This is a genomic window from Breoghania corrubedonensis (assembly GCF_003053845.1).
In the GTDB taxonomy this organism is placed as follows: Bacteria; Pseudomonadota; Alphaproteobacteria; order Rhizobiales; family Stappiaceae; genus Breoghania; species Breoghania corrubedonensis.
Genome location: NZ_QAYG01000004.1, coordinates 57,672 through 288,357 on the forward strand (window position 1 = coordinate 57,672; position 230,686 = coordinate 288,357).

Here is a 230,686-nt window from a genome sequence, read left to right on the forward strand (position 1 = left end):
AGCTCCCGACGCAAAACGGCCCAGTTGCCCTGCTGCTCCGACTGCAACTCCATCACGCGGTCGCTGATCCGGGCAAGCTGCTCCCACGGTGACAGGCCGTCATCAGAGACCGTGCGCACATTGGCGCGTTCCTGCCCCTTGAGACCGGCGAAACGTACCATGAAGAATTCATCGAGGTTGTTGGCCGAGATCGACAAAAACCGCAACCGCTCCAGCAGCGGGTGCTGCGGGTTCATCGATTCTTCCAGGACCCGGTGATTGAATTGCAGCCACGAGAGTTCGCGGTTTATGAAGCGCGACGAGCTCACCATCAGCCGGGCGGCGTCTCCAACCGCATCGGCCGTGCCTGCGCAGGCGTCCTGTTCTCGTCCAGCCTTCGTCTCGTCGCCGGGCGATGTAACCTTTGCCGTCTCGTCCATAGTCCGCCTCCGGATTCGAAAAGAACTCCTCTTATAGAGGAAATGTGACAGCCAGACTGCGTCGGGAGAAGCCAGACACGATGAAGAGCGCGACGAGCCGCGGCGAGACTGTGTGCCCCCATGGCCCGCATTCCTTGCACCACCGCACAAGGCACAAGGCTTGGCCGCGCGATTGAACGGCTTCAGGGAGCTGCCGGCAATCGCTTGCGGTACTGAATACGAGCATGCGGAATGATACGTCCGTCCGGGCGCTCGACATCATAGTAGAGGCTGCTCTCTTCCTCCAATTCCAGCGTCGCAAAACGGGACAACTCCGCCGGCATCAGCGGCCAAGGTGGCCCATTTGCGGCTGCGCTGTCCGGCAGCACCCGCGTAACGACAAGCAACCTGCCGCCTGGCTTTACGAGACTGGCCACGGCCGTGAAGGCGGCCTCACGCAATGCGCCATCCAGAGCCTGGAGCGTATAGCATTCATGTACGAGATCGAATTCCTGCCTCCATGCCTCGGGCAAATCGAACAGATCGGCAACGCAATACGCCACGTCTGACCCGACGAAGCGCTTTTTCGCCCAGGCGATTGCATCTTCTGCGAAATCGAACGCCGTTGTCCGCCAGCCGGCCGCAGAAAGCGCCTCCGCGTTATCGCCCAGACCACAGGCAATATCGATCGCGGCCCTCCCGTCTCCAGGATGCCCCTCAAGCCAGTCGAGCAGCACCCTCTTCGGCGCGAGGTCCGCCCACGGAACCGCCGCAGGATCATCATCCGCAGATCTGTACACCTGTTCGAACCACGCCTTGCGGTCTGCCGGATCGTCTCCCTTGGCGCCAACCTGTTCATCCAGCCGGGCGCAGGCGGCCACGCGGCGTTTCATGAAACCCTCGTCGTCGTGAATATCGCTGGCCATTGAATATGTCCGTTTGTCCTGCGGCGCCCGTCCTGGCGACAATGAGTCCTGCGGGAACGCCCGTTCAACTGCTCTTCGCCGGATGCCATGGGCAGCCGCGCAGGCCGGGATCGCTCACGCCTTCTTTGAGAAACCCCCGCTTTCGTTTTCCTGCCAATAGGTCACAGCGTGCCCCGCCGACCGCGCCTCTTTCCAGCGAAGCCGGGCATCGACGACGGACTGTTCATCGTTTCCATCGAAGATATAGACCCCGCGTTCATAAGGGCTCAGATCCGGCGGAACGGCGCGATCGACCAGAAACCGAACATTCGCCTGATTGGGGTTTTCGAGCCCATCCGTCAGATAGACGGGTTGATCGGCCTCCCGTCCATCCGATGCCGTGCCATGAGGCAGAAAGGCATCCTCTCGGTAGGTCCACAGGTAACCATCCAGCGCGTCACGACGCTCCGTGCTGCCGCTTTGCACGACAACCCGCCACCCCCGATCCAGCGACTTCTCCAACAAGTCGCCAATCACACTCTCCAGTGTGCGCCGCTGAAGATGGTAGAACAGCACTTCGCTCAAACCTTCCCCCAAAATTCTTCAGAAAATGAAGCCACTTCGCCTCAAATCGGTTATAGAGGCGGCGCTGGGTCCGACCGGGTGTACCGCCCACCGTCCGTGATCGCACGAGTGCGACACTCGGGCAACAGGCGACGACGATCTTCACGACCAATCCGTGCGAATGAGAATTCGCCGTTGCGCGAGATCATCATTAACGCAATAGACACCGTCCGGCCTCAGCATCTGCCCGGCGGCGCGAGGGTGATTCAGGTCACATGCGTGCGGCGCCAGGCTCGCTAGGATGCCATTTGTAATCGCTTTCAGGGTTCGATCATGTTCGTTCGTCTTTGCCTGTTCGTCGCTCTTGTCGCAGGGCTTACCGGTGCCGTTGCCGGAATTGGTGCCGTCGTGACGGATGAGGCGAGCGCCTGCCAGGCATACAAGGCCTGCTGATTTAGGCCTCACAGCCAACAGGCTCCTTCATCAAAAAGCCCGCCTCGCGAACCGCGAAGCGGGCTTTTCTTTTTTCACATGGCAAAGGCCCGGTCAGGCCTCGTAGTGATCACGCACCAGGCGGTCCAGCAAGCGCACGCCGAAGCCCGACGCCCACGACTTGCTGATCTCCGTCTCCGGCGACCCCATCGCGGTGCCCGCAACATCAAGATGGGCCCAGGGGACATCGTTGACGAAGTGCTGCAGAAACTGCGCTGCGGTGATCGAGCCGGCAGGACGGCCACCCGTGTTCTTGATATCGGCGAACTTCGCCTCGATCAGCTTCTCGTATTCGGGACCGATCGGCATGCGCCACACCTTCTCACCAGTCGCCAGGCCGGCGGCGGTCAGTCGGCCCGAAAGCTCGTCGTTGTTGGAGAAGAGGCCCGCATGGTGATTGCCCAGTGCGATGATGATCGCACCGGTCAGCGTCGCCAGATTGATCATGAAGGCGGGCTTGAAACGATCCTGCGTGTACCAGAGCGCATCAGCCAGAACGAGCCGGCCTTCGGCGTCTGTATTGATCACCTCGATTGTCGTACCCGACATGGCGGTGACGATATCGCCGGGGCGCTGCGCATCCGCATCCGGCATGTTCTCCACCAGACCGATCACGCCGATCGCGTTGACCTTGGCCTTGCGTGACGCGAGCGCATGCATGAGACCGGTCACGGCGGCCGCACCGCCCATGTCGCCCTTCATGTCCTCCATGCCGGCGCCCGGCTTGATCGAGATGCCGCCCGAATCGAATACGACCCCCTTTCCGACGAAGGCCACCGGTTGCTGCTGCGACTTGCCACCCTTCCACTGCATGATGGCAAGCTTCGGGGGACGGACAGAGCCACGCGCCACGCCGAGCAGCGCATGCATGCCCAGCTTGGACATCTCTTTCTCGCCCAGAATCTCGACCTCGACGCCGAGCTTTTCCAGAGACTTTGCCTTCTTGGCGAATTCCTCAGTGCCGAGCACGTTCGCCGGCTCGTTGACGAGATCGCGGGCAAGAATCGCGCCATCGGCAACGCCTTCCGCTGTTTCCCAGAGCTTCGCAGCGCCCGCGTGATCGCTCACGCAAATCGTCACTTTCGCACCCTTGGGCTTGTCCTCGCCGTTCTTCGCCGTCTTGTATTTGTCGAACGAATAGCCCCTGAGCTTGGCACCGATGGCAATGTCGGACGCCTGCTCCGCGGTGATTTCCTTGCCGTCGGGAAGCTCAAGATGAATCGATGCGTGCGTCGTCTTGGCCGCCGCAATTGCCCCCATCGCCGCCCCACCGAGACGAAGCCAGTCGAATTCGGAAAGATCGCCCGCCTTGCCAAGGCCGACCACGGCGATACGCTCCAGCTTCACCCCGGCCGGGGCGACGATATCGAGGCCCGCCATCGCAGCGCCTTTATAGCCTGCGACCTTCATCGCCCGCGTGATGGCGCCGTCGCTGGCTGCGTCGATCTCACTCGCCGCGGCTCCCAGCGACAGCGATTCATCGGTAAACACGACCGCCACCCCCTTCTTCGGGACTGCGGGTTTCGAAAAGCCAATGCTCGGAAGCTCTGCCATGTCGGATATCCAGACCTTGCTCGTTCAAGAAACGTGTCGACAGACATAGGCCACGTCGTGCCGTTTAGCAAAGGTCCGCCGGGCACCAGATCCGGGCTAGCGATCTGAGCCGATTGAGCAACAGTGGCCGGAACGAAATTGTTAACCCTGTTTCTTGAGAGCGTCTTCATCCGAAATCGTGTTAAATGGAACGGGAGGCGGAAACCGTATCCATAGACGGGTCTTTCCGAAGTTTCGCGCGTGGTTTTCCGTCGGGGGATGGCGGCTTTTCGCGAAACGTGTCGTCCGTGCCGGTTCATGACGCCGATTGACCGCACGCTGCATTTGACTACAAGACGATGCCCAAATGGGGAAAGCGGCATCGCATGTGCATGCAGGATCTGCGTGCATCACCAACTCTCCAGGCCGAGACAGGGACGGTCTTCGGACGCACTATGAAGACAATCGAGCGCTACATCCTGAGACGAATCTCGGGCGCCTTCCTGCTTGCATTCGGCGCCATGATCGGCGTCGTGTGGGCAACGCAGGCGCTGCGGCAGCTGGATCTCGTCACGGCCAAGGGCCAGACCATCGTCCAGTTCCTGAAGATGACCATGCTCGCCCTGCCCTTTCTTGGCGTTATCGTTGCGCCTTTCGCGCTCGCCATTGCACTCATCATCGTGCTGAACGCCTTGAACAGCGACAACGAACTGGTGGTCATCAACGCGACCGGCGCCGCGAAGACAAAGGTGCTCAAGCCGGTGATGGCCTTCGCCTTCCTGCTGAGCGTACTGACGCTGATCGCCTCACTCTGGGTTTCGCCGGCCGGCCTCGCACAGCTTCGCCAGGAACTGACCCAGGTTCGCGTTGATCTCGTCGCCAACATTGTGCGCCCCGGGCGCTTCATCGAAGTCGATGACGGCCTGACCTTCCACATCCGCAACCGATCGGGTGACGGCACTCTGGAAAGCCTGATGATGGACGACAGGCGAGACCCCGAGACCACCTTCACCTATCTTGCACAGAAGGGGCAGGTCGCCGAGATCGCGGGCCGCATGCTGCTTGTCATGCATGACGGCACCATTCAGCGGCGAACCAATGAAACCGGCGCGATCTCGATCGTGAAGTTCGAATCCTATGCCTTCGACCTGACGAGCCTGATGCCTCAGGCTTCGGCACCGACCTTCAAGCCATCCGAACGTACCATTGGCGAGTTGCTCAACCCGCCTGCCGACGACAACTACTACAAGAGGTATACGGAGCGCTTTCACGCCGAAATTCACGACCGCTTCGCCGTCGCGCTCTACCCGCTGGCGTTCGGGATGATCATTTTCGTGTTCCTCGGTGAAGCCCGCACGACCCGACAAAGCCGGCATACCGGCGTTCTGGGCGCGCTGTTTGGCTGCGTTCTCGTTCGCGTCGCCGGATTCGGCGCCACAAACCTGGCTGTTTCCGATCCAGACATGGTGCTCGCGATCTATCTCGTTCCGCTCTCCGTCATGGGGCTTTCCGCCCGGCTGGCGCTTTCGGATGCCCGCCCCGTGTGGGTGCGGTTCATCGGACGTGCGGTTCACGGCGTCGTTGGCACCATCGAATCCACCGCTGAACGCATTACATCGCGCTTCGCGAACGGACGGACGTGACGCATGACGGTTGGTTTGACCCTTTGGCGCTACTTCGCGATCAGATTTCTCATCGCGATCCTGGGATTGTTCCTGTTCGCAGCGGTGCTGATCTTCATCTTCGATTTCCTTGAACTCGTTCGCCGCGGTGGCGACCGGGAAGGCTTCACCGTGCTCCGCGTCGCGCTGATATCGCTGCTGCGCATACCGGTCCTCCTGGAACAGGTCCTGCCTTTCGCAACGCTGTTCGGCGCGATCCTCGCTTTCGTGACCTTGAGCCGCAGCCTCGAACTCGTCATCGCGCGCGCGTCCGGCATGTCGGTCTGGCAATTCATCGCCCCCGCCCTGATCGTTGCCATCTTTCTGGGTGCGCTCGCGATCGTGGCCTACAATCCCCTGGCGGTCGCCTTGAAGGACAAGTCCGACCAGCTCAGCGTGGATCTTTTCGGCAATCAGGAGAAGGTGTTGCTACAAGCCTCCAACAATGCCTGGCTGCGCCAGGACGGACTGGACGGCGAAACCATCCTCCATGCCAGCCAGTCGACCGATCAGGGCCTGCATCTTTATGGCGTCACCATCTTCGCCTTTGATAAAAAAGGCATTTTCCGCGAACGCGTGGAGGCAAAAGAAGCGACGCTCGGCGATGGCGCGTGGCATCTCAAGGATGCAATCGTCTATACGGCCGACGATGACCCAAAGACCTACGCGTCCTATCTGGTCTCCACCTATCTCGGTCCCCTGGAGGTGCGCCAGAGCATCGCATCTCCCGAATCGGTTTCGTTCTGGGACCTTCCCAGCCTGATCGAACTCGCGCGCAGAGCAGGATTGCCAGCCTACCGCTACACCCTTCAATACGAGACATTGTTCGCACGTCCGCTACTGCTTGCCGCAATGGTGCTGATCGCGGCAGCAGTTTCCCTCAGGGTATCGCGTTTTGGCGGTTTAGGACGAATGATTCTGGGTGGAATATCAGCGGGGTTCGTGCTTTATGTGCTCACTGAACTTGCGAAGGATCTTGGTGGTGCCGGAATCGTGTCTCCGGTGGTCGCCGCGTGGTCTCCGGGGATAGTAGCGACTTTGATGGGTTTCACGATCCTATTGCATCAGGAGGACGGCTAGTGTCGGGTTCGTCCGTTCTCCCGCCCAACAGGGTCGGCGTCCGACACCCTGGCCGTGCCTTCGGGTGCGGGCTTAAGGGCGCGTTGCGCGGCTCCATTTCGCTTGTCGCGGTGCTGGCCGTTCTGGCCTCGGCGCCGGGTGCTGTTCTTGCGCAGGCCCAGGACGACAGCACCATCGAGAAGATGCTGACGCGCAATGCGGATCCGAAATCCCAGATGCTGCTGGAGGCAACAGAACTCGAGTACAATTTCGACAAGGACATCGTTTCCGCGATAGGCGACGTCCAGATCTATTACGAAGGCAACACGCTGGAAGCGGACCGGGTCACACTGGATCGCAAGAAGGCGCGCCTCTACGCGACTGGCAATGTCCGCCTCACGGAGCCGGAAGGCAACGTGATCGAGAGCGACAGTCTGGAACTCAGCGACGATTTCCGAAATGGCTTCGTTCGCCAGCTCCGCGTCGAGACGATCCAGCGCACCCGTTTCACCGCCGAGAGCGCCGAGCGCAAGAACGGTGAGACGACAACGTTCAAGAACGGCATCTACACGGTCTACACCAAGCCGACCAATCCTCCGGACAAGCCGCCGCTTTGGCGCATCAAGGCGACCAAGATCGTCCACAAGGAGAAAGAGCGGACGGTCTATTACGAGGGCGCGCGTCTGGAATTCTGGGGCGTGCCGATTGCCTATCTGCCCTTCATGTCGCATCCCGATCCCACGCTGAAACGCAAGTCGGGCTTTCTGACGCCCACGACCGTCTATGACGAAAAGGTCGGCGTCGGCGTCTCCGTGCCCTATTACTGGGTACTGGGACCGGACAAGGATCTGACATTTACCGCGACGCCATTGTCCAAACAGGGGCCTCTACTGGAGGCCATGTGGCGCCAGCGGCTTGAAAACGGCAAGTATTCCATCTCGCTCGCCGGCATCCACCAGGCAAAACCTGAGAATTTCTCCGGTTCTTCGGGGGATCGCGAGTGGCGCGGATATGCGAACACCAAGGGCGAATTCACGATCAACGAGCGCTGGAAATGGGGCTGGGACCTTTCCCGCATGTCCGATCGCGCGTTCGTCAAGGATTATGAGATCGACAGCAACAGCGACGCGTTGACATCCAGCGTCTATCTGACGGGATTGAGCGAGCGCAACTACTTCGATGTCCACGCCTACGCCTTCCAGATCACGCAGGAAGACGATCCGGACTCCGGTGACGCCAACGCAGGTGCGCCGTTCTCCGATGTTGGAGCAAACCTGCAGGACAAGCAGCCCATTGTTCATCCGGTCATCGACTACAGCTACATCTGGGACAACCCCGTGGTCGGCGGTGAGCTGTCGTTTGCGGGCAACCTGACAAGTCTCACCCGGAACGAGACAGATGCCTTCGCCTATAACGGCATTCGTCGCTTCCGTGGTGTCGAAGGCACGTTCACACGCACTTCGGTGAAAGCGCAGTGGAGGCGGACCCTGATCGATCCGATCGGTCAGATGTTCACGCCGTTTGCCTACGTGAAGGCGGATCTCTACTTCCTGCAGTCGGCGGACAAGAATGTTTCCACGCTGACCGACGAGGCGTTCGTTGCCCGCGCAATGCCCGCCGTGGGACTGGAATACCGCTATCCCTTCCTGATCACCACGGGCGGTTCCAGCCATGTGATCGAGCCCATCGCTCAGATCATCGTGCGCCCGTCGGAGCAGCGGATAGGCGAATTGCCGAACGATGACGCACAAAGCCTCGTGTTCGATGACACCAATCTTTTCCAGTGGGACAAGTTCTCCGGCAACGACCGCTCCGAGGGTGGTACGCGCGCCAATGTGGGCTTCCAGTACAAGGGCCAGTTCCATGGCCTGGGCTCGGTCAACGCCCTGTTCGGCCGCTCGTTCCATATCGCGGGTACGAATTCCTACGCGACGGACGATGTGCTGGCGACGGGAACGAATTCGGGTCTGGAGTCGGATGACTCCGATTACGTCTCGCGCGTCTACTTCGACACCAACCTCGGCCTGCGCTTCGGCGCACGGGCGCGCTTTGACAACGACAATTTCGCAGTCCGTCGGGCTGAGGTTCAGGCGAGCGGCACACGCGGCCCATTCAGTGCGTCTCTTGGCTACGCCTTCCTCGGTGCCAAACCCGCACAAGGGATCGATGACGATCGCGAGGAGATCCTCGGCGCGGGTTCTTTGCGACTGCTGACGAACTGGCGCGTTTTCGGCTCCGTACGCTACGATCTTCGCAACTCCACGACGGTGCGTGATGCTGTCGGGCTTGGTTACGACGATGAAGGCTTCTCTGCCTCGCTTGCCTACGCCGAAGACCGCAGCCGCAACGACGGAGATCCCGTGGACAAGACGATCTACCTGCGCATCGGTCTGCGCACGTTGGGCGACACCCAGCTATCGACCAACGCCGATCGATAGTCCGCAGTTCTCGCAGGGTGTTTTCGGGATGCGGCCGACTGCGTTATATTTCCGGGAGATCGTGCGCGCAGGCGCCTAGCTTTCGCCACACCAAGCGGGCAACGAAGTCCGCAAGAAACGCCGGGAACCGGCGTCCTCAGCAAAATCGGGCCGCGACGGCCATCTGACAGATAAAGACGACCGGCGCGACAAGGGAGACGTGAAGATGATGCCGACGACAGCAGACCTTGCGGGACGCAAGCGGGCGAGATCCGCCGTTTCGCATTGGCTTGCCGCGCTCTTTGCAGTCGCGCTCGCCGGTGGGATTCTGGGTGGCATACCGCTCGTCGCGAATGCGGCGACGAGCATCAAGGTCATCGTGAACGACCAACCGATCACCAACTACGATATCTCCCAGCGCGCCCGTCTCATCCAGCTCACAGCGCGCAAATCCGCCGGGGTTTCCCAGCGTATGGCGCAGGATGAGTTGATCGAAGAGCGCCTGAAGATGCAGGAAGCAAAGCGTCGCGGCGTATCGGTTTCGGATGCGGAGGTCGAGCAGGCCTTCGCCCGTATCGCGAGCCGGACGAAAATGTCCCCCAAGCAACTCGGCGCCGCGCTCTCGCGTTCCGGTGTGAACCCCTCGACGCTGAAGGACCGGATCCGGACCGAAATCATGTGGCACAATGTTGTGTTGCGCCGCTTCCGCGCGCAGGTGAACGTCTCCGAGCAGGATGTCGTTGCCGCGATGTTGAAGCAGGACAAGGATAAGGTCGACGTCAGCAAGACCACCGAGTACACGCTTTCGCAGGTCATCTTCGTCATTCCCAAGAACGCATCCGCTTCGTTGAAAGCCCAGCGCAAGAAGGAAGCGAACAGCCTTCGCCACCGCTTTACGGACTGCGATAGCGGTCTCAAGTTCGCGGAAAGCCTCAAGGAAGTTGTGGTCAAACCTGTCGGTGTGCGCCTCGCACCGGAACTGCCGGACGAGGTAATCCAACTGCTCAAGGATGTTCCGTCGGGCCATCTGAGCACGCCTGTGGAGACGGGCAGCGGAATTTCGGCTTATGCTGTGTGCAAGAAGCGCGAAATCGATAGCGATGCCGGACTGCGCACTCAGATCAAGGACGAGTTGCGCAACAAGGAGGGGCAGATGATGGCCCGTCGTTATCTGCGCGACCTGCGCCGGGATGCCGTCATCGAATACCGCTGAGGCAGGAAATGCCACTCGTCGTCACCATGGGCGATCCCGCAGGGATCGGTCCTGAATTGCTGCTGGCCGCCTGGCGTAACCGCGCCGAATTCGGCCTGCCACCATTCTATGTCCTCGCCGACCCCGACGTCATGCGAACCCGGGCGCGAGATCTCGCCATCCACGTTGGCGTGGCCACTTGCACGCCGGAGGAAGTCGAGCAGTGTTTCGCCAGCGCCCTCCCCGTCGTCACCCTTGAAAACCGGGCGGATACACGTTCGGGCGCGGATGCGCCAGCTTCGCCGGACGCCGTGGTGGAAGCGATCGCAACCGCCGTCGCGCACGTCAAGGCCGGGCTCGCGACAGGCATGGTGACGTCACCGATCACCAAGAAGTCTCTCTATGCGGCCGGTTTCAAATATCCTGGCCATACCGAGTATCTCGGCGCGCTCGCCGCCACCCATTGGCCGGACGAGCCGGCAGCCCCGGTCATGATGCTGGCGGGTCCCGATCTCAGAACGGTTCCCATCACCGTCCACATCCCGATCCATGCCATTCCCCAAGCCTGGTTGAAAGAACGCATCATCGAGGTTGCGCGGATCACGGCTAGGGACCTTGAAACCCGCTTTGGCATCGCCACCCCCCGCCTGGTACTCGCCGGTCTCAACCCCCATGCGGGAGAAGGCGGAACCATCGGTCACGAGGACGAGACGGTCTCGCGTCCGGCGGTGGAGCAACTCCGCGCGGAAGGCATCGATATCGCAGGTCCCCTGCCCGCAGACACCCTGTTTCACGCCCGCGCTCGCAAAGGCTATGATGCGGCGCTTTGCGCCTATCACGATCAGGCGTTGATACCGGTCAAGACCCTGGCGTTCGACGAGACCGTGAACGTGACGCTCGGACTTCCGTTTGTTCGAACCTCGCCAGATCACGGCACAGCGTTTGATATCGCGGGAAAAGGCATCGCAAGACCGGACAGCCTCGTCGCGGCCATCCGGCTCGCGGATCAACTCTCCAGGGACCACACCCGCTGATGGCGCAGATAGACGGCCTTCCTCCGCTCCGCGACGTCATCCGCCGTCACGGGCTGGACGCCAGGAAATCGCTTGGTCAGAACTTTCTGCTCGATCTGAATCTGACGGCCCGTATCGCACGCTCCTCCGGACGTCTTGACGACATCACCGTCATCGAGGTCGGGCCGGGGCCCGGCGGGCTTACGCGAGGGCTCCTCGCGGAAGGTGCGGCGAAGGTCATCGCAATCGAGAAGGATCGCCGCTGCCTGCCCGCCCTGGAAGAGATCGCCGCCGCTTATCCCGGCCGGCTGGAAATCATCGAGGATGACGCTCTCGCTGTCGACATGGCGGGGCTTGCCGAGGGGAAGACCCGCATCGTCGCGAACCTCCCCTACAATGTGGCAACACCGCTTTTGACCGGCTGGCTGGAGGCTTCCTGGCCGCCGTTCTGGGACTCCCTCACCCTGATGTTCCAGAAGGAAGTCGCAGAACGCATCGTTGCCCATGCGGGCGACAAGGCTTACGGCCGGCTCGCCGTGCTGGCAGGTTGGCGTACTCACGCGGAAATCGTCCTGAACCTGCCGCCGCAGGCTTTCACGCCGCCGCCGAAGGTCTCCTCCGCCGTCGTTCAGCTTGTGCCCCGGGCCGTACCGCTGGCATGCGATATCAAGGTGCTCGCACGGGTCACCGCAGCCGCCTTCGGGCAACGGCGCAAAATGCTTCGCGCCGCGCTGAAGTCACTGGGTGGTGACACGCCCGGTCTGATCGAAAAGGCTGGCTTGAACCCGACCGCCCGCGCGGAGGAAATACCCGTCGAAGGGTTTGTGGCGCTTGCCAACGTCTTCCAGCAACAAACGCCCTGAACGGCAACACCTGGCAGACAAAAGACCGCCAGAGGCCAGAGCGCGTCTCAGGCTTCCTGTTGAAGCTGGTCCACGAAATATTCCATGCCGAGATTGCGCTCGCGACGGCGGCGCTCGGCGCAGAGAATTTTCTGAACATCCTGAAAAGTCTGGTCAAGATCGTCATTGATCAGAACGTAGTCGTACTCGTTCCAATGCGAGATCTCCGTCCGTGCGTTCTGAAGCCGGCGCTCGATCACTTCGGCGGAATCTTCAGCTCGTCTCTCCAGCCTGGACCTCAGTTCTTTCATAGAGGGCGGCAGGATGAAGACGGAAGCCACGTCAGGCCGTGCGGCATCAAACAGCTGGAGCGTCCCCTGCCAATCGATGTCGAACAGGATGTCGTTCCCGTTGGACAGCGCGGTCTCAACCGGCGCCCTCGGCGTGCCGTAGAAGTTGCCATGCACTTCCGCGGACTCCAGCAAATCGCCATCCTCGCGCATGGAAAGAAACCGCTTCTTGGAGATGAAGTGGTAGTGCACGCCGTCGATTTCGCTCGGCCGCCGCTCACGCGTGGTGACTGAGACCGATAGCATCAGTTCCCGATCGGATTCGAGCAGGCTGCGTGCGATCGTCGACTTGCCCGCTCCCGAAGGCGACGACAGGACAAACATCAGGCCTCGGCGATGGGTTTCACCGGCCTTGCGGGCTTCCGGAGTGGCGGACATGGCTTCTATTCCAGGTTCTGGATCTGCTCGCGCAGCTGATCGATCGTGGTCTTGAGATCAAGACCGATCGCCGTAAGCGAGGTATCGTTGGCTTTCGAGCACAAGGTGTTGGCCTCCCGGTTGAACTCCTGCGCCAGGAAATCCAGCTTACGGCCAATCGGCCCGCCACTGGCGATCAGATCGCACACGGCCGCCACATGGGCCTTGAGACGGTCGAGTTCCTCGCGGATATCCGCCTTCGTCGCCAGCAGAACAGCCTCCTGATGGAGCCGTCCCTCGTCGAACTCACCATGCTCCATGAGTTGACGAACCTGCTGGGCGAGCCGCGCGCGGATCCCGTCCACCGAGCGTGCGGGACAGTTCTCGGCGTCCTCTGTCAGGCTCGCGATCCTGGTTACATGGCCTTCGATCATACGCTGGACCGCATCGCCTTCGGACTGCCGCATGGAAACGAGATCTGCGAGCGCCGTTTCGAAGGAGGCCAGAACCGCGGCGTGTTGCCTGGCGCGCTCTTCCTCTCCGATTTCGCTTTCCTGAACCTCGAAGACGCCCCGGAATGACAGGATCCCTTCCGCCGTAGCAGGCGCCGCCCCTGTCCTCCGGCGGATCGCCTCCAGCGCCTCGATAACCGCCTCGAGCGCGCTGTCATTGATCCGCGGCACGATCTCGCCGGCCTCTCGGTGTACCGACAGCGTGATATTGACGTTTCCGCGCGCAAGCGCCGCGCCAACATTCTTGCGCAGTGCCGGCTCGAGACTGTCGAAGCCATTCCCGAGCCTGAAGCGAACGTCGAGCCCCTTGCCGTTGACCGAACGCAATTCCCACGTCCAACGGATCGCTCCATGCGTACCTTCGGCACGGGCGAATCCGGTCATGCTCGCTAGGGTCATCGTGTCTTTTCTTCTCTTTTGTCAGCGGATATGCCGGATCGCCGAGATCATTGAAACTTCGTTCTGATTTGGACGTGTCCGGGCCATGCAACAACCCACAAGAGAGGAGCCCTCCCGGTACAGGTTCAGTTCGATCCACTCTCTGGCTTCGCCTCGGGCTGAATCACGCCCGGTGTATCCGTTTCGGTTTCCGCGTCCGCTTTTTCCGCCGGCTCTGTGGCAGCCGCATCGCGTCTGGCCTTTTCCGCCTCGCGCCACCGCCGAACGTTGCGTTGATGCTCCTGAAGCGTTTCCGCGAAGAGATGCCCGCCTGTCCCGTCAGCCACAAAGAACATTTCCTTGGTCCGGGATGGATTGGCCACAGCTTCCATCGCCTTGCGTCCGGGATTGGCGATCGGCCCGGGCGGCAGTCCGCGGATCTGGTAGGTGTTGTAGCGGTTGGGAGCGTCTTTTTCGCTCTTCAGGATCGTGCGCGAACGCTGCCACGCCTCGCCGCCATGTAGGCCGTAGAGGATCGTGGGGTCGGAATCCAGTCTCCAGCCCTGCTTGAGCCGGTTTACGAAAACGCCGGCAACCCGTGGCCGTTCGTCCGCACGCCCGGTCTCCTTCTCAACGATAGAGGCCAGAATGACCAGCTCACGCGGGCTCTTGATCGGCAGGCCTTCCGAGCGCCGTTCCCAGATTTCCGCCAGCGCCTTTTCCTGCGCCCGGCGCATGCGCTCTATGATTTCCTGCCGCGTCGTTCCGCGGGTGAACTTGTAGGTTTCCGGCAGCAGAGATCCCTCTTCGGGCACTTCCGACAGCTCACCCGTCAGAACCGGATCGTCCTTGACGCGTTCCACAATCTGCGCGCTGGTCCAGCCTTCCGGAATGGTGATGGAATGCAGGATCGCCTTGCCAGCCACCAGCATGTCCATGACGTTGCGCATGCTGACACCAGCGGGGAAAAGATACTCCCCCGCCTTCAGCTTGCCGGCATTCTTGTAAAGCTGCACCCCGCCCATGAAGATCCAGGCCTGACCGATCACGCCGCTGCGATCCAGCGTATGTGCGATCGACTCAAGCCCGGATCCCGGAGCCACGATGATCGTCGTTTCCTGGGTCAGCGGTCCCTTGGCATCGAACTCACCCTTCCCCCAATAGAGCGTCCCGCCGATGGCGAGGACCACCAGAACCGCGAACGTCAGCGCGAAATTGAGGAAAACGACGAAAGGATTGCGCGCGCGCCGCGAACGGGCCGGCGGCTCGGGCAGCCGCTCTGGCTGGATCGCCTCACGCGGGCTCTTGGGTGCAGGCCGCATCGGGCTCGCGCTCTCCGCGGAAGACTGTGCCGACGCCTGGCTGTCCGGCGGGCCGGAAGACTGGGCGGTGTCGTTGGTAGACGTCTCTGTTTCTGACGAGGCCGGGGTTTGACCGTCCGAGGTTTCTGGCGTGTCTTGCATATGCGCGCTCTACCTGTTCGACGACGACACCCATGAGCCCCCGCGTTATCCGGGAAACCGGAAAGACACGACATTTCCGAGCCGAAGCGGTCGGAAATGTCGTGTCCGCCAAGGATACATCCCGTTGCCGGAATAGAGGCGGTTCGTGTCAATTTGCGGGTGGTGCGGACGCATTGCCCGCATCCTTGGACCGCATCCTTGGACGGACGAGAGGCGGATCCGGCGCGACGCGCATCGGCGACATCTCAGGTCCTGCCTGTCGATATCCAACGAGAACGGCTCCGCAGGAGCCCATTTCGCAGATGCACCGCACCGACATGGCCGGCGCGGCACCTGTTCAGTTTCGCCCGCGGGTCTAGTCGGCCACGCGGCGGAAAACCAGCGACGCATTCGTGCCGCCGAAGCCGAACGAATTGGACAGCACCGTATCAATCTGCATCTGCTTGGGCTTGTGCGCAACGAGATCGATGTCCGTCTCAATCGACGGATTGTCGAGATTGATCGTCGGTGGCGCGACATTGTCGCGAATGGCCAGGACGGAGAAGATGGCCTCCACCGCACCGGCCGCACCCAGAAGATGCCCGACCGAAGACTTTGTCGAAGACATCGTCAGCTTGCCGGCGGCATCGCCCATGAGACGGCTCACCGCGCCGAGCTCGATTTCGTCGCCGAGTGGCGTGGACGTACCATGCGCGTTGACGTAGTCGATATCGGAAGGGCCGATACCGGCGCGCTTCAAGGCCGCCTGCATGCATCTGTACGCGCCGTCACCGTCCTCGGCAGGCGCCGTGATGTGATAGGCATCGCCCGACATGCCGTAGCCAATGACTTCGGCATAGATCTTGGCACCGCGGGCCTTGGCGTGCTCGTATTCCTCAAGCACAACGCAACCGGCACCCTCGCCCATGACAAAACCGTCGCGGTCCTTGTCATAAGGGCGCGATGCGCGCTGCGGATCATCGTTAAACCCGGTCGAAAGCGCACGACAAGCGGCGAAACCGGCGAGAGCCAACCGCCCGATGGGCGATTCCGCCCCGCCAGCCACCATGACATCGGCATCGCCGAGCGCGATGAGGCGCGCCGCATCACCGACCGCATGGGCCCCCGTGGAACACGCGGTCACGACAGCGTGGTTCGGCCCCTTGAGGCCATGCTTGATCGAGACATGCCCCGAGCACAGATTGATCAAACGCCCCGGAATAAAGAACGGGCTGAGCCTGCGCGGCCCTTTCTCCTTGAGAAGAAGAGCATTCTGCTCGATCCCGAGCAGACCGCCGATACCCGAACCGATCAGCACGCCCGTGCTGATCTGATCCTCGTAGGTTTCCGGCTTCCACCCAGCATCCGCGAGGGCCTGATCGGCGGCGGCAACCGAATAGACGATGAAATCGTCCACCTTGCGCTGCTCCTTGGGCTCCATCCAGTCATCTGGATTGAAGGTACCATCGGAACCGTCGCCCCGGGGAATTTCGCACGCGACCTGACAGGCGAGGTCGGAGACCTCAAACGTGTCTGGCCGCCCGGCCCCGCTGCGTCCTTCCAGAATCCGCGACCAAGTGACATCGACGCCGCACCCAAGCGGCGTCACCATCCCCAGGCCAGTGACGACTACACGCCTCATCATCTTCCTTCCAAAGCGAAGATTGTCCGTTCCAGGCGACGCCCAAAGCCGCCGCCCGCACCGGTTCCGACTTAGGCGGAGTTCTTCTCGAGGAAGCTGACCGCGTCACCGACGGTCTGGATGGTCTCGGCCGCATCGTCCGGAATCTCGACGCCGAACTCCTCTTCGAAGGCCATGACGAGTTCAACGTTGTCCAGGCTGTCAGCGCCCAGATCATCAATGAAGCTCGCATTGTCCGTCACCTTTTCGGCGTCGACGCCAAGGTGCTCGATCACGATCTTCTTCACGCGCTCAGCAATGTCACTCATTTTCGATTTCCCTGATGGTCTTCAAGACACTCGGAACTGGCCACCTTATGAGCAAAGGACGCCCAGTCTGTTTGTTAAAAGCCCCGTTCGCATAATCCGGACGACAGGACAACTTAGCATCCCGCGTGCCCCGGTCGAGCCGAATAAAGGCCCGACCTTGCCGGCGGCGTATCGATCGGCCGGCGGCTAGGTAACACACTTTGTTTGCCTTGACCAGCCGCACACGGGGGCTGTTGGCAAGCCCCCGGAAGGCTCACCAAGCGGAGTTTTTTCTCCTGTTAAATCATAGCCATGCCGCCATTCACATGGATTGTCTGACCCGTCACGTAGGCGCCTTCGGTGCTGGCGAGGTAAACGGCCGCCGCCGCGATCTCGTCTCCGCTGCCCAGCCGGCCGGCAGGGATCGTCTCGAGAATCGATGTCCGCTGCTTTTCATTCAGCGCGTCCGTCATCGCGGTTTCGATGAAGCCTGGCGCAATCGTGTTAACGGTAATGTTGCGGCTCGCCACTTCACGGGCAAGCGATTTCGACATGCCGATAAGCCCCGCCTTCGCCGCCGCATAGTTGACCTGGCCGGGATTGCCGGTGACGCCGACGATCGAGGTGATGCCGATGATGCGACCATACCGGCGCTTCATCATGCCCTTGATCGCAGCCCGCGTCAGCCGGAACGCGGCCGTCAGGTTCACTTCGAGCACCTGATCCCACTCTTCATCCTTCATTCGCATGAAGATGTTGTCACGCGTGATGCCGGCATTGTTCACCAGAATGTCGAGGCCGCCCATGGCCGCCTCGGCGGCCGGCACGAGCCCGTCGACATCCTCGCGCGAAGAGAGATTGGCCGCAGCGACGTGCGCCCGCTCGCCCAGGTCGGAGGCGAGAGCGGCGAGCCGTTCCTCGCGCGTCCCGGACAGCGTTACGGTCGCGCCCCGGGCATGCAGCGCCCGCGCGATTGCCTCGCCGATGCCTCCCGTCGCTCCGGTAACGAGCGCGGTTTTTCCGGTCAGATCGAACATACGAACCTCTCTCGGTTTCTATTCCGTGGCGATGCGCTCAAGCAGCGCATCGATGTCTTCCGCGCCACCAACCGCGATCGCTTCAAGCGACTTGTCGATTCTCTTGGCCATGCCGGTCAGCGCCTTTCCAGAACCGATCTCAACGATGGTGGTCACGCCATTTTCAGCAAGCCAGGAAACCGACTCGCGCCAGCGAACCCGCCCGGTCACTTGTTCGATGAGCCGGTTGCGGATCTCCACGGGATCCGTGATCGGCCGAGCCAGAACATTTGACACCAACGGCACCACCGGTGCCACGATTTCGGTTTCCCCGAGCGCCTCGGCCATGACGTCTGCGGCCGGCTGCATGAGACTACAATGGAAGGGCGCGCTCACCGGCAGCAGCAAAGCCCTGCGCGCACCCTTTTGCTTGGCGAGATCGAGCGCGCGTTCGACAGCCGCGCGGTGGCCGGAAACGACCACCTGGCCGGGAGCATTGTCGTTGGCCGCCTCGCAAGCCTCGCCTTGGGCAGCGGCGGCGGCCACTTCGCTCGCCGCGTCGAAGTCGAGCCCGAGCAGTGCCGCCATGGCGCCCTCGCCCACAGGCACTGCCTCTTGCATCGCCTTGCCGCGCGTGCGCAGCAGCCGCGCCGTGTCCGCAAGACCGATGCTGCCCGCAGCAGCCAGCGCGGAGTATTCACCAAGCGAATGGCCCGCCACGTAGGCGACTGAGGACTTGAGGTCCAGCCCGCGCGCTTCCAGCACCCGCATGGCGGCGAGGCTCACGGCCATCAGGGCCGGCTGCGCATTGGTCGTCAGGGTGAGTTCGTCCTCGCGACCTTCCCACATCACCCGGCTCAACGCCTGGCCCAGCGCATCGTCCACTTCCTCAAAGACCGCGCGCGCTTCCGGGAAAGCCTCGGCAAGTGCCTTGCCCATACCAACCGACTGCGAACCCTGACCGGGAAAGGTGAATGCGATGCTCATGTGAACCGACGATCCCGTTTCTGTTGACCTCTGGACGACCCATGTTCGAAGGTCGCACATGTCTCCCGCCCCAAAAGCGTGCTCCGTCAACCGACAGACGAGCGGGCCACGAGGTTGGGCTTATGAGCGGTCACAAGGGGCACCTGTCAAGTCCGCAACGCCTTTTGCCACGGATTTTCGAGCTTTTTTTACGTTGAATTTCTGAGCGAAACGCGTATAGACACCGCTTCGAACGAAACCCCGGCTGGGGGCTGTACGGAAGGTCGCGGTACGACACCCTCCATTCTCAGGGTGCTGGCCGGACAGGATCCGAAAGGGATCCGACTTCCCGTGTCTCCGCTCTCAAAGACGTCCTGCAAGGCCTTTCCCAGGCTTTGAAGAGGCTTCGCGCCGGGTTTGGTTGCAACTTGAGGAAAGGCATTCATGGCCCTTTATGAACACGTGTTCCTGGCACGCCAGGACGTTTCCGCGCAACAGGTCGAGCAGCTCGTAGAGCAGTTCAAGGAGATCATCACCAATGGCGGCGGCACCGTCGGCAAGGTGGAGAACTGGGGCCTGCGCACCCTCGCCTACCGCGTGAACAAGAACCGCAAGGCGCATTACACGCTGATGAACATCGATGCGCCGCACCCCGCGGTCGCCGAAATGGAACGTCAGATGCGCCTCAATGAAGACGTGCTGCGCTTCCTGACCCTGAAGGTCGACGAGCACGAAGAAGAACAGTCCGCGATGATGCAGAAGCGCGACCGTGACGACCGCCGTCGCGGCGGCCGCGGTGATCGCTTCGAGCGTGATGGAGGCGGCCGCGGTGGTGACCGTGATCGCGGCCCGCGCCGTTCGGACCGTGACAGCGAGGAGAAGAACTGATGATCGATATCGCACAGCTGCCGACCCGCCGGCCCTTCTTCCGCCGTCGCAAGACCTGCCCGTTCTCCGGCGCCAACGCCCCGAAGATCGACTACAAGGACATCAAGCTGCTGCAGCGCTACGTGTCCGAGCGCGGCAAGATCGTGCCGAGCCGGATCACGGCGGTTTCCGCCAAGAAGCAGCGTGAACTGGCCCGCGCCATCAAGCGCGCCCGTTTCCTGTCCCTGCTGCCCTACGTGATCAGCTAAGCCACGGGAGAGCCGGACCTTTGTCCGGCTCTCCCGCATCGGCCCGGGCGTCGTGTGCCGCCGGGCCCCTCTGGGACAGAGCCGGAATTCTTCCGCGACCTGCCCCTAACCGACCAGCCAGCCGGCATGGCGGGACAGACGGATAGGAGTATCCAAAATGCAAGTCATTCTTCTCGAGCGCGTCGCGCGCCTCGGCCAGATGGGCGACACCGTGCGCGTGCGCGACGGTTACGCACGCAACTACCTGCTGCCCCAGGGCAAGGCGCTTCGCGCGACCAAGGCCAACGAGAAGCGCTTCGAAGGCGAGCGCGCCCAGCTCGAGGCCCGCAACCTGGAGCGTCGTCAGGAAGCCGAACAGGTCGCAGTCAAGCTTGATGGCGCGAGCTTCGTTGTCATCCGCTCCGCGGGTGCGACCGGTCACCTCTACGGCTCGGTTTCGACGCGCGACATCGCCAACGAACTGACCGAGGGTGGCTTCTCGCTGTTGCGCAGCCAGGTTCGCCTCGACACGCCGATCAAGACCATCGGCCTGCACAGCGTCGTCATCGTGCTGCACCCCGAAGTGGAGGTGAGCGTTCAGGTCAACGTCGCCCGCTCGGATGACGAAGCCGAGCGTCAGGCACGCGGTGAGGATCTCACACAGCGCGAAAACGACGCTTTCGAGTTTGAGGAAGACGAAGAAGCGGAAGGTGAAGAGGGCGATGAAGACGCGGTTGAAGGCGAGGCCGAAGATGCCGTTGCCGACACCGAGGAAGCCGACGAAGCCTGATCTAACCACTTGAATGGTAAGTTCTCTTACCTAGAAATTGAACGGCGCCCTTCCGGGGCGCCGTTTTTTTTTGCGCCACACGCTGCCGGATCCATTTTTCAAATCCTTGATTTAATCTTGAAATGGAGCGACGCTCGTCTAGTTACCAATCATATCTCACAACCCGCGACGTGCCAGGCGAGGAGGGTCTGGCTGTCGTCATCAATAGACGAGGGATAGGCAATGGGGCGATTGCTTGCCACCTATTTGAGCAAATTTATCAAGAACGGCTCCCTGACGGTCCATTACCCGGATGGGAAAAGCGAAAGCTACGGCGACGGAACCGGATCTCATGTCGCCATGGAACTCACTGACAAAGCGGCAGAAAGGGCATTGGTTCTCGACCCAGCCCTCAAGGCCGGCGAGCTCTTCATGGACGGACGACTGCGGATCACGGATGGAAGCATCTACGACTTCCTCGCCTTGATCAGCAGCAACACCCAGGGTCTGCCGATTACGTGGTCGTGGCACGTGCTGAACAAGTTGCGTATCCTGACCCGGCGCATCCACCAGCACAACACGCTCAGGCGTTCGAAAAGCAACGTCGCGCGTCACTACGATCTCGATGGAACCCTTTATCGGCTTTTCCTCGACTCGGATCGCCAGTACTCGTGCGGCTATTTCGAGCATCCCGACGACAATCTGGAAAACGCACAGCTTGCCAAAAAGCGGCATATCGCTGCCAAGATGTGTATCGAGGACGGCATGGATGTTCTCGACATAGGCTGTGGATGGGGCGGCATGGGCCTCTACCTGGCAGACCTGTGTGGTGCGAACGTCACCGGTCTGACGCTTTCGGAAGAGCAGCACGGAATAGCCAATGGCCGCGCTGTCGATTCCGGGCTCACCGACAGGGCGCGGTTCAGGTTGCAAGACTATCGTGACTGCCGGGGACAGTTCGACCGGATTGTTTCGGTTGGAATGTTCGAGCATGTCGGTGTCGGCAACTACCCGACATTCTTCGATGCCGCGCACCGCCTGCTGAAGCCGGACGGGGTAATGCTCCTGCACTCCATCGGCCGGTTCGATGGCCCCGGCGCGACCAACCCCTGGGTTGACAAATACATCTTCCCCGGTGGCTATATCCCTTCCTTGTCGGAGGTCCTCCCGAAAATCGAGAAGGCCGGGCTCAAGGTCACCGATATCGAGATCCTGCGGCTGCATTATGCGGAAACACTGAAAGCGTGGCGGGACCGTTTCCTGGCACGCAGGGACGAAGCCAAGGCACTCTATGACGAGCGCTTCTGCCTGATGTGGGAATTCTACCTGGCCGCGTCCGAAACGGCCTTCCGCTACCAGGACATGATGGTGTTCCAGATCCAGATCACCCGTGATCAGGAAGCCGTGCCGCTGACGCGTGACTATATTCTCGAAGCCGAACAACGCTTGCGCGAACGCGAGCGCAAGGTGCCTCACCTGCGACTTGCCGGCGAGTAAAACGAAGACCGGGCCGTCGCGACATATACGCGACGGTCTTTTCTCCCTTCATGATTCCACCTCCGGTCCCCCGCGTTCGCGTCTCCTTTTCCACCGCTCGCCGCTATCTGGCTCATCGCGAACGCCTATTTTGCCAGCTCATTTTCAAAAGCCCCATCACAGATGCCCCGCGACACCACAAGCAGCACGATTCCGCGCGGTCGGAACTCACTTTCGGCGCGCCGAGTCAACGCCCCCATGCGTCATTCGTTACAGTTACCCAAGTCCATCAACTGAATTAACAGGCCGCGCCACATGAAGGCCCCGCGAAGACGCTTTCCGTCGTTTTTCGTGACGGAAGGACTTTCGAAGCCGTGTGCTAGAGTCTAACCAGAAGGGGGCGGCGGCACGGCGTTTCCGGCGGGCAACGTACGCGGGAACAAGCTTCTGTGTTTTTCCGACGCTTCCAGGATTTGAAGATCGTGCGAACGACGTGACGATTCCGGCTGGCCGCGCGCCTGCCGAGGGGACCTTTGAAATGAACAACGCCGCACCCAAACTGGAGCCAGTGAACACGCTTTCGCGCACGGCACCGCACAACGCGGAAGCCGAACGTCAGCTCCTGGGTGCCATCCTCGTCAACAACGAAACGTTCTATCGTGTTTCGGACTTCCTTGATGCGGCACATTTCTATCTGACGCCGCACCAGGAAATCTATGAAATGACTGGGAAGCTGATCCGGGCGGGCAAGATCGCCTCCCCGATCACGTTGAAGACCTATTTCCCCGCCGACGCCCAGATTGCCGACCTCACGGCGACGCAGTACCTCCTGCGACTGGCCGCCGATGCCACCTCGATCATAAATTCGGAGGATTACGGCCGCACGATCTACGATCTGGCCATGCGCCGCGATCTCATTCGCATCGGCGAAGACATGGTCAACATCGCCTTCGATGCGCCGATCGACATGCCGCCCTCCGCGCAGATCGACGACGCTGAGCGCCGTCTCTTCGCGCTTGCGGAGACCGGAGGTGCGAATGCCGGATTTGTCGCCTTTGGCGATGCGATCACCTCGACCATCGACATGGCCGCCGCCGCTTTCCAGCGCGAAGGCGCCTTGTCCGGCCTTTCCTCCGGACTTCGCGACCTCGACGCCCGGATGGGCGGCCTGCAGTCGTCGGATCTAATTGTGCTTGCCGGTCGTCCGGGCATGGGCAAGACCTCGCTTGCCACCAACATCGCCTACAATGTCGCCTCCGCCTACCGCGCCGAAGAACTTGCCGACGGTACGATGAAGACGATCGACGGCGGCGTGGTCGGGTTCTTCTCACTGGAAATGTCCGCCGAACAGCTCGCAACCCGTATCATTTCCGAGCAGACCGAGATTTCGTCCTCGAAGATCCGGCGCGGCGACATTTCCGAAGCCGACTTCGAGATGCTGGTCGCCGCCTCCCAGCACATGCAGACGGTGCCGCTTTATATCGACCAGACCGGTGGCATCTCGATTTCCAACCTTGTGGCGCGCGCGCGCCGACTCAAGCGCCAGCGCGGCCTCGACCTTCTGGTAATCGACTATATCCAGCTGCTGTCGGGGTCGGGAAAGCGCTCCGACAACCGCGTTCAGGAAATCACCGAGATCACGACGGGCCTCAAGGCGCTTGCCAAGGAACTCAATGTTCCCATTATCGCGCTTTCTCAGCTTTCGCGTCAGGTCGAATCGCGCGACGACAAGCGTCCCCAGCTTTCGGACCTTCGCGAATCGGGCTCCATCGAGCAGGATGCGGACGTGGTCATGTTCGTGTTCCGCGAGGAGTACTATCTCGGCAAGACCATGCCCCAGGAGGGCTCGGAAGATTTCTTCAAATGGCAGGCGGACATGGACCGCGTCGCCGGACGTGCCGAGGTGATCATCGGCAAGCAGCGCCACGGGCCCACGGGCACCGTCGACCTGCAATTCGCCGGCGAGTACACACGCTTCTCCGATCTGGCCCAGGACGACCACCTGCCCGAACGCACGGAATGACCTGATGGCGGATACGCGGAAGGACAGTCTGGCCTGTGGCCGGCTGACCATCGATCTGGCGGCTTTGGCCGATAACTGGCGAAGCCTGGCGCAACGGACCGGAAAGACGGAATGTGGCGCCGCCATCAAGGGAGATGGGTACGGTACCGGTCTTGAAAAGGCGGCCGTCGCCCTGAGTCAGGCCGGGTGCCGCACCTTTTTTACTGCCGTTCCGCAAGAAGGACTGCGCGCCCGCGCTGCGGCTCCGGATGCGCGTGTTTTCGTGTTGGCCGGTCTTTTGCCCGGCGCGGCCGAGTCCTATCGCGATGGCGGCTTGATTCCGGTTCTCAACTGTCCGGCAGAAGTCCTTGAGTGGTCTGAATTTTGCGCTTCCACAGGACAAAAACTGCCCGCAGCCTTACATCTCGATACCGGCATGAATCGCATGGGTCTCGACATCGATGAGGCCAGGACCATTGCGCAAGCACCGGATGTGCTGACACGGTTTGATCTCGCGCTCGTCATGAGCCACCTTGTGTGCGGCGGAGACCCTGAAAATCCACTCAACGCCCTCCAGCTCGAGCGCTTCCACGAAATGACAGCGCTCTTTCCCTGCGTCCCGCGTTCCCTCGCCAATTCTCCCGGCATTTTCCTGGGCCCGGATTTCCATTTCGACGTCGCCCGCCCGGGAATATCGCTCTATGGCGGCCGCGCAATGGATGAGGGGGAAAACCCCATGCGCCCTGTCGTGACAGCCGAGGCGCGGGTACTGATCACCCATTCGGCTCGCAACGGAGAAACCGTCGGATACGGCGCGGTGGAAACGCTACGCCGCAACTCGCGCATCGCTATTGTCGGCATCGGATATGCCGATGGTTATCATCGGCTCGCAGGGGCCGGCGGTGGCAGCGATACCGCGAAGGTCTGGATCAACGGCCACAAGGTTCCGCTGGTGGGTCGAGTCTCGATGGATCTGATCGCGGTCGACGTGACCGATGTTCCGGAGCGCGAATGCCTGCGTGGCGACTGGGTGGAAATGTTCGGGCCTCACATTCCGGTGGATGAAGCCGCGGCCGCGGCCGACACGATCGGCTACGAATTCCTCACCGGACTTGGCAGCCGTTACGCCCGCACCTATATCGGCGCTTCAGACGATCGGGCCTGAGACCGTCGCAACGCGTCGGCGCGCATCGCTCCAACTCACCGTGGACCCCTCATGGCCAAGCGCACTCTTCAATACGTCTGCCAGAACTGTGGTGCGGTTACAGCGCGATGGGCTGGCAAATGCGACGCCTGCGGTGAGTGGAACACCATCGTGGAGGAAAACCTCGGCGGCATCGGCGCAAGCCCGAAACTCCGTGCCAAATCGCGCGGCCGCGTCGTCCCTCTGGTCGGGCTTACGGGCGAGACGCGGGAGGCGCCTCGCATCCAGACGGGCTTGAACGAACTCGACCGTGTGACCGGCGGCGGATTCGTGCGCGGTTCGGCCCTGCTGGTGGGTGGGGATCCGGGTATCGGCAAATCCACCTTGTTGATCCAGGCCTCCGCGGCTCTCGCCCGCGCAGGGCACCGTTCCATCTACATTTCCGGCGAGGAGGCGATCGACCAGGTGCGCCTGCGCGCCGAACGCCTCGGTCTTTCCGATGCACCGGTGGCCCTTGCGGCGGAAACCAGCGTGGAAGACATCATCGCCACACTGGAGGCGGGGCAGCCTCCTGCCCTCGTCATCGTCGATTCCGTGCAGACGTTGTGGAGCGACCAGGTGGAATCGGCGCCTGGAACCGTCACCCAGGTACGCGCGGGCGCGCAGGCCATGGTGCGCTACGCCAAGAATTCCGGCGCGGCCGTCGTCATCGTCGGCCACGTCACCAAGGACGGCCAGATTGCCGGTCCGCGCGTCGTGGAACACATGGTCGATGCCGTTCTCTATTTCGAGGGCGACGGCATGCACCAGTACCGGGTGCTGAGGGCAGTGAAGAACCGGTTCGGACCTACCGACGAGATCGGCGTCTTCGAGATGGGCGGTGCGGGTCTCGCTGAAGTCGCAAACCCTTCCGCGCTTTTTCTGGGCGAGCGAAATGCGGCCAGCCCGGGGGCTGCCGTCTTTGCGGGTCTGGAAGGCTCCCGACCTCTGCTCATCGAGATCCAGGCACTCGTAGCCCCCTCTCCGCTCGGCACCCCGCGCCGCGCAGTCGTGGGCTGGGAATCAAGCCGTCTTTCGATGATCCTGGCCGTGCTGGAAGCGCGTTGCGGCGTCCGGTTCGGGCAATCCGACGTTTACCTGAATGTCGCCGGGGGCCTGCGTATCAACGAGCCGGGAGCGGACATGGCGGTCGCCGCCGCGCTCGTCTCCTCGCTCAGCGGGGTTGCCCTTCCGACGGAGAGCGTCTATTTCGGCGAAGTCAGCCTGTCCGGAGCGATCCGGCCGGTGGCCCAGGCATCCGTCCGGCTGAAGGAAGCTGGCAAACTGGGTTTCACCCGAGCCTACGTACCGCGTGCGAACACCAAGGACGAACCGGGGCGCGAGATAGAAGTCCATGGTTTGGCGGAACTGGGTGACCTCGTCGCCGAGGTTGCGGCTGGCACACTGGACGATGCCTGAAGCCGGCAAATCTATGCCTCCGCTTGCATCAGGTCGAGGAAAACGCCGACTCGACCTCGTCGCGGCGGAGCGAACGTGATATCGAGTTCTGCGACAAACCGCTGAGGAAGCGCGGGAGCCTGGCACGCCATGCCGATTACCCTTCTGGACGGAATTTTGATCGTCATCATGCTGATTTCGGCCGTGCTGGCGATGATCAGGGGCTTCGTGCGCGAGGTTCTGTCAATCGTCTCGTGGCTTGCCGCCGCGGTCGCCGCCTACATGTTCTACGATGACCTGCTGCCATTCCTGAAGCAGTACATCTCGCACGAGCAGATCGCCCTTGGCGCCTCAGTCGCCGTTATCTTCCTTGTGACGTTGATCATCGTCTCCTACATCACGATGCGGATTTCGGATTTCGTGCTCGACAGCCGCATAGGCGCGCTGGACCGTTCACTCGGCTTTGTGTTCGGCGCCGCCCGGGGGCTTCTTCTCGTCGTTGTGGCGATGTTGTTTTTCAACTGGTTCGTGCAGGAGCCTAAGCAGCCCGGCTGGGTTGCCAACGCAAAATCGCGACCGCTGCTCAATTCGATCGGCCAGCGGCTGATCGCGGCGCTTCCGGAGGATCCGGAGTCCGAGATCATCAACCAGTTGCGCAACCGAGGGACGAAGCGGAACGACGATGCCGCGACGCCGGCTGCCGAAAATGATGACAATGCCGGGTATTCCGAGCGCGAGCGCAGCGGAATCAACCAGCAGATCGAAGCCACACAACCAGCAAATTAGGCGAGTATTCAGACGCATGGGCCAGACCTCCCCTTCCGGCCGTAGCGACCGCCGGGTGAAATTCCCGGCTCAGGAGTAGCCATGAGCGACAAAACGCTTCCTTCCGTGTCCCCGGCCACAATCGGGCCTGACGATGGAGAAGCTGACGACCACTTTCACGATGAATGTGGCGTCTTCGGCGTCTATGAGCACCCGGATGCGGGCGCGCTGACGGCCCTCGGGCTACACGCGCTTCAGCACCGTGGACAGGAAGCGGCCGGTATCGTCTCCTTCGACGGCCGCCAGTTCTACAACGAACGCCATATCGGCCTCGTTGGAGACAACTTCACCAAACAGAGCGTGATTGACCGGCTGAAAGGCACTCGTGCCATCGGTCACACGCGCTATTCCACGACCGGCGCCCCCGTGCTGCGCAACGTGCAGCCGCTTTATGCCGAGCTTGCCGGCGGCGGGTTCGCTGTCGCCCACAACGGCAACCTCACCAACGCCCAGACCCTGCAGCGCGCCCTTCAGGAACGCGGCTCGATCTTCCAGTCCACCTCGGACACGGAGACGATCATCCATCTGGTCGCCATGAGTGCCAAACAGGCTTTCGTCGACCGGCTGATCGACGCGCTGAGCCAGCTCGAAGGCGCTTACGCTGTCGTGGCCCTGTCGGAGAAGAAGCTGATCGGCGCGCGCGACCCGCTCGGCGTGCGTCCGCTCGTTCTCGGCGATCTGGGCGGCACCTATGTGCTGGCTTCGGAGACCTGCGCACTGGATATCATTGGCGCCCACTATGTGCGCGACGTGGAACCTGGCGAGGTCGTCGTCATTACCGAAAACGGCCTTCAGAGCATGAAGCCGTTCGCGCAGACGTCGAACCATTCGCGCTTCTGCATCTTCGAGTACGTCTATTTCGCCCGGCCCGATTCCTCGGTGAACGGAACCAACGTCTACTCGGTCAGGAAGCGCATTGGCGAAGAACTGGCGCGCGAGTCCGGTGTCGAGGCCGATATCGTGGTTCCGGTTCCCGATTCCGGCACCCCCGCGGCTATCGGCTACGCGCAGGAAGCCGGATTGCCGTTCGAGCTCGGCATCATCCGAAATCACTATGTCGGCCGCACCTTCATTCAGCCGACCGATTCCATCCGCCACATGGGCGTGAAACTGAAGCACAATGCCAACCGCACCATGCTGGCCGGCAAGCGCGTGGTGCTGGTGGACGATTCCATCGTACGCGGCACCACATCACTGAAGATCGTGCAGATGGTGCGCGAGGCGGGCGCGAAGGAAGTGCACATGCGCATAGCGTCCCCGCCGACCCGGGACAGCTGCTTCTATGGCGTCGACACACCGGAGAAATCGAAGCTTCTCGCCTCCCGCATGACGATTGCGGAAATGGCCGACTACATCAAGGTCGACAGCCTCGCCTTTCTTTCGATAGACGGGCTCTACCGTGCCGTGGGAGAAGCCGGCCGCAATTCGGACGCGCCGCAATATTGCGACGCCTGCTTCACCAGCGACTATCCGACCCCCCTCACCGACAAGTCCGGCACCGCCGAAATGCGTCAGCTCAATCGTCTGGTAGAAGTGAGTTGAGGCCGGCTTCGCGCGGATTCCCTCCCCCTGTTGCAAAGACGTTCGATCATGACCAAACGGTTTGAAGGAAAGCTCGCGGTCGTCACCGGTGCATCGCGCGGTATCGGCTATCAGGTGGCGAAGGGACTTGCGGCGGAAGGCGCGCATATCATCGCGATCGCGCGCACAGTCGGCGGGCTGGAGGATCTCGATGACGAGATCCAGGCCGCGGGCGGCAGCACGACGCTCGTGCCGCTCGACCTCATGGACTTCGAGGCAATCGACCGGCTCGGTGCCTCGATCTACGAGCGCTGGGGCAAGCTCGACATGCTGGTCGGCAATGCTGGCCTCCTTGGTATTCTCTCGCCGGTCGGCCATATCGATCCGAAGGATTTCGAAGAGGTGATGGCGGTGAACGTCACCGCCAATTACCGGCTTATCCGCTCGCTCGATCCGCTCCTGCGCGCCGCCAACGCCGGTCGCGCAGCGTTCATCTCGTCCGGCGCCGCGCACAAATGCAAACCGTACTGGGGCATCTATTCCGTTTCAAAGGCCGCTCTCGAAGCGCTGGTACGCACCTATGCCGGCGAGACCGAAACGACGAGCAACGTGCGCGCCAATCTCGTCAACCCCGGCCCCATGCGCACCGCGATGCGCGCCAAGGCGATGCCGGGCGAAGATCCAGAAACGCTCCCCCATCCGGGCGAACTTGTCGGACCGATCATGGATCTGCTGTCTGCGGACTTCGACGAAACCGGCAAGCTCTACGATTTTCCCACGCACGCCCTGAAGGACTTCGCCGCCGGGTGATTGGTACGGTATCGCGAGAAACAATCTCGGGACACACCTCGAAGATCCGGCCGCATGTCTGCGCCCTTGATGGCCAGCGCCCATCTTTCATGGGCCATCGTTTTGTCGAGTCGGCCGTTCTCTGAACGACAAAGCCCCCGCATAGGGCGAGGGCTTTGAATTTTCTTGATCCAGTTCTTCGATTTGCCTCGCCCGCCTCAGGCGGCGGCGAAATCTCGCACGAAGGTCTCCACCACCTGGTTCAGCTCTGCCGCCTGGCCGGAGAGGCCGGACGAGAGGTCCATGAGCTGCTGCGAGGCGGCGCCGGTCATCTCTGCGGCTTGGCTTACGCCCGAGATATTCTCAGTTACTTCCTGCGTGCCCGTTGCCGCCTGCTGGCAGTTGCGGGCGATCTCGCCGGTCGCCGCGCCCTGCTCCTCCACCGCACCGGCAATGGCCGAAGCAATTTCCTTGATGTCGGCGACGACACGGACGATCTCCGACATGGAAGTCACCGTGCCGTCGGCCGCCTGCTGGATCTCGCCGATCTTCTGGGCGATCTCTTCCGTCGCCCGGCCGGTCTGGGAAGCGAGCTCCTTCACTTCAGCCGCGACAACCGCAAAGCCCTTGCCGGCCTCACCGGCGCGGGCCGCTTCGATGGTTGCGTTGAGCGCCAGCAGATTGGTCTGGTCGGCGATGCCATTGATTAGATCGACAACCGCACCGATGGCGCTCGCCGTCTCCGCCAGCACCTCGATACGGGCGTTGGAGGCTTCCGCCTCGGTAAAGGCTAGATCGGCCACTTTGGCCGAATGCGTGACCTGACCGTTGATCTCCCGAACGGAGGCGGCCATTTCCTCGGACGCGGTCGCGACCGTCTGTACATTGGCGGACGCTTGCTCGGCAGCCGCTGCCACCGATTGGGCCTGTCGTGAGGTCTCCTCGGCCGTCGCGGAAAGATTGTGCGCCGCATCGGCCACGGAACCGGATGACGTACCAAAGCTGGCGGAAAGCGCCTGCATCCGTCCGACGAAGTCCTTCGCCAACGTTTCGCGGCGAGCAAGGCCCTCACGCTCGGCGGCCTCGCGCAATACCGATTGCGATCGCATTTCCTCGGCCTTGACCAATCCCTGCAACGCCACGTTGAGCGCGCTGGACATCTGGCCGAACTCGTCCTTGCGGTCGATGCCACCAATAACGATGTCGAGCTTGCCGTCGGCGATACCGTTCATGGCTGTGAGCAGTTCAGACATGCCACGGCTGATACCACGGTTGATCTTGAAGCTGATGGCGAATGTGACCGCCAGCGATGCAACCATGACACCCAGTATCCAGAGGAGCGCAGAAGAGGTGGCATCATCGAACTGCGTGTCTGCGTGGAGTGCTTCCGCCATGGCCAACGCCTCAAGCCCACGAAAGGATGTCTTGATCTCCGACACGACGTCATCGATTTCTGAATCAAGTTCGCGAATAGCCGTCGTCATGCCTTCGGCCTTCTCGAGTTCCGGCATCATTGTCGTCTCGAAGAGATCCACAAGCTTGTTGATGGCAGCTTCACCAGCCTTGAACGCCGCAGCATCGGCTGGCGCTGTGGCCCATTCCCCGATCGACTGAATTTGCGTGCGCTCCTTGGCGAGTGCCTCCGTCCAATCCTTGCGGGTGGTGACGAGATCACGGTTGATCTCCGCGTCAGCGATAACACGGTAGAGCCGGGCGCCAACGCTGCCCATATCAGCTGCTTGCTCGGCACGTTCGGAAAGCTCTGCTCCCCTGTCCTGGAAAACCCGCACCCAGTCCATACCTATCCAGGCACCGACTGTCAGTGCCAGTAAAAGTATAGAGAAAAATATAGCGAGACTATTCAACTGGCCCTTGATTGAGATTTGCATTCTTACCCCCAGCTCCCCTGCGATTTAGATCGTCCTCCTTCTAAGTAAATTATTCATGGTTAATCTCTCTTGAATTCCATATCAGACAAATTCGATCCCGATATTCAAATCACGACAGGTGCCGGGACCATCGATAGTCCGAGTTTCCCGGCAGAAAATTCGAAAAAAGGGAGAACTAAAAAATTTCCGAACCAAATGCCCACGCGGATTCTATGGGGTTACGCGGAAATAGGTAATATTTCGGAGATAGTCATCGACCGCTTTTTGGCTGATCCTCTGCGACCCACGTCGTATGGTTAACAAATCAAGCCATCCCCCCCGTCCAATTCTCGAGCCGGAAATAAGTCATGTTTCTCAGATCCTTCCCGGCCATTGAAGCGGACAGCGTCGACCAACTTGCGGACCTTATTGCTGCAATTGGGGGGGGCACGGTCCAATGCGCGCATGTGCACACGCAGGGCGTAAAATTTGTCTGTCGAAGCGTTTCCGCAAAAAACATCTCGATCTTTTACTTGAATAGCGGCTTTTGCACTGAGTTTTCATTTCCGCCGGCTGATTATATCCGCATCGTGCTGCAAATCGATCGACCGTGTAACGTGCGGATTGGAGCGATACAGCTGGAGGCGAGCCCGCGCACCAGTGGCTATGTGGTTCCCGAGAACGTGCCGCTAAGCGAGAGACACCCAGAAGGCTACAAGAGTGTCGCGGTACGCGTCAGCGCCTCTGCGCTCCGCCAGCGGCTGGAAATGCTGCTCGGTCATGAGATCCACGACACGGTTGCATTCGAGCAACCGACGCGCGGCGACAGGCGGTTCGCCGACTACTTTCGCCAGCCGTTGCTGACCGCCTGCCATGAACTGGACCAAATCGACCCGCGTTTCCAGGGCACGTTCATGTGCGAGCTGGAAGCGCTGACGCTGACGCGTCTTCTGCTGCACACCCGGCACAACTATTCCGACGCCCTGGACCGCAAGAAGGCCGATACGAACGTCACACGCCTTCGACGGGTCGAGGACCACATTCACGCAAACTGGAACAAGACGCTTACGCTGGAAGACCTCGCCGCCGTGGCTGAGCTTAGCGGGCGGACGCTTCACCGCAGTTTCATTGCCCGTCATGGCGAGACGCCGCACGAGTACATCAAGTACTTACGCCTATCCAAGGCCCGCGCCATGTTGATCGACGGCTGCCACGCTTCGGTGATAGCGGTGGCCTTGCATTGCGGCTTCAGCAGTCTGGGTCACTTCGCCCGGGCGTATCGAGAGCGCTTCGGCGAGCTGCCATCCGATAGCATCCGGTTTCGCAAATAAGACCCGGTTCCGCTGGCGGACGACGCGGGAACCGCGCCACGCTCCGCCTCCGGAGCTACCGCTTCTTTTTCGCCTTGTTGGCGTAAGGGTTCTCACCTTTGCGGAACGACAGGCGTATGGGTGTTCCCGGGAGCTTGAAGGTCTCGCGGACACCATTGACCAGATAACGCAAATACGCCTCCGGCAACTGTTCGGGCCGCGAGCAGAACACGATGAAATGCGGCGGCCGCGTCTTCGCCTGGGTCAGATAACGCAGCTTGATGCGCCGGCCGGCGACCGCCGGAGGCGGGTGATGCGCGACCACGCCTTCAAGCCACTTGTTGAGCCGCGCAGTCGAGACCCGCGCGTTCCACATCTTGTAGGCGTCAAAGACCGCTTCCATCAGCTTGTCGAGGCCTTGCCCCGTGGTCGCGGAGATCGGCACCATGGCGACGCCGCGCACCTGATTCAGATAGCGCTCGGCCTGGTACTTGATCTCCGTCCAGACTTCGGTGCGATCCTCAATCGTGTCCCACTTGTTGAAGGCGATGACCAGCGCCCGCCCCTCGCGCTGGACGAGATCAATGATCTGCAGGTCCTGTTTTTCGAACGGGATGTTCGCATCGAGCGTGACAACCACGACCTCGGCGAACTTGATGGCCCGCAACGCGTCGGCAACGGAGAGCTTTTCCAGCTTTTCCTGCACGCGCGCCTTGCGGCGCATACCGGCGGTATCAAACAGCTTCACATGCCGCTCGCGCCAGACCCAATCGACGGAAATAGAGTCACGCGTGATGCCCGCCTCCGGTCCCGTCAGCAACCGCTCCTCACCAAGCAGCTTGTTGATCAGTGTCGACTTGCCCGCATTCGGCCGCCCCGCGATTGCGACGCGCAGAGGCCGATCGACGGTTCCCGCAGGCTCGTCGTCTTCCTCGCCGTCGGCATCCGGATCGATGACGATATCGGTTTCGGCTTCTTCGCTCGGCCCCTCGGCGGCCTCGAGTTTTTCGAACTCCTCGCGCAACGCGTCATAGAGATCGGAAAGTCCCTCGCCATGCTCGGCCGAAATCGGCACCGGCTCGCCAAGCCCGAGTGAATAGGCCTCATAGATCCCCGGCTCCCCGGCGCGGCCTTCCGCCTTGTTGGCGAGCAGGATCACAGGACGCGCGATCTTGCGCGCCACTTCCGCGAAATGAGCGTCAAGCGGCGTGACACCGGCGCGCGCATCAATGACGAACAGCACGACATCGGCGTCCTGGATCGCTTCTTCGGTCTGCTTGCGCATGCGGCCTGCGAGGGTGGCCTTGTCGGCATCCTCCAGCCCCGCCGTATCGACGATGGTGAAGCGCAGATCACCCAGACGCGCGTCCCCCGGCCGGCGGTCGCGCGTGACACCGGGCGTGTCATCGACCAGCGCCAGGCGCTTGCCGACAAGACGGTTGAAAAGGGTCGACTTGCCCACGTTGGGGCGGCCGATAATGGCGACGGTCGCGTTCACGCCCTTCGCTCCTTACTCATGACGACTGGCCGCGGAACGCGGCTGGCACGCGTGCGGAATACACGAAAACGGCCGGCGCGCGAAGGGCACGCCGGCCTTTTATTTTTGCGCTCGCACGCAGATCAGTTGTAGGCGACGATATCGCCCTTGCCTTCGACCACAATCATGCGACCGCTAGCGACAATCGGCGACATGTAGGTCGGCTCCGACGTCTCTCGGTTCGAAATGATGGTCCCGTTCGTGGGATTGACCAGCGCCATATGACCATCGCTGGAGAACATCCAGAGCTTGTTGCCCGCAAGAACCGGACCGGCCCAGTTCGACTGCTTCTTCTTCGTACGTACCACCGGAAGCTGGGTCACCCACATCGGTTGACCGCTTTTGAGGTCAAGCGCAACCAGACGGTCGTTCAGATCGATCAGGAACACCGCATTGCCTGCGACGGCCGGCGTGTGAACGCTTCCGATATCCTGTTCCCACAGCCGCTCGCCTGTCTTCAGGCTAACGCCTATCGTGCGGCCGGCGACACCGGTGGCGATCACCGTGCCACCAGCAATAACCGGGCTTGCGGAAACGTCGGCCAGTCCGGAAATCGCCTGGGTCCGGTAGGAGCGGCTGACGGCATCCGACCACTTGGGCGTACCGTCCTTGGCGTCAATCGCCGTGACCTCTCCCGAGGAGAACGGCACCACCACGGTGTTACCGGATATGGCCGGATTGGCTGAGGAGAGCAGGCCTGCCGTCTCCGAAATGCCAGCATAGGTCCAGATCTGGGACCCATCTTCCTGATTAATCGCGACGACTTCGTTGGTCTGCGTCACGACGTAGACCTTGCCGCCCGCAGCTGTCGGAGCGCCGCGTGCGGGTGCATCGAGCGGCACTGTCCAGAGCCTTGCGCCGTTGGCCGGGTTGAGCGCCACAAGAGAGCCGTAACCGGTTGCAGCGAAGATCCGGCCGCTGTCGGCGGCAACACCGCCACCGAGCGCTGAGTCGCTTTCGCCCTCCGGACGAAGCTCGACCTTCCACTGACGCCCGCCATTTGCGGAGAGCGCAGTCACAGTGCCGTTCTGCTCGTAGATATAGATCCGGCCCTGATAGGAGATCGGACGCGCCGACACGCGCGGCGCCGAACTACCGAAGGTGGAGAGCTTGTACGAGTCGCCGCCCAGCGACGCCTTCCAGGCGCGCGCGCCGTTTCCGGCCATTGCGACGTGCCCGGGATTGTTCATTGCGTTGCCGCCCGCCTGGCTCCAATCGCCGACATTTTGCGGCGCCGGGATGGAAACGGTCTTCCTTTCCACCCCCTCGTTTTCAAGCGCGTTCGCGCCCTTGAACAACGGCTGCCGATCACCGGGAAGAATATCCTCTTTCTCCGCGAAGGGATTGAGCGAAGAAATCGAGGAGCAGCCCCCCAGAAGCACTGCGGCCAGGAGCACGGTCGTAACCGCGCGGATACGCCTGCCATACCGGGCGCCGTTGGAAGGGTTACGCTTGCTGATCACTGGGTCTTTTCCTCGTCGGTGGCGGCGCCGTTCGCGTTCGAAGCGACTTCCGGTGTCTTGGCCGCCTGAATGAGCGACTGCATCATTCGCGCCCGGGTGGAAACGTCTGCGGGCGCTTCCCTGTCCTCAAGGATCATGGCGAACCATTTGTCGGCCCCGTCCATGTCTCCGGCCTTCCACGCGGCAAGTCCAAGGATCTCCCACGCGGCAGCCCGAAGTGAATTCGCCGCGTCGGCGAGCGGCTCGACCCGCGCCTTCACCTTGTCGCGGTCTTCCAGATCAACAGCGAGATAGCCGGCGCGAATAGCGGCCATATCACGATACAGTTTGTCGATAGACGTATCGTCCGCGATCTTTGAAAACGCTTTCAGCGCCCCGTCCTTGTCACCGGCGGCAGCAAGTTCGCTCGCGGCGCGCATGCTACCCAGCATCGCATAGCCACCGGTGGCGTCGGAAAGGCCGGCAAGCTCCTCACGCGCCTTGTCGTGATCGCCGGCATTGCCTTCATCGATCGCGGTAAGGAGCATATCGCCGGCCTTTGCCGATTGCTGCGCTTGCCGGTACTCAAAGAACCGGTAGCCGCCGGTCCCAGCCACGATCAGCACCGCAACGCCGATGATGTAAGGCGCGAGCCGCTTCCACAGCTTGCCATAACGATCGCGCCGTAGGTCCTCATCGACCTCGCGAAAAATGTCGGACATCGAACCTCGCTCGAAACTTCCATCAGATCCCACACCGCCGACGGTGTGTCGAACCAAATACGATTGCGGGATCCGTACCTTGCATTGGCCTTCTCACACGCGTGAGAGGTTCCCGAATGCCGCCGGACCATACATGCTCGCCCTTGCGGACGCAATCAGACCGGCCCCAAGTCCGCCAATCCATTCCCACCTGCGCCCTCATGCGTCGGGGTCATGGCGAATTTGCGGCCGGCGACGCGCATTTGCCGCTCCTATTCGCCCGAAGCGACCTTTTTCGGCATTCCGTAGACGTATTCGGGTGCGGGGAATGTGCGCGCACGCACTTCCTGCGCATAGTCGCCCACAGCGGAATCGATCGCGTCGGCAAGCCGCCCGTAAGTCTTGACGAATTTCGGCACCCGCGGCGACAGGCCGAGCATGTCTTCCAGAACGAGTATCTGCCCGTCGCAGGCGCTGGATGCACCGATTCCGATCGTCGGGATCGCAACCTGGCGCGTGATGCGGGCAGCCAGAGGCTCGACAAGGCCTTCGAGAACGACGCCGAACGACCCGGCCTCTGCCACCGCGGCGGCATCGGCTTCGAGCTCCGGCCATTTCGCCTCGTCACGTCCCTGTACCTTGAACCCTCCCATGGTGTTCACCGACTGCGGCGTCAGGCCGATGTGGGAGAGAACGGGAACGCCACGCTCGGTCAGATAGCGCACGGTCGGGGCAATGTGGCGCCCGCCTTCAAGCTTGATCGCACCGCAACCCGTCTCCTTCATGACACGCGCGGCTGTTCGAAACGCCTGCTCGGGACTTTCCTCATAAGATCCAAACGGCAGGTCCACCACGACGAGCGCCCGTTCAGAACCGCGAACAACCGACTGACCGTGAAGAATCATCATCTCGACGGTAACAGGAACGGTCGATTCCAGGCCGTGCATCACCATGCCGAGTGAGTCGCCTACCAACATGAAATCGGCATGCCGATCGACAAGCCGCGCCGTGTGGGCATGGTAGGCGGTCAACGACACGATCGGCTCGCCTCCCTTGCGGTTGGCGATGTCCACCGCCGTCAGACGGCGGCTCTGTGCGTGTGCCGACATGGCAAATCCTCCAGGTGCAGATTAAGTCAATTCATCGCAGACAGGTGCCTTCACACGCTGTCAGGTGAGAATAGGTACACCGATTAGCCACAGATGAAGCTTCCAGACGAATGCGGCATAAAGAACGACGCCTATGACAACGGCAAGGATGTCGTTTCGCATCGATCCGCGAACCGACTCTGGCGCGGGGCGGCGCTTGAGCGATATGCGGTCGTAAACGCCCCAGGCAAGGAAGGTCAGAAAAAGGACAAGCGAGGCGGCGTCACCGTTGACCAGCAAATGCGCCAGCGCCCAGGTCTTCACCGCCGTGATCATCGGATGCTTGACTGTCGCCTTTATCCGGCCCGGCAGGTAAGCCGCAGGAATCAGAATGAAGGCAAACAGCATGAGCAGCATCGCGATATGACGCGTCCAGGGCGGCGGATCGTAGAGGACCGGCACGCCCTGCGCCCGCGCCATTCCGAACCCGTAAACGATCAGAACGAAACCAGCGAGCGAGACAAGACCGAAAACCGCTCGATAGCCTACCGGTCCCAGCCGCTCCACAAGTCCCGCTCGCAGGGCCGGACGAGCCGGCACCAGATGCGCGGCGACAAAAAGCGCCAGGCCGATTATCAGGATTTCCATTGTCGTCTCCCTCCTGGGCAGCACTCGCACAATCGCCGGGCCACCAGTCCCTGCCCGCTCTATAGCAAAATGCGCGCAGTTGCGGGAGGGAAGATGGACACACCTCCGCACGGATTGCCGGCTCTCGCGCTGAATGTCCGCGCCAGATCCGCCAGATGCAGCGCTCCCCGCGTCCCGCCATCCCCAACCGGGACCACAGGAAGAGAGTTTCGACACAAGACGGCAGCGGATACGGGACGGCCTGTAATCATCTATTCACTTCCCGTTCGTATTCTCACTCGTGAAATGTACGTGGAAGAGTTGGAAGATGGACTACTCGGACCGGCGCAAGTCGCACCGCAGACGGATGTTACAGGGCGGCAAGATCGTCTACGGTCGCAGCGCCCTGCTGATCGACTGCATGATCCGCGATCTTTCGGAAGAAGGCGCGCGCCTGAAGGTGGCCAGCGCCAGGGATGTCCCCGACAATATCAGGCTGTTCAACAGCGGCGACAACACCGTTATCGACGCAGAAGTCGTCTGGCGCTCACCCCGCGAAGTCGGCATCCGGTTCAATGGCAAGGTCAGCCCGATCAGCGAAAGCGACGATCCCAAGATTCGCAACCTGCGTTTCCACGATTGATGGCACGATCTCTGCCGCAGCATATCCGCGCTTGAGATTGATCTCCTTCGTGCCGTTATAGCGACCGTCCGTAAGTGCCTCAATGCAGGAGGTGCGTGCCCGAGCGGATAGCGTGTGACTCGTCACACTTTTATTTACTGTCGGCAGGTATACTTCCCCAACGTTATGTACTTTTGCGTGGGGGCATTCATGTTTCGCAAGCTAATCCTGTCGATGTGGCTGTTCATCGGCTTCACTGCAACTGCCGATGCGACAGCAAATGCCGGACTGGCCTACGATGGACCGAGCATCGTCGCGGTCGTAGATTTGTCTGACCAGCAGCTCAGCATCTACAACGCAGGCGTTCTCCTGCACCAGTGGAAGGTTTCAACCGCTCGGCGCGGCTACATCACACCGGTGGGGCGATACCGCCCGTACCGCATCCACAAGATGTGGCGTTCTCGCAAGTATGACAACGCACCGATGCCCTATTCGGTTTTCTTCCATAAGGGCTGGGCCGTCCACGGCACCAATGCGATCCGCCGCCTTGGCCGACCTGCGTCGCACGGGTGCGTACGTCTCGATCCCAAGAACGCAAAGATGCTCTACGGACTGGTTCGCCAATACGGTATGGAAGACGTGGAAATCGTCATCCGGAAGTGAACGGGCGGATCCGGCCCGACGCGGTCATTCCAATCTCATTTATGGGGCCACCCCATAGAGCGCTTGCTGGAGCATATTCTTGTCGATCAGATTGGGTAAATCTGATCGGAATATGCCCTAGATACGGCGTTCGAAGTATCGCACACGCTTGTCGCGGCCAGAAAGAAATGCCGAGCCGACCTCTTCAAACCCGAGCGCAGCGTGAAACGCGTCGGAGACTGGATTGGGCGGCTCAGCATTGATCTCGCAAACGACCCTACCAGCGCCCGCGGCCCGCGCGCGCTCAAAGACGTGGGTGTAGAGCCGGCGCGCGATCCCCTGCCCCCGTCGGGCAGGATCGACGCAAATCCGGTCGATGTAAACAAATCGCTCGAAGCGGTTGCGGAACCAAAGAAAATTGGGACTGTCATAGTCCGCCGTTTCGTCAAACGCGATGATAAAGGCATCTGCCGCCGCCATCCGCGCCGCTACGAAGGCACCAGCGACAAGCGCCCGCATTTCTTCCAGATTCAGATAGCTCAACTCCGTTGCATGCGCGTTGTTGAGGCGCAGCAGCGCTTCATCCGCCGTCAGAGCGTCGTCGTCAAGCGCAACGATCGCGGCAGGTGTCTCAAGGGGCACCATTTGTTTCACCTGATTTCGTGACCATGGTTTTGGTGCGCCGAACTGAACTTCGGCACAGTTGAATGGAAGAAGGCCGGGCGACAAGCCGCCCGGCCTTCTTCCTGCGCGTCGGGCAACAGAGACAATCGCCCGACGGTTCGGTTTGGGGATCGAGCCGCCTGGTTGGCGGTTCAACCACGACAAGATCAGGCCTCGGCCCCTTCGCCTTCGGCAGCTTCCTTACCCTCGCTGTCGCCGGCATCGCCCTTGTGCTTTCCCGGGAAGATCTTGCGTACAAGCACGAACAGTAGCGGGGCGAAGAACACGCCAATCACTGTGGAGGCGATCATCCCGCCCATCACGGCGATACCGATGGCATTCTGGCTGCCTGACCCGGCGCCACTGGCGATCGCCAACGGCGTAACGCCGAGGATGAAGGCGAGCGAGGTCATGATGATCGGCCGCAACCGTTGACGTGCGGCTTCAAGTGTCGCCGAGAAGAGATCCTTGCCGCGCTTTTGCCAATCGATGGCGAATTCGACGATCAGGATCGCATTCTTTGCCGCCAGTCCGATGGTGGTGAGCATGCCGACCTTGAAGTAAACGTCATTCGACTGATCGAACAACAAGGCCGCAACAAGGGCACCAAGAATGCCGATCGGCACGGTCAGCATGACCGCAAACGGAATACTCCAGCTTTCATAGAGCGCGGCAAGAGCCAGGAACACGACCAACGTGGAGATCAGATAGAGGTAGACTGCCTGATTGCCCGCGATCTGTTCCTGCGCTGACAGGCCCACCCATTCAAAGCTGTAGCCTTGCGGCAGGGTTTTGATAAGTCGCTCTATTTCGTTCATTGCAAGACCGGACGTGGCACCGGCGCCCGGGCTGCCCTGGATCTCGACAGCCGATAGCCCGTTGAAGCGTTCGAGCCGTGGCGACCCGAAAGTCCAACGCCCCTTCGCAAAGGCCGAGAACGGAACCATGTCATTGTCCGAGTTGCGGACATACCACTTGTCGATGTCCTCGGGCTGCATGCGATACTTCGCATCGCCCTGCACGTATACCGACTTGATGCGGGTCTCGTAGATGAAGTCGTTGACATAGGTCCCCCCCCAGGCCGACGACAACGTATTGTAGATATCAGACAGCGAGAGCGAATAGGAACTCGCCTTTTCCTCGTCGATATCGACGTGATATTGCGCCGAATCCTCCATGCCATTGGGCCGGGTATTGGCCAGAAGCGGGCTCTGCGCCGCCTTTCCCAGAAGCTCGTTCCGGGCCGCGACCAGCTTTTCATGGCCCTGCCCGTTGGCGTCCTGAAGATAGAGGTCAAAGCCACCCGTGACACCAAAACCCGGAATGGCGGGAGGCGACAACGCGAAGACCTGCGAATCCTTGAATTGCGAAAACACCCCCATCGCCCGCCCTGCAATAGCGCTGGCAGATGATTGAGGGGTATTTCGCTCGGCGAAATCCTTCAACCGAATGAACATCAGGCCGACATTCTGACCCTGGCCGCCGAAACCGAACCCGGCCACGCTCATCACGCCCTTGACGTATTCGCTCTCGTCTTCAAGGAAGTGCTTGCGGACGCGCGCGATGACGGCATCCGTCTGTGGCGAGGTGGCGCCCTGCGGCAGCTGGATGCTGGCGATCAGGATGCCCTGGTCTTCCTGCGGGATGAAGGCGCTCGGCACCTTGCCGAACAGCATTCCAGCCGCACCAACCATGGCGACAAAGAGCACGATGAACGGGATCGGCCGCAGCAGCATGCCGCGAACGCCATTACGGTACCCGCGCGTCGTTCGATCGAAATTGCGATTGAAGAAACCAAAGATTCCGCGTTCCTTGGAGCCCTCCTTGGGGCGTTTGAGGAGCGTCGCACAAAGCGCCGGGGTCAGAATCAACGCGACCAGCACAGACAGCAACATCGCGGTGACGATGGTCACGGAGAACTGCCGGTAGATCACACCGACGGACCCGCCGAAGAAGGCCATCGGAATAAACACCGCCGAGAGCACCGTCGCGATACCGACCAGCGCACCGGTAATCTCCTTCATCGACATGATCGTCGCCTGCTTCGGCGAGACGTCGTCATCCTCCATCACGCGTTCAACGTTCTCGACAACGACGATGGCGTCATCGACCAGAAGGCCGATTGCAAGCACCATGGCGAACATTGTGAGCGTGTTGATCGAATAGCCGAAGACAGCCAGCATCCCAAATGTGCCGAGCAGAACCACCGGCACGGCAAGCGTCGGAATCAGCGTTGCCCGGAAGTTCTGAAGGAAGACGAACATCACCACGAACACGAGGATGATGGCCTCGAAGAGCGTACGGACGACTTCCTCAATCGAGAGCTCGACAAACGGTGTCGTATCGTAGGGATAGACGACTTCGACCCCCGCCGGCAGCGTCGGCGAAACATCCGCGATGACGTTTTTGACCGCCGTCGCCGTGCTGATCGCATTGGCGCCAGTCGCTAGATAGACACCAAGGCCGGCGGCGGGCTTGCCATTGTACTTGGAAGAGGTGTTGTAGCTGCTCGCACCGACTTCGACGCGGGCCACATCGTTCAGACGGACCATCGAACCGTCCGTCGACGATTTCAAAATGATGTTCTCGAACTGGGAGATGGTCTGGAGGCGGCTCTTCGCCGTAACGGTCACATTGAGGAGCTGTCCGTTGAGCTGGGGACGAGCTCCCAGTTGCCCGGCAGAAACCTGTGTGTTCTGCGCCGTGATCGCAGAGGTCACGTCGCTGGGCATAAGCGCATATTTTTGCAGCTTCGACGGATCGAGCCATATGCGCATGGCGTATTCCGCGCCAAACAGGCGTGTCGAGCCGACACCTTCGAGCCGGCTGATACGGTCCTGGAGATTGCTGTCGACCCAGTCGGACAGATCCGTATTGTTCAACGAACCGTCGTTCGAGACGAAGCCGATCACCATCAGAAAGCTGTCGGATGACTTCGTCACGGTGACGCCCGTACTGGTGACAGCCGTCGGAAGCTGGCTCTCCACCAATTGCAGTTTGTTCTGCACCTGCATCTGGGCGACGTCGGGGTCGGCCTCGTTCGTGAACGTCAGCGTGATCGAGGAGCTACCGGTCTGCGACGAGGTCGACGTCATGTAGTCGAGATAATCGATACCGGTCATGCCCTGTTCGATCACCTTGGTGACCGTATTCTCGACCGTCTGCGCATCCGCGCCGGTGTAGGTCGCGGATATGCTGACCGTTGTCGGGGAGATTTGCGGGTACTGCGAGATTGGCAGCGAGTAGACCGCCAAAAGGCCGCCGAGCATCACGACGATCGCGAGCACAGCGGCGAAGATCGGCCGCTCGATGAAGAAGCGCGACATAAAGCGGCCCTCAGTTTTTATTCGCGGCAGCAGCGCTGCCGTCGTCGGTCGCGGCGGCGCCGCTCGAACCCAACGAATTGATCTCGGCGGCGTCCACCATTCGCGTCTTCACCTCCTGCCCTGCGGCGACCTTGGATGTCCCCTCCACGATGAGCAGGTCGCCTGCGGAGATACCTCCATCGACAAGCCAGTTGTTGCCAACCGAGCGCTGGACCGAAAGCGTGCGAACATCGACCTTCCCATCCTTGTTGACGAACTTCGCTGTCGCGGCGCCTTCCGGCGTGTGCTCGACCAGGCTTTGCGGCACCAGGAAACTGCCTTCCGCGACACCTTCCTCGATGATCCCGCGCACATACATGCCCGGCAGCAAGAGGTGGTCCGGATTGGGGAACTGCAGACGCACCGTGAAAGTGCCGGTGGTCTCATCGATCACACTTTCGCGGAACTCGAGGGAACCGTTCATGTCGTAAATGGACCCGTCTTCCAGCCGGAGCTTGACTGCAACATTGTCGCCAGAGGTCTTGACGCGACCTTCCTTCACCGCGCGTTCCAGCCGCAGGAGATTGGTGCTCGACTGAATGACGTCGACGTTGATTGGATCGAGCGTGCGGATGGTCGTCAAGGCGGAGGTCTGGTCGGCCGTCACGAGGGCCCCCACGGTCACGGTCGAGGCGTCCACGCGTCCCGAGATAGCAGCCTTCACCTTGGTATAATCGAGATTGATCCGGGCGGTCTCGACATTGGCCTTCTGCGCAGCGACTTCAGCTTTCGCCTGCAGCAGGCTCGACAGTGCGTCGTCGTAATCCTGCTTGGCGACGGCGTCCTGCTTGACCAGATTCTCATACCGATCGTACTTGGACTGGGCACTCGGTACCGCGGCTTCTGCATTCTGCAGGGCTGCCTTGGCGGAATCGAAGGTTGCCTGATAACTCGCCGGGTCGATCTGATAGAGCACGTCCCCTTCTTGGACCTCGCTCCCCTCCTTGAACAGGCGCTTCAGGATAATGCCGCCAACCTGCGGCCGCACCTCGGCGACGAGCGACGCCGCCGTGCGGCCCGGCAGCTCAGCGGTTATCGCAACCGTCTGTGGCTCCAGCTTGATGACGCCGACTTCGTATTTCCCCTTCGGCGCACCATTTTCGGCCTGTTGCTTCTGCTCGTCGCAGGCCGCAAGGCCGAGGCACGCAAGTCCCACGAGCGCGGCGCCGATCAAGGGTCGACGACGCATTTTCGAACCGATTGTAGAAGAGATCACGACCCGATCCTTGTTAAGGGCGCGGCAAAGGCGAGGAAGACAGAGACTTGCTTTTTGACGCAAGCCGCACCTATTTACAAAACTGAAGTTTCCCATTAGCCACTCCACCAACCCATGTCAACGACTGGCATTTAGTGACAATGCCGAACCAGTAGGGTGGGAAAGCCGTGTCGAAAATCACTGCCTTAACGTCAGAACGTCCGCCCTCTGAGCCTCTTCGTTCTCGGGGGCGCCCAAAGGTGAAATCCGACTGCCTGCAAAGACGCGAGATTCTTGCTGCGGCGAGAGATCTTTTTTTAACCCGCGGTTACGGCAAAACGACGACAGACGACATCGCCGCCCGGTGCGGCATATCCAAACGGACGCTTTACCGGCTCTACCAGAGCAAGATCGACCTGTTCGCGGGGATCATCGAGACGTCTCGCGCGCAGATGTTCACGCTGCCTGATCCTGGCCAGATTCTCTCCGCCACCGCCGCTCTAGAGCGCATGTTCCGGATCGACCTCTCGCCCGAACAGGAGACGGAAACGGAGGAAATCCTGAAAATCGTGTGTACGGAAGCGGAAAGGTGCCCGGAACTGCGCGAAGTCGTCAGACAGCACGGGGCGGAGGTCGCGCTGGCGGAATTGTCCGGATGGCTGGCGGATCGTCACCAGGCGCGCGAGATCGTCATAGACGACCCGCAGGCCTGTGCGCAAATTCTGATGGACATGGTCTTTGGCACTCTCGTAAAGACGATGCCGGAACACGCGTCCATACCCAGAGGCCACGCACGCGCCCTTCATATACGTCGCTGCGTCGCGATTTTTCTCAAGGGTGTATCGACAAAACGAGCGTGATTGTGAATGCGGATAGCGTTCGGCGACAACATTGGAAATGCCGTTCGCCGGCGGGCTGTATTGGAGAAGCGCTTGCGGGGGTATCCAGCAATCCCGCTCAGGCCATTTCGGCCAGTTTCGGCGCGAGCTTGCGCGCCTCTTCGATCAACGCCGCGGTCAGCGGCGGTTGCGGATCGCGCTGCGCGACGACCAGGCCGATCAAACGTGTAACTTCCGGTGCCACCAAAGGAATGGCGCGGATTGAAGACGGCAGATCGAGCGCTTCAACCATTATATGCGGCATGATCGTAGACCAGACGCCCGAGGCGAGGTGCGTCTCGATAACGACGATCGAGTTCGACTCCAGTTTCGGGTGGATGTCGATTCCCGCCTCGCTGAAGACCTGATCGATGATGCGACGGTTCTGCATGTCGCGGGAAAGCAGGCACAGCGGCAGGCTAGCAGCCTCATCCCATGTCACCGATTTCCGGTCACGGAACGGCCCGTCTGCGGACGTCACCAGGTGATAGCGCTCCCGGTAGAGCGGGACCTCGTAGACACGCCCCAGCGGCTCGTTGTCGAGATAGGTAATCCCGGCATCGAGTTGCAGATTGTCGATCCGCCCGAGAATGTCCGTCGACGTATGGGACGAGATGGTCAGTTCGATTCCGGGATGAACGGCCCATAGAGCAGACGTGTGCTTGACCATGACAGGCAGCGCCGTCGGTATCGCCCCAATTCGAAGATGGCCGACATCCCCCTGCTTCATCGTCTCCACATCGGAGCGCATGGCGTTCATGTCACCGACAATGCGGCGGGCCCATTCCAGAACCCGCTGTCCTTCCGCAGTAAAGCCGAAAAAGCGAGATCCCCGGTCGACCAGCGGAATTCCGAGTGTGTTTTCGAGTTGCTTGATGGCCGCGGAAAGGTTGGGTTGGGATACCCCACATGCCTGCGCGGCCCGACCGAAGTGCTTTTCCCGGGCCAAAGCCAGCAGGAATTCAAGTTTCTCTTCCATACGGAACCATTTCAGATTGGGGGAGGACCACAGCGACTAAATCACTTATTCGAGTATGGCCCATTGATGGAGAAGGCCCTTTGAGGGAGGTCAAGGGACTTCAGCGGTTGCGACTCACTCCGTTGTAACTCACTTGGTGATCGGCGACCTCGGCCCGAGGGTTGCCGGAAAGTGCCGGCCTATGCGACTTCCAGTTCCACGAGTTGCATCTCGTCGCCGCCGACCGGATCAAGATTGTACCCGCCACATTGCGGGCAGGCGGAAAGGCGGGACTCGACCTCGACCTGAGCACCGCAATCAAGGCATTTCGACAATCCGGGAGGTTGCTCGATTTCCAGCAGTGCCCCTTCCGCGAAAGTCTGTCTGCTCGTGACATCAAAAGCGTAACGCAACGATTCGGGATCCAGGCAACTGAAACGTCCGATCACGAGCTTCAACCTGTGAACCCGGTCGAAGCCCCTCGCCTTGCGTTCGCGCGCCAGGATACGAAAAAGGGATTCGCAAATCGTGAGTTCGTGCATGGCCGACCTGTGACGTCTGTCTCGAAGCATCTTATCACCCTTCAGCGGAGACGGCTGAAGGCGGAAAAAAGGCTCTGCGGCTTCTAGAATTTCATGATGTGACCATTCTGCAAGACCGAATCCTTTCGCAAATTCAAAACTTGCCGGTCATCTGCGACGTAACGCAAGCCTTCTGACGAACGACCGCCCACGTCGGCGAAGCGACGGGGCGGTCGACCATTTCGTCAGATCAGACAGGCCTCAGACCTTAGGCCGGCTCCTGCTCCGCCAGAACGGAGGCGTTTTCTACCGCCCCGCTCAGGTTGCCCTTCAGCGTCGCATAGAGTTCCTGGACGTGATTCTCGGCCCAGATCTGATCATCGATCGATTCCAGCTTGACGGCGGAATACTTGTATTCCGGGGTCTTGGAAGTCGGGTCGAAGCTCTCGCCGGTAAGCTCGTTACAGGCACCGATCCACCACTGGTAGGTCATGTAGACCGCACCCTTGTTGGTGCGCTCCGTGAGCTTCGCCCGGGTGATGATCTTTCCGCGACGCGAGGAGACGTAGACGAGTTCCTTGTCCTTGATGCCGAGACGCTTGGCATCTTCGGGGTTGATCGTCACGAAGCCCGGCTCGTCCGCCAGCGTCTGCAACGCCGAGCAGTTGCCGGTCATCGAACGACAGGAATAGTGCCCCACCTCGCGAACCGTGCACAGAACCAACGGGAAATCGTCGTCCGTCTGGTCCATCGGCGGATGCCATTCGCAGGCATAGAGCAGGCCCTTGCCATTCGGCCGCTGGAACTTGTTACCTTCGTAGAGGTACTTGGTTCCGTGGGCGTCATCAAGGTCCGTGCACGGCCACTGAACGTAGCCGAGGCCTTCCATTTTCTCGTAAGTGGCACCGTAGAAGATCGGGGTCAGCTCACGCAGCTCGTCCCAGATCTCCTTGGTGTTCTCGTAGTGCATCGGATAGCCCATCGCCGTGGAGATTTCGGAGATGATCTCCCAGTCGTGCTTGCACTCGCCCTTCGGCGGCACCGCCGCTTCAAAGCGCTGGAACGTACGGTCGGCGGCCGTAAAGACGCCTTCATGTTCGCCCCAGGACGTCGCAGGCAGAACCAGGTCGGCGAACATCGCCGTCTTGGTCATGAAGATGTCCTGAACGATGACAAACTCCATGCCTTCCAGCGACTCGCGGACCGAGGTCAGATCCGGATCGGTCTGAGCCGGGTCTTCGCCCATGATGTAGTAGCCCTTGAGCTTGCCATCCTTCACCAGATGCGGCACGTCGGTGACCATGGCACCGATCTTGTCGGGCAGCTCCTTCACGCCCCAGCGCTTGGCGAACTTGGCGCGGATCTTGGCGTCCGTGACGGGCTGATAGCCCGGGAAGACGTTCGGAAGCACACCCAGATCGCACGAACCCTGCACGTTGTTCTGGCCACGGACCGGGCCGACGCCCACATTCGGACGGCCGAGGTTGCCGGTCAGCAGCGCCAGGCCCGAAAGGCCCTTCACCACATCGACGCCCATCGTCCACTGCGTGACGCCCATGCCCCACAGAATCGTGGCGGAAGGAGCCGCAGCGTAGATACGCATCGCCTCGCGAATATCATCGGGATCAAGGCCGGTGATTTCCGAAACGTATTCCGGCGTGTATTTGGAGACGATCTTCTTGTATTCGTCGAATCCTTCCGTGTGCTTGGCAACGAAGTCCTTGTCGTAGAGGCCTTCATTGATCAGCACATTGGCAAAGGCGTTGACCAGAGCCATGTTCGAGCCGTTCTTGAGCGGCAGGTACAGATCGGCAAGGCGCGCCGTCTCGATCTTGCGGGGATCGCAGACGATGACCTTGGCGCCCTTTTCCTTGGCTTCGATGACGCGCCGGGCAATGACCGGGTGGCTGTCGGCGACGTTGTAACCGAAGACCAACAGGCATTCTGTGTCACCGATCTCCTGAATGGAGTTCGACATGGCACCGTTGCCGAGCGTCACGGCAAGGCCGGCGACGGACGGCGCATGGCAGACGCGAGCGCAGTTGTCGACATTGTTGGTGCCGATGGCGGCGCGGGTGAACTTCTGCATGACGAAGTTCGTCTCGTTGCCGCAACCGCGCGATGAACCGGTCGTCATGATCGCATCCGGGCCATACTTCTCCTTGATTTCGGAGAACTTCGTGGCCGCGATCTTGATCGCTTCGTCCCAGGTAATCCGCTCGAAATCCTTGTCGCGCGAACGGCGATACATCGGGTACATCAGCCGCGGCGTAAGGATTTTCGTATCGTTGACGAAGTCGAAGCCGTAGTGCCCCTTCAGGCAAAGCCGACCTTCGTTGGTGATACCGTCGAGCGGTTCCACACCAACGATCTTTTCGCCCTCGACCAGCAGATTGAACTTACATCCCGTCCCGCAATACGGGCAGACGGACATGTGCTTTTCCATAATTTCACCTTTTAATCTGGTTTGCCCTTAGACCGCGATCGAGGAAACCGCGGTGCGCGCGCGCAGATCAGCAAGAGATTTCTCGACACTCTCCTCGTCGACGACATGCAGCGCATTCGTCGGGCACGATGCGACGCAGGCAGGACCGGCTTCGCGGTCGGTGCACAGATCGCACTTGTGCGCCTGAGCCTTGACGCCGGTCGTCATCTTCACGCCGGCGAATTCCTTGACCGCCGGCACCGTGATCACATCCATCACGCCGAACGGACACGCCATCATGCAATTCTTGCATCCGACGCAGCGTTCCTGATCGATCTGAACCGAATTGTTGCGATAAACGATCGCACCTTCCGGGCAGGAATTCAGGCAAGGAGCGTCCTCGCAGTGGTGACACATCACGGCGGTCGTGACGGTCGCCGTCTTGATGACACGAATGCGAGGCTTGAAGTTTTCATCGGACAGGGGCGCGGGCGTCCCGTCTCCATTGTGCGCCATTGAGCACGCGATCTCACAAGTGCGGCAGCCGATGCACTTGCTCGGATCTGCAGCGACGAACCTATTCATCAGCTTTCATTCCTTCCGAATGCGTCTGTCCCCGAAGGACGCGCACAGGCCACGGCCCGACCGGCGTCCTTCCATAATCGTCCTGGGGGCCCGAGGAGGCGCAACGCGCCCGGACATAGGCCGCAAGTTCAAGGGCTTGCTCACCCGGCTCCACCTCCGTCGCGCCGCGCGTCTACCGCGAAAACGCAACGATCAGAGGGCCGCGCACCCCGTGCCGGCAAAGGGATGATTTGTTCTCCTTATCGACCGATCCAAAATATATATTCGTCTATTACTCATGTTCAGATCGGTCGATAACAAGTATCTATCACCCGTATTCCAGCGAACAATTCATATACCCCAATTTATTTTGGACAATTGATCGATATCAAATTACGAAAACGGGATGCTGCTAGGTTGCAACTGCTGAACAGGACTGAACCGCCCCTCTCCACTAAACTAATACTTATTTTTTATTGGGCGATCAGTTTTTGCTATCGAGTAAACCAGAGCCACCCGGCTCGACAGGCGGCGCCTTGGTAAAGGACGTCGCTGGCGCATCCGGAGGTGCGAAGACAACAATGAACCGCTTCGTAGTCGCGGAGCCCAGCAAGTGCATCGGCTGCAACACCTGCATGGCCGCCTGCACGGAGGCGCACAAGCGCGAGGGCCTGCAATCCCATCCACGCCTACAGGTGACCAAGACATGGGAGCAAACCGCCCCCATCCTGTGTCACCATTGTGAGGACGCCCCTTGCGCCCGGGTCTGCCCGGTCGACGCAATCCAACATGTCGATGGTGCGATCCAGCTCGACGAAAAGATCTGCGTCGGCTGCAAGATGTGTGCCTTGGCCTGCCCCTTCGGGGCGATCACCCCGAGCGGCACCAGCCTCGCTGGTGTGGCAGGCATCATGACAAAGGCTCCGCAATATTCAGAGGCGCTCGATCCCTTGCTCGTCTGGGATCTCGGCGTCCATACCGTCGCGGTCAAATGCGACCTCTGTTCGTTCTCCGACGACGGTCCCGCTTGCGTCAAATCCTGCCCCACCGCCGCTCTCTACATAGCTGGCGACGACGGTCTGCATGACGCCAATTCAACCAAACGCGAAACGACTGCCACACAGGTGGTCAAGCCGCGGCTTCAGCCCGTTATGGAGGGACCTGGGGCATGACACCGCTCAGTTTCTTCTGGATTTCGATCCTCGTGTCGGTCGTCGGTGCTCTTGCCAGCATTCTGGTCAGAAACTCCGACAGCACCGCCATTCGTGCGGCCAGTGGCGCAGGCATCGTGGCTTCGGCCGCGGGTCTCGTCTCCGGCCTTTCCGCGCTATCCGGCCCGGCTGCCGTCATCGACCTCGCCGGCCCCTACCCCTTCGCCCATTTCGTTCTCAGGGTCGATCCGCTGGCGGGGTTGATGATCTCGGTCATCTCCCTCCTCTCGCTCGTCGCCTGGATCTACGGCCTCGCCTACATGCGCGAGTACGAAGGACGCGGCGTTGGCGGCATGGGCTTCTTCATGCACATCTTCATCGCCTCGATGATGCTGGTGGTTGCGGCCGATAACGCCTTCTGGTTCCTCATCTTCTTCGAGATGATGTCGCTTGCCTCCTACTTTCTGGTCATCTTCGACCAGAACGACGAGGCGGTGAGTGCCGGCTTCCTCTACTTCTTCGTCGCCCATGCGGGCTCAGTGCTGATCATGGCCGCCTTCTTCCTGATGGCCAATGCAGCGGGAAGCTTTGACTTCGCTGCCTTCCGCGAAACATCGCTTTCGCCGACGACCGCCTCCATCGTCTTCCTGCTCGGCTTCCTCGGCTTCGGCGCCAAGGCGGGCATGATCCCACTGCATATCTGGTTGCCGCGTGCCCACCCGGCCGCGCCGTCTCATGCTTCGGCCCTGATGTCCGGCGTCATGATCAAGATCGGCGTCTTCGGTATCATCAAGGTTGGCCTCGACCTGCTCGGCGGACAGGAACTGCTGTGGTGGGGCGTTGTCGTCCTGGCCTTCGGCGCCGTCTCCTCGGTTCTGGGCGTGATCTACGCGCTGGCCGAGCACGACATCAAGAAGCTGCTCGCCTACCACTCGGTGGAGAATATCGGCATCATCCTGCTCGGCGTCGGCGTCGGCATGATCGGCATCGCGATGAACAATCCGACGCTGGCGGTTCTCGGCCTGATGGCCGGCCTCTACCACCTTCTCAACCACGCCGTCTTCAAGGGGCTCCTGTTCCTCGGCGCGGGCTCGGTGATCTACCGCACCCACACCAAGGACATGGAAGCCATGGGCGGTCTGGCGAAGGCCATGCCGTGGACAGCGCTTTCCTTCCTGATCGGCGCGCTGGCCATCTCCGCGATCCCGCCGCTGAACGGCTTCGTGTCGGAGTGGTACACCTATCAGGCCCTGTTCGCAGGCGCGCTTGAAGGCTCGTTCCTGGTTCGTTTCGCAACCCCGATCGCCGCCGTCATGCTGGCACTCACCGGCGCCCTTGCCGTGATGTGCTTCGTCAAGGCCTACGGCGTGATCTTCTCCGGTCCGGCACGCTCCGAGAATGCCCGCAACGCCACCGAGGCTCCGCACTCGATGGTGGCCGGCATGGCGATCCTTGCCGCGGCCTGCGTGCTTCTCGGTCTGCTCGCCCCGCTCGTCGCTCCTGTCATGGGCAACATCGCCTCCGCCACCCTTGGCGTTCCGGCGGTCATGTTCGCTGACGGCGCCACATTGATGCCGGGCGAAGGAGCACGCACCGTGCTCTCCACTCCGCTCATCGCGGTCCTGCTGATCGCGCTGGCAATGCTGCCGCTCGTCATCCACGGCATCAATGCGCGGATGCGGGCCACCCGGCGGCATACGGAAGCGGCCTGGGCAACCGGCTACCTGCCCGACGTGCACATGGCGCTGACCGCCAAGAGCTTCGCGCAGCCGATCCGGATGTTCTTCGCTCCCCTCTATGCAGTCCGCAAGACCGTCTCGACGGTGTGGGCGTGCCTGACCCGCGGCTACGAACGCTTCGTGTGCTTTGCACGGCGCAACGAGCCCTGGGCCGACAACCGCTTCGTCAACCCCATCGCCAGTGGCGTCGGTGTTGCCGGGCGTCGGTTCCAGGTCATCCAGGGCGGGGATTTCCGGATCTACTGCCTCTACATCGTTGGCGCGCTCGTCGCGCTGCTCATCGTGGCTGCAAGTTAGGAGGCTCGTCGTGCCGACACTTTCTCACTTCTTGCTCGCCGTGGTTCAAGCCCTTGCGCTGTTCGCAGTCGCCCCGCTGATTTCGGGACTGTCACGCTTCGAACGGGCAAAGATGCATACCCGCCGCGGACCGAGCATCTTTCAGGACTACCGCGACATCTACAAACTCTTGCGGCGCCAGGATCTGGCGCCGGGCGAGGCCGGGCGCATCTTCCAGTTCATGCCCGTCGTCATGCTGGCGACCCTGATGGTCATCGCGACCGGCCTGCCGATGTTGACCCGCTTCACGCCGATCTCGGCCGTGGGCGACCTGATCACCGTCGTCTATCTGTTCGCCCTCATCCGCTTCTTCTTCTCGCTTTCAGGCCTCGATAGCGGCAGTTCCTTTGCCGGTATCGGCGCCAGCCGCGAGTTGACCATGGGCGTTCTGGTCGAGCCGATCATGATGTTGGCGCTCTTCGTGGCGGCCCTCCTCGCAGGGTCCACCAATCTCGGCGAGATCGGCATCGCGATTTCGTCAGGAACGGTGCACTCTGCAGCCGCGACACTGCTCGCCGCCGGCGCCTTCGCCTTCGCTCTCTACATCGAGCTTGGCAAGCTGCCCTACGACATGGCGGAAGCCGAACAGGAGCTGCAGGAAGGGCCTCTTACCGAGTATTCCGGCCCCTCTCTGGCTCTCGTGAAGTGGGGACTGGCCCTCAAGCAGACCCTGGTGGTCGGCTGGTTCATCGGAGTGTTCCTGCCCTTCGGCAGCGCCACCGAGATGTCCTTCTTCGGCCTCATCGGCGGCCTGATCGCCTTCGTCATCAAGCTCTTCGTGATTTTCGGCGTCATCGCCGTCATCGAAAACAGCGTGGCTCGCGCCCGCTTCCGCCTGACACCGCAACACAGTTGGCTGGGGGTCGGCGCAGCGTCGCTTGCCTTCGTCTTCTACCTCGTCGGGCTATGAGAGACGTGTAGGGGCATTCCCGTGATTACTCTTCCAACCACATTCCTGACGTTCCTGGCCCTGGCTGCCACGCTCGTGCCGTTCATCGGCGCCGTCGTGATCGCCTCGCTGCCGCGGGAACATGCCAAATGGATCTGTCACGGCTTCGCCGCCGTGACGGTCGTGATCGCCCTGGTGATCGCCTTCGCATTCGGCAACGACAGTCATGTCGTTCTTATCGGCTTCGGAGATACCGAGGTCCTCGGCCTGACGCTTGATCGCGTCAGCGTCCTCGTCGCACTCGCCGTCATCTCCATCGGTTACCTCGTCGCCCTCTATTCGATCGGCTATCTGAATGAAGGCAACCGCGAGCATCCCGATATCGGCCGGCGGCGCTTCTACGCCTTCCTGCTGGTCTTCATCGGCGCGATGGCGGGTCTCGTCTTCACCTCCACCGTCATCGGTCAGCTCGTCTTCTTCGAGATCACCGGTGCCTGCTCCTGGGCTCTCATCGGCTACTACGAGACGCCCAAGGCGCTGCGCTCGGCGGCGAAGGCCCTGCTGGTCACTCACATCGCCTCCATCGGGCTCTATGTGGCGGCAGCCCTGCTCTTCATCTTCACCGGCACCTTCGCGGTGACCGCGATCGCGACCCTCACCGCTTCGCAGAAGGCCATCGTCCTGCTGGCCATCCTCGTCGCGGCCTGGGGCAAGTCGGCACAGCTGCCCTTCCATATGTGGCTGCCCGACGCCATGGAGGCGCCGACCCCGGTCTCCGCCTACCTGCACGCGGCATCGATGGTGAAGGTCGGCGTCTACATCTTCGCCCGCGGCCTGCTTTCGTCGGGCGGCGCACCGGAGATCGTCGGCTGGGTCGGCTGCACCATGGCGATCATCACACTGGTCTACGGCTTTGTCATGTACCTGCCGCAGATCGACATGAAGCGGCTGCTCGCCTACTCCACCATCACCCAGCTCGCGACCATCATGTTCGGCCTGTCGATCTCGGTCTTCGGTTCGGATCTGGCCTTCAAGGGTGCCATCGCGCACATCTTCAACCACGCTTTCGGCAAGACCCTGTTCTTCCTGGTTGCCGGCGCTCTCAGCTACACCGCCGGTACGCGCATGCTGCCGCAGCTTCGTGGCATCCTCTCCAAGAAGCCGCTGCTCGGCATCGGCTTTGCGTGCGCCGCCATGGCGATCGCGGGTGTCCCGCCCTTCTCCGGCTTCTTTTCGAAGTTCGCGATCTTCGCCGGCGGCTTCGAGGTCGGCAAGGACCACTGGCTGCTGATGGTGTTCGTGGCAATCGCTCTGCTGGAATCGGTGGCGACCTTCGCGTGGTTCCTGAAGTGGCTGGGCCAGTGCATCCCCGGCAAGCCGTCGGAAGCCATCGCCAACGCCGCGCCCACCCCCTTCACCATCCAGGTGGTCATCACCGTGCTGATCGTGATGTCGGTGTGCTCCAGCTTCATCGCAGCCTGGTGGCTTGGTTGAGGAGATAGGTCATGCACGAATTCCTGTTCATAAACGGCCTGTCCGGCCTCCTGATCATCACCGCACTGATGGTGATCCTGTCCAAGAAGGCGATCAACTCCGCGATCTACTACGCGGCTCAGTCCTTCGTCATCGTTGTGCTCTTCATCTTCCTGGGAGCACAGACCGGATCGGGCGAGCTCTATCTGTGGTCCTTCACGGCCTTCATCACCAAGGTCCTGCTGGTACCCTTCATCATGTACACGATGTTTCGCCGGCTCGATGACGGTGAACTCGGATCCGGCCAGGTGATGCCGGCGGCCTTCTCCGCCATCGGCGCCGCGCTGATCGTGATCCTGTGTTACGCGGTTGTGTCCGGCGTCACGCTGCCGTCGGCCGAAAACCTCAAGCCGGCGCTGGCGATCTCGCTCGCCCACTTCTTCCTCGGGCTCTTCTGCATCGTCGCCCAGCGCAACATCCTCAAGCAGGTCTTCGGATACTGCCTGATGGAAAACGGCTCTCACCTCACCCTCGCCATCCTGGCCCCCAACGCACCCGAACTGGTGGAGATCGGTATCGCCACCGACGCCGTGTTCGCGGTCGCCATCATGGCTGTGCTCGGGACCCGCATCTTCGGGAAGTTCAACTCCCTTGATGCCGGCAAGCTCACGACCTTGAAGGGCTGACAAAAATGACACCCTCACTCTTGCCAATCCTGATCCTGATCGTTCCTCTGGTGGCTGCCCTCGGGCTTCTGCTCACCCCGACACGGAACCTGACGACCAGGACCTGCGAAGGGGTCCATATCGGCTCCATCGTGCTCATCGTGTTGCTGTCGCTGGGGCTGGCCGCTTCGGTCCTGGCAGGCAACCATCCCTCAAGCCTCGGCGGTTGGCTCTATGTCGACGCGCTGGGCGTGATCTTCCTGCTGATCATCGGCGTCGTCGGTCTCATGACCGGCCTCTACTCGATCGGCTACATCCGGCACGACCTTGAAGAAGGCCTACTCGACGCGCATCGCGTGAAGATCTACTACGGCTTCTTCTCCCTGTTCCTCTTCACCATGCTGCTGTCGGCAACCGCCAACAACATCGTGATGATGTGGGTCGCGGTAGAAGCCACCACGCTCGGTTCCGCCTTCCTGGTCGGCATCTATGGCCAGAAGTCGTCGCTGGAAGCGGCCTGGAAATACGTGATCATCTGCACCGTCGGCGTCGCCTTCGGTCTCTATGGCACGGTCCTGGTCTTCGCCAACGGTGCAGAAGTGCTGTCCGATCCCCATCAGGCGGTTCTGTGGACGTCGCTTGCCGAAAACGCCAAGCTGCTCGACCCCTCGCTGATGAAGATCGCCTTCGTCTTCGTTCTCGTCGGCTTCGGCACCAAGGCCGGCCTCTTCCCGATGTACGCCTGGTTGCCCGACGCCCACTCAGAGGCGCCGAGCCCGGTTTCCGGCCTCCTCTCGGGCGTCCTGTTGAAATGCGCGCTGTTCGTCATCATCCGCTACTACGCCCTGATGATCCGCTCGATCGGCCCGGAATTCCCGCAGACGCTGATCCTGGTGCTTGGAACCCTGTCGGTGATCGTCGCCGCCATGCTGTTCTACGTGCAGAAGGACCTGAAGCGGAAGCTCGCCTACTCCTCCGTCGAACATGTCGGCTTCATCGCCGTCGGTCTCGGCCTTGGTGGCCCGCTGGGCGTCGCCGCAGCGCTGCTGCACTCCATCAACCACTCCCTCGCCAAGGCACTTCTGTTCTGTGGCTCGGGCAACGTGGTGATGAAGTACGGCACCCGTGATCTCGGCAAGGTCAAGGGCATGCTCCGCCTCGCCCCGGCAAGCGGCGTGCTGCTGATGGTCGGCGCACTGGCGCTGTCGGGCTTCCCGCCCTTCAACGTCTTCGTCAGCGAATTCATGATCTTCACCGCCGGAATCAAGGCTGGCTACTGGATCTTGATGCTGGTGCTGCTGGGCTTCTTCACGGTTACCATCGCCGGCTTCGTGCAGATCATCTCCGGCTCCGTCCTCGGCAAGCCCGAGGAGAACGCCAAGGTCGGCGACGTCGGCAAGCAGACCCTCATCCCTCTCGGCATCCTCGCCGCCATGGTGCTGATCATGGGCTTCGCCGTTCCCACCCCGATCGCGCGACTGGTTTCACAGGCCAGCGCCATCGTCCTGGACAGCGGTGATCCCATCGTCGTCAAGGCGCCCTGGTCGCTCTTCGGCAACGAGGAGGCCACCGTCGCGGAAAAGGCCGGCAACCTTATCGTCACTCCCGCGGCGGCGGCTGAAACCGCACAGAATACGGAGACCAAGTGATGGACATGTTCGTTCAAGACCGTGTCGGCGGCGAATACCTGACCGCGCTGCGTACCGTTCTGCCCAATGCCATCGTCAACGAGGAATGGCAGACCCCGCGGCAGGTCACGATCACAGTCACCGCCGACGCCCTCGCCGATGTCATGAAGACGCTCTACTACGAGCACTACGGGTGGGTTTCGGTCGTGGTTGGCAACGACGAACGTCCCCTCAACGGACACTTCGCCGTCTACTACGTCCTCTCGATGGAGGGGCCGCAAAAGTGCCACATCGTGGTGCGCGTCGAGGTGTCCGCCATTACCCAGGAATGGCCGTCGGTAACCCCCGTCGTGCCGGCCTGCGTATGGGGAGAACGCGAGGTGCGCGACATGTTCGGTCTGACCCCCGTGGGTCTGCCGGACGCCCGCCGCCTCGTCCTGCCGGACGACTGGCCTGATGATCTGCATCCGCTGCGCAAGGACGCGATGGACTACAGGACCCGGCCGGCCCCCACCCAGGACGACGAGACCTACGAGTTCATCAACGATGCAAAGCAGGAAACGACGATCGTCCCGATCGGCCCCCTGCACATCACCTCCGACGAACCGGGCCACTTCCGCCTCTTCGTCGACGGTGAGGACATCATCGATGCGGACTACCGGATGTTCTACGTCCACCGCGGAATGGAAAAGGCGGCCGAAGCCCGCATGGGCTACAACGAGGTCACCTTCCTCGCCGACCGTGTCTGCGGCATCTGCGGCTACGCCCACTCGGTCGCCTACACCACCTCGGTGGAGAACGCGCTGGGCGTGGTGGTTCCCGAGCGTGGCCAGGCGATCCGCGCGATCCTGCTGGAGACCGAGCGGCTGCACAGCCATCTGCTGAACCTCGGCCTCGTCTGCCACTACACAGGCTTCGATTCAGGCTTCCAGCAGTTCTTCCGCGTCCGCGAAAAGGCGATGGTCCTGGCCGAAGTGCTGACCGGTTCGCGCAAGACATACGGCATGAACCTGATCGGCGGCGTGCGTCGCGACATTCTCGGCGATCAGGCGATCGAAACCCGCCGGGTGGTCGCGGAGCTGCGCGAGGACGTCAACCGTCTGGTCGACATCCTGCTGGAGACAGCCAACATCACCGGCCGCGTTGTGGGTGTGGGCAAACTCGACAAGCAGGTCGCCCGCGACTTCAGCCCCGTCGGCCCGATGGTGCGCGGATCCGGCTTCGCCCGCGACACGCGGTCCGATCACACGTTCGCCGGCTACGCGTCCGTACCGTTCACCCCCCGCTCGCATGACGGCTGCGACGTGCTCTCGCGCACCTTGGTGCGCATCGAGGAGGTCCATGACAGCCTCAACCTGATCGAGGCGCTGCTCGACGTCGCGCCCGGCGGCCGGATCCTCACCGAGGACTTCGAGTACAAGCCGCACAAGTTCGCTCTCGGCTTCACCGAAGCGCCGCGCGGCGAGGACATCCACTGGTCAATGACCGGCGACAACCAGAAGCTCTACCGCTGGCGCTGCCGGGCCTCGACCTACAACAACTGGCCCGTGCTCCGCTACATGCTTCGCGGCAACACGGTGTCGGATGCGGCCGTCATCGTTGGCTCTCTCGACCCCTGCTACTCCTGCACCGACCGCGTGACCGTCGTCGACGTTCGCAAGCATAGCGCCCAGACCGTCCCCTACAAGGAGATGGAACGCTACGGCCGCGAGCGCAAGGATTCACCGCTCAAGTAAGGCACACCGAGCCATGTTCAAACTTTTGAAGGAAATCCTCCGCACCGGCGACGCGACCGTGCAGTACCCCTTCGCTCCCTACGAAGCGAGCAAGGACTTTCGCGGCAAGCCGGAACACGACGCGGAGAAGTGCATCGCCTGTGCGGCCTGCACCATCGCCTGTCCGCCCAACGCCATCCACATGGAAACAGACCTGGATGCGGGAACACGGACATGGTCCATCGATTACGGCCGCTGCATCTTCTGCGGCCGTTGCGAGGAATCCTGTCCCACCGGCGCCATCGGACTGACGCCGGAATTCGAACTCGCCGTGATGAGCAAGGAAGACCTCACCGTGAAGGCGGTCTTCCAGCTGGATCACTGCCGCTCCTGTGGCAAGCCGTTCGCACCCCTCAAGGAAGTCGAATACGTCGGCAAGCTTCTCGCCCAGACCGGCGGTGAAACGGAACGCAGCGCGCGCGAGGAGCAGATCCTCCACACCTGCCCCGAATGCAAGCGCAAGAACGACCTTGAGCAAGTGAGCCGGATGAAGATTGCGGCTCAGATGGAGACCTCCAAATGAATTCTCCGTTCAACGCCCCCTTCACAACCGACGGGCTGCAGGCAAAGCCGCCCGTCGTCTCGATCCCCGATCAGGTGGCCAAAATGAAGGCCGCCCTGCTCAAGGACATCCAGCGCTCCGCCTACGTCTACCGTGTGGACTGCGGCGGCTGTAACGGCTGCGAGATCGAGATCTTCGGAACCATCACACCGGTGTTCGATGCCGAGCGTTTCGGCATCAAGGTCGTCCCCTCGCCGCGCCACGCCGACATTCTGCTCTATACGGGCGCGGTCACGCGCTCCATGCGGATGCCGGCGCTCAGAAGCTGGGAAGCTGCGCCCGATCCGAAGATCGTGATCTCCTACGGCGCGTGCGGCTGCACCGGCGGCATCTTCCACGACATGTATTGCGTGTGGGGCGGCACCGACAAGATCGTGCCCGTCGACGTCTTCATCCCAGGCTGCCCGCCGACGCCGGCGGCCACCATCTACGGCTTCGCGGTTGCGCTCGGCCTTCTGGGCCAGAAGCTCAAGACCCACACGCATATCGAGCAGGAAGGCGAGAGCGTTCCCGTCTCCCATCCAGATATTCCCTACAAGCTGCGCGTGGCGCTCGAGCGCGAGGCACGGCGGATGGCGGGCTATCGTCAGGGCCGCGATCTGGTGGAGGAATTCCTCGACCAGCTCGACGCCAAGGCGGCAGCGCCCCTGCCTGAACGCATGAAGCGCTTCGTCGCGAACCAGGAAGATCCCCGCCGCGCCGAGATTTTCGGATGCCTCGAAGGGATCGTCACCCAGGCAATCGGAGGCTGAGAAATGACCATGGTCGGCACCAAACGCGTCATCTTCTATCAGCTCAGCGCGAAATACATGGAGCGTGAAGAAGACATCCCGCCCGAGTCGAAGGAGGTCATGTACTACTCCCTCGCCATCGGGCACCACATCGGCGTGTTCGACTGTTTCAAGCCACAGCTGAAATGCTCCGGGGAGCTCTACGACCGGATCATCGAGGCTTTGCCGGAGGCAAGCGAGGCCCGCCGGAAGTTCGCAGGACTGCACAAGTTCGGCGAGATCATTGTCGACGCCACCCACACCAAGATGCTGTTGGCGGCGATCGAAACCCTCCTGCCCGATGCCGATCACGACATGGGCGAATGGCTCAAAGGCCTGCGCGCCTCGCTCGAAGCGATCCGCGCAGAGCCCGCGATCTATCTGATGGGGAGGATCATGGGATGAAACGCGTGGTGTTCACCGTCGGAAACCCGATGCGCGGCGACGATGCGGCGGGCCCTCTGCTGGCGGAAATGCTGGAAAACGAACCAGCGCCGGGCTGGGACGTCATCGACGGCGCCGATGTCCCGGAAAACCACACGCACGCCGTGCGCAGGCTGGAGCCGGATCAGGTGCTCGTCGTCGACGCCGCAGCGATGGGGCTGAAACCGGGAGAAATCCGCATAATCGATGAAGGTGACGTCGCGGACAACTTTCTCATCACGACGCACGCCATCCCACTGAATTTTCTCATTCAAAGTCTGAAGGAGACAGTCTCAGACATCCAGTTTCTCGGGATACAGCCCGAGGATACGAGCTTCTATGGCCCCGTTACCCCCGTCGTCCGCGAAGCCGTCGCAACGCTTCACAGGCATCTCGTGTCGGGAGGAGCCCCGGAAGACTATCAACCGGTCGCATGACTACTTCTCCGGCCTCTCCCGCAGAACGTCAGGCGAACCGTTCACCGAACCCGATACCGAAGGGAGATTTCGATGGTAACGGGACAAAAGCAAGACGCACAGATCAAGTTAGACGCACTAACTCCGATTGAAATGGAAGAGAAGGCCGAACTGGCCGGCATCAGCAAAGCCAAGATGCCCGCCATGCCGATGTTCCTCCTGGCGATAGCCGCCGGCGCGTTCATCGCTCTCGGCGGCATGTACTACTGCATCATCGCTGCCGACCCCAACCTCGGTTTTGCCGCCAAGAAAATGGTCGGTGGCATCGCCTTCTGTCTCGGACTGGCCCTAGTTCTCGTGGCTGGCGCCGAGCTGTTTACCGGCAACTCGCTGATGGTCATGGCCCGCCTCAGCGGCCGGATCACCACGCCGCAAATCCTGCGGAACTGGATCATCGTTTGGGTTGGCAACCTTGTCGGCTCTGTCGTGATCGTCTTCATCGCCTTCATGGCGCATGAATACACGCTCAACGGCAACGGCGTCGAAACGGTGATGCTGAAAATCGGTATCGCGAAGGTATCGCTGGATTCCACGACGATCTTCTTCAAGGCCATCATGTGCAACCTGATGGTGTGCCTGGCCGTGTGGCTCGCCTATTCCTGCCGCACTGTCGCCGACAAGATCATCGCGATCATCCTGCCGATCTCCGGCTTCGTTGCCGCCGGCTTCGAACACTGCGTTGCCAACATGTACTTCCTGCCCTTCGCCTATCTCCTGAAGGAGACAGGCAATGTCCCGGACGGCATGGACGTTTCGGCGCTGACCATTGCCAGCATCGCCCACAACATCCTGTTCGCTACAGCTGGCAATATCGTCGGCGGCGGTCTCTTCGTCGGCGCCCTGTACTGGGCCATCTATCGCAAGGGCATGGGCGGAACCGCACCGGCTCCCTCGAAGCAGGAAACGACAAGTGCCTCGAGCGGCCAGGTGGCGGCTCAGCAATAATACAAGGAACGCGGTCCGGGGTTCCCTCCTGCCGACCAGGGAATTTCGGGCCTCGTCCCCCGCAAATACGATCGATCCGGACCATGGAAACGCATTCGCCGCGGCCCAGGTCGTCGTGATGCGGGGGACAAGTGGAGCGCGGTAAGGACAGAGGTCTCGCTGTCCTGCCGCGCTCCATGCGTTGTGACCCTCGTGCCCAGCAGGCTGCCGCGTTCCCGCGATACTTCGCAGGAAAAGCAGGCGCCGCGGCGCAAAAAATCCCTCGAGACGCCCGTCAGGTGTCTCGAGGGATTGGCAAAAGGACAGACTTGCTTGAGACGGCCCAGGCCGTCGGAAATGTCAGCAAATGCGAGGAAGCTGCTCGCCGTTCAGCCATTCCACGACACGTTCGGAGCCGAAGCTGGTCTCAAGCCGCACAAGCTTCAAGGGATCCGCTACCACGTGGCCGATTATTGCCGCATCGCTTCCGAAAGGGGCGGCCTGCATGACCGCCAGCAGCGCTTCGGCCTTGTCCTTTGGACAGAAGGCGAGAAGCTTGCCTTCGTTGGCGACACCCAGCGGATCGATGCCCAGAAGCTCGCAGGCTCCGCGAACCGCCGGCTTGATCGGCAGCGCCTCCTCCTCCAGCACCAGACCGACGCCGGACTGATTGGCGAGTTCGTTCAAGGTGGCAGCAAGTCCTCCGCGCGTGGGGTCGCGCAGGCAGTGGATCTCGGGCTCCGCCTCAACCATTGCCCGGATCATACGGTGAAGCGGGGCGCTGTCGCTTTCGATTGCGGTTTCGAAATCGAGGTTCTCGCGCTTCGACAGGATGGCGATGCCATGGTCGCCGATGGATCCCGAAACCAGAATGGCATCGCCTTCCTGAATCCTGTCACCACCGATCTCCAGGCCATCTGCCAGCACACCGACGCCGGCCGTCGATATGAAGACACCATCCGCCTTGCCGCGTTCGACGACCTTGGTATCACCGGTGACGATCGGCACCCCGGCCGCGCGCGACGCGTCGGCCATGCTCAGGACGATGCGCCTGAGATCGGCAAGCGGCAGCCCTTCCTCGATGATAAAGCTCGCCGACAGATAGAGCGGTGTCGCTCCGCTCATGGCAACGTCATTGATGGTGCCATGCACGGCGAGCGAGCCGATATCGCCACCGGGAAAGAACAGTGGCGAGATGACATAACCGTCCGTCGACATGACAAGACGACCATCGGCCGGCGGCATGACCGCCATGTCATTCCCCTGGGACAAAAACTCGTTGTCGAATGCCTGCCCGAAGATCTCGGATACAAGCTGCGCCATGGCCCGGCCGCCGCCACCGTGGGTCATGTCGACCCGGCCATTGGCAATATCGAGCGGACGCGGGAACAGACGGGTGTCCCGTCTTCTGGGTTGTTCGTTCATTATCCCCTCCTTCATGGCCGCGCTACGCCGCCGCCTTGTTCCGATGTCGGCCATAGAGCCAATGAGCCGCACAGCCGCCCTCGCTCGATACCATGCACGAGCCGATCGGTTCGTCGGGCGTGCAGGTCCGACCAAAGAGCGGGCATTGTTCCGGCCGCTTGAGCCCGCGAACCACGTCCGCGCAGGCGCACGACTTGGGATCGGGAACGGCACGATAGGGAAGCTGGAATTTCAGCTCCGCATCGAAGTCTGCATAGTCATCAGCCACCCTCAGCGCGCTGTCGGGCAAACGCCCAAGTCCACGCCATTCGAAGGCACCGCGAAGCTGAAGCGTCTCCGCGATCACTTCACGCGCCTTCGGGTTGCCAACTGCTGGAAGTGCGCGCACATAAGCATTTTCCACGCGCGGCCGGCCTTCATTGACCTGCCGAGTCAGCATCAGGATCGCCTGCAGCAGGTCGAGCGGCTCGAAGCCCGCCACAACGATCGCCTGCCCTCTGTCGGCGAATTCCTGATAGGGCTCGATACCGATGACGGCAGAGACGTGGCCCGGCCCGATGATACCCTGCAAAGGCAGGCTCTCCCCGTCCAGGATCGCTCGCATGGCGGCCGGGGTCAGCACATGATTGCAGAAGATGGAGAAATTCGTCAGCCGCTCCGCTTTGGCGATCTTCAGCGCCATGGCGGTCGGCGGCGTCGTCGTCTCGAAGCCGATGGCGAGGAATGCGACTTCACGATCGGGATTCTCACGCGCGATTTTCAACGCATCGAGCGTCGACCAGACCATGCGGATATCGGCCCCGGCCGCCTTGGCTCTCAGAAGGCTCATACGGTGGGAGCCGGGAACCCGCATCATGTCGCCATAGGAGCACAGGATCACCCCATGATCGCGCGCAAGTTCGATTGCGCTGTCGACGCGCCCCACCGGGAGCACACAGACCGGGCATCCCGGGCCGTGAACAAGGCGGATGCTTTTTGGAAGCATCTCCTCAAGGCCATAGCGCGCGATGGTATGAGTATGTCCGCCACAGAATTCCATGAACGTGTAGGAACGATCCGGCGTGCACTCGGCGTCAATCGCAGCGGCGATCTTGCGGGCGAGCTTGCCATCCCTGAATTCGGTAGCGTACTTCATCCTGCCAGCTCCGCCAGCTTGAGTTCGCCCGCCAGTTCCCCCATTTCCCTGAGCGCATCCAGCGTTTCCTTCGCCTCCTCCGGCGAAATGCGGCTGAGAGCGAAACCCACGTGAATGAGAACGTAGTCGCCGACGACGATATTACTGAGCAACGCCAGGCTCACAGCCTTCTCGACGCCATCGATATTGACCTTGCCCATCCCGTCGGGCAGGAGTTCGACCACTTCGGCCGGAATAGCCAGACACATCGTTCTTTCCCTTCGTACTAGAACGCCTCTTCGAGGCGTTGCGCTGCCGCAAACGCCTGCCCGAGACTGACCGCCGGATCGCCCGGACCGAGCCGATCGGGTTTCAGGATCTGCACCCCCTGGGCACCGAGCCTGTAGGAAAGATCCCTCGTGAGGACCTTGTTGAAGAAGCAGCCGCCGGAATAGACGATCCCCGTGACTGGCAGCGGCAACCGGTGCATGGAGACGACCACCCACTCCGCAACCGCCGCAGCCAGCGTTCCGTGAAAGAGATTGGCGCCTTCCACCGGATCGCTCACGTCGGCCAGGGCCGAAAGCAACGGCCGCAGGTCGAGTTCCCCCTCACCGGAGATACGCCAGCCGGTCGGAAGTTCCTTCGGTTCGCTCACCAGCGCCTCCAGTGCCATCGGCGCCTGCCCCTCGTGTTCGGCGACCTCGCAAACGCCCAGAAGCCCGGCAGCGGCATCGAATAGCCGGCCCATCGATGTGGTTCGCGGGCAGTTGAGGCCCTTGTCCATCACGAGAGCGAGATGCCGCGCGCCCTCGATGTCAGGCCAGCGGGCGGAAATATCCGCCCCCCGCCCGATCGCGTGAAGCGCCGCGGCCCCCATGCGCCAGACCTCGCGGGCAGCCACGTCGCCCCCCGGCTGAAGAATGGGATGAAGATGCCCCGCCCGGAAATACGTGCCGCCGTCGACGAACAGCAGTTCGCCACCCCAGGCCTCGTTTTCGGGTCCGAGACCGAATCCGTCGAAGGACAATCCGAGCACGGGAGCATCGTGAGCGTTTTCAGCCACCACCGCCGCCACATGGGCATGATGGTGCTGCACCGGGATCAGTTCGGCACCGAGCTCTTCCGCCAGCACGGCCGCGAAACGGGTGGAGGGGAAATCCGGGTGAAGATCGTGAGCGACCGCCGCCGGCACCACGCCGAGCCGCTCTATCAGCGCCCACGCCATCTCTTCCATGGCCATGATCGCACCCGGCGTGTCGGTGTGGCCGACATCGCGCGATACATGGGCCTTGTCCCCGTCGATCACCGTGATCGTGTCTTTCAGGAAGGCACCGAGGCCGATGACCGGCGGCAACCGGCGTGGGAGATCGACGACGATGTGAACAGGATCGTCCGCCCCCCTCGCCTGCTTCGCCATTCTGCGTTCGGCCGCGCTTGCCATGATCAGGCCGCCCTTGTGGCAAGCAGCCCGGCACGACGTTCGCGCACCCAGTCGAGCCAGGCTTCAAGCCCCTCGCCGGTCGTGGCGGATAGCTGAAGGATCTGCAGCGACGGGTTCACACGACGCGCCATTCCCATGCAACGAGCAATATCGAACTGAACGTAGGGCGCAAGATCGATCTTGTTCAGGATCATCAGGTCCGCAACGGCGAACATGTCGGGATACTTGATCGGTTTGTCCTCGCCTTCGGTGACGGACAGGATCACCACCTTTGCCGCCTCACCAAGATCGAAAGCGGCTGGACAGACGAGATTGCCGACATTCTCGATGAAGAGCACCGAGCCCTCCTCCGCGGAGAGCCCGTTCGCGGCATCCTCGATCATCGCCGCATCCAGGTGGCACCCCTTGCCCGTGTTGACCTGGATGGCCGGCGCACCAGTTGCGCGAATCCGGTCGGCGTCGTTGGAGGTCTGCTGATCACCCTCGATGACAGCGACGGGGAGTTCCGATTGAAGGGCCTTGACCGTCTCGCACAAAAGCGTCGTCTTGCCCGAACCCGGGCTCGACAGCAGATTGAGGGCGAGCACGCCATCCGTTTCGAACCTTGCGCGGTTTCGCGAAGCCCGACGGTCATTTTCGCCAAGCACCGCTTCCTCCATCCGGATCACATGGGTCTGATCGAGACCGGGCACCGAGACACCGGCTTCTCCCTCTCCATAGTGGATGTGGGACGCACCGCGCTCGAGCTCGTGCCCATGCCCGTGCCCATGTTCGTGACCATGCGCGACACCAGCCGCGTGGAGCGCGGCGTGTTCGGCCTCGCTCATTCCCTCATGATCATGATGGTGGTGATGGCCGTGATCGTGGCCATGGCCTTGACCTTCGACGGTGGCCTGACCGCAACCGCAAACGCTACACATGGCGCCTAACTCCGATACCCGCTGCGTCACCTTCGCACGCGAGCCGCGTCAGAAGCGGGTATCGGCCCGACGCTTGCGTGCTGTTTCGAATTCGTCAAATCAGTGAAGGCACAGGCGTGCCAGCAACTCCATGACGCATGTCAAATTCCGTTATTTCCCAATTACCTATCGATATTTCTGACAAGGCACGCCCCATCATCATACCGATCGCTCAAAACGTGATCCTCTCCGTTCGCGTGAAGGCTTCGAAGCCGTCGCGCCGGGCGACACCGACGAGCGTCAACCCTGCCGCTTCGGCGGTACGGATAGCAAGCATGGTGGGAGCGGATACGGCCACCAGAACCGGCACCCCCAACACCGCGGCCTTTTGCACGATCTCGACCGAGACCCTGCTGGTGATCGTCGCGATACCCTTTGTCTGATCAACCCCGTTGCGCTTCAGCGCGCCGACGAGCTTGTCCATCGCGTTATGCCGGCCAAGGTCTTCACGGGCGGCAACCAATCCATCATCGGGCGTCCAGAAACCTGCGGCGTGAACCGCATGGGTCTCGCGAAAGAGCGGCTGCCCAGCGGACAGCGCATCGATCGCTTCCATGATCTGCTCCGGCCGGAACCGGACATCATCCGCCCCGACGACCGCCGGTTCAGGCAGGGCTTCATCCAGGCTCTCCACCCCGCAAAGCCCGCAACCGGTCGGCCCAGCCATCGCGCGCCGGCGCGCAGACAGCCGACCGGCACATTCCTCATCGACCCACAGGCGTGCCTCGACACCCAACGGGAAGGCAGCAATCTCCACCGACCGGATCTGGCCGACATCACTGATAATTCGTTCGGTGAGGCTGAAACCAACAGCGAAATCTTCAAGTTCGGTAGGCGTCGCCATCATGACGGCGTGCGTGGCGCCGTTATAGGTCACCGCGATAGCAGCCTCTTCCGGCACTTCGCGCATATCCTGCGGCGCGGCTGTTCCACGCCAGGCAATGCGTCGCGTCGGACTGTGAGTGGAAAGAGACGTCGGATCAAGCTCGGTCAGATCGCAGCTCGTCATACTAGCAACTCCAGATCCGGCACCGGACGAACTTGGACACGGCGCCGTGGCGGGTCTGCGACTTGGAAGGCAGCACGAACGCCCCGCCTGCGTTCGATCACGGTCGGACTTCCGTTTGGAAGCCACATCTCGCATATAGCGCGACCAGCCGCCTTCTACTCCACCAAGAGATAGTATCTGGGGTGCAGAATTTGCATGGATTACTTGTCAGATCGAACCATATTTTCTCGCCATGTGACAATCATGATCCGATAAAAATGACTTATCGAAAGTAGAACTGCGAAACTGAACAGTGTCCGTTTGTCGCACCCCAACTTTCCAATACGACAGCCGACGCCCCGCTGTCCGGCTCCGCTTGCGCCAGAATAGCGGCTTTACGCGTTACATTTTGGCCATATCCAGACTGAAAGCAGGCTTTGTATCCTGCTTCGCCTCCAGCGGAAACCAGTGCGTTTCCAGTACGGCGTCTCCAGAAATGGGCGCGCCCGAGAGCCCGCCGCATATAACACGGCAACCAACACATCATGCCTCCCCTACTCCGCAGCCATCGCCGCTCGCGGCTTACGCTCATCTTGCGAAAGCTCATGGGCTTCATCCGCAGTTGGCTTGATCCGGAACCACACAGCGTAGAGTGCCGGCAGAAAAAGCAGGATCATGACGGTACCCGCCGCCGTTCCGCCGATCAGCGTATAAGCCATCGATCCCCAGAACACCGAATGGGTCAAAGGAATGAAGGCCAGAACCGCCGCAAGTGCCGTGAGGATGACAGGGCGTGTCCGCTGCACGGTCGCTTCAATCACGGCGTGATAGTCATCGAGGCCGCCCGCCTGGTTTTCCTTGATTTGCTCCGTCAGGATCAGCGTGTTGCGCATGAGGATACCTGCCAATCCGATCAAGCCGAGAATGGCGTTGAAACCGAAGGGCTGATTGAAGACAAGCAGCATCGGCACGACGCCGATCAAGCCAAGCGGTGCGGTCAGCAGAACCATGGTCATCGTCGAGAAAGATCGAACCTGCAACATGATGATGATCAGCGTCGCGGCGATCATGAGCGGAAAGATCTTGGCCAGCGCGGTGTTGGCCTTGGAGGCCTCCTCGATCGATCCGCCCATTTCAACGCGGTAGCCGACCGGAAGCGATGAGATCAGCGGCTGAAGAGCCTTCATGACGGCCAACGAGACCTCGGGCGGCTGCGTCGTCTCGTTGATTTCGGAGCGTACCGTGATGACGGGCGTGCGGTCTCTGCGTTTCATGATCGGCTCTTCCGGTCGGATTTCCGCATGACCAATCTGGCTGAGCGGAATCTGCCTGCCGTTACGGCTCATCAGCGAGAAGTCCGCCAAACGCGCAGGATCCAGCCGCTCGTCGCCCGCGCTGCGCGCGACGACTGGAACGTTGCGGATGTCTTCGCGGACCTGGGTGACGGGGATGCCAGTGAGCAGAAACTGAAGCTGCTGGCCCACCTCCGCTGTCGAAAGACCGATGAGGTTGAGACGATCCTGATCCGGAACGAAGCGGAGCACCGGATTACGGTCGCCCCAGTCGCGGTTAGCCTCCCGCACGTCGGGTACACTCCGCATGATGTCGAGCGCCTTTTCGGAAATGGCGCTGAGTTGTACAGGATCTGGTCCCATGATCCGGAACTCAACAGGGAAGACGGAGGGCGGACCGAAGACGAACTGCGTGGCGCGGATGTACGCCTCGGGTGCTAGCCCCTGGGCTACCGCCTCTCGAAGCCGTTGCTTCAAGTGCTCGCGCGCCTCGGCATCCGGTGTAAGCACGACGATCTTGGCGAACGCAGGATCAGGCAGCTCGGGCGACAGAGCGAGGAAAAATCTGGGCGCTCCCTGGCCAATATAGCTCGTGACGATATCGGCTTCCGGCTGTTTTTGCAGCCACTTTTCCAGTTTCTTGACTGTGGCGGCCGTCGTCTCGATGCTGGTGCCTTCCGGCAGGCGAACCTCGACCAGCACTTCGGGGCGGTCGGAGGTCGGGAAGAATTGCTGCTTGAGACCGCCCATGCCGACAAAGGATAGTGCCAAGACGACGCCAACGATACCGCAGGTCGCGAACTTGTGGCGCACGGCAAAGGTGATGAGTCGCCGCAGCCGCCGATAGCTCGGCGTGTCGTAGATGGCATGATGGCCACCTTCAACCCGCTTGATTTCAGGCAGTAACTTGACGCCAAGATAGGGCGTGAAAGCAACCGCAACGATCCACGAGACGATGAGGGCGAAGCCCACGACCCAGAAGATGTTGCCAGCGTATTCGCCGGCCGTCGAGGAGGCGAAGCCCACAGGCAGAAAGCCGGCAATCGTCACCAGCGTTCCCGATAGCATTGGCGCCGCAGTGTGGCTCCACGCATAGGCCGCAGCGGTGATGCGGTCCATGCCCTCTTCCATCTTCACCACCATCACCTCGATCGCGATGATGGCGTCATCAACAAGAAGCCCAAGTGCGAGGATGAGCGCGCCGAGAGTGATGCGGTCGAAGAACCGGCCGGTCTCCAGCATGATGAGGAACACTGCGGCAAGCGTCAGCGGAACCGCGGCGGCCACCACGATACCGACGCGCCAGCCCATGCTCAGCAGGCTGATCAGCAGCACCACACTGAGCGCCATGGCGAACTTCAGCATGAATTCATCGACCGCCGATCGGATGTTGACAGCCTGATCAGTCACCTTGTCGAGCGTCATCCCGAGTGGCAGCGTCTGCGCGATGGCCGCCGTCTTCGCCTCCAGTGCCTGGCCGAGCAAGAGGCCGTTCCAGCCCTCCTGCATGATTGCCGACAACAGGATAGTGGGCTCCCCCTGATTTCGGATAAGGAAGGTCGCGGGATCCTGATAACCACGGCGAACGTCGGCGATATCGGAGAGCCTCAGCACCCGCCCCCCAGCGGCAATCGGCGTATCGGCAATCGCCTGGACGCTGTCATATGCCCCGTCGACGCGGATGAACACCTGCGGGCCCCGGGTGTCGACCGACCCCGCCGGCGTGACGGTGTTCTGCCGCTGCAAAGCGGCGATGATATCCTGCGCCGACACACCGAGGGTTGCCAGTTTGGCATAGGAAAACTCGACGTAGATCTGTTCGGGACGTTCACCGACGATGTTGATCTTCTTGACGCCGGCCACGTGCAGCAGGTCCTGGCGGATCACTTCTGCCTGTCTGGCCAGTTCACGCATCGGCATGCCCTTGGCCTTGAGCGCATAAAGCGCGAAGCTGACGTCCGCATATTCGTCGTTGACGAAGGGGCCGAGGACGCCTGCGGGCAGGTTGCGGGCCTCGTCCCCGAGCTTCTTGCGGGCTTGGTAGAACTCTTCCTGTACTGCGGACGGCGGCGTGCTGTCCTTCAGTGTCATCGTCGTGAACGCATAGCCCGGCCGTGTCGTCGTCTCGACCCGGTCGTACCAGGTCAGCTCCTGAAGCCGCTTCTCCAACGGTTCGGCGACGAGATCCTGCATTTCACGAGCAGTTGCGCCAGGCCAGACAGCCGTGACCGTCAGTGTCTTGATGGTGAAGGTGGGATCCTCGGCTCGTCCCAGATTGAGGAAGGCGTAGACGCCCGCTGCGGCCAGGAGAAAGATAAAGAACAATGTAACGGAGCGTTCGCGAACCGCCAGGGCGGAGAGGTTGAAGCTCATTATCTCCTCGCCTCTCGCTGCCCGGCAATCCTGACGATCTCACCGTTCTCCAGGAGATGGGCGCCCAGAGCGACAACCTGCTGACCGATACCAATTCCGGTGACGAATACAGTCTCCTTACCGAGGCTCTTGATCTTGACCGGCGCGAAGGCCACCATGGACGTTGCACTGTCGAAAATCCACACGCCTGTCTGAAGACCATCGTCCCGGATGGCACCGATCGGAACACCGACCTCTGACTGCCTTTCCTCGTCATGGATCTTGATAGTCACCGTCGCACCGAGCGGCGCAGATGCGGCTGCGCCGTCGAGAACGTAGCGCGCTTCGTAAGTGCGGGTCTGCGGATCGGCAGCATCGGAGATCTGCCGCAGGCGGGCGCTTCCCGTCAGACCGTCGCCTCCATAGACAATGGCTTTCGCTTCGGATCCGATCTCGGGGCGCCTAGTCTCCGGCAGCCATACAACAGCCTCACGCGGTCCGGCCTGCGCGAGTTGAACGACGGTTTGGCCCGCCGTCACGACCTGTCCGGGTTCCCCGTGAACATCGACGACCGTTCCATCTGAGTCCGCAACCAGAACACTGTAGGTGGCAGCATTTTCCGCGACCTTTGCATCGGCTTCAGCCGCGGCAAGCTGGGCGGCAGCAGTATCGCGGGCCGCTTTCGCCTGTTCATAACGCTGTTGGGTGGTGGCCAATCCGTGCTTCACCAGTTCGGCATAACGTTTCTCATCCGCTTCCGTCTGGATCATGACGGCACGTGCTGCGATGACCGTATTACGCTTCGCTGTGAGCGCGAGTTGGAGATCGGTTTCATCAATGCGCATAAGGATCTGGCCCTTCTTCACCTGCTGCCCCACATCCACCAGCCGCTGAACAATCTTGCCAGGCACCCGAAAGCCGAGGTCGCTCTGTATCCGAGACGCGACCGTGCCGGTAAACGACCGCTCCGCCGCTTCAGGTTTCTCGGCCGCCACCACCATTACCAATGGCGGAACCGTTCTGGGATCCGTGGCCTTGGCTTCATGCTCAGGCGTTTCGGAAACAAGGACAAACGCGGCGCCAGCTGCAACGGCTACGACACCAACCAGACCGATGACAGTTTTGCGCTTCATGTGAATTTTCTTTCCTCGCGAGCGATCCGCACATATTAGATTGCGACCTAACGCTATTTGGCTTATTGATGTCAACTGAAATCTAATAGGAGATTGCTATGAGAGTGACCCGCGCACAGGCCGACGAGAATCGGGAAGCCGTGATCAACGTCGCAAGCCGTCTGTTTCGAAAGCACGGCTTCGACGGGATCGGCCTGAAAGATCTGATGAAAGGTGCGGGCCTGACGCAGGGCGCGTTCTACAAGCAGTTTACGTCCAAGAGAGACCTTTCCGCCCAAGCATCCAGGCGCGCGATGGAAAGCGCCTTCCGCCGGTGGTCCGACGCCGCCGCTGCCAATCCGCAGGATCCACTCGGCGCGGTAGCCGCGTTCTATCTCAGCACGGAGCATAGCGCAGAGAAGATGGACGGCTGCCCGATCGTTGCATTAGGCGCGGATGCAGCCCGGCAAGGGCCCGACGTGAAGGCATCGTTCGAAGCCGGGATCACGGACTATCTTGAGATGCTCGGCCGTTGGGTGAACGACGCCGACGGCGATGAGCCCGGCAGCAAGGCCATGGTCGCTCTCTCGACCATGGTCGGCGCAGTCCTCCTATCGCGCGTCGTCAACGATGAACTTCTGTCGAAGCGGTTTCTGCAGGCAGCAGCCGGGAGCGTGTCGACGGCGGCGTCCGCAGGCGAGCCTCGGCAGGGATCGCACCAATAACCTCAGGCGTAGCGCGCCGTCGCTCGCGGTATCTTTTTTCGGGCTGCGAGGCCGGATGAGCGAGCTGTCCGGCATAAACGCCGACGGCGCTCATGGTTGCCGTCCTTCGATCTTATCTTCCAAGCATTTGCTCACGCCAATCCAACACGACGAAAGAAGTGGCTTCCAAGAAAAAGACCAATCCCGGCGTCGCCCTGGTGACAGGGGCATCCTCCGGTATCGGATACGCAACCGCCAAGGCCTTGCAGAAGGCCGGCTATCATGTGTTCGGCACCAGTCGGGGCGCGGCCGCCGAAAGATCCGACGGCGTAACCATGCTGACCTGCGACGGGACCGATGACGTGTCCGTGGCGAAGCTGGTCGAGAACGTTCTGGCCGAGACCGGGCACATTGAGCTCCTGGTCAACAATGCTGGCGTTGGCCTGTTCGGTGGCGCCGAGGAATCCTCGCTGGCGCAGGCCAAAGCGCTGTTCGATGTAAACGTGTTCGGCGTTATCCGCATGGTCGACCGGCATCTACAATCCCCGCGTCGATATCAGCAGGGACACGACGACGCTCTACGCCTCGGATCGCGACGTCTTCCTCTTTCTCGTCGACGATCTCAATCCCATTGAGGCCGGCTGGCTGCCGGATGGGTCGCCTGATCTGTTCTTCCGCGGCTTCTACTGCTGGAACAGCGAGGTCGGGGCGAAGACACTCGGCATGGCGAACTTCTATCTGCGTGCCGTTTGCCAAAACAGGAATCTGTGGGGCGTGGAGGATTTCGAGGAAATCAGCATTCGCCACTCCAAATATGCCGCCAACCGCTTCGCCCATGAGGCGGCGCTGCTGAACTTCGCGAACTCCTCGCCGATGCCCTTCGTCAACGGCATCAAGGCGGCGCGCGAGCGGATCGTGGCAAGAACCGACGAGGAAGGCCGCCCGCCGGAAAGCATCTTCGATTTCGTCCAGGGCATCACCGCCGTCGCGCGTGACAAGCCGCATCAGGATGCCCGCCTCGACACGGAGGGCAAGGCGAAGAAGCTGCTCGATCGGGCCGCCTGATTTCCGCAAAGCCGGAGATGCGGATGTCCGTGTCTCCGGCTTTGCGCCTCTACGTGTCTCAATTTCCGGACCGTGGCGCTGCCCCCTTTAGAGGAAGAGGGCGGCGCTTCGCTTCGTGACGGGTTGGAGGTCGAGAGAGAGGCTCCCGACCGCCCGTCGCTGAGTATATCCCGATGGCTACTGCCGTTCAGAAGATCACCCTGTCGTCCTCGCGCGACATTCCCTTCAACAAGCTGGTGCTCAGCCAGTCCAACGTCCGGCGCGTCAAGGCCGGCGTGTCGATCGGGGATTTGGCAGCCTCAAAGCCGCGTGCTGTTGGTATGGAACAGGCTGATCTTCCCCGACGGGCGGTCGATCGTTCTCAAGCGTCAGCCCAGCGCGGATCCCGAGGGCTTTGCCGGCCTGCGGGATGGTGTCGGGTATCATTGGTGGGGTCTGGCAAAGGCTGCAGGGTTGTCAACTCTGCTCAGCGTCGGCACCGAACTCGCCGTCAACAATGATGACTGGCTGATCCAGGCAATCCGCAATAGCGGCCAGGACACCATCAACGACGCGGGCCAGCAGATCGTCCATCGCCAGCTCAACATCTCACCGACACTCGCGATCCGGCCTGGATTCCCCCTCCGCGCGATCGTGACGCGAGATATCGTGCTCGAACCCTATGGAGACTGAGATGGCCAAGCTGAAGCTAGGCGCGATCGCCGACGACAAGCCAATCAAGGTGACGGTCGAGTTGCCGGGGCCGCTCCTCCGAGATCTGGTAGCCTATGCCGAGGTGCTCGCGCGTGAAACGGGCCAATCAGCAACAGATCCTGCCAAACTCATCGCTCCAATGATCCAGCGGTTCATCGCGACAGATCGGGGCTTTGCCCGCCTGCGGAGGTCTTCTCAGCAATAGGTGTAGGCGACGCGATCCGCTCACATCTCGCGAACGCAGCATGGCCGAGGCGTAGTTCATGAGAACGGCGCTGTCGCTCGTTATCAGGACGAACATCGTCACCCCGGCATTCGGTGGCAACTATATCGGTGAAAGTTCAAACGCCATTTTCGGAGGCATCGCCATGGAGGTGCCGAACTACGGCAATCTCTCTTGAAGAGTGATGTTTTCCGGCCAAGTCAATGCACAGGCCCAACAGTTTTCTAAGCGCCGGATTTTTGTTATACTTTGACCATATCATGCTGAAAACAACAATTTCCACAGGATCGCCAACAGGGACGAACGAGACTCCTGAATACATGCCGCCGAGAGCGGAATCACTTGTAAGCGTCACGCCAAACCCTCCCGCGACCATATTTAGCAGGTTCTCACGACTTACGTTTTGGGTAACGATCCGGGGCCGAAATGCCTGATCCGACATTTGCCGGATTAGAAAATCTTGTATCTCAGGCCCTGGGCCGCTGGGGCGGACAATAAACGTCTCGTCGCGCAAATCTTTCAAAAACACGTTTTCTTGCGCCGCTTGCGCGTGTTGTGACGGCAAGGCAAGCAAGATACGCTCGTTCCAAAGCCCGGGCGTACGGCACCCTGGCAGTTCCGGGACGCCAACGATAAAGGCGGCATCCAGACGACCGTTGAGGATCGCAGCAGCATTCGATCGAGAGCAAGTCTCCTCCACCGTCACATCGATATTGGGAAACCGGCTTCGGTAGCTGCAAAATAAGGTGGAAAGAAACCCGGCAGCAATAGACCCCACAATGCCCAGACGGAGTTCGCCGACATATCCGCGCTGTACCGAACGTAGATCGTTCACTGCGTGGCGAAGGTGCTCCGCACCAAACGTTGCCTGGCGGATAACTTCCGCCCCCGAATGTGTCAGACGAGCATCGGCTCTGCTTCGTTCAAGAAGTGAAATACCGAGGCGCAGCTTAAGTGATTGAACCCGCCTGCTGATCGTTGATTGAGACAGGTCCAGAACATCAGCGGCTCGACGAAAGCTCCTATGCTCGGCGACCAGCTTCGCGTACTGGAGATAGCAAAGATCAAATGCAAGGTCTAGCACAAAAAAACTCCGCTTTCTCATCGGAATAAAGAGATCAAGATCACTAATCTGCGTTCAGGGTATCCTGGCATACTTGCGAAAACTCGTGCCTCTGGTTTTTCAGACAGCTCTTGATTGTGAATGGGTTCAACCCGCCGCATACCTCTCTCATTTCTGACTGACACATGCTGGCGGTGACCCAAAAAGCCTGACAAACGGGAGACAGCTTCGAGCTGTTCTCCTCGACGCACGCCGATATGGCATCAGGCGTAAACCGCCATGGCCGTAGGCAGACCGACCGGATTTCCGCTCCGCACGTTTCTTTGACCGCAGCCGAGGACGCTGCGGCCATGGCGGCCTGTAGCGAGATGAACAGGCTCAACGCAGATATGAACGCCGGGCGTAATCGCTTTCTGGCAATGCCAAAGATTTCACGGCTCCAGATAAAACGAAGACCTGCATGTGGCGCCGTTTTGACATTCTGGTGGAAGCTGGGGTTTCGTTGGAACCGCCCTTCGGGTTGGCGCATGGGGGGCAATCTCCTGGTTGTCCTGATTGCATCGGTCGGGGATTCAAGCAGACCGAAAGGATGCCGCCGTATTGCACGTCGTAGAATCGGAAGAGCCAGTTCGGCTTGGGCAACTGGCTCGAACGGGGAAGTGCCTGAGGATACGAGGTCCCGAAACGCTCTGTTCGCGCGGCGACTGGAATGTGTCAGTGCGTTACGACCGGTTTGGGCTTCTTTTCTGTCCACTCTGGTGGCAGCCCGTAATTGGCCGCAATGGCGCCCAGCACCCCAGGCGCCCGACCGAAGGATTCACACGCGGAGTATTTGGGTTTTCCGCCGAGCCAGGATTGCACGCCGTGCCTCGTTGGAAGGGAAATGTCCCACATCTTTGGCTCCTTGCCAGCGATGAGCATTCCGGAAAAGTCACTCGCGAACTTCGATGCGAGGCCATAGGCGTCGCCCACCTGCGAAACGCGAGGGTTGTTCTGGATTGCGTTTGCTCCGCGAGCCCAGACGATCGCCGCGCGCTGGACGCCGCCGCTGTCAACCGCCTCCGATTCAACCGCCAGCCCACCCAGGCCGATGGGCAGGCGTGGCACGCCGACGAAGGGAACCTTGCTGGGTATGGCAAATCCGCCGCCCACGGTCACAACGGTTGCAATTCCCGCCGCCATCTTGTTCGTCGGAACAACGTTGGTGATGACGGACCGAACCGTGATATCCGCCGGCTGGCCGGCTGGAACCATCTGATATTTATCGCTCAGCGCGACGCAGAGTGCCCTATCCAGCGCATTGGAGACCATTGAACGGTCAGCTCGGGATTTGACGCGGGATGCGGCGGCAAAGGTGTAGGTGGTCGGCACGATGCTGGCCGTCTTCACTGCGGCCAGACCTTGGCCGTCGACGTAGATTCGCTTCTTTGACAACTTTCCCTTGGAAGCACCGAGATTGCTGTAGGAGGTGAGTGTTCCAGCATCCTCCAGAGGCACCGAGGCACATCCGGATATCGCAACAATCACCGATAGGGCCAGACTGAGATCTCTTAACGGGAACGGCCGGGGAGAGCCGGCAAATCCTCGGATTGAGAAGATTGATGGATCGTTGCGCACGCTTCATAGCCTCCGTCACAAATGTTGGCGGAAGGTTGCGGGCGCAGGATTGCCGCAGCATTACAGACTGGTCTAACGGCGGCCGATTCTGCCGTTGGTACGGATGGATGGAGGTTCAAGCGCACTGTCTTGGGGGATACCGCCCCCCGAACGGCATGCGTCACGGCCGGTCAGGCATCGCGCAAGACGAATTCCACGATGCCCCTTCACCACCAAATTATTGCCGTGTCGCTTAGTAAGCCGATGCGTTCGAATGCCTACTGCGTTTGCCTCGTCAAAGCGCTGTTTTGAAAGACGCATGCGCGCGCCCGCAAGAGGAAGACTTGCAATCGATTGGATCTCTTGCCTGATTGCGCGCAGGAGCGACTGACATTGACTGATGGTGCTCGTTTCCGGCTATCCCAGGGCATAGACGTAGGCATACGCATAGACGCCGCATTCGGGATTGATCTGCTCCGTCACCGGTCGCGCGCCACCTCCAAGAGCTTTCGAGACCTGGGCGGCGGCAAGTGTTGCCAGTGAGGCCGCGAACAGTGTCCGGCGGCTCAACAGGAATTGTCCGCGCTTTTGTGTGTTTTGCTGGGCGATGGGATCTTCGTGATTGTCAATCATGCTCACTCCGGAAAAAGGTGTCCCCTGCCGAGCAGACAAAGCGTGCAGCCTTGAGGGCTGCCGTTGAACCCGGCAGGACAACCTGATGTGTGATCAGAAGGGATTGCGAGGATCGCTCAGCAGCGCCGGATCCGGCACGACCGATTTGCTCGCCACGTTCGCCAGCATTTGATGCGCCATATGATATCCGAAGTCTTCGGCGATCGCCTTCTTCCAATGCCTTGACAGGATGTTGTGGGTCGCCCAACGTGTGTAGCGCGGTCTTTTCATCATGTAGTGGGCCAGATCCCAGGCCCTTTGGAGAAGCTCTTCACGGGGAAAAATCTCGTTGATGAGACCGAATTCAAGGGCCTTTGGCGCCGGAATGGATTTCGCCGCGTAGATATGGTAGGCGGCGCGCTTTTGACCCATCAGAGCCTGCAGCGCCATTCCCTGCCCATCGCCCGGAGGGCTTCCCAACCAGAAGTGAGGGTCCATGAAATCCGCGTCCGGTGCTGAAAAGGTGACGTCGGACAGCACCGCGAACTCGGTATGGACGCCGGGACCGTTGACGGCTGCGATGGTGGGAATGTCGATGCTGCGGATGAAGTTTTCGACGTGCTTCCAGCCGTCCATCATCCGCTGGAAGATGTGGTCCGGGTCCAGCTCCGCCGCCGGTTTCGGATTGAGCCCTTTCGGATCGCCCATCATCCATTTTTCCCCTGTGCCTGTCAGGATCAGCACCTGGTTCTCGGGATCGTTGCCGACGTCCTGCCATACGCGCGCCCATGCGTTGTGGGCGGCATGGGTGTGTTTGTAGGGACCGTCGTCGGTGTGCATGCGAAGCTCGATGATGCCGCCCTGGCGCCGCATCTTGAAAAAGCGCTCGTAGCGCTTCGCATAGTCTTCGAACGATGTTGGGGCGACGTAGCCCTTCCATTCTTTGCGCGGATCCCAGGTCATGAGCGCTGCCTCCGGGAATGACTGATGAAGGCTGCGATTGAGATGTAGTCGAGGATCTCGGCTGTCAGCGAAGTCGACCGGCCTCTTGCCGATGATGTGTGAATGTCGTTTTTCATAGAGGTTGCTCTCGTTTCAACGCCGCCGCAGACGGCAGCGGCGGTTCGCGAGAACGATGAAACGCAAGCGTTGCGTGGACATTACAGGCCGAGACATGAATGCTGGCGGGTGCCCGTTGCTGGCCAAATTTTCTCTTTTCAAGGCTCAGGACTGCTCTTCGTGCTCAAAGCCGCATTGTGACTTTGGCGCCGTTGGAGCCGCTTTCAATGCTGACATGCCCGCCGTGTTTTTCGGTGATTTGCTTTACCAGGCTCAATCCAAGGCCCGCCCCAAGGCTGTTCGGGACCACGCGATAGAAGGGCTCGAACACCAGTTCCTGATGATCTGCCGGTATGCCGGGCCCTTCGTCGCTGACGCTGACTTCGCCGTTCGCCACCGCTGAAACCGTGATTGTCCCATGGCCGTCGCCGTGATCGATGGCGTTGCGGATGAGATTGTCGATCGCCCGGCGCAATGCGGAGCTGTCGCCTTTGCGCTCGACGCGCATTGCGTCGCCATGAAACGACATTTCGTACCCCGCCGCGATTGCGAGCGGCGCGAGATCCGCCACCGCCGCGCGCGCAATGTCGATGAGATCCACCGTTTCGTCGAGATCGGCCGTTTGGCTGCCGCGCTCAAAGTCGAGAAGCTGTTCCGCCATCCTCGCCAGGCGCGCAACATCCTCCAGCAACCGCCTTCGCTCTTGTCCTTCGCACATGCCCTCAATCCGCGTCTGCACGATGGCGATCGGCGTCCTGAGTTCATGCGCCGCGTCGATCAAAAAGCGCCGGCGTTTCCTGAACTCATTCTCAATACGGTCGAGCGCGCCGTTGAACGCGATGACCAGGGGCGCAACCTCCTTGGGGATGCCAGCCACGGGAAGACGGTCCCCACGCCACTCAGGTTCGATCTGCGATGCCATGTCAGCGACATCGCTTACGCGCGCGATTGCACGCCCGACAATTTGGGGAACCGCGAGAAAGATTGCCGGCAGCGCAATTGCAAGCAGCGAGAGGTAGATCGGATAGGCCTCTTTGAAGATCGTTAGAACAGGCCATCCTTTGCCGGCGATACCGCCAAAGAGAATCCTGACTTCCCCGATCGGCGTCGCGACGTCCTCGACCGAAGCGATTTCACTCACGCCGCTCGCGCCGCGAATATCGGCCGAATGAAACAGATGCACGAGCGGAACAATGGCGGCATAGGTTGCGGGGACAGTTCCATGGGAGAGAGAAGCCCCGTCGGTTGTGGCGGCCACGAACCAGAGCCCCTCGTTCCGCTCGATCAACGATCGAAGCGCCGGCGTTTGCTTGAGTGCGAGCTGGCCCTGGCGATTGCGCTCGATCGCCCCCGCCACAGCGGATTTGACCTCCTGCTCCATGGCGATGTTCGGCGAAAGAACCATCGTGGCATAGACGGAAAGCCCGAGGATGACCGCGGCAATGACGACCGTGATGACGAGACTGAGTTTCCAACTCAGTCTCCATTGGAGCGAAGGATTGGATCGGCGTCCTGCGCTCATCATTCTTCCCTCAAAAGATATCCGACACCTCGGATATTGTGGATCGTCACCCCCGCATCGGCCTCCGCCAACCGCTTTCGCAGCCTCGAAATATGGGCATCAAGAGCGTTGGATTGTATTTCCTCCTCGTAGTTGTAGACCGCATCCTCGAGCGTCGAGCGAAGAACGGTCTTTCCCTTCCGCTTGGCGAGCGCCTGAAGGACCAGAAGTTCACGCTTGGGAAGATCGAGCGGCACGGAGCCCGACAGGACATCAAGATGCAGCGGGTCGATGTGCAATCGCCCCACCCGGATACACTGTTCCTCCAGGGTTGGCGGCCGCCGTAGCAGGGCTCGCACCCGCGCCATCAGTTCCTCAACGAGAAACGGCTTTCCCAGGTAATCGTCCGCGCCAAGGTCCAGCCCCTCGACGCGCTCCATCGGTTCGTTTCTGGCCGTCAGCACAAGGACGGGTGTATCAACCCCGGCCCGCCTCAACTTCGGAATAAACGTCAGGCCCTCGCCATCCGGCAATCGCCGGTCCAGAAGAATGGCGTCGTATTTGTTTTGAAGTGTAAGCTCAAATGCATCCGCGAGATATAAGGTATGGTCCGTGACAATGCCTTGCTTGCTCAGCGCCGCCGACAGCGCATTCGCCAACTCCCGTTCATCTTCAATCAGCAGGAGTCTCATCGCTTCTCCGGATTTTATGCAGCAGCAGTCTTTCCTGCCAAGATTGCAACAGCATTACGGGGATACGAAGACAGTGAGGGCGTGTCGGTGAAAACGCCCTGCCCCATGGGTCGATATTCCTTCCGCCATCAGCCAGCCCGTCGCCACGCTGGAAGCGGCCCAGGGGGTTACGCTCTTCGACCGGAGCGGTCACCGCCCGCAGCTCACGGACACGGGCCGGATCCTGGTGCAGCAAGCGCGCATGGTGCTGGCGAGCGCTGCCCGTTTCGAGGCCGTGGCCGCAGGATCACGTCAGGGGATGGAGGCGGAACTGGCGCCTGCCATCGACCCGCTGGTCCCCACCGCGCCCCTGATCGGAAGCCTTCGCGCGCTGCACGAGCCCCATCGGCAATTGCAGATCAGCTTCTCGACCGAGGGGCTTGGAGGCGCGCTCCGTCGTTTGCGCGCGGGCGATGTATCGCTTGCTCTTTGCCTGCTTCTGCCCGACGCGCCTGAGGATGTGATGGCGACGCCGCTCATCCGGATCAATCTCTTGCCCGTGGCGGCAGGTAATCCCCTGGGGACGCTTGGCCGTCCGGCGAGCCGCGTCGATCTGGAGGCCCATGTCCAGCTGGTTCTTTCCGACCCGGCGAGCCGGGATGGACCGAACTACGGCCTGACCGGCTCGGCTCCATGGCGGTTCGTCGATCTCGGGCGGCGCATGGATTTCCTGCTCGCGGGTTTCGGCTGGTGCCGGATGCCTGAGCATCTTGTGCAGGAGCACCTGGATGCAGGCAGGCTGGTCAGGCTCAAGCTTGATGACGATACCAGAGGGAATGCAGATCCGTTGACGATTTACGCCGCACATCTGGCCGATCGTGTGCCTGGACCTACGGGCCGCTGGCTTTTGAGCGACCTGGCGGCGCGATTGGCAGACTGAGCCGCGCCGTATCAGCCTGTTCGCCAATTCAGTCGTGCCGGTCACGCGGCCTGCTTATTTGCTCTCGATCCGCCCCTGAGAGCCATTTTCGGTTTCGCTCTTTATCGTGCTCCAGGCCGGATCATCGGGATAGAGGGCGGTCCTGAGATAGGCCCAGGTGATACGCTGGACTTCAGCAACGCGTTCAGGGCTTTCGTCCGACGTTTCCGCCGCATCATAGCCCGATATGCCGCCGAAGATGTGCCCGGCATCGTTCAGGGACAGGAGCGACTTGGGGCCGGGCGCAATTCGGAAGGCATCCGCTCGCCAGTCCGCGCGCTCGGAGAACATCGGGTTGATGTCCTTGTCGCCTGTAACAACCAGACAAGGCGTCGTCATGCCGCTGAAGTCGCTGTTGACCAGCGCTGGATAAAGCTCGGCGATCTTTGCTGACGCGCCGCTGCCACTGCCAGGCGGCGAAAACAGAACAGCCGCCGATATGCGAGGCTCTGAGACATCGACGTCGTCGCCACTTGCGGGATCCTTCACACGCATGCCGGCCAGCATGGCAACGGTGTGCCCGCCCAGGGAATGACCTACGGCAGCGATGCGGCTCCTGTCGATGCGTCCCGCAAGGCCGGGAACGGTGGTTTCGATCTCGTCGAGATGATCGATGATGAAACTCATGTCCCGAGGGCGCGATTTCCAGAACAGCGGTCCTTCGGGACCGCTCGTATCGAGACCGAGGGTCTTCGAGTTCTCGTGCGTTGGAATGATCACCACGAAGCCATGGGAGGCATAAAAGTCGACCAGCGGGCCATAGCCTCGCATTGAGGCGATGAAATTCGAGGAGCCGTGACCGTGGGACAGCAGGATCACCGGCAGTCTGTCGCCCGTCGCCGGGACGACGACCCGCATTTCAAGGAGCGCCTGACGTCCCGGGACCTCGAACGTCACCGGACTGAAGGAAAGGATCGGCGTCGCCATCGGCACCGGCGGTCTGTCCGGCTTTACGGTTGGTTCAGGCATGGTTTTGCTCTCCATTCGCGAGGTGATGTCTTGGGCGGAGGTCTTCGTTCAGACCGTGCCCAGAATGTCCTGAATGAGGCCGGCCTTCTGCGTGGGGTGCCATTCCAGGCTTTGCCTTGTCAGGACACTGGACGCGGGAACGTCCATTCGCGCGATCAGGTCGAGCCAGCCGAAGTGGGAAGCCGCGTCTTCGTTCGAAAGCGACGTCACCGGCACATTCAGTCGTTTGCCGATCGCCTCGGCGACGTCGCGGAGCAGGCTTGTCTCTGCGAGCAGTCGTCAGTCCTGCGCGGTTCACCAGGCCACCGGTCCATCCTCGTCCGAGAAGCTGCCCGTGGGACCATCCTCGCCGATCAGGGCAAGCCGCACCGGCTCCCGCGCGCCCTCCTCCACGCTGCGCGTGCCGTTGAAGTTGTTGAGAGCGGTTGAGGTGAACCCGGGGCAAGCGGAGTTGACCTTGATGTTGGTGCCTTCGAGCGCCAGCGCGAATGCCAGCATCACGGCGTGTGCCGCTGCCTTTGACGCGGAATAATTGCCGAACATTTTTCGGTGTGGATTGGTGGGATCGGAGTTGAGCGTCAGCGATGCGCCCGAGCTTCCGGTGATGACGATGCGGCCTGCAGGCGACTCGCGCAAAAGCGGAAGCATCGCCTGTGTCACGGCAATCACGCCGAACACATTGGTCTCGAACACTGTCCGGATGTCGGCAAGCGGCGCGTCTGTGAGCAGGTTTGTCCTGACAGCCTCCGCAAAGTCCTGGTTCGGCTTCGCCCTTGAGATTCCGGCATTATTCATCAGGATATCAAGTCGGCCGAACCGGGTACGAATGAGAGCGGCCGCCCGAGCGATCGATGCTTCATCCGTGACGTCGAGCAGGATTGCATGCGCGCCCGCTCCGATGTCCTGCACCGCCTTCTCGCCCTTTTCAAGGTCGCGCGCTCCGACAAGCACCGTCAAACCTTTTGCCACCAGATCTTTTGCGATCTGGAGGCCAATACCTTGAGTGGCTCCCGTTACGAGAGCGATGCGGTCGTCCGACATGATAGAATCCCCTATTTTCTCTGCTGGCTTTTTGAAGCCCGACAGCATATTAAACGGAACAGCCTTCCGCCTATATACGGAACGATGTTCCGTTTAACAAGCGCGTATTGGAGAATTTTTGGAATCCATGGCTGGCAGATCGTCCGGACGGAATGTGCGCGCAGATGCGCAGCGCAATATCGAGACACTGGTGCGCACGGCACGGGACGTGTTCGCCACATCGGGGGTCGAAGCTCCGATGCGCGAGATCGCGGAAAAGGCGGGTGTCGGCGTCGGGACCATCTACCGCAACTTTCCGCAGCGCTCCGATCTGATAGCAGCGGTGTTTCGCAGTGAGGTCGACGCCTGCGCCGATGCAGCGACAAGTCTCGCGGAAGCCTATCCTCCGGGAGAAGCGCTCGACCGATGGATGCAGCGCTATGTCGACTTCATCGTTGCCAAGCGCGGACTGGCGGCCGCCCTGCATTCGGGCGACCCGGCATTCGAGGCCTTGCCGGCCTATTTCGACAGCCGGTTCGAGCCCGCATTGCAAAGGTTGCTCGATGCCGCCGTCACCGCCGGAGAAATACGCCCCGACGCAAATCCCTATGATCTTCTGCGAGCAGTGGCGAGCCTGTGCATGCCGTCAAGTGATGGAAATCCAGCAGCCGCTCGCCGGCTGGTCGCCCTGCTGGTTGACGGGCTGCGTTATCGCGCGGCCGGTCCGAAGGGCGATGCTAGTCCTGCACACAAGCCCGACTAAATGTCGGGCAGGCTTTCTTTCGCAGCTCAGGCGCGCTCGTTCTCTGACACTACACCGGCCCGCCTCAAGAGAATGGCGTCCGATATGATGTCGAAGAGGTGATCCGCCCGCGGAACGAGCGGAGGCTGGTCGGCGAGCCACGCCAGGGCGCTGATCAGCGCGAAGAGATCGTCGCCATCCATATCATCCCGTGCCAGCCCCCTCGCCTGCGCCCGCCTGAGGAGCTCCGCTCCTGCCTGCCGCAGATCGACGCATGAGGAATGCAGGGCGGAATTTTCGTCGGCGATCGCGGCCACCATCGGCGCGATCACACCCTTGTAGCTGTGCGTCACCACAATTGCCTCGCGCAGCCAGCTCAACAGCGCCTCGTCGGCTTGTTCGCATTTCGCCAGTTCGCCGGCCCTCGCGCTCAACGCGTCGAAGCTTGTGCGGAGCAAGGCCTCCAGCAAGGCTTCTCGAGTGGAAAAATGGCGATGCAGCGTACCATCGCCAACGCCCGCCTTGCGCGCAATGTCCCGCAGCGACGCGTCGGCGCCCTCCCCGGAAAGAAGGTCGCGGGCGACAGCGAGGATGTGGTCATAGTTCTTTCGGGCGTCTGATCTCATGATATCACTTGACAAATGGAGCGGCGCACCATTTAAACGGGGCGTCGCTCCGTATAATGCGGGGCAGTGCTCCAGCTGTAGCACGCTTGCCTCGACAGGACAAAGCCATGCTGACGCCGGATAGAGTCCCGGTTCGCGTTCAGGCAATCGGGATCAATCCTCCCGGCTGGCACCTGCACGATGGCTATGAAGCGCTTCCACCGGAATAACGGCTGTTCACCAGTCCTGCTCCATGGGAGCAATTACCAGCTTTCCTTTGGGGTTGCCCGTCTTTTCGAGCTCAACGATGGCCGGGATCGCTTCTGACAGCGGTACGACGCGACCAATCACCGGGGCGAGTTTGCCTTGCTCGGCCGCTTCGGCGATGCCGGCGAAGCTATCCGGAGTGGGATTGGCGAATACGAGATGATGTCGCGGGGAAAGCAGGCAGCCGATCATCTTGGCGGGCGTGGGGACGATGTGCAGTGACATACCGCCCTTCTTGAGCATCGCGCCACACTGGCGCAGCGATAGCGCGCCTGCGGTATCGAAGATGACATCGAACCGGCGTCGATAGGACCCAATATCGAAGGCGTTGTAGTCGATAACCTCGCTCACGCCCAGCGCCTGAGCGTCCTCGCGTCCGGATGCACGACAGTTGCCGGTGACGATTGCACCGTGCATGCGTGCGATCTGCACCGCCGAACGCCCCACCCCTCCCAGGCACCCGGTGACAAGGACGGACTGACCGGCTCTCAGTTTCGCCTTTGCGACAAGTCCGATCCAGGCTGTTGAACCGACAACCGTCATGGTCGCCGCCTGCTCGAAAGTGATATTGGACGGCTTCAGTGCAACAGTCTTTGTGTCCGCTACGACATATTCCGCGAAAGCGCCGGCTTGCCGGATTGTGGTGGCGCCGAAGACTTCGTCACCCACCTTGAATTGCTTTACGTCGGGCCCAACGGCATCGACCACACCGGAAAAGTCATGGCCCAGGCCGCGCGGAAAACGCGAACCGGACAGTATTTTCATTTCGCCGCGCCGAATCTTCCAGTCCATAGGGTTGACCGATGCGGCCTTGACTTGAACCAGAATCTGACCGCGTCCAGGTTTCGGCCGGTCCACATCGGCGAGTGAAAGCTCTTCCGGGTCGCCATACTTGAAATACTGGATGCGCTTCATGACCGGTTCTCGTCCGTTTGCTCAGCTCTAAAATAAGTTCGCAGCGTGAAACTCATCGTGCTCATCAACCCGCCCACCAAACCCAGATAAAGGCTGCCCCAAGCACCGCCTCCGCGAAGACAGAACGAAAGATGCCCGCACTGACACGCCGAGCCGAAAATTCGAATAATCCCAGACCCGCAAGCAGCATAGCTGTTCCGCCCATGAGCAGGCAGACCGCTGAGCGGACTTCCGAAGGGGCGGCCGTTCTGCCGAGGTAGAACATCAGAGCGAGGCCGAGATACATCAGGCCCATCCGGCGAAACAGGATGAGCGCTCCAGCCGTGCTTTCGAGCCTCCACTCGTTGAGCACGCTCCCGCCGAAGAAGATGAAGCGGACGCCGAGAACGCAACAGGCGACCGTCATGACGAGCGCCAATATCTCGAATGTCAAAGTCAATCTCCTTGCGCAAATGTTCGCTGTACCGTGAGAGCATCCAGCTATAGGCGGTCGACTTCAGACGATCTATGCGCCAAAATCCTGTTTTTATTGGAGGTCATCCAGGATGGACCCGTTATCCGATATCATCTCGTTCCTGCGACTGCGAAGCTATCTCGTGGGTGGCTTCGAGGCCGGTGGAAGCTGGTCGATCGGCTTTGACGCCCATGAAGCCATCAAATGCTACGCCGTAACCGCCGGCGCGTGCTGGATCGCGGTGGAAGGCGCGGGCGAGCCTGTGTTTCTGCAGAAGGATGATTGCTTCATGCTGCCGCAAGGCCGGCCGTTTCAAATCGCCAGTGACCTGAGCCTGCCCCCAGACAATTGGCAGCGCCACTTTCTCGGCGCCGAAGAAGGCGCGCTGGTGAAGCTCAACGACGGCTCTGGCGTGACCGTGCTTGGCGGACATTTTGCGCTCGCGGGGCCGCAGGCGGAGATTTTGCTCGGCATGCTGCCGCCAATCGTTCATTTGCGCGGCGGGACGGAGGCTGAGACGCTGCGCTGGGCCTTCGAGCGGATGCGGCAGGAACTGACCGATCTCAAGCCGGGTGCCATCCTCATCGCACAGCAACTCGCGTGCATGATCTTCATCCAGGCGCTCCGTCTCTATCTCGATAAGAACAAGGGTATCGGCTGGCTGTTCGCGCTCTCCGATCAACGGATCGGTGCGGCTATCAAGGCGATCCATCGGGAGCCGTCGCGGCGTTGGACGGTGGAAACGCTCGCCACTGAAGCCGACATGTCGCGCGCCAGCTTTGCGGCGCGGTTTCGGCGGTTGGTTGGCGAAAGTCCGATCGAGTATCTCACGCGCTGGCGAATGCTGCTCGCCGGACGCAGTCTGGAGCACGGCCAACCCATCGGCGCGATTGCCCATTCCCTCGGCTATGAATCGGAAAGTGCGTTCAGAACGGCCTTCAAACGCGTCACGGGCACGACGCCCCGCCATCACGCGCGCTCGCCTGGACATAGTGGTGCCGTGCGTTTCCTCGTGCAGAGCGGAACGTAGTTGCGGCGTATGTTTTGGGCGACGTCGAACAGGAGGAAAGAAGGTCGCGGGCGACAGCGAGGATGTGATCGTCGCTCTTTCGGGCGCCTGATCTCATGTTGTCACTTGACAAATGGAGCGGTGCGCCGTTTATACGGGGCATCGCTCCACATAATGCGGGGCACTGCTCCAGCTGTAGCACGCTTGCCTCGAAAGGACAAAGCCATGTCGAATGAAACAATGAAAGCCGTCCGGATTCATGCCTTCGGCGGCCCGGAGGTTCTGCAATACGAAGATGCGCCGAAACCCGCGCTTCAGCCGGGCGAGGTCCTGGTTCGCGTCCATGCCATCGGCATCAATCCTCCCGACTGGTACCTGCGCGATGGTTACAGGACGCTTCCCCCGGAATGGCGGCCGCAGGTCGAGTTCCCCCTTATTCTGGGCACCGATATTTCAGGGGTTGTCGAGGCGGTCGCCGAGGATGTTCAAGGCTTTTCCGTCGGCGACGAAGTCTATTCCATGGTCCGCTTTTTCAGTGTCGGGGAAAGCAAGGCCTATGCGGACTATGTCGCCGTGCCGGCGTCGGAGCTGGCACTGAAGCCCGCGGGCATAGATCACATCCATGCCGCCGCCACCCCCATGTCGCTGCTCACCGCCTGGCAGTTCATGGTGGAACTCGGGCACAGCGAACCCAATCCGCTGCAACCAGGCCTGCATCAGCCGGCCCCGCTTCAGGGCAAGACCGTGCTGGTCAACGGAGCCGCGGGCGGCGTCGGGCATTTCGCGGTGCAGGTGGCGAAGCTGAAAGGTGCCCGGGTCATTGCCGTTGCCTCAAGCAAACATGAGGCGACCTTGCGCGACCTCGGCGCCGACGAATTCATCGACTACACCAGGACCCCACCCGAGACCGTGGCTCATGACCTCGATCTTGTTGTTGATGCGCTGGGTGGTCCGACAACGGGTCGTTTTCTGCGAACCCTGAAGCCGGGAGGAGCCTTGTTCCCCGTCTACCCACTGGGCTTTGCGGATGCCGAGGAAGCCGGGAAGCGGGGCATCACGGTCTCCACGACGCAGGTCCGTTCCAGCGGAGCGCACCTGACAGCGCTTGCCCGCTATCTGAATGACGGGACGATCCGCGCGATCATCGACAGCACCTATCCGCTTGCCGAGGCGCGCCAGGCGCATGAACGGGCCGCCAAGGGTCATATCCAGGGAAAGATCGTGCTGACCGTTGGCGATTGAATAAGGGGATACCGACATGCTCATACTCATGGGGTACATTCACATCGATCCGCAAGACGTCCACGCATTCGTCCGCGACGTTCAGGCGATCAGTCTCAGTACGAAGACCGAGGATGGATGCCTGTTCTACGGCTTCACACTGGATGACGGGCCAACGGGACGCTTCCTGGTTGCCGAGCGCTGGCGGGATCAGGACGCGCTGACGGCCCATCTTGCAAGAGCGGAGACGCTGGCGTTCCTGAAGACCTGGGGTGACCGGATGAAAGGTGACCTCCAAACCTACGAGGTGATGGAGGATCTGCCCAGATCAAGTTGAACCGCCGGCTCCTGGCCAAGGCCCGCGCATCGTCTTATGACCCCTCGGGCGCCGCGACCGACCTCAGGTCGCGCGCCAGCTCTATGTCCGGTGTGCGTGCCAGCTCTTCGATGAAGCGATCCATGAACAGGCTGACACGGCGACTGGCAGCCAGACCGGGCGCGCGGATCAGGTAGAGCAGCTTGGGGACCAGAGGGCGCTCGGGCAGAATGATTTCGGCATCGCCGCGAGCCAGAAGGTCGGCCATGAGATATCGGGGCGCCTTCGCGAAGCCCAGATGGTTCTGCACGGCGTGCAGAATGAGATTGGGCATCTGTGCAGCAAAGGAAACGGTGACAGGAGCAGTCCCACCATCGGCAAAGACGATCGTATTTTCGGCAGGATCGTCCCGGTACTGGATGTAGTCGAGGGGAAGCAGGTCCGCCGGTACTTTCGGTCTTCCCACCCGGTCGAGATAGCTGCGCGATGCGACAAGGCAAAGCTCGATCTCGGCCAGTTTGCGCACAGTGCCGTTGCGGGCGCCATCAGTGCTTGCCTGGATCGCCAGATCAAGTCCGGCTTCGACAAGATCGACCAGATCGTCGGTGGCACGGAACTCGATCTTCAGCTTCGGATGGGTGCGGCGCAAATCGGCAAGCACGGGCACGAGCAGGCTTTGCGCCACCAGAAACGCGCAGGCGAGACCCAGGCGACCGTCGGGTGAGGACCGCAGTGCGGCGAGCGCATCCTGCATCTGTGACAGCCGGGCGAGCACCTCGACGCCATGGCTGACGGCCAGGCTGCCCGCTTCGGTCGGGCGCACGCCGTTACGGCCGCGCACGACAAGCGTGAGCCCCAATGACTGCTCCAGGGCGGCAATCTGCTGGCTGACGGCCGGCTGGGTGATGCCGAGACGTCGGGCGGCGGCCGAAAGGGAGCCGGTTTCGCAGGCGGCCACAAGCGATCGCAGGGCGGCAATGTTTTCCATAAGCATGCCTTATGTCTTCTATAAGAGTATCAGTGATACCATAGGCTTATCATTATCTTTACTTATGGATCCGGACAAAACACTCAATGGAAGGATCGATGATGACAGTTTCCAGACGGATTTTCATGCGGGGCGCGGTACTGGCGCCAGCAGCACTTGCAGCGCCGGCGTTGTTGCGTCTTGCACACGCGGCAGAGGCGGAGAGTGTTCGCGCGCCGACGACACCGCAGTTTCAGCGCCGAATGGTGGGCAAAATCGAGGTGATCGCCCTGATGGATGGGATGATCCAACGCCCGAAGGAAATGATTCCCGGCTACGACGAGGCAAAGGCGAGCGCTGCGGCCAAACTGGCGCACAAGCCGCATGATCCGGCAGCCATAGCCATCGGCATCAACGGCTATGTGATCCGCGCCGGGGGTCGGGTGATTGCCGTGGACACCGGCTCCCCCGCAGGCCTGGCGCCGACGCTTGGCGGATGGCACGCGGCGCTGGCGGCGGCAGGCATCGCGACAGATGAGGTCGATACGGTGTTTCTCACCCATCTGCACCCCGATCACGTCGGCGGCATGACGGACCCAAACAGCGGCGCGGCGCGACTGCCCAAGGCACGGATGATCGCATCCGAGGCGGATTGGGCCTTTACCTTCGATGCGGGGGTCTACGCGTCGATGCCGAAAGAGGTTCAGCAGGGACTTGATATGTCACGCGCAATGGTCGCGCCTTATGAAGCAGAAAAGACATTGATCACGCCGGGGGACGAGATCGCGCCGGGTCTGACGAGTGTTGCGATGCCGGGCCATACGCCGGGGCATATGGGGCTGCGGTTGGATAGTGGCCGCGAAAGCCTCCTGATCTGGGGCGATCTGCTGATTGCGCCTGCCTACCAGTTCGCCAATCCGGACTGGGGGTTCGCGCTGGATACAGACAAGGCGGCCGCTGCAGCCACACGGGCCAGGGTCCTGGATATTACGGCGACGGACGGGATGATGGTCGCAGGCATGCATCTGGATTTTCCGGGCTTTGGCTATGTCGAGCGCGCCAAACAGGGCTATGGCTTTTTCGCGGCGCCTTGGGACTACCGGACCTGAAGACATGCCTGCGCTCCCGACGGGATGCAGGCTTTGGGCGCGGGCTGGATGCTGAAGGGAGTTGTGTCTGCCTCGGGCTCCCGTCTAGTCCCGGGCCTCTCACCATCCCGGCTCGTCCATCAGCGCCTATTCGTCGTATGCGGCAACTAGCAGCCGAGAGAAACCCGCCGATGTGTACGCTACGGCCCGAAAATGCCGCACGGCATTTCGGAGGGGCTTCCAGTATCAACATCTATCGTTCTCAATCGCCTTAGCAACGATGGAGATTGAGCATGTCCCAGACCGAAAACATGAAAATTCGGAGAACAATCCGGCGGCACCAATTGCGTGAGATGGTGCCGATGGCTGACAGCACGATTTATGAAATGGAACAACGTGGCGAGTTCCCCCGTCGGTTCGCGCTCTCACCCCGATGCATCGTCTGGGACCTCGCCGAGGTGGAGGCTTGGCTGATGGCACGGCGGGCTGCGCCGATCCGGCGGGCACAACACCCTGATGTCACCAAGCGGAAAACCCGCCCCGTCAAAGGGCGGGATCAAGCTCCATCAAGGGCATAGCTTGCGGCAGAAGCGTTGGGGCGTGCTTCCGACCGTCGATCCAGGCGTCGACGGTATCCGCCCACTGCTGCATCATATGCCGGCGCTGCACCTCATATTCGGCCTTGTTGTAGACGCCGCGCGATGAACGCCCGTCCTCGTGCGCCAGGCACTTTTCGATCCAGTCGCTGTTAAAGCCCAGCTCATTTAGCAGCGTCGAGCCCGTTCGCCGCAGATCATGGACCGTGAAAGGCTCGAGCGGCAGCCCCTCCTTTTTGGCCTGTTCGACGACGGCGTAGGTGATGCGGTTGAAGGTCGCACGCGACATCGGCGCGTCCGCGTCGTACCGGGACGGCAACAGATATCGGGAATTGCCGGAACAGGTCTTGAGCGCGATCATGATGTCCAACGTCTGTCGGCACAGGTAGACGTTGTGCGGCTTCGACCGCTTCATGCGCTCCTTCGGGATCGTCCAGACGGCGTTGTCGAAATCGATCTCGTCCCACACCGCATCCTGCAACTCACTTTTCCGGACCATTGTGAGGAGGAAAAGTTTCATGCCGAGGCGGATTGTCGGTAGCGTCGCGACATGCTCGAGCTGTTTGAACATGATGCGGATCTCGGCGGGCGAAAGCGCGCGGTCCTTTGGCGTAAAAGTGGCGATCGAGGCCGGGCCTACGTCATCGGCCGGGTTGGCGACCTTCTCACCGTGGAGAATGGCGAAGCCGTAGATTTGCTTCAGGATATCCCTCACGTGAATGGCGGTGGCAGGCGCTCCCCGTTCGACGATCTTGCCGCAGTGAGCGCGCAGATCATCGGGAGTGATCTCTGTCAGGAGACGATTCCGCCAGACGGGCATGAGTTCGCGCTCAAAGATAGAGCGACGCATCGCACGCGTGCTGTCGGCCATGGTCGCATTGGTCAGCCATTTCTCGCCGAACTGGCCGAAGCTCTTTGCTTCCTTGATCCGGCGCTTCTCCCGCTGCTTCTCGATGGCGGGAGACCGCCCCTCGGCGATCGCCCGGCGCGCATCGATGCATAACTCGCGAGCCCTGGCGAGCGATATCCCGTCACGGGCATACCTACCGAGATAGACGGTCTCCCGCCTGCCGTTCAGCCGATAGTCGAGCCTGAACGAGATGGCGCCCGACGGTGCGACGCGCACATACATGCCGTCACGATCGGATACCTTGTACATTTTGGCTTTTGGTTTCAGGCACTTAAGTGCTGCATCGGTCAACATTTCGGGTCTCCTCGCGGAAAAGTACCGTCACGCGGTTTTTGGAGGCCGATGGCGCATAAAACGCTTATACTTCAGCGCCTTAAATCGAAAAAAGTACCGTCATGAGCCTCATTGCTCCTGACGGTACTTTCGTTTTTCCGGTTGATCAATGGGGGCGAGGCCCGTCAGCGAGGCCGCCGAATACGATCTATGCCCACCGATAGATATCGATAGACACAGGAGTAATTTATTTTTATTTTCAGTGTGTTAGATCGTATTTCAGCGTAAAATCGGCGGCGTTTGGAGGGGCCTGAATCATTCCCACTCAATGGTTCCCGGGGGCTTGGAGGTGATGTCGTAGGTGCAGCGGTTGATGCCCTTCACCTCGTTGATGATCCGGGTCGCCGTTTCGCCCAGGAACTCATGGCCGAACGGATAGTAATCCGCCGTCATGCCGTCGACCGAGGTCACGGCGCGCAGGGCGCAGGCGTAGTCGTAGGTGCGACCATCGCCCATCACACCGACCGTACGCACCGGCAGGATCGCCACGAAAGCCTGCCAGATGGCATCGTAAAGACCGTGCTTGCGGATCTGGTCGATGAAAACGGCATCCGCCTGGCGCAGGATCTCCAGCTTCTCCCGAGTGATCTCACCCGGGCAGCGGATGGCAAGCCCCGGCCCCGGGAACGGGTGCCGGCCGATAAAGTGATCCGGAAGACCAAGCTCACGGCCAAGCTCACGAACTTCGTCCTTGAAGAGTTCGCGCAGCGGCTCGACAAGCTTCAGCCCCATCTTCTCCGGCAGGCCGCCCACATTGTGATGCGACTTGATCGTCACCGATGGACCGCCGGAGAACGACACGCTTTCGATCACGTCCGGATAGAGCGTGCCTTGCGCCAGGAATTCCGCACCGTCGATCTCGCTCGCGTGCTTCTGGAACACGTCGATGAACAGCTTGCCGATCGTCTTGCGCTTGACCTCGGGATCAGAAACGCCTTCCAGCGCATTGAGGAACAGGTCCTGCTCCTCGGCATGGATGAGCCGCATGTTGTAGTGGTCGCGGAACATGGTCACGACCTCTTCGGCCTCGTTCAGCCGCAGCAGTCCATGGTCGACAAAGACACAGGTCAACTGCTCGCCGATCGCCTCGTGGATGAGGACCGCCGCCACGGAGCTGTCGACTCCGCCCGACAGGCCGCAGATAACCTTCTTGTCGCCCACCTGCTCACGGATACGGGCGATCGCTTCCGCCCGGTAGTGCCCCATCGTCCAGTCGCGCTTGCAGCCGGCGACCTCGACGAAGTTCTCGTAAAGCGTCTTGCCGTTCGGAGTGTGGTGTACCTCAGGGTGAAACTGCACCGCGTAGAAGTGACGCGCCACATCAGCCGTTATGGCAAAGGGCGCGTTGGGCGATGTGCCATAAACCTCGAAGCCCGGGGCGATCTCGCTGACGTGATCGCCGTGGCTCATCCAGACCTGCTCGCGCTCCCCTTCGAACCAGCCCTTCAGCAGGTCGAGCTTGCCGTTCTTGGGAACAACATAGGCGCGACCGAACTCTGCCGTCTTGTGACCGCGCTCAACGGTTCCGCCGAGCATGTACATCATAGCCTGCTGGCCGTAGCAGATCCCCAGCACGGGAACGCCGATCTCGAATACTGCCGGCGGCGGCAAGGGCGCCCCTTCGGCGAAGACCGAAGCCGGCCCGCCGGACAGGACGATCGCCTTCGGGTTGAAATCGGCGAGAAAGGCGTCGTCGACCTTTTGGAACGGATGGATCTCGCAATAGACATTGAGCTCTCTCAGGCGCCGGGCGATGAGCTGTGTAACCTGGGAACCGAAGTCGATGATGAGAATGCGATCGGTCATTGAGCGGCCTGTTCGTGGCGAGAGGGAGCGTAAATCGGCAGAACGTTCATGCGTTCTTGGTCATCACGGCGACAAAGAAGCCGTCCGTGCCGGTGGAAGCGGGCGTCATGGTGATGGTCTTCATGTCCGCGGACCAGGGATGCGGCTTGTCGAAACCGAACGTGTCTTGCCACACCTCCCCGACCGAGACGATCTCGAAGTCCTCGTTCGCTTCGGTAAAGCGGTAGACCTGTTCCTCATTTTCCTCCGCCAAAACCGAACAGGTGGCGTAGATGAGAAAACCACCCGGCTTGACGAAGGCGGACGCGATGCCGAGCGCCTGCTCCTGTTCGGCGATGCGGTCTTCGAGCGCGGGTTCGGTAAGCCGCCACTTGGCGTCCGGCCTCCGCCGCCACACGCCGGTGCCGGTGCAAGGCGCATCGACCAGAACCCGGTCCATGCGGCCCACCAGATCGTCCAGCGCGCCTTCGGATGGCTGGCGCACCTGAATGTTGCGCGCACCGGCGCGCGCGATGCGTTCATGGATCGGCGCCAACCTCAGCTTGTCGCTGTCGTAGGCATAGATCTGGCCCCGGTTTTCCATCGCGGCCGCCAGCGCCAGCGTCTTGCCACCACCGCCCGCGCAGAAATCCAGCACCTGTTCTCCGGCCTGTGCGAACACAAGCAACGCAGCAATCTGGCTCGCTTCGTCCTGAAGCTCGAACCACCCCTTGCGGTAGCCCTCTTCCGCCTGGACATGCGGCATGCGCGCAGCCCCTGGGCGCGGCTTCAGACGTACGCCGGTCGACGCGATCAAGGTCGGCTCGGCTCCCAAGGATCCCAGCCGTTTCAATACCTTCTCGCGGGTCGCCTTCAACGTATTGACGCGCAGATCGATGGGAGCCCTCTCCGAAAGCGCAGCGCCTTCGGCAACGGCCTCGTCATCGAAATTGTCCGAAAACGATGGCCAGAGCCATTCCGGGATATCAGCTCTCACCCAATCCGGTGCGCCTTCAAGGGAGTTGGCGGCAATCGCCGCCTTTTCCTTGTCGCTCAAGAGATCAGGCGCATGCCGATCGTCCGCGAGGGCTCTCTCCACCGCCGCGACGTCGTTGCCCCACTCGAGCGCGTAGACCCCCAAAACCAGGTCGCGCGCACTCTCCGAGCCCATGCGCCAGGCAAGCGAGGATCGTTTGCGCAGGACGTCGAAGACCAGGTTGCCGATGACCGTACGATCGCCGGATCCGGCGAAACGGTGGCTCGTGCCCCAATCCTTCAACGCTTCCTGCACCGGGCGGCGCCGGTTTTCGATATCCTCGATGACCTCGATTGCCGCCGCAAGGCGACCGCCGTCCTTCATACCATGATCCCTTTGCGCACGCGGCGCGTTAGACGTGTCCGCAGCCCCTCGCCGTCAGATATGCGAGGGGTAGTTCGGGCTTTCGCGCGTGATCGTGACATCGTGCGCATGGCTCTCGCGCAACGAAGCAGACGTGATGCGCACGAAGCGGGCTTTCTCCTGAAAGTCCGTGAGCGTTTTCGCGCCCGTATACCCCATTGCAGCCCGCAGTCCACCCGCAAGTTGGTGCAACACACTGGAAAGAGCGCCCTTGTAGGGCACCTGCCCTTCGATGCCTTCCGGCACAAGCTTCAGTGTGTCGCGCACCTCCGCCTGGAAGTACCGGTCGGCAGACCCGCGTGCCATGGCACCCACCGAGCCCATTCCGCGATAGGCCTTATAGGAGCGCCCCTGGTGCAGATAAACCTCACCGGGGCTTTCGTCCGTCCCGGCCAACAGCGAACCGATCATCGCACAAGAGGCGCCTGCGGCCAGGGCCTTCGCCAGATCGCCGGAGTACTTGATGCCGCCATCGGCTATGATAGGAACGCCTTCCTTGTTCGCAACCGCAACCGCTTCAAGAATGGCGGAAAGCTGGGGCATACCCACGCCCGCGACGATACGCGTCGTGCAGATCGACCCCGGGCCGATGCCGACCTTGACCGCATCCGCCCCCGCATCGATCAGCGCCTTTGTCGCATCGGCGGTCGCCACGTTGCCGGCCAGCACCTGCACCGCGTTGGAGAGCTTCTTGACCTGCGTTACCGTTTCCAGAACGCGCTGCGAATGACCGTGCGCGGTATCGACGACGAGCAAATCGACGCCCGCTTCGATCAGCCGTTCCGCCCGCGAAAATCCTTCGTCACCGACACTGGTCGCCGCAGCAACGAGCAACCGGCCCTGAGCGTCCTTGGACGCGTTCGGATTGAGATGCGCCTTCTCGATGTCCTTCACGGTCACGAGACCGATGCAGTCGTAATCCGCGTTGACCACGAGCAGCTTCTCGATCCGGTGCTGGTGAAGAAGCCGTTTTGCTTCTTCCTGGCAAACCGTTTCCCGGACCGTGACCAGCCCTTCCCGCGTCATGAGCTCATAAATGCGCTGCTCGGGATTTGAGGCGAAGCGGACATCACGATTGGTGAGGATACCGACGAGCCGGCCCACATGCTGGCCGCCTGCGCCGCCATTCTCGACGACGGGAATGCCGGAAATCTTGTGCCGTTCCATCAGGTCCAGCGCGTCCTTCAAGGTCGCGTCTGGCCCGATCACCACCGGGTTCACAACCATGCCCGACTCGAACTTCTTGACCTGGCGGACTTCCTCCGACTGCTGGTCATGGGTCATGTTCTTGTGAATGACACCGATGCCGCCGGCCTGGGCCATGGCAATGGCCAGCTTCGATTCGGTCACCGTATCCATCGCGGACGAGAGAATAGGCAGGTTGAGTTCAATGGCGCGGGTAACGCGCGAGCGCAAATCCGTCTCGCCGGGAAGCACTTCGGAGTGCCCCGGCAAAAGCAGCACATCATCGAATGTGAGTGCTTCGCGGCTTTGGGAAGGTTCGTAGAAGGCAGGCATCGCCAAGTCCCCTTAAATAAAACGGCTCGCGCCGCTCGCCTTGGGAGGAAGACGGGCGGGCGCCGAATCTCTGCGGTCCCGGAGGAGTTGGCGCGGGTCAATACCATGCACGCCCAATGATGGAAAGCGTAATCGACGCGGCAGCGGCCTTGCCCCCGCGTCGCGAGAGCGGATAAGACGTCGCTTGCCGGATGCGACAGAGCGCCTAAATTCTGTCATAAGCTGGAGATGGAACGCCAGCCCCCCGCCATCGCTTCCCATCACCACGAACAAGAAAGCCGGCTGGCCGTGACGGCATCCGCAATGGAAGTGCGGTCCCTGTCGTCACACGATCGCTTGGAATCAGGACCCTTCCGTTGACTCCCCGACAACGCATCGTCGCCCTCACCGTAGCTTGCGCGCTGTTCATGCAGACGCTGGATTCCAGCGTTCTGGGTACAGCCCTGCCGGCGATCGGACGCGACTTCGATCTCGATCCCGTGCGTTTGCATCTGGCGATGACGTCCTACCTGATCGCACTCGCCATCTTCATGCCCATGAGCGGCTGGATCGCGGATCGATACGGGACGCGCAACGTGTTGCGGGTGGCCATCGTTGTTTTCGTCGGCGCATCCGTTGGCTGCGGCTATTCCACATCGATCCTGGAGCTGGTTCTCATGCGCATCGTCCAGGGACTGGGCGGAGCGATGATGGTCCCGGTGGCACGTCTCGCGTTGTTGCGCGCCGTTCCCAAATCCTCGCTGGTACAGGCGATGACATGGGTTTCGGTGCCCGCCCTGCTCGGCCCGGTGGTCGGCCCGCCATTGGGCGGGTTCCTGGTTACATACGCAAGCTGGCCCTGGATTTTCTGGATCAACGTGCCCATCGGACTCATCGGCATATTGCTGGCCACCATCTTTTTCGAAAACCTGCGGGCGCCCGACATCGCGAAATTCGATCGCATCGGCTTCGTCCTGTCCGCCACGGCCGTTGGCGGTATCCTGTTCGGACTTGAACTCGCGCCTCGCTCGGGCACAGCGACGCTGCCCGGATACGGGCTGCTGGCGATCGGCATCATCTCAGCACTCCTCTACGCCAGGCACGCCCGGCGGCATCAGGCGCCGATCATCGACCTGTCGCTCCTCAAGATATCGACGTTTCGTGTCTCGATCTTCGCGGGCTCGCTTTTCCGCATTGGCATCGGCGCGATCCCGTTCTTGTTGCCGCTGATGCTTCAGCAAGCCTACGGCCGCTCCGCGCTCTCCTCTGGTCTCATCACCTTTTCCGCCGCGGCCGGCGCCATCGCCATGAAGTTCGTCGCCCCGCGCGCCCTCGCCACGGCAGGATTTCGCAAGACCCTGACCTGGAACGCGGCGATAGCAGGTGTCTCGATCGCGATCGTGGCGGCGTTCAGTGACACCACACCGGCCTTCGTCATGCTGTTGGTGCTGTTCGTTGGCGGGTTCTTCCGTTCGCTGCAGTTCACGGCGCTCAACGCCATCGGCTTCGCCGACCTCGACGACGCGCAGATGAGCCGGGCAACCGGGTTTTCGGCAATGGTGCAGCAACTGTCGCTCTCGATCGGCGTCAGTATCGGCGCGCTTATATTGCAGGTTCTGCCCTATCTGCGGAGCGAGCAGACAGCAGCTGAAAGCGACTACTCGATCGCGTTTCTTTGCGTCGGGGCGTTGGTGGCGACGTCCGCCCTCGCCTTCGCACGGCTGGAGGCCGATGCGGGGCAGGCTGTCTCAGGCCATGCCGCGACCGTTGGAGGCGTGAACAGACCACCCTCGGATCCGCGAACCTGAGAGCACCACATGAGGGCCTTTGTGCCCGCGCCTCCCATGACAGCCCGCGTCAGTCTTCCGCCTTACCGCGAAACCCCTTGGCGAGAACGAAAAGCTCCGGACTTTCCTTGCGGCTGGACGGCGGCTTGAGATGGTGCACGGAGACATATTCCTTCTTCAGTTCCGCCAGCAGCGCGTTCTCCGTGCCGCCACGAAAGACCTTGGAAAGAAAAACCCCGCCGGGCACCAGCACCTCGCGGGCAAAATCTGCGGCCACCTCGAACAGATGCGTCGTGCGCAAATGGTCCGTCTGCTTGTGGCCCGTGGTCGGCGCGGCCATGTCGGACAGCACGAGATCTGCCTTGTGGCCACCCAGCGCATTTTTCAGCGCGTCGGGGGCATCATCGTCCAGAAAGTCCTTTTTCAGGAAGATGACACCGGGGATCTCGTCCATGTCGAGGAAATCGATCGCGACCACATGAGGATCCTCATCCGTGGACCCGACGCGATCGGCGACGATCTGGCTCCAGCCGCCGGGCGCGGCGCCAAGGTCCACCACCCGCATGCCGGGTTTGATGAAATCGTGCTTTTCGTTGATTTCCAGAAGTTTGAAGACGGCGCGCGAGCGATAGCCTTCCTGCTTCGCACGCCGCACATAGGGGTCATTCAGCTGGCGCTGCAGCCACCTCGTGGACGAAGACCGGCGCCCGCGTGCGGTCTTCACCCGCACATGCATTCCCCGGTCGCCACTTCCGCGTTTGTCGTCGCCGCTCATTTCCGCTCCAAAATCAGATTCGTATCGGTCACACTTCGGCCCGGTCAGTGGCGCGAGCGACCCGACGTGCGACCCTTGCGGTCCGCCGCCATCAGTTCCATCAGGATGCCCTCGCGCAAGCCGCGATCCGCAACGCGAAGCCTCTTGCATGGCCAGCGCCGCCTGATGGCTTCAAGTATCGCGCAACCTGCAAGCACGAGATCGGCGCGATCCGCACCGATGCAGGGATTGTCCACGCGCTCCTCATAAGGCATCGCGAGCAGCCTGGCGATCATCGCGGAAACATCAGCATCCGCGAGCCATGCCCCATCCACCCGTCGCCGGTCGTAGCGTTCCAGTCCGAGATGGACGCCGGCAAGCGTCGTCACAGTGCCGGAGGTCCCCAGCATATGAACATCGCCTGAACTGATCGCCTCGCTCAGCATCGAGCCCATCGTGAAGGAAGTCAGGTGTTGCGACACGTCCTCCACCATCGCCTCGAAGCATTCAGGCCCGACCTGGGTGCCGCCGTGACGCTCCGCGAGCGTCACCACGCCGAGCGGCAGCGAAGTCCAATGACGGATGAACCGCGTTAGCGCAAGGCCGCGAGCGCCACACCGGTTGCGAAGGTCGAGCCAGACGAGTTCCGACGACCCGCCTCCGATATCGAAAAGCACCACGCCATCTGCATCCGGAGCCACGAGAGACGTACACCCAGCGACGGCGAGCCGTGCTTCCGTCTCTCTCGTGACGATCTCGAGCGAAAGCCCCGTCTCCTTTCGGACCCGTTCGATGAACAGTGGCCCGTTTTCCGCCGCGCGGCATGCTTCGGTCGCGATCAGCCGCATGCGCACGGGACTGCCGCACTGAACCAGCTTGTCCCGGCAAACCGCCAACGCCTCGACAGCACGCTCCATCGCGGCATCGGAAAGCCGGTGAGAGGCGCCGATCCCCTCACCGAGCCGCACGATGCGCGAGTAGGCGTCGACCACACGAAACGCGCGACCTTCCGGTTTGGCGACGAGAAGGCGGCAATTGTTGGTTCCAAGGTCGAGCGCCGCATAGAGAATGCCGCGATAGCCACCCGCACGCGGATTTCGCTCTGCCCTCGCCAGCCGCACCTCGCCTGCAGCCGGTCGCACGGAGGCTTCAGCGCCCCCCACATTCGAGTGCCATTCCTTTTGAAGGCCGGACCTGTGCGGCGATTCCCGACGTCGTGCATCAGCGGCAACGACCGGCCGATCGCGGCGAGGTCCGCAATCCCCGGCCCGTGTCGATTGACCATTCGTGGAACCGCCCGCAGCAACGCGCGTCACGATCCCGGCGGCAGCGCCCCCCCCGGCAACGGTGCCCGCGGCTTCTTTGCCCGCGACCGACAACGGACGGGCCCCGGATGCACCGACGCCGCCATGCCGCCGATTCCGGCGACGTTTGGTTTTCTGCTTGCGCTCTCCACCCGGCGAACACCCATCGGAATCAGCCTGAGCCTGCGTCTTCGGGCCGGCTTGAAGCCCGCCTTTCGACACAGACGCATCGGTTCCGACACGTTTGCCCGACTTGCGGGCCCGGGCGCGCTTGCGGCGTTTCGCTCGCTTGTGCGCGCTTTTCGTGTTCGCGTTGGCGGAAGGCTGGCGGGCGGGCCCGCCGTCTTCCGAATCGCTCAAGGTCTCGAACCTCTTGATCGCGCGGCGCTTCCTGCAACGGAGCGGCTTCGGCGACCTACAGTTGCTTAGTTGTGCACAAGTCTATCACCTCTTCCCTCGGCCGCAACCGGCAAGCCGACCATCATGAGAACTGACGAAATCGGATGCCATACAACCCGATCGTCGGATGCCGATTCCGGGCACGGATTGTTCCCCTCCCGCCACCAAATCACTTGTTTCGGGAACCCGTCCGGAAATGTGTCCGGGTTGAAATCTGGCGACGTTCTCCCACGTTTGCTGGTGGAGTGTTGGGCACATCGTTCCGTCCGGGAACACATCCTTGTCGAAAACAGTGAATGGAGTGGTTGATTGTCTCTCACCTCCACGCTATAAGGCGCCCCGTTCACTGGCGACGACGTCGGAGGGCAGCGAAATTGGAATTGAAGCCGTTTCGCAAAGTGTTGAAAGAACAGCGTGTTGAATGACTTGAGCATGTTTCTTTCAGCGATCACTGGGGAATAGGTTAACGGTAGACCCGCAGACTCTGACTCTGTTAGTCCTGGTTCGAATCCAGGTTCCCCAGCCAACTCTTTCCAACGCATTGATATCATTGATGAAATTCGGACAAGCACTCCGGATTATCGGCTGAATCGACCGACTGATGCCCATAACTGATGCCCAGGACTGGTCCCCATCGGGGGCCGTCCGAGCTTTCGGAAACATTGGGCAACGGCTCGATATCACGCAGTCCCAAACCTCCAGCGCCGCGGTAACATCTGGTATTGGCGCCCTCGCCTGCCTCGGCATATTTCTCAAGCCGACCTTAACCAGAAGCTGTCATTCAGTCTGAGGCAGTCCGACCATGACCACGCGCGCTACATGGCGCTGCGGCTCAACACGCTGCTTGCCGAACTGAAACTCCGACAGCCATGCGCATCGATGACCAAAGACAAGCTGAAGCGGCTCTTTCAGGCCGAGCTTACCCGCATGAACGCGATGATGGACGACATCGTCACCGCGGCTCAGGCCACGGGCACGCCCCCGGCAATGTCGCAGATACATCGCTCGCCATTCCGCTTCTGGAAGGGTTCGCTCCGCCGCGCCGGTTACTGGCTGACAAGGCCTACGATGCCGATAGCCTGCGCAACTGGCTCAAGCAGAAGAACATCAAGGCCATCATTCCCTCAAGCGCCGCACGGCGAACGCCCTATCCTTTGGATCAGAAGGCTTACAGGCGCAGAAACGTCATCGAACGCCTGTTCGGCAGGCTCAAGAACTGGCGCCGCGTCGCAACTCGATACGACAGGCTCGCCAGAAACTATTTGGCTGCTCTCGCCCTCGTTTCCATCATCATCGCTTGGATTTGAATGAGTCCTCAACCTAGGTCGCCGTCTCCTCACCCTTCAGGGCTTCCAGCGCGACCGTGGCCTTGAACTCCGGCGCGTGCTGCTTGCGTTTCGACATCGCTGATCGCCTTCTCGTCGAAGACCAGAAGCCTGCAAATCATAGCTTATGTCGGCGTCCGAATTTCGGGGAGGTAGCTCAGCCTCAGCGCTGTCTGTCGGCTCGTAGAAAATGCCATTGCCTCTGTGGTCAACGAGCTACCTGCTTGCCTGATATGCCAGAAAGAGCTTGTATTAGGGCGATCGCCGCACCCTTCTATAATATCATCGACAAAATATTCCAAGAAACACAAATATATTCTGAATTATTACATCTTCTTATTCACTTAAAAATTATTTTTCATTATGTTATTTACATGTTTTACAATTATATTTTTGTGAATATAATATTATTCTGCAGTTCAGCAGCATACGCGAGATTCTTATATTTGTTTCCAGGGAGGCGAGAACATGGATTTGAAGATTGGAAATACCCCGGTAGTCGGTATCAAGAACAGGCGCGGCGCCCGTATTATGGCGAAACTCGAACAGCTCAATCCCGGTGGCAGCATCAAGGACAGAATTGCGCTCACCATGATCGAGGAAGCGGAAGCGCGTGGGCAGCTGCACCCTGGAATGTCGATTATTGAAAGTTCCTCGGGAAACACCGCGGTTGGCCTGGCGATGATTGCGCGCAGCAAGGGCTACACCGTCTATGCGGTCTGCGACCAAAACGTACCTGCGGGAAAGCTGACCCGCATCGCGGCTTTGGGTGCCCATATTATCTATCTGCCACCGACGCCTCCGGGCTTTGATTCCGTGGAATTGAGGATCGCTATTGCCGACACCCTGGCGGCGGAGCTGCCCGATGCGATTTCGACCTCGCAATTCTCCAATCCCGACAATCCCCTGGCGCACGAACTGGGAACCGGCCCGGAAATATGGGAGCAAACGGGCGGCGAGGTGACACGCATTGTTGCAGCGGTCGGCACCTGTGGCACGATAACGGGTGTGGGTCATTTCCTGAAAGCTCGAAAACCAGGTATCGAGATCCGCGCCGTGGAACCCCGGGGATCGGTGATTTTCGGCGGGGAGCGCGGCAACTTTCTGATACAGGGCGGCGGACTGTCCTTCATTCCGGCCAATCTCGATATCTCGATCGTCGACACGAGTACCCATGTCACCGATGCGGAGGCGATTTCGGCGATCTATCGGTTCGCCGACGAGACGGGCGTGCTGGTGGGAGGGACGGCTGGTTGGGTTCTGCACGATCTCTACCGCCTGTGTGAGGAAGCGTCAGCGAATGATGTCATCGTCGGCATCCTTCCCGATGGCGCAGATCGTTACCTGGACACCATCTATTCACCCGATTGGCTGAAACGGAACGGCTTTGCCCTTCCCGCTCGCTCGTCCGCGCCTTCAGTCATGAACCGGATCGCTGGCGATCTCGGATGCACCGTTAACACCGTCGAAGGCGGCGGGCGGACCAGTGTCGACGCCTTGTACATGATGATGGGCCTGCCCCTGCCGGAAACCTTGCTCGACGCGTAAAGCTATCGCCAGAACTCGGCCAACACCGCTTCCCAGGCGGCACGACAAGCGCCTGCGGAACCCGAAAGGGAAAGGACCGGATACCGGTTTCCCGGCATCCGGTCGCCCAATGATCAAATTTCTCACCCAATTCGCGAATGGCGATTGCCCAATGCCGTTCACGGTTTTGCCCGTATGAGCTGGCACGAATGCTGTCGGCCACATGTTGTTCCGCGGTCTGCAGGAAGGGGCAAGGCCTCCATTCGAGCGCCGCGAGGAACACAAGCGTCACCGCCCAGTTCGTGGGATGTCGGTGTCAACCGGCTTCACGTGAGGGATTACTTTTTCCCCTGCTAAGCCTGAAGTGCCTAAACGGCCTAAGCGCGTTCCATCTAGACCTTCTAGACATCGACCTAAGCGCCCTAGGCCTGCTTCTACATATGAAGGGCCTGGGTTGCCTATGCCGCCTAGACCAGCTAGACGCCGACGAGCTACGTCGTGCGGGCCTACTCCAGCTAGGTGGCAACGGTGCGCGCCATCTAAACCATCTAAAGAGCCATTAAATCACCTCCTTTCCGCAGCTGCCTGCGACATCGCCGCTGCACGTTACGATGTTCCTGAAAATTGGCGCCGAAGACGGGGATCGAACCCGCAAATTCAGGGCCTTTCGTTGACCAAGGTGCAAATATGCGAGGGGTCAGACGTCCTGCGGCTTCTCGATGGAAACGCCAGCGCCGGTCGAGTCTCCGGCCGCACGCCCCAACCACTTTTCGTCTTACCGGCCTGACAAAGAACCATTGGGCCAGCTCGCATGCTCGGCAGTTTCCGCGCATATACCTCAAGTCAAAGGCTACCCCGAACAACAGGATTTAGAGTCCTGCGCGTTTACCAGTTTCGCCACTTCGGCTTATCTCTTGTCTCCTGAATTCTTGCCTCTTGCTCACCGTATGAGCAAAACGCGACCTAACTGTCGTTGAGCGAACCAAAAGCCATGCATTTTCCTTGCTTGCTCTTGGGAAAGGCCATGACATCACGGATATGAGGGCAATCAGTCAGCCCGGCCACGAGCCTGTCAAAGCCAAGCCCGAAGCCGCCGATCGGCGGCGCGCCCGTCTGCAACGCGTCAACCATCGCGCCAAAATGTTGCCGTATCTCGGCCTTCGACTGGCCGAGGACATTGAAGAGACGGGTCTGGATCGCCTTGTCGCTAATCAGCATGGATCCCGACCCCAACTCCTCTCCGTTCAACACGAGATCGAGGGCTTGACCACGCAACGCGAGATATTCCGCATTGCGTGTGGCAGCGAGAAAGGCGGCCTCATCTTCGGGCTGCAGGAACGGATGGCAGGCGCACCGAAGGCGCCCCTTTTGCTCCGTATCCGGTTCGAACATGGGAAAACCCGTGACCCAGACCAGGCTGTCCATCGCACTGGTGGTCGTGGTCTCTTCCTTGAACAGTTTGTAAAGAGCCCTCGAAATCCTCAGGTGCTGCCGCCAATCGCCGGCAAAGACCAGCACATCATTGCCGTCGACAACCTCGCCGTTACCCGTCTGCAGCCGCGCGCGTAGTGTGTCCAGATCGCACTGAAGCGGCAAACTGGCACCATTCAGCGCATCAAATCGGCAACTCGTGACAAACCGGACCTTGCGCTTTTGCGCCAGTGCAGCCGCTTTCTCCTCAAGACCCCGCGATAAGGTCAACCCTGCGGGCAGAGCCGCAATGAACAGACCCTCCCCGCCCTCATCAAGACGAACTGGAAGTTGTCGGAAATCACAAGCAAACCGCATGTCCGGCTTGTCGGACCCGAATTGTGCCATCGCCTGATCAAAGGTCATGTGGAGGGGCGTGGCACAGGTCCGGCCCGCCAGCTCAAAAGCGCAGGCCACGATCTCCTCGATAACGCCCTTGAGGGTGTCTCGGTCCACAAAGGCCATTTCCAGATGAAGCTGGGTGAATTCCGGTTGCCGGTTGGATCTGAGATCCTCGTCGCGGAAGCAGCGCGCCCACTGGAAATAACGCCGAACCCCGCCGATAGCGAGCAGATGACCATAAACCTGCGGCGACTGCGGCAAAGCATAGGATTGGCCCGTCTTGCGCGAGGTCGTCAAGAATTCCTGTGCCCCGCTCGTGGACGGATGCGACAGGATCGGGGTTTCAATATGTAGAAACCCGCGCTGCGAGAGGAGATTGGACAGGGCCAGCCACACCTGGTGGCGAAACATCAAACGGTCGTGGAATGCTTGATCGCGAAATTCCAGAAACCGGCGGTCCGCCGCCCTGTCGTTCGCCGACGGCGTCGCCGCGCCGAGTACCCGTACTCCACGCGCGCAGGGAACCGCCTCGCCCATCTCCGTAAACCGGACTTCCACGGCGGAACCGGGGCACAGACGTTGGTCGGCTGGCGCCGCGACCTCATCCATCGTGAAACGCCGCGACCGCTCACCGTCGAAGAGCTCGATCTCCCGATCCTCGAGCGAAACCGCCGAGAGCCACCCGCAGACTCTCTCTTCCACGCGCACCCTGCTATCGGGCGCGTCCTCTTGAGTAGAGGCTGGACTGTCGGTCACAACGGTCACGACGTCGCTCATCACACGACCTCTACCATAGCGGAGCGCCGGATCAGGTTGGTACCAAGCACCAGCGCGTCGATCGACGTTTTGCGGAACGTGTTCAGCGCATCCTCGGGGCTGCACACGATGGGCTCGTTGTCGTTGAAAGAAGTATTGAGGAGCATGGGCACACCGGTGCGACGGGCGAAGGCCTCGATCAATCGACAGAATTCCGGGTTCTGCTCTCTGGAGACCAACTGTACCCGCGCCGTCCCGTCGGCATGAAGAACAGCCGGGATCCGCTCCCCTTGCCCTTCGCGAACCTTCACCGCAAACAGCATGTAGCCGTAGCTCATGCTGTCCTTGCCAAGTTCAAACCAGTCACCGGCCTGATCCTTGAGAACACTCGGCGCGAATGGGCGGAAGATCTCCCGATGCTTGACCTTGCGGTTCAGGATGTCGCGCATGTCGGCCCGCCGCGGATCGGCGAGCAGCGACCGATTTCCGAGGGCCCTCGGCCCGAATTCCATCGCCCCCTGAAACCAGCCGACGACTTTTCCCTCACAAAGAAGATCCACGACGTCCGCACAAAGCTCATCGAAGGAACAACCGGCTGGCGGGGCGTCGGCCGCGATTTGCGACGGAACGGGAATATCGCCATAGCTTGGACCGAGATAGGCGCGCGCCGATAGCAACGGCTTCGCCTGTCGCTCAGGAGCGAACCGGGCAGCCAGGTGCAAGGCGGCTCCCATCGCCGTCCCCGCGTCGTTCGGAGCCGTGGGAATGAAGATTTCCAAATCCGGAAACGCTTCTCGGATCGCTGTATTGGAAACGCAGTTGAGCGCGACGCCACCGGCAAGACACAGGCGGCTTCGACCGGTCAGATCAAGCGTTCGCCTGACGAGCGCGATCATGGCCTCGTCGGTTTTTTCCTGAAGGCTGGCCGCAATGTCGTAATGGGCCTGCCGGAACTCTTCCCCCTTGCGCCGCCGGGGCCCGAAATGCGTCTCCATGGGCGCGAACTCGGGAAGACGAAACCGCAGGATCTCGTCATCGACGCGGTAGCGCCCATCACTCTCGACGGTCAGGATCGCTCCAACCGCCTCGCGAAACCGGGTCGGATCGCCATAGGCAGCAAGCCCCATGCTCTTGCAGGCATCATATTCGGTGAACCCGAAATACTCGCTGAATTTCTCCCACAGGAAGCCAAGCGAATGCGGATAGTCGACCGTGTCGACCTCCCTGAGCCCGTCCGCGTCCGCATCGAAGATCGCGGCGCAGGCATTCTCAGCGATCCCGTCGACCACGAGCACGCCCGCATCGTCATAATCGGAGGGATAGAATGCGGATGCCGCATGACACAGATGGTGCGGAATGGGAACGATGTCCCCTTGAAAGCGCGGCCCCAGCGCGGCACGCACAGCCGCCGGCGTGGCTTCAAGACTGGCCATGAACGCCTGCTCACCCGAAAGACTCCCCCAACTGCCCTCCCGCCCGAGCGGATCCTCGTGAAACGCGGCACGCCGCAGCGCGGGGGAAAAGGAAAGACCAACGGCGTCAATCGTTGCCACGTCAACACCATGATGCGAAAGAGACCATTTGATCGCGCGAACGGGAAGCTCATCGGCGTTGTCCACGCGTGCAGGCTTGGCGTGCTTTACCCGGTTGAACCGCTCCTCTTCCACCGCCGACACCAGCCGACCGTCCACCACCAGAGCGACGGAGCTTTCGTGATAGACCGCGTTGATACCGAGAACCGTCGTCATTGCGATGCGCCTCCCGTATCCACGAACGAGAGGACAAGACACCTCAACGAGCCGCCGCTCTTCTTGAATTCGGACATCGGACAGACAACGCACTCGAAACCATGCTCGGCGAGCTTCGCACGAAGACCCTCACTCGCGTTGTCGATGAGAACCTTCCGGCCGATGACGAGATTGTTGCAGGCGAAGTACTCGCAAGCGTCTTCCGTGCTGGCAGCAATGGCGTTGGGGACGGACGCTTTCAGACGTTCGACACTCTCCGCATCGAAGGCATCGGGATAATAGAGGACGGTGTCGTCATCGAGAAAGGCGAGCGCCATCGCCAGATGAAAGAAGCGATCATCGACAATTCGCATCTCGCAAAGGATCTCGAGATCCGGCACAAACCGCTTCAGGATCTCCAGGCATCGAATATCGGAGCGTATCCCATGGCCAAGCACCGCGCGCTTGCCATGAAAGACGACATCGCCAAGCCCCTCGAAAAAAACAGTCTCGTCATACTCGGCGATCTCATAGCCCTTTTCCGAGAACCACTTCACATAGTGCATGGCCTCGAGCCGGCGCTCGGGAACCCGAAAGTTGCTTGGAACGAAATGATTGTCGACGACCAGCCCGCCATCACCGGCAAACGTCATATCCGGGCAACGCGGGTCGGGCTCGATGAAATCCACCTCGTCGCCAAGCCTTTTCAACGCAGCGACGAAGTCGTCCCACTGGGTTTTTGCCAGCTCCGGGTCGACCTTGTTGGCGGTATTCATCCAGGGGTTGATTTCGTATTCGATGTCGAAATAGGTCGGCGGACACATCAGACGTCGCATTTCACTGCCTCCTTACGGCGCATGTTCATCTGTCCGTTTAGAACCACCTGGTCACGCAGACCGCGGATCAGGTCGGAGCCGAAATCCTGCCCGGCCCGGTAGATCGCAAATGTCTCGTCGTAGAGGGACTGGAAGCTTGTTCTGGCGACGACGCGAATTTGCCCGCAGTGAAGGGCGATGGTTACCGTGCCCGTTGCCCACCTGTCGGCCGCCTCGAAATAGGCGTCGAGATTTTCGCGCAACGGATCGAACCACCCCGCGTCGTAGACAAGGCGCGACCACTCTGCTTCGGCGATCTTGCGAAACATGTTGTCCGCGCGCGAACCGGTGAAGCGTGTAAGATCTGAATGAGCCGCGAGGATGATGTCCGCCGCAGGACTGAAATAGAGGGCCCGGGACTTCAGTCCGACATAGCCATCCTCCACCAGATCATGCCAACCGATACCGCCTTCCCGCCCGATCCGGTTGAGGCTCTCTATGATTTCAGTGAGAGGCAGACGACGATTGTCGAGCGCAACCGGCAGCCCGGCTTCGAACTGCAACTCGATCATCGTCGAGCGTTCTTGCGCCAGCACCGCTGTGGGAAAAACCAGTTCCCTGCTGCTATGACCGGGATCTGCCAGAACGCCGGCTTCCAGCGTCTCGCCCCAGATATTGCCGCTGCGGGTAAATCCGTTTTCATTTGCCCGGGTCTGACTTCCGAGAATGTCAACGACCGACGAGATCTTCAGGTCGGGACACAGAGACAGAACCGCGGCTTCGAACCGCAATTGATCGTTACCTGCAAAGCCATGGATCAGGAGGTCTGTGCCGCGTTCGCGGATAACGCCGGCGACAACGCTGGCCAGCGCGGGCCGGGACAAGGCCGCGGAGAGGTTGTAACCATCCTGGTATCGCGCATTTGCACGAATGGCCCGCGTCAGGACTTCGGCGACGAACAGGTCGGTCCTGTCCCAGACAGCGTGGTCGCAATCGGCCTCGCGCCGCCCCTCGGAACCATCGAACAGGATCTCCAAAGGAAATATATTCTTGTAAAGGCGTCCGATCGGCGCGACCGGGGTATGATAGTCGTCATAATACAATAAGACGGAATTTGTAATGCCAGAACATGACATAATAAGTTTCCACCCAACAAACCCTCGTCGCCAAAGCGACGGGTTTGCAATTATTTTTTAAATATTAATTTATTAAGCTTATTCGTTGCCAAAATATAAAATCATATGCGGCAACACCGCTCATATTACATTAGTAATTATTTATTGCAACAGTAAGATACATCCGTCAAAAACACATACACTGCGGAGCCCCGCCAAGAGTGATGGAACAAGCCTGTAGCATCACGCTTCTGCGTGCGCGGGCCTCACCGACGAGCGCCAGACGAATGTCGGTTCCAAAAGGCTCTCCCTGCTGACATCGAGAGAACCGTTCGGCATGACCACGAGATCCACCACCTGGCGAACCATCTCGTCCAGCGGTGGCCGGAACGTCGTCAGGCGATACGCCTCCCACTCTGCCTGGTCGATATCGTCAAAGCCGATGACGCAAATTTCCTGAGGAACCCGCAAGCCGAAGCTCTGACGCGCGCCGTCCATGAAGCCGCAGGCAAGCAGATCGGTGACACAGAACACCGCGTCCGGCCGGTCCCGGCCCGCGAGAAGCGCCTTCGCCCCGGCAAGACCGCTCGCATAACCGGTCGGCCCCTGCGCCCACACGCGCACGTCCAGCCCCTCGCCATCGGCGGCGGCGCGGAAAGCCTCTTCGCGAGCAACCAGGCTCGGCGTGCGTGCCTGCGAAGTGACCACGGCCAGCCGTCGGCAGCCGGCACGCAGAAAGGCGTGCAACGCGGTACGGGCCGCCATCTCGTTGTCCGTGCGCAGATTGTATGTCCCCTCCATCCGGTCGTCGCGATTGATGAGGAGAAGGCGCTGGCCGCTTTCGACGCAGGTGCGCACGATGGACTGCGACGGGCTGCCCGACAGCACGACCGTCGCTTCGGCGCGATAGTTCAGCGCCCGCGTCAGCGCGGCCTGCAGGCTGGACGCGGCGACCGAGGCCGCCAGCACGACCGCTATGCGGCCCTCCGCCTGCAGTTGCTCCACCAAACGGCGCACCAAACGGGATTGATAGGGCGTGTCGAGTTCAGAAACGACGATGCACACGATTCCGCTCGGCACCCCCATGAGCCCGCGCGCGAGATGGTTGACGTGGTAGCCGAGTTGCTCGGCGGCCATAACGATACGGCGCCGCTTCTCCTCGGAGATGCTCGCCCCCGGCGTGAAGGCTCGCGACACGGCCGATCGTGAAACCCCCGCGAGTTCCGCCACTTGCTTCGCGTTGACAAAGCTCTTGCCGCCACTTTGGTCCATCATGATGCCCACCGCATTGAACACGCGTGCAGATCCTAGGTGTGTTTTTGGCAAGGTTCAATCAGTTGTCACAGAAGGCGGATACTGTCCCTCCTGACGGTTGCAACACGGAAGTAGCCGAAAGAAGTCGGCGCTGGATTGAAACAGAATTTGCACACGCGTGCATTACGCAGTCCAGGCCGGCGCCGCCTTGCAGGAGCGACGATGAACATGATGCCGAGCGCAATCGCGCAAGCCCGGTCCCTTCGCAAAGGCGGGGAGGAGGACGCCGGACACGATGCGGGTCAAACCGATTTCCTGACCATTCGCGGACTTGAGGCCGGTTATGCCGGCACGCGGGTTTTAAAAGGCATCGACCTTTCCGTTTTCAAAGGCGAGTTCATCGCGCTGCTCGGCTCGTCTGGCTGCGGCAAGAGCACCCTTTTGCGAACGCTTGCCGGTTTCGCCAAACCCGATGCCGGCGAAATCCGTGTGGCAGGCCGCGACGTTACCCGGCTCGGCCCGGACAAGCGGGGCATGGCGCTGGTCTTTCAGTCCTATGCCCTTTGGCCACACATGAGCGTTGCCCAGAATATCGGCTACGGCCTCAAACTCGCCGGCCGCGCGAAGGCGGATATCGCCAGCCGGGTCGGCGAATTGCAGATGCAACTCGGACTTGGCGGTCTGGAGCAGCGCAAACCGGCCGAGCTTTCCGGCGGTCAGCGACAGCGCGTGGCGTTGGCCAGGGCGCTCGCTGTCCAGCCGGATATCCTGCTGCTGGACGAACCTCTCTCCAATCTCGACGCACGCATCCGGCTCACCGTGCGCCACGAAATCATCGCCCTTCAACGCCGGCTGGGCACAACGGCCATCCACGTCACCCACGACCGCGAGGAAGCGATGGTCATGGCCGACAGGATCGTCATCCTGAACGAGGGCGCCATAGCCCAGGTCGGCACGCCGCAAGACGTCTACAAACGGCCCGCTTCGGCATTCGTCGCTGCGTTCATGGGCGCGGAGAACTGTCTTCCGCTGAGCATCGAGAAATCGGGCGCGGGGCTACATGTCCACGCGAACGACCTCTGCGAGGGGGCATCCTTGCCGATCCCCTCCAACCCGCTGGTTTCCGGCCCCGTCGAAGCCCGCTTTCGCCCGCAGGCCGTGGAACTGACCCCCCACCAGCCGCAAACCGGAACCGAACCCGGCGGCGATGGCGCCGTCATTTTCAAGGGCCGTGTCGAACAGACGAGCTACCCCGGCGGCGCATGGCGCCATGTCGTCTCGCTTGGAAGCCATTCTGTCGTCGCCGATGCCCAGCGATCCTTCGCGCCCGGCGAAGCTGTGAACCTGCGCGTCGCCGCAGAAGACCTTTTTCTCTTTTCGCCTGCCTGACGGGCTCGCCTGAGAGGCAGGCGAACGATCAGGGAGTGCGCCCGCCTCCCGAGCCGGCGGACCTCGCGGGCCGCGGCCCGCCGGAACATGAACGTCGCACGCAAATCTGACCTCCCAACCGCAACAGTGAGGATACAATGCGCAACTGGATCTTGGGGACCGCGGCAGCCGCCCTGGTCATCTCCGCCGCACCGGCCGTGGCCGAAGACCTGACGGTCATCACCGCCGGCGACCAGAACATGGTCGATTACGTGAACAATTACCTGGCGCCGATCTTCGAGGAATCGCATCCCGGCGTTCACGTTCGTGCCGTCGGCACCGGGCCTGGCGATGCCGGCTCGCAAAAGATCATCGAGCGCCTGGAAGCGCAGAAAAAGGCCGGCAAGGAGACATGGGACAGCGATGTCATCGTCGTCCACCAGAAGGCCGCCGGCGGACTGGTCGAGGGCGACCTTATCGCCCGTTACCGCGATGACATCGACACCGGCAAGCTGGTGACCCGCGCCAATGCCGACAAGGCGCTTGGTGCGGACGTGAAGGGCTATGTCATGCCCATGTTCAACAGCCAGACGGCGCTGGCCTACAATCCCGATCTGGTGAAGACCCCGCCGCAGAGCTACGCGGAACTCGCCGCGTGGGCCAAGACCCATCCCAAGCAGTTCGGATACAATGGCATCAAGGGCGGCATGTCCGGCGTGTCGTTCGTCGTCGGCTGGGTCTATGCTTTCGGCCAGGATGCCGCGATGCTTGAGAACGGGCCCTTCGAGAAGTCCGAAATGGACAAGCAGGCCGACGCCTTCAAGAAGCTCAAGGACTTCAACCAGTACGTCTCGTTCACGCCCGGGAATGCCGGCACGCTCGACATGCTGAGCCGCGGCGAGATCGCCATGGGCCCGGTTTGGGTGGACATGTTCTATTCCTGGCAGGCCAACGGCCAGCTGCCGCCGAACCTGAAGCTGCTGCTGCCCAAGCCCGGCATGCCCGGCCAGCCGATGTATTACGCCATTCCCGCGAAGGCGCCGCATGCAGACCTCGCCAGGGCGTTCATCGAACTGGCGACGAGCCCGAAGATACAGGCCGAAGGCATCGTGAAGAAGTTCAACTGGTATCCGGGCATCGATGCCGACAACGTCAAGCCGGAGCTTGATGACGCCACCTGGCAGAAGCTTTTTACCGACATCACGCCGGAAGAGCTTGCGTCGCGCGGCAACGCCTTTCCGATCAAGGCCTATTTCGACGGCATCCTGGAAACCTACGAGCGCACCGTGAACAACTGATCTCCACGGTACAGATCCCGAAGCCCGGCCGTCCGGCTGCGGAGCACAAAGCTCCGGCCGGGCGGTCTTCCCTTACTACTTGAGCCGCCCATGCCCCCCAAAGCGCCCCGAAACTTCCTCGGCCTCGTCCTGATCGCGCCTGCCCTGGCGGTCGTTGTCCTGCTCTTCCTCATCCCTCTTTGCGAGGCTGTCCTCGGCGCCTTTCGCACGGATGCAGGCTTTGGTCTGGAGAACGTCTCGAAGACCTACGCACTCTACAGCCGCGACATAGCCTTCACATTCGTGATCATCGCCTTGTCGGCGCTTCTCATCGCTCTGATTTCCGTCCTTTTTTCCGGATATCTGACACTTGGGACGAACGCCCGCGCGGTCGCGCTGCTGCGCTGGCTCTATCGCTGGCCGCTCTTCGTGCCCTTCATCGTCGTCGGCCAGATCCTGCGCACCTTCCTCGCCAAGAACGGGCTGATGAACAATCTCATCGTATCCACCGGCGCCGTCTCGCCAATGGATACGATCGGCTTCCTCGACTGGCGCGGCGTTGTCATCGCCTTTGTCTGGAAACAGGTGCCGTTCGTCACGCTGCTGCTCGCCGGCGCCATGGCCTCGCTCGACAGAGGCACCATCGAGGCGGCCCGCAACCTGGGCGCATCCCGCATCCGCCTCCTGTTGGAAATCGTTCTGCCGCAGGTCGCCTCCACCCTCATGGTCGCGCTCACATTGTCGGTCGTCACCATGATGTCGGTGCTCTCCGTGCCGCTGATGCTCAATCCCCATTCACCAACCATGATCACCGTCAACATGGCCTTTCGCATCAACGCCTATGGCGATTACGGCGTCGCCAACGTTCTCGGTCTTGTCTCTTTCGCGATTACGGGTCTCGTCGCCTGGATCTATCTGCGCGCAACCTTGAAGGAGAACATACGATGACGGTTTCGCACGAAGTCCTCGCCGCCCCCGCCCCGCGCATGGCCCGCCACATCGACTGGAGCTGGGCACCGCGAGGTATCCTTCTCGGGCTGCTCGCCTTCGCCATATTCGGGCCACTGGCGAACCTGCTGCTCTGGGCGGTGGCGGAAAGCTGGTATTTCCCCCACACTTTCCCCATCAGCTATGGTTTCTCCTACTGGGCCAAGGTCTTCGCACCACGCGGCGGAGCTGTCGATGCCTTGCTGACCAGCGTCGGCGTGGCGGCGCTCACCGTGGCCCTGTCGCTGGCACTCGCCATTCCCGCCGGCTACGCGTTGGCACGGCTCAAGCTGCCGTTTCGCGCCCTGATCCTGCTCGCGCTGCTGATCCCGAACGCCTTTCCCAACCTGCCGATATACGTCAATCTCGCCCGCATATTCTATGAGCTTGACCTCAATGGAACGGTGCTTGGCGTGGTCCTCGTCCACACCAGTCACGGTCTCGTCTACGCCGTGTGGATCGGCACGGCCGCCTTCGCAGCCGTCGACAACGAACTGAGTGAAGCGGCGCGCACCGTGGGCGCCGGTGCTTTCCGGGCGTTTCTCGACGTCGACCTGCCGCTTGCCGCCCCGGGGCTTCTCGCAAGCGCAATCTTCGTCTTTCTGGAAAGCCTCGACGAATTCACCGGGACGTACTTTGTGGGCGCGCCGGACGTGAACACCTTGCCGCTGCTGCTCTACACCGCCGGCGCGGGCGGCAACTACCAGATCGCATCGATCACGGCGCTTGTCTTGCTGGCGCCCTCAATCGCTTTCATGTTTGTCGTCGAACGCTTCCTGCGCGCCGACGTCCTTGCGAAGATCGGCCGTTAGCCAAGGCGCGCCAAGCAGTGCATCACGATACAACAACGAAAACAGGACAATACAATGAACGAACGCCCTGCCCTTTCGCCCGAACTGAACCGGGACGAGATCGAAGCGCGCGCGCAATTCTGCCGCGGCCTCCTGGCGTCAGCCGGCTCGATCGCGATGGAGGGGTTCCGCCAGATGGAAGCGGGTGCGCCGATCGAAATAAAGGGGCCGCAGGATTTCATCACGGAATACGATGCCCGCGTCGAGACGCACATACGCGAGCACCTTGCGGAGGCTTTTCCCGGCGACGGGTTTCTGGGTGAGGAAACCGGTGCTCAATTCGCCCCCCGACTATGGGTTGTCGACCCGATCGACGGCACGGCGAATTTCGCGCGCGCCATTCCGCATTTCGCCGTGAGTATCGCGTTTGTCGAAAACAACCGCATCCTGTTTGGCGGCCTGCACAATCCCGCCCTCGACGAGACCTATTTCGCGCAAGTCGGCAAAGGCGCCTGCCGGAACGGCCGCCCCATCCGCGCCGCGGCAACGAAACAGCTCGACCGTGCGAGCGTCGAGCTCGGCTGGTCGTCCCGGATCGACAACACGGTCTATCTGGACCGACTGGCACGGCTTCTGGATCTGGGAACCAATGTGCGGCGGGCCTCTTCCGGGGCGTTGGCCATCGCCTATGTGGCGGACGGGCGCTCAGACGCCTATGCCGAACTCCACATCAACGCCTGGGATTGCCTGGCGGGGCTGTTGCTCGCACGCGAGGCAGGCGCGATCGCGAATGACTATCTGGCCGGCGAAGGTCTGTACACGGGAAACCCGATCCTCGTTGCAGCGCCCGGCATCGCCGACGCCGTATCCAGGGCGACGTCAATTCCGCTTGCTTCTCCACTTCGCTGAAGGGATCAGAGACCGACGCGGGTCGGCATGCCGACGCCGGCCCGCTCGCACCAGTTGACGATATTCTGTTCGGGTCGAACCGCAATCGTCATGGCGCACGCGAAAGCTCGTAAAGCGGCGTTACGATCACCGGCAAAACGATATCCGCCCAATTTCATGGGAAAATGAAAATACACATTCTACTACAAATACTTACCATAATATCGACCTGGAATTCCGCTTTGGAATTCACGTCATGGCATCCTAACCGTCCACTTTTCACTTTTTGATGATTGAACTTTGTGGAAATTTTCTGCCCCCGGCACTTCCCGTCCAAATTGTCGCACCTAAATAGCGCTGAATACCACAGTGAAGGCACCGGCGTGTCACGCCAGTGCCATCAAGCGCGTCGTCATCCGGGCGCTTGTCACCGTCATTTGTTTTTTTGAGCCACGGGCAGCCTGAAATCTGGTGCTTTGCGTCGTTCGGTCCGCACGTTTGTGGAAAGTCGGCCCGCACCGATGATCGTTCAGGATGCCAAAGGCTCCCGGCACGCCACCACCACGTCCCGTCCGGACTTCCAGATCATTGCCAAGACCTTAGACCAAGCCAAACACGAAGAGTTAGCCATGGAACTGACGATCAACGACACGTCCTATGAGGTCCAGTCGGACGGCGAAACGCCGCTGCTTTGGGTCATCCGGGACGAACTCGGATTAACGGGAACGAAATTCGGTTGCGGCCTTGCCCAGTGCGGTGCGTGCTCCGTCCTTGTCGACGGCGTGGTCACACGCTCCTGCGTGACGCCTCTCGCCAGCGTCGTCGGTGGCCGGATTACCACGATCGAAGCAATCGAGGAGGACGAAATCGGCAAGCGCGTCGTTGAGGCCTGGGTCGACCATCAGGTTCCGCAATGCGGCTACTGCCAGTCCGGCCAGGTCATGGCAGCGACGTCATTGCTGAAGGAAAACGCCAATCCGAACGATGACGAGATCGCCGCGGCGATGACCAACCTGTGCCGCTGCGGCACCTACAACGCCATCAGCGCGGCAATTCGCGATCTTGCCGGCGAGACGAAGGAAGGGTGAACGCAATGCTCGACACAAAAAACCTTGAACGCGGGGATCTCGCGTCGCCGACGCCGACCAACATTTCCCGCCGCGGGTTCCTTCTCGCCACTGCCGGCGTTACGGCGGGCGCCCTTGTCTTGAGTGTCGGCCTGCCGGCCGCCCCCGCCCGTGCGCAACAAGCCGGCATGGCGCCGGGCACGCGCGTGCCGGCCTTCCTGGAAATCCGCCCCGACAACACGATACGTTTCCTGAGCCCGTTCAACGAGGGCGGCCAGGGCATATTCACCGCGATGGCACAGATCGTGGGTGAGGAACTCGATGCCGATCCCGCCGCTTTCTTGGTCGAAAACGCACCCGCCGGTGAAGACTACAAGGTCATGGGAGCGCCGTTCGGCCGGGTCACGGGCGGCAGCATGTCGGTGCGCTCCAGTTTCGACGTGATGCGTCGCCTGGGCGCGCTCGCACGGCAGATGCTGCTTCAGGCGGCTGCGAGCCGACTGGAAGTTCCGCTTGGCGAGCTTGCGACCGAGCCGGGCCAGGTGGTTCACGCGGCGTCCGGCCGAAAAGTGAGCTACGGCGACCTGTCCGAGACCGCGATGGATCTTCCCGTGCCCGATCCCGACAGCGTCACGCTGAAGAAGCAAGAAGACTTCTCCTGGATCGGCAAGCCGGTCGCACGGCTCGACGTACGAGACAAATCGACCGGACGCGCCGTCTATGCAATCGATGTCAAGGTCGACGGCATGTTGCACGCCGCAGTCCAGCACGCCCCGCGGCTCGGCCTGACCGCCGGGCATATCCGCAACGAGGATACGGTGCGCGGCATGACGGGCGTCCATTCGGTGCACACGCTCGACGGCGCGGTCGCCGTGGTCGCGGAACGCTGGTGGAATGCCAAACGTGCTGTAGAGGCGCTTCAGGTGGAGTGGAGCGATCCGGGAGCACAAGGCACCGACAAGCGCTACATGCCTGCGGATTTCTCCACGGCCGCATTCCGCGAACGTCTCGCGAATGAGCCCGGAGAAGGCAAGGTCGCAGAAGAGGAAGGCGATGCCGCCAGTGTCCTTCAGAAGGCGGAAAATGTCGTCGAGGCGACCTATTTCAGCCAATTCCTCCATCACGCCCAACTCGAGCCGCCGTCCACCGTCGCACGATTCAACGACGACGGCACACTCGATATCTGGCTACCAAACCAGGCTCCCGAACAGTTTCAGGCCAATATCGCCAAGGTCGCCGGGATTGAGGCTGCGAAGGTCAATGTCCATTCACCGATCCTTGGCGGCTTCTTTGGACGCCATTTCCTCTACCCCGAGGCCAATCCGTATCCCCAGGCAATCAAACTCGCCCGGGACGTCGGCCGGCCCGTCAAGGTGATCTGGAGCCGCGAGGAGGAGTTCCTGCGCGACCCGATGCGCCCGATGGCAGCGGTCCGCATGCGGGCGAGCCTCGACGAACAGGGAATGCCTCAGGCGTTGGATATCGTCAGCGCCTGCGAGGGACCGACCGAGGCGGTTTTCGGGCATAACCCCGACAAGGTCGACCCCACCGCCGTTGAAGGATTGACCGGCAAGGCCTATGCGATCCCCAACCGCAGGATTTCCCAGATCTACGTGAAAAATCACACCACGATCGCCTACTGGCGCTCGGTCGGCAATTCCATGAACGACTTCCTGTACGAGGCGTTCCTGGACGAGCTGGCGGACAAGGGAAACATCGACCCGCTGGAGTTGCGCATGCGCCTTTTGAAAGGCAACCAGCGCCTGAGCACCTTGCTACAGCACGTGGTCGATCTTTCGGGGGGCTGGAAGCGCGGACCATTCGACGCCGAGGACGGAACGAAACGCGCCCGCGGCATCGCCATGGCATCGCCCTTCGGCAGCCACACTGCGGCGATCGCGGAAGTGTCTATCCGCGAAGGCCAAGTCGTCGTGCATGATATCTGGGAATCCATCGATCCGGGCAGCATCGTGAATCCGGCGATCATCGGGGCCCAGATCAATTCGGCGGCAGCGCTCGGCACGTCTCAGGCACTGCTCGAGGATACGGTCTACGAAAAGGGCGAGCCGCAGGCCCGCAACTACGACCTCTACCCGATCCTGCGCCCGGATCAGATGCCGCGTGTGCATGTGGGCATTGTCGAAAGCGGAGAGAAGATGGGCGGCATCGGCGAGCCGGGCCTTCCCGCGGTTCCCCCCGCGATCACGAATGCGGTGTCGCACCTGACGGGCAAACGCGTCCGCAGCATGCCGCTCTCCAAGCTCACATTCGATGCCTAGGCCGGCACTCCGCACCCGATGGGGGCCGGCTTCGTGACGCACGGAGCCGGTTCTTGTCGCGGGTGCGGTCTGTCCTGTTCCCAATTCCTGCAGCGTTGCGGCGGAGCACCACTGCGCAAACGATGCAAGTTCAAAGAACGGAAAGCAGCTTGAAGAAAGCACTCGCAATTCTCCTCGTCGTGCTCGTCATCGCCGCGGCGATCGTGGCGTGGTTCGTGACCCGCCTCCCCTCATCCCCGTTCGATGGCCAACCTCGCGCCGAGATCTCAAACGACCTTGTCGCGCGGGGGGAATATGTCGCCCGCCTCGCCGACTGCGTGGCCTGTCACAGCACGCCCGACAGTGCCCCCTTCGCCGGGGGGTTGGAAATGGCGACGCCGCTTGGCTCGATTTTCACGACCAACATCACCCCCGACCCGCAGACCGGCATCGGAAACTATACGCTTGCCGATTTCGACCGGGCCGTTCGCCAAGGTGTCACGCCCGACGGCGCGCGTCTCTATCCGGCGATGCCCTATCCATCTTACGTCAAGCTTTCCGACGAGGACGTTCGCGCGCTCTATGCCTTCTTCATGAAGGGGGTGGAACCGGTTCGTATGGCCAACAGGGCGAACACCATCGAGTGGCCCCTGAACACGCGCTGGCCGCTGGCTTTTTGGAATGTCGCCTTCGTCGAGAGTGGTCGCTATGAACCCGAATCCGACAAGGACGACCTGTGGAACCGAGGCGCCTACCTCGTTCAGGCCGCAGGCCATTGCGGCAGTTGCCACACGCCGCGCGGCCCCGTGATGCAGGAAAAAGCACTCGACGAGACGAACGGAAACTATCTGTCGGGTGCGCTCCTGGACGGTTGGTACGCTCCCAGCCTGCGCAATGACCATAACACTGGCCTAGGGCGATGGAGCGAGGATGAAGTCGTCCAGTTCCTGAAGAAAGGCCGCAATGCGCATGGGGTCGTCTTCGGTTCGATGACCGATGCCTTCAACAACTCCACCCAGTTCATGAATGACGACGATCTGGCAGCGATCGCGCACTATCTGAAGTCGCTGCCCGGCGATCGCGAACGAGATGGAACGCCCTGGCAATACGATGCGGCTTCCAACGAGAAGCTTGCACTCTCCAACCGCACGGACAATCCGGGCGCCCGGATCTTCATGGCGAAATGCGGCGCCTGCCACGCCGCCGACGGGCGCGGCAAGACACCATGGATCCCGCCTCTGGCTGGCACGACTTCGTCGCTCGCTCCGCAAAACGCATCTTCGGTCAATGTGACGCTCAACGGATCGGGCCGGGTCGTCACCGACGGCGTGCCGGACTCCTATCGCATGCCGCCCTTCCGCGAGCAGCTTTCGGACAAGGAAATCGCTGCGGTCCTTACCTTCGTGCGCACCTCGTGGGGCAACACCGGCGGTCCGGTGACATCCCAGGAGGTCCGAGACCTGCGTGAACGGACAGATCCGGCAAGCAGCAACCCGATCGTCCTGCAGATGCGCTGAACACCATCAAGCCTTGGCCCGAGCGCCTCCCGCATTTCGGGGTGACGTTCGGGCTGTAGCGCCCCAGGCATCGCCGCCTTTCCCAAACCGGCTCTTTGATATCGTGATCCAGGCACCTTGAGGCATTGCCGCGACCCGGCAAACCGGGCGTTTGCCGGCGTGGGCGCCCCGTCTCGTTGAAAATGGGCGCATTCAGATCGCGCCGGCGCGATACATTCTTCCACATAGATAAAGCACTCATCCCCGCCACCGCTCGCCCGCGGGCTGGAGGGGCATGTGTACTTGTCAGTTTGAATTAACGCAGACGACTGATGGGCGTGAAGCACCCATACCCAGCGCCAAGAGCAGAGTTAACCGCAGGATTGCCTCAATATACACATTCTCACGTATGAATATCTAAATAAAAATTGGTGTGTTCAATACTCTCTTGACCAAAGTCAAGGAATAGACACAACGACATAATAAATATACTCTACGATAATGAAAAATCGATGCCCGGAGATCGCCGTGCTTTTCTCAATATTTCGGTACCTCCTAGCCGTTTCATCCATGGTTTTTTCCCTCTTCGCGATTGGGGTTTCTCCGGGATACACGGCGCCTCTCATCGGTTCCTATACGGACAAGGTTCCGGTTGGAGACATTGTGCCGGGGGCCGATTCCTATGGCCAGATCCGGACAGATATACCGGTCGTTCCGGCGCTGAAGGGTGGCACGGTCGTCGGTTGGGTCTTTCTCACCTCCGACTTCGTGTCCACGACCGGCTACTCCGGCAAACCCATCCATACCCTCGTTGGTATCGATCAGGATGCGGTCTTGACGGGCGTGCGGCTCGTCAAGCACTCCGAACCGATCGTGCTGATTGGCATTCCGGACAGCAAGATCAAGGCCGTGACCGCGAAATACGCGGGTCTCGACCTCAAGGCGGAGGCCGCTGCGGGCGGGTCTGCTCACGACCTCGACATTATCTCCGGTGCGACCGTCACGATCATGGTGATCGACGATTCCATCGTACGCTCGGGGCTCAAGGTCGCGCGTGCGCTCGGGTTGGGCGGACTGAAGGAAAAGACAATCGCCGCCGGACCGGTGAAGATCGTGGATCCAGACAAGCGCGAGATTTCCGACTGGCAGACGCTCACCGGCGACGGATCCGTACGACGCCTTTCAGTTGATGTCGCCCAGATCAACGAGGCCTTCCGAGCGCAAGGCGATCCCAAAGCGATCGCGCGGCCCGAACCCGGCCCCGATACCGATACGTATATCGACATGTATCTCGCACTTGTCGACGTGCCATCCATCGGGTTGTCCCTGCTGGGCGAGGCCGACTACCGGAATCTCATGTCACGCCTGAAGGAAGGAGACCACGCCATCGCGGTGATGGGACGTGGGCGCTATTCGTTCAAGGGTTCCGGTTATGTACGTGGCGGTATCTTTGACCGAATCCACCTCATTCAGGACGACGTCGCGGTTCGCTTTCATGACCGTCAGCACGCCCGTATCAGCCAGATCGTGGCGGATGGCGCTCCCGCGTTCACCGAGATGGACCTGTTCGTCATTCCGGCCGACTCCGGGTTCAGTCCCGTCAAGGACTTCCGCCTGCAGCTTCTCGTTCAACGTGCGATCGGCGCAATCGACAAGGCCTTCCTGACGTTCGACCTCGGCTATCAGCTCCCGCAAGGCTATCTCAAGACGATCGCTCCCGCCGCCCAGGCAGGTGATACAGGGCAACCCGCCTCTTCATTCGCGGCCACGTCCGACGAAGACAAGGCCGCCGCTCAGGCGCTGTGGATGCGGATCTGGAAAGACCGCAAGGTCGACGTGGCCATCCTGGCCAGCGCGATCGGCCTGCTGACGCTCGTGTTCTTCTTCCAGATGCAGGTCACCCGACACGAACGCTTCACCTTCTGGTTCCGCATTGCGTTCCTGGTTTTCACGCTCGTCTGGCTTGGCTGGATGCAGAACGCCCAGCTTTCCGTGGTGAACGTGCTGGCCTTCTTTTCCTCTGTCACCACGCATTTCAGCTGGGACGCGTTCCTGATGGACCCGTTGGTGTTCCTGCTGTGGTTCTCGGTCGCCGCCGCGCTGCTCTTCTGGGGCCGTGGCGCCTATTGCGGGTGGCTCTGCCCCTTCGGTGCCCTGCAGGAGCTCACCAACCGCCTCGCCAAGCTTTGCCGCATCCCGCAATGGGAACTTCCGTGGGGCCTTCACGAGCGACTATGGCCGCTGAAATACATGATCTTCCTGGCGCTGTTCGGATTGTCGCTCTACTCGCTCGACGTCGCCGAGCACTATGCGGAGGTCGAGCCCTTCAAGACGGCGATCATCCTGAAATTCCAGCGCGCCTGGCCGTTCGTCACCTTCGTCGTCGTCCTGCTCGCAGCGGGCCTGTTCGTGGAGCGGTTCTACTGCCGCTATCTCTGCCCCCTGGGCGCTGCGCTCGCCATTCCCGCCCGCCTTCGCATGTTCGATTGGCTCAAGCGCTACCGCGAATGCGGCAATCCCTGCCAGCGCTGCGCCAAGGAATGCATGGTTCAGGCCATTCACCCGGAAGGCAACATCAATGCCAACGAGTGCCTGAATTGCCTGCACTGCCAGGTGCTCTACCAGCACGATCAGAAATGTCCCGTTTGCATAAAGAAGGCCGCCAAGAGAAGGCGGTTCGAGGTGCAGACCGGACTTGTGAAACCGGATGCCGCCAGCAATGCGCCGGCCCCGGCCGAATGACCTGCAAAAGCCAAGGAGAGAGGCAATGCAAGACAAGTCAGAGAAGTCCGGCGTTTCACGCCGAGACCTGTTCAGCGGAACGGCCGGAGCGGCGCTCGTCGGCGGCATGGGCGCGTTGGCGCTGGGAGGCGCGACGGGTGTCGGCACCGCCAATGCCGCGGAAGGCGCAAAGTTCGAACTCGCCCCCGGCGAACTCGACGAATATTACGGCTTCTGGTCGTCCGGCCAGACCGGCGAGATGCGCATCCTCGGCATTCCGTCGATGCGCGAACTTGTGCGCGTCCCGGTTTTCAACCGCTGCTCGGCAACGGGCTGGGGGCAGACCAACGAGTCCCTGAAGATCCTGACCGAAGGACTGACGGAGGAAACCAAGAAGTTCCTCGCGGCCCGCAACAAGGTGACCTACGACAACGGCGACCTGCACCATCCGCACATGTCATTCACCGATGGCACCTATGACGGGCGCTATCTCTTCATGAACGACAAGGCCAACACGCGCGTGGCGCGCGTGCGCTGCGACGTGATGAAGTGCGACAAGATCCTCGAGATCCCGAACGCGCACGACATCCACGGCATGCGCCCGCAGAAATATCCGCGCACCGGCTACGTCTTCGCCAATTCCGAGCACGAGGCCCCGCTCGTCAACGACGGCAAGATCCTCGATGAGCCGTCGAAATACGTCAACATCTTCACCGCCATCGACGGTGACGAGATGAAGGTCGCGTGGCAGGTGATCGTGTCGGGCAACCTCGACAATACCGATTGCGACTATCAGGGCAAGTATGCCTTCTCCACCAGCTACAACTCCGAAATGGGCATGAACCTTGCGGAGATGACGGCGAACGAGATGGACCACGTCGTGGTCTTCAATCTGAAGGAGATCGAAAAGGGCATCGAGGCGGGCGACTTTCAGGAACTGAACGGCGTCAAGATTATCGACGGCCGCAAGGGCCAGAACAAGAAGTACACCCGCTACATTCCGATCCCCAACAGCCCACACGGCATCAATACGGCGCCGGACCAGAAGCACGTCGTGGTCAACGGCAAGCTGTCGCCGACTTGCTCGGTGATCGATGTCGAGAAACTCGACGCGCTGTTTGAGACCGATGCCGATCCGCGCTCGGCCGTGGTCGCCGAACCGCAGCTCGGCCTCGGCCCGCTCCACACCGCCTTCGACGGCAAGGGCATGGCCTACACCACGCTGTTCCTCGACAGCCAGATCGTCAAGTGGGACATCGACAAGGCCGTGCGCGCCTATGCCGGCGAGAAAATCGACCCGATCATATCGAAGGTCGATGTGCACTATCAGCCGGGCCACAACCACACGACCATGGGCGAAACCAAGGAAGCTGACGGCAAGTGGCTTATCACGCTCAACAAGTTCTCAAAGGACCGGTTCCTCAATGTCGGTCCTCTGAAACCTGAAAACGAGCAGCTGATCGACATCTCGTCCGATGCGATGAAGATCGTGCACGACGGGCCGGCCTTCGCCGAGCCGCATGACGTCATCCTGGTCAAGTCCTCGGTCGTCAATCCGGTCAGCATCTGGAAGCGCGACGATCCGATGTTCGCCGACGCGGTCGAGCAGGCCAAGGCCGACGGCATCGAACTTGAGGACGCAGCCGATGTGATCCGCGACGGCAACAAGGTGCGGGTGTACATGTACTCCACCGCGCCGACCTTCAGTCTGGAAAAGTTCACCGTCAAGGAAGGCGACGAGGTCACCGTTTACATCACCAACATCGATGACATCGACGACCTCACCCACGGCTTCACCATTTCGAACTACGGTGTCGCCATGGAAGTTGCCCCTCAGGCAACGGCCTCGGTGACGTTCACCGCCGACAGGCCGGGCGTCCATTGGTTCTACTGCCAGTGGTTCTGTCACGCGCTGCACATGGAAATGCGCGGCCGGATGCTCGTCGAACCGAAGTCGGCCTGACCATGATGCGCGCGCCCGTCCTAGCCGCAATCGCGCTTGTTCTGACGTCCTTCGCCGGCCCCGGTCCGGCGGATGCGGCCGAACGCGTCGTGCAGGCCCGGGCGGGCGCGCTCATTTCGGCAATCGAAAAGGCTGAAGCCGGAGATGTCCTCCGGCTTCAGCCAGGCCTCCATCAGGGACCTATCGTCCTCGACAAGCCTCTGACGCTCGCGGGAGTGGACGGCGCACGGATCGACGGCGGTGGCAGCGGCAGTGTCGTGACCATCGATGCACCGGATTCAGCGATCATCGGGCTGACGCTGACCGGATCCGGCCTATCGCTGGAAACGCTCGACGCCGGTGTCAAGCTCACGCAAAAGGCGACCCGGGCGGAGGTTCGCGACAATCGCATACTGAACAACCTCGTCGGCGTCGATGTGCATGGAGCGCACGATGCTCACGTGGCGCGCAACCTCATCGAGGGGCGACAGGATCTGCGGGTCAACGAGCGTGGCAACGGTCTTTATGTCTGGAATGCACCCGGACTCGTGGCCGAATACAACACGATCCGCCACGGCCGAGACGGTGTCTTCGTGAACACCAGCCACAAGGACACCTTCAGGGGCAACCGGTTCGAGAACCTGCGTTTCGCCGTCCACTACATGTACGGCAACGACGGCGAGATCATAGGCAATCTCTCCACGGGCAATGACATCGGCTACGCGCTGATGTTCTCCGACGGACTGGTTGTGCGCGACAACGCCTCCATCGGCGATCGCAATCACGGCCTGATGCTGAACTTCGCGAACAACGCCGTCATCACCGGGAACCTGGTGCGCAATGGCGGGGAAAAGTGCCTCTTCATGTATAATTCCAACAAGAACCAGGTGTCAGGCAACCGTTTCGAACATTGCATCATCGGCATCCATTTTACCGCGGGTTCCGAGCGCAACACCTTTTCCGACAACGCTTTCATCGCCAACCAGACCCAGGTGAAATACGTCGGCAGTCGCAATCTCGACTGGAGCAAGGCCGGTCGCGGCAACTACTGGAGCGACCACGCCGCCTTCGACACCAATGGCGACGGCATAGCCGACACCGCCTTCCGGCCCAATGACATGATCGACCAGATTCTATGGACACAGCCGGCAGCCAAGCTGCTTGTCGGCAGCCCCGCGGTGCAACTCCTGCGCTGGACGCAGTCGCAGTTCCCCGCCCTTCTGCCCGGCGGTGTCGTGGATACCGCCCCGCTTATGCGCCCTCCCGAGGTGACACCTCCGAACGCGGGAGTGAACGGATGAACGAGAAACCTCTTTCCCTCCAGGCCGTCGTGAAGACTTTCGCGGATCTGCGCGCCGTCGATGAAGTCGGCTTCGATCTGGAGCCGGGGGAACGTGTCGCGCTGGCCGGCCACAATGGCGCGGGCAAGACCACGCTGCTGAAGATGATCCTCGGCCTGCTGAGGCCTGATGGAGGCTCAATTTCGGTGCTGGGAGCGCCCCCGGGCTCGGCTGCGGCGCGCGCCGCAACAGCCTATCTTCCCGAGGCGGTGGCATTTCACAAGGCCCTGACCGGCGAAGAGGTCATGCGCTTTTTCGCAAGGCTCAAGGGCGAGGATCCGACAAAGGCCCTCGCTCTGCTCGAGCGGGTCGGCCTCGCGGAGGCTCGCCGCCGCCGGGTGGGCGCCTATTCCAAGGGCATGCGTCAACGCTTGGGGCTCGCACAGGCGCTGATCGGCCGTCCCCGCCTTGTTCTGCTCGACGAGCCGACAAGCGGCCTCGACCCTATCTCCCGGCAACAGTTTTACGAAATCATCGAGGAGATCGCGGCGACGGGGTCAACGATCCTGCTCTCCTCGCACGCCTTGACCGAGATCGAGGCGCGAACCGACCGGATCGTGATCCTGTCCAGGGGGCGGCTGGTCGCCAACGGCACACTCGCGGAGCTGCGCCAGAATGCAAGGCTGCCGATCCGCCTCAAGGTGCAAGGCAGCACGGAAACCGCTGAAGAGATCGCCACGCGGCTCGGCGGATGCCGGATCAACGGCCGGTCCGTCGAACTGTTCTGCGAACCGAATGACAAGGTCGCGCGACTCGCCGATATCGCCGCGCTTGGCTCCCTGGTGCGCGATGTCGATGTCACCCCGCCAAGCTTGGACGACATCTATCGCCACTTCTCCGGCGCCGACAAAACGAGGGCGTCGTCATGCTGAGCCGTGTTTTCGCCGTCACCGGTCAGGAGATCCGCATCGGCCTGCGCAATCGCTGGATCCTGTTGTCCGCGTTGATCCTCGCCGCCTTTTCCCTGGCACTCGCGCTTCTCGGCTCCGCCCCCGCCGGCACGCTCGGCGTCGACCGCATGACCATAACCGTCGCATCCCTGGCGACGCTGTCGGTCTATCTCGTACCGTTGATCGCTCTTCTTCTGGCCTTCGATGCGGTCTCGGGCGAGATCGACCGGGGCACCTTGCTGCTGATCTTTTCATGCCCCATCAGTCGGGGGGAATTTCTCGCGGGAAAGGCGCTCGGCCACCTCTTCGTGCTGAGCCTGGCGCTCGTCGTGGGCTACGGGGCAACCGCCGCGCTTCTCTTTGCCTTGGGATCCGGTTCGGCGCAAAGCCTGATGGACTTCGCGCGTCTCGTTGCCACCTCCGCTTTGCTGGGCTTTGCATTCCTGACACTCGGCTATCTCCTGAGTGCCCTGTCGCGGCAAACGAGCACGGCGGCCGCGCTGGCGATCGGCGTCTGGCTTGTCATGGTCGTACTCTACGATCTCGCCCTGCTCGGGATCCTCGTCGCCGACACAAGCAACACCTTCGCGGGCATGGTCCTGCCCTGGGCGATCCTCGCCAATCCCGCCGACGCGTTCCGCCTCTTCAATCTGGCCGCGCTGGGGGCAAGCGATCTCGTGGGCGGCATGGCCGGAATATCCGACACCCTTCCCTTCCCTCCGGAGGCGGCGCTTCTGTCCCTCCTCGTCTTTGCCGCAGTGATGCTGACGCTCGCCACGGCGATCGTACGGAGGCTGACGCCATGATCCGAAAACCAAACGCAGTGGCCGCGGCCGTGCTGCTCGCCCTGCTGGCGCTGACCGGTTGCAAACAGGAGAGCAGCGCGGAAAAACCTGCTCCGGTGGAGCTCACCCTCGATGCCGCTGGCCACTATTGCCAGATGACGGTTCTCGAACACGATGGCCCGAAGGCTCAGATACACCTTGCGGGCAATCCGCATCCGATCTGGTTCACCCAAGTGCGCGACGCCGTCGCGTTCACGCGACTGCCGGAGGAGCCCAAGGACTATGTCGCGATCTACGTGAACGACATGGAGAATGCGGAGAGTTGGGCCGAGCCGGGAAAGACGAACTGGATCGACGCCGACAACGCGTGGTTCGTGATCGGCAGCGGCAAGACCGGGGGTATGGGTGCCCCGGAAGCCATTCCCTTCGGTACGCGCGATGGCGCGGATGATTTTGCCGACAAGAATGGCGGCTCCGTGCTGAGGTTTTCGGAAATTCCGACCAACTATGTGCTTGACGTAGCGCCAGAGAGCACGAGCAGTCGGGCTACATCACACAAAAAGGTTGCCGAGGCGTCGAAATGACCCATTCGCCGATCCTGCCCCACGTGACCCGCCGCCGAATGCTGACCATCTCCGCAGCCGCGGCGGGCGCGTCCCTGCTTCCGTCCGCCAGCGTGGCCCGAAACGATTTTCATCGGTGGAAAGGCATTGCGCTCGGAGCGAACGCCGAGGTCATCCTCAACCATTCTGATCGCCAGGAGGCGGAGGAAACACTCTCCCGCGTCGTTGACGACGTTCGCCGGCTCGAACGCATTTTCAGCCTCTACGACACGCAAAGCGAGTTGGCGTGCTTGAACCGGGACGGACACGTCCTTAATCCCGCACCGGAATTCCTGGAGCTTCTGGCATCCGTACGCGCGCTGCACGAGATGACCGACGGCGCTTTCGATCCGACCGTTCAGCCGCTTTGGGGCCTCTATGCCCGCTCCTTTTCGGAGACCGGTCGCTTTCCGCGCGAAAGAGACATTGCCACGGCCCTGGAGTGTGTCGGTTTTGAAGGCGTTTTCTTCGATGCGGAGAATATAAAGGTCGCGCGTCCGGGAATGGCTTTGACGCTGAACGGCGTCGCTCAAGGCTTCATCACCGACCGCGTTTCCGCCCTTTTGAAGGCCCGCGGCTATTCGGATGTCCTGGTCAATCTCGGCGAAATCGCGGCACTGGGGGCAGGGAATGCCGGTCAGGACGGCTGGCGCGTCACATTGCAGCCCGACCGGACCAGGCGGGGGCGGCCGACCGTCCTCAAGAACCGCTCGGTGGCCACATCGAGCCTTGCCGGCATGACGTTCGACGAAGCGGGAAAGGCCTTTCATATCCTCGATCCGCGCACCGGACGACCGGCCGGCACCGATCTGTCGGGCGTCAGCGTGATCACCGATAGGGCCGCCTTCGCGGACGGTCTTTCAACCGCTGCGCTCATCATGGGCGAACGGAACTTCCGTCTGGCTGTGAAAGACAGACGCGATATCGAGGCCTTCGCCCTCCGCACGGACGGTACGCCGACCGAATTCTCCGCCTGAAGCTTCTGGCGTTCTCCCTCCCGCCCAACTGGAGCCGGTGAAAGCAGGGAACTGCGTTCACCTGCCCTGCCATTGCCCATGCGCGTGAAGCCCCCGGGCGATGATGTGACCTCTTGCGAGCCTCCCTCATCCTCACTAATGCTGTCGTGACGCATTTCACGCCAACGCTGATCACGACAAGTCGCCCTTGCGGACTGCGGATGCCGCATTTCGTGTCAGGTGTCGGCGGCCAGCCGCCTGTACTCTCCTTGGGGATAGCATTCCGAACAGGCAGGGAGCCAAGGCGGAAATTTGCTGCTCTGTGAACGGATTGCGCACGGAATTCGAGAGGGAAACGCCATGCAGCACGAGCACAACATGATAGCACGCAAGTCACTGTTGCTCGCGTCCGCACCCGAAGATGTCTGCGACACTATCCTCAAGGAATCGCGAACACGAGAATTCGAGCGCGGAGCGACGGTCTTCCTGCAAGGCGAACGTGCGGCCGCGATATACATCGTGGTTGAAGGCTGGGTGAAACTGTTCCGCATCGCGCCAAGCGGCGCCGAGGTCGTCGTCGGCGTCTTCACGAAGGGACGCAGCTTCGGCGAAGCCGTCGCGTTCAGAAACGACGTCTATCCCGTCAGCGCGGAAGCCGCCACCGACTGCACGCTCATCCGCATCGAGGCGGACGTCTTCCTCCGGATGATCACCGCCCAGCCCGAGATTGCGGTTTCGATCCTTTCCGCGACATTCGCCCACCTCCACAACCTTGTGTTTCAGGTCGAGCAGCTCAAGGCGCAGACCGGAGCACAGCGGGTCGCCGAGTTCCTGCTGGACCTGTGCGATCGCACAGAAGGCTCGTGCAGCGTCATCCTGCCATACGACAAGGCGCTTATCGCCGGCCGGCTAGGCCTGAAGCCGGAAAGTCTTTCGCGTGCATTCGTCAGATTGCGAGAGCACGGCGTGTCGATCCAGGGCAACCAGGCACAGATCAAGGATGTTGCCAGCCTGAGCGAATACGTCAGGGAAGACACTGCCTTGTCATGGAGCCGCAACGCCTGACGATGGGGCGCGAGCCATGGGCCGGCTTTCAATTCATCCGGCGGCCCGCTCACTAACGAAAGCGAGGCAACGGGAATGATCACTGGGCCCGATCCGGCATCGACATTCCCCGCGGCCCCTCGCCCCATTGCGCGTCCCCAGGCCCGTCGAAACCGCCCTTGTCAGGCTCCCCCGCTTCTAAGTTTCTCGCTCCAGAACGCCGGCCAAAGGGCCGCGACGAAGAGCGCGAAAGCCGCTATCCACAAGGCCCCGGAGACGAAGATACCCGGGTAGTACCACTGGAAGTCGAGGGACGAAGCGGTCCAGCGCAAAAGCGCGGCGAGCGGCAACAGCGCATAGGCGAACGCCACCGCATGGGGAGCGACGAGCGGCCGTCCGGTGTGACCGAGAGCCGCCCGGCTCATGACGGCCAGTGTCATACCGCCGACCGCGCCAATGCCAAGCACGTGCAGCGCCGCGATCTCGCTGCCAATGCCGAGATCGGCGAGCCCGAAGAGAATATAGCCCGTGCCGAGAAGAGCAAAGCCGGCGTGCAGTGCCCAGACGATCGGCTCACCGAGCGTGTGGACGCTACGCCAGCCGGAAAGACGCACGATCTGGGCGGCGCCGGTCATGAGAGCGATACCTCCGGTCACGGTCTCCGGCATCCCCACGATCAACGCCAGAGGCAGCAGGATCGCGCCACCGACCCCAGTCATCTCCGCCCACCGGCGTGAGACCGGCAGCGCCGTCTCCTGTCCCTTGCGCATCAGCGCGTTCCGCGTGAAGGCCGGCGTAACACGCCCCCCGAGAACCGCAATCATGGCACATATACCGAAGAGACCGACCCGAAAGCCCGCCCAGGCCGTATCGTCGGTGACACCGATCCATTCCAGATGGATCATCCAGTCACCCACCCAGATGATCGCAAGAAGTCCCAGGAACATCATGTTCTGGGGCTTTGGGCGCTTCACCAGTTGCGTCGCAATCTTCATCCCCAGGAAAGGCAGGAACGAGAGATCGACCACCGCGACGAAGACGGGGGAGAGATCCGCGGAGAACCAGATCGCGATCCGCCCGGCGAGCCATAATGCGGCGGCGGCACCGATGTAAAGATGACGTGCCGCCTTGGCGCCGGTCCAGTTCGGAACCGCCGTCAGAAAGAAGCCCCCGAGCGCGGCTGTGGGGAAGCCGAAAATCATTTCATGCGCATGCCAGAGGTGTGGCGGCATGGCGAACGGATCATCGGCGAACGAGCCACCGGCGGCGTGGATACCGAGCCAGCCTGTCCAAACAAGAATGGCGAAGACACCGTAGAGCCCGGCAGCGAGGAAGAAGACGCGAAACCCCTCTCCCAGGAGACGCTTCAGAGGAACAATCATGACTAGGCTCCGGATAGCGCGGCCCGATCCGTCATTTTCAGCCGCGATTTCGCAACTCTGCGGGTTTCTCGATCGAGGCGGCATGGCCTTGCAGAACGGGTCGGGCGCGTACTTGTTCGGCGAACATGGGTCTGATTGTCCCGCCCCCCGCGCAAAGCCCGGGAACCGCCATCGTCCCGACGGCGTATTCGGCAATAAGGAAGAACCGGCCCAAGGGCTCATGACGCGTTTCGACGCGAGATGAGCCGGCACGATACGATCAAAGCGGGACGTTTATCCTTAACCAAAGTCAAGGTCTCTGCAAGTCAACCTTCTCAGGCGCTACACGCCGCTACGGCAATACCACCCGGCAAGCGGACCCAATGTGGATTTTTCCCATTGAACGGTCTCGAATAGATCATATGATCGACGTATGAGCGCAAAAATCGACAAAATTGACCAACGGATCCTCGGGGAGCTGCAGAAGAATTCAGCGCGGTCCCAGCGCGAGCTGGCGGAGGCTGTCGGGCTATCGCAAAATGCCTTGTGGCGGCGACTGAAAGCGCTGGAATCCGACGGGATCATTGAAGGCTATGGCGCGCGCGTTCGCCCGGACGCGGTCGGAATGCAGCTCCTGGTCTTCGTCATGGTGCGCACGCGCAACCACTCCTCCGACTGGCTCAAGACGTTCCGCGCCCACATTGAATCGATATCGGAGATTGTCGGATTCTACCGGATCAGCGGCAATTACGACTACCTGCTCAAGATCGCCACGTCCGATATGAACAGCTACGATCAGGTCTACCAGAAGATCATCGAGAAGATGGAACTGGAGGCTGTCACATCCTATTTCACGATGGAAACGATCTTCGACAACCGGCCACCCCGGTTCTAGTGGACCGCCACAGGACCTGTCCGGCATACAGCCGACGGCTCAACATGTGCCGCCGGCTGCGCTGCGTCAGAAGGAGAACCCGTTTCCGCCCAACGGCTTCTCGAACCTGCCCTCGTCGAGGAAGGTTTCCAGCGCCACCTCGTAGGGCTCGATCTCCAGGCCCCGGGCCTTCAGCCAGTCGTCGCTGTAGTACGTGTCGGTGTAGCGCTCGCCGCGATCGCAGATGAGCGTGACGAGAGAGCCTTCCTCTCCCGCCTCCATCATCAGCGATGCAATCCAGCACAGCCCAAGGAAATTAGCCCCGGTCGACGCGCCGACGGGAAAGAACCGGCGCGCCAGCACGCGCATGGCGGCGATCGACGCGGCATCGGGAACCCGAAGCATGTGGTCGATCACCTCCGGCACGAAGGAAGGCTCGACACGCGGTCTGCCAATCCCCTCGATACGGGAACTCTGCGTCCCGACCAGTTTCCTGTCGCCGGATTTGTAGCTGTCGTAGAAGACCGAGTTTTCGACATCGACGACACAAAGCCGTGTGCTGAAATTCCGATAGCGAATGTAACGGCCGATCGTGGCGGAGGTCCCGCCCGTTCCGGCGCTCATCACCACCCATTGCGGCACTGGATCCGGCTCGTGCCGCATCTGGGAGAAGATGCTTTCGGCGATATTGTTGCCACGCCAGTCGGTCGCCCGTTCCGCGAACGTGAACTGGTCGAGATAGTGACCGCCAGTCTCCGCCGCGATGCGCCGGGCCGCGTCATAGACGTCGCCAGCATTCTCGACGAGATGGCACTTTCCGCCGAAGCCCTCGATCGCCTCGATCTTCTTGCACGATGTCGAGCGCGTCATGACCGCGATAAAGGGCAGCTTCAAGAGCCGGGCAAAATAGGCTTCGGAAACGGCGGTGGACCCCGACGACGCCTCCACCAGCGTGGTGTTGCGCCCGATCAGCCCGTTGCAGATCCCGTAGAGGATCAGCGAGCGGGCCAGCCGGTGCTTCAGGCTGCCGGTCGGGTGCGTGCTTTCGTCCTTCAGATAGACGGAGATCCCGCGCAAGCCCGTGAAGCCGGCGGTGATCATGTGTGTGTCGGCGGACCGGCTCGCATCGGCCTCGACCAGCGCGATGGCCTGCCGTGCCCAGTCGCGCCCCGCGCATTGGGGAAGATGCAGGCACGCACCATCATGAGGCGGCAAGGAAGGAGCTGCGAGGTCGATCGCGTCGGCCGGAATGAACTGGCGCATGATCAGACCTCGAACACCGCTTCGATCTCGACCAGAGCGCCCTTTGGAAGCGCCGCGACCTCGTAGCACGCGCGTGCGGGAAACGGCGCTTGAAAGAACGTCGCGTATTCCTCGTTCACCGCACCGAAGACGCCGAGATCGGTCAACAGGACCGTGGTCTTGACGCAGCGCGCCATGTCCGTGCCGGCGGCCTGCGCGATGGCAGCGATGTTCTTCAGGCTCTGCCGCGCCTGTTCCACGGCCCCGCCAGGCGCAAACGCGCCCGTTGCGGGATCGATCGGCAACTGCCCGGAAACGAACAGCAGATTGCCGGTGCGGATTGCCTGGCTGTAGGGCCCGACCGCGCCGGGCGCATTGGAGGTGTCGACAGGAAGCATGAGTGTCCCCTTTTGTTGTCTGGAAGTCCGCTCGCAAGGCCGCTCTTCTCTGTCTTGCAGGGAGCGCTCCGGGAGCGAGTGAAGCGGGACTCAATATACCCAGCCGATAGCGCCAAAATGCCACCAATCTGCCCGTCCAATACAGATTTCATGTGTCAAGTGAACGGCTTTTTTGGCCACCTGAGGTCAAATTGCCCTTTCACGGAAAGCCATGCGATCAGTCACCCGATCAAGCCCCAGAGGCGCGCCTCCCTGCCTGACACGAAAAGGCGCTCACAAGAGCGCCTTCAACGGCAGATCGTTACGCAGCGACACAGACGTTTCGCGACTTGCACTCCCGATCATTTCCGGTAGCGGTCGGCCAATACGACGATGCGTTCCACCGCGGCTTTCGCAGCCGCATGATCCTGCGAGAAATTGAGCCGGACGCTGTCGAGCGCATGGGGGCTGAACTCGCTCCCCGGCGTGACGATGACGTCCGCCTGATGACGCAGGATGCGGACGAAATCGAGGGGGGAAACAGTCAGCTCCGGCATTTTCGCAAAGAGATAGCTGCCGGCCTGCGGCGTGCGGACCCGGATCCCGCCTCCCTCCCGCAATGTCGCCAGGAGATCGTCGCGGATATTCTGATGCAGGCGTATCCGCTCCTCGAGCCAGCCTTCCGGCTCGGCCAGCCATGTCCGCAGCACCGACTGGTTGTAGCCGGCCGCGCGCAGCGAGACGATCGCCTGCAGCCGTTCCATCCGCTCGATGATCCCTGCCGGCCCGAATGCGGCGCCGAGACGGTAGCCGCTCAGCGACTCCGTCTTCGACGGCCCCATGATGGTCACGACATTTTCAGCACTCGCCACCGCCCGCAGATGCGTGTACGGGCCACCATCGGAATAATGAAGGCGGGAATAGAGCTGGTCGGCGATAACGGTGACGCCGTATCTGTCCGCAAGCTCCGCGATGGTGCGGATCTCGTGCGGTGAATAGATCGCACCGGTCGGGTTGCTGGGGTTGGAGAAGATGAAGACCCTAACCCCGGCCCTGAACGCGTCTTCGAGCTCGTTGAGATCGAGCCCCGCCCTCTCGTTGCCGCTGAGATAATCGAGCTGCACGGGGCATATCTCGCCGTCGAAGAACTGCACGAGCTTGCGATTGGCGAAATAGTCCGGCTGCACGATGGCGACCTTGTCGCCCGTGCCAACCGTCGAGGCGATCGCCAGGAACAGGGCACCCTGCGTCCCCGGCGTGAGTATCAGTTCCTGCGCGCCCGAGAGCGGAGCGCCGGTGAAGGTCGCCAGCCGGCCAGCGAGTGCCTCGCGGATCTCCTCCTTGCCACGATATTCGGTATAGGCCTGCCGGCCGCCCGCGCGCACGCCTTCGCAGAAGGTCTCGAAGGCCCCCGGCGTTGGCTCGAACGCATCGACATCGCCGTGCGAGAAATCGACCGGGCGCCCGCAAAGCGCTTCCCCCTTCATGACCCGATCCAGGCTTTCCGCCTGCTGGCGCGCTTCCTGGCCGGGCGCGTTGTCGGTCCTGAGCGTTTCGAATTTCTGCGCGATGGAAGACATGGAGACTTGCTCTCAAATGGAGGAGGTAAGCGTCAGCGAAGCAAGGAGGCCACGGGCAGACTGCCGAAACGGTGCCGAGGCTCAGGCGGGTGCAACCGACCAGTTCAGCGCAATATCGGGGCGAAAGACGACAACCTGTCCATCGGCGCCCGCGTCGATATTCCGGAATATCGTCTCGTCGGGAGCCGAGCGGGTGAGGACGATACGATCCTCGTTGGCGGGAAGCCGGTAGAACGCCGGTCCGTTCAGTGATGTGAAGGCTTCCAGTCGGTCGAGCGCACCTTCCTCTTCAAAGACCTGCGCGAGGTAGGGAAGCGTGACGGGCGCATTGAAGATGCCGGCGCAGCCGCAGGCGCACTCCTTGTTGCCAACCGGATGCGGAGCGGAATCCGTGCCGAGAAAGAACTTGGCACTCCCCGACGTGGCGGCCTTGCGAAGGGCCTGCCTGTGGTTCTCGCGCTTGGCGATGGGCAGACAGTAGAAGTGCGGCCGGATCCCGCCCCGGAAGATGTCGTTGCGGTTGATCAGCAGATGCTGCGGGGTGATCGTTGCTGCGAGCTTGTCGTCCGCTTCCCCAACGAAAGACGCCCCCTCTTGCGTCGTGATGTGTTCCATGACGATGCGCAGATCCGGAAAGTCGCGGCGCAAGGGCGTCAGAACCCGCTCGATGAAGACAGCTTCCCGATCAAAGATATCGACATCGGGATCATTGACCTCGCCGTGCACCAAAAGCGGAACGTCGGCTTCCTGCATCGCCTCGAGCACGGGACGGACCCGGGCGATATCCTTGACGCCGGCATCGGAATTGGTCGTCGCGCCGGCCGGGTAGAGCTTCACCGCCGTCAGGTCTCCGCTCGCCGCTCCTTGTGTGATGTGCGCGGGATCCGTCGTCTCCGTGAGATAGAGCGTCATCAGAGCCCGGAACCGGCTGCCTGCCGGAAGCGCTGCCTCGATGCGCCCGCGATAAGCGCGCAGGTCATCGAGATCGCGCACGGGCGGCACGAGGTTCGGCATGATGATGGCCCTGCCGAAAAGTCCCGCACTGACAGGCAATACCGCCTTCAGCATGTCGCCGTCACGCAAGTGGAGATGCCAGTCATCGGGGCGGACGATTTCGATGCGTTTGGTCATTCCGGTTTTCCTTTGCGCCTGCGTGCCTCACACCGCCGCGGATCTCGGTTGGGCGACATCGCAACGCTTTGAGCAAACCGGAAGGGTCCTGTCCAGCCCCACGAGACGATCGGAAACGGATTGGATGCCAAACCCTGGAGTGCGCCCGTGACGCAACGACCACGGGCGCGCCGCTTTGCGAGAGCCCTCAGCGCGACACAGTTGACGTCATCGGGTGGCTGCGTCAGGGTGCGCGGCGCAAGGGAGCTGGAGCGGGCGCAAGGCCCCTCACCCTTTCCACTTGCCCCTCATCCCTTCCACTTGATCGAGCAGCCTATCGAGGGAACCTGCTCTGCGGGGCCTTCGCCTGTCGTCGCGACCAGCCGCATCGCCTCCAGCAACTCGCGCGGCGCGTCCGGGCTCGGCTCCCCCGTTCGCCCGTCATCGAGCCTCCCGCGATATCGAAGGGACCTGTCGCCTGAAAAGCCGAAATAGTCCGGCGTGCAGACGGCGCCATAGGCCCTCGCCACCAGTTGATCCTCGTCATGGAGATAAGGAAACGGAAAGCCATGCTCCGCCGCGAATGCCGCCATGTTGGCGAAGCTATCCGCAGGATAGGCCTCGGCATCATTGGAACAAATCGCGGCAAAGCCAATACCGTCCGCCTCCAGCTTCCGCGCGTCTTCCACGACGCGATCGATCACCGCCTTGACATAAGGACAATGGTTGCAGATGAAGATGACGACAGTCCCCTTTGCGCCGGCGATATCGGTAAAGGTGTAGGTCCTGCCGTCTGTCGCCGGCAGGCGGAAGTCGACTGCATGCCAGTTCGTGTCGATAAGGGTCGGCGGTTGGGTGGCCATCATGTCCTCCGCATGGTCATTGCGTGCGACGAGGACGGAAGTTTGCCTGTGGCAGATGTCGCGAACAAGACCTCTGTCGGGTTAGGGCGCCCGAAAGGGCGTGCAAGTCAGCAGTGATCGCACTGGTGTTGAAGGCACCGAATTGCCAGAATCCGTGGTGATTCGGAGAAGCGGCGTTGTGCCGCCTTTCATACGAAACAAATCGGGTACGAAGAAACGAATGGCAGGCAAGGACGATCTGTTCGCGCAGCTGGAGGGTGAGGTCGCGGCCACGAGGGCGCGCCGCAGGCAGGCTGCCGCCACGGGCAAGGCAACGGCACCGGCGAGCGGCCCGGCGACGGCCCCAACCCCTGCCCGGCCGCCCGAACCGGCGGCCAGGCAAACCGCGCCCGCGCGCGCCGTGTCCGGCGATGACGGCTATACCGCTGCCGACATCGAGGTGCTGGAGGGGCTGGAACCGGTTCGCCGACGTCCCGGCATGTATATCGGCGGCACCGACGAGCGCGCTCTTCATCATCTGTTTGCGGAAGTCATCGACAATTCCATGGACGAGGCCGTGGCCGGCCACGCCACCTGGATCGATGTCCGCTACGAAGAGAACGGCATGCTGACCGTGACCGACAACGGCCGCGGCATTCCCGTCGATCCGCATCCCAAATTCAAGGACAAGTCGGCGCTGGAGGTCATCATGACCACGCTGCATGCCGGCGGCAAGTTCGACAGCAAGGTCTATGAGACCTCCGGCGGCCTGCACGGCGTCGGCATCTCGGTCGTAAACGCGCTTTCCGAGGAACTGGAAGTTGAAGTCGCCCGCTCGCGCAAGCTCTACCGCCAGCGCTTTGCCCGCGGCCTCGCGCAAGGCCCGCTGGAGCACCTTGGAGACATCCAGAACCGGCGCGGCACGACCGTGCGCTTTCGCCCCGACCCGCAGATCTTCGGCGCCAACGCACGGTTCAAGCCATCCACGCTGTTCACGATGGCCCGCTCCAAGGCCTACCTCTTCGGCGGTGTGGAAATCCGCTGGCGCTGCGCGGAAAGCCTGCTGAGCGAGAAGAACGCTCCGCCGGCCGAGGCGACGTTCCATTTCCCCGGGGGGCTGAAAGACTTCCTCGATGAACGGCTGACCGGCGAAAAGCGCGTCGTGGACGACATCTTTGCCGGCAAGACATCCAAGGCCGGCAGCCATGGCTCGGTTGAATGGGCGGTTGTCTGGTTTGCGGGCGACGGCTTCCTGCATTCCTACTGCAACACGGTGCCCACCCCGGAAGGCGGCACGCACGAAGCCGGGCTGCGTCTGGCGCTGTTGCGCGGCCTCAAGGCCTATGGCGAGCTTGTCGGCAACAAGCGCGCGGCGCAGATCACGGGCGACGATGTGCTGACGTCTGCGGGTGGGATGCTGTCCGTCTTCATCCGCGAGCCGGAATTCGTCGGCCAGACAAAGGACAAGCTCTCCACCGGCGAGGCCAGCCGCATTGTCGAAAACGCCGTGCGCGATGCCTTCGACCATTGGCTCACCGCCTCTCCGCATCAGGCCGACAAGCTGCTGGAATGGGTGATCGACCGGGCAGAAGAACGCCTGCGCCGGCGCCAGGAAAAGGACGTCGCGCGCAAGACCGCCGTGCGCAAGCTGCGTCTGCCGGGCAAGCTCGCAGACTGTTCGACCTCGTCGGCCGCGGGCACGGAGATCTTCATCGTGGAGGGCGACTCGGCCGGCGGCTCGGCCAAGCAGGCGCGCAACCGCAAGACCCAGGCGATCCTCCCCCTGCGTGGCAAGATCCTCAACGTCGCCAATGCCGGACGCGAGAAACTGGCTGCCAACCAGCAACTTTCCGATCTCATGCAGGCGCTGGGCGTGAGCACGCGCGGCCATTATCGCGACGAGGAACTGCGCTACGATCGCGTGATCGTGATGACGGATGCCGACGTGGACGGCGCCCACATCGCGTCCCTGCTGATCACCTTCTTCTACCGCGAGATGCCGAAACTGATCGAGAACGGCCACCTCTATCTCGCCGTCCCGCCGCTCTACCGCATCGCCCAGGGCGACAAGATCCGTTACGCCCGCGACGATACGCACAAGGACGAGCTCATCAAGAGCGAGTTCAACAGCAAGGGCAAGATCGAGATCGGTCGATTCAAGGGACTTGGCGAGATGCTGCCCGCGCAGCTCAAGGAGACCACCATGGATCCTTCCAAACGCATGCTCCTGCAGGTACGCGTGGCGACAAACGAGGAAGAGGTGACGGAAAAGACAGTCGATCGCCTGATGGGCACCAAGCCGGAAGCCCGCTTCATTTTCATCAAGGAAAACGCGGAGTTCGCAACCGATCTCGACATCTGAGCAAAACGGCGTCCGGTGCGCGCCGGCCGGTTTGCGCAACACGATCGGAATACGGGCGGGCAGCAACGTGAATGCGGGACGAGAATAACACGCGCATGAGTCGCACAGACCGTCCGCAAAGCCTTCGCCCTATCCGGTTCTTAGCGGAGGTCTGTCTTATTCTGAAGGACAGGCGTCTTCAGAAGCAAGGGCGACAAAAACGCGCGCGTAAAACTGCGCCACAGAATTGCGCCCCACGGCCTGCGATGGTTTCTTTCTCTTCCATATCGGGCGCGACGATAACATTCCGGGAAGTATTACGGCCGATTTTTTCATGCGGCGATTGACATGTACCGTCTCCGCCGTATTGTGCGCGCAATATCCCTCCGATCATGAGCGGTCCTCGCTATCCCGCTGTGGTGAAAGCGTCCGCAAGATATCCTGGTGAATACAAAAGGCATGAGTTTTTCCAATCTCGGACTGAGCAAAAAGGTGCTGGAAGCGGTTACCGCGGCTGGCTACACCGAGCCCACGGCCATTCAGGAGCAAGCGATCCCGCACGCCCTGGAGCGACGTGATGTGCTTGGCATCGCGCAGACCGGCACGGGAAAGACCGCTTCGTTCACCCTGCCGATGCTGACCCTTCTCGAGAAGGGCCGCGCCAGGGCACGGATGCCGCGCACCCTCATCCTTGAGCCGACGCGCGAGCTTGCCGCCCAGGTCGAGGACGAATTCAATCGTCTCGGTGTCAATCACAAGCTTACCGTCGCCCTCCTCATCGGCGGCGTGTCGTTTGCCGATCAGGACCGCAAGATCGACCGTGGCGCGGATGTGCTCATTGCCACGCCAGGCCGCCTTCTTGATCACGTCGAGCGCGGCAAGCTGATGCTGCAAGGCGTCGAAATCCTCGTCATCGACGAAGCCGACCGTATGCTCGACATGGGCTTCATTCCCGACATCGAGCGGATCTGCAAGCTCATTCCGTTCACGCGCCAGACGCTGTTCTTCTCCGCCACCATGCCTCCGGAAATCCAGCGCCTGACCGAGGCCTTCCTGCAGAACCCGGTTCGCATCGAAGTCGCCCGCGCAGCCTCCACCGTTGATGCCGTGGCGCAGTCGCTCGTCTCCTCCGGCTCCGCACCGCACGACAAGCGCGAGACGCTGCGCGAGCTCATCCGTGCCGCAGAAGACCTGAAGAACGCCATCATCTTCTGCAATCGCAAGCGCGATGTGGCGACGCTCCATCGCTCATTGCTGAAGCACGGCTTCGACGTTGGCGCGCTGCACGGCGATATGGATCAGCGCTCGCGCACGCAGACGCTGGAAGGCTTCAGAAACAACCAGATCAAGCTTCTCGTCGCCAGCGATGTCGCCGCGCGTGGTCTCGACATTCCCGACGTCGGCCACGTCTTCAATTTTGACGTTCCGGTGCATGCCGAGGACTATGTCCACCGCATCGGACGTACTGGCCGCGCCGGCCGCAAGGGTGTCGCCATGACCATCGTCACGCCCGAGTGTGGCCGTCATGTCGAAGCGATCGAGAAGCTCATCGGCAAGCAGATCGATTGGCACAACGAGCCGATCGATTTCAACGCCGCCGATGCCGAGCGCAAATCGCGCCGTCGCGGCGGTGGACGCAAGCGTCCTGCGGATACGCCCGAGCCGGCAGCCGAGAAGACGGAAGCCGAAGCTCCCAAGAGGCGCAGCCGCACACGCAAGGACGACAACAAGGCAACGGCGCCGGAAACAGCCGTGACCGCCGAGGCTCCTGTGACGCCTTCTTCCGAAAAACCGGCACGCGAAGCGGGCGTCCGCGACCAGGAACAGCAGCCCCGGCGCGGGCGGCGCGGCGGCGGCGACAAGGCACAGAGCCAGTCTTCACCGAACAAGCCACAGGACCAGGGCAGGTCCCCCAACAAGTCCGGACAGAGCAACGTCTCAGGCCAGGACAACAGGGATCAGCGCAGGGATCGTGGCGAACGCGGGGGCAAGGACAAGCCTGTCATCGGGCTTGGCGATCACACCCCGGCATTCCTGCTGCGCGAAATCCGCCCCAAGAAAACCACGGGCTGACGCGTCGCTGTACCTGTTGAAACGCAAGAGTTGACAGAAATGCACCGTTCGAGCGTCGCGTTACCGCACTTAACCCATGGTTAATTTATTTCGTGTCAATATAAGGAAATCCAACTATACCCTTTCGATGAAGAGCTAATTTCCGCCGTTTGGACAGCAAAATGAGCCAACGTGACGATTTCAAGCGTACGATCGTTTACGGCGACACGGCGTTAGCTTATCTGAAGAAAAACGAATTGCCGGCTTATCCGCGCAATTATGAACTTTGGTATACTTATTCCGCCGGGTTCAATTATTCGCTCAACAAGGCCGTAAACGACATCCTGGGCAAGAAGGGCGGCATTACGCCCGATGAGGTTCAGAACGTTTACAACAGATTTCTATGCCCCAACCGGCTGAGCGACCGCATCGATTCCGTCGGCTCCAGGCTGTCGGAGGAAATCGGGGAGGTTCTCGAGATCTTCTCCGCCGGCCTGTCTGCCAATTCAAAATACGCGGAAGCACTTGGCGGCGTGACGAAGGCTCTCGAACACGCGACCACTCGCGAGCAGTTCTCGGAGATCATTTCAACGATCGTCGCCGCGACCAACGAAACGGTTTCTCATAACCGAAAGCTGGAAGAACAGCTCTACGAATCCAATCAGCAGATATCGGGACTTCAGGAGAGTCTTGAAGCGATCCGCTTCGAATCACTGACCGATGAGTTGACCACGCTCGCCAACCGCCGCCATTTCGACGAAGCGATCACCCGCGCCGTTCGACAGGCTGGAGACGTCAACGAACCTCTCTCCCTGCTCCTCACCGACATCGACCATTTCAAGCAGTTCAATGACAATTACGGCCACCAGACCGGAGATCAGGTCCTGCGGCTGGTCGGACTTTCGGTGAAACAGAACGTCAAGGCGCAAGACATTGCCTGCCGTTACGGTGGCGAGGAATTTGCCGTCATTCTACCCCGCTCGAGCATGGAACAGGCCTATAGCGTTGCCGAACACATCCGCAAATCCGTGATCTGCAAGGAGTTGGTCAAGCGCTCTACCGGCGAGAACCTCGGCCGGATCACGATTTCGATCGGGGTTGCAAGTTTCCGCCCGGGCGATACGCCGAACGGGATCATCGGCCGCGCCGATGCGGCTCTTTACAGTGCCAAGCGCGCCGGCAGGAACCTCGTGAAATGCGAGAGGGACCTGGATATCGAGGCTGCGGTCGCCTGAAAGGCGTCTTCGCAACGCCTGATGCCTCAATCGGCAAGATCGAGGCCCATCTGCCAGAAATCGACTTCCAGCTTCGTCGCCTGTCGGAATATGCGGACCAGATCGGCGAAACGCGACTCGCTGAGATTTCCCCCCGCAAGCCTGTCCAGCCGGGCGCTGGCCTCCTCGGCGACCTCCCGGTACGCTTCAGTCGAATATTCCCCGATCCATTCATGATAGGGGTTGATCTCTTCGAGCGCTCCGGGCCAGGCAGCGAGCGCCTTGCCGATTTCCCAATAACCGATGACACAGGGGACGAGAGCGACGTGCAGGTCGAGCAGATCGCCGCGCATCCCCTCCTCCAGAACGTAGCGCGTATAGGCCATGGTTGCGGACGCTTCGGGTGTCGCCTCAAGATCCGCTTCGCTCAGTCCCCAGCCCGCGCACAGCCTCACGTGCAGCCCCATCTCCATGTCGAGCAGCGCGGACATGGTCTTGCCCGCCGAACGCATGTCAGCGAGATTGCGCGACTTGTAGACCGCCAGCGCATAGGCGCGCGCGAAGTGGATGAGGAAGAGATAGTCCTGCGCCAGATAGTGGCGGAAGCACGCTTGCGGCAACGAACCGTCGCCGAGCCCACGCACGAAGGCGTGGTCGGTATAGGCGGACCATTCGTCCGACGCCGCCGCCTTGAGCCGTTCGAATAGCGACGAGGACGGAGCCATCAATGCGCCAGCGCCTCCGGGCTTGCAGGCGTGATCTCCACCGACTCGCCGCAGCCGCACGCCGATGTCTGGTTCGGATTGTTGAAGACAAAGCCATTGCGCAGCTTCGTCTCCTCGTAGTCCATTTCCGTGCCGAGCAGGAAGAGCACCGCGGATGGATCGACGTAAACACGTACCCCCTTGGTCTCGACCATGTCGTCGGCCGGATCGGCTTCGCTCACATAGTCGAGCGTATATTCCATCCCCGCACAGCCGCCCTTCTTGATGCCAACCTTGAGGCCGAGGGCGTCCTTGCCGGAATTTGCCATGATATCCCGAACGCGCTCTGCTGCCGCGTCCGTCAGCGTGATGACCTGAAACTTGCCCATCTGTGTCCAAGTCCTTCTTGTTACTGGTGCATTTGGTTCAAGGCGGAACCCTTGCCCACCTCTAGAACCAGTTAAGCGCCACGCGTGCCTCGTCCGACATGCGGCTGGGATCCCACGGCGGATCGAACACCATGCTGATGTCGACCGTTCCAACGCCCGGTACGGAGGAAACGGCGTCCTGCACCCAGCCGGGCATTTCGCCGGCGACCGGACAGCCCGGCGCGGTCAGCGTCATGTCGATGTTGACGGAACGGTCGTCCTCGATATCCACCTTGTAGACCAGCCCCAGCTCAAAGATGTCGACCGGAATTTCCGGGTCATAGACCGTCTTCAGTGCCGCAACGATATCGTCGGTGAGCCGCGCGATCTCCTCGGCCGGCAGTGCCGAACCGCTTTCGGCCGGTGCCGCGGCATCGCCCGCGCCAGACTGCACAGGCGCGGCCGTTTCGGGTGTCCCCATCTCCATCGTTTCGGTGGAGCCTTCCGGGATGCTCGTGTCTTCGGTCATCGCGTCTGTCCTTAAGAGAAGAATCTCTGTGCCTTTTTCAGCGCTTCGGCGAGGCGGTCGACTTCTTCCAGGGTGTTATAGAGCCCGAAGGAAGCGCGGCACGTGGACGTCACCCCAAAGCGTGCGAGCAAGGGTTGGGCGCAATGCGTCCCGGCCCTGACCGCGACACCCTCACGATCGATGATGGTCGAGATATCGTGCGCATGAACCCCTTCCATCTCGAACGAAACGATGGCGCCCTTGCCGGGCGCATTGCCGAAGATCCTCAGCGAATTGATCTTCGAGAGCTCCGAATGCGCATAGTCGCGAAGGGCGTTCTCGTGCGCGGCGATGTTCTCGCGCCCCAGCCCCTGCATATAGTCGAGCGCGGCGCCAAGTCCAATCGCCTGCACGATCGCCGGCGTCCCCGCCTCGAAGCGGTGCGGCGGATCGTTGTAGGTCACCATGTCCTCGGTCACGTCGAGGATCATCTCGCCGCCGCCGTTGAAGGGCCGCATCGCGGCAAGCCGCTCCTTCTTGGCGTAAAGCACGCCGATGCCCGTCGGGCCGTAGACCTTGTGCCCCGTCAGAACGAAGAAATCGCAGTCGAGATCCTGCACGTCGACCGGCATGTGAACGGCAGACTGGCTTCCGTCGACCAGCACCGGCACGCCATGCTCGTGGGCAATCCGGCAGATCTCCTTCACCGGCACGACTGTGCCCGTGACGTTCGACATCTGCGTGATCGCCACCAGCTTGGTGCGCGCGGTGATGAGTTTCTCGAACTCCTCCACGAGGAAGGAGCCATCATCCGCGATCGGCGACCATTTCAGCACCGCACCTTGCCGCTCGCGCAGAAAATGCCAGGGCACGATGTTGGAATGGTGCTCCAGAATGGAGACGATGATCTCGTCGTCCTCGCCGATGCGCGGCATGGCGTGGGAATAGGCGACCAGATTGATCGCCTCCGTCGTGTTGCGCGTGAAGACGATCTCGTCCGTCGTCGGGGCATTGAGGAACCGGCGCACGCTCTCACGCGCCGCCTCGTAAGCTTCCGTCGCCGTGTTGGAAAGATAGTGCAGACCGCGATGGACGTTGGCGTATTCCTCAGAATAGGCCTTCATCATGCGATCGAGCACGGCTTTCGGCTTTTGAGCGGACGCGCCGTTGTCGAGATAGACCAGAGGCTTGCCGTAGATCTCGCGGGCGAGGATGGGAAAGTCCGCCCTCACCTTCTCGACATCGTAACCGGCCGTGTCCTGGATGGGGGCTGCGTCGTTCATCGCATCCGTCCTCAATAGCCGAGCCAGGTGCGGGTGCGTTCTTCCAACGCCTCCACGGCCTGCTCGTCGCCGATTTCCTCGATCACCTGCGACAGGAAGGCGAGGATCAGCAGCGTTTTGGCTTCCGCTTCCGGGATACCGCGGGCCTGCAGGTAGAACATCAGCTCCGCGTCGATTTGGCCGGACGTCGCACCATGCGCGCATTGAACGTCGTCGGCGAAGATCTCCAGTTCCGGCTTGTAGGCCATCTCTGCTTCATCCGACAGCAGCAGCGCCTGGCACATCATCTGGCCGTCCGTCTTCTGCGCATGCTGGAAGACGTTGATCCTGCCCTGGAACACACCCTTGGCCTTGCCGTCGATGGCGGACTTGTAGAACTCGCGGCTTACGCAATTGGGCACGGCGTGATCGACCACCAGCGTCACGTCGGAATGCTGGTCCTCGGTGATGAGCATCGTGCCGCGAAGACCCGCACGCGCATTTTCGCCGTTGAAGCGCAGGAAAACCTGCGTGCGGGCAAGATGGCCGCCGGAATTGAAGACGAAGTGGTCAAAGCCGACCTCGGCCTCGAGCGCCGAGACGAAGGTGGACAGGTGTTGTGCCTGGTGCCCCTCGTTCTGGAGCTTGATCCAGGAGACGTCCGCCCCCTTGTCGGCCGAAAACTCGATCGCCGTGTTGGTCTGGTAGCGGCCCTTGCCGGAATAGACCTCGTTGAAGCGAACTTTCGCGCCCGTGCCCACATGGACCACATGGCGCGTGTACGTCGCCGCCGGCTCTCCGGTCGCCACGTGCAGGATCTCGACAGGCCTGTCTATCGTGGCTCCGGCCGCAACCTCGATCAGCGCACCGTCACGCATGAAGGCGGTATTGAGATCAAGCGCACTGTCGGTCACGGTCCCGGCCAGATCGCCCAGTCCCTGCGGCCGCGCCTCACCGAGGGCTGTGGCAAGCGAAGTGATGGTCAGCCCCTCGATGCCGGCTATGTCGGAAAGCTCCGGCACATACAGCCCGTTGACGAAGACGATGCGGGCGCCTGCCATGTCGCCGAAACCGGCCACCGCATCAACGGCGGCCCTCGCCTCGCCGGCCTCAGGCGCCTCAGCGATCGGCAGGGCCTCGCTCATGCCGCGGCGCAGATCGGTGTATTTCCACTCCTCCACGCGCCGGTTGGGCAGGCCGCGCGAGCGAAAGCCCGCGATCGCCTTTTCACGCAGCAGCTTGACCGCATCGGCGGTGGGCGCTGCTTCGTATTGTTCGATCAGCGCACGCTCGGCAGCCGTGCGCAGCGTCTCGTTGTCCGCTGTCATGTCGCTTGCCTCCGTGCCCGATTAAGCCGCTTCGCCGATGTAGTCCGCGTAGCCGTTCTTCTCCAGCTCCAGCGCCAGCTCCGGCCCGCCCGTCTTGACGATCCGGCCAGCGGACAGCACGTGGACGATATCCGGCACGATGTGATCGAGCAGACGCTGGTAGTGGGTGATGACAACCATCGCGCGCTCCGGCGAGCGCAGACGGTTGACGCCGTCCGAAACCACTTTCAAGGCGTCGATGTCGAGGCCGCTGTCCGTCTCGTCGAGCACGCAGAGCGTCGGCTCCAGCAGTTCCATCTGCAGGATTTCGGAGCGCTTCTTCTCGCCACCGGAGAAACCGACATTGAGCGGACGCTTCAGCATGTCCGGTGTGATGTTCATCTTGTTCGCCTTCTCGCGAACAAGCTTCATGAAGTCCGGTGTCGGCAATTCACCAAGCCCGCGCGCCTTGCGCTGGGCATTGAGCGCGGCCTTCAGGAAGGTCATGGTCGCCACGCCCGGAATCTCGATCGGGTACTGGAAGGCCAGGAACATGCCGGCCACCGCCCGCTCGTCCGGCCCCATCTCCAGGATGTTCTCGCCGTTGAACAGAACTTCGCCTTCGGTGACCTCGTAGTCCTCCTTGCCGGCGAGCACATAGGAGAGCGTCGACTTGCCGGAGCCATTCGGCCCCATGATGGCATGGACCTCACCGGCATTCACGGTGAGATCGACCCCGCGCAGGATTTCCGTGCCGTCCTCGGCGATGCGGGCATGCAGGTTCTTGATTTCGAGCAGTGCCATTTTCAGATTTCCTATCCATCAGCCTGTTGCGCGTAGCCCAGTGGGATCGCTGCACGGCTGGCCTTGTTCTATTCGGTGCTCTCGCTGCCGGTCTCATCATCCGCATCCGGGATATCGATGAAACCATGTTCGACGATTTGCTCGACCAGGTAAGAGGTCCCGCTTCTGTCGAGTTCAGGGAAAAGCACCATAAGAGGTGTCGACAAAAGACCTTCGTCGTCGGGAAGTGGCGTGTAGACCGCGTCCATCGCCTCGTAGTCGAAGACCGTCACTTCCAGGGACCGTCCCGAGGGGTGGTCGATCGAAACAACATTCTCCTCAACCGAGATCTTGACCTCGATCGACGCATCTTCGGCGACTTTCGCGACGTATCCGGACAAGGATTGCGCGCCCAACGCGCATTCCGCCTGATCAATGTTTTCCCGATAGCCGTCAACGACCTCGTCGGCATACCTGTTAAGGTACAACACCCGAATATTCGGGCCTTCGGTGTCTAGCGCATCGATGTCAGCCATCACCCAACGCTGCCTTCCAGCGAGATCGAGATCAGCTTCTGCGCTTCCACCGCGAACTCCATCGGGAGTTGCTGGATGACGTCGCGCACGAAGCCGTTGACAATGAGCGCCACCGCCTCCTCCGCACCCAGGCCCCGCTGCAGGCAGTAGAACAACTGGTCGTCGGAGATCTTCGACGTCGTCGCCTCATGCTCGAAGACGGCGCTGGCGTTCTTGCTCTCGATGTAGGGCACCGTGTGCGCACCACAGTCCTGCCCGATCAGCAGACTGTCGCATTGCGTGAAGTTGCGCGCGTTCGACGCCTTGCGGTGGGCAGAGACAAGGCCGCGATAGGTGTTCTGCGACTTGCCCGCCGAAATGCCCTTGGAAATGATCCGGCTCGACGTGTTCTTGCCGAGGTGGATCATCTTGGTGCCCGAGTCGATCTGCTGATGGCCGTTGGAAATGGCGATCGAATAGAACTCGCCGCGGCTGTCGTCACCGCGCAGGATGCAGGAGGGGTATTTCCAGGTGATGGCCGACCCGGTCTCGACCTGCGTCCACGAGATCTTGGAGCGCGCGCCGCGGCAGTCGCCGCGCTTGGTGACGAAGTTGTAGATACCGCCACGCCCGTCCGCGTCGCCCGGATACCAGTTCTGGACGGTGGAGTACTTGATCTCCGCATCTTCCATGGCGACGAGTTCGACCACGGCCGCATGAAGCTGGTTCTCGTCACGCTGGGGCGCCGTGCAGCCTTCGAGATAGGAAACGTAGGCCCCCTTCTCCGCGATGATCAGCGTGCGCTCGAACTGGCCGGTATTCTGCTCGTTGATACGGAAGTAGGTCGACAGCTCCATCGGGCAGCGCACGCCTTCGGGCACGTAGACGAACGAGCCGTCGGAGAAGACCGCCGAATTGAGGGTCGCATAGAAATTGTCGGAGATCGGCACGACCGAGCCCAGATACTTCTTCACCAGGTCCGGATGCTCGCGCAGCGCCTCGGAGATGGAGCAGAAGATGACGCCGGCCTTGGCCAGTTCCTTCTTGAAGGTGGTGACCACCGACACGCTGTCGAACACCGCATCGACCGCGACGCGGTTCTTAGGTTCTACGCCGGCCAGGATTTCCTGCTCGCGAAGCGGGATACCGAGCTTCTCGTAGGTCGCCAGCAGCTCCGGATCGACCTCGTCGAGGCTCTTAGGCCCGTCGCCGGACTTCTTGGGCGCGGAATAATAATAGAGATCGTTGAAATCGATCTTGGGATAGCTCACCCGCGCCCAGGTCGGCTCTTCCATGGTGAGCCAGCGGCGATAGGCATCGAGCCGTATGTCCAGCATCCACTCCGGCTCGCCCTTCTTGGCGGAAATGAAGCGGATGACGTCTTCGTTGAGCCCTTTGGGGGCCTTGTCGGATTCGATATCGGTCACGAACCCGTATTTGTATTGCTCAACCTCGATCTCCCGAACGCGGTCGACCGTTTCTTGTACTGCAGGCATTGGCCTCTCCATCCAGCGCGGGTCAAGAACCGCGTGTTGTCGAAGTCTCACGTATTTGAACCGACGATACGCAAGCACCGCCCGCCCGGCCGAACCGGACGTCTTCGCAAGTGGCGACCGTCAGGCCGCCTTCCCGGCTTTCGCCGGTTTCATCCTGTTCACGAGCCCGCGCCAGATTTCGGCGAAGCGCTCGACATCTTCCCGTGTGCTCGTCCAGCCGAGGCTCAGCCTCAGCGCACCGCGCGCAAGATCCACCGGCACGCCCATGGCCTCGAGCACATGAGAAGAAGAAACCTTTCCCGACGAACACGCCGAACCCGACGAGACCGCCGCTCCGGCCAGATCGCAAGCGATCAGCGCGGTTTCCGCGACCATACCCGCCACAGCGAAACTGATCGTGTTGGGCAGGCGCGGCACATCGCGTCCGAAAACGACCGTGTCCCCGTATATATGGCGCAATTCCGCTTCCAGCCAATCCCGGAGCGCGGTTATTCGCGCAGCTTCTTCCGCAACGGCCAACTCTTCCAGGGCGGCACCGAAACCGGCGATCGCGGCGACATTCTCGGTGCCGGCCCGGTGCCGGCCTTCCTGGCCTCCGCCGGTGATCAGCGGTGCGGCGCGAAGGTCGTCGCGCCCGTAGACAATCGCGCCCACGCCCTGCGGCCCGCCGATCTTGTGCGAGGAGACCGACATAATGTCGCAATCCCACGCGCCGATCGACACTGGGATACGGCCCAACGCCTGAACGGCATCCACATGCAAGTAACCACCGGCATCGCGAACGATTCGCGAGATCCCGGCCAAGGGCTGAACGACCCCGGTCTCATTGTTGGCCGCCATCACCGAAACAAGCGGCACGCCGCCGGCCTCCGCCTCCCCGCGCACGAGCCTTTCTGCCTGCGACTTGTCAATGACACCGTCACCGGTAACCGGCAGTATCGTCACGCGGCGTGGGTCGAAGCGGCCTGCGGAGAGTACGGAAGCATGCTCCGTGGCGCCGACAAAGAGGCGGGTGGCCGGCCGCAACTGCCCGGATACGCTGATATTCGGCGTCAGGACCGTAACGTTCGCTTCGGTCGCGCCGCTGGTGAACACGATATTCTTGACCTTCGCGCCGGTGGCCGCCGCCAGCGACCTGCGCGCGGATTCGACAAGCCCACGCGCCGCCCGCCCCTCGCCATGGACCGAGGACGCGTTGGCAGGCCCGCCAAGGGCCACGACCATCGCATCGCGCGCAGCCGGCCGGAGCGGCGTCGTCGCATTGTGGTCCAGATAGATGCGGGAGCCCGCGTTCATTCCCTCGATTCCGCTCGTTCCTGCAACCGCAGCATGACAGCCCGATCGTGCCCTAGCCTATGGTTGTTACCGTTTCCGATTCGCGTCGTAGCCCCATTGTGGCGTTAAGGCCATACGGAAATCCTTGAAATTCACCGCCGTCGTGACGATAACAGCACAGAGCTTCAAGGGACGCACCCCAAATGCTGCCACGGTGGCGGTTGGTCGCGCATCTTTCGAATTATTCTAAACAAGGTTTTAGGAAGACAGCCGCTCCAAGTCAAGAAATGGCGCCCTAGAAAAGAATCTTCAAACCCCGCATCCGCCAGAAGGCGAGAAGGACGATCCGTATCTATGCCTGAAGTCATCTTCAACGGTCCGGCCGGCCGAATCGAGGGCAGGTTCCACCCCGCCAAGGAGCGCACGGCCCCGATAGCGCTGATCCTGCATCTGCATCCGCAGTTTGGCGGCACGATGAACAATCAGATCGTGTACCAGATGTATTACATGTTCGCGAAGCGCGGCTTTGCCGTGCTGCGCTTCAATTTCCGTGGTGTCGGCCGCAGCCAGGGCTCGTTCGATCACGGCCAGGGAGAACTGTCCGACGCGGCATCGGCACTCGACTGGGTGCAGAGCGTGCATCCGGATGCGCGCGCCTGCTGGATCGCGGGCGTCTCCTTTGGCGCCTGGATCGGCATGCAGCTGCTGATGCGCCGGCCCGAGGTCGAAGGCTTCATTTCGGTCGCCCCGCCCGCGAACCTCAACGACTTCTCGTTCCTGGCCCCCTGCCCCTCCTCCGGCCTCATCATCCACGGCGATTCCGACAAGGTGGTGCCGACCAAGGACGTTCAGACGCTGGTGGACAAGCTCAAGACCCAGAAGGGCATCGTCATCGATCATCAGACGATCACGGGTGCCAACCACTTCTTCGAAGGCCATATCGACGAGCTTATCGGGAACTGCGGCAGCTATGTCGATCGCCGGCTCGCCGCCATCGACACCGCTGCCTGAACCAGCGCGCCCGGCTGAGCAAGAAATAGAAAACGCCCCTTCCTTCGCGCACGGCAAGGAAGGGGCGTTTTCGTTTCGATATACCCACGGGGGAAATGGTCAGCAGGTTCGAGATCGCCCCCCTTGTCAGCGGATCAACTCTACTCCGCCACCCATTCGTAGACGACGGCACTCGGACAGTTCTTCGCGCAGCAGCAGGAGCCCCCGCCGCCGCAGTCCGTCGGCCCGTGCCGCACGACCCGCCCCTTGCGTTCCCACTGCACCAGCATCGCCTCGACAGCGGACGTGGAAGAGCCACTGCGAAGGGCGAGTGTCTGCAGCGACAGCTTCCGCTCCGCGCGCAACGCGTCCCGCAATTCCCTCAAGCCAGCCATGATTCATCTCTCCAACGCCGCCCCGTCGCATCAAGGCGGCTGACATCCAAGCTCGTCACTCCGCCGCCTGTGCCACAACAGCACTTTGGCGGCGGCTTCCCTTCTGACGCATCGCCGCGATCGCGGTCGCGAACACCGCGAGCACGACGGCAATCCACGTGAGCGCCCTTACCGGCGCCTGCCCGGCCTGGGAAACCTGAAAGGCGATAACCGACGCGCCGTAGGCGACCCACAGCGTCCAGCCGACGGCGAACAGCGTCCAGCGCCCGCCGACCTCGCGATAGATCGCGCCCACGGCTGCGGTGCAAGGCATGTAGAGCAGGGTGAACAGCAGATAGGCGAAGGCGCCAGCGACACCGGCAAAACGCGCCTGCATCTCGCCGAAGGTTCCGGTTGCGACGTCCTGCTCCTCCGCCGCCTTGTCGATGGAATCCACGTCGCCTACGCTGATCCCCAACGGGTCGGTGAGCGTATCGGTCAGCGCCGCCAGATTTGCCGGGATTGTCGCGAAAGCCTCGGCAAGACCATCGCCGACGATCTGCAAGGTGGTGCGGCCATCGTCATCCGCATCCGCCGACCCGTCGTCGGCAAGCGCGCCATAGAGCTGGTCGAGCGTGCCGACGACAGCCTCCTTGGCCAGCACACCGCTGACGATGCCGACCACGGCCGGCCAGTTGTTCTCCTCAAGCCCCATCGGCTTGAAGACGGGCACGACGGCCTTGCTGACAGTCGCAAGCACCGAGTTTTCAGGCTTCACCTTGTTGAAAGAACCGTCCGTTCCCACCAGGTTGAGCACAGAGAGCACGGCGACCATCAGCACGATGACACGCCCGGCCCCGAGGATGAATGTCCGCAGACGATCCCAGCTGTGCATCAGCATGTTGCGCAGCGTGGGCATGTGATAGGGCGGCAGTTCCATGACGAGCGGCGACGTTTCCCCGCGCAGCAGCGTGGAGCGCAGCATATATCCCGTCAAGACTGCGGCCGCGATGCCGACAAGATAGAGCCCGAAGACGATATTCTGCCCGTTGGTGGGGAAGAACGCGGCGGCGAACAGCGCATAGACGGGCAACCGCGCGCCGCACGACATGAACGGTGCCATCATCACCGCCGCCTTGCGGTCGTTCTCGTTCTCCAGCGTCCGCGTCGCCATGATCGCCGGAACGTTGCAGCCAAAGCCGACGATCAGGGGCACGAAAGCCTTGCCGGGCAGTCCGAAGGACCGCATGAAACGGTCCATGACGAAGGCGGCACGTGCCATGTAGCCGGAATCTTCCAGCAGAGACAGGAAGATATAGAGACATCCTATCACGGGGATGAAGGTCGCGATGGTCTGGATACCGCCGCCGATACCGTTTGCGAGGACCACGACCAGCCAGTCGGGCGCACCAAGCGTGCGCATCAGATGGCCAAGCCCGTCAACCATCACGGCACCCACGCCGATATCGAAGAAATCGATGAAGGCGCTGCCCACGTTAATGGTCCACATGAACATCAGATACATCATCACCAGAAAGATCGGGATGCCGAGCGCCCTGTGAAGCACGATCCGGTCGATGCGGTCGGTCAGCGTCGTGGACGCCTGGCGCGGCCGCGTCACCGCCGCCTGCACCGCCTCTGCCGCGAACCGGTAGCGTCGATCCGCCAGCATGATATCGAGATCCTCGCCCGCCTCCTCTTCCACCGAAACCATGGTTTCGCGGACCGTATTGGCAAGGTCCGAAGGAAGCGCGGCGATCCGACGTTCGTCGCCATCCAGCATCTGCAGCGCCTGCCAGCGCGTATCGTAGGAAGAGGCTGGCAGCTGGCCAGCAATCTCCGCGAGCGCGCGTTCCACCGCACCGTCGTAGCGCGGCGCCTGGCAAGGAAGTGCCTTCGTTTCCGCCGCCTCGATCATGGCCTGCTTGAGCCCGTCCACGCCCTGCCCCCGGCTCGCCACCACGGTGAGAACACGACAGCCGAGCCGGCGTTCCAGTTCGGCCACATCGACCGCGACACCGTTCTGCTGAGCGATGTCCATCATGTTCAGCACGACGATCATCGGCACCCGCATCTCCAGGAGCTGCGTCGTCAGATAGAGATGGCGTTCGAGGTTGGAGGCATCGACAATATTGACGAGAACGTCAGCCTCACCGGAAACCGCGTATTCGAGAGCTATGCGTTCATCGAGCGACGTCTCGCACGGTCCGAGCGAATAGGTGCCCGGCAGGTCGACCACGCTCACCAAGGTCTCGGGAAGCCGGAATTGCCCCGTCTTTCGCTCCACCGTCACGCCCGGCCAGTTTCCGACCTTCTGGCGGGTACCGGTGAGCACGTTGAAAAGTGTTGTCTTGCCGCAATTTGGATTGCCGACAACAGCGACGGTGATATTTTTCATTGCTTCGGCCTTCCTTGCCGCACGCGGCGACTGGGTATGCTCGTCAATCGATCTCGATGGAGACGATCCGCGCCTCGTCCTTGCGAACGCTCAGCGACGTGCCCCGAAGGTCGATTTCGATCGGATCGCCGAGCGGTGCCTTGCGCACCACCTTGACCACGGAGCCCGGCGTCAGCCCCATCGACAGGAGCCTGCGGCGATAGGAACTGGTGCGATCGGAATATCCCGTTACCCGGGCGACATCGCCCACGCGGAGTTCATCGAGGCGGGTCATAGGTTTGTCTCCAGTGGCGCAACCATCACCTTGTGTGCGAGCCCCTTGCCAAGCCCAATCCGCACACCTCGCACGCCGACGATCATCGGCCCGCACGCGTCGTTGCTGACGACCGATATGGAGACCCCGACGGTCAGCCCCTGATCAGCCAGCCGGCGCTGCGCATTGCGCCCGCATCCGTAGGACACCAGCCGCAGGTTGCTGCCGGGCGTCGCCATCGCCAGCGGAAAGCCGCGTTCGCTCGCGACGGCGCGAGACGGCGGCGACGTTGGGGAAACGAAGACGGCCGGTCCCGCCGTCTCATCCAGTGTGGAACCGAGAGCGGGGAGAATGCCCATATCCATGGCAGCCAACCTGTGAAGAAAGATGAAGAGTGATCCTGGTGCCAACGCTATATTCTTGAAATTAAACATCAACTTTGCAAAATGCCGCAGTGGAAAAGGCTACTTAAATGACTGTATTCAAACAGGCTTCCCCTACATTTTATTCACTCTAAGGTGCAACTGCACCCCAAATACGCTCGTTTTCCCGGTCAGGTTCGAAGGCTCGCCTACTTCCGCAACCGTATGCAGGAGCCATGATCGGGACCACCGACGGAAAGTGCGCGCCACATTCCGAACGGAGCAAGCAAGCGGGCGGAATCAAAAAGCCCCCGGTAATACCGAGGGCTCTCACACCAGCCACATCTGTGACTGTCATCGATTTTCCGGCTAACGGCCACCAGGCGAGTTCAGCGGCAAGAGGCGACCGCTTTTCGAGGCTCAGGCCTCCGGCGTCCAGGCGTCGTAGTCGGCGCTGACTTGCGGTCGCGATTCCGGTGTCAGGATCGAGCCGTGCGGACGGTAGGCACGCGCGGTCCCGGTAAGGTTCGCCTTGTGCCCCTTCTGCCAGGGCTTGGGGTGGTAGTCGCCTTCGCTCGGCGGCGTATCCACGCGATGGTGCATCCAGCCATGCCAGCCCGCGGGAATGGTACTCGCCTCGGCGGGACCGTTATAGATCACCCAGCGTCGGGCATTGTCACGCGTGCGAAAATAGCGATTTCCGAATTCGTCCTCGCCGACGAATTCGCCCTTTCGCCATGTGAAGAAGCGCGTTCCGAGCGTCTGCCCGTTCCACCAGGTGAAAATCTGAAGCAGGAAGGTCTTCATCGTCGCATCCGACTTGTCTTGGAATTTGCGCGGACTATGACGCCCACGACCGCCCCTGTCCAGCCCGATGAGGCCCCACGGCGCGACAGGCTGGCCGGCACGCGGCGTCAATCGCGACGAACGTGCGGATTACCGCATGAACGTTCGCCCGACAAAAATGCGCTCGTGGGCGCTCTGCATGAGCGAAATGGATAAGCGCGTTCACAGACCAGGTGAACGCCGGTGCCGGTTGCCTTGCTTGTCGCCCTTGTCGGGCACGGAACCGGGTCGCTCCTGCCCGCTCGTGGCGACCGGTTTGGCTGCAGGCCTGATTCCCGCGGGCCCACTCGCGGTCGAGCCTTTTCCTGCCGGTGCCGACGTCTGGGGTTTGGCGGCGGGTTTCGCTCCCGCCTTCGCAGGCGGCATTCCAGGCGCGACGCCGCTGCGCTTTGCTTGACCTTCTCCCGCCCCCGAGGCCGCGCGAACCTTCACCACCTCCTCCGTGACCGGAGAAGCCGCCTTGCCTCCCCCTGCCCTGGGCGTGATGAGGTCCCCCATCCCGCGGGACCGCTTTGGCTCGACCAGTTCCAGCGGCTCGTCCTGTTCCTTGGGCTTGGGTCTTTTGCCCAGACCTGCCGCGCCATTGGAGCGCGCATGGTGCAGTCGCGCCTGATCGAGCGCCTGACGCCGCTCGCTCTGAACGGCAAGCGCCTGTGCGACGCCTTCGATGACAAAGAAGTCCTGCCCCGGCTCCAGAACGAGCTTGCGCGCATCACGGATGATCCATTCCATACGCTGGTGCAGGGCCGTGGGCGCCAGAGGCTTCACGAGCACGTGGTGGGCGCCGGCCCTCAGCGCCTTTTCAACAAGCGAGCGCGTACCGTGTGCCGTCACCATCAGAACCGGGACGAAACACAGCGGCGCCATTCGTCGATGACGAATCGATCGCAGCAGCTGGTAGCCGGTGATCGGCTCCATCCGCCAATCGGTGATAATCAGGTGCGGCGGCTCGCTCAGCATGGCCTGCAGGGCCTTTTCCGCCGAATCGAAAGTGCGCACACGCTGGACCCGCATCGCGCCCAAAACAGAGCGGATGATCGTCTGCATCTGCTTGGAATCCTCGACGACAACCACGTCGAGCGATTCGAGCGGCACGTTGTAGGCCAGACTGTGCCGCATGATCTTCTTCATCGAGAAATCGCCAGTCCTTCGAAGCGGCTTCCAAAAGGCGGGCCGGATGGTCCGCCGGACAAACCACCTTCCAATACGCGCGGATTATGAAAGGCGAGCGTTAAGCCTTGCTCAAGAACCACATTAAATTTACATCGCAACACCGGTTTGCCCATGGCGTCCGGTCGTTTGTATCATCGTCATTCGTGACGGTTCCATCGGGGACTTTCGTCTCCGCCCCCTGCGGATGGGTTAACCACAGGGCCGAATACGGACTAACCACAAGATGTGGGGATCGCCGGTGCGACGAATTCGCTGAAGCGGATCCTCAATGTCGAGCGCCCGGTGACTGATATCGCGGGACTTTTCGAACTCTCCCCGACATTCACAGCCTGTACACAACATTTAGACGGCTCGATTTACCCAACCACAACAGCTTGACGGTTTACGACGAGTCGGACTAGCTTCCGGACATGTCGCTGAACGGCGACGGGGATGGCTCTCACGGCCAGCGTACTCCTCCTTCAACGGATCATCGTATTTGCCTTCTGCGCACATGCTGCGGGTGGGTTTTTCGTGTCCGTAATTGGGGATCTATGCGTGACTGGGAGCGGCTGCTGACCTATATTTGGTAGCGGACCCATCTCCCACAACAAGATGCCCTGGCAATGACCGGGACGTCATCAGCAGGCCAGGTGTCTATTAGAGCCCGGGGATGGTGCGGCCAAACCCGGGATGCGGCGATATATTGCTTTTGTCGGCTCGAAGTCGACGAGGGGGTCAGAGAATGCGCATCGAACGGCGATACACGAGCGAGGGCCAGTCGCCCTACGCGACAATCGAGTTTCGCACCACAACGAGCGAGATCCGGAATCCGGACGGCTCCATCGTGTTCCGCCTGGAAGACATCGCCGTGCCGGCGCAGTTCTCCCAGGTCGCGAGCGACATCCTCGCACAGAAGTACTTCCGCAAGGCGGGCGTCCCGGCGCGCCTGAAGCGGATCGAGGAAAATTCCGTCCCCTCCTGGCTGTGGCGATCCGTCCCGGACGTGGATGCGCTTGGCGAACTCGACGAGGATGCCCGCTACGGGTCTGAAATGGATGCCCGCCAGGTCTTCGACCGTTTGGCCGGCACCTGGACCTATTGGGGCTGGAAGGGCGGCTATTTCGATGGCGAGGCCGACGCCCAGTCCTTCTTCGACGAGCTGCGCTTCATGCTGGCGACACAGAAGGTGGCGCCCAACTCCCCGCAGTGGTTCAACACCGGTCTGTTCTGGGCCTACGGCATCGACGGCCCGGGCCAGGGCCACTACTACGTTGACCCCGAAACCGGCAAGCTGACCAAATCCAAGTCGTCCTACGAGCACCCCCAGCCGCATGCCTGCTTCATCCAGTCCGTCGATGACGATCTCGTCAACGAAAACGGTATCATGGACCTGTGGGTGCGCGAGGCGCGCCTGTTCAAGTACGGTTCGGGCACCGGCTCCAACTTTTCCCGCCTTCGCGGCGAAGGCGAGCGCCTCTCGGGCGGCGGCAAGTCGTCCGGCCTGATGTCCTTCCTCAAGATCGGCGATCGCGCGGCCGGCGCCATCAAGTCCGGCGGCACCACGCGCCGCGCGGCCAAGATGGTCGTAGTCGACATCGACCATCCCGATATCGAGGCCTACATCAACTGGAAGGTGCACGAGGAAGAGAAGGTCGCGGCGCTGGTCACCGGCTCCAAGACTGTTGCCAAGCACCTCAAGCAGATCATGAAGGCCTGCGTGAACTGCCAGGGCCCGGACGGCGACTGCTTCGATCCGAACAAGAACCCGGCGCTGAAGCGCGAAGTGCGCGCCGCCAAGAAGGCTCAGGTTCCCGAGAACTATATCAAGCGCGTCATCCAGTTCGCCCGCCAAGGCTATCACGACATCGAATTCAAGACCTACGACACGGACTGGGATTCGGAGGCCTACCTCACCGTTTCGGGCCAGAACTCCAACAATTCCGTCTCCATCCAAGATGAATTCCTGCGTGCGGTCGAAGCCGACGGCGACTGGAACCTGATCCGTCGCATCGACGGCAAGGTGCACAAGACGCTGAAGGCCCGCGAGCTGTGGGACCAGATCGGCTACGCCGCCTGGGCGTCGGCCGACCCCGGCCTGCACTTCAACACCACCATGAACGACTGGCACACGTGCCCGGCCGGCGGTCGCATCAACGCGTCCAACCCGTGCTCGGAATACATGTTCCTTGACGACACTGCCTGCAACCTCGCCTCGCTGAACCTGCTCCAGTTCATGGACAAGGACACCAAGCGGATCGAGACCGAGAACTACGAGCACGCCGTTCGGCTGTGGACCATCGTTCTCGAGATCTCCGTCATGATGGCGCAGTTCCCGTCCAAGCAGATCGCCAAGCAGTCCTACGAGTACCGCACGCTGGGTCTCGGCTACGCCAATATCGGCGGCCTGCTGATGACCAAGGGCATTCCCTACGACAGCGAAGAAGGCCGTGCGATCGGTGGCGCCCTGACCGCCATCATGACCGGCGTGTGCTACGCGACCTCGGCCGAGATGGCGAAGGAACTCGGTCCCTTCCCGCAGTTTGCCCCCAACCGGGAGAGCATGCTGCGCGTCATCCGCAACCACCGCCGCGCCGCGCGCGGCGAAGCGGGCGGCTACGAGGAACTGGCGGTCAATCCGGTGCCGCTCGACCATGCCTCCTGCTCCGACACCGCTCTGGTCGAGCGGGCGGTACTCGCCTGGGACCGGGCACTCGAGCTTGGAGAGGCGCACGGCTACCGCAATGCGCAAGTCTCCGTCATCGCGCCCACCGGCACGATCGGCCTCGTGATGGACTGCGACACCACCGGCATCGAACCCGACTTCGCGCTGGTGAAGTTCAAGAAGCTGGCCGGCGGCGGCTACTTCAAGATCATCAACCGCGCGGTGCCGGAAGCGTTGCGCACCCTCGGCTACTCCGAGGCCCAGATCGCCGAGATCGAGGCCTATGCGGTTGGCCACGGCTCGATCGACCAGGCGCCGGCGATCAACACCGCCACGCTGAAGGCGAAGGGTTTCTCCGATGCCACGATCGCGACGATCAAGGGCGCGCTGAAGCAGGCCTTCGACATCAAGTTCGTCTTCAACCGCTGGACGATCGGCGACGAGCAGATGGCCGCGCTGGAGGTGCCTCAGGAGAAATTCGACGACGCGGAGTTTGACCTCCTCACCCATCTTGGCTTCTCCAGGAAGGAAATCGAGGCGGCCAACATCCACGCCTGCGGTGCGATGACGCTGGAAGGTGCCCCGCATCTGAAGGACGAACACCTCGCGGTCTTCGATTGCGCCAATCCGTGCGGCAAGGTCGGCAAGCGCTATCTCTCGGTGGAAAGCCACATCCGCATGATGGCGGCGGCCCAGCCGTTCATCTCCGGCGCGATCTCCAAGACGATCAACATGCCGAACGATGCGACGGTCGAGGATTGCAAGGAAGCCTACACGCTGTCCTGGCGGCTCGCGCTGAAGGCCAACGCGCTCTATCGCGACGGCTCCAAGCTCTCCCAGCCGCTCAACGCCTCGCTCATCGCCGATGAGGACGACGAGGAGGATGCGATCGAGGAACTCGCCGCCCTGCCCGTCTCCGCCCAGGCCGCCAAGGTCGCGGAGAAGATCGTCGAGCGCGTCATCTACGAGCGCGAGCGCGAACGCGAAAAGCTGCCCGGTCGTCGCAAGGGCTACACCCAGAAGGCGGTCGTCGGCGGTCACAAGGTGTACCTGCGCACGGGCGAGTACAATGACGGCCGGCTCGGCGAGATCTTCATCGACATGCACAAGGAAGGCGCCGCCTTCCGCGCGATGATGAACAACTTCGCCATCGCCATCTCGCTGGGTCTGCAGTATGGCGTGCCGCTCGAGGAATATGTGGAGGCGTTCACCTTCACCCGGTTCGAACCGGCCGGCATGGTGCAGGGCAACGAGGCGATCAAGAACGCCACGTCGATCCTCGACTACGTCTTCCGCGAACTGGCTGTTTCCTATCTCGGCCGCAACGATCTTGCCCATGTCAATCCGGACACGATCGGCAACACCGTGATGGGCGACGGCGAGAAGGAAGGCCAGGCGAGCCAGATGATCGTGTCCAAGGGGCTGGTGCGCGGCCATACGGATCGCTTCCGGCTGATCGGCGGCTCCGGAGAGCCGGCGGGAGCGGCCAAGCAGTCGACCCCGAAGGCGACCTCCACGCCGGTCACCTCGATCGCCCGCGGCAGTGCGGCGACCGCCTTCAAGCGCGATCTCGATGTCGAGGAAGCGCCGGAGATGTCGCCGGCTCCCGAAGCCGAGGCGACCCCGCCGACGGCCATTCATGCGGCACAGGCCTCCGTCGCCCAGCGCGTCGCTCAGGCCCGCATGAAGGGTTACGAGGGCGAGGCCTGTTCGGAATGCGGCAACTTCACGATGGTGCGCAACGGCACCTGCCTGAAATGCGACACCTGCGGCGGCACCAGCGGCTGCAGCTGATCGCCGACACGGCCGTTGGTGTCTGAGATAGCAAAGGATGGCCTGAGAGAAGCAAAGTCCGCCTCAATGAGCGCAACAGATTGCCTCTGTGAGGAAATCTGAGAAATCAGGCACATTCTTCCAGCCAAATGAAAACCCGCCGATCGGATCCGATCGGCGGGTTTTCATGTTTTTGACCAGGCTTTAGTGCTGGTTTTCCTTCGTGGGGTTGCGAGCCATGAAGGGCAAAAATGGGGCCGTCAGCGGATAGTCTGCTTTTCGATGGCGAAATCAGAAGGCAGACGTTGATGCGTCGAAGGCGCACAGTCGCTTTCGCCCATAAAGCAGACCGTGACACCGGGAGCAGCTTGCTCGGTGCCGAACAGAACGCGAATAGAAAAATTGTGAGAGACGGCGCTATGTTGACGGTACCGGAACTTCGTATCTTCAACACGACTTGGCATGAATGCGGGTTGGACAGTAGACAACGAGGCTCTAAAGTCGCGAGGCATTTGCCAACCTAAGTCACGATGTCAAATCTTGAAGGCTATGAAACTTGTCAGCACCCGACCCCAGACGGCAGAAGATATCCAGGCAAATCATTGAATGTCTCTTTAATGACGCAGCGAATGTCTGGGTGACGCATTACTCATGTGAGAGCTTCTATGATCGGACGGACGGACGCTCTCCCAGGATCACATCGATTGCAGTTCGCAAGCTTGACTCAGGTCAAACTGTCTCTTTCTCCATCCATCAAGTCGCAGAGCTGGACGGCATAGATCTTGCTGGGATCAACGCACATTACGATGCCTTAGAGCGGAAGATGCTGGACGCCTTCTTCGCGCATGTAGGTGGGCACCGAGGTATGAAGTATCTCCACTGGAACATGAGGGACATCAACTATGGCTTCGCCGCAATCGAGCACAGATACCGTGTTTTAGGTGGCAACCCTACGTTCACTATCTCGGACGAGAACAAATTCGACCTCGCTCGCCTGCTGATCGACATTTACGGCGTGGGATACACGGGACACCCAAGACTGACGACACTTCTCGAGAAGAACAAGATTCAGCCAAGAGACTTCCTGAACGGCGCGTCTGAGGCAGAGGCTTTCGAACAGGGAAACTTTGTCGGCCTTCACCAGTCTACGTTGCGTAAGGTGGACATGATAGCCAATCTTGCGGGCCGCGCCCGGGACCGTTCTCTGAAGACCAACACAACGTGGTGGGAGATGCACGGCGGAAGGCTTCGGACTTTCGTCAACTTCGCCGCAGAGAGCCGGACGTTTCAGCTTGTCGCCGGAACTGCGAGCATTATCGGCTTGGCAATCGCGTTTCAACCTACCCTACCGGGGTCCGTGTGGGCAGCCGTAAGCGGTTTATTCGTCTCCGGCCCATAGAAGTCCAAACTGAACCGCTCCGGGTTTTCCGAACGCTGGTTTACTCAGCTAAGTCGGTTTAGAGAATGGCGGCGGTGCTGCTGCTTTCAGCCTGAATCAAATCTAAAGCGACCGCTATAACTTGCCTGAATGGCCAACGTAACGCGCCGCCAAGTCCACTACCTGATCCTTGCTGATATTTATGCGCTGCGCAGCGAAAGACCGTTCCCCGCCCTGTCCGGACCTTGGAACAGAGCGCAGCGAATGGCTGCTTACGGGAGCTTGCGCCACAATCGCGAACGACCAGTATGAGGGCGCGTTGCGGTCCGTCTGCCTTGGGGCCGGAAGCCGACCGGCTGCTTGTGGCAATGAAAGGATGATTGCTGCTGTCTGGCGGCACGGGGACCGGGCGCAGGCGACATACCGCATTCTCCGAACCTCGACCCGAAACCTTCGGGTATGCGGAAGAGCGACGCCTGTTCTACGTCCCCCTGTCGCGCGCAAGCCGCGGCGTGTTTCTGCTGAGCAACTGTCGTGAACCATCTCGGTACATCCGAGAACTTTCCGAGATCGCTGGCGACAACCTCCGCTTCGAGAGCGTAGACGGCGCCCCCAAGCAGCAATATCCCACGTGTCGCGCGGGTCATCTGGTGGAACGGACCGGGCCGGCCAATCGCCGCTTTCTAGGTTGTAGCCAGTTCCCGAACTGCAATCACGCGGCACAACTTAAATGAGCGACAGGTTGCCACACCGTCAGCCGAGCTCGGCGTCGAACCTCTCAAGCAACGCCGTCGCCAAGTTGGGTCCCTCGAGATAAAGGCCAATTTCGTCCAGCGGATTGTCCTCGAGCCCGGACTGTGATCCCCAATTCAGACTGCTGACGACGACATGGTCCGCGTCCCAAGCCAGAAACTTCGCGTGCAGTTGCGGCTCGGGCACGCCCGTGAGGTCCACGATGCCGTGGAGACGCTCGCGATGCTTCGTTACATGGCCGCGCTTCACCGGTCCCGTACGGCGCGAATAGTAGATGCGCACGTCGCCCAGGCGCCGGCCTGCGACCTCGGCAGGATCGAACAGGGCCGGCACCATGTTCGCACCGACCTTGTTGGTACAGCAGATGAAGCGCTGTCGCGCCTCGTGGGCCGCGGCGCGCAGCAGCCGCTCGTGGTCAGCGGCATGAAGGATTGTCAGCGTTGCGGTCGGCGCTTGTGCCTCCTCGGGGGTCGAGAGCATATTTCGTTGTCGCCGCAGCTCGGACGCCATGAATTGCAGTGCTTCGACCGACCGACTAGCGCTTGATAGCTTGGAGATAATCTCGCGGAGTCGATCTAGCCCTTCTGCAACGGCGTTGGGGTTTCTGAGCTCGGCCGAGACTTCCACGGCCGAAAATGGAGAGTGGAGCCAATTGCAGGAGCCCATGAGAACCACTGCGCCGTCGTGGCCATCGTCGGCAACCAGGAACTTCGCGTGGCTCTCGACTGGATCCCTCTGGACCAGGAGATATCCTCTGGTCTGTCGGGCAGCGGAGAGCCGCAGATACAGTTCCTGCATGGCCGCGGCGTGCTTGGCGCGATCAAGCGAGGTCCCGAAGAAGAGGTGGCATCTCACGCCGCGCTTGCACGCATCCTCAAGTGCTCGCACGATGCGTTCGCGGCGTTCCCTGCCCTTTTCGTCGGATTGCGATGCAACGAATGTAGACAGGACGAATATGTTGGACTTGGCGGCGCCGACAATCTGCTCGAAACGCTCCAGATGCTGCTCGGCCCCGACGACGAGGTGAGCGGCATCAAAGCGCGTTTCGATGGTCAGGGGACGCTCCGGCGTGGGTGCCATGGTCTTCGGTAGAACCCCCGTCTTGATTGTCGCCTTGAGAGCGTCGACGAGTTGGTCGCTCGCGCCCTGCGGAAACACGCCTGCCTCGACCTCATCGAGATCGAGTACGAGGAATTTTGGCTCGAGGAATGAGCTGTTTGCCTGTACTCCGCGCAGCCATTCGCCGGGCCTCAACATGCCGACCATGAACTCGTTGACGCGCTGCATCATCGAATAGTGCGTCTCTGGTGGTTCTCCTTCCGGAAACCTGATGATCGAGCCCTGCGCGGGAAGTTTAGTGACAGGGATCGTATCAACGTCCCTGGTCCTGAACACCGACAACCCGACCTTCTCATAGACGACGCTGATGCCAATTTCGCGATCGGATGAGCGCTCGGGAAGCGCACGGCCCGTGCGTATGCAGTCATGGCCGATGCTGCTGGTCACCAGATCAGGCTGTGGCGATAGCCGGACTTCGACAAGTCCGAATTGCATCAGCCGAGCAACCGTCGAACCAACCACCTGACGGGGAATCTTGAGCATCTGGGAGACGTGATTGATCGTTCCGGGGTTGCGGTCAAGGGACAGTAGGATCATCTCCTCGACCGGGCTCCAGCCCCAGGTGCGCTGGACGATGCCCGGCGCCCGGTAATGCCAGGCCGGAATGTAGATCTTGCCCATCAGCAGAGTCTCCCCTGCTCATCGACAGCGACTACGCTGGCTCCTTTGCCGACGGACGGAAAATCGGTTTCTGACAAGCGGGTGACCTCGTCGAGCATGGTCCGCAGAAAGCCGAGTTCGTCCTTGACCCCATCTGGGTCGGTTCCCTCCACGGCGTTGAGGATGAACTGCCGGCTGGTTGCGAGAACGAGCTTGTGCTTGGCGCGACTGAGCAAGACGTTCAGGCGCTGCGGGTTCTTCATGAAGCCAAGAGCCCGCGTGCCAACGAGAACGTTGTTGCGCACCAGGCTGGCGGCTACCACGTCGGCCTCGCCGCCTTGGAAGCTGTCGCTCGTATAAATGAACTTCCCATCGCCTCGCGGGCTGGCGAAGCCGAACAGCGTGCCCGCGGCCATGTCGATGTCCGGCCTGAGCAGTCGTTCGAGGTGATGGACTTGCGCCAGATATGGAGACAGCACCACGAGCGATGGCACGGGTTTGCCCTCGTGGATGATGGGGCGCAGTTTCTTGATGGCTGCCACGAGCGCGGTCGCCTCGACCTCGTTTCGAATTGACCGCTTCACGGTGTGCTCGAATGCCCGTCGCTTGACGACGCTGAGTGAGGGCACGTCCAGAACTACGACCGGAGAAGTTGGAAATCCCTCGATGGCCTCGACGACCGCCTTGCGAGCCTTCACGCGTTCCGAAGATTCGAGTTGCCGTTTGTAGAAGGTATTGGAAACAAGTTCGCAGATCGCGGGATGCATGCGGCTCTGCTCGCGCAGCGTGTTGGCGATCGAACTCGGGCGCCCGTTATCCGCGGCCCTTGTCTCCTCTCGCGTGGCAATAGATTTGAAGGGCTCTTCGAGACGAGAAGCGATCGCGAGAACGTCGCTGAGCAGGAACGTATCCGCCTTCAACGCCTCGAGGGCAAACTCGACCTCGCTCGGCAGGTCGGAGATCGCAGCGAGCTTCTCCTTGGCGTCGCGCAGCAGCTCGCCGGCCCGGCTGGGATCGTAGAATTTCTGCCGATCCGCCGCATCGAAGGGGGACAGCTGATTGTGATCGCCGATCATCACCCTGCGGTTTCCCAAGAGCAACGCTCCGATCAGCTCGGCGCCGTTGGCCCGCGCGGCCTCTTCGATGAAGACCCAGTCGAACTGCTCGCCGTCAGCAATCATCTCCTCAAGAATATGCGACGAGGTGGTTGCCAGCGTTACGTCAGACGAGCGCAGCATCAAATTGTCGGTGTCTCGCAGGGCACGGTCGGCGAGCGACTGCTCCGAGGTATCCACTGGCCTCAGCGCTTGAACGATTTGATTGAGCTGGTTCGTCATGATCGCGGCGCTGGCCGGGTCCGGCTTTGAGACGGAGCGCAACAGAGACTGCGAACTCCGTCTGAGCGTGCTTTCTTTCTCGCCGGACCGCGATCGCTCGACGCGAACGATGATGGTGGTGGTCGCAGGGAGAAACTTGCGAAGCTCGTCCTCCATATGAACGAGCGTCTCATGATTCTGAGACGACACCAAAATTCGGGCATCGGGCGTTTGATGCAGGACGCTGTTGACGAGGTGTGAGATCAGGAAGGTCTTGCCGACGCCCGGCGGCCCGACAACCACGTTGATGGATCTGCCGTCGGCGATTGCCTCCCAGGCCTCGATCTTCGACTGTTCCATGTCGGCATCGGCAGGTGGCGGGCCAGGTGCGGCGATGTCCCGCAATACCTCATCCATGGCAACTTGCGCCGGATCGTCCAAAGCCCTCAACAGCTCTACGTTGGACCGGGCGGCCACGATGTTCTGCAGCCGGCGCCGAATGGCTCGCTCGGCGCCCGTGTCCTTGCGAGGTCGCAGGAAAAGCCGTTGCCCTGTCTGAACCGAGAGGTTGGTTCCGAACGCGAACGCAGTTTTCCCGTTGATCAGGCCGGTGCCCTCGTAGCTGAGTTCAGGGGCACGCTCCCGGCCCATCGCGAGGCGCGCCGTTTGTGACAGCATCCAGTTCGCCTTCCCGTCGTCATCCTTCAACTCGCGTCTAAGGGCCTCGGCTGCCGGACGCAGCCCCATGGTTTCGCGCTGCGCGTCGCGCTCGGGGTCATCGCCGGGCGCCAGCCAGACAACATTTGCCTCGGCGTTCGTGGGCGCGAGCACATTGACGGGATAGAGGCGGAACTGCTCCCTCAGCACGGTAAAGGCCTCAAGGAGGATGAGGGCAAACCATATCGGAACGTCGGCGATCGCGCCGGCAGACTGGACGGGCTCTAGGAGATCGCGCCAGCGCTTGGCGCCCGGTCCGAGATTTTGGACGCGCTCTTCAGCGCTCGCCCGATTTCTGGAGAGATGCAGTCGATGGACGATGTCGACAGCGCCATGCATCCATTCGTTCGGGCGACGCTGGTGCGCCCCCTCGATCATCCCGACGGTGTCGCTCATGATGCGAACGTGGTAGATCGCCAGGTCCGTCATAACCCGTGCGGTGTCCTGGCCGGCAGGGACGAGGCGAACGCCGACCGAGAGCAGGTCGTCGGAAACGAACTGCACGATGGCTCCCGTATCTGTCGCGGGAATCGTGCCGGAAGACAGGGCGGGCAAATCACTCTGGACCACGCTCCGTGAGGGATAGAGAACGAGTTCGCCCTCTGAGCTTGAGCCGACCCTGTCGAGTTCGTTGACGACGTTCCTCAACTCGTCGAGCACGACCTCACCATCGAACAGTTGGAACTGCGGCGGACTCGCCAACCTCTCCAGCATGCGGCGCTCGATGGCGAGCAGCGCCGGCGGGTTCTCGCCGTCAAGGCCGAGAAGCGCGCTCGCAACCGCAGCCACGTCGATCCAGTCTTGCCGGAACGAGATCGCGGCGGAGGGGCGAAGCAGATGCCCGGACTGTTTGAGATCGCCATCCGAAATGTGGACGCATGCCTCGAAGCCACCGAGCCGATAGTCGGCACTGTCGGCGCGATGTGAGAATATCGAGTGCAGGCTGACGCCGCCGTGCACGATGCCAGCGTCATGACACAGCGCGAGCGCCTCTGCGACGCGGAGCATATTGCGCCAGAACACGCCACGGCTTGCACTCGTGAGGTAACGGCCCGTTTTCCGTCGTTGCGAAGCTCCCGAAATCGGATCGCCGGGGGCAACCATTACGATGGCGAGCTCATGCTGGTCTTCGGCAGCCTCGAGGACCTCGACCAGAACGTCCCGAGCGCGGCGTGAGGACAGAACCCGTCGTATTCGGCGAAGTCCGCGGGTGACAATCGCCCGCAGATCATCGTCGAGCGCAGTGCCCGTCTTTTTGAACAAGCGGAGGAGATACGCCTCGCCGTCTGCAACACCAACAGCGGGTCGCAGGTGCGAGTCCCACCCGCCAGCTAACCGCCCAAACGAATCTTCTGCGAATGTGAAACGTGAATCTAGCGGTGGGTTAGTCTTGTTTTTGACGACAGCCATATAGTTCGATCCCGTAAATACTTCCCGCTTAGCAGATTCTAGGTTGCCTTGCACTTTTAGGAGGCAGCAGGCTGTGGAATCATCGCAAGATACGATCTTTGAGCCCCGCGTAAGGCGGCAAGGCTTCGTTATCGCGTCGCGTTCGCTTGGACGGTCCCAGATGATGGCTTCGGAGGCAGCATCGATGCGTTAGTGCTTGGCTGCAAAGATCGCTTCGGTCTGCTCGTTGAGTTGGGTGGGCATCGAAGGGTCGATACGTGGCGGCAAGCACCAGCGACGGTGCGACTCTTAATTTCATCCTCCGCAATGGCAGCTATTGGGACAGCGACGTCCAGCGCCGAATGACTGAAATGGGGGCGCGTTGCGGTCCGTCTGCCTTGGCGCCGGTTGCGGACTGTCGGTTACTGGAAAAATCGCACACCTAAGCCGACATTCGTAGGACAATTTTCGCGGTAGTTTTCGGCCCTTACCCGCCATTCACCAGACGGGGCGTCGCTGGGGCGCGGTTCACCCACAGCGGATCTTGGTGACAAGCGCCAGACCCTGGCGGCTCCGAGGCCACATTGATGCTTTGCGCTGTCTATTAATGGCAAGCCATCCGTAGACAATAAGACGTGGTGGGATAAGCTTGAACAAAAATTGTCAATTAAGGGATGATTACCATTGGCCAAAAATTTACTGAGCCTCACGCTGAAGGCCATGAAGGCTGCGGAGAAAGATCGTGTTCGTCGCGCAAAAGCTGCGGAACGTCGTGACCTCGCCGAGCGGAGAGAGGCAGTACGACAGGCGAAGGCTTATGAAGCCAAGGTCCGGAAAGCAGAGATCGCGGATGAGCGCGATCGGAAAGCATACGAGAAGGCAGTAAAGGCCGCGCATGCCGCAGCCCAGCAAGCCGAGGTCCACCGAATGAATTCGGAAATCGATGCGGTTTTCGACGATCTGGAAGGGCTACTGGGTGCCACGATCGACGTCGACGACCATATAGATCTTGAGACACTTCGAAAGCCGTTTGATACGACGCCATTCGACATGCCTGATTTGGAGATTCCCTTAGTCGCGCCAAAACGACCAACGTATTCACCCGAACCGACATACGTCGAACCAGCCAAGCCTAAGGGTTTCTTCGGTAAGAAGCGGAAGCTTGAGGAAGCGCGTGCGATAGCGCGGCAAACTCACGAAACGCAAATGGCGAAATGGGCCAGTGAGATCTCGGCCTTAGAAGATAGGTATGCAATCGAATTGGCTGCCTATGAACAGGCAGAGGCCGAAAGGGTTGAAACCCTGGCCACAGAGAAGGATCGGTTCCGCCAGGAACTGGACGACCACAACCAGTCCATCGACCAATTCATTACCAACCTATCTTATGGAGACGCTGAAGCAGTTCAGGAGTACATCTCGCTCGTCGTGGAGAATTCCACCTATCCCGATCACTTCGAAGTCACGCATGAATTCTCGTTCGCACCTGAGTCAGCCGAGCTTCGGATGCGCGTGACGGTCCCGAGCCCAGATAACTTTCCGGCGATTAAGGCGTACAAATACGTAAAGACGTCCGATGAGATACGCGAGGTCCCACTGTCCCAGGTGGAGATCAAGCAACGGTATGCCAGCGTCCTGCATCAGGTCGCAATCAGGTCGCTCCACGAGGTGTTCGAGGCGGACAGGCGCGGCCTGATCCGAACGATCTCGCTCGAGGTCGGCACGAAGGCACAGCACCCTGCCACTGGACGGCTCGATTTCCTTGCCTTTGTGGGTGTCAGCGCTGAGCGTAACAGTTTCATGGAGTTTGATCTCTCCGGCCTTGTCCCGCTGGCAACGTTGAAGCATCTCGGCGCCGCGATCTCCAAGGACCCCCTCGCCCTGGTCGCCGTCAACGTGACAGGAGTGCGCAAGTCGTGACGAAAGGACGGACGTTTAATCCGCCGCCTGGGTGGCCCAAGCCACCTAAAGGGTGGACGCCACCAAAGGACTGGAAGCCCGACCCGAACTGGCCTGCCAAGCCCGAGGGATGGGAGCTCTGGATATCGGACGCCGGCGACACGCCTCAGGCAGCGCCAGCGGTCGAGGTGGATAGTGATCCGACTGACCCGGAAGCGCCGCCCAACGAGCTTTTCGCGTTGAAGGCCGAAGTGGCGATGCTGCGGGCACAACTGGCAGACAGTTCAACGGCTGCGGCGGAAACCATCTCCCTCAACGACCAGAAGATCCTGCAGGACATCGGGATTTACCGTTACCATCATCCCCTCGAGAATGCCGCAGGATACAGAGCCGAACTCGAGCGGATCGAGGTTGAGATCACCAAGGTCGTGCGGGAGCAAAAGGCCATCGAGGTCTCCTCGATATTCACGTTCGAGAACTCCTTGGCGGCAGGCCGAAAGCTGTCGAACGACCTTGGAAAGCTGATGCTTCGTGCCTACAACGCTGAATGCGATAGCTGCATCCGTTCACTTCGTACCGGAAATCCCGGTGTGGCCAAGAAGCGGCTCGAAGCGTCACGCAAGGCGATCGCGAAGCTGGGAAAGATCATGGAGATGCAGATCAGCGCGCGGTACCACGACCTCCGGATCCAAGAGATCGAGCTGACGGCCGACTGGCTAATGAAGAAGCAGGAAGAAAAGGAAGCGGAGAAGGAGAACCGGGCGAGAATTCGCGAAGAGAAGCGCATCGAGAAGGAGTTCGCCGAGGAGCGCGAGCGGCTGGCCAAGGAGAAGCACCACCTCGAGAACGCAATAGAGGCCCTTCGGGAAAAAGGAGAAAGAAACCCCGACCTGGAGGCAAACCTTTTGGCGTTGGAGGACGCCATCAAGCAGAACGAATTCCGGCTGGCAAATATTCGGTCCGGCTATGTTTACGTTATTTCGAACCAGGGAGCGTTCGGCGCGAACGTCGTCAAGATTGGATTGACGAGACGGCTTGAGCCGAACGATCGTATCTCGGAGCTCAGTGGCGCATCTGTTCCCTTTCGGTTCGATGTTCATGCCCTTTTCTTTTCTGAAGACGCCGTGTCATTGGAGAATGAGCTTCACACCCATTTTCGGGAGAGAGCTCTGAATGCGGTGAACGCCCGCAAGGAGTTCTTCTTTGCGACACCTGCCGAGGTTCGCGACGTCCTCATGGACAAGGTCGGGAGCCTTCTCGAGTTCTCAGAGGTAGGAGAATCTCTTGAGTACCATCAGTCTAGAAAATACTGGCCGCACCGATCGGGGGAACTGAACTAGGTAATGGCTCCGGGCCGACGGTCTTGGGTAGTCTGATGTTACATCTTCGGGCCGCCCGCGCCCTCTTCGAAAGTTTGCATGTATGTAAACTCGGAAAAGTGACGCTTTCGAATGGCTGTTTCCGCAGTCGGCACATCTCAAGCGCCGGACGCAGCGAAGGTCAGCTCCCCGCCCATTCAAGACCGTGGTGCGGAGTGCCGCGAATGGCTGCTTCCTGGAATTGGGTCCAAGATCGTGTACGGCAGACATGGCGGGAGCACGTCAATCCCTATACTCGCGTCAATCCACGCCAGGCCCACGAGTTCGCCCGCACCACCGGCGTGCTCGCCAAGTCAGATCGCGTCGATGCTCGCGTCCTGGCTCGGATGGGCGCAGTACTCGACTCGCCTGTCACCATCCCGCTGAGCCCGGCACGCACGCGTCTGTCCGATTTCCTCAGACGGCGCAGGCAATTGGTCGAGATGCGCGAGGCGGAGAAACTGCATCGTCACAACGCACTTCCAAGCTAGACGGAACTCATAGGCACTTTCTTGCCTCGGGAGCTATCGACGTCGTACACTTCGCCATCGACAATCAAGATTGTTTTAGCGGTAGGCCAATCGTGAAATGAAATTTATCATTGCTGATGAGGATGAGTTAATTTGACTAAACAAAAATCGACATCGCCAAACATTTTTTCGATTCCGGTTCCAACCGAATTGGAATCATACGCAGCGTCTGCAATTACCAGACTGGGATATATATTTCCGGCCACTTATTTTTCTTTAAATCAGGCCACAATCGATGTCGAAACTAGCGATGACCCCATTCTAATCCGGCGGGATGTACTGCATGCGATTTATCGCGAACGCATCCGTAGCGAAACCGAGGATATCCGTTCAAGCCTAATTCGCGCCCTCGTTTCAAAATGAAAGTTTGGCCTCTCAAATTTCGTCCAACTGCCGACGGAAGCTCGTTGCTTTTCGCAGATGAAGCAGGTGGATTTTTCCGTTCTGATTCCGCATTCTTGGAACGTTACGCGTACGGGCGATTGTCGCCCTACGACGCAAAGTTTCTTTTTGCCAATGGCCATGCATTCGAACAAGCAGGTGATTTGGCACACACCGCATTCGCATACCGCTGGGCCGCGCGCCAGGCCGTTCCTGGCGACCTAGGATACGTGGTTCTGGTTCCAACCCTTAGATGCAATTTGGCCTGCTCCTATTGCCAGGTGTCACGAGCCGATGAGAAATCCAGCGGACACGACTGGACAGACCAGACGCTAGAAGCCGTGTTCACCTTTTTATCTGGCATCAGCGCCGACACTCTCAAAGTCGAATTTCAAGGCGGAGAGCCTCTCCTCCGGGTCGATCTTCTCGACCGCGTTCGGACATTTTGCCGTCAACGCTTCCAGAAAGTCGAGTTCGTCGTATGCACAAACCTGCAACACCTCGGTCCGGCTGAGTGGGAATTCATCAATGCTTCCGACACGTTCGTTAGCACGTCCATTGACGGAAATGCGGTGACACACCGGATGCAAAGAACGGAAACCGAAGAGAAGAATGACGAATTTTTCTCGAACCTAGACGAGGCCGTCAGACGGCTGGCACCCGGCCGCATTTCCGCCCTCCCCACGATCGACGTTGAAAACCCACCGTCACCTGCATCTGTGCTCGATACATATGCGCGCTATGGCATCCACTCGATCTATCTCAGGCCAATCAACTACCAAGGCTTTGCCCGGAAACGACATGCCGCGAAAAACGTCGTCGACCGATGGAACGCGCTCTATCGCGAATTCATCGACCTGATGATCGAGCAAAATGGGAGGGGCGAAGTGTTCTTTGAGGAATTCTATCTCGTTCATTGTCTACGCCGCATCCTCCGATCCGGCATTGATAACCACGTCGATCTAAGGAATCCCAACTTTCTCGGCAAAGACTACATCGTCATCGACTATGACGGCCGCTTCTATCCGACGGACGAAGCCCGGATGATGACCCGGGTTGGACAAATCGATCTTTCTGTAGGCGACGTCTTTTCGGGGTTAGATAATGCAAAGCTAGACGTTCTGAACCAACACGCATCCAACACCTTCGACCCGGACTGCATACATTGTCCGTATCAGGCATTCTGCGGTGTCGACCTCATTGACGACATTTCTCGGGAGGGGCGCATTGACGGCCCCCGGATCCATTCGGACTTCTGCCGGAGGCATACCTTCCTTTTCGATCTCGTATTCGAGCTTCTTTACTCAGAAGATCCTAAAGTTCGGCGTTCGTTGGCGGCGTGGGCAGGCGTGCCCGACCTCCCGCGTTCGATCACTCCGGTGCACCAATGATCCCCTTGCGCCTGAAGGTCGATCCGCTACCCGCCGATGCCCCGATCGTCACACGGCTCCGCAGCTCCGCACCAGCCGATGTCGATCCGCTTGACGCAGTCTTCCTCGGAATGGACGGGACGGTCGCGGAGTTCGACTTGGCGGGCTTTCCGCTCCGGCTTCATAACGCGCCCATCGAGAGCGTCGAGAACGATGTTCTTCTTATACTCCCGAGGCAAGGAACCGCCCATCGCTTGATCCGCGCCTCCTCTCCGCACAATACCCTTCTGGTTACAGAACGATGCGATCAATTGTGCCTGATGTGCTCTCAGCCACCAAAGCGGCATCATTCCGACATGTTTCCCTATTTTCGGGAGGCGGTCAGACTTGCACCAAAGAACGCGTATGTTGGGTTGTCCGGCGGTGAGCCGACGCTTTTCAAGGAGGAACTGTTTTTGTTCCTTCGCGACATGGTCGACGCCAGACCTGATATCCGCTTCCACGTTTTGACGAATGGCCAACATTTCGAGGATGCCGACATCGAAGAATTGGCATCGATCCCTCATGATCGGGTTCTTTGGGGAATACCTTTGTACTCGCATGAGCCTGCCCGACACGATGAGATCGTCGTCAAGGCGGGAGCATTTTCGCGGCTCATGCAATCTTTTGCCATTCTCGCGCGGGCAGGTTCGGCCGTGGAACTGCGAACTGTGGTCATGAAGCCAAATGCCCCCGACCTTGCGCCTCTGGCAAGGCTCGTCACTTTACAACTGCCCTTCATTACGGTCTGGGCTTTAATGCAATTGGAGAATATTGGCTTCGGAAGAAAGAACTGGAACGAGCTCTTTTTCGACAACTCCTTGCCCCACGCTTTCGACCCGATTGCCGATGCCCTCAACTTTGTGCGCGCTAAAGGCGTCGACGCACTGCTCTACAATTTCCCGCACTGCACTGTTCCCGAGGATTTTCGGTGTCTGGCACCGCGGACCATCTCGGACTGGAAACAGCGCTACCTGGATACGTGCGGGAATTGCAATGCACGCGAAGCTTGTTGCGGCTTCTTTGAATGGTATCCTGATGAACGTGGTTTTACGGGGGTCAGACCGCTATGAAGAAACGACTTTTCATTATTCCATCACTCATCGCTGCGGGATTGCTTCCCAGCAAGTCTCTGGCAAGCATGCCCGGGCCATTGATCAGCAATGCTGACACCAAGCCGACTCTTCTTGAGCGCTTCCGGCTAAAACACCTCTATACACTCGCTGGCCATCGCTCCCATTCGAGCCATTCATCGCATGCATCTCACTCCAGTCATCGTTCCTCGTCCGGAGGCGGCTACAGCTCGCGGAGTTACTCCCGCCCCGCTCCCGTATATCGGGCACCGTCTTTTTCTCCCCCCAAAGCTACGATCGGTGTGACACCATCCACTCCACCGAGGAGCCCTGCCCCATCACGGACTATGAGAAGCCTTGCACCGACTTACAATGATCCATCGAATTGGGAAGTGGTGGGCGCCACGTTGGCGGCGGCGTGGCTCAGGAAGAAGACCGCGTCGACTGTTGACTTAACACAGGCGACAGTCGGCCAAGAGGTATACGGTCTTGGTACTATTCTGAGCATCGAACAGATTCACGGTCGCTGGGCCGTTAAAACTGATGCTGGCACGATCCGCGAAGCGGAGAGGTCAACGGCCTCACGCAACACCGACAGTGTGCCAAACTCCTCAATTCTGCCGAGTTCACAATCAGTAGCTCCGAAAACGCTTCCGGGGAACTCTGGCAAATTTCAAAAAATCGTTGTCCAAGTACAGACTGCGCTCTTCACGTACGGGTATTACACAGCTGCGATTGATGGCATAGTAGGGCCTCAGACGCGGGTCGCACTGTCGAAGATGCAGTCAGATTACGGCTTGAAGGTTACGGGCACGGTTACACCGGAGCTACTCGATGCGCTTGGTATTGCTGCGCAATAGCAGTTTTCTAGCTGCCACATTCGCGCTCGGCTTTGCGGTCGCAACGATCGGCGCCCCTGTTTGGAAGTCTATCCTGATGGAATGGAACCAGGATGCCTTCGGGGAACTGACGTACCGCTGTGATCACGCAATGCGGGCACATATGATTGCGAAGCAGAAGCTCGTAGCCAATCCTTCCGAAGAGTCCGTGAGAGAAGTCGAAGCGATGGAAATCGGCCTGCTGGATTGTCAGAACTACGACCTAATGCGCAAGCGACTCATTCGTTGGGGCCTCAGCGACAACGAACTCAGCGAGATGAGCCTGCGCGCCATTGAGGACGGGGCCGGAAGCCTCCAGGAGGTCGTACGCGTTCATGAGATACGCTACTAGGCTGGCGGTGATCGCGTTTCTGCTCAGCACCCTGCCTTCCTCAGCTGGACAGGAACTACGTGAAGTAGTTCTCCGCAAAAGCGCTTTGAAGTCTGGTCTCATTCCCGCGGTAGAAACACGCGTGGCGGTCGACGCTCAGATGGTGACCGCAGGTAGGCTACTCTTCCAATCGCGGTCCCTGTCGCTAGATAAGCAAATTGCTTGCGCTTCTTGCCACGTTGATCGCTTTGGATCGGCCGACGGTTTGCCCAACGCCTTCGGAACAGAGGCATCCGGACAAGGCCTCGCACGCATGATCGGCGGTGGGGACATTATCCCCCGAAACACGCTGGCATTCTGGGGGCGCGGCGGAAAACAGTTCAATATCTTCTTCTGGGATGGGAAAGTAGATGCCTCATCCGGTACCCTCCACAGCCAATTTGCAGGAAAGGAACCATCGGACGACGCGCTCGTAGTCGCGGTCCACCTGCCCCCGGTCGAAATCGGTGAGATGGTAATGGATAGCCCCGCGAACAACGCGTTGGAGACAGAGAGTGTTTCGACTGCCAAGCAGGTGTACGCCATACTGATCGAGCGGATCAGAGCTATGCCAGAGCTGTCAGGACCGCTCGCACAAGCCGCAGGGAAGCCGGTCCGCGCTCTTACCTTTAGCGACATTGCTGAAGCAATAGCATCATTCATCCGGGAGAATTTTGCCGTCCGGAGCACGCGGTTTCATGATTTCGTTTTCAACGACGGCGAACTGAGCGCACAGGAGCTCGCCGGAGGCCTTCTATTCTACGGCAAAGCAGGATGTTCAGGTTGCCACAACGGCCCGTACTTCAGCGATATGGACTTTCATGCAATTCCCTTCCCACAGGTGGGTTTTGGAAAGAATGGCTTCGGAGTCGACTACGGCCGTTTCAATGTGACGATGGATCCTGATGATCGCTACAAGTTCCGAACGCCGCCTCTCTACAACGTAACAAAAACAGCGCCTTACTCCCACTCCGGTTCACTCTACAAATTGGGCGATGCAATTCGAGCGCATGTAGACCCACTAGCCTTATATGATCCAGGTTCGATGACCGATATTGAACGCACTGAATTCTATGCGCGCCTCAAAACGTGGTCGGGTGAACCTATCAACGCCTTGCACCTCGCGGAGGATGAAGTCGCTGCATTAGAAGCATTCCTCGCGACCCTTGAGTATGACAGCCTTCTATCTACCATAGAAACCGACTAATTACAGAATATTTGTTTTGTTTTACAAATATAAATATAAAAAAAGACGAGATATTCACCCGGACATTTAATTAAAATTCGACCCCAGATCTCAACCCACACACAGCTATAGAGAGCCGACGATTGTGGCTGTTATCGAGGATGTGACTTCCTGCCCCCCGCGGGGGAAGACTATCATACCAGCAATAGCGAGCAAGATAACGCCCGAGGCGAGGTTGAGCACGATCTCGAAGCGCGTCTGTTGGACGCGACGCGCAAAATATGACGCCAGGAGCGCATAGCCTGCCAAAATCGGGAGCTCAACCAGAACAGAGATCAAGCAAAGCGCAGCAAACTGAACCACTACGGCTCCTGAAGGATCGATGAATTGTGGAATAATCGCCAGAAAAATAACTAGATTTTTGATGCTTGAGGCCTGAACCGTGATTCCGGCAAGCAAGCTGTTTCCGAGCTTTGTTTTATCTACGCTTGTGGTTAGAGGCCTGCCGCTTACAACATCGATCCCATTGTGCATCGCCTGAAAGGCCGCATGCAATGCTTCCCAAGCGCTCCAGGCGAGATAAGCCGCGCCTATAAATTTGATCATCAGATACAGGCTCTGCGAACCAGCGATCGCCACGCCTAGTCCGGCAGCTGAGAGAATAAAAAAGACAACGTTGACACCAAGTATCCCGGCACTCGCCACCAATCCAGCCCGAGCGCCGTGTCGCAACGATTTCGAGAGCACGAGAAAAACCGCGGGGCCTGGCGAGGCGCTCATGACAATCTCTGTGAGTGCGAAAAGGGCAAACAGTTCGATCATAGGACTCTCCCCAAAACAAGTTCGGGGCGCCGCAGTCGAAAGCGGCGCCCCCAGCAATTTGCCTAAGCGGCGGCCTCCACCTCGGGCGCGTAGATCGCCTCCATAGTCTCGTGCGAGATGTTGGGATCACAGAGATCCGCTTCTGAAGCATAGGTGAAGACGATAACCGTGCGTCTCGTGCCGCAATTGATTGGCGCAACCCGGTGGAGGGTAGTGTTCGCCCTCATGAGGTAGCAGGTTCCCGCCTCAAAATAGCGGCTGCGTACTTCGCGGGTTTTGAGCGTGCGTTCTAGACAGCCCTTAGGGTCGGCCTTATCCCAAGACGTGTCTGGAACGTATTCGACACGTCCCCCTTCCCACGGCGTCGGCGCTTCCACCATCCAAATCAGAGCGAAGGTGTAATCATCCCAATGCCAGCCGTGTGTATCGCCGGGCCGCTGCTGAGAATTGATAATATATTCTTCGGGCGCATAGGGGACTTTAAAAAGCTTCTCTCCTGCGATCCGGGATAGATACGCGCGCAACGCATCGGACTCGAAAAAATCCGTTACGGGACCGCGCTGCGCGGCGATCGTGTCTCGACCTACGCTATGATAAGCCCGCGGCGTGCCGCCAGTTACAGCAAGTTCCATCTCACGCCTCGCTGCCGAGGCCGCTAGAACGCGCAAAGCCTGTTCATGCAGTATATTCGCTATGCCCATAGGCACGAGATGCTTCATCGCGACGATAGATTCCGCGCGAAAGCGCTCTGCGAGTAGCTCCGTGAGCTGAGCCGGGATAAGTGCAATGTGTTCGTTCAATGCCGTCTCAAAATTTTTCATATTAAGCTCCCCATGAGTTAAGCCCGCTCTCTGCGCGGGTGCGACCTTCTCTAGGAGAGCCAAAATCACTTTTCTTGGACGCGATTATCCGCGCATAAAACGTGCTGGGCTAATCCCATAAGCGCGCCCAAACCATCGCGTAAGATGCGACTGATCGTAAAACCCAGTCCTATATGCAGTATCCGACGCTGAAATTCCGGTTTTCAATAATCTTCTCGCTTCCTCTATCCTTTTTACGCGCTGCCATGTAATTGGCGGAATACCTTCTGCCTTCACGAACATCCGCAACAACCCGAGTTTATCAAGTCCAAGCTCGCCAGAAATTTCATCAAGGGAAACCTGATCGGCAAGGCGCGAAAGCAAAAGTTCTTTCACACGTTTTATTCGCTTATCGCATGTATTTCTTGTAGGCAGAAACGAGTTATACGTATAGCGCGACATCGACAAATCTAAAATCTGGTATAATTTTTCCTCAGCGATTTCATTGTTATCTCTGTCAAATACGATACTGACTAATGATACGAATTTTCTCCAAAGATCATCATCGCCAACAATCGGTTTTTCGTAAATAACAGAATTAGATGAAAGTTCTTCTTTTATAAAGAAGTCCGGTTCTAGATATATACTCAAAATACATTCTGTTCCATCACCAGATTGTATCTGCCCTGGATTATAAAGAGTTGTGAATTTCTCCGGAGCCTCCAACCGCTTTCCATCAAGAATGAGCTTTTCGTTGCCGGAAATATTACAACTTAGCACATATTCATCATGAGCATGCGCGGTGAATTTCAGACGGTCCGCCCAAATAACGGCAATTTCGAAATTACGACCTACAATTCTACGCGTTTTCATCCCTCCTCTTGCCTGCCCCCCTGCTTTTGCTATTGCTCGCTAGATGGTTAAGCCATCACATGTCGCGTGCATGAAATTGCGTCCAAGACCGGAGCCAGCGTCGCGCATATTATCACAAAGCCTCGAAAACCCCCTACGGAAGGACCGATAGGATGACGGACGAGGAGCTTAGTTTATTGCGCGACCCGCAAGCAGAAGCGGACGCCATTCTGGATCATTTAAGCGCATGTTTGATTTTGCTTCAGGCTCACCCTCGCGGCGAATTGTATGAAGCCGTCGAACGAGCATGGCGGATCGCTGATGCCAATACTACCGGATCAGTTGCGGGTCGCCATCATTAGCTGCCTAAAGCCGACCAATTTTCAATAGGTGCAATAATGTCAGAGCTGGATAGCCACGTTGCGGAACGTTATAGTGAGTTTGTCGCTCATATGACGCGCGAGTTCGAGCGTGACGGCAAGGATTTCTTGGCCTATTTGTTATCTCTTGCTCAACTAGAGATCGAGAATGCTTATGAGCTCGGTCGCAGCCACAAAGGAATGGAGAGCAGAAAGAGGGCGTCTGGTAGCGTGAGCATGCCGCACAGTGACAAAAAGTAGCCGTCCGATTATACTGAACTCCGTATTTATCGGAGTTAGAGAGATGAACGGATCAATTTTAGAAGTTGATTTTTGTATCAGATATTTTGAACGGACGAATACCCCGACCCCGAAAGTCGGATTGAAAGCTAGACGCGAGATCTTTGCTTTAGCGCAAGAGGCTGCTACGCAAGCGGATGCTCATCTGCTCCTGAACCAGATGGACGAATATGATCGCGCGCTGATTGAGCGGAAAGGTGCCGAGAGCCTTGTGCTGATTCGTCGGACTGCGCGCGCGATACTCGCGCGTTTGTATGCTGGGCAGTGAAAAGATATCCCCGGGAGCGCTCCCGGGGATACGCTATTCGGGAGGAAGATAATCTGCGAGAATAGTGGAGAGGGCAGAATATGAAGGGCACCCGATGCAATTTCGACGCAGAGATCAATGCTGCGCTAGAGCGCTTTCGAGCTGAAGATCCTGCTATCGCCGGATTGCTAGAACTGGTTGCTGCCGACAGAGCGAATGTCGCCGTGGTTCTGGAACAATTGGGCTATCTGAGTAGCCCACCTGACAGCCCAGCACCCAAAGATGCCCCTTTTCTTTCAGCATGGGAAAATCTCACCGATGCCGTTGGGGCTTTGGTTAACTATTGCGTTCGAAGTGAGATTTCGCCGCCCCCTCAGACCCTAGAGAATAGGGATTACGAGTAAAAACCTCGAGCGCCTTGCCGCGTAAATTTTCTTTATCTCAATTATATAGAGCATTAAGTCTACTCAAAACTACGAAAAATCACTGAATATAGTATTATATGCAGCTTCCATGAAGCTGAGTGCAGAAGGTGCGACAGCGTTTTACTGGACGGTGTTGATCGAACCGATCCAATAGCCATCTCTCTCAATTCACCGGACAGGTAAGTGATGGTGGCAGGTCACCCAAACTATGCGGTCCGGTGGCAATGACCTGGTCGCGCCCGTGCTGATGACGAGGTTCTCATTGTGGATGAGCATGATGACCTGCCGGTTAGGTGTCCCCCTCAACGATCGGCCCACCACGGAGCAGATGCTCGGTTCCGGGCTCTGGCTTCACCGCCTCAGTGGCCCAGACAATATAGCTCCGGCATCCTGGACGACTCTTTGTGGTCCGCATCTATCGACCGCATCAAGGATTCGAGCCGCATCAATGGTTGCGTCATCGGGAACCCAAAACTGCTGATCATCTGAAAGATCGCCGGCTCCGCTTATTTTGATCCCCTCATCGCCCGAATAAGTGAGGCGTATGCTCTCAATTCACGATCGCGTCGTTAAAATTTTCCAGCGTTAATAGTTCGCCGGTGATTTTGCCCGAGAACGGCGTTACCGCAATTTTCGAGCAGAACAGATGACCGCCCGCCAAACTCTCTTTGTCCTTGATACAGATATCATCAACGCGTTCGCCAAGGACTCAGCCAGCCAGCCTGCCCAGCTTCGCACCAGGATTCGGCAGATCCCTTCTTGCACGTTGGCACTCCATGCTGGGGCGATCATCGAAGCCGAGCGAGGGAGCGCCAAGGTTCATGGAACCAATTCAAAGAAAGCTGAACGACTAAAAATCCGGCTTGAGCAACTGTTGGCGAGCGACATCCGTTTCCTCCCTCTGACCGCTCATGCCTCGCGAGACTACGCTGAAATGACGACCGTGCCGGCCCTGTCACATTTTTGGGTGACGCCACTCGGAACAAGGCGCCCTCATCCATGCCAGGATCTTTCAATCGCGGCCACGGCGATTGCGCATGCGACTACAGTCGTGACGCGAAACACCGCTGATTTCGCATCGATAGATCAGTACTTTTCCTTACCCGGGCTTCTCAACCCCATTGATGATGCCCCTACGTTGGCACTGCCTGCCGCGCCGCCGATATCGCGACCGATTTCGGTCTGGATGCACTGAGCCACCACAACTGAACAATGCGCGACAGTTCACACAACTGCACCTTGAGTGCGGCTGCGAGCTCATGCGCGCGTTCGAACACATCCACTTCTAACGCTGGAGACCCTCCAATGGACGACTGCGCCCATTTCAACTCGCCTCTCCCCCACAGCATGTAGCTCCGGGCTCGAATAGGTGCGGACCGCTCTTCCCGGCCCCGCATCCAGTTTTCTCACGCTGCATCGGCATCGCTGCCGACCCAAGGAGCACAACATGCCAACCATGACGCTCAACTCCGACCTCACGTATGCGATTGAAGCCAAACACTTCAGGCGGCTTGCCGCCGACCTGTCGCACCTGAATGAACACCGCCAGCCCCCTTCCCTTTTGAGACTGGCACCAACCATCGAAGCGTGGTCGACCACGCTGGTACCGCAAGCGGCGCTCATCGGCAGCATCTCAGACGTCGCGATCCTCGAGCCCCTTTTCGCGCTCTCTCTTAATGATGGTTGGGCTCGCCTGGCATCAGGCTGGGCGAACCTCGGCTCGCATGTGGACGATCTGGCAGGCGCCGAAGGTGACGGAGGGAACCACAGATGATCCCCTTCGACATGAACGGCCAATTCGACCGAGAAAAGCTGTCACGAGAAATCGACAACCTCAAACGCCTCGTCTCCGATCTGGAACGTATCCGCGACGGCATCTATCCGGACGCAAGAACGCTCAGGTCGTCCCCTGCGCTTAATGACTGGCGCTTGACGTTTCGGCACACCCCCGCCCTTTCTGGATCCGTCAGGGACCACCCTCGCCTCCCCGACGCTGACGAGATCATCACGTCCGAGGTCCACATCATTGCCCCCGCTCTCGGTCTCGCACGGACGCGGAGCCGCTGGTACCGCCTGGAACAACGGGCAGCCAAGCGCATCTGATGTCCGATGCTACGCATCTGTCTTCATCAATGGCCGCGGAGCCCCCTACTCCTAGTAACAGTCGCCTCGCGTTTCCTGGCGACCACGGAAACATTCCGTCGGTCCCTGCAACCTGAAATCTTGACGGTCGGCTAAAGCCCGTAACCGAGCCCAGTCTAGCGAGATCCATTCTCGAGCTTGCGCGCCTCTTGGCGTCGCAGAACGAAGAGTCATGTCATGAGCAACGATAAAACCAAACGAATTCTGGAAATCCTCAACGGGTACGACTGTTCAAAACAGCAAATCGCCAATATTCCCGCCGCCAAATCGCCCGACAAAGTCAGGAGGAAGGAGGTGCTGGGCGGCGTTGATAGACGGAGTGAGTATATATCGGGCTTCCCGGCACATCGAAGCAGTGTGGCGGGCCTTTGGATTCCACCATCGAAATCTCGTGCGAGCCGATTACCAGCCGCTCGCTCCAGGAGTTCTTGTCGAGGGTACATCGTCAACCCTCGAACCAACAGGGAACTGGTTTACGAGAGCTCTCTTGAAGCTGACTTGCTCTACATCCTCCTGGTTCACCGAGACGTCGATGACATCCACGATCAGCCTCCGGCGGTCTCATATGTCGATGATGAGGCCAAGCGTCGCAAACACACGTTCGATTTCCGGGTTCATCTACATGATGGCCGGAAAATCGCGATTGCGGTTAAGCCCGAACGTCGGGTCCGCAGCAGTGGCATCGAGCGCACACTGGAGTTGATCAGGCAACAGGTGACGGACTTTGCCGACCAGTATCAGCTCCGCACCGAGAGATCCATCACAGTAGATCGAAGCTACAACGCGAAGCTGACTTTCCGTGCTCGAAAGATGCGGGACACAACAGCCGACGAGAAAATCTTGCGGATGATCAACAAGTGTCAAGGCGCTCTGACCATCCGTGCGCTGCTCGAACACGCGTCACTGAACAGTCACGACTTCAATGCCGTCGTCAATCTCATCGGCGACGGCGCTCTCAAACACGTTTCATCCGGCCGCATCACAAGAGATAGCTTCGTTCGGAAAGGGCTCTGACATGCATTCCGTGAATACTCGCATTCGCTTCGCAGCGAACACAAAAGTCATTGTCAACGACGTTGCCTATATGCCGATTGAAGAAGACGACCTCGGCTACGTGCTTCGTAGGATCGACATGCCCGAGGTGGTCGAGAATTTCACTCACAGTGAAATCAAGGACCTTCACAGAAGTGGAAATCTAATCGAAAAACTCGACAGCTTTTCTTCCGCGAGCGCAAAGATCCGACTAGGCCAGTCAAATGTGCGCATTACGGATTTGAAACCTGAGACGCAACGCCTGGTCCTGTTTCGAAAGTTCATCTGCGACGAAATCATCCAAAGAGAAGAATCAAGAGAGACCACAAGGACTGACAAGAGCCTCGCCCAAGCGCTGTGCGATCTTTACGCTCGCTATTGTTCAGAAGAACGCGCGAGACAAACAGCCGACGGTCGTTTCGGTCAGAAGGGTGTCAATATACTCTGTTGTCCCTCTCCCACCACGGTTCGGCGCTGGCTCGTTCGGTATGAACGAGGTCATTTCAACGCGCTTTCCCTGGTCCCGGGTTACGGGAGAAGCGGCAACAAGAAGTCGAGACTCGACCCCGCCGTCAACAGACTCATGTGGGAAGCGATCCTTGGCTATTCGAGCAGGCGGAAGCCGTCGACGAAGGCAATCCACGACAATCTTAAGATCCTCATTCAGGCAGAGAACCAATCGCGACGTTCAGCGGAGGTCCCGTCTCTGACATGCCCAAGCAGAGCTACCGTTTCCAGAGCTGTTGGCCAGCTTCCGCAGTTCAAAGTCAATGCTGGCCGCGAGGGAGCCGACTATGCCCTCAAAAAATTCCGCATTGTACATAATGGCTTGGAGGTCGAATGGCCGTTGGAGCGCGTTGAATTTGATGGCTGGATGATCTCACTCATCAGCTTCTATCAAAAGGCAGGCCTTTGGTCCCGCCTGACTGAGGCAGAACAAGCCGAGGTCGAGAAAGGCCGCTATTGGGCCTCGGCTGCCATCGATGCGCGGACCAGATGTGTTCTGGCACTTGTAATCGCGCCCAGCCAATCGGCGATCAGCGCAATCGACACACTTCGCATGGCGGTCAGCGACAAAGCACAAATCGCGAAAGCCGCCGGATGTCGGACACCCTGGGACATGTGCGGGCGGATCGAAAAAGTCGTCGCCGACAATGGCTCCGAATACGTGGCGGCGGAGTTCAAAGCTGCCGTCCTAGACCTTCACAGCCACTACGAGATTGTGCCCGCAGGCCAGCCACAACTGCGCGGTCGAATTGAGAGATTCTTTCGGACAGTCGAACTCGGCCTCATGCAACACCTGTCCGGGCGAACGTTCGAAAACGTCGGCAGCAAGGGTGATTATGACGCCAACGCCAACGCTGTGTTCTCTGTGGAGGAGTTTGGCCAGCTTTTCGTCCGCTACGTCGTGGATGTCTATCACAACACGCCTCATTCCGGGCTCGGAGGTGAAACCCCGCGCAACTGCTGGCAGCGGCTGACCAGTCAATTCGGAACCCAGCTACCTCCCGATCAACATGAGATGCTGCATGCCCTTGGAACATCGATCGAACGCAAGATCTCCAAGAGTGGCATCGAATTGCTCGGCCTCTACTACCAGTCCCTCGAGCTCCAAAAACTTCGGCGTAGTTCGCCAGCGAATGACTGGCTCGTTCGAATGGACCCAAGAGACATGGGATTTGTGTCCGTCCGCATCCCCAACGAGGGCTGGCTCACTGTCAAGTGTGGTCACGTAGGCTTGGATGGTGTCTCGGTATTTCACTGGAAGAAAGCCAACGAACTGCTGCGTACGCGCATGGCAGCCGAAGCAAAGATGAGCGAAGAGATTGTTCTGCAGGCCATCCAAGACGTCAAAGCCACAGCTACGGAGGCTGAACTCCGCGCTGGAATCGCAGCCCCAATCCTCGACCAGGCCCTTCTTTTAAAGCTCGAGCAAGAGATCGAGCGAGACTTCAGTAGATGTTCCGGCGATCCAACTGAAGTCGTGGACGGCGAATTCGACTTCGAAATCGAAAACACACGATCCGCACCAATATCCATGACGGAAGATGCCGCGCCTGAGATGGAGCCGAATGTCGAAAAGGTTCCTGACGACGAAGACGATGAATGGCGCTGGGAGGACTGACCATGCAAGAGGCAGATTGCGTCGTCTCCATTGATGACGACAACGAGCACGCCGCTGAGCAGCAACGGCGCTTGCAGTCGCTCAAGAAAGAACTGCGGCGAACGTTTCTCTCGCTACGCCGGGATAGAGCACTCGCAGATGAACTGAACGAATTGATCTCAGATGAGCAACTCGTTTCCGAAGCGATGGACAAGGATCTGGGAGGGCGCCTCGTAGAGGGCCGCGCGCTCGTAATTCTGGGTGAATCCGGCGCCGGAAAGTCTCGTTCCATCCACCGCGCCTTGTCCGATCGTTTCGGGAACTACCAGGCGGCCAACGCCCCTACCCGCCTCATCTCGATCACCGCTCCGTCTCCCTGCACTCTGAAACAGCTCGGTACAAGTGTTCTGCGGGCTACAGGTTATGAGACAAGACGAGATCTCAAGGAGAATGTCGTTTGGGCGATGGTGCGCCGTCGATTGAAGGACCTGAACATCAGGTTCCTGCATATCGATGAGCTTCAGCACGCCGTTCAGATGAAGAGTGATGGAGAAATCCAGAAAGTCCGGGATACGCTCAAAGGTCTCATGCAGACGCCTGAGTGGTCTGTCTCCCTCATTCTCTCCGGGCTCCCCGAACTGGCGGTCTTCATTCAAGGCGACACGCAGGTCCGTCGACGCTGTCGATTCATCCGGTTTGAGCCGCTCGTGCCCGGTCGCGATGCAAAGAAGGTTGGCACCATGATCCGTAACCTTGCCCGGCGGGCAGATGTATCGGCGGACCACGTACTGGCAAGCACTTCACTCGCCTTGAGGTTGATCCACGCCGCGTCCGCACAATTCGGGATCGCGATCGAGCTTGCCCAGGATGCGATCCTCGCCGCTGTTCGCGAAGGACACAAGCAACTCACGCTCGGCCATTTCGCTACGACTTACCACGCCCGAACCGGGTGCGCTCCAAGCGAGAACATCTTCTCGATATCAGCAGATTTCCTGCTGATCGATCCTCAGCGCGCACTGGAAGACGCGCCAAAGACCACGATTTCCGCGGATGGCGCTCCCAAACGACCGAAAGACAAGAGAAACGCCTGATGCCTTTGCACCCAAAACTCACGCCTGAGCTCCACCCCGATGAATCGCCGATGAGCTTCTGCTCTCGCGCAGCATTTCTGAACGGACGCAGCGCGCGCGATTTCTGTCTGGATATGGGCTTCACGTTCCAGGAAATCATCGATGGCGTTCAGAGCGCACAGGACTCCCTTGCACGTCTTTGCAACATTCCCGAAGGCACCGATTTAGGAACACCAATTCGTCGAGACGGTAGGACTTATTGGATTGGAGCCAACAAATTCACGCGCGCCACTCTCAGCCGACAAACCCTTTTCGTGTGTCCGCATTGCTTGGCTGATGATATCTCACGCAGTCCCAATGTTCCGGCCGCAATCTATGGGCGAACGCGCTGGCTTGTATCATCCCTTAGAACCTGCGCCGTCCACGAAGCCAGTCTCGTGCCCGCCTGCAATGACGAGCGCCCAAGTCGCATTCACGACTTCACGATGCTCGTGGCTCCGACAGGTGCAAACCTGGCTCAAATCACTCGCGCAAGCTCACACAGGAACTGCTCGCCACTGGAAGAATACCTTATGGCCCGGCTGGAAAACCGACCTGGCGAAGGAAATTGGCTAGACCGTTTTCCGGCGTACGCGGCGGCACGGATCTGCGAAATTGTGGGAGCGGTTTCAGAGTTCGGGGTGCGCTTCCACTCCGCAGAACTTACGCCCAACGCCTGGTGGCACGCAGGGGGTCTAGGCTACGAAATCGTTCGGGCTGGCCCGGAAGGCATCGGCCCCTTCCTTTGTGGACTTCAAAGTCAGTCAAGCGGATCCCCAAAAGCCTGGGCGCCCAGAATGATGTACGGGCGTCTCTATGAGTGGCTGGCCCACGAATCCGAGGACTCTTCCTATGATCCCCTTCGACATCTCATCCGCGAGCACGCAATTGACACCCTGCCATTGGGTCCGGGAGAAGAGATCTTCGGCATTCCAGTCGAAACGCGAAAGCTGCATTCTCTTCGCTCTGCTTCTGAAGAATACGCCGTCCATCCCAAGCGGCTGAGAAAAATCCTCCACGAGGTAGGCGTCATTGCCGACGATGCAATGTCCCTGACTGATGAACGAATTATGTTCCCGGCCAGCGAAGGTGGCCAGTACATTGCGCGCGCCAGTCAAAGCATGTCGATGGCTGCCGTGCGCGATTACCTGAACTTTCCCCGCCCAATTGATCGTAGCCTTTTCGAGGCGGGTATCCTCGTGCCCTGGGTGCGCGGCGGCAATGAGACACTGCACCATCACGCCTTCGCCAAGACGGATCTCGACGACCTAATGCAGCGGCTGATGAAGGACGCTTTGCCTAACGACCAACCTGCCCTTCAAGATATTCCTGCGGCGGCCAGGAGAGCAAATTGCTCACAAGTCGAGATCGTCCAGCTTATTCTGGATCGCAAACTCAAAACGGTGCGCCTGCTCCCCGAAGAGCGTGGATATCTCTCGCTTCTGGTCAACGTCGAAGAGGTCAAGCCTCATGTGCGGCTTGAGGGTCATGGGGGCTTGTCGCTTCGACAGGTGGAAAGGGAAATGCACTTATCGTCTGCGGTCGTGAAAGGCTTGCTCGTACACGGTCACCTGCCTTCGCAAACAGCCGTGAATCCCATCAATCGTTGTCCGCAAACCATTGTGAAACGGACCGATCTTGAACAGTTTATAGGCGACTTCTCATCGCTCCACACTCTCTCAAGAGAAACCGGAATCCACCATGTGCGACTGAACAGGCTGCTCCGTGAGTATAAGATCCGCCCGGCTTTCCCCGCCCAAGATGTGCCCGCCACCTTTTTCCGACGAAAGGATCTTCAGCGGATCAGCGAAGCCTTGGGGCTGGGATAGTTCGCGCCCCCAATAATCAATACTGAAACCGACCAGCCCCGGGACCAAGCTCGGGGCTTTTTTTGTCTCTTACGTTTTCGCATTCATGATTGCAGTTAAGCCGAGATTTTGAGGCAATTGATTGCGACTATTGAGGCAGTTTAATGCGCGCAATTCAGTACCCATGAAGCAATTCACATATTTTTCTATATTATTTTCAATTAGTTACAAAATATATGAGGCATCCTATTGGTGTCATGACAGTTGGTGTCTGAGATAGCAAAGGATGGCCTGAGAGAAGCAAAGTCCGCCTCAATGAGCGCAACAGATTGCCTCGGTGGGGAAACTTGAGAAATCAGGCCAGTGATTTCAGCAATAGGAAAACCCGCCGATCGGATGCGATTGGCGGTTTTTTTCTTGCGCGCGATCCGCGCATGGCGCGCTTGCCGTCCCGGACCGGCGGCAACAATCTGTTGCCCCCTCCACCTCCCTATTCTTGCAAGCCTCACGTGCCCCGCAGGCCTGCCTGGCAGGTCCATGCGACGAAGCCTTCAGCGGATGGAACGCTACCGCCGCAGCCCCCAAAAGGCACGGCCGCAGGCGAACCAATAGCCTCCGGGAGATGCGCCGCAGCCTAATGGTTCCGTACAATAGGGACCTGCGATCATCGGCATGGGCCACTGCTTAAATCATAACCATATATGTCTATTTTTTTTGCATTTATTTTATTCCCGGCACCCGTCCGGCAACATTCCACACAAGCATCGTAACTCCCGGAAATCTCATCTGTGCTCGTGTTATAGAAATACGATAATTTATTCATATACTTAAATAATGCTATTGCGACAATTCGCATCGACATCCCCAAGCTCGCCCCGATTGCCTAAAACTGAGCCTTGCACCGCGGCGAGCGCGCCTCGCACAATGAAACCAATCGAAATTGGTTTCCCAAAGGCCTCCTTCTCATGCCGGACGACAGACCGACCCGACGGAATTCCAGCCTCGCGCTGGAGCGGCTCAGGATCCTGGTCGACCAACTGCATCGTCAGGGACGCGACCAGCTTCCCACCGAGCGTGATCTGGCCGACGAGATCGGCGTCGGGCGCCGCGCCGTGCGACGGGCGCTGGAAGTCCTGGAGACCGAGGGCCGCATCTGGCGGCGCCAGGGCGCCGGTACCTTCATCGGTGAGGAGCCGGCGCGACCCGAGGAAGACCTGCGCAGCCTGCCTGACGCCACCAACATGCTGGAGGTGATGGAAGTACGCTTGCGCATCGAGCCGGCGCTGGCACAGCTCGCCGCGCTCAGGGCGACCCCGGACGACATCGTCGGCATGCGCCAACTGGCGGAAAAGGTCGCTGCCGCCGACGACATGGACGGGCGCGAACTCTGGGATGGCGCCCTGCACAGGGCCGTCGCCGCCGCTGCGGGCAATACCTTGTTCCTCGCGCTGTTCGATGTGGTCGACCGCGTGCGCCAGGATGACTCCTGGCGCCACGTGCGCGAAGCGCTGCGCACCCAACAGACCATCGAACGCTACAAGATGCAGCACGTCCAGATCCTCGATGCCATTGAGCGGCGCGATCCCGTCGCCGCCGAAACCCTCATGCGTCAGCACCTGCTGGCCCTGCAGGAACGCCTGCTGTTTCGCACCCGGGAGGATGCGGTCGATGCACTCTGACGCGGACTCGAACCCGTCCCCCCTTCTTGCCGTGGACAACCTGACACTGCGCTTTTCGAGTGCATCGGGAAACGTCGTCGACGGCGTGTCCTTTTCCGTCTCGCCTGGCGAAACGCTCTGCATCGTCGGCGAAAGCGGCTGCGGCAAATCGGTGACGGCGCTGTCCCTGATGGGCCTCCTGCCGATGCCACCTGCGCAGATCACCGCTGGTTCGGCAATGTTCGACGGCAAGGATCTCCTGCGCATGCCGCGCCGCGAAATGGCGGCGATCCGCGGCAACCGCATGGCGATGATCTTCCAGGAGCCGATGACCTCGCTCAACCCGGCCTACCGGATCGGCGACCAGATCGCGGAAGTCGTCCTCAGGCACCGCCCCGTCACCCGCAAGCAGGCCCGTGCCCGCGCGCTTGAAATGCTGGACCGGGTCAAGATCCCGGCCGCAGTCAAGCGGCTCGACGACTACCCGCACCAGCTTTCAGGCGGCATGCGCCAGCGCGTGATGATCGCCATGGCGCTCGCCAATGACCCGGCGCTGCTCATTGCCGACGAGCCGACCACGGCGCTCGACGTCACCATCCAGGCGCAGATCCTCCAGTTGATCCGCACCCTGCAGGAAGAAACGGGAACCGCCCTCATCATGATCACCCACGATCTCGGGGTGGTCGCGGAAGTCGGCGACCGCGTGGCGGTGATGTATGCGGGCCGGATCGTCGAGCAGGGATCGGTGGACGATGTCTTCATCGACCCGCAGCACCCCTACACGCTCGGCCTCATGAGCTCGATCCCGTCGCTGAGCAAGCGCGAAGGCCGGCTGACCACAATTCCCGGCATGGTCCCCACCGTCGACACCATGCCGCCGGGATGCCGCTTCGCACCCCGGTGCCCCTTCGCCGGGGCCGAGTGCAAGGCTGCCGTTCCGCCCCTCACAGACCTTTCGCCCGGCCATGCGGCGGCCTGCATCCGCGCGCCGCTTGAGGCTGAGGCCCATTTTGACGGGGCAGTCGCATGAGCGCCGTGACCACATCCGAAAAGACGGTGGACCGCCCGCTTCCGCCGCGCGCGCCATATATTCTGGAGACGCGCGACCTCGTTCGCCATTTCGCCGCCGATGGCTCGCTCTTCGGCGACAAGGCCGTGGTTAGGGCGGTCGACGGCGTGACGCTTGGCGTCCGTCGCGGCGAGACGTTGTCGATCGTGGGCGAAAGCGGTTGCGGCAAGTCGACCCTTGCGCGGCTGTTGGTGCGCCTGATTAAGCCAACTTCTGGCGGTATCCTCTACCAGGGCCGGGACATCAGCGCGCTTTCGGAACGCGAGATGCGCGCCCTGCGCCGTGATCTGCAATTCGTCTTCCAGGACCCGTTCTCCTCGCTCAACCCGCGCATGACCGTGGGCGCGATCATCGAGGAGCCGATGCGCGTGCACCGGATCGGCACGCGAGCCGAGCGTCGCCGCCGCGTCCGCGAGCTTCTGGCCCGTGTCGGTCTGCGCCCGGAATTCGCCGACCGCTATCCGCACGAGTTCTCCGGCGGACAGCGCCAGCGGATCGGCATCGCCCGCGCGCTCGCGAGCGGGCCGACGGTTCTCATCGGCGACGAACCCGTCTCCGCCCTCGATGTCTCCATCCAGGCGCAGGTCATCAACCTGTTGGAAGACCTCAAGGAAGAGTTCGACCTCACCCTCATCCTGATCGCCCACGATCTGGCCGTCATCCGTCACATGAGCGACCGCGTTGCGGTGATGTATCTGGGCGAGATCGTCGAGCTGGCCGATACCGACGCGCTCTACGACCGGCCGCACCATCCCTACACGCAAGCGCTGATGCGGGCGATCCCGGTCCCCTCTCCCCACGCGCGGGACATGGTCGCGGAGCTCACGGGCGATGTCCCATCCCCGCTGGCGCCGCCCTCCGGCTGCCGCTTTCACACCCGCTGCCCGCACGCGACGGAGCTTTGCGCGCAGAAAAAGCCGCATCTCGAAGCTTCCGGCGACAACCGCTTCGTCGCCTGCCACCACTGGCGCAGCGTCGCGGACAGCGCGGCGGGGTTGAGCGAGGAGCCGGCCCGCCCGGCCAATGCCGCGCACCGGCTCGCCCTTTACCGGGCCTGGACCAAGAAGCAGGGCCAAAACCCGGCAACTCAGAGCCCTACAGACCAGGCCCCCACCGTTCCTTCAGAGGAGTAGACGGAATGAACAGGAAGTTTCTGGCAACGCTCTTGTTGAGCGTCGCCGCCATGACGGGTCAGGCTTTCGCCCATGACCTCAGGATCGCGCTGCAGTCCGATGCCGACGTGCTCGATCCCGATCAGTCGCGCACCTTCGTCGGACGCATTGTCTACACCTCGCTGTGCGACAAGCTTGTGGACATCACGCCCGGCCTCAAGATCATCCCGCAGCTTGCGACCGAATGGTCGTGGGGCGACGACGGCAAGACGCTGACCATGAAGCTGCGCGAGGGCGTCACGTTCCACGACGGCGAGCCGTTCAATGCCAAGGCCGTCGCCTACAACATCAATCGCTCCAAGACGCTGCCCGAGTCGCGCCGCAAATCCGAACTGGCTTCGGTGGACTCGACCGAAGTCGTCGGCGATTACGAGATCAGGTTCCACCTGAAGCAGCCTGACGCCACCCTCATGGCGCAGCTCGCCGACCGCGCCGGCATGATGATCGCACCGCAGGCAGCGGAAAAGGAAGGCGCAGACTTCGGCGCGAACCCGGTCTGCTCCGGCCCGTTCAAGTTCAAGGAGCGTGTCGCCCAGGATCGTATCGTTCTGACGAAGTACGACAATTACTGGAACGCCGACAAGTTCCACTTCGACAGCGTCACCTTCCTGCCGATCCCCGACACCACCGTGCGGCTCGCGAACCTGCGCTCCGGCGACATCGACATGCTGGAGCGGCTGGCGGCAACGGACCTTGCCGCCGCCAAGGCAGATCCCAACCTGAAGGTGGAAGCGGCGACCTCGCTCGGCTACCAGGGCATCACCATCAACACCGGTAACGGCGAGCATTCCAAGACCCCGCTTGGCGAAGACAAGCGCCTGCGTCAGGCCCTGTCGCTCTCCATCGACCGCGACGCGCTGAACCAGGTCGTTTTCGAGGGCGCTTTCCAGGCGGGCAACCAGTCGATCTCGCCGTCGAGCCCCTGGTACGACAACAGCAACCCCGTGCCTGCCCGCGACGTGGAAAAGGCCAAGGCGTTGCTGAAGGAAGCCGGCTATGACCGACTTGAGATCGAGATGTCGGTCCCGAACAACCCGGTTCAGACCCAGGTCGTTCAGGTGCTTCAGGCCATGGCGGCGGAAGCCAACATCGATATCAAGATCGTGTCCAAGGAATTCGCCAAGCTGCTTTCCGACGACAGCTCCGGTGATTTCATGGCTTCGCAGATCGGCTGGTCCGGCCGCGTCGATCCCGATGGCAACATCCACGCTTTCGTCACCTGCAAGGCCGGCCTCAATGACAGCGGCTACTGCAATCCGGAAGTCGACAAGCTCCTGAATGCCGCACGAGCCACCTCCGACGACGAGGCGCGCAAGAAGGACTACGACGCCGCGAACGCCATCTTGCTGGACGAACTGCCGATCATCTACCTCTATCACGAGAAGTGGATCTGGGCGATGAACAAGAAGCTGGAGGGCTTTACCGCCTATCCCGACGGGATGATCCGGCTGGAGAACGTCACCTACGCGGATTAGGCCGCCCACCCGCGCGCCGCAAGCGCGCCGGCACCGCGACCTGGACGCCATTTGTCCGCCAACTGTTCCGGGGTGCCCTTCGTGGTGCCCCGGGACCTCCCCAACGGCCCGTAAGGCGCATCGGATACAGCCATGCTGTCCTACATTCTACGCCGGCTCGCAATCGCGATCCCGACCCTGATCCTCGTCTCGATGTTCATCTTCACGCTGCAGAAAATCCTGCCCGGCGATCCGGCGCTTGCGCTGGCCGGCGAGGAACGCGACGCCGCGGCTCTGGAGTTCATCCGCGAGAAGTACAAGCTCAACGATCCGATCTACGAGCAATATCTCGCCTGGGCCGGCGGGGCGCTGAAGGGCGATCTGGGCATTTCGCTGCGCACCAACCAGCCCGTGACGGAACTGATCGGCCAGAAGCTGCCGGTGACCATTCAGCTCGCCGTCATGGCCATCATCATCGCGTTCATCATCGGCATTCCGATGGGCGTGTTGTCCGCTGTCAAAAAGGGAACGGTGTTCGACTACATCGCCAATATCGTCGCGTTGTCAGGGCTTTCCATTCCAAACTTCTGGCTCGGCATCATGCTGATCCTGCTGGTGTCGGTGAACCTCGGCTGGCTGCCGGCTTCCGGCTACGTGTCGCCGTTCATCGATCCGCTGCGCTCGCTCGAAACCATGATCATGCCTGCCTTCGTCCTCGGCACGGCACTTGCCGCAACATTGATGCGCCACACGCGCTCCGCCATGCTGGGTGTCCTGCGGGCCGACTACGTGCGCACCGCCCGTTCCAAGGGGCTGGGCGAAACCGTGGTCGTCATCAAGCACGCCTTCCGCAATGCACTACTGCCGATCGTCACCATGACCGCCCTGCTGTTCGGCGAGCTGCTCGCAGGTGCGGTGCTGACGGAGCAGATCTTCACCATTCCCGGTTTCGGCAAGCTTATCGTCGATGCCGTCTTCACCCGTGATTATGCCGTCGTTCAGGGCGTGGTGCTGTGCACCGCCGTCGGCTACCTCCTCATCAACCTCGTCGCCGACATCGTCTACTTCCTGCTTAACCCGCGCATGAGGAGCGTGCTGTGACCGACGTGCTCGATAATGAGGCAAACGATCTCCTGCCCGCACGCTCCGGCAATCGCGCCTGGAAAAAGCTGAAGCACAACCGCAGCGCCCTTCTGGGCCTGATCCTGGTCAGCTTCTTCATCGTCGCCGCGCTTGCCGCGCCGATCCTGCCGATCGCAGATCCTGCGGCGACGAGCTGGAGCGCCATCCGCAAGGCGCCGTCCGCCGCCCACTGGCTAGGGACCGACGAGATCGGCCGCGATATCCTCTCGCGCATGATCTGGGGGGCGCGGGCGTCCCTCATGGCCGGTGTCGTCTCCGTCATCGTCGCAACGATCATCGGCGTGCCGCTAGGTCTCCTGTCAGGCTATTTCGGCGGCTGGATCGACCAGGTGATCTCGCGCATCACCGATGCGCTGCTGGCCACCCCCTTCCTCATCCTCGCCATCGCTCTCGCCGCCTTCCTCGGGCCCAACCTCACCAACGCGATGATCGCCATCGGATTGTCGGCCATGCCGAAGTTCGTGCGCCTGACCCGCGGACAGGTGCTGAGCGTCAAGACAGAGGACTATGTGGAGGGCGCGCGCGCCGTGGGGCTCGCCGACTTCTCGATCATCTCACGCTACATCCTGCCGAATGTCTTCGCGCCCGTGCTGGTTCAGGCGACGCTGACGGTTGCCACCGCCATCATTGCGGAAGCGAGCCTCTCGTTCCTCGGCCTCGGCCAGCAGCCGCCGGACCCGAGTTGGGGATCGATGCTGAACGTCGCCAAGAACTTCCTGACCCAGGCACCATGGATGGCCTGGTGGCCGGGAGCCGCGATCTTTCTCGTCGTGCTCGGGTTCAACCTTCTCGGCGACGGTCTGCGCGACGCGCTCGACCCGCGCGAAGGCTGATCTTTCCGATACCCGCATTCCATTCAGAGGGAATCCATGTCCAGTTTCACCACCCGGCCCGAGATAAGGGGCACTTTCGGCGTCGTCGCCTCGACGCACTGGATCGCATCGGCGGTCGGCATGAGCATCCTGGAAAAGGGGGGAAATGCCTTTGACGCCGCGGTCGCGACCGGCCTGGTGCTCAATGTCGTCGAGCCGCATCTGAACGGTCCCGGTGGCGATCTCCCCGTCGTCTTCTACAGCGCCAGCACCGACAAGGTGGAGGTTCTGTGTGCCCAGGGGCCCGCCCCTGCGGGTGCAACGATCGAGCATTATCGCGGCGTGGGACTGGACGTCATCCCCGGCGACGGGCTGCTCGCCACGGTCATCCCCGGCGCGTTCGACGGCTGGATGCTGATGGCCCGCGACCACGGTTCGCTGCCGCTGCGCGACCTCCTGGAACCGGCGATCTACTATGCTGAACAAGGCCATCCGACGCTCGCCCGCGTCAGTGCCACGATCAAGGGACTGGACGATTTCTTCCGTACCGAATGGCCGACCTCGCACGCGACCTGGCTGCCGGGCGGCTCCGCGCCTGAAGCCGACGAGCTCTTCCGCAATCCCGTGCTCGCGCAGACATGGACCCGTCTCCTCGACGAAGCGGAGACCAGAACCGGACGCGAGGCGCAGATCGAGGCCGCCCGGGACATCTTCTACCGCGGTTTCGTCGCCGAGGAGATCGACACCTTCGTGCGCTCAACCGAAGTCATGGACGGCAGCGGCAGCCGCCACAAGGGCGTCCTGACTGCCGACGACATGGCCAACTGGCAGGCGAGCTACGAGGCGCCGCTTACCTACGACTATCACGGCTGGACGGTCGCCAAGACCGGCCCGTGGGGACAGGGCCCGGTGCTCTTGCAGTCGCTGGCGCTCCTCAAGGGGTTCGATCTCGCAAGCCTCGATCCCGCCGGCGCCGAGTTCGTCCACTTCGTGACCGAAGCCATGAAGCTCGCCTATGCCGACCGCGAGGTCTATTACGGCGACCCGGCCTTCACCGAGGTCCCGATGGATCAGCTTCTGTCAGATGCCTACAACGACGAACGCCGCAAGCTGATCACCGACACGGCGTCGTTCGATCTGCGACCGGGAATCCTGCCGGGCTACGAGGCGCAGGCCAGGACGACCATGGCCGTCATCGACAGCGCTGGCATCACCACGACCGGCATCTACGAGCCGACCATGGCGCATCTGTCGGAAAAGCGCGGCGACACGGTGCATATCGACATCATCGACCGCTGGGGCAACATGGTCTCGGCAACGCCGTCGGGCGGCTGGCTGCAGTCCTCGCCGACGATCCCGAGCCTCGGCTTCTGCCTCAACTCGCGCGCCCAGATGTTCTGGCTGACGCCCGGCCTGCCGACATCGCTTGCGCCCGGCAAGCGGCCACGCACGACGCTCACCCCCAGCATTGCGTCCTTCGAGGGCCGGCCGACGCTCGCCTTCGGCACGCCCGGCGGCGACCAGCAGGACCAGTGGCAGCTCTCGCTCTTCCTGCGTCTCGTCAATCACGGGCTGAACCTTCAGCAGTCGATCGACATGCCGCTCTTCCACACGACCCACTTCCCCGGGTCCTTCCACCCGCGCCAGCGCCAGCCGGGCCACATCATGGTCGAAAACAACTTCGGCGACGACGTCATCGCCGCCCTGCGTGCAAAGGGACATTCGGTGGAAGAGGCCGGCACCTGGACAGTCGGCCGCCTGACCGCCGCCAAGCGCGAGCCCAACGGCCTTCTCAAGGCCGGAGCGACGCCGCGCCTGATGCAGGCCTACGCGATCGGCCGCTGAAGGCTCGCAGATGAGCCCTGCGGGAACGGTTGTTTCCGCAGGGAGCTCGCGCAGGGACATTCGCCGTCTGCGGCCCATGCTGTCGTCTTGCCAAGACTTGCTCCGCTCAGGCGGAGGCGCGCAGGATCAGGTCGCCGCGCAGGAGCGTTCGCTGCGGCGTCTCGGGGGTGGTGTCGTCCAGAAGCGCAATGAGCTTCTGCATGGCGATGCGCGCGATGCCCTCGTAGTTCTGCGCCACGGTGGTCAGCGGCGGACAGGTGTAGCGCGCAAGCGGATGATCGTCGTGACCGGCGATGCGGATGTCCGCGGCACCCGTATGCCCGACGCGCAAGCCCGCCTCCCACGCCGCCAGCAACGCCCCGAACGCCAGTCGGTCATTGGCGCAAAGGACGGTGCCGGGCACATTGCCCGATGCGATCGTTTTCGCCATCACCGCATGGCCGAAACGCTCGAAGTCCCATGTCTTTTCGTCCGGTACCGCGAGAAGGACCGGCTCGGCCCCCACCTTCTGCATGCCTGCCGCATAGGCCCGGCGCCGCGCGGCTGCGTTGCGGTTGATTTCCGGCATGCCGAGAAACGCCGGCGGCGGGCCGGACCGGCTCAGGTACTCGACGATCAGATTGAAGCTCTGCGCATTGTCGGTGCCGACAAAGGGCGCTTCGTGATCGGGGCGGCTGTCCACGTAGACGAGCGGAATGCGCGATTCCAGCCGCGTCAGCTCTGCGTTCGTCTCGTCCGCGCCAAGCGGGACGACGATGGCCCCGGCGACGTTCAGCGACTGCAGGCGGCCGATCGCCTCGGTCTCGATTTCCCGCTGGCCGTTGGACGACAGCACGAAGGCAAAATACCCCGCATGCGCCGCGATGCTCTCGATGCAGCGCGTCAGCTCCATGTAGAACGGATCGGTCGTGTTGGGGATGATGACGCCGAGAACGCGGGTCCGGCTGCGCTTGAGGTTGGAGGCGAGCAGGTTCGGACGAAAGCCCGACTGCTCCACCGCAGCCTCGATCCGTGCGCGCGTCTTGGCGCGCACGGAAACGGGATCGTTGAAGAATTTCGAGACAGTGGGACGGGACAGGCCGACGAAGGCGGCAAAGTCCTCCATCGTTCGGATTTCGGCAGGCTTTTCCTCGCGATCATCGATCGCGTCGTCGCTGTCCAATCGTCCCAAGATCACTCAATCCCTGCTGGCAAAAATATAGTCCTGCATCAGATCCTCGACCGCAGCCAGAGCGAGATCCTCCGCCTTGGGCGCCAGTCGTCCCGCACGCACATCTTCATAGCGCGCGCCGAGATAGGCGCCGATGAGCGGCTCGGGGATTTCGACGCCCGCGAGAAGATCGAAAAGCGCCTTCTCCCCCGCCCGCGCCTCGGCGACCGGCCAGTAATAGCGGATGCGGTCGGAATAGGAGAAATGCCGCATCATGGCGCGCTCTGTGTCGTCGCCCTCATAATAGCGGTCCCAGTTCGCGGGTGCGGCAAGCATCACCTCTTCCATGGTTTCGCGCAGGGTCTTGTCGCGCTTGCCCGGAAAGAGTTCCTCGGCGATGAGATCCAGACCATAGAGGGACTCACGCCAGCGGAAGGTCAGCCCCGGACCGACCTTCAGGATCGCAAACCCGTCGCGCACCAGCGCGCGCAGGTTGTCGCGGGTCTGGTAGTCGGTGGAATGCGCCTCGAAGACGATGCCCGGCATGTCGGAAAGCGCCGCGCTCAGGTCCTGCGCCTTGGCGCTGACATAGTCGACCACATTGTGGTTGCCGTACTCGACGCCCGGCTGCACCACCAGACCGACCACCCGCGAAAACGCATCGCCGAGCCCGCGCTCGAGGAAGGCGGCCTTCGTGACCGCATGGGTCGTCTTCGCCGCGGCGGGCGTGGTGAGTTCCAGCTCGCCGATCTCCTCCATCGCACCGCCAGGGATCGGAACCTCCGTGCCGATGATGTAGACGGGTGCGGGAAAGTCACCGCCCGGCAGATTGGCTTCCGCGACCTCGGCAAGACGCGCGGCTCGTACGGCCGTCTCCTTGTCGTCAAGCGCCACAGGTTCTCCCTTGCAGCCCATGGAGCAGTCGAGGTGCAGCTTGGTGAAACCGGCCGCCGCGAAAGCCGCGATCATCACCTCGGCCTTGGCCATGGCCTCTTGCGCCGGCAGAGCTTTCCACGGGTTCGGCCCGAGATGGTCGCCGCCGAGGATCAGGCGTTCGCGGGGAAAGCCTTCCTTGTCTGCGAGGGCAAACGCGAAATCGCGGTAGTCGGCCGGCGTCATGCCGGTATAGCCGCCATCCTGGTTGACCTGGTTGCAGGTCGCCTCGATCAGCAGCGGCAGACCGGTCGGCGCGGTCGCGCGCATGGCGGCAACCAGCACCTGCGGATGCGCGGTACAGATCGACGGGATGCCCGACGCGCCGGCGCGTCCGCGCCAGTCGGAAATGTCGTGGAGAATGTTCGTCGGCATCATCTACCTCGTACGGTCTTTCATGAATTGATCGAGTTCGGCGCGGGTCGCGGTCCCCTCCATCGGCCCGACCCTCGTCACCGCGTGCGCCCCTGCGGCATTGGCATAGGCGAGCGCCTCCTCTACCGGATGTCCCATGAGCCACATCCCGACAAAGGCACCACCGAAACAGTCGCCCGCCCCCGTCGGGTCGATCTCCTCCACCGCGAGCGGCGCCACATCGGTGCGTCCGGCGGCGCAAAAATGCGAGGCTCCCTTCGCCCCGCGCTTCAGGACGATTTCGGGAATGCCCCGCGCCAGCAGGTCCTTCACGGCCCCGGCCTCGTCCTGCGCCTCGGTGAACAGGAAGATCTCGTCGCCCGAGGGCAGAAACACGTCCGTCTGCGCCAGAATCTCTCCAAGAGCGGAGCGCAGGCCCGGTGTGTCCAGAATCTCCGGCCGCAGGTTCGGGTCGAAGGAGAGCGTGCCCCCCTGCCCCTTGATCCGGACGATCGCGGCCTTGATGAGGTGCGACAGGCCCGGCGCGCTCAAGGCCGTGCCCATCACATGAATATGCGAGCAGCGCTCGATCACCGCTTCGGCCTCGCGCGTCAGCTCAAGCTGGCCGCAGGCGCTGTGCGCGATGTTGAAGACGAAGGCGCGCGACCCGTCCCCGCGGTAGCGCACGAAGGCGGATCCGGTCGGAGCCCCGTCATCCGCGACCGCGATGCCGGAAATGTCCACCCCGTCGGCCGCAAGCCGATCGAGGTTGACCTTGCCGAAATCGTCGGCGCCGACGCGCGAGATGATCGCCGCCTCCGCCCCGATACGCGCGGCCTGATCGACAAAGATCGCGGGCGCGCCGGAGGGGAAAGGCCCGATCAGCGGTTGCGCCGCGCGAAACCCGTCCCCCTTCGTCGTCGCGACGATCTCGACGAGGACTTCGCCGATGGTGAGAAGCCGCTTGTCTGTCATCGTTCAGACCTTCCGCCGCTTCGAGCGCACGTCGAGCCAGACGGCCAGGAGGATGACGAGCCCCTTGACAATCAGCTGATAGAAATAGGGAACGGAAAGCATGTTCATGCCGTTGTTGAGCGCGCCGATGATCAGCGCGCCGATCAGCGTTCCGATCATCGAGCCGGTGCCGCCGGAAAGCGACGTGCCGCCCAGAACGGCGGCGGCGATGGCGTCGAGCTCATAGCTCATGCCGGCGTTCGTCTGCGCCGAATAGAGGCGCGAGGACAGCAGGATGCCGGAGATCGAGGCCATCAGGCCGGAGATCATGAAGATCAGGATCTTCATCCGGTCGACCTTGATGCCGGAATAGAGCGCCGCCTCGCGGTTGCCGCCGGTCAGATAGGTCTTGCGGCCGAAGGTGGTCTTGGACAGCAGGATGTGGTTGGCGATGAACAGCCCGATCACGATCCAGATGATGATCGGCACGCCGATGAAGCTCTTCGCGCCGATGGCGGTCCAGGTCGGATCCATGATCATCGCCGGGGCGCCGTTGGTCGGCAGGCTCACCATGCCACGGAAGATGCTCATGGTGGCCACGGTGACGATGAACGACGGTAACAACAGCTTGGCCGTCAGCACCCCGTTCAGCGCTCCCATCAGGATGCCGGAGACGAGCGTGAGCATGAGCGCTGGAACGAAGCCCCAGCCCAGACCGATGACCTGCGCGCCGACCATGCCGGCGACCGCGATGATGGAGCCGACGGACAGATCGATCTCCCCCAGCAGGATCACCCAGGTCATGCCGAAGGCGGCGATGGCGATCACCGCGACCTGCTGCAGGATGTTCATCAGGTTCGCCACCGACATGAAGCGCGGATTGGCGAGCGAGAAGATGACGCACAGCACGACGAGCGCGAGGAAGATGCCGCCATACTGGCGCATCATGGTCTTGAGGGTGGCCATGGGATCGGCCTTGTAGACGGTTGTCTCGGTCATTTGTTCTGTCCCGTAGCAAAGCTCATGACGCGTTCCGGCGTCAGGTCGGCGCGCGGCGCGATTGCCTGCAGGTGCTTTCTGGACATGATCGCCACACGGCTCGACATTCCCAGCACCTCGGGCAGTTCCGAGGAAACCATGATGATCGCCGTGCCTTCTGCCGCCAGTTGCCGGATGATGCGATAGATCTCGAACTTGGCTCCGACATCGACGCCGCGCGTCGGCTCATCGAGGATCAGGACCCGCGGACGGGTCATCAGCCATTTGGCCAGCACGACCTTCTGCTGGTTACCGCCCGACAAGGTGCCGGCGATCGTCTCGATGGATGCGGTGCGCACGCCAAGCCGCGTGCTTTCTTCCTCCGCGCGCTGCCTCTCGCGATGCCGGCTCAGGAAGCCGCCGGAGGAAACGCCGCCGAGGGCAGCCATCGTGATGTTGTTGCGCAACGAATGAGCCAGCACGAGGCCCTCTTCCTTGCGATTCTCGGTCACGAAGCCGATGCCATGGCGGATGGCTTCGGATGGATCTTTCAGGTCCACCTCCTTGCCGTCGAGCCGGATCGTGCCTTCGTACCAGCGCATGCCGAACAGCGCCTTCATGACATCGGAGCGCCCTGCGCCGACCAGACCGAAGAATCCGAGGATTTCACCGGGCCTGACCGAAAAGCTCACATCAACGAAGGCGCGCCCGCTGGAAAGGTGCTCCACTTCCAGCACCGGCGCCACGTCGTCTCCCGGCTCCTCGCCGATGCGTGGCGGGTAGATCTCGTTCATCTGGCGACCGACCATCAGGGCGATCAGCGCGTCGATTGAGGTCTCGTTCTTTTCCAGCGTCGCGACATACGCGCCGTCGCGCATCACCGTGATGTCGTCAGACAACCGCATGATCTCTTCCATGCGGTGGGAGATGTAGATCACCGCCTTGCCCGCCTCGGTCAGCCGGCCGATGATCTTGAACAGGATCTCGGCTTCCGCGTCCGACAGCGACGATGTGGGCTCATCGAGGATCACGATCTGGGCATCGTGGCTGAGCCCCTTGGCGATCTCCACGAGCTGGCGCTGGGCGATGGAGAGATCGCCGACACGGGCGCGCACATCGATGGGCAGGCCGAGCTCGCGCACCAGCGTCTCCGCCCGCTCGATCAGCTTGCGATCCGATATGAAGCCGAACCGGTTCGGCTCGCGGTTCGCAAGAATGTTCTCGGCAACGGTGAGCGTGTTCACGAGGCTCAGCTCCTGAAACACGATCGCCAGACCATGTTTTGCGGCCTCTTGCGGCGACTTCGGCGCAAAGGGTGTGCCATCGAGAAGGATCGTGCCTTCGGTGGCGGGTTGCACGCCGGCGAGAATCTTCATCAGCGTGGACTTGCCCGCGCCATTCTCGCCAAGCAGCGTGTGAACCCGCCCCCGTCGCACATCAAGTTGCATTTGCTTGATGGCCACGATCGGTCCGAATGTCTTCTTCACATCGCGCAGCGACAGAACGATGTCGTCCGGGGTCTCGGTCACTCCGGGCACCCTCACATTGATCTGATATGAAAAGCCCTCCGCCACCGGATACGCTAACCCGGCGCGGAGGGCAGAATTTGGAGCAGCGGACTTACTTGCCGGTATAGACACCCGGCTCGATCGGCTGCTCGGCGGGGACATCCTCGCCGTTCATCACCTTGATCGCGGTGTCGACGGCCTGCTTGCCCATCTGGTCGGGAAACTGCTGGATGACGCCGACCATGACGGGGTCATTGTCCACGGCGTTGCGCGCCTCTTCCATGCCGTCGAACCCGATGACCTTCACCTGATCCTGAAGCCCCTGCGACTTCACCGCAACGGCTGCGGCCAGCGCGGCGTCGTCGCCGAAGCCGAAGATGCCGGTGATGTCGGGGTGTGCCTGAAGCATGTTCTGGGCAACCGCCAGCGCCTCGGCGCGGGTGATACCGGTCTGCTGGGCGACGATCTCGATATCCGGGTACGCTTCGAGCGCCTTCTTGAAGCCTTCCACACGGGCGACCACGGACTGAACCGTCGGATAGTCGATGATAGCGACCTTGCCCTTGCCGTCCAGAACCTCGGCCATGAGCTTGCCGGCCTTGACGCCGCCGGCATAGTTGTCCGTGCCGATGTAGGAGGTCACGTCGACGCCCTTGGCCGGCACATCGACGGTGAGAACCTTGATGCCGGCATTCTTCGCCTTCATGATCGCCGGCAGCACGCCCTGGCTGTCGACGGGCGAGATGACGATGACGTCCACGCCCTTCACGATGAAGTCTTCAACGTCGGCAAGCTGCTTGCTCAGATCCTGATTGGCGATCGAGATTTCCAGCGGGACGTTCTTTTCCGAAGCTTCCGCCTTCATTGCGTTGGCAAGCTCGATATAGAACGGATGCTGCTGGGTGAGAAGCGACGCGCCGATGCCGTCGGCCCAGACGGATGTGGCAGCAAACAGGGCCGCGCCGGAGATCAGCGCACATTTCAGAACTCGTGGAATGAACATCGTTCCTCCCTTCGTTATACTTTGGAGGACGGCCAGCTTGTCACTCAACATCCTCCCCGAGGTAGCCTGCGCCTGATAGCATCGGATTTTACTCGTGTAAAATTTTTTCGCCCGATTGTGACAAGATCACGCGGAGATTTCCCCCGCCGCGAAACACGAAAGCCCGGACGATGGCCGCAAGACCTTGCGCATGAAGCGGCGAGACATCGATTGGCGCATTCACGGCGGAACGGGGAGTTCTCGCCGCGGCATCCGGTGCGCGGGGTGCGCCCGCGCCGCATCTGGCAAGGAAAGGGTTGCCCCGCACGGCCGGACATGTCTTTTCTGCGTATATATGGCCGGGAACCGGCACCACGGGCCATGCCCGGATGCGCTGGCCCGTCATTCGCCTTGGGGCGGAACCAATGGAGGATTCATGAAAAAAGTATACGATTCAGCGGCGCAAGCCCTGGATGGCGTGCTGTTCGACGGCATGATGATCGCAGCGGGAGGATTCGGACTGTGCGGCATTCCGGAATTGTTGCTGCAGGCGATCAGGGATGCCGGCACCAAGGACCTGACCTTCGCCTCCAACAATGCCGGCGTCGATGATTTCGGGATCGGCATCCTTCTCCAGACCAAACAGGTCAAGAAGATGATCTCCTCCTATGTCGGGGAGAACAAGGAATTCATGCGCCAGTATCTCGGTGGCGAACTGGAGCTGGAATTCAACCCCCAGGGCACCCTTGCCGAGCGCATGCGCGCCGGCGGCGCGGGCATTCCCGGCTTCTACACCAAGACCGGCGTCGGCACGCAGATCGCCGAGGGCAAGGAAGTGAAGGTCTTCGACGGCGAGGAATACATCCTCGAACGCGGCATCGTCGCCGATCTCGCCATCGTCAAGGCCTGGAAGGCCGACACCACCGGCAACGCGATCTTCCGCAAGACCGCCCGCAACTTCAACCCGCCCGCCGCCATGTGCGGCAAGATCTGCGTGATGGAGGTGGAGGAGATCGTCGAGCCCGGCGCGCTCGATCCCGATCACATCCACCTGCCCGGCATCTACGTGCATCGCATCGTTCAGGGCACGCACGAGAAACGCATCGAACAGCACACCGTGCGCCAGCGGGAGGAAGCCTGATGCCCTGGGATCGCAATCAGATGGCCGCACGCGCGGCGCAGGAACTCGAAGACGGCATGTATGTCAATCTCGGCATCGGCATCCCGACGCTGGTCGCCAACTATGTCGGCGACAAGGACATCACGCTGCAGTCGGAAAACGGCATGCTCGGCATGGGCCCCTTTCCCTATGAGGGCGAGGAAGACCCCGATCTGATCAATGCCGGCAAGCAGACCATCACCGAACTCTCGCGCACGGCCTATTTCGACAGCGCCATGTCGTTCGGCATGATCCGTGGCGGCAAGATTGCCGCCGCGATCCTCGGTGCGATGGAAGTCGCCGAGAATGGCGACCTTGCGAACTGGATGATCCCCGGCAAGCTGGTCAAGGGCATGGGCGGCGCCATGGATCTTGTGGCCGGCGTCGGCAAGGTCATCGTGGTGATGGACCACACCAACAAGGCCGGCGAGAGCAAGGTGCTGAAGGCCTGCACCCTGCCGCTCACCGGCACGGGCGTGATCGATCGCATCATCACCAATCTCGGCGTTCTCGATGTGGTCGAGGGCGGACTGAAGATTGTGGAACTGGCCGATGGCGTTTCCGAAGAGGAACTGCGCGCGGCCACCGAGGCGACGATCGTGTGATCCGGCGCTCCGGTCGAACGGGACCGGAGCGCGATTGCCTTCGGACTACCGGCAGCGAAATCGTTGCGCTGCCGGTAGGCTCTTGCAGGTCTCTTTTGCGGCGGGAGCGGCCCCGATATTCGAGGCCCCTACCCGGTCAGGCTCGCCAGCACGGGCTTTACCGAGTTCAGCACCAGCCCGGCGCCCGCGACGGCGAAAAGTACGGCGATGACGAGGTTGATCGGCACCGTGGCCCGCAGGTAGCCCCGCATCATGGCCGGAGCGGAAAAGACCAGCGCGTAGGTGCAGAAGATGATCACACCCAGCGTCGCGCACCCCGCCACGATCACCACCGGCAACAGCAGATCATCCGCGCCGGCCGGCAACCCGATGGCGATGATCGACATCCAGACCAGCATCGCCTTGGGATTGGTCAGGTGCAGGCCGAGCCCGTACAGATAAAGGTTGCGGTGTCCCGGACCTGTCTTTCCCGCCGCATCGGACGCAGCCCCCAGTTCCGCCGGGCGGCCCGCCATCGCCGTCTTCAGGGCTTTCCAGCCCAGGAAGATCAGATAGCAGCCCCCGACGACGCCGAGCGCGTTCAGAAGTTGCGGCATCCGCGCCAGTGCCGCGCCCAGTCCCACAGCACACGCGATGCCCCAGATCAGCGATCCGGAAATCACGCCGAAGGCCGTCGCCAGTCCCCCCGCACGCCCGTGCGAAAGGGCGTTTCGCATGATCGCCATGTTGGCGGGACCCGGACTCGACGTACCCACGACATAGGTCCCGAACGCCATCGCCAGATTGGGCAGGAAAGCGGCAAGTCCCTCGCCCATCATACGACACTCCGGTGATCGGGCATGTCGGCCTTCGTCTTGGCGAGCCACGCGTCGATCTCGCGCTGGCGGTACAGCCGTTCGCCCCAGCGCTCCGGCGAGCGCGGCAGCGGCCGGCCCGGCAGGATGTAGTCGGAAAGCAGCCTGACGAACTGCGAAAGACAATGCACTCCCACCTGATAGCGCAGCGAGGAGGCCGTCTCGCCGGGCGAGATGGTGAAGTGCTCCACGTCGACGATGTCGCCAGTGTCGACCGATGACGCCAGATGATGGCAGGTCGAGCCGTAGGTCTCGTCGCCCTGGTAGATCGCGTAATGCTGGCTGCCAAGGCCGCGGTATTTCGGCGGGGCCGGGTGGAAGTTGATCGCCCCCTTGCGCGCGCGCTGAAAGACATCTTGAGGAAAGATGTAGTCGCCGCGATAGGAGATGATCCAGTCGCCCTCCCAGTCCTTGATGTGCTCGGGCTCAGGATCGCCGGTATCCCAGCACAGCACCTCCAGATTGGTGAACATCTCGCGCGCGTAGGCAACGCCCAGATCGCACCAGTCCATGTCGACGACGGAAAGCAGAACCTTGTCGGTGTTCTTTTGCGGCGTGGGAGCAGGATGGGAATTCGGTATCGTCATGAATATTACCCTCGATAGTCAATCACTCACGGTTAAATCGAAACGCCCTAGGCCACAGGCTCCGCGACGGTCTGCGAGACGGCGGCAACACGCCGCATATCCGCAAGAACGGTGTCCAGAACCTTGCCAAATCGGGCGAGCAGTACGTCGATCTCATCATCGCTGGCGATGAAGGGCGGGCCGAACAGGATGTGACACCCCTCCCGTCCGTCCGCCGTGCCGGAGCCTGGATAGAGCAGCAGCCCGTTGTCGAAACCCGTCCGCTTGAGCAGCGCGGCTATTGCGGCGCCCTCAGCCAGCGGCACGCGGGTTTTCTTGTCGGCGACGAATTCGATCCCCAGGAAAAGCCCGCGCCCGCGCACATCGCCGATGAAGGGATGGTTGCGCGCGATCGCCTCCAGCCCGGCGCGAAGCCGCGCGCCCTGCCGGCGCACCGCCGCGATCAGTCCGTCGTCGCGGATGGTCTTTTGAACTTCCAGCGCCACCGCGCAGGCGAAAGGATGGTTCACATGGGTCTGGCCGTTCTGCAGAATGCCGGAACCAGCGCGCAGCGCCTCGTGAATGTGCGGCGCAACGAGATACCCCGAGATCGGCTGGTAGCCTGCCGCCAGCCCCTTGCCGATGGCGACAATGTCGGGAACGACGCCGTCCTCGAAATGCGAATAGAGATGACCGGTGCGGCCCATGCCCGACATCACGTCATCGAGGATGAGCAGCACGCCGTGACGGTTGCAAACCTCGCGGATCGCCTTGAAATAGCCGGGCACCGCCGGCACCGCCCCGTTGGTCGAACCGACGACCGGTTCGGCGACGAAGGCGGCGACCGTGTCGGACCCGAGCGAGGTGATGCGATCGTCGAGTTCGCGCGCCAGCCGCGCGACATAGGCAGCATCGTTCTCGCCTGCCTTCTGGCCGCGATAGGCATTGCACGCGGAAACGAACGAGGTCTTGGCGAGAAGCGGCTCGAACACGCCACGCCGGGCGGGATTGTGCGACAGCGCCAGCGTGCCCAGCGTGCTGCCGTGATAGCTCTGGCGCCGCGAGATGAAGCGCTTGCGCGACGGCTCGCCCCGCTCGCAGTGATACTGGTAGGCGACCTTCACCGCCAGCTCCATCGCCTCCGATCCACCGGAGAGGAACTGGACATGGGAAAGCCCCGGCCCGGCCTCGCCGATCAACAGTTCCGCCAGCTCCTCCGCCGCGTCGCAGGTGAAACTGCCCGCATGTGCCCACGCGACGTTCTCCGCTTCCCGCGCCATCGCGGCACGGATGCGCGGATGGCGATGGCCCAGACTGGAGACCACCACCCCGCCGCATGTATCGAGGATCGGCGCGCGCCCGTCCGCGTGCAGCCAGACACGGTCTCCGCCCGTCAGGCGCAGCGGCGTATCGTTCAGCTTCTTGTAGATAGTTGCCGACATCGCTTTACGTCATCCAAATTGCTTGTTGCCAAATCACGTGTCGAAACGGACCGGGGAATCCCAGGTGCTCTTGCGCGCATGGAACCGGCGTTCAAACCGGCTCACGCCAAAAACCCGGCGAAAGGCCCAAACGGGCAAAAAGAGAAGAATGTAAAAAATCGAACTAACGAGAGAGAGCATAATACGCTCCTTTTCTGCAGCACAATATCAATCGAGCGCGATTTCGTTGCGCCAGTCGACGTCGTTTTCAAGTGGCGGCTGATCGTTCTTAACGAGAACGCAATTGCCGAGAACCAGAACGTCCATGTTCGTCCGCATGAAACAGGTGTAGGCCTCCTCCGGCGTGCAGACGATCGGCTCACCGCGCACGTTAAACGAGGTGTTCACCAGCACCGGACACCCCGTCTTGTCCTCAAAACGCCGCAACAGCCTGTGGAACTGCGGGTTTGTTTCCTCATGGACGGTCTGGACGCGCGCGGAGTTGTCGACATGGGTTATCGCCGGCAACTGGGAACGCACCTCATTGATGGAGCCAAGCCCGCGCTCGCTCGTCTCCCGGCACCATTTCTCCAGAACGGGAGAGACAACGAGCATGTACGGGCTGTCCTGGCGCATGTCGAAATAGTCGTCCGCCTTCTCCGCCAGCACGGCGGGTGCAAAGGGGCGGAAGGATTCGCGGAACTTGATCTTGAGGTTCATCGTCTTCTGCATCTCGACATTGCGCGGATCGCCGATGATCGAGCGAGCGCCGAGCGACCGGGGCCCGAATTCCATCCGCCCCTGGAACCACCCAACAACCCCGCCCTTGGCCAGATGCTCGGCCGTGGTCTCCAGCATTCGGTCCTCGCCGAAACGCCGATACGGTGCGCCACGTCCTTCCAGGAAGCTGGCGATGTCGTCATCGTCATAGGAGGGTCCGAGCAGAGCCCCGCGCATCGCATCGTGCTGACCCGGAACGATCTGCAGACGCCGGCCGGACCGTTGCACGTCCTGATCGAGCGCCACGCCGAGCGCGCAACCGGCATCGCCGGCCGCCGGCTGGATCCAGATTTCATCGAACAGCCCCGCGCGCGACAGCTCGCCGTTGGCGACACAGTTGAGCGCCACACCGCCGGCAAGGCACAGCCTGTTCTCGCCGGTCATCGCCTTCGCCGCGCGCGCAAGCCCGATGACGGCCTCCGTCGTGACCTTCTGGACAGAGGCCGCCAGATCGCATTCGCCCTGGGTGAGTTCGCTCTCCGGCTCCCGACGTGGCCGTCCGAACAGCCGAGCGAACCGCTCGCCCACCATGCGCTGCCCCTGGAGGAACCCGAAATACGCCATGTTGAGCGAAAACGAACCGTCGTCGCGCAGCTCGATCAGGTTGTCTCGGATCTTGTCGGCATGGATCGGCCGGCCATAGGGGGCCAGCCCCATCAACTTGTATTCGCCGGAATCGACCTTGAACCCGCAAAAATAGGTGAAGGCCGAATAGAGCAGCCCCAGCGAGTGGGGATAGGAAATCGCGTTGGCGAGCGTCAGATCGCGGCCCTTGCCGTGCCAGATGGTCGTCGTGTGCCATTCGCCCACCCCGTCGACGCACAGCACCGCGGCACGCTCGAACGGCGAGGGATAGAAGGCGGAGGCCGCATGCGAGCGGTGATGCGCGCCCTTGAGGACCTTTACCGCAACGCCGTCGTTCATCGCCTTGAGACGCTGCGCCACCACGTCCGTCGCCCGTCCTTTCCAGCGGATCCATTCCGGCAGGATGTGGCGGAAGGCCGGAAGGCCGGCCGGGCCGGCGCTTGCGAACGAGGAAAGCGTGCGGCCAAGCTTCAGCTTCGGGTCCTCGTAGTAATTGATCGTGGACAGGTCGCCCAGCCGGATGCCGGCGGTCGCCAGGCAATAGCGGATCGCATCTTCTGGAAAACCGCTGTCGTGACGGATGCGGCTGAACCGCTCTTGCTGAGCGGCCGCAACGATCCGCCCATCCCCCACAAGGGCGGCCGCGCTGTCGTGATAGAAGGCCGAGATGCCAAGATGATACTGCGTCATGAGGCGGTCTCCGTCTCGCGTAACGGGTGATGGTGGAAGGTGTCGATGGTGCCCGGCGGCGCGGCGCCCCTGCCCGGCTTTCCGGCCGATGTGCGGGCGAAGAAATCGAGTTCGCGGGGATCGTCCACAAGCGGCGCGAGCGACTCGTATCCGGCCCGGATCCGCGCCCAGCTTTCAGCCACCGGCACCACGTCGCGGCTCGACTGCACATAAGCGTCGATCGCATCTGCCGCCCATGCGGAATGACCGCTGGAGACGTTGTCGATCGTGTTGTGCAGATCGACGAAGATCGTCGGAAAGCCGTGGTGTTTCAGGAATTCGCGCGCGTTGCGGTAGCTGCCGCCGACGCCGGAAAGCTCCATCGCCAGATTGAGCCCCAAAATCTCCGGCCGGAAAGTGACCGGAAACTTGCCGATGGCGAGCCAGTAGACCGGCAACCGGTACGAGCCATCATCGATCCGCCGATCCTCGGCAAAGGCCCGCGACCCCGTCGGTGGCAGCGTCACGGCCATCGCGGCGAGCACGTCGCGGTAGATCTTGGGGTGGTTGATCTGCCAGTCGCCGTTGCCAAGTTCGTCCCAGTAGGTTTCGAAAAGCGGTGCGCCGAACCGGCTCGACGCCATTGAGACGTCGGTGAAGCCCTGAAGCCAGGCCCCGTCGATGAGTGTCAGCGGTGCCAGCTGCACCGTCTGTTCGATCACAGACTCGCGGCTCGGAAATTCCTGATCCCGCGCCTCCTCGAATGCCCGGCCATGGGCGTCGTGGGAGGTCTGAAGCCATTCGCGCAATTCGCCCGGTCGCCAGTCGCCCGGCAACGACCGGTCCGAACGATCGACCGAGCGGCGGGCGAGATCGAGCCAGAAGGCGCAATAGTCCAGGGCGAACTGGCGCGTACGCGGCGCGAGCGCGCGGCCCTGAAGCAGGAAATAGGCGGTGCGGATATCCCCCGGCCGCGCGCCGATCTCAAGATCGCCGGCGGCGACCGGCTGTCGGCCCGGGCTGAGGCGAACCGCCTTCGGCAAGACGGTCTCCGCCGCGCGCTCCCTCTCGCCCTCTTGCGCCAGCGACGTGATCCAGCGTGCGATGATGGCAATATCAGCCTGGGAGAAGATGCGGAACATCGCCCCGTCAGGACGCAGCAGACCGTTGATCAGCTGACTTCGTTCCGGCTGGCCGGGCCGGATCAGCCGGCTACGTCCAAGCGCATCGACGAGCGGCATCGGGTCGTCCTGACTTTGCGCGAACCAGTCGCTGAGCGGACGGCCTTCCAGCTTGAACGCGCTATGATAGACGCGCGCCTCGCGCGCCCTGTCCTGCACCAGAATGGCCATGGCGAGCCGGGGGTCGGAGATCGAGCGCACGATCGCCCGGGCAAGGGCGTCCATCTCCTCCATCAGAACGGCGAAGATCGAAATACCATGGCACAAACGTGCGCGCCTGACGCGATCCCCGGCGATCTCCTCGCCGATTTCCAGCGCGAGAGCATTCGCCGTCTGCCCCTGCACCAGATCGATACTGGTGGCGAGCGAGACATCCAGCGCCCGACGGCGCTTGCCATCAAGGCGGAGATCACCCCAGACCGGCAGAAGCCCGACATGGCGCCAGGCGAGGTCGAGCCCGATCAGCTCGCAATCGAACACATCGGAACGCCGGCTCATCGCGAAGATCGTTGCCGGTAGTCGAAACATGCCGTCGCGGATCTCGCGCGTATCTGAAAGCTGCGCGATGCTTCCCGCAACAGACGTCACCTCATAGGCCCGACAGATGTCGCGGAAGCGGTCAAAACGACTGCGCTCGGGCGCGCCGACACCGATATCATCGGCAAGAAGAGCCATCAGACGGAGATTGACCGGATCCTCGAAAACGCAAGGCGCGCTCAGCCCTTGCAAGGCGGCGCCGAAGGCGGAGGCCAGCGGCGCGGTCTGCTCAAGGATGGCGGCTTCCGCTTCCCGCTCGCGCTCCGCATCCAAGGTGTCGAACAGGTCGCGCCACCGGGCAGCCAGGTCCTCCGCACGTATCCGCAACGCGCCAAGCCTTTCGCCAAGCGGCAGATCGCAGGACACCTCTTCCGGCAAGTCTTTCGGCAAAAGGGATCGGATATTGTCCGCGTCGAGATAAACCTCGGGGTTCATCGCGTACGCGAAAACATGACGCCACATGAAAAGCCTCAATAAAAAGCAATAATTTGCGCAAGTCCTCCCTCGACGGAGCGCATTATCTGACCGCGCCGCGGGAGATCGGCCATAAATGGCCGGAGCCCGGAAGTTGAAGGACCGGAATTCAAGTCAGCGCCACTGATCGGACGAGGTCCCTCCTCTCGCCGGACGCTCGGCCGGAAACGCTCAGAACATCGGATAGATGGTGGCGTCCTTTTTCTTGGCCTTCCTTGCGGACTTGAAGCCAAACAACGACTTAATGAAATGGATGAAACGCAGCATGGAGATTATCCCTTCTCTTGCAAAAGTGCTTTCAGCAATAAATTCGCCATCCAGTCGTGCCCCTGATCGGTAAAATGGATCCGGTCGACGAACAGCCAGAAATCTTCCGGCAGGCTTTGTCGAATTTGAGGCACGATATCGATGAACCGCACGCCGAGGTCTTGTGTCCCGCTGCGAAGCCGGTCTCGATATGCGCGATAGGCGTCCTCCTCCAGAATGTCGCCGTAATTCTCGGCGAACCGCCCCTTCCTCTCCAGTTCCGCGAAGAGGGCCTCTTCTTCCGCTGTCCCGGTCTTGCGGACCCAGTTGGCGAGCGGTTGCAGAACGAAGGTCAGTTCCGCTCCCATGTCGTTCGCCATGGCCCGCCAATTCGCGAGATTGCGAAGCACCAGCCGCGCGGCATAATCGATCTGTTCGTCATGCGTCGGGGTTTTGCCCTCTTCCTCCGCCGCCTTGCGGCCTCCCCCGAACCAGGACGAGAACCGCGACTGCTTGCGCCCACCCATGGCATCGAAGAAATCGTTGCACATGAAGAACGCGCCGTGTTCCTGGCGCAACCTCGCGGGCAAACGCGCAAGGCCCAGATCGTTAAAGCCGGAAAAGAGCACAATCTCCTTCACCTTCGGCAGATGCTGCCGGTTGAGGGAGAACAGGATCATCTCCTGCGTGGAATTGAAGCTGCGTCCGCCGAAATTGATCCACGGCACGGCGCGCGGATCGTTTTCGGAGAGCCGCGAGGCCAGCGTATGCCGGTCCGCGCTTGCTCCGATCCCGAACACCGTCGAACTTCCCGCGATCACCCGCACTTCGTCGATCCCGTCACGATCGCCGAGCGAATAACGCGAACCGCGTGCGTGTGAATAGCGAAAGCCGGTCGCATCCGTATTCACGACGTCCGATTCATAGTTATACGGGTGGAAATACATGGTGTACGGCAACCAGTTGATGTTACCGCTATCGGCGAATTCCTCGGAATACGCGCGCATGTATGGCGTCAATTGCCTGACAGAATCCAATATCATTTAAAAGAACCACTTAAAAGAATATAAAATAGATCTGAAATGTATATACACTCATTGTACGCGTCAATGGTGTCTGAATGACGACACTTACCATACGGTATTCCAGGCGCGCGAACCATACGACAGGCGGACGAATGCCCTTCCGGCTTGCCTTTCGTCTCCACGACACATGACTTCGAAGACCACGGAGATGCTCACCGCGAGGTCACCGCAGCCGGGCAGGCACGTCCTCCACGAGGTCCAGCGGCTGGATCACCATCCCCCCTTCCGCCTCGCCGAAATGCGCGCGGATGCCGTAAACCTCGGCCAGTCTGTCGGCGGTGAGCACGTCTCTCGGCGCACCGTCCGCGACGATGCGCCCCCGCGCCATCAGAATGATCCGCGTGCACCAGCGTGCCGCCAGACCGAGATCGTGCAGGCAGGCCAGAACGCTCGATCCATTCGCAGCCAGATCCGCGAAGACGCGCATGCAGGCGATCTGATGCGCGGGATCGAGCCCGGCCGTCGGCTCATCCGCCATCAGCAACGGCGCGCACTGGGCAAGCGCGCGGGCGATCAGAACGCGGGCCCGTTCACCGCCGGACAGGTCCGTGGCACGCCGCTTTTCCAGATGCGCCACATCCGCCGCCTCCATCGCCTGACGCACGACCGTACGGTCCGCCACGGTGAGATCCCCGGGACCGGGCCGGCGATGCGGCATGCGGCCAAGGGCGACGACGCGCTCCACGGCGACCGGCCAGGCGATCTCGCGGTCCTGTGGCAGATAGGCGATCCGGCGGGCACGCTCGCCGACGGACAGATCCGCCGCCCGCCGCCCATCCATCGAAATCTCTCCCTCGCACCGTATCGACCCGAGCACGGCGCGAAGCAGTGTCGACTTGCCGGCCCCGTTCGGCCCGATCAGCCCGACGAATTCGCCAGCGGCGATTTCGAGCGCGAGATCCTTCACGACCTCGGCTCCACCCAGGGAAACGGAGAGCCCCGAAAGGTTCAGCAGGCTCATGCCTGTTCCCTCCGCGCGCGCCAGACCAGCCACAGGAAGAACGGCGCTCCGACAATGGAGGTGAGCACACCGAGCTTGAGATCGCGATCCGGCGCGATGAGGCGGACGGCGACGTCAGCGGCCAGCACCATGACCGCCCCACCGAGCGCACTTGCCGGCAGCAACCGCGAGGGCACCGCGCCGACCAGCGGTCTCAGCAGATGCGGCACCACAAGCCCGACGAACCCGATCGCTCCGGCCACAGCCGTCGCCCCGCCCACGGCCGATGCCGTGCCGAGGATTGCGAACAAGCGCACCCGCGCGACATTGACACCGAGGCTGCGAGCCCCATCATTGCCGATCGTCAGCGCATCAAGAGCCGGCCCGAGCCGGAACAGAACCACACACCCGACCACGATGAAGGGCCCGGCGAGCCACACATGGGTCATCGAGCGGTCGCTGAGCGAGCCGAGCATCCAGAACACGATCTCCAGCGCCGCAAACGGATTGGGCGAGAGATTGAGCGTCAGCGACGTCATCGCCGCGGCGAAGCTGGAAACCGCGACGCCGGCGAGAATGATGGCGAGCGTGCCGCCGCCGCCCGCCATCGCCTGGACCACGAGCACGGCGATCACCGCACCCGCGAGCGCCGCAAGCGGCAGGCCCAGCGGCACGGCGGCCGAAAGCCCCGTATAGATCGCCAGAACCGCGCCCAGCGAGGCCGACGCGCTGACACCGAGGAGCCCCGGCTCGGCCAGAGGATTGCGCAACAATCCCTGCAAGACGGCGCCGCTCAAGCCCAGCGAGGCACCAATACCCAGGCCAAGGAGCGCGCGCGGCAACCGGATCTCGCGCATCACCAGCGCCATCGCCTCGCGCGTTTCGTCTCCGCCGCCGCCCAAAACCAGCGCACGCAGGCTGTCGGAAAACGCAATTCCCGCCGGCCCCACCATCAGCGACAGCGCGAAGAGGATGCCCGTCGCCAACGCAAGCGACGCCAGCAGCAGCCGATAGGCGGCGATCTCACTCATTCCCCGTGCCTTGCAAGTGATGGCGAAGCGGTGGCGGCCTCACGAAGGATGCGCACCGCCTGCAGCGTGAACGGGCCGCCGCACACCCAGTACTTGGTCGCAACCGCCACGAAGGTCTTGCGCCGGGCAAGCGCACGATAGGCGGGATGACGGAAATTCTCACCCGCAAGCGCGGGCGCACCATAATCGCGCTCGCCGGAAACGATCAGATCGGGATCGGCCATGATGAGCGTTTCAAGCGGCAACCGCTCCGTCCCCTCGATGCCGAGTTCGCCGGCGATGTTGTCGAGCCCCGCCGCATCGAGCACGGCCTGGGAAAGCGTGCCGACGCCGGACGTGTAGCTGTTGGAAAAGCTCAAGGCCACCCGACGGCCCGACCGTGTGGCCCGCGCCTGATCGAGCCCGGCGTCGAGATCGGCCACCAGCGCCTCGGCCCTCTCCGGCCGCGCGAGCAGTGTCCCCATACGCCTCAGATTGGCGCGAACGTCGTCAAACGAGGTGGCCGGCGGAAACTGCTCCACCTGAAAGCCGAGCCGTTTGAGCAGAGCGACCGTCGCCCGCCGAGTGTAGGTGCCGGCAAGAACCAGATCCGGCCGCATCAGAAACACCTCTTCCGCCTGCCCGTGATTGAGCGGATAGGCGGCCGCCTCTTCCGACATGGCCGAGTTCTGCGGCTCGCGTGACAGATAGGAGACGGAATGAAGTTGGTCCGTCTCCGCAACCAGCATCGCGAGCTGGTCGGTACACACGTTGATGGAGACGACGCGCGCCGGTGCGCCGGCCGCATGCACCCCCGCGCTGCCAATCAGGGCCAGGCCGGAAAGGGCCAGGGCAACCATGGCCGCCCCGGCTTCAAGATATCTCAAGGCTCTCAAAAGCGTCCCTTCACGCCGACATAGGCGACCCGGCCCTGCGTGTTGTAGCCGTAGACCTCCTCGTAGTCGGCATCGAACATGTTGTCGATCCGGCCATAGACCTCGAAGCGATCGTTGATCCGGTACTTCGCCCCCGCATTGACGAGCGTATATCCGGCGAGATCGGCGCGGGAGGATGGCGAGGTCGTGTAGTTGTTGTCCACCGTCGTGCCGTTGAAGATCGCCTCGCCGAAGACCCGCGCCCGGTTGTCCAGAAACGCATAGGCGAGATTGAGCGAGCCCATATGCCGTGGCCGCCGCACCTCGACAAGCCGGGCACCGCCCGCCTCCGTCTGCTCCGTCGCATCCGTGTAGGTGTAGGTCGCCTTGAGGGTCAGCCGATCGAGAAGCCGCGCGGTCGCGGTCACCTCCACACCCTGGCGCAAACTCTCGCCTTCCCGGTTGACCGGCGTCGAGACGTAGCTCCCGCCGACAAGCTCGTAGACCGTCGTGATCTCGTTGGTCAGGTTCTGGTTGAAATAGGTCACGTCGACAACGAAGCGCCTGTCGAAAAAGGCCTGCTCCACGCCGGCATCCCAGCCCAGGCTCTCCTCCGGCTTCAGGTCCGCATTGCCGACAAAGGTGGAAGGCGTGTAGCCGTACTGTTCGTAGAAGGTCGGATTGGTGATGCCCGAGCCGAGCGAGGCGTGAAGCCGCGTGCCCGTTTCGACGAACTTCCATGCCCCCGCCACGGAAAAGGTGGTCGCGTCCTTGAACCGGTCGTTGAAGTCGTGCCGCACCGCGCCGTTCACATAGAAACGATCGAGGAACTCCCCCCGATACTCCGCCACCAGCGAATGGGCATCCCGGCTGAAACCATGGTCGAGGTGGGAGGGCCGGAACGTCTCGCGCTCCCATTCGTACCCGCCGGTGAGCGAGTGGTGCCCATCAAGCAAGGAGAGCGCATCGAACGCATAGGTCGACTGGTAGCGTGCGTTGATCCGGCTTCCCCTCGTGGAGGAGGTCACCACGCCGTCTTCCTCGTTTTCACGGGTCGCATCGCTGCCGGAGAACCGTGCCTTCTGCGTCCAGGCCCCATTGAGCGACGTGTGGGTCAGTCCGAGCGAGCCCGAAAACTCCTCCATCGCGGTCACGTCGTCGGTGTCCAGCACTTCGCCGTAGGTCGGGCTGCCAAAGGTGAAATCCTGACCATCGGTCTCGCCGCGCCGGTTGACGTATCGAAGCGTTCCATCAAGCTTCAGCCAGTCGGTCAGATCGACGTTGAGCTTGCCGTTCAAGGTGGCGTTGCGGTCTCCGTCGTCCTCCGAGCCGTAGTCGGAGACGTTGTAGCCGCCGGTATTGCGCAGCGCGGCCGACAGCGCGAGATCGTAGCGCTCGCCGCCGCCACGCATCAGCAGACTTGCCAGCGACGAACCATCCGAGCCCGCTTCCGTGCGCGCCGTTCCCTCAAAACCGTCGCGAATACCGCCCTTGGTGATGATGTTGACGACCCCGGCCGTCGCGTTGGAGCCCCAGAACGCGCTTTGCGGACCGCGCAGCACCTCGATACGCTCGATATCGTCAACGATGAGCCCACTGAAATCGTATTCGCCGGTGGACGTTTCGCCGACATCCACCCCGTCGATCATGACGAGCAGGTGATTGGATTCCGCACCGCGCACCCGCACCTGTGTCTGCCCGCCATACGAACCGGTGCGCGAAACCGAAAAGCCCGGCACGGTGCGCAGGGCATCGGCGACATAGCGCACGTTCTGCTCTTCAAGCTCTTTGGCGGTGATGACCGTGTAGGCCCGGCCCGACTTGTCCTTGTCGACCGGCGTGCGCCCGGCGGTGACGAGGATCGTGCCGAGCTCGACAGGCACATCTTCGGTATAGCTCTGGGCACCACTTGTGGATTGAAGAACGAGCGTGAGAACGCCCGCGGTTGCGATGATCTTGTACATGACCGCCCTGAATCATCGGCACGACGAACCGTCGTCCCGTTGGGTTTTCGACAAACCGCAGGCAGTCTCGATCTCGGTGAGAAACACGCGCTTTCACGCGCGGGGAACCCCGGCCGGTTCCGCATGCGGCGACACTTTTCAGATGTCACCGCCACGGACGACCGCGCCTGGACACACCCCGTATCCAAGCTTGGGTGACCGGAAAAGGCAGGTCTCCTGACTTCCGGGTCAACGCCTGCCTTTCACCTTCCCGACCGCTTGCGCGGCCAGTGGCCAATCGAAAGGAAGCTCACCGGTTACAGTTGCGGGGGCAGTCGCGGATTAGATCGAACCCGATCGCACCGCGTTCCCTTTTCATCCGCCGGCAAGGCGGAACCAGTTCCGTCCCTAGCCATATTCTCCCATGGGCAGGTTGGTCAATCGCCCGGCGCAAAGCGTTGTGGATGACGACCCGCGTTCAACGCGAGCCGGCAGTCTCCTCAAGGACGGTGACAACGAGAAGATCGAGGCCATCCGGCCCCGTCGCGACCATCGTCTCTTCCCAGCGCTCCGCCATGACCACGTCGAGCCGGGCCAGCGCGAAGGTCTCCCCACCGCCCGCCACCATGCACGAGGCAAGCGCCAGTATCACGCATGCCGCACCTTCCGGCACGATTTCAGCCCTCTCACTCCCCCCGACCCGATCGATTCGGCCGCGAAACTGTCCCCGCCGGGTCATCAGGTTCAGATCGGTTACCGGTCCGCCAAGGAGATCCGACGCAACCACCGCATCGCCCGCGAAAGCGGCCGCCGTACCCTTCGGCGTCACGTTCACGCTATCGCCGTCGATGCTCAAACGGAGCCCATCGCCGTCGACGATCGCCAGCACCCGGTCGATGTCCGCAAAACTCGAGAACGGTCCCGGCTCGGTGACCGTTGCCATTGAAAGCCGCCAGCCGAATTCCTCAAGCCCGGCGTCTTCGGGAAAGACGGTGATTTCCGCTGTTTCGCCTTTGCCGTTCTTCCAGGCCATGCGGCGATGATCCGCCGCTTTCAGGTATCGCATCACAATTCCTCAAACCGCAGGGCCGCCGTGTCCCCCGCTCCTGCGCGCGAGCCCGGAACCCTTCGTCGCCGGCATCCAGCGGACACATGACGGCGACGTCAAAACGGCCCCGTTCGCGAGATCGAAGGCGTTCATGTCGCGCGCGCCACCGCCCCTTGCCGGCCACACGTCATCAGGCAGCGGCAACCGTCGTCGTTGACATAGCCCCGGCGGCCCCTGTGCGGCAAGCGGGTGGAAGTGTACGGGGAGATGACCTGACGACATGGCGCCATGACAGTCGCGAGCACGCAATTGAGGATGAGGAACACTCGTGAGAAGAGCGCGCGGAGCCGGCGGGTTCCTGCGGTGTGGCCCTTCCCGATTTACGGAACTTCCACGCATGGTGCTGTCCGCGAGCGAAGAAAACCTCGTCGTTTGAGCACGACAAGCCCCCTCTGAACGGCCCCCATCGCCGCCGTGCGGGACCGCAGCACCTCAAGGAGCGCAAGAAACAACGGCGGCGACACCACGGAGCGCGCCGTCGGATAGAGGCTCACTGGAAGGACCTCCCGAACCGGCACCTGCCCACGTTCCGGTTTCTCCATTCAATTCGTTCAGATTCGGACCAGGTTCTTCGAGCCAAGGTCGACTTTCCGCCCCGGACCAGGTTCGTCAGGCCAAGGACGGTTTTGCGCCCCGGGCATGGCTCCAATCCCGGCTCTGCGCCCAGCCCGGGTTTCCTGCCCGGTTCCGGTCCGCGTTTCACCCGTATGGTTTCACCGGTCGCCACCCGTATGCACTGTCGATGGACAGACGGTTGACGCACCTGTCCCGTCCCTCGGGGGGCGATCCGTTTCGCCTGCTCCCGATTCCGCAAATGGCGCACCCGACGGGACTCGAACCCGTATCCTCCGGCCCCCAATGCCGGTGCTTTTGGGCAACCTGGGCTCCAATTCTCCGCTCCAGCGATCCGTCAACAGCGATGCCCTGAGAACCATCGATTTTTCTGCCGGAGTTTCTGAATCTTCTGCCGGGGTCACCTCCTCCCGATTAAGCCACAGGTGCGAACTGTGGATGGTCCCCACATCCCGGCGACCATCGTTGAAATTCAATATCCAAGAATATCACATCACGTAACGTAAATCTCGTTCTTTCGCATGAATCAGAGCACCAACTTCAAACTGCAGACAATTGTTCTGAAACGACTTTTTTATTCACATCCGGTTTGCCGACCAAATTCACGCAAGGCCCGCTCCCGCCGGTTCGCGAACCCGCTGTTGCAGGATTTCGGCAAGCGCCTTGCGGTCCGCCTTTCCCGACGAAAGCAGCGGAAATTCGGCAAATCCCACCACGTGGCGCGGCACCATGTAGGCGGGCAATTCATCCGTCAGACGGCGACGGATCACCTCGATATGGCTGTCGCAACGGGGGTATTCGCCGCGCTCGAACAGCACCCCGGCGGCAAGCAGCTTCTCGCCGAAGCCTGTCTCCAGCACCACCACCTCCGCGCTGTGGACATGCGGCACCGAACAGATGACGCGCTGGATCTCGTTGAGATGCACGCGGTAGCCGCCGATATTCACCTCGTTGTCGCGCCGCCCGTGATAGTAGATCGCACCGTCGGCGAGATAGGAACAGACATCCCCCGTCCGGTAATAGCGAATGCCGTCGATGGTCACGACGCGCTTCGCCGTCTCCTCCTCCCGGTTCCAGTAGGCCTGCATCACCTGGACGCCGCCGACGAGCAGTTCCCCCATCACGCCCGGCTCGGTGACGACGCCTCCCGCCTCATCGACGAGCCGCGCCGTGACGTGCTTCAACGGCTTGCCGATCGGATAGAGATCGGTCCGCTGCGGCTCGATCTCGTCGATCACATGCGCGGTGGAGGCGCAGGTCACTTCCGTCGGCCCGTAGGCGTTGATGACCCGAACGCCGACATTCTTGCCCATCCAGCGCTGCACGGTTTTCACATCGGGAACATCCGTGCCGGTAAGAATTGTCTGCAGATGCGGCAGACGGGCTGTTTCGAAATCCTCCGCCTGCGCGATCAGGCCCAGCATCATCCCCCAGGCGGAGAAATGCGTGACCTTGTTGTCCCGGATCGTCGCAAACAGGAAGTCCGGCACAACCAGATCGTCATGCACATGCAGTTCCGCCCCTTGAGCCAGGGGAAACAGCATGTCCATCAGATAGACGTCGAAATTGAGCGGCGAAAAACTCGCGCAGACGGATGACGCGGTGACGTCATAAACCTCCGCCGTCCCCTCGAAGAACGGCGCAAGGCTGCTATGGGCGATGACGACGCCCTTGGGATGCCCGGTCGAGCCGGATGTGTAGATGCAATAGGCCGGACGATCCGCATCGAAGCGCGGCAGAAGTTCTGCGGAAAGCGGACAGCTCGGGCAGGCAAGCTCCTCGCTCAGCAACCCCTCCAGTTGGCCAACCATCATCACGCCGCAAGCGGCGTCGATCTCCTCCAGGATTTCGTCCACCGTCGCGCGATGCTCCTCGTCGGTGATGACGAATGCGGGCTCGATCTCCTTCAGGATGTACTCGACCCGGCCGGCCGGCATCTTCGCATCGAGCGGAACGTGGACGCAGCCCGCCTTGAAGGTTCCCACGATGGCGGCGACGAGAATGGCCTGGCGCGGCGCCAGCATGACGACACGGTCCCCGGGCCGGCAGCCGCGCTGGCAAAGCCACAGGGCAAAGCGCGTGGAGAAGCGGTCGAGCGTGCGATAGTCGAGGCTCAGGCGGCTGTCGGCCAGCGCGGTTTTCTTCGGCGTGATCCGTGCGTTATGCGCGATCGCTTCAGCAAGGTGCCGGTTCGTGCAATCGGTCTCTTTGTGAAAATGGCTTTTTGTGCTCATGGCTCAAATCCGTCCAGTGGGCCGCCTGCGCCAGCATCTCGCCCTGGCCGAAACGGGACCAGAGCTCTTCGGTGAGATGCGGAGCAATCGGGTTCAACATGACTAAAAAATCGAGGACGGCGCGCCGGATCAGGGCCCGGTTGGCAGGGGTCGGGCGGCTTTTCGCCCGCTCCCAGAATTTCCGGGTCTTGTCCCATAG

At 61.2% G+C, this 230,686-nt stretch carries 195 protein-coding genes, 1 tRNA gene, 6 pseudogenes and 1 riboswitch (2 of these 203 only partly in view); of the genes and pseudogenes, 101 read left to right on the forward strand and 101 right to left on the reverse strand.

Annotated features, from left to right (window positions below):
- From C8N35_RS12495 to C8N35_RS12510, 4 genes are all read right to left on the reverse strand, one after another.
- Positions 1-419, reverse strand: partial view of an RNA degradosome polyphosphate kinase gene (locus C8N35_RS12495; protein WP_107990049.1) — the 5' portion only. Its footprint begins 1,825 nt before the window's first position; only the first 419 of its 2,244 coding nucleotides appear in the window; it begins with the start codon at positions 417-419; the stop codon falls past the left edge of the window.
- A gap of 182 nt (positions 420-601) precedes the next feature.
- On the reverse strand, positions 602-1,324 hold the full coding sequence (locus C8N35_RS12500; RefSeq protein ID WP_107990050.1) for a class I SAM-dependent methyltransferase: 723 nt from the start codon (positions 1,322-1,324) through the stop codon (positions 602-604).
- A gap of 114 nt (positions 1,325-1,438) precedes the next feature.
- Complete coding sequence (locus tag C8N35_RS12505; protein ID WP_107990051.1) at positions 1,439-1,888, reverse strand: DNA polymerase III subunit chi; 450 nt, start codon at positions 1,886-1,888, stop codon at positions 1,439-1,441.
- Positions 1,889-2,413: 525 nt separating this feature from the next.
- Positions 2,414-3,913 (reverse strand): leucyl aminopeptidase, encoded by a 1,500-nt coding sequence (locus tag C8N35_RS12510; protein ID WP_107990052.1) that lies wholly within the window; start codon positions 3,911-3,913, stop codon positions 2,414-2,416.
- Positions 3,914-4,347: 434 nt separating this feature from the next.
- On the opposite strand from C8N35_RS12510, the gene lptF reads away from it, so the two are divergent.
- The 6 genes from lptF to rsmA all read left to right on the forward strand — a co-directional run bounded on the left by lptF (position 4,348) and on the right by rsmA (position 12,097).
- Positions 4,348-5,535, forward strand: coding sequence for an LPS export ABC transporter permease LptF (gene lptF / locus C8N35_RS12515; protein ID WP_107990053.1), 1,188 nt, complete (start codon positions 4,348-4,350; stop codon positions 5,533-5,535).
- Positions 5,536-5,538: 3 nt separating this feature from the next.
- Positions 5,539-6,633 (forward strand): LPS export ABC transporter permease LptG, encoded by a 1,095-nt coding sequence (gene lptG / locus C8N35_RS12520; RefSeq protein ID WP_107990054.1) that lies wholly within the window; start codon positions 5,539-5,541, stop codon positions 6,631-6,633.
- A complete protein-coding gene (locus tag C8N35_RS12525; protein WP_210203505.1) occupies positions 6,633-9,050 on the forward strand; it encodes an LPS-assembly protein LptD in 2,418 nt (805 codons plus the stop codon). Before lptG ends, C8N35_RS12525 begins: the two co-directional genes overlap by 1 nt.
- A gap of 205 nt (positions 9,051-9,255) precedes the next feature.
- Positions 9,256-10,242 (forward strand): SurA N-terminal domain-containing protein, encoded by a 987-nt coding sequence (locus C8N35_RS12530; protein ID WP_210203506.1) that lies wholly within the window; start codon positions 9,256-9,258, stop codon positions 10,240-10,242.
- 8 nt (positions 10,243-10,250) lie between these two features.
- On the forward strand, positions 10,251-11,255 hold the full coding sequence (pdxA, locus tag C8N35_RS12535) for a 4-hydroxythreonine-4-phosphate dehydrogenase PdxA (RefSeq protein WP_107990055.1): 1,005 nt from the start codon (positions 10,251-10,253) through the stop codon (positions 11,253-11,255).
- Positions 11,255-12,097, forward strand: coding sequence for a 16S rRNA (adenine(1518)-N(6)/adenine(1519)-N(6))-dimethyltransferase RsmA (gene rsmA, locus C8N35_RS12540; protein WP_107990056.1), 843 nt, complete (start codon positions 11,255-11,257; stop codon positions 12,095-12,097). Before pdxA ends, rsmA begins: the two co-directional genes overlap by 1 nt.
- A 47-nt stretch (positions 12,098-12,144) precedes the next feature.
- On the opposite strand, the gene gmk is transcribed toward rsmA, so the two are convergent.
- From gmk to fabD, 7 genes are all read right to left on the reverse strand, one after another.
- Positions 12,145-12,804 (reverse strand): guanylate kinase, encoded by a 660-nt coding sequence (gene gmk, locus C8N35_RS12545; RefSeq protein WP_245926771.1) that lies wholly within the window; start codon positions 12,802-12,804, stop codon positions 12,145-12,147.
- Positions 12,805-12,809: 5 nt separating this feature from the next.
- Positions 12,810-13,694: a YicC/YloC family endoribonuclease gene (locus C8N35_RS12550; RefSeq protein WP_107990057.1), complete on the reverse strand. Its 885-nt coding sequence runs from the start codon at positions 13,692-13,694 to the stop codon at positions 12,810-12,812.
- Between the two features lie 125 nt (positions 13,695-13,819).
- The gene (gene mltG, locus C8N35_RS12555; protein WP_107990058.1) at positions 13,820-14,995 is read right to left on the reverse strand and encodes an endolytic transglycosylase MltG; all 1,176 of its coding nucleotides are present in this window, start codon (positions 14,993-14,995) and stop codon (positions 13,820-13,822) included.
- A 496-nt stretch (positions 14,996-15,491) separates the two neighbouring features.
- Positions 15,492-16,757, reverse strand: coding sequence for a beta-ketoacyl-ACP synthase II (fabF, locus tag C8N35_RS12560; RefSeq protein ID WP_107990291.1), 1,266 nt, complete (start codon positions 16,755-16,757; stop codon positions 15,492-15,494).
- Between the two features lie 71 nt (positions 16,758-16,828).
- Positions 16,829-17,065, reverse strand: a complete 237-nt coding sequence (locus C8N35_RS12565; protein WP_107990059.1) for an acyl carrier protein — start codon at positions 17,063-17,065, stop codon at positions 16,829-16,831.
- 278 nt (positions 17,066-17,343) lie between these two features.
- Positions 17,344-18,081: a 3-oxoacyl-[acyl-carrier-protein] reductase gene (gene fabG / locus C8N35_RS12570; RefSeq protein ID WP_107990060.1), complete on the reverse strand. Its 738-nt coding sequence runs from the start codon at positions 18,079-18,081 to the stop codon at positions 17,344-17,346.
- Between the two features lie 18 nt (positions 18,082-18,099).
- Entirely contained in the window at positions 18,100-19,047 is a 948-nt protein-coding gene (gene fabD / locus C8N35_RS12575; RefSeq protein ID WP_107990061.1) for an ACP S-malonyltransferase, read from the reverse strand.
- Positions 19,048-19,470: 423 nt separating this feature from the next.
- Here fabD and rpsF point away from each other — a divergent pair, with 423 nt between their 5' ends.
- The 10 genes from rpsF (at position 19,471) to C8N35_RS12625 (ending at position 30,125) form a co-directional block, all read left to right on the forward strand.
- A complete protein-coding gene (gene rpsF, locus C8N35_RS12580; protein WP_107990062.1) occupies positions 19,471-19,914 on the forward strand; it encodes a 30S ribosomal protein S6 in 444 nt (147 codons plus the stop codon).
- Positions 19,914-20,162 carry a 30S ribosomal protein S18 gene (rpsR, locus tag C8N35_RS12585; protein ID WP_107990063.1) on the forward strand — a complete coding sequence of 83 codons (249 nt, stop codon included), beginning with the start codon at positions 19,914-19,916 and terminating at the stop codon, positions 20,160-20,162. Before rpsF ends, rpsR begins: the two co-directional genes overlap by 1 nt.
- A 157-nt stretch (positions 20,163-20,319) precedes the next feature.
- On the forward strand, positions 20,320-20,931 hold the full coding sequence (rplI, locus tag C8N35_RS12590) for a 50S ribosomal protein L9 (RefSeq protein WP_107990064.1): 612 nt from the start codon (positions 20,320-20,322) through the stop codon (positions 20,929-20,931).
- 222 nt (positions 20,932-21,153) lie between these two features.
- Positions 21,154-22,407 carry a cyclopropane fatty acid synthase gene (locus C8N35_RS12595; protein ID WP_107990065.1) on the forward strand — a complete coding sequence of 418 codons (1,254 nt, stop codon included), beginning with the start codon at positions 21,154-21,156 and terminating at the stop codon, positions 22,405-22,407.
- Between the two features lie 517 nt (positions 22,408-22,924).
- A complete protein-coding gene (locus C8N35_RS12600; protein ID WP_107990066.1) occupies positions 22,925-24,409 on the forward strand; it encodes a replicative DNA helicase in 1,485 nt (494 codons plus the stop codon).
- Positions 24,410-24,413: 4 nt separating this feature from the next.
- On the forward strand, positions 24,414-25,553 hold the full coding sequence (gene alr / locus C8N35_RS12605; RefSeq protein WP_107990067.1) for an alanine racemase: 1,140 nt from the start codon (positions 24,414-24,416) through the stop codon (positions 25,551-25,553).
- Positions 25,554-25,604: 51 nt separating this feature from the next.
- Positions 25,605-26,990: a DNA repair protein RadA gene (gene radA / locus C8N35_RS12610; protein WP_107990068.1), complete on the forward strand. Its 1,386-nt coding sequence runs from the start codon at positions 25,605-25,607 to the stop codon at positions 26,988-26,990.
- 129 nt (positions 26,991-27,119) lie between these two features.
- Positions 27,120-27,755, forward strand: a complete 636-nt coding sequence (locus C8N35_RS12615) for a CvpA family protein (RefSeq protein WP_107990069.1) — start codon at positions 27,120-27,122, stop codon at positions 27,753-27,755.
- An 81-nt stretch (positions 27,756-27,836) separates the two neighbouring features.
- Positions 27,837-29,336 carry an amidophosphoribosyltransferase gene (gene purF / locus C8N35_RS12620; RefSeq protein WP_107990070.1) on the forward strand — a complete coding sequence of 500 codons (1,500 nt, stop codon included), beginning with the start codon at positions 27,837-27,839 and terminating at the stop codon, positions 29,334-29,336.
- 48 nt (positions 29,337-29,384) lie between these two features.
- Positions 29,385-30,125 (forward strand): SDR family NAD(P)-dependent oxidoreductase, encoded by a 741-nt coding sequence (locus C8N35_RS12625; RefSeq protein ID WP_210203508.1) that lies wholly within the window; start codon positions 29,385-29,387, stop codon positions 30,123-30,125.
- Positions 30,126-30,322: 197 nt separating this feature from the next.
- Here the strand turns inward: C8N35_RS12625 and C8N35_RS12630 are convergent, their stop codons facing one another.
- Positions 30,323-31,993: a methyl-accepting chemotaxis protein gene (locus C8N35_RS12630; protein WP_107990071.1), complete on the reverse strand. Its 1,671-nt coding sequence runs from the start codon at positions 31,991-31,993 to the stop codon at positions 30,323-30,325.
- A gap of 347 nt (positions 31,994-32,340) precedes the next feature.
- Here C8N35_RS12630 and C8N35_RS12635 point away from each other — a divergent pair, with 347 nt between their 5' ends.
- On the forward strand, positions 32,341-33,303 hold the full coding sequence (locus tag C8N35_RS12635; protein WP_107990072.1) for a helix-turn-helix domain-containing protein: 963 nt from the start codon (positions 32,341-32,343) through the stop codon (positions 33,301-33,303).
- A gap of 55 nt (positions 33,304-33,358) precedes the next feature.
- Here the strand turns inward: C8N35_RS12635 and der are convergent, their stop codons facing one another.
- From der to C8N35_RS12660, 5 genes are all read right to left on the reverse strand, one after another.
- Positions 33,359-34,780 (reverse strand): ribosome biogenesis GTPase Der, encoded by a 1,422-nt coding sequence (der, locus tag C8N35_RS12640; RefSeq protein WP_107990073.1) that lies wholly within the window; start codon positions 34,778-34,780, stop codon positions 33,359-33,361.
- Between the two features lie 122 nt (positions 34,781-34,902).
- Positions 34,903-36,282 (reverse strand): outer membrane protein assembly factor BamB family protein, encoded by a 1,380-nt coding sequence (locus C8N35_RS12645; protein WP_245926772.1) that lies wholly within the window; start codon positions 36,280-36,282, stop codon positions 34,903-34,905.
- Entirely contained in the window at positions 36,279-36,983 is a 705-nt protein-coding gene (locus C8N35_RS12650; RefSeq protein WP_107990074.1) for a tetratricopeptide repeat protein, read from the reverse strand. The genes C8N35_RS12645 and C8N35_RS12650 overlap by 4 nt, the downstream gene beginning before the upstream one ends.
- Positions 36,984-37,234: 251 nt before the next feature.
- A complete protein-coding gene (gene panB / locus C8N35_RS12655; protein WP_107990075.1) occupies positions 37,235-38,071 on the reverse strand; it encodes a 3-methyl-2-oxobutanoate hydroxymethyltransferase in 837 nt (278 codons plus the stop codon).
- 60 nt (positions 38,072-38,131) lie between these two features.
- Entirely contained in the window at positions 38,132-38,698 is a 567-nt protein-coding gene (locus C8N35_RS12660; protein ID WP_107990076.1) for an NnrU family protein, read from the reverse strand.
- Positions 38,699-39,005: 307 nt separating this feature from the next.
- On the opposite strand from C8N35_RS12660, the gene C8N35_RS12665 reads away from it, so the two are divergent.
- Complete coding sequence (locus C8N35_RS12665) at positions 39,006-39,320, forward strand: PilZ domain-containing protein (RefSeq protein ID WP_107990077.1); 315 nt, start codon at positions 39,006-39,008, stop codon at positions 39,318-39,320.
- 189 nt (positions 39,321-39,509) lie between these two features.
- Entirely contained in the window at positions 39,510-39,962 is a 453-nt protein-coding gene (locus tag C8N35_RS12670; RefSeq protein WP_210203509.1) for a L,D-transpeptidase, read from the forward strand.
- A 117-nt stretch (positions 39,963-40,079) separates the two neighbouring features.
- Here C8N35_RS12670 and C8N35_RS12675 read toward each other — a convergent pair whose 3' ends face one another.
- Genes C8N35_RS12675 through C8N35_RS12685 form a run of 3 tightly spaced genes read right to left on the reverse strand, consistent with a single transcriptional unit; the run spans position 40,080 to position 45,158 of the window.
- Complete coding sequence (locus C8N35_RS12675; RefSeq protein ID WP_342753499.1) at positions 40,080-40,769, reverse strand: GNAT family N-acetyltransferase; 690 nt, start codon at positions 40,767-40,769, stop codon at positions 40,080-40,082.
- 2 nt (positions 40,770-40,771) lie between these two features.
- The gene (locus C8N35_RS12680) at positions 40,772-43,930 is read right to left on the reverse strand and encodes an efflux RND transporter permease subunit (RefSeq protein ID WP_107990080.1); all 3,159 of its coding nucleotides are present in this window, start codon (positions 43,928-43,930) and stop codon (positions 40,772-40,774) included.
- 10 nt (positions 43,931-43,940) lie between these two features.
- Positions 43,941-45,158 (reverse strand): efflux RND transporter periplasmic adaptor subunit, encoded by a 1,218-nt coding sequence (locus C8N35_RS12685; RefSeq protein ID WP_107990081.1) that lies wholly within the window; start codon positions 45,156-45,158, stop codon positions 43,941-43,943.
- Positions 45,159-45,424: 266 nt separating this feature from the next.
- Here C8N35_RS12685 and C8N35_RS12690 point away from each other — a divergent pair, with 266 nt between their 5' ends.
- Complete coding sequence (locus tag C8N35_RS12690; protein ID WP_170122093.1) at positions 45,425-46,024, forward strand: TetR/AcrR family transcriptional regulator; 600 nt, start codon at positions 45,425-45,427, stop codon at positions 46,022-46,024.
- 97 nt (positions 46,025-46,121) lie between these two features.
- Here the strand turns inward: C8N35_RS12690 and C8N35_RS12695 are convergent, their stop codons facing one another.
- The 4 genes from C8N35_RS12695 to C8N35_RS12710 all read right to left on the reverse strand — a co-directional run bounded on the left by C8N35_RS12695 (position 46,122) and on the right by C8N35_RS12710 (position 50,531).
- The gene (locus tag C8N35_RS12695; protein ID WP_107990083.1) at positions 46,122-47,021 is read right to left on the reverse strand and encodes a LysR family transcriptional regulator; all 900 of its coding nucleotides are present in this window, start codon (positions 47,019-47,021) and stop codon (positions 46,122-46,124) included.
- A 179-nt stretch (positions 47,022-47,200) separates the two neighbouring features.
- Entirely contained in the window at positions 47,201-47,572 is a 372-nt protein-coding gene (gene hypA / locus C8N35_RS12700; RefSeq protein WP_342753500.1) for a hydrogenase maturation nickel metallochaperone HypA, read from the reverse strand.
- Between the two features lie 217 nt (positions 47,573-47,789).
- Positions 47,790-49,955, reverse strand: a complete 2,166-nt coding sequence (fdhF, locus tag C8N35_RS12705) for a formate dehydrogenase subunit alpha (protein WP_245926774.1) — start codon at positions 49,953-49,955, stop codon at positions 47,790-47,792.
- Positions 49,956-49,994: 39 nt separating this feature from the next.
- Positions 49,995-50,531 (reverse strand): 4Fe-4S dicluster domain-containing protein, encoded by a 537-nt coding sequence (locus C8N35_RS12710; protein ID WP_107990086.1) that lies wholly within the window; start codon positions 50,529-50,531, stop codon positions 49,995-49,997.
- 560 nt (positions 50,532-51,091) lie between these two features.
- Between C8N35_RS12710 and C8N35_RS12715 the strand changes: the two genes are divergently transcribed.
- The 12 genes from C8N35_RS12715 to C8N35_RS12770 all read left to right on the forward strand — a co-directional run bounded on the left by C8N35_RS12715 (position 51,092) and on the right by C8N35_RS12770 (position 63,342).
- On the forward strand, positions 51,092-51,682 hold the full coding sequence (locus tag C8N35_RS12715; RefSeq protein ID WP_107990087.1) for a 4Fe-4S dicluster domain-containing protein: 591 nt from the start codon (positions 51,092-51,094) through the stop codon (positions 51,680-51,682).
- Positions 51,679-53,697: a hydrogenase 4 subunit B gene (gene hyfB / locus C8N35_RS12720; RefSeq protein WP_107990088.1), complete on the forward strand. Its 2,019-nt coding sequence runs from the start codon at positions 51,679-51,681 to the stop codon at positions 53,695-53,697. Before C8N35_RS12715 ends, hyfB begins: the two co-directional genes overlap by 4 nt.
- Before the next feature lie 10 nt (positions 53,698-53,707).
- Positions 53,708-54,646, forward strand: a complete 939-nt coding sequence (locus tag C8N35_RS12725; RefSeq protein WP_107990089.1) for a respiratory chain complex I subunit 1 family protein — start codon at positions 53,708-53,710, stop codon at positions 54,644-54,646.
- A 21-nt stretch (positions 54,647-54,667) separates the two neighbouring features.
- A complete protein-coding gene (locus tag C8N35_RS12730; RefSeq protein WP_107990090.1) occupies positions 54,668-56,119 on the forward strand; it encodes a hydrogenase 4 subunit D in 1,452 nt (483 codons plus the stop codon).
- A gap of 11 nt (positions 56,120-56,130) precedes the next feature.
- Positions 56,131-56,784, forward strand: a complete 654-nt coding sequence (hyfE, locus tag C8N35_RS12735; RefSeq protein ID WP_107990091.1) for a hydrogenase 4 membrane subunit — start codon at positions 56,131-56,133, stop codon at positions 56,782-56,784.
- 5 nt (positions 56,785-56,789) lie between these two features.
- Entirely contained in the window at positions 56,790-58,412 is a 1,623-nt protein-coding gene (locus C8N35_RS12740; RefSeq protein ID WP_210203510.1) for a hydrogenase 4 subunit F, read from the forward strand.
- Positions 58,412-60,127: a hydrogenase large subunit gene (locus tag C8N35_RS12745; RefSeq protein WP_107990093.1), complete on the forward strand. Its 1,716-nt coding sequence runs from the start codon at positions 58,412-58,414 to the stop codon at positions 60,125-60,127. Before C8N35_RS12740 ends, C8N35_RS12745 begins: the two co-directional genes overlap by 1 nt.
- Positions 60,128-60,140: 13 nt before the next feature.
- Positions 60,141-60,689, forward strand: coding sequence for a formate hydrogenlyase complex iron-sulfur subunit (locus tag C8N35_RS12750; RefSeq protein WP_107990094.1), 549 nt, complete (start codon positions 60,141-60,143; stop codon positions 60,687-60,689).
- On the forward strand, positions 60,686-61,480 hold the full coding sequence (locus tag C8N35_RS12755) for an NADH-quinone oxidoreductase subunit B family protein (RefSeq protein WP_107990095.1): 795 nt from the start codon (positions 60,686-60,688) through the stop codon (positions 61,478-61,480). The genes C8N35_RS12750 and C8N35_RS12755 overlap by 4 nt, the downstream gene beginning before the upstream one ends.
- A gap of 3 nt (positions 61,481-61,483) precedes the next feature.
- A complete protein-coding gene (hycH, locus tag C8N35_RS12760) occupies positions 61,484-61,903 on the forward strand; it encodes a formate hydrogenlyase maturation protein HycH (RefSeq protein ID WP_107990096.1) in 420 nt (139 codons plus the stop codon).
- On the forward strand, positions 61,900-62,358 hold the full coding sequence (gene hycI / locus C8N35_RS12765; protein ID WP_107990097.1) for a hydrogenase maturation peptidase HycI: 459 nt from the start codon (positions 61,900-61,902) through the stop codon (positions 62,356-62,358). The genes hycH and hycI overlap by 4 nt, the downstream gene beginning before the upstream one ends.
- A 72-nt stretch (positions 62,359-62,430) precedes the next feature.
- Positions 62,431-63,342 (forward strand): formate/nitrite transporter family protein, encoded by a 912-nt coding sequence (locus C8N35_RS12770; protein ID WP_107990098.1) that lies wholly within the window; start codon positions 62,431-62,433, stop codon positions 63,340-63,342.
- Between the two features lie 339 nt (positions 63,343-63,681).
- Here C8N35_RS12770 and hypE read toward each other — a convergent pair whose 3' ends face one another.
- From hypE to C8N35_RS12810, 8 genes are all read right to left on the reverse strand, one after another.
- Positions 63,682-64,746, reverse strand: a complete 1,065-nt coding sequence (gene hypE / locus C8N35_RS12775; RefSeq protein ID WP_107990099.1) for a hydrogenase expression/formation protein HypE — start codon at positions 64,744-64,746, stop codon at positions 63,682-63,684.
- Positions 64,747-64,768: 22 nt separating this feature from the next.
- Positions 64,769-65,881: a hydrogenase formation protein HypD gene (gene hypD / locus C8N35_RS12780; RefSeq protein WP_107990100.1), complete on the reverse strand. Its 1,113-nt coding sequence runs from the start codon at positions 65,879-65,881 to the stop codon at positions 64,769-64,771.
- Positions 65,878-66,129 (reverse strand): HypC/HybG/HupF family hydrogenase formation chaperone, encoded by a 252-nt coding sequence (locus C8N35_RS12785; RefSeq protein ID WP_107990101.1) that lies wholly within the window; start codon positions 66,127-66,129, stop codon positions 65,878-65,880. The genes hypD and C8N35_RS12785 overlap by 4 nt, the downstream gene beginning before the upstream one ends.
- 17 nt (positions 66,130-66,146) lie before the next feature.
- Positions 66,147-67,280, reverse strand: a complete 1,134-nt coding sequence (locus C8N35_RS12790) for a Kae1-like domain-containing protein (RefSeq protein WP_107990102.1) — start codon at positions 67,278-67,280, stop codon at positions 66,147-66,149.
- A 26-nt stretch (positions 67,281-67,306) separates the two neighbouring features.
- The gene (gene hypB, locus C8N35_RS12795) at positions 67,307-68,224 is read right to left on the reverse strand and encodes a hydrogenase nickel incorporation protein HypB (protein ID WP_107990103.1); all 918 of its coding nucleotides are present in this window, start codon (positions 68,222-68,224) and stop codon (positions 67,307-67,309) included.
- Positions 68,225-68,435: 211 nt separating this feature from the next.
- Entirely contained in the window at positions 68,436-69,173 is a 738-nt protein-coding gene (fdhD, locus tag C8N35_RS12800; RefSeq protein ID WP_245926776.1) for a formate dehydrogenase accessory sulfurtransferase FdhD, read from the reverse strand.
- Between the two features lie 632 nt (positions 69,174-69,805).
- Positions 69,806-72,916 (reverse strand): efflux RND transporter permease subunit, encoded by a 3,111-nt coding sequence (locus tag C8N35_RS12805; RefSeq protein ID WP_107990105.1) that lies wholly within the window; start codon positions 72,914-72,916, stop codon positions 69,806-69,808.
- Entirely contained in the window at positions 72,916-74,028 is a 1,113-nt protein-coding gene (locus tag C8N35_RS12810; RefSeq protein WP_107990106.1) for an efflux RND transporter periplasmic adaptor subunit, read from the reverse strand. Before C8N35_RS12810 ends, C8N35_RS12805 begins: the two co-directional genes overlap by 1 nt.
- A 98-nt stretch (positions 74,029-74,126) precedes the next feature.
- Between C8N35_RS12810 and C8N35_RS12815 the strand changes: the two genes are divergently transcribed.
- The 5 genes and pseudogenes from C8N35_RS12815 to C8N35_RS12835 all read left to right on the forward strand — a co-directional run bounded on the left by C8N35_RS12815 (position 74,127) and on the right by C8N35_RS12835 (position 76,674).
- Positions 74,127-74,732, forward strand: coding sequence for a TetR/AcrR family transcriptional regulator (locus tag C8N35_RS12815; RefSeq protein ID WP_107990107.1), 606 nt, complete (start codon positions 74,127-74,129; stop codon positions 74,730-74,732).
- Positions 74,733-74,890: 158 nt separating this feature from the next.
- Positions 74,891-75,277, forward strand: a pseudogene (locus C8N35_RS12820) (SDR family NAD(P)-dependent oxidoreductase); the annotation flags it as partial.
- Positions 75,234-75,776: pseudogene (locus C8N35_RS12825) on the forward strand (DUF932 domain-containing protein); the annotation flags it as partial. The pseudogenes C8N35_RS12820 and C8N35_RS12825, both read left to right, overlap by 44 nt.
- 300 nt (positions 75,777-76,076) lie before the next feature.
- Positions 76,077-76,448, forward strand: a pseudogene (locus C8N35_RS12830) (TraB/TrbI/VirB10 family type IV secretion system protein); the annotation flags it as partial.
- Between the two features lies 1 nt (position 76,449).
- The gene (locus C8N35_RS12835; RefSeq protein ID WP_107990109.1) at positions 76,450-76,674 is read left to right on the forward strand and encodes a DUF2274 domain-containing protein; all 225 of its coding nucleotides are present in this window, start codon (positions 76,450-76,452) and stop codon (positions 76,672-76,674) included.
- A 136-nt stretch (positions 76,675-76,810) separates the two neighbouring features.
- On the opposite strand, the gene C8N35_RS12840 is transcribed toward C8N35_RS12835, so the two are convergent.
- From C8N35_RS12840 to C8N35_RS12870, 6 genes are all read right to left on the reverse strand, one after another.
- The gene (locus C8N35_RS12840; protein WP_107990294.1) at positions 76,811-77,776 is read right to left on the reverse strand and encodes a LysR family transcriptional regulator; all 966 of its coding nucleotides are present in this window, start codon (positions 77,774-77,776) and stop codon (positions 76,811-76,813) included.
- A 693-nt stretch (positions 77,777-78,469) separates the two neighbouring features.
- Positions 78,470-79,354 (reverse strand): DUF3313 domain-containing protein, encoded by an 885-nt coding sequence (locus tag C8N35_RS12850; RefSeq protein ID WP_342753502.1) that lies wholly within the window; start codon positions 79,352-79,354, stop codon positions 78,470-78,472.
- Between the two features lie 414 nt (positions 79,355-79,768).
- Complete coding sequence (locus C8N35_RS12855) at positions 79,769-79,984, reverse strand: hypothetical protein (RefSeq protein ID WP_107990111.1); 216 nt, start codon at positions 79,982-79,984, stop codon at positions 79,769-79,771.
- A 93-nt stretch (positions 79,985-80,077) separates the two neighbouring features.
- Positions 80,078-80,803 carry an enoyl-CoA hydratase/isomerase family protein gene (locus tag C8N35_RS12860; RefSeq protein WP_245926777.1) on the reverse strand — a complete coding sequence of 242 codons (726 nt, stop codon included), beginning with the start codon at positions 80,801-80,803 and terminating at the stop codon, positions 80,078-80,080.
- 403 nt (positions 80,804-81,206) lie between these two features.
- The gene (locus tag C8N35_RS12865) at positions 81,207-82,544 is read right to left on the reverse strand and encodes a sensor histidine kinase (RefSeq protein ID WP_107990113.1); all 1,338 of its coding nucleotides are present in this window, start codon (positions 82,542-82,544) and stop codon (positions 81,207-81,209) included.
- A complete protein-coding gene (locus C8N35_RS12870) occupies positions 82,544-83,215 on the reverse strand; it encodes a response regulator transcription factor (RefSeq protein WP_107990114.1) in 672 nt (223 codons plus the stop codon). The genes C8N35_RS12865 and C8N35_RS12870 overlap by 1 nt, the downstream gene beginning before the upstream one ends.
- 226 nt (positions 83,216-83,441) lie before the next feature.
- Between C8N35_RS12870 and C8N35_RS12875 the strand changes: the two genes are divergently transcribed.
- Positions 83,442-84,134: a LysR substrate-binding domain-containing protein gene (locus C8N35_RS12875; RefSeq protein ID WP_210203511.1), complete on the forward strand. Its 693-nt coding sequence runs from the start codon at positions 83,442-83,444 to the stop codon at positions 84,132-84,134.
- Between the two features lie 54 nt (positions 84,135-84,188).
- On the opposite strand, the gene C8N35_RS12880 is transcribed toward C8N35_RS12875, so the two are convergent.
- From C8N35_RS12880 to C8N35_RS12890, 3 genes are all read right to left on the reverse strand, one after another.
- Positions 84,189-85,142 carry an alpha/beta hydrolase family protein gene (locus tag C8N35_RS12880; protein WP_245926778.1) on the reverse strand — a complete coding sequence of 318 codons (954 nt, stop codon included), beginning with the start codon at positions 85,140-85,142 and terminating at the stop codon, positions 84,189-84,191.
- Positions 85,143-85,190: 48 nt separating this feature from the next.
- Complete coding sequence (locus tag C8N35_RS12885) at positions 85,191-85,352, reverse strand: hypothetical protein (RefSeq protein WP_210203512.1); 162 nt, start codon at positions 85,350-85,352, stop codon at positions 85,191-85,193.
- A gap of 84 nt (positions 85,353-85,436) precedes the next feature.
- The gene (locus tag C8N35_RS12890) at positions 85,437-86,183 is read right to left on the reverse strand and encodes an SDR family NAD(P)-dependent oxidoreductase (RefSeq protein ID WP_107990117.1); all 747 of its coding nucleotides are present in this window, start codon (positions 86,181-86,183) and stop codon (positions 85,437-85,439) included.
- Between the two features lie 127 nt (positions 86,184-86,310).
- Here C8N35_RS12890 and C8N35_RS12895 point away from each other — a divergent pair, with 127 nt between their 5' ends.
- On the forward strand, positions 86,311-86,925 hold the full coding sequence (locus C8N35_RS12895) for a TetR/AcrR family transcriptional regulator (RefSeq protein ID WP_107990118.1): 615 nt from the start codon (positions 86,311-86,313) through the stop codon (positions 86,923-86,925).
- 26 nt (positions 86,926-86,951) lie between these two features.
- Here C8N35_RS12895 and C8N35_RS12900 read toward each other — a convergent pair whose 3' ends face one another.
- From C8N35_RS12900 to C8N35_RS12910, 3 genes are all read right to left on the reverse strand, one after another.
- Positions 86,952-87,677, reverse strand: a complete 726-nt coding sequence (locus C8N35_RS12900) for a TetR/AcrR family transcriptional regulator (RefSeq protein ID WP_245926779.1) — start codon at positions 87,675-87,677, stop codon at positions 86,952-86,954.
- A gap of 69 nt (positions 87,678-87,746) precedes the next feature.
- Positions 87,747-88,691, reverse strand: coding sequence for an NADP-dependent oxidoreductase (locus C8N35_RS12905; RefSeq protein ID WP_107990120.1), 945 nt, complete (start codon positions 88,689-88,691; stop codon positions 87,747-87,749).
- 64 nt (positions 88,692-88,755) lie between these two features.
- Positions 88,756-89,124, reverse strand: coding sequence for a hypothetical protein (locus C8N35_RS12910; protein ID WP_107990121.1), 369 nt, complete (start codon positions 89,122-89,124; stop codon positions 88,756-88,758).
- A 112-nt stretch (positions 89,125-89,236) separates the two neighbouring features.
- Here C8N35_RS12910 and C8N35_RS12915 point away from each other — a divergent pair, with 112 nt between their 5' ends.
- The 3 genes from C8N35_RS12915 to C8N35_RS12925 all read left to right on the forward strand — a co-directional run bounded on the left by C8N35_RS12915 (position 89,237) and on the right by C8N35_RS12925 (position 91,712).
- Complete coding sequence (locus C8N35_RS12915) at positions 89,237-90,175, forward strand: AraC family transcriptional regulator (protein ID WP_107990122.1); 939 nt, start codon at positions 89,237-89,239, stop codon at positions 90,173-90,175.
- 204 nt (positions 90,176-90,379) lie between these two features.
- On the forward strand, positions 90,380-91,396 hold the full coding sequence (locus tag C8N35_RS12920) for an NADP-dependent oxidoreductase (protein WP_107990123.1): 1,017 nt from the start codon (positions 90,380-90,382) through the stop codon (positions 91,394-91,396).
- A 16-nt stretch (positions 91,397-91,412) separates the two neighbouring features.
- Complete coding sequence (locus tag C8N35_RS12925) at positions 91,413-91,712, forward strand: putative quinol monooxygenase (RefSeq protein ID WP_107990124.1); 300 nt, start codon at positions 91,413-91,415, stop codon at positions 91,710-91,712.
- 34 nt (positions 91,713-91,746) lie between these two features.
- Here C8N35_RS12925 and C8N35_RS12930 read toward each other — a convergent pair whose 3' ends face one another.
- On the reverse strand, positions 91,747-92,685 hold the full coding sequence (locus C8N35_RS12930) for a LysR family transcriptional regulator (RefSeq protein ID WP_107990125.1): 939 nt from the start codon (positions 92,683-92,685) through the stop codon (positions 91,747-91,749).
- A gap of 92 nt (positions 92,686-92,777) precedes the next feature.
- Here C8N35_RS12930 and C8N35_RS12935 point away from each other — a divergent pair, with 92 nt between their 5' ends.
- Both C8N35_RS12935 and C8N35_RS12940 read left to right on the forward strand, forming a co-directional pair.
- Positions 92,778-93,767 carry an MBL fold metallo-hydrolase gene (locus tag C8N35_RS12935; RefSeq protein ID WP_170122094.1) on the forward strand — a complete coding sequence of 330 codons (990 nt, stop codon included), beginning with the start codon at positions 92,778-92,780 and terminating at the stop codon, positions 93,765-93,767.
- A gap of 272 nt (positions 93,768-94,039) precedes the next feature.
- Positions 94,040-94,324 (forward strand): helix-turn-helix transcriptional regulator, encoded by a 285-nt coding sequence (locus C8N35_RS12940; RefSeq protein ID WP_107990127.1) that lies wholly within the window; start codon positions 94,040-94,042, stop codon positions 94,322-94,324.
- Here the strand turns inward: C8N35_RS12940 and C8N35_RS12945 are convergent.
- The 4 genes from C8N35_RS12945 to guaB all read right to left on the reverse strand — a co-directional run bounded on the left by C8N35_RS12945 (position 94,290) and on the right by guaB (position 100,287).
- Positions 94,290-95,546 carry a tyrosine-type recombinase/integrase gene (locus C8N35_RS12945; RefSeq protein WP_107990128.1) on the reverse strand — a complete coding sequence of 419 codons (1,257 nt, stop codon included), beginning with the start codon at positions 95,544-95,546 and terminating at the stop codon, positions 94,290-94,292. The two genes, C8N35_RS12940 and C8N35_RS12945, sit on opposite strands and share 35 nt — an antisense overlap.
- Positions 95,547-95,840: 294 nt before the next feature.
- Entirely contained in the window at positions 95,841-97,391 is a 1,551-nt protein-coding gene (guaA, locus tag C8N35_RS12950) for a glutamine-hydrolyzing GMP synthase (protein WP_107990129.1), read from the reverse strand.
- A 46-nt stretch (positions 97,392-97,437) separates the two neighbouring features.
- Positions 97,438-98,730 carry an RsmB/NOP family class I SAM-dependent RNA methyltransferase gene (locus C8N35_RS12955; protein WP_107990130.1) on the reverse strand — a complete coding sequence of 431 codons (1,293 nt, stop codon included), beginning with the start codon at positions 98,728-98,730 and terminating at the stop codon, positions 97,438-97,440.
- A 54-nt stretch (positions 98,731-98,784) separates the two neighbouring features.
- Positions 98,785-100,287 (reverse strand): IMP dehydrogenase, encoded by a 1,503-nt coding sequence (gene guaB, locus C8N35_RS12960; RefSeq protein WP_107990131.1) that lies wholly within the window; start codon positions 100,285-100,287, stop codon positions 98,785-98,787.
- Positions 100,288-100,643: 356 nt separating this feature from the next.
- On the opposite strand from guaB, the gene C8N35_RS12965 reads away from it, so the two are divergent.
- Complete coding sequence (locus C8N35_RS12965) at positions 100,644-102,074, forward strand: MFS transporter (RefSeq protein ID WP_245926780.1); 1,431 nt, start codon at positions 100,644-100,646, stop codon at positions 102,072-102,074.
- A 49-nt stretch (positions 102,075-102,123) separates the two neighbouring features.
- Here C8N35_RS12965 and C8N35_RS12970 read toward each other — a convergent pair whose 3' ends face one another.
- Positions 102,124-102,828 (reverse strand): RlmE family RNA methyltransferase, encoded by a 705-nt coding sequence (locus C8N35_RS12970; RefSeq protein ID WP_107990133.1) that lies wholly within the window; start codon positions 102,826-102,828, stop codon positions 102,124-102,126.
- A 44-nt stretch (positions 102,829-102,872) separates the two neighbouring features.
- Positions 102,873-104,471 carry a Ppx/GppA phosphatase family protein gene (locus C8N35_RS12975; RefSeq protein WP_211200034.1) on the reverse strand — a complete coding sequence of 533 codons (1,599 nt, stop codon included), beginning with the start codon at positions 104,469-104,471 and terminating at the stop codon, positions 102,873-102,875.
- 491 nt (positions 104,472-104,962) lie between these two features.
- On the opposite strand from C8N35_RS12975, the gene C8N35_RS12980 reads away from it, so the two are divergent.
- The 4 genes and pseudogenes from C8N35_RS12980 to C8N35_RS12995 all read left to right on the forward strand — a co-directional run bounded on the left by C8N35_RS12980 (position 104,963) and on the right by C8N35_RS12995 (position 107,383).
- A tRNA-Gln gene (locus C8N35_RS12980) sits at positions 104,963-105,036 on the forward strand.
- Between the two features lie 107 nt (positions 105,037-105,143).
- Positions 105,144-105,338 (forward strand): annotated as a pseudogene (locus tag C8N35_RS24505) (DUF6538 domain-containing protein); the annotation flags it as partial.
- A gap of 152 nt (positions 105,339-105,490) precedes the next feature.
- Positions 105,491-105,817, forward strand: a pseudogene (locus tag C8N35_RS12990) (IS5 family transposase); the annotation flags it as partial.
- Between the two features lie 486 nt (positions 105,818-106,303).
- Positions 106,304-107,383 carry a PLP-dependent cysteine synthase family protein gene (locus C8N35_RS12995; RefSeq protein WP_107990135.1) on the forward strand — a complete coding sequence of 360 codons (1,080 nt, stop codon included), beginning with the start codon at positions 106,304-106,306 and terminating at the stop codon, positions 107,381-107,383.
- Positions 107,384-108,325: 942 nt separating this feature from the next.
- Here the strand turns inward: C8N35_RS12995 and C8N35_RS13000 are convergent.
- From C8N35_RS13000 to C8N35_RS13020, 5 genes are all read right to left on the reverse strand, one after another.
- Entirely contained in the window at positions 108,326-109,951 is a 1,626-nt protein-coding gene (locus tag C8N35_RS13000; RefSeq protein ID WP_107990136.1) for an amino acid--tRNA ligase-related protein, read from the reverse strand.
- Entirely contained in the window at positions 109,951-111,678 is a 1,728-nt protein-coding gene (locus C8N35_RS13005) for a carbamoyltransferase family protein (protein WP_107990137.1), read from the reverse strand. Before C8N35_RS13005 ends, C8N35_RS13000 begins: the two co-directional genes overlap by 1 nt.
- On the reverse strand, positions 111,675-112,493 hold the full coding sequence (locus C8N35_RS13010) for a dimethylarginine dimethylaminohydrolase family protein (RefSeq protein WP_107990138.1): 819 nt from the start codon (positions 112,491-112,493) through the stop codon (positions 111,675-111,677). The genes C8N35_RS13005 and C8N35_RS13010 overlap by 4 nt, the downstream gene beginning before the upstream one ends.
- On the reverse strand, positions 112,481-113,509 hold the full coding sequence (locus tag C8N35_RS13015; protein ID WP_170122095.1) for an argininosuccinate synthase domain-containing protein: 1,029 nt from the start codon (positions 113,507-113,509) through the stop codon (positions 112,481-112,483). Before C8N35_RS13015 ends, C8N35_RS13010 begins: the two co-directional genes overlap by 13 nt.
- A 321-nt stretch (positions 113,510-113,830) precedes the next feature.
- Positions 113,831-114,862: a LacI family DNA-binding transcriptional regulator gene (locus tag C8N35_RS13020; protein WP_107990297.1), complete on the reverse strand. Its 1,032-nt coding sequence runs from the start codon at positions 114,860-114,862 to the stop codon at positions 113,831-113,833.
- Between the two features lie 201 nt (positions 114,863-115,063).
- Between C8N35_RS13020 and C8N35_RS13025 the strand changes: the two genes are divergently transcribed.
- The 16 genes from C8N35_RS13025 (at position 115,064) to C8N35_RS13100 (ending at position 135,274) form a co-directional block, all read left to right on the forward strand.
- On the forward strand, positions 115,064-116,230 hold the full coding sequence (locus tag C8N35_RS13025; protein WP_245926781.1) for an ABC transporter ATP-binding protein: 1,167 nt from the start codon (positions 115,064-115,066) through the stop codon (positions 116,228-116,230).
- A 137-nt stretch (positions 116,231-116,367) separates the two neighbouring features.
- Positions 116,368-117,507 carry an extracellular solute-binding protein gene (locus C8N35_RS13030; protein WP_107990140.1) on the forward strand — a complete coding sequence of 380 codons (1,140 nt, stop codon included), beginning with the start codon at positions 116,368-116,370 and terminating at the stop codon, positions 117,505-117,507.
- A 90-nt stretch (positions 117,508-117,597) separates the two neighbouring features.
- Positions 117,598-118,434: an ABC transporter permease gene (locus tag C8N35_RS13035; RefSeq protein ID WP_107990141.1), complete on the forward strand. Its 837-nt coding sequence runs from the start codon at positions 117,598-117,600 to the stop codon at positions 118,432-118,434.
- Between the two features lie 38 nt (positions 118,435-118,472).
- Complete coding sequence (locus tag C8N35_RS13040; protein ID WP_107990299.1) at positions 118,473-119,285, forward strand: ABC transporter permease; 813 nt, start codon at positions 118,473-118,475, stop codon at positions 119,283-119,285.
- A 54-nt stretch (positions 119,286-119,339) separates the two neighbouring features.
- On the forward strand, positions 119,340-120,173 hold the full coding sequence (locus C8N35_RS13045) for an inositol monophosphatase family protein (RefSeq protein WP_107990142.1): 834 nt from the start codon (positions 119,340-119,342) through the stop codon (positions 120,171-120,173).
- A 608-nt stretch (positions 120,174-120,781) separates the two neighbouring features.
- Complete coding sequence (locus C8N35_RS13050; protein WP_107990300.1) at positions 120,782-121,240, forward strand: (2Fe-2S)-binding protein; 459 nt, start codon at positions 120,782-120,784, stop codon at positions 121,238-121,240.
- 5 nt (positions 121,241-121,245) lie between these two features.
- On the forward strand, positions 121,246-123,498 hold the full coding sequence (locus C8N35_RS13055; RefSeq protein ID WP_107990143.1) for a xanthine dehydrogenase family protein molybdopterin-binding subunit: 2,253 nt from the start codon (positions 121,246-121,248) through the stop codon (positions 123,496-123,498).
- 149 nt (positions 123,499-123,647) lie between these two features.
- Positions 123,648-124,994, forward strand: coding sequence for a c-type cytochrome (locus C8N35_RS13060; RefSeq protein ID WP_210203513.1), 1,347 nt, complete (start codon positions 123,648-123,650; stop codon positions 124,992-124,994).
- A 642-nt stretch (positions 124,995-125,636) separates the two neighbouring features.
- Positions 125,637-127,715, forward strand: a complete 2,079-nt coding sequence (locus C8N35_RS13065) for a NosR/NirI family protein (RefSeq protein WP_245926782.1) — start codon at positions 125,637-125,639, stop codon at positions 127,713-127,715.
- Positions 127,716-127,740: 25 nt separating this feature from the next.
- Positions 127,741-129,657 carry a TAT-dependent nitrous-oxide reductase gene (gene nosZ, locus C8N35_RS13070; protein ID WP_107990146.1) on the forward strand — a complete coding sequence of 639 codons (1,917 nt, stop codon included), beginning with the start codon at positions 127,741-127,743 and terminating at the stop codon, positions 129,655-129,657.
- Between the two features lie 2 nt (positions 129,658-129,659).
- Positions 129,660-130,937: a nitrous oxide reductase family maturation protein NosD gene (locus C8N35_RS13075; protein ID WP_210203514.1), complete on the forward strand. Its 1,278-nt coding sequence runs from the start codon at positions 129,660-129,662 to the stop codon at positions 130,935-130,937.
- Positions 130,934-131,848, forward strand: a complete 915-nt coding sequence (locus C8N35_RS13080) for an ABC transporter ATP-binding protein (RefSeq protein ID WP_107990147.1) — start codon at positions 130,934-130,936, stop codon at positions 131,846-131,848. Before C8N35_RS13075 ends, C8N35_RS13080 begins: the two co-directional genes overlap by 4 nt.
- Positions 131,842-132,672, forward strand: a complete 831-nt coding sequence (locus C8N35_RS13085) for an ABC transporter permease (protein WP_107990148.1) — start codon at positions 131,842-131,844, stop codon at positions 132,670-132,672. The genes C8N35_RS13080 and C8N35_RS13085 overlap by 7 nt, the downstream gene beginning before the upstream one ends.
- Positions 132,669-133,235, forward strand: a complete 567-nt coding sequence (locus tag C8N35_RS13090; protein ID WP_107990149.1) for a nitrous oxide reductase accessory protein NosL — start codon at positions 132,669-132,671, stop codon at positions 133,233-133,235. The genes C8N35_RS13085 and C8N35_RS13090 overlap by 4 nt, the downstream gene beginning before the upstream one ends.
- Complete coding sequence (locus C8N35_RS13095) at positions 133,232-134,230, forward strand: FAD:protein FMN transferase (protein WP_107990150.1); 999 nt, start codon at positions 133,232-133,234, stop codon at positions 134,228-134,230. The genes C8N35_RS13090 and C8N35_RS13095 overlap by 4 nt, the downstream gene beginning before the upstream one ends.
- Before the next feature lie 357 nt (positions 134,231-134,587).
- Entirely contained in the window at positions 134,588-135,274 is a 687-nt protein-coding gene (locus tag C8N35_RS13100; RefSeq protein WP_210203515.1) for a Crp/Fnr family transcriptional regulator, read from the forward strand.
- Positions 135,275-135,435: 161 nt separating this feature from the next.
- Here C8N35_RS13100 and C8N35_RS13105 read toward each other — a convergent pair whose 3' ends face one another.
- Complete coding sequence (locus C8N35_RS13105; RefSeq protein WP_107990152.1) at positions 135,436-136,635, reverse strand: NnrS family protein; 1,200 nt, start codon at positions 136,633-136,635, stop codon at positions 135,436-135,438.
- Between the two features lie 412 nt (positions 136,636-137,047).
- Here C8N35_RS13105 and C8N35_RS13110 point away from each other — a divergent pair, with 412 nt between their 5' ends.
- Entirely contained in the window at positions 137,048-137,509 is a 462-nt protein-coding gene (locus tag C8N35_RS13110) for an Lrp/AsnC family transcriptional regulator (RefSeq protein ID WP_107990153.1), read from the forward strand.
- Between the two features lie 66 nt (positions 137,510-137,575).
- On the opposite strand, the gene C8N35_RS13115 is transcribed toward C8N35_RS13110, so the two are convergent.
- From C8N35_RS13115 to C8N35_RS13135, 5 genes are all read right to left on the reverse strand, one after another.
- Complete coding sequence (locus C8N35_RS13115; RefSeq protein ID WP_107990154.1) at positions 137,576-138,751, reverse strand: PLP-dependent cysteine synthase family protein; 1,176 nt, start codon at positions 138,749-138,751, stop codon at positions 137,576-137,578.
- 2 nt (positions 138,752-138,753) lie between these two features.
- Positions 138,754-139,128 (reverse strand): RidA family protein, encoded by a 375-nt coding sequence (locus C8N35_RS13120; protein ID WP_107990155.1) that lies wholly within the window; start codon positions 139,126-139,128, stop codon positions 138,754-138,756.
- A 341-nt stretch (positions 139,129-139,469) separates the two neighbouring features.
- Entirely contained in the window at positions 139,470-140,687 is a 1,218-nt protein-coding gene (locus C8N35_RS13125) for a pyridoxal phosphate-dependent aminotransferase (protein ID WP_107990156.1), read from the reverse strand.
- 81 nt (positions 140,688-140,768) lie between these two features.
- Positions 140,769-141,818: a dihydroorotase gene (gene pyrC, locus C8N35_RS13130; RefSeq protein ID WP_107990157.1), complete on the reverse strand. Its 1,050-nt coding sequence runs from the start codon at positions 141,816-141,818 to the stop codon at positions 140,769-140,771.
- Positions 141,819-142,105: 287 nt separating this feature from the next.
- Positions 142,106-142,660, reverse strand: a complete 555-nt coding sequence (locus C8N35_RS13135; RefSeq protein WP_107990158.1) for a thioredoxin family protein — start codon at positions 142,658-142,660, stop codon at positions 142,106-142,108.
- Positions 142,661-142,880: 220 nt separating this feature from the next.
- On the opposite strand from C8N35_RS13135, the gene parE reads away from it, so the two are divergent.
- From parE to C8N35_RS13150, 3 genes are all read left to right on the forward strand, one after another.
- Positions 142,881-145,001 carry a DNA topoisomerase IV subunit B gene (gene parE / locus C8N35_RS13140; RefSeq protein ID WP_107990159.1) on the forward strand — a complete coding sequence of 707 codons (2,121 nt, stop codon included), beginning with the start codon at positions 142,881-142,883 and terminating at the stop codon, positions 144,999-145,001.
- A 438-nt stretch (positions 145,002-145,439) separates the two neighbouring features.
- Entirely contained in the window at positions 145,440-147,053 is a 1,614-nt protein-coding gene (locus tag C8N35_RS13145) for a DEAD/DEAH box helicase (RefSeq protein WP_107990160.1), read from the forward strand.
- Between the two features lie 161 nt (positions 147,054-147,214).
- On the forward strand, positions 147,215-148,267 hold the full coding sequence (locus C8N35_RS13150; protein ID WP_107990161.1) for a GGDEF domain-containing protein: 1,053 nt from the start codon (positions 147,215-147,217) through the stop codon (positions 148,265-148,267).
- 26 nt (positions 148,268-148,293) lie between these two features.
- Here C8N35_RS13150 and tenA read toward each other — a convergent pair whose 3' ends face one another.
- The 9 genes from tenA to C8N35_RS13195 form a co-directional block, all read right to left on the reverse strand.
- Complete coding sequence (gene tenA / locus C8N35_RS13155; RefSeq protein WP_107990162.1) at positions 148,294-148,971, reverse strand: thiaminase II; 678 nt, start codon at positions 148,969-148,971, stop codon at positions 148,294-148,296.
- A complete protein-coding gene (sufA, locus tag C8N35_RS13160; RefSeq protein ID WP_107990163.1) occupies positions 148,971-149,339 on the reverse strand; it encodes a Fe-S cluster assembly scaffold SufA in 369 nt (122 codons plus the stop codon). Before sufA ends, tenA begins: the two co-directional genes overlap by 1 nt.
- A 61-nt stretch (positions 149,340-149,400) precedes the next feature.
- The gene (locus C8N35_RS13165; protein WP_428977109.1) at positions 149,401-149,847 is read right to left on the reverse strand and encodes an SUF system Fe-S cluster assembly protein; all 447 of its coding nucleotides are present in this window, start codon (positions 149,845-149,847) and stop codon (positions 149,401-149,403) included.
- Positions 149,848-149,858: 11 nt separating this feature from the next.
- Complete coding sequence (locus C8N35_RS13170; RefSeq protein ID WP_107990164.1) at positions 149,859-151,109, reverse strand: cysteine desulfurase; 1,251 nt, start codon at positions 151,107-151,109, stop codon at positions 149,859-149,861.
- 11 nt (positions 151,110-151,120) lie between these two features.
- Positions 151,121-152,416, reverse strand: a complete 1,296-nt coding sequence (gene sufD / locus C8N35_RS13175) for a Fe-S cluster assembly protein SufD (protein ID WP_107990165.1) — start codon at positions 152,414-152,416, stop codon at positions 151,121-151,123.
- 21 nt (positions 152,417-152,437) lie between these two features.
- Positions 152,438-153,193, reverse strand: a complete 756-nt coding sequence (gene sufC, locus C8N35_RS13180; protein WP_107990303.1) for a Fe-S cluster assembly ATPase SufC — start codon at positions 153,191-153,193, stop codon at positions 152,438-152,440.
- A 74-nt stretch (positions 153,194-153,267) separates the two neighbouring features.
- The gene (locus C8N35_RS13185; protein ID WP_107990166.1) at positions 153,268-153,714 is read right to left on the reverse strand and encodes a hypothetical protein; all 447 of its coding nucleotides are present in this window, start codon (positions 153,712-153,714) and stop codon (positions 153,268-153,270) included.
- The gene (gene sufB / locus C8N35_RS13190) at positions 153,714-155,189 is read right to left on the reverse strand and encodes a Fe-S cluster assembly protein SufB (RefSeq protein WP_107990167.1); all 1,476 of its coding nucleotides are present in this window, start codon (positions 155,187-155,189) and stop codon (positions 153,714-153,716) included. The genes C8N35_RS13185 and sufB overlap by 1 nt, the downstream gene beginning before the upstream one ends.
- Positions 155,190-155,309: 120 nt before the next feature.
- A complete protein-coding gene (locus tag C8N35_RS13195) occupies positions 155,310-156,485 on the reverse strand; it encodes a cysteine desulfurase family protein (protein ID WP_107990168.1) in 1,176 nt (391 codons plus the stop codon).
- A 333-nt stretch (positions 156,486-156,818) separates the two neighbouring features.
- Here C8N35_RS13195 and C8N35_RS13200 point away from each other — a divergent pair, with 333 nt between their 5' ends.
- The gene (locus C8N35_RS13200; RefSeq protein WP_107990169.1) at positions 156,819-157,475 is read left to right on the forward strand and encodes an alpha/beta hydrolase; all 657 of its coding nucleotides are present in this window, start codon (positions 156,819-156,821) and stop codon (positions 157,473-157,475) included.
- Positions 157,476-157,615: 140 nt separating this feature from the next.
- Here the strand turns inward: C8N35_RS13200 and C8N35_RS13205 are convergent, their stop codons facing one another.
- The 6 genes from C8N35_RS13205 to C8N35_RS13230 all read right to left on the reverse strand — a co-directional run bounded on the left by C8N35_RS13205 (position 157,616) and on the right by C8N35_RS13230 (position 162,818).
- Complete coding sequence (locus tag C8N35_RS13205; protein WP_107990170.1) at positions 157,616-157,849, reverse strand: FeoC-like transcriptional regulator; 234 nt, start codon at positions 157,847-157,849, stop codon at positions 157,616-157,618.
- Positions 157,850-157,904: 55 nt separating this feature from the next.
- On the reverse strand, positions 157,905-160,226 hold the full coding sequence (feoB, locus tag C8N35_RS13210; RefSeq protein WP_107990171.1) for a Fe(2+) transporter permease subunit FeoB: 2,322 nt from the start codon (positions 160,224-160,226) through the stop codon (positions 157,905-157,907).
- Between the two features lie 43 nt (positions 160,227-160,269).
- Positions 160,270-160,500: a FeoA family protein gene (locus C8N35_RS13215; protein WP_107990172.1), complete on the reverse strand. Its 231-nt coding sequence runs from the start codon at positions 160,498-160,500 to the stop codon at positions 160,270-160,272.
- Positions 160,497-160,844: a FeoA family protein gene (locus C8N35_RS13220; RefSeq protein ID WP_170122096.1), complete on the reverse strand. Its 348-nt coding sequence runs from the start codon at positions 160,842-160,844 to the stop codon at positions 160,497-160,499. The genes C8N35_RS13215 and C8N35_RS13220 overlap by 4 nt, the downstream gene beginning before the upstream one ends.
- Before the next feature lie 417 nt (positions 160,845-161,261).
- A complete protein-coding gene (locus C8N35_RS13225; RefSeq protein ID WP_107990174.1) occupies positions 161,262-161,648 on the reverse strand; it encodes an NADH:ubiquinone oxidoreductase subunit NDUFA12 in 387 nt (128 codons plus the stop codon).
- 201 nt (positions 161,649-161,849) lie between these two features.
- A complete protein-coding gene (locus C8N35_RS13230; protein WP_107990175.1) occupies positions 161,850-162,818 on the reverse strand; it encodes a response regulator in 969 nt (322 codons plus the stop codon).
- A gap of 766 nt (positions 162,819-163,584) precedes the next feature.
- On the opposite strand from C8N35_RS13230, the gene C8N35_RS13235 reads away from it, so the two are divergent.
- From C8N35_RS13235 to C8N35_RS24375, 3 genes are all read left to right on the forward strand, one after another.
- Complete coding sequence (locus C8N35_RS13235; RefSeq protein WP_107990176.1) at positions 163,585-167,298, forward strand: vitamin B12-dependent ribonucleotide reductase; 3,714 nt, start codon at positions 163,585-163,587, stop codon at positions 167,296-167,298.
- An 802-nt stretch (positions 167,299-168,100) separates the two neighbouring features.
- On the forward strand, positions 168,101-168,676 hold the full coding sequence (locus tag C8N35_RS13240) for a hypothetical protein (protein ID WP_210203516.1): 576 nt from the start codon (positions 168,101-168,103) through the stop codon (positions 168,674-168,676).
- A 491-nt stretch (positions 168,677-169,167) separates the two neighbouring features.
- Positions 169,168-169,389, forward strand: coding sequence for a topoisomerase DNA-binding C4 zinc finger domain-containing protein (locus tag C8N35_RS24375; protein ID WP_281261775.1), 222 nt, complete (start codon positions 169,168-169,170; stop codon positions 169,387-169,389).
- Between the two features lie 19 nt (positions 169,390-169,408).
- Here the strand turns inward: C8N35_RS24375 and C8N35_RS13250 are convergent, their stop codons facing one another.
- Both C8N35_RS13250 and C8N35_RS13255 read right to left on the reverse strand, forming a co-directional pair.
- Positions 169,409-171,148: a phospholipase D-like domain-containing protein gene (locus tag C8N35_RS13250; protein ID WP_107990178.1), complete on the reverse strand. Its 1,740-nt coding sequence runs from the start codon at positions 171,146-171,148 to the stop codon at positions 169,409-169,411.
- The gene (locus tag C8N35_RS13255; protein WP_107990179.1) at positions 171,148-174,570 is read right to left on the reverse strand and encodes a DEAD/DEAH box helicase; all 3,423 of its coding nucleotides are present in this window, start codon (positions 174,568-174,570) and stop codon (positions 171,148-171,150) included. The genes C8N35_RS13250 and C8N35_RS13255 overlap by 1 nt, the downstream gene beginning before the upstream one ends.
- A 663-nt stretch (positions 174,571-175,233) precedes the next feature.
- Here C8N35_RS13255 and C8N35_RS13265 point away from each other — a divergent pair.
- From C8N35_RS13265 to C8N35_RS13305, 8 genes and pseudogenes are all read left to right on the forward strand, one after another.
- The gene (locus C8N35_RS13265; protein WP_146177392.1) at positions 175,234-176,466 is read left to right on the forward strand and encodes a hypothetical protein; all 1,233 of its coding nucleotides are present in this window, start codon (positions 175,234-175,236) and stop codon (positions 176,464-176,466) included.
- Positions 176,463-177,785: an SNIPE associated domain-containing protein gene (locus C8N35_RS13270; protein ID WP_107990182.1), complete on the forward strand. Its 1,323-nt coding sequence runs from the start codon at positions 176,463-176,465 to the stop codon at positions 177,783-177,785. Before C8N35_RS13265 ends, C8N35_RS13270 begins: the two co-directional genes overlap by 4 nt.
- Before the next feature lie 266 nt (positions 177,786-178,051).
- Positions 178,052-178,294: pseudogene (locus C8N35_RS24235) on the forward strand (IS110 family transposase); the annotation flags it as partial.
- Between the two features lie 398 nt (positions 178,295-178,692).
- A complete protein-coding gene (gene hxsB, locus C8N35_RS13280; RefSeq protein WP_107990184.1) occupies positions 178,693-180,105 on the forward strand; it encodes a His-Xaa-Ser system radical SAM maturase HxsB in 1,413 nt (470 codons plus the stop codon).
- Positions 180,102-181,196, forward strand: a complete 1,095-nt coding sequence (hxsC, locus tag C8N35_RS13285) for a His-Xaa-Ser system radical SAM maturase HxsC (protein ID WP_107990185.1) — start codon at positions 180,102-180,104, stop codon at positions 181,194-181,196. The genes hxsB and hxsC overlap by 4 nt, the downstream gene beginning before the upstream one ends.
- 347 nt (positions 181,197-181,543) lie before the next feature.
- Complete coding sequence (locus tag C8N35_RS24435) at positions 181,544-182,056, forward strand: peptidoglycan-binding protein (RefSeq protein WP_107990304.1); 513 nt, start codon at positions 181,544-181,546, stop codon at positions 182,054-182,056.
- Positions 182,031-182,426 carry a TIGR03982 family His-Xaa-Ser system protein gene (locus tag C8N35_RS13300; RefSeq protein WP_210203517.1) on the forward strand — a complete coding sequence of 132 codons (396 nt, stop codon included), beginning with the start codon at positions 182,031-182,033 and terminating at the stop codon, positions 182,424-182,426. The genes C8N35_RS24435 and C8N35_RS13300 overlap by 26 nt, the downstream gene beginning before the upstream one ends.
- Complete coding sequence (locus tag C8N35_RS13305; protein ID WP_107990186.1) at positions 182,410-183,651, forward strand: His-Xaa-Ser system-associated MauG-like protein; 1,242 nt, start codon at positions 182,410-182,412, stop codon at positions 183,649-183,651. The genes C8N35_RS13300 and C8N35_RS13305 overlap by 17 nt, the downstream gene beginning before the upstream one ends.
- Before the next feature lie 105 nt (positions 183,652-183,756).
- On the opposite strand, the gene C8N35_RS13310 is transcribed toward C8N35_RS13305, so the two are convergent.
- From C8N35_RS13310 to C8N35_RS13320, 3 genes are all read right to left on the reverse strand, one after another.
- The gene (locus tag C8N35_RS13310; RefSeq protein WP_107990187.1) at positions 183,757-184,452 is read right to left on the reverse strand and encodes a LysE family translocator; all 696 of its coding nucleotides are present in this window, start codon (positions 184,450-184,452) and stop codon (positions 183,757-183,759) included.
- Between the two features lie 62 nt (positions 184,453-184,514).
- The gene (locus C8N35_RS13315; RefSeq protein WP_146177394.1) at positions 184,515-185,273 is read right to left on the reverse strand and encodes a HalD/BesD family halogenase; all 759 of its coding nucleotides are present in this window, start codon (positions 185,271-185,273) and stop codon (positions 184,515-184,517) included.
- 84 nt (positions 185,274-185,357) lie between these two features.
- A complete protein-coding gene (locus C8N35_RS13320) occupies positions 185,358-186,125 on the reverse strand; it encodes an AraC family transcriptional regulator (protein ID WP_107990189.1) in 768 nt (255 codons plus the stop codon).
- A 152-nt stretch (positions 186,126-186,277) separates the two neighbouring features.
- On the opposite strand from C8N35_RS13320, the gene C8N35_RS23665 reads away from it, so the two are divergent.
- The 18 genes from C8N35_RS23665 (at position 186,278) to C8N35_RS13395 (ending at position 204,783) form a co-directional block, all read left to right on the forward strand.
- Positions 186,278-186,466, forward strand: a complete 189-nt coding sequence (locus C8N35_RS23665; RefSeq protein WP_146177395.1) for a hypothetical protein — start codon at positions 186,278-186,280, stop codon at positions 186,464-186,466.
- A gap of 36 nt (positions 186,467-186,502) precedes the next feature.
- Positions 186,503-186,724, forward strand: coding sequence for a hypothetical protein (locus C8N35_RS23670; protein WP_146177396.1), 222 nt, complete (start codon positions 186,503-186,505; stop codon positions 186,722-186,724).
- A 43-nt stretch (positions 186,725-186,767) separates the two neighbouring features.
- Complete coding sequence (locus tag C8N35_RS13325) at positions 186,768-187,031, forward strand: hypothetical protein (RefSeq protein ID WP_146177397.1); 264 nt, start codon at positions 186,768-186,770, stop codon at positions 187,029-187,031.
- 80 nt (positions 187,032-187,111) lie between these two features.
- Positions 187,112-187,414 (forward strand): hypothetical protein, encoded by a 303-nt coding sequence (locus C8N35_RS23675; RefSeq protein ID WP_146177398.1) that lies wholly within the window; start codon positions 187,112-187,114, stop codon positions 187,412-187,414.
- Positions 187,415-188,081: 667 nt separating this feature from the next.
- Positions 188,082-188,630, forward strand: a complete 549-nt coding sequence (locus C8N35_RS13330; RefSeq protein ID WP_107990191.1) for a type II toxin-antitoxin system VapC family toxin — start codon at positions 188,082-188,084, stop codon at positions 188,628-188,630.
- Positions 188,631-188,882: 252 nt separating this feature from the next.
- Positions 188,883-189,209, forward strand: a complete 327-nt coding sequence (locus C8N35_RS13335; RefSeq protein ID WP_107990192.1) for a hypothetical protein — start codon at positions 188,883-188,885, stop codon at positions 189,207-189,209.
- Positions 189,206-189,538, forward strand: a complete 333-nt coding sequence (locus C8N35_RS13340; RefSeq protein ID WP_107990193.1) for a DUF6634 family protein — start codon at positions 189,206-189,208, stop codon at positions 189,536-189,538. Before C8N35_RS13335 ends, C8N35_RS13340 begins: the two co-directional genes overlap by 4 nt.
- 216 nt (positions 189,539-189,754) lie before the next feature.
- Positions 189,755-190,591 (forward strand): TnsA endonuclease N-terminal domain-containing protein, encoded by an 837-nt coding sequence (locus tag C8N35_RS13345; protein ID WP_107990306.1) that lies wholly within the window; start codon positions 189,755-189,757, stop codon positions 190,589-190,591.
- Between the two features lies 1 nt (position 190,592).
- Positions 190,593-192,734, forward strand: a complete 2,142-nt coding sequence (locus C8N35_RS13350; protein WP_170122098.1) for a Mu transposase C-terminal domain-containing protein — start codon at positions 190,593-190,595, stop codon at positions 192,732-192,734.
- A gap of 2 nt (positions 192,735-192,736) precedes the next feature.
- Positions 192,737-193,804 carry an ATP-binding protein gene (locus C8N35_RS13355; protein WP_170122099.1) on the forward strand — a complete coding sequence of 356 codons (1,068 nt, stop codon included), beginning with the start codon at positions 192,737-192,739 and terminating at the stop codon, positions 193,802-193,804.
- Positions 193,804-195,651 (forward strand): TniQ family protein, encoded by a 1,848-nt coding sequence (locus C8N35_RS13360; protein ID WP_107990196.1) that lies wholly within the window; start codon positions 193,804-193,806, stop codon positions 195,649-195,651. The genes C8N35_RS13355 and C8N35_RS13360 overlap by 1 nt, the downstream gene beginning before the upstream one ends.
- Positions 195,652-196,595: 944 nt before the next feature.
- Positions 196,596-197,309: a FadR/GntR family transcriptional regulator gene (locus C8N35_RS13365; protein WP_107990197.1), complete on the forward strand. Its 714-nt coding sequence runs from the start codon at positions 196,596-196,598 to the stop codon at positions 197,307-197,309.
- Positions 197,299-198,318 carry an ABC transporter ATP-binding protein gene (locus C8N35_RS13370; RefSeq protein ID WP_107990198.1) on the forward strand — a complete coding sequence of 340 codons (1,020 nt, stop codon included), beginning with the start codon at positions 197,299-197,301 and terminating at the stop codon, positions 198,316-198,318. The genes C8N35_RS13365 and C8N35_RS13370 overlap by 11 nt, the downstream gene beginning before the upstream one ends.
- Positions 198,315-199,490 carry an ABC transporter ATP-binding protein gene (locus C8N35_RS13375; RefSeq protein WP_107990199.1) on the forward strand — a complete coding sequence of 392 codons (1,176 nt, stop codon included), beginning with the start codon at positions 198,315-198,317 and terminating at the stop codon, positions 199,488-199,490. Before C8N35_RS13370 ends, C8N35_RS13375 begins: the two co-directional genes overlap by 4 nt.
- 5 nt (positions 199,491-199,495) lie before the next feature.
- On the forward strand, positions 199,496-201,004 hold the full coding sequence (locus C8N35_RS13380) for an ABC transporter substrate-binding protein (RefSeq protein ID WP_107990200.1): 1,509 nt from the start codon (positions 199,496-199,498) through the stop codon (positions 201,002-201,004).
- 132 nt (positions 201,005-201,136) lie between these two features.
- Positions 201,137-202,084, forward strand: coding sequence for an ABC transporter permease (locus C8N35_RS13385; RefSeq protein WP_107990201.1), 948 nt, complete (start codon positions 201,137-201,139; stop codon positions 202,082-202,084).
- 5 nt (positions 202,085-202,089) lie between these two features.
- Positions 202,090-202,959, forward strand: a complete 870-nt coding sequence (locus tag C8N35_RS13390; protein WP_107990307.1) for an ABC transporter permease — start codon at positions 202,090-202,092, stop codon at positions 202,957-202,959.
- A 36-nt stretch (positions 202,960-202,995) separates the two neighbouring features.
- Positions 202,996-204,783: a gamma-glutamyltransferase family protein gene (locus C8N35_RS13395; protein ID WP_107990202.1), complete on the forward strand. Its 1,788-nt coding sequence runs from the start codon at positions 202,996-202,998 to the stop codon at positions 204,781-204,783.
- 106 nt (positions 204,784-204,889) lie between these two features.
- Here C8N35_RS13395 and C8N35_RS13400 read toward each other — a convergent pair whose 3' ends face one another.
- The 6 genes from C8N35_RS13400 to C8N35_RS13425 all read right to left on the reverse strand — a co-directional run bounded on the left by C8N35_RS13400 (position 204,890) and on the right by C8N35_RS13425 (position 211,663).
- Complete coding sequence (locus C8N35_RS13400) at positions 204,890-205,888, reverse strand: LacI family DNA-binding transcriptional regulator (RefSeq protein ID WP_107990308.1); 999 nt, start codon at positions 205,886-205,888, stop codon at positions 204,890-204,892.
- Positions 205,889-205,960: 72 nt separating this feature from the next.
- The gene (locus tag C8N35_RS13405; RefSeq protein ID WP_107990309.1) at positions 205,961-207,241 is read right to left on the reverse strand and encodes a D-tagatose-bisphosphate aldolase, class II, non-catalytic subunit; all 1,281 of its coding nucleotides are present in this window, start codon (positions 207,239-207,241) and stop codon (positions 205,961-205,963) included.
- 3 nt (positions 207,242-207,244) lie between these two features.
- Entirely contained in the window at positions 207,245-208,195 is a 951-nt protein-coding gene (locus C8N35_RS13410) for a tagatose kinase (RefSeq protein WP_107990203.1), read from the reverse strand.
- A gap of 3 nt (positions 208,196-208,198) precedes the next feature.
- Positions 208,199-209,173, reverse strand: a complete 975-nt coding sequence (locus tag C8N35_RS13415; RefSeq protein ID WP_245926783.1) for an ABC transporter permease — start codon at positions 209,171-209,173, stop codon at positions 208,199-208,201.
- Positions 209,170-210,681, reverse strand: a complete 1,512-nt coding sequence (locus tag C8N35_RS13420) for a sugar ABC transporter ATP-binding protein (RefSeq protein ID WP_245926784.1) — start codon at positions 210,679-210,681, stop codon at positions 209,170-209,172. Before C8N35_RS13420 ends, C8N35_RS13415 begins: the two co-directional genes overlap by 4 nt.
- 91 nt (positions 210,682-210,772) lie before the next feature.
- On the reverse strand, positions 210,773-211,663 hold the full coding sequence (locus C8N35_RS13425; protein WP_107990205.1) for a substrate-binding domain-containing protein: 891 nt from the start codon (positions 211,661-211,663) through the stop codon (positions 210,773-210,775).
- Positions 211,664-212,078: 415 nt separating this feature from the next.
- Between C8N35_RS13425 and C8N35_RS13430 the strand changes: the two genes are divergently transcribed.
- Together C8N35_RS13430 and C8N35_RS13435 are read left to right on the forward strand one after the other, a co-directional pair.
- A complete protein-coding gene (locus C8N35_RS13430) occupies positions 212,079-212,783 on the forward strand; it encodes a CoA transferase subunit A (protein WP_107990206.1) in 705 nt (234 codons plus the stop codon).
- The gene (locus tag C8N35_RS13435) at positions 212,783-213,406 is read left to right on the forward strand and encodes a CoA transferase subunit B (protein WP_107990207.1); all 624 of its coding nucleotides are present in this window, start codon (positions 212,783-212,785) and stop codon (positions 213,404-213,406) included. The genes C8N35_RS13430 and C8N35_RS13435 overlap by 1 nt, the downstream gene beginning before the upstream one ends.
- Positions 213,407-213,534: 128 nt before the next feature.
- Here the strand turns inward: C8N35_RS13435 and C8N35_RS13440 are convergent, their stop codons facing one another.
- From C8N35_RS13440 to leuS, 13 genes are all read right to left on the reverse strand, one after another.
- On the reverse strand, positions 213,535-214,224 hold the full coding sequence (locus C8N35_RS13440) for a LysE family translocator (RefSeq protein ID WP_107990208.1): 690 nt from the start codon (positions 214,222-214,224) through the stop codon (positions 213,535-213,537).
- Complete coding sequence (locus C8N35_RS13445) at positions 214,221-214,847, reverse strand: formyltransferase family protein (RefSeq protein ID WP_107990209.1); 627 nt, start codon at positions 214,845-214,847, stop codon at positions 214,221-214,223. The genes C8N35_RS13440 and C8N35_RS13445 overlap by 4 nt, the downstream gene beginning before the upstream one ends.
- Before the next feature lie 47 nt (positions 214,848-214,894).
- Positions 214,895-216,268, reverse strand: a complete 1,374-nt coding sequence (locus C8N35_RS13450; protein WP_107990210.1) for an aspartate aminotransferase family protein — start codon at positions 216,266-216,268, stop codon at positions 214,895-214,897.
- 207 nt (positions 216,269-216,475) lie between these two features.
- Positions 216,476-218,302: a carbamoyltransferase family protein gene (locus C8N35_RS13455; RefSeq protein ID WP_107990211.1), complete on the reverse strand. Its 1,827-nt coding sequence runs from the start codon at positions 218,300-218,302 to the stop codon at positions 216,476-216,478.
- The gene (locus tag C8N35_RS13460) at positions 218,299-220,461 is read right to left on the reverse strand and encodes an iron-containing redox enzyme family protein (RefSeq protein WP_107990212.1); all 2,163 of its coding nucleotides are present in this window, start codon (positions 220,459-220,461) and stop codon (positions 218,299-218,301) included. The genes C8N35_RS13455 and C8N35_RS13460 overlap by 4 nt, the downstream gene beginning before the upstream one ends.
- A 284-nt stretch (positions 220,462-220,745) precedes the next feature.
- Positions 220,746-221,726 carry an SGNH/GDSL hydrolase family protein gene (locus C8N35_RS13465; RefSeq protein WP_210203519.1) on the reverse strand — a complete coding sequence of 327 codons (981 nt, stop codon included), beginning with the start codon at positions 221,724-221,726 and terminating at the stop codon, positions 220,746-220,748.
- A gap of 241 nt (positions 221,727-221,967) precedes the next feature.
- Positions 221,968-222,765: an ABC transporter ATP-binding protein gene (locus C8N35_RS13470; RefSeq protein WP_107990214.1), complete on the reverse strand. Its 798-nt coding sequence runs from the start codon at positions 222,763-222,765 to the stop codon at positions 221,968-221,970.
- The gene (locus tag C8N35_RS13475) at positions 222,762-223,775 is read right to left on the reverse strand and encodes a FecCD family ABC transporter permease (protein WP_107990215.1); all 1,014 of its coding nucleotides are present in this window, start codon (positions 223,773-223,775) and stop codon (positions 222,762-222,764) included. Before C8N35_RS13475 ends, C8N35_RS13470 begins: the two co-directional genes overlap by 4 nt.
- Positions 223,772-224,614 carry an ABC transporter substrate-binding protein gene (locus C8N35_RS13480; RefSeq protein WP_107990216.1) on the reverse strand — a complete coding sequence of 281 codons (843 nt, stop codon included), beginning with the start codon at positions 224,612-224,614 and terminating at the stop codon, positions 223,772-223,774. The genes C8N35_RS13475 and C8N35_RS13480 overlap by 4 nt, the downstream gene beginning before the upstream one ends.
- Positions 224,615-224,646: 32 nt before the next feature.
- The gene (locus tag C8N35_RS13485) at positions 224,647-226,593 is read right to left on the reverse strand and encodes a TonB-dependent receptor plug domain-containing protein (protein ID WP_107990217.1); all 1,947 of its coding nucleotides are present in this window, start codon (positions 226,591-226,593) and stop codon (positions 224,647-224,649) included.
- A gap of 189 nt (positions 226,594-226,782) precedes the next feature.
- Positions 226,783-226,988, reverse strand: a riboswitch (cobalamin riboswitch).
- Positions 226,989-227,050: 62 nt separating this feature from the next.
- Positions 227,051-227,638 carry a HutD/Ves family protein gene (locus tag C8N35_RS13490; RefSeq protein WP_107990218.1) on the reverse strand — a complete coding sequence of 196 codons (588 nt, stop codon included), beginning with the start codon at positions 227,636-227,638 and terminating at the stop codon, positions 227,051-227,053.
- Positions 227,639-228,855: 1,217 nt separating this feature from the next.
- Complete coding sequence (locus tag C8N35_RS13495; protein WP_107990219.1) at positions 228,856-230,487, reverse strand: amino acid adenylation domain-containing protein; 1,632 nt, start codon at positions 230,485-230,487, stop codon at positions 228,856-228,858.
- Positions 230,429-230,686: the end of a leucine--tRNA ligase gene (gene leuS, locus C8N35_RS13500; RefSeq protein ID WP_146177399.1), read on the reverse strand. Its footprint extends 2,097 nt past the window's final position; 258 of the gene's 2,355 nt are visible here — the last part of the coding sequence; its start codon lies beyond the right edge, outside the window — the gene reads right to left on this strand; its stop codon occupies positions 230,429-230,431. Before leuS ends, C8N35_RS13495 begins: the two co-directional genes overlap by 59 nt.

Coding starts and splice junctions, on each gene's coding strand:
- C8N35_RS12500 (WP_107990050.1), bottom strand. CDS start 1,324: ATGGCCAGCGATATTCACGACGACGAGGGTTTCATGAAACGCCGCGTG.
- C8N35_RS12510 (WP_107990052.1), bottom strand. CDS start 3,913: ATGGCAGAGCTTCCGAGCATTGGCTTTTCGAAACCCGCAGTCCCGAAG.
- lptF (WP_107990053.1), top strand. CDS start 4,348: ATGAAGACAATCGAGCGCTACATCCTGAGACGAATCTCGGGCGCCTTC.
- lptG (WP_107990054.1), top strand. CDS start 5,539: ATGACGGTTGGTTTGACCCTTTGGCGCTACTTCGCGATCAGATTTCTC.
- C8N35_RS12530 (WP_210203506.1), top strand. CDS start 9,256: ATGATGCCGACGACAGCAGACCTTGCGGGACGCAAGCGGGCGAGATCC.
- pdxA (WP_107990055.1), top strand. CDS start 10,251: ATGCCACTCGTCGTCACCATGGGCGATCCCGCAGGGATCGGTCCTGAA.
- rsmA (WP_107990056.1), top strand. CDS start 11,255: ATGGCGCAGATAGACGGCCTTCCTCCGCTCCGCGACGTCATCCGCCGT.
- gmk (WP_245926771.1), bottom strand. CDS start 12,804: ATGTCCGCCACTCCGGAAGCCCGCAAGGCCGGTGAAACCCATCGCCGA.
- C8N35_RS12550 (WP_107990057.1), bottom strand. CDS start 13,694: ATGACCCTAGCGAGCATGACCGGATTCGCCCGTGCCGAAGGTACGCAT.
- mltG (WP_107990058.1), bottom strand. CDS start 14,995: ATGCGGCCTGCACCCAAGAGCCCGCGTGAGGCGATCCAGCCAGAGCGG.
- fabF (WP_107990291.1), bottom strand. CDS start 16,757: ATGAGGCGTGTAGTCGTCACTGGCCTGGGGATGGTGACGCCGCTTGGG.
- C8N35_RS12565 (WP_107990059.1), bottom strand. CDS start 17,065: ATGAGTGACATTGCTGAGCGCGTGAAGAAGATCGTGATCGAGCACCTT.
- fabG (WP_107990060.1), bottom strand. CDS start 18,081: ATGTTCGATCTGACCGGAAAAACCGCGCTCGTTACCGGAGCGACGGGA.
- fabD (WP_107990061.1), bottom strand. CDS start 19,047: ATGAGCATCGCATTCACCTTTCCCGGTCAGGGTTCGCAGTCGGTTGGT.
- rpsF (WP_107990062.1), top strand. CDS start 19,471: ATGGCCCTTTATGAACACGTGTTCCTGGCACGCCAGGACGTTTCCGCG.
- rpsR (WP_107990063.1), top strand. CDS start 19,914: ATGATCGATATCGCACAGCTGCCGACCCGCCGGCCCTTCTTCCGCCGT.
- rplI (WP_107990064.1), top strand. CDS start 20,320: ATGCAAGTCATTCTTCTCGAGCGCGTCGCGCGCCTCGGCCAGATGGGC.
- C8N35_RS12595 (WP_107990065.1), top strand. CDS start 21,154: ATGGGGCGATTGCTTGCCACCTATTTGAGCAAATTTATCAAGAACGGC.
- C8N35_RS12600 (WP_107990066.1), top strand. CDS start 22,925: ATGAACAACGCCGCACCCAAACTGGAGCCAGTGAACACGCTTTCGCGC.
- alr (WP_107990067.1), top strand. CDS start 24,414: ATGGCGGATACGCGGAAGGACAGTCTGGCCTGTGGCCGGCTGACCATC.
- radA (WP_107990068.1), top strand. CDS start 25,605: ATGGCCAAGCGCACTCTTCAATACGTCTGCCAGAACTGTGGTGCGGTT.
- C8N35_RS12615 (WP_107990069.1), top strand. CDS start 27,120: ATGCCGATTACCCTTCTGGACGGAATTTTGATCGTCATCATGCTGATT.
- purF (WP_107990070.1), top strand. CDS start 27,837: ATGAGCGACAAAACGCTTCCTTCCGTGTCCCCGGCCACAATCGGGCCT.
- C8N35_RS12625 (WP_210203508.1), top strand. CDS start 29,385: ATGACCAAACGGTTTGAAGGAAAGCTCGCGGTCGTCACCGGTGCATCG.
- C8N35_RS12630 (WP_107990071.1), bottom strand. CDS start 31,993: ATGCAAATCTCAATCAAGGGCCAGTTGAATAGTCTCGCTATATTTTTC.
- C8N35_RS12635 (WP_107990072.1), top strand. CDS start 32,341: ATGTTTCTCAGATCCTTCCCGGCCATTGAAGCGGACAGCGTCGACCAA.
- C8N35_RS12650 (WP_107990074.1), bottom strand. CDS start 36,983: ATGTCCGACATTTTTCGCGAGGTCGATGAGGACCTACGGCGCGATCGT.
- panB (WP_107990075.1), bottom strand. CDS start 38,071: ATGTCGGCACACGCACAGAGCCGCCGTCTGACGGCGGTGGACATCGCC.
- C8N35_RS12660 (WP_107990076.1), bottom strand. CDS start 38,698: ATGGAAATCCTGATAATCGGCCTGGCGCTTTTTGTCGCCGCGCATCTG.
- C8N35_RS12665 (WP_107990077.1), top strand. CDS start 39,006: ATGGACTACTCGGACCGGCGCAAGTCGCACCGCAGACGGATGTTACAG.
- C8N35_RS12670 (WP_210203509.1), top strand. CDS start 39,510: ATGTTTCGCAAGCTAATCCTGTCGATGTGGCTGTTCATCGGCTTCACT.
- C8N35_RS12680 (WP_107990080.1), bottom strand. CDS start 43,930: ATGTCGCGCTTCTTCATCGAGCGGCCGATCTTCGCCGCTGTGCTCGCG.
- C8N35_RS12685 (WP_107990081.1), bottom strand. CDS start 45,158: ATGCGTCGTCGACCCTTGATCGGCGCCGCGCTCGTGGGACTTGCGTGC.
- C8N35_RS12695 (WP_107990083.1), bottom strand. CDS start 47,021: ATGGAAGAGAAACTTGAATTCCTGCTGGCTTTGGCCCGGGAAAAGCAC.
- hypA (WP_342753500.1), bottom strand. CDS start 47,572: ATGCTTCGAGACAGACGTCACAGGTCGGCCATGCACGAACTCACGATT.
- fdhF (WP_245926774.1), bottom strand. CDS start 49,955: ATGTCCGTCTGCCCGTATTGCGGGACGGGATGTAAGTTCAATCTGCTG.
- C8N35_RS12710 (WP_107990086.1), bottom strand. CDS start 50,531: ATGAATAGGTTCGTCGCTGCAGATCCGAGCAAGTGCATCGGCTGCCGC.
- C8N35_RS12715 (WP_107990087.1), top strand. CDS start 51,092: ATGAACCGCTTCGTAGTCGCGGAGCCCAGCAAGTGCATCGGCTGCAAC.
- hyfB (WP_107990088.1), top strand. CDS start 51,679: ATGACACCGCTCAGTTTCTTCTGGATTTCGATCCTCGTGTCGGTCGTC.
- hyfE (WP_107990091.1), top strand. CDS start 56,131: ATGCACGAATTCCTGTTCATAAACGGCCTGTCCGGCCTCCTGATCATC.
- C8N35_RS12740 (WP_210203510.1), top strand. CDS start 56,790: ATGACACCCTCACTCTTGCCAATCCTGATCCTGATCGTTCCTCTGGTG.
- C8N35_RS12745 (WP_107990093.1), top strand. CDS start 58,412: ATGGACATGTTCGTTCAAGACCGTGTCGGCGGCGAATACCTGACCGCG.
- C8N35_RS12750 (WP_107990094.1), top strand. CDS start 60,141: ATGTTCAAACTTTTGAAGGAAATCCTCCGCACCGGCGACGCGACCGTG.
- C8N35_RS12755 (WP_107990095.1), top strand. CDS start 60,686: ATGAATTCTCCGTTCAACGCCCCCTTCACAACCGACGGGCTGCAGGCA.
- hycH (WP_107990096.1), top strand. CDS start 61,484: ATGACCATGGTCGGCACCAAACGCGTCATCTTCTATCAGCTCAGCGCG.
- hycI (WP_107990097.1), top strand. CDS start 61,900: ATGAAACGCGTGGTGTTCACCGTCGGAAACCCGATGCGCGGCGACGAT.
- C8N35_RS12770 (WP_107990098.1), top strand. CDS start 62,431: ATGGTAACGGGACAAAAGCAAGACGCACAGATCAAGTTAGACGCACTA.
- hypE (WP_107990099.1), bottom strand. CDS start 64,746: ATGAACGAACAACCCAGAAGACGGGACACCCGTCTGTTCCCGCGTCCG.
- hypD (WP_107990100.1), bottom strand. CDS start 65,881: ATGAAGTACGCTACCGAATTCAGGGATGGCAAGCTCGCCCGCAAGATC.
- C8N35_RS12785 (WP_107990101.1), bottom strand. CDS start 66,129: ATGTGTCTGGCTATTCCGGCCGAAGTGGTCGAACTCCTGCCCGACGGG.
- C8N35_RS12790 (WP_107990102.1), bottom strand. CDS start 67,280: ATGGCGAAGCAGGCGAGGGGGGCGGACGATCCTGTTCACATCGTCGTC.
- hypB (WP_107990103.1), bottom strand. CDS start 68,224: ATGTGTAGCGTTTGCGGTTGCGGTCAGGCCACCGTCGAAGGTCAAGGC.
- fdhD (WP_245926776.1), bottom strand. CDS start 69,173: ATGCGCGAAGTGCCGGAAGAGGCTGCTATCGCGGTGACCTATAACGGC.
- C8N35_RS12805 (WP_107990105.1), bottom strand. CDS start 72,916: ATGAGCTTCAACCTCTCCGCCCTGGCGGTTCGCGAACGCTCCGTTACA.
- C8N35_RS12810 (WP_107990106.1), bottom strand. CDS start 74,028: ATGAAGCGCAAAACTGTCATCGGTCTGGTTGGTGTCGTAGCCGTTGCA.
- C8N35_RS12815 (WP_107990107.1), top strand. CDS start 74,127: ATGAGAGTGACCCGCGCACAGGCCGACGAGAATCGGGAAGCCGTGATC.
- C8N35_RS12835 (WP_107990109.1), top strand. CDS start 76,450: ATGGCCAAGCTGAAGCTAGGCGCGATCGCCGACGACAAGCCAATCAAG.
- C8N35_RS12855 (WP_107990111.1), bottom strand. CDS start 79,984: ATGATTGACAATCACGAAGATCCCATCGCCCAGCAAAACACACAAAAG.
- C8N35_RS12860 (WP_245926777.1), bottom strand. CDS start 80,803: ATGCACACCGACGACGGTCCCTACAAACACACCCATGCCGCCCACAAC.
- C8N35_RS12865 (WP_107990113.1), bottom strand. CDS start 82,544: ATGAGCGCAGGACGCCGATCCAATCCTTCGCTCCAATGGAGACTGAGT.
- C8N35_RS12870 (WP_107990114.1), bottom strand. CDS start 83,215: ATGAGACTCCTGCTGATTGAAGATGAACGGGAGTTGGCGAATGCGCTG.
- C8N35_RS12880 (WP_245926778.1), bottom strand. CDS start 85,142: ATGCCTGAACCAACCGTAAAGCCGGACAGACCGCCGGTGCCGATGGCG.
- C8N35_RS12890 (WP_107990117.1), bottom strand. CDS start 86,183: ATGTCGGACGACCGCATCGCTCTCGTAACGGGAGCCACTCAAGGTATT.
- C8N35_RS12895 (WP_107990118.1), top strand. CDS start 86,311: ATGGCTGGCAGATCGTCCGGACGGAATGTGCGCGCAGATGCGCAGCGC.
- C8N35_RS12905 (WP_107990120.1), bottom strand. CDS start 88,691: ATGAAGCGCATCCAGTATTTCAAGTATGGCGACCCGGAAGAGCTTTCA.
- C8N35_RS12915 (WP_107990122.1), top strand. CDS start 89,237: ATGGACCCGTTATCCGATATCATCTCGTTCCTGCGACTGCGAAGCTAT.
- C8N35_RS12920 (WP_107990123.1), top strand. CDS start 90,380: ATGTCGAATGAAACAATGAAAGCCGTCCGGATTCATGCCTTCGGCGGC.
- C8N35_RS12925 (WP_107990124.1), top strand. CDS start 91,413: ATGCTCATACTCATGGGGTACATTCACATCGATCCGCAAGACGTCCAC.
- C8N35_RS12930 (WP_107990125.1), bottom strand. CDS start 92,685: ATGCTTATGGAAAACATTGCCGCCCTGCGATCGCTTGTGGCCGCCTGC.
- C8N35_RS12935 (WP_170122094.1), top strand. CDS start 92,778: ATGATGACAGTTTCCAGACGGATTTTCATGCGGGGCGCGGTACTGGCG.
- C8N35_RS12940 (WP_107990127.1), top strand. CDS start 94,040: ATGTCCCAGACCGAAAACATGAAAATTCGGAGAACAATCCGGCGGCAC.
- C8N35_RS12945 (WP_107990128.1), bottom strand. CDS start 95,546: ATGTTGACCGATGCAGCACTTAAGTGCCTGAAACCAAAAGCCAAAATG.
- guaA (WP_107990129.1), bottom strand. CDS start 97,391: ATGACCGATCGCATTCTCATCATCGACTTCGGTTCCCAGGTTACACAG.
- C8N35_RS12955 (WP_107990130.1), bottom strand. CDS start 98,730: ATGAAGGACGGCGGTCGCCTTGCGGCGGCAATCGAGGTCATCGAGGAT.
- guaB (WP_107990131.1), bottom strand. CDS start 100,287: ATGCCTGCCTTCTACGAACCTTCCCAAAGCCGCGAAGCACTCACATTC.
- C8N35_RS12970 (WP_107990133.1), bottom strand. CDS start 102,828: ATGAGCGGCGACGACAAACGCGGAAGTGGCGACCGGGGAATGCATGTG.
- C8N35_RS12995 (WP_107990135.1), top strand. CDS start 106,304: ATGGATTTGAAGATTGGAAATACCCCGGTAGTCGGTATCAAGAACAGG.
- C8N35_RS13000 (WP_107990136.1), bottom strand. CDS start 109,951: ATGAGCGACGTCGTGACCGTTGTGACCGACAGTCCAGCCTCTACTCAA.
- C8N35_RS13005 (WP_107990137.1), bottom strand. CDS start 111,678: ATGACGACGGTTCTCGGTATCAACGCGGTCTATCACGAAAGCTCCGTC.
- C8N35_RS13010 (WP_107990138.1), bottom strand. CDS start 112,493: ATGCGACGTCTGATGTGTCCGCCGACCTATTTCGACATCGAATACGAA.
- C8N35_RS13020 (WP_107990297.1), bottom strand. CDS start 114,862: ATGATGGACCAAAGTGGCGGCAAGAGCTTTGTCAACGCGAAGCAAGTG.
- C8N35_RS13025 (WP_245926781.1), top strand. CDS start 115,064: ATGAACATGATGCCGAGCGCAATCGCGCAAGCCCGGTCCCTTCGCAAA.
- C8N35_RS13030 (WP_107990140.1), top strand. CDS start 116,368: ATGCGCAACTGGATCTTGGGGACCGCGGCAGCCGCCCTGGTCATCTCC.
- C8N35_RS13035 (WP_107990141.1), top strand. CDS start 117,598: ATGCCCCCCAAAGCGCCCCGAAACTTCCTCGGCCTCGTCCTGATCGCG.
- C8N35_RS13040 (WP_107990299.1), top strand. CDS start 118,473: ATGGCCCGCCACATCGACTGGAGCTGGGCACCGCGAGGTATCCTTCTC.
- C8N35_RS13045 (WP_107990142.1), top strand. CDS start 119,340: ATGAACGAACGCCCTGCCCTTTCGCCCGAACTGAACCGGGACGAGATC.
- C8N35_RS13050 (WP_107990300.1), top strand. CDS start 120,782: ATGGAACTGACGATCAACGACACGTCCTATGAGGTCCAGTCGGACGGC.
- C8N35_RS13055 (WP_107990143.1), top strand. CDS start 121,246: ATGCTCGACACAAAAAACCTTGAACGCGGGGATCTCGCGTCGCCGACG.
- nosZ (WP_107990146.1), top strand. CDS start 127,741: ATGCAAGACAAGTCAGAGAAGTCCGGCGTTTCACGCCGAGACCTGTTC.
- C8N35_RS13075 (WP_210203514.1), top strand. CDS start 129,660: ATGATGCGCGCGCCCGTCCTAGCCGCAATCGCGCTTGTTCTGACGTCC.
- C8N35_RS13080 (WP_107990147.1), top strand. CDS start 130,934: ATGAACGAGAAACCTCTTTCCCTCCAGGCCGTCGTGAAGACTTTCGCG.
- C8N35_RS13085 (WP_107990148.1), top strand. CDS start 131,842: ATGCTGAGCCGTGTTTTCGCCGTCACCGGTCAGGAGATCCGCATCGGC.
- C8N35_RS13090 (WP_107990149.1), top strand. CDS start 132,669: ATGATCCGAAAACCAAACGCAGTGGCCGCGGCCGTGCTGCTCGCCCTG.
- C8N35_RS13095 (WP_107990150.1), top strand. CDS start 133,232: ATGACCCATTCGCCGATCCTGCCCCACGTGACCCGCCGCCGAATGCTG.
- C8N35_RS13100 (WP_210203515.1), top strand. CDS start 134,588: ATGATAGCACGCAAGTCACTGTTGCTCGCGTCCGCACCCGAAGATGTC.
- C8N35_RS13105 (WP_107990152.1), bottom strand. CDS start 136,635: ATGATTGTTCCTCTGAAGCGTCTCCTGGGAGAGGGGTTTCGCGTCTTC.
- C8N35_RS13110 (WP_107990153.1), top strand. CDS start 137,048: ATGAGCGCAAAAATCGACAAAATTGACCAACGGATCCTCGGGGAGCTG.
- C8N35_RS13115 (WP_107990154.1), bottom strand. CDS start 138,751: ATGCGCCAGTTCATTCCGGCCGACGCGATCGACCTCGCAGCTCCTTCC.
- C8N35_RS13120 (WP_107990155.1), bottom strand. CDS start 139,128: ATGCTTCCTGTCGACACCTCCAATGCGCCCGGCGCGGTCGGGCCCTAC.
- C8N35_RS13125 (WP_107990156.1), bottom strand. CDS start 140,687: ATGTCTTCCATCGCGCAGAAATTCGAAACGCTCAGGACCGACAACGCG.
- pyrC (WP_107990157.1), bottom strand. CDS start 141,818: ATGACCAAACGCATCGAAATCGTCCGCCCCGATGACTGGCATCTCCAC.
- C8N35_RS13135 (WP_107990158.1), bottom strand. CDS start 142,660: ATGGCCACCCAACCGCCGACCCTTATCGACACGAACTGGCATGCAGTC.
- parE (WP_107990159.1), top strand. CDS start 142,881: ATGGCAGGCAAGGACGATCTGTTCGCGCAGCTGGAGGGTGAGGTCGCG.
- C8N35_RS13145 (WP_107990160.1), top strand. CDS start 145,440: ATGAGTTTTTCCAATCTCGGACTGAGCAAAAAGGTGCTGGAAGCGGTT.
- C8N35_RS13150 (WP_107990161.1), top strand. CDS start 147,215: ATGAGCCAACGTGACGATTTCAAGCGTACGATCGTTTACGGCGACACG.
- tenA (WP_107990162.1), bottom strand. CDS start 148,971: ATGGCTCCGTCCTCGTCGCTATTCGAACGGCTCAAGGCGGCGGCGTCG.
- sufA (WP_107990163.1), bottom strand. CDS start 149,339: ATGGGCAAGTTTCAGGTCATCACGCTGACGGACGCGGCAGCAGAGCGC.
- C8N35_RS13165 (WP_428977109.1), bottom strand. CDS start 149,847: ATGACCGAAGACACGAGCATCCCGGAAGGCTCCACCGAAACGATGGAG.
- C8N35_RS13170 (WP_107990164.1), bottom strand. CDS start 151,109: ATGAACGACGCAGCCCCCATCCAGGACACGGCCGGTTACGATGTCGAG.
- sufD (WP_107990165.1), bottom strand. CDS start 152,416: ATGACAGCGGACAACGAGACGCTGCGCACGGCTGCCGAGCGTGCGCTG.
- C8N35_RS13185 (WP_107990166.1), bottom strand. CDS start 153,714: ATGGCTGACATCGATGCGCTAGACACCGAAGGCCCGAATATTCGGGTG.
- sufB (WP_107990167.1), bottom strand. CDS start 155,189: ATGCCTGCAGTACAAGAAACGGTCGACCGCGTTCGGGAGATCGAGGTT.
- C8N35_RS13195 (WP_107990168.1), bottom strand. CDS start 156,485: ATGAACGCGGGCTCCCGCATCTATCTGGACCACAATGCGACGACGCCG.
- C8N35_RS13200 (WP_107990169.1), top strand. CDS start 156,819: ATGCCTGAAGTCATCTTCAACGGTCCGGCCGGCCGAATCGAGGGCAGG.
- C8N35_RS13205 (WP_107990170.1), bottom strand. CDS start 157,849: ATGGCTGGCTTGAGGGAATTGCGGGACGCGTTGCGCGCGGAGCGGAAG.
- feoB (WP_107990171.1), bottom strand. CDS start 160,226: ATGAAAAATATCACCGTCGCTGTTGTCGGCAATCCAAATTGCGGCAAG.
- C8N35_RS13215 (WP_107990172.1), bottom strand. CDS start 160,500: ATGACCCGCCTCGATGAACTCCGCGTGGGCGATGTCGCCCGGGTAACG.
- C8N35_RS13220 (WP_170122096.1), bottom strand. CDS start 160,844: ATGGATATGGGCATTCTCCCCGCTCTCGGTTCCACACTGGATGAGACG.
- C8N35_RS13225 (WP_107990174.1), bottom strand. CDS start 161,648: ATGAAGACCTTCCTGCTTCAGATTTTCACCTGGTGGAACGGGCAGACG.
- C8N35_RS13230 (WP_107990175.1), bottom strand. CDS start 162,818: ATGAAGAAGATCATGCGGCACAGTCTGGCCTACAACGTGCCGCTCGAA.
- C8N35_RS13235 (WP_107990176.1), top strand. CDS start 163,585: ATGCGCATCGAACGGCGATACACGAGCGAGGGCCAGTCGCCCTACGCG.
- C8N35_RS13240 (WP_210203516.1), top strand. CDS start 168,101: ATGCTGGACGCCTTCTTCGCGCATGTAGGTGGGCACCGAGGTATGAAG.
- C8N35_RS13250 (WP_107990178.1), bottom strand. CDS start 171,148: ATGGGCAAGATCTACATTCCGGCCTGGCATTACCGGGCGCCGGGCATC.
- C8N35_RS13255 (WP_107990179.1), bottom strand. CDS start 174,570: ATGGCTGTCGTCAAAAACAAGACTAACCCACCGCTAGATTCACGTTTC.
- hxsB (WP_107990184.1), top strand. CDS start 178,693: ATGAAAGTTTGGCCTCTCAAATTTCGTCCAACTGCCGACGGAAGCTCG.
- hxsC (WP_107990185.1), top strand. CDS start 180,102: ATGATCCCCTTGCGCCTGAAGGTCGATCCGCTACCCGCCGATGCCCCG.
- C8N35_RS24435 (WP_107990304.1), top strand. CDS start 181,544: ATGAGAAGCCTTGCACCGACTTACAATGATCCATCGAATTGGGAAGTG.
- C8N35_RS13300 (WP_210203517.1), top strand. CDS start 182,031: ATGCGCTTGGTATTGCTGCGCAATAGCAGTTTTCTAGCTGCCACATTC.
- C8N35_RS13305 (WP_107990186.1), top strand. CDS start 182,410: ATGAGATACGCTACTAGGCTGGCGGTGATCGCGTTTCTGCTCAGCACC.
- C8N35_RS13310 (WP_107990187.1), bottom strand. CDS start 184,452: ATGATCGAACTGTTTGCCCTTTTCGCACTCACAGAGATTGTCATGAGC.
- C8N35_RS13315 (WP_146177394.1), bottom strand. CDS start 185,273: ATGAAAAATTTTGAGACGGCATTGAACGAACACATTGCACTTATCCCG.
- C8N35_RS13320 (WP_107990189.1), bottom strand. CDS start 186,125: ATGAAAACGCGTAGAATTGTAGGTCGTAATTTCGAAATTGCCGTTATT.
- C8N35_RS23665 (WP_146177395.1), top strand. CDS start 186,278: ATGACGGACGAGGAGCTTAGTTTATTGCGCGACCCGCAAGCAGAAGCG.
- C8N35_RS23670 (WP_146177396.1), top strand. CDS start 186,503: ATGTCAGAGCTGGATAGCCACGTTGCGGAACGTTATAGTGAGTTTGTC.
- C8N35_RS13325 (WP_146177397.1), top strand. CDS start 186,768: ATGAACGGATCAATTTTAGAAGTTGATTTTTGTATCAGATATTTTGAA.
- C8N35_RS23675 (WP_146177398.1), top strand. CDS start 187,112: ATGAAGGGCACCCGATGCAATTTCGACGCAGAGATCAATGCTGCGCTA.
- C8N35_RS13330 (WP_107990191.1), top strand. CDS start 188,082: ATGACCGCCCGCCAAACTCTCTTTGTCCTTGATACAGATATCATCAAC.
- C8N35_RS13335 (WP_107990192.1), top strand. CDS start 188,883: ATGCCAACCATGACGCTCAACTCCGACCTCACGTATGCGATTGAAGCC.
- C8N35_RS13340 (WP_107990193.1), top strand. CDS start 189,206: ATGATCCCCTTCGACATGAACGGCCAATTCGACCGAGAAAAGCTGTCA.
- C8N35_RS13345 (WP_107990306.1), top strand. CDS start 189,755: ATGAGCAACGATAAAACCAAACGAATTCTGGAAATCCTCAACGGGTAC.
- C8N35_RS13350 (WP_170122098.1), top strand. CDS start 190,593: ATGCATTCCGTGAATACTCGCATTCGCTTCGCAGCGAACACAAAAGTC.
- C8N35_RS13355 (WP_170122099.1), top strand. CDS start 192,737: ATGCAAGAGGCAGATTGCGTCGTCTCCATTGATGACGACAACGAGCAC.
- C8N35_RS13360 (WP_107990196.1), top strand. CDS start 193,804: ATGCCTTTGCACCCAAAACTCACGCCTGAGCTCCACCCCGATGAATCG.
- C8N35_RS13365 (WP_107990197.1), top strand. CDS start 196,596: ATGCCGGACGACAGACCGACCCGACGGAATTCCAGCCTCGCGCTGGAG.
- C8N35_RS13370 (WP_107990198.1), top strand. CDS start 197,299: ATGCACTCTGACGCGGACTCGAACCCGTCCCCCCTTCTTGCCGTGGAC.
- C8N35_RS13375 (WP_107990199.1), top strand. CDS start 198,315: ATGAGCGCCGTGACCACATCCGAAAAGACGGTGGACCGCCCGCTTCCG.
- C8N35_RS13380 (WP_107990200.1), top strand. CDS start 199,496: ATGAACAGGAAGTTTCTGGCAACGCTCTTGTTGAGCGTCGCCGCCATG.
- C8N35_RS13385 (WP_107990201.1), top strand. CDS start 201,137: ATGCTGTCCTACATTCTACGCCGGCTCGCAATCGCGATCCCGACCCTG.
- C8N35_RS13395 (WP_107990202.1), top strand. CDS start 202,996: ATGTCCAGTTTCACCACCCGGCCCGAGATAAGGGGCACTTTCGGCGTC.
- C8N35_RS13400 (WP_107990308.1), bottom strand. CDS start 205,888: ATGGAGGACTTTGCCGCCTTCGTCGGCCTGTCCCGTCCCACTGTCTCG.
- C8N35_RS13405 (WP_107990309.1), bottom strand. CDS start 207,241: ATGCCGACGAACATTCTCCACGACATTTCCGACTGGCGCGGACGCGCC.
- C8N35_RS13410 (WP_107990203.1), bottom strand. CDS start 208,195: ATGACAGACAAGCGGCTTCTCACCATCGGCGAAGTCCTCGTCGAGATC.
- C8N35_RS13415 (WP_245926783.1), bottom strand. CDS start 209,173: ATGACCGAGACAACCGTCTACAAGGCCGATCCCATGGCCACCCTCAAG.
- C8N35_RS13425 (WP_107990205.1), bottom strand. CDS start 211,663: ATGTTCATTCCACGAGTTCTGAAATGTGCGCTGATCTCCGGCGCGGCC.
- C8N35_RS13430 (WP_107990206.1), top strand. CDS start 212,079: ATGAAAAAAGTATACGATTCAGCGGCGCAAGCCCTGGATGGCGTGCTG.
- C8N35_RS13435 (WP_107990207.1), top strand. CDS start 212,783: ATGCCCTGGGATCGCAATCAGATGGCCGCACGCGCGGCGCAGGAACTC.
- C8N35_RS13440 (WP_107990208.1), bottom strand. CDS start 214,224: ATGATGGGCGAGGGACTTGCCGCTTTCCTGCCCAATCTGGCGATGGCG.
- C8N35_RS13445 (WP_107990209.1), bottom strand. CDS start 214,847: ATGACGATACCGAATTCCCATCCTGCTCCCACGCCGCAAAAGAACACC.
- C8N35_RS13450 (WP_107990210.1), bottom strand. CDS start 216,268: ATGTCGGCAACTATCTACAAGAAGCTGAACGATACGCCGCTGCGCCTG.
- C8N35_RS13455 (WP_107990211.1), bottom strand. CDS start 218,302: ATGACGCAGTATCATCTTGGCATCTCGGCCTTCTATCACGACAGCGCG.
- C8N35_RS13460 (WP_107990212.1), bottom strand. CDS start 220,461: ATGTGGCGTCATGTTTTCGCGTACGCGATGAACCCCGAGGTTTATCTC.
- C8N35_RS13465 (WP_210203519.1), bottom strand. CDS start 221,726: ATGCGCGCGTATTCCGAGGAATTCGCCGATAGCGGTAACATCAACTGG.
- C8N35_RS13470 (WP_107990214.1), bottom strand. CDS start 222,765: ATGAGCCTGCTGAACCTTTCGGGGCTCTCCGTTTCCCTGGGTGGAGCC.
- C8N35_RS13475 (WP_107990215.1), bottom strand. CDS start 223,775: ATGAGTGAGATCGCCGCCTATCGGCTGCTGCTGGCGTCGCTTGCGTTG.
- C8N35_RS13480 (WP_107990216.1), bottom strand. CDS start 224,614: ATGGTTGCCCTGGCCCTTTCCGGCCTGGCCCTGATTGGCAGCGCGGGG.
- C8N35_RS13485 (WP_107990217.1), bottom strand. CDS start 226,593: ATGTACAAGATCATCGCAACCGCGGGCGTTCTCACGCTCGTTCTTCAA.
- C8N35_RS13490 (WP_107990218.1), bottom strand. CDS start 227,638: ATGCGATACCTGAAAGCGGCGGATCATCGCCGCATGGCCTGGAAGAAC.
- C8N35_RS13495 (WP_107990219.1), bottom strand. CDS start 230,487: ATGAGCACAAAAAGCCATTTTCACAAAGAGACCGATTGCACGAACCGG.